The sequence below is a fragment of the Stenotrophomonas sp. C9D9 genome, assembly GCF_056491205.1.
In genome coordinates this window covers 1062501-1289468 of sequence record NZ_JBSZIF010000004.1, presented here as the reverse complement: position 1 = coordinate 1289468, position 226968 = coordinate 1062501, and the positions used below count along the sequence as shown (strand labels likewise).

General features: G+C 67.2%; 198 protein-coding genes, 1 tRNA gene, 13 pseudogenes and 2 riboswitches (2 of these 214 running past the window's edge). Of the genes and pseudogenes, 122 read left to right on the top strand and 90 right to left on the bottom strand.

Annotated features, from left to right (window positions below):
* From ACXI0D_RS11415 to ACXI0D_RS11370, 10 genes and pseudogenes are all read left to right on the top strand, one after another.
* Positions 1-4298, top strand: a pseudogene (locus tag ACXI0D_RS11415) (two-partner secretion domain-containing protein); its annotated part reaches 7531 nt to the left of the window's first position; the annotation flags it as partial.
* A gap of 448 nt (positions 4299-4746) precedes the next feature.
* Positions 4747-8004 carry a hemagglutinin repeat-containing protein gene (locus ACXI0D_RS11410; protein ID WP_479642586.1) on the top strand — a complete coding sequence of 1086 codons (3258 nt, stop codon included), beginning with the start codon at positions 4747-4749 and terminating at the stop codon, positions 8002-8004.
* Positions 8005-8014: 10 nt separating this feature from the next.
* Positions 8015-8362, top strand: coding sequence for a hypothetical protein (locus ACXI0D_RS11405; protein ID WP_479642585.1), 348 nt, complete (start codon positions 8015-8017; stop codon positions 8360-8362).
* Between the two features lie 258 nt (positions 8363-8620).
* On the top strand, positions 8621-9367 hold the full coding sequence (locus ACXI0D_RS11400; protein ID WP_119007358.1) for an N-acetylmuramoyl-L-alanine amidase: 747 nt from the start codon (positions 8621-8623) through the stop codon (positions 9365-9367).
* A 67-nt stretch (positions 9368-9434) separates the two neighbouring features.
* Positions 9435-10601: a murein transglycosylase A gene (mltA, locus tag ACXI0D_RS11395; RefSeq protein ID WP_479642584.1), complete on the top strand. Its 1167-nt coding sequence runs from the start codon at positions 9435-9437 to the stop codon at positions 10599-10601.
* Between the two features lie 72 nt (positions 10602-10673).
* Positions 10674-10988: a hypothetical protein gene (locus ACXI0D_RS11390; RefSeq protein ID WP_008268793.1), complete on the top strand. Its 315-nt coding sequence runs from the start codon at positions 10674-10676 to the stop codon at positions 10986-10988.
* Positions 10989-11069: 81 nt separating this feature from the next.
* Positions 11070-12131 (top strand): two-component system sensor histidine kinase NtrB, encoded by a 1062-nt coding sequence (locus ACXI0D_RS11385; protein ID WP_479642583.1) that lies wholly within the window; start codon positions 11070-11072, stop codon positions 12129-12131.
* Positions 12124-13572, top strand: coding sequence for a nitrogen regulation protein NR(I) (gene ntrC / locus ACXI0D_RS11380; RefSeq protein WP_479642582.1), 1449 nt, complete (start codon positions 12124-12126; stop codon positions 13570-13572). Before ACXI0D_RS11385 ends, ntrC begins: the two co-directional genes overlap by 8 nt.
* A gap of 93 nt (positions 13573-13665) precedes the next feature.
* Positions 13666-14235: a superoxide dismutase family protein gene (locus ACXI0D_RS11375; protein WP_014035519.1), complete on the top strand. Its 570-nt coding sequence runs from the start codon at positions 13666-13668 to the stop codon at positions 14233-14235.
* Positions 14236-14267: 32 nt separating this feature from the next.
* Complete coding sequence (locus tag ACXI0D_RS11370) at positions 14268-14894, top strand: superoxide dismutase family protein (protein ID WP_479642581.1); 627 nt, start codon at positions 14268-14270, stop codon at positions 14892-14894.
* Between the two features lie 135 nt (positions 14895-15029).
* Here the strand turns inward: ACXI0D_RS11370 and ACXI0D_RS11365 are convergent, their stop codons facing one another.
* Positions 15030-15917 (bottom strand): hypothetical protein, encoded by an 888-nt coding sequence (locus tag ACXI0D_RS11365; protein WP_014035521.1) that lies wholly within the window; start codon positions 15915-15917, stop codon positions 15030-15032.
* A 93-nt stretch (positions 15918-16010) separates the two neighbouring features.
* Here ACXI0D_RS11365 and ACXI0D_RS11360 point away from each other — a divergent pair, with 93 nt between their 5' ends.
* A complete protein-coding gene (locus tag ACXI0D_RS11360; RefSeq protein ID WP_029550824.1) occupies positions 16011-17306 on the top strand; it encodes an acetyl-CoA C-acetyltransferase in 1296 nt (431 codons plus the stop codon).
* A 118-nt stretch (positions 17307-17424) separates the two neighbouring features.
* On the opposite strand, the gene ACXI0D_RS11355 is transcribed toward ACXI0D_RS11360, so the two are convergent.
* The 3 genes from ACXI0D_RS11355 to ACXI0D_RS11345 all read right to left on the bottom strand — a co-directional run bounded on the left by ACXI0D_RS11355 (position 17425) and on the right by ACXI0D_RS11345 (position 20618).
* Positions 17425-18720: a heme biosynthesis HemY N-terminal domain-containing protein gene (locus ACXI0D_RS11355; protein WP_479642580.1), complete on the bottom strand. Its 1296-nt coding sequence runs from the start codon at positions 18718-18720 to the stop codon at positions 17425-17427.
* Between the two features lie 6 nt (positions 18721-18726).
* On the bottom strand, positions 18727-19704 hold the full coding sequence (locus ACXI0D_RS11350) for a uroporphyrinogen-III C-methyltransferase (RefSeq protein WP_458220611.1): 978 nt from the start codon (positions 19702-19704) through the stop codon (positions 18727-18729).
* Positions 19705-19808: 104 nt separating this feature from the next.
* On the bottom strand, positions 19809-20618 hold the full coding sequence (locus tag ACXI0D_RS11345; RefSeq protein ID WP_119007355.1) for a uroporphyrinogen-III synthase: 810 nt from the start codon (positions 20616-20618) through the stop codon (positions 19809-19811).
* A gap of 35 nt (positions 20619-20653) precedes the next feature.
* Between ACXI0D_RS11345 and ACXI0D_RS11340 the strand changes: the two genes are divergently transcribed.
* The 5 genes from ACXI0D_RS11340 to ACXI0D_RS11320 all read left to right on the top strand — a co-directional run bounded on the left by ACXI0D_RS11340 (position 20654) and on the right by ACXI0D_RS11320 (position 23739).
* Positions 20654-21121, top strand: a complete 468-nt coding sequence (locus ACXI0D_RS11340) for a YiiD C-terminal domain-containing protein (RefSeq protein WP_005407593.1) — start codon at positions 20654-20656, stop codon at positions 21119-21121.
* A gap of 32 nt (positions 21122-21153) precedes the next feature.
* On the top strand, positions 21154-21579 hold the full coding sequence (locus ACXI0D_RS11335) for a hypothetical protein (protein ID WP_014035526.1): 426 nt from the start codon (positions 21154-21156) through the stop codon (positions 21577-21579).
* 57 nt (positions 21580-21636) lie between these two features.
* Positions 21637-22074, top strand: a complete 438-nt coding sequence (locus ACXI0D_RS11330; protein WP_014035527.1) for a rhodanese-like domain-containing protein — start codon at positions 21637-21639, stop codon at positions 22072-22074.
* A 100-nt stretch (positions 22075-22174) separates the two neighbouring features.
* Entirely contained in the window at positions 22175-22693 is a 519-nt protein-coding gene (gene secB, locus ACXI0D_RS11325) for a protein-export chaperone SecB (protein WP_005407596.1), read from the top strand.
* Between the two features lie 20 nt (positions 22694-22713).
* Complete coding sequence (locus tag ACXI0D_RS11320; RefSeq protein WP_005407597.1) at positions 22714-23739, top strand: NAD(P)H-dependent glycerol-3-phosphate dehydrogenase; 1026 nt, start codon at positions 22714-22716, stop codon at positions 23737-23739.
* Positions 23740-23863: 124 nt separating this feature from the next.
* On the opposite strand, the gene ACXI0D_RS11315 is transcribed toward ACXI0D_RS11320, so the two are convergent.
* Positions 23864-24319 carry a YybH family protein gene (locus ACXI0D_RS11315; protein WP_119007404.1) on the bottom strand — a complete coding sequence of 152 codons (456 nt, stop codon included), beginning with the start codon at positions 24317-24319 and terminating at the stop codon, positions 23864-23866.
* Between the two features lie 136 nt (positions 24320-24455).
* On the opposite strand from ACXI0D_RS11315, the gene ACXI0D_RS11310 reads away from it, so the two are divergent.
* The gene (locus ACXI0D_RS11310; protein ID WP_119007354.1) at positions 24456-25121 is read left to right on the top strand and encodes an Ivy family c-type lysozyme inhibitor; all 666 of its coding nucleotides are present in this window, start codon (positions 24456-24458) and stop codon (positions 25119-25121) included.
* A 13-nt stretch (positions 25122-25134) separates the two neighbouring features.
* Here the strand turns inward: ACXI0D_RS11310 and ACXI0D_RS11305 are convergent, their stop codons facing one another.
* The 5 genes from ACXI0D_RS11305 to ACXI0D_RS11285 form a co-directional block, all read right to left on the bottom strand.
* A complete protein-coding gene (locus tag ACXI0D_RS11305; RefSeq protein WP_042358390.1) occupies positions 25135-25509 on the bottom strand; it encodes a hypothetical protein in 375 nt (124 codons plus the stop codon).
* A gap of 480 nt (positions 25510-25989) precedes the next feature.
* Positions 25990-26280 carry a hypothetical protein gene (locus ACXI0D_RS11300; protein WP_101764683.1) on the bottom strand — a complete coding sequence of 97 codons (291 nt, stop codon included), beginning with the start codon at positions 26278-26280 and terminating at the stop codon, positions 25990-25992.
* Positions 26281-26329: 49 nt separating this feature from the next.
* Positions 26330-27016 (bottom strand): L,D-transpeptidase family protein, encoded by a 687-nt coding sequence (locus tag ACXI0D_RS11295; protein WP_479642579.1) that lies wholly within the window; start codon positions 27014-27016, stop codon positions 26330-26332.
* A 166-nt stretch (positions 27017-27182) separates the two neighbouring features.
* Positions 27183-27455 (bottom strand): hypothetical protein, encoded by a 273-nt coding sequence (locus tag ACXI0D_RS11290; RefSeq protein ID WP_010487149.1) that lies wholly within the window; start codon positions 27453-27455, stop codon positions 27183-27185.
* A gap of 211 nt (positions 27456-27666) precedes the next feature.
* Complete coding sequence (locus ACXI0D_RS11285; protein WP_479642578.1) at positions 27667-28668, bottom strand: DUF2268 domain-containing putative Zn-dependent protease; 1002 nt, start codon at positions 28666-28668, stop codon at positions 27667-27669.
* Positions 28669-28829: 161 nt separating this feature from the next.
* On the opposite strand from ACXI0D_RS11285, the gene ACXI0D_RS11280 reads away from it, so the two are divergent.
* The 5 genes from ACXI0D_RS11280 (at position 28830) to ACXI0D_RS11260 (ending at position 32344) form a co-directional block, all read left to right on the top strand.
* Positions 28830-29405 (top strand): OmpO family porin, encoded by a 576-nt coding sequence (locus ACXI0D_RS11280; protein ID WP_005411880.1) that lies wholly within the window; start codon positions 28830-28832, stop codon positions 29403-29405.
* A 125-nt stretch (positions 29406-29530) separates the two neighbouring features.
* Entirely contained in the window at positions 29531-30298 is a 768-nt protein-coding gene (locus ACXI0D_RS11275; protein ID WP_101764685.1) for a helix-turn-helix transcriptional regulator, read from the top strand.
* Positions 30299-30366: 68 nt separating this feature from the next.
* Positions 30367-30735: a VOC family protein gene (locus ACXI0D_RS11270; protein WP_119007350.1), complete on the top strand. Its 369-nt coding sequence runs from the start codon at positions 30367-30369 to the stop codon at positions 30733-30735.
* A gap of 123 nt (positions 30736-30858) precedes the next feature.
* On the top strand, positions 30859-31833 hold the full coding sequence (locus ACXI0D_RS11265) for a Dyp-type peroxidase (RefSeq protein WP_101764687.1): 975 nt from the start codon (positions 30859-30861) through the stop codon (positions 31831-31833).
* A gap of 91 nt (positions 31834-31924) precedes the next feature.
* Positions 31925-32344 (top strand): hypothetical protein, encoded by a 420-nt coding sequence (locus ACXI0D_RS11260; RefSeq protein WP_119007349.1) that lies wholly within the window; start codon positions 31925-31927, stop codon positions 32342-32344.
* Positions 32345-32473: 129 nt separating this feature from the next.
* Here ACXI0D_RS11260 and pnuC read toward each other — a convergent pair whose 3' ends face one another.
* The 7 genes from pnuC to ACXI0D_RS11225 form a co-directional block, all read right to left on the bottom strand.
* The gene (gene pnuC / locus ACXI0D_RS11255) at positions 32474-33046 is read right to left on the bottom strand and encodes a nicotinamide riboside transporter PnuC (RefSeq protein ID WP_101766364.1); all 573 of its coding nucleotides are present in this window, start codon (positions 33044-33046) and stop codon (positions 32474-32476) included.
* 8 nt (positions 33047-33054) lie between these two features.
* Entirely contained in the window at positions 33055-35244 is a 2190-nt protein-coding gene (locus tag ACXI0D_RS11250) for a TonB-dependent receptor (RefSeq protein ID WP_119007348.1), read from the bottom strand.
* Between the two features lie 70 nt (positions 35245-35314).
* Positions 35315-35410: riboswitch (TPP riboswitch) on the bottom strand.
* Between the two features lie 119 nt (positions 35411-35529).
* Entirely contained in the window at positions 35530-36654 is a 1125-nt protein-coding gene (locus ACXI0D_RS11245) for a phosphotransferase enzyme family protein (protein ID WP_119007347.1), read from the bottom strand.
* A gap of 121 nt (positions 36655-36775) precedes the next feature.
* Positions 36776-37183, bottom strand: coding sequence for a glycine zipper 2TM domain-containing protein (locus tag ACXI0D_RS11240; RefSeq protein ID WP_014035547.1), 408 nt, complete (start codon positions 37181-37183; stop codon positions 36776-36778).
* 247 nt (positions 37184-37430) lie between these two features.
* A complete protein-coding gene (locus tag ACXI0D_RS11235; protein ID WP_101766365.1) occupies positions 37431-39425 on the bottom strand; it encodes a peptidoglycan-binding protein in 1995 nt (664 codons plus the stop codon).
* Positions 39426-39537: 112 nt separating this feature from the next.
* Positions 39538-40308 carry a hypothetical protein gene (locus ACXI0D_RS11230; protein ID WP_119007346.1) on the bottom strand — a complete coding sequence of 257 codons (771 nt, stop codon included), beginning with the start codon at positions 40306-40308 and terminating at the stop codon, positions 39538-39540.
* A gap of 375 nt (positions 40309-40683) precedes the next feature.
* Positions 40684-41322, bottom strand: a complete 639-nt coding sequence (locus tag ACXI0D_RS11225) for a response regulator (protein ID WP_014035550.1) — start codon at positions 41320-41322, stop codon at positions 40684-40686.
* A gap of 75 nt (positions 41323-41397) precedes the next feature.
* On the opposite strand from ACXI0D_RS11225, the gene ACXI0D_RS11220 reads away from it, so the two are divergent.
* Complete coding sequence (locus ACXI0D_RS11220) at positions 41398-44997, top strand: ATP-binding protein (RefSeq protein WP_479642577.1); 3600 nt, start codon at positions 41398-41400, stop codon at positions 44995-44997.
* Here the strand turns inward: ACXI0D_RS11220 and ACXI0D_RS11215 are convergent.
* Positions 44991-45391, bottom strand: a pseudogene (locus ACXI0D_RS11215) (c-type cytochrome). The gene ACXI0D_RS11220 and the pseudogene ACXI0D_RS11215 sit on opposite strands and share 7 nt — an antisense overlap.
* A 65-nt stretch (positions 45392-45456) precedes the next feature.
* A complete protein-coding gene (locus tag ACXI0D_RS11210) occupies positions 45457-47133 on the bottom strand; it encodes an electron transfer flavoprotein-ubiquinone oxidoreductase (RefSeq protein ID WP_119007344.1) in 1677 nt (558 codons plus the stop codon).
* Positions 47134-47448: 315 nt separating this feature from the next.
* On the opposite strand from ACXI0D_RS11210, the gene ACXI0D_RS11205 reads away from it, so the two are divergent.
* Both ACXI0D_RS11205 and ACXI0D_RS11200 read left to right on the top strand, forming a co-directional pair.
* Complete coding sequence (locus tag ACXI0D_RS11205; protein WP_119007343.1) at positions 47449-48612, top strand: acyl-CoA dehydrogenase family protein; 1164 nt, start codon at positions 47449-47451, stop codon at positions 48610-48612.
* A gap of 82 nt (positions 48613-48694) precedes the next feature.
* Complete coding sequence (locus tag ACXI0D_RS11200) at positions 48695-49180, top strand: hypothetical protein (RefSeq protein WP_101764696.1); 486 nt, start codon at positions 48695-48697, stop codon at positions 49178-49180.
* 300 nt (positions 49181-49480) lie between these two features.
* On the opposite strand, the gene ACXI0D_RS11195 is transcribed toward ACXI0D_RS11200, so the two are convergent.
* Complete coding sequence (locus tag ACXI0D_RS11195) at positions 49481-49960, bottom strand: tRNA (cytidine(34)-2'-O)-methyltransferase (protein ID WP_005407625.1); 480 nt, start codon at positions 49958-49960, stop codon at positions 49481-49483.
* A gap of 69 nt (positions 49961-50029) precedes the next feature.
* A complete protein-coding gene (locus tag ACXI0D_RS11190) occupies positions 50030-50506 on the bottom strand; it encodes an XAC0231 family protein (protein ID WP_101764697.1) in 477 nt (158 codons plus the stop codon).
* A 416-nt stretch (positions 50507-50922) separates the two neighbouring features.
* On the opposite strand from ACXI0D_RS11190, the gene ACXI0D_RS11185 reads away from it, so the two are divergent.
* The 4 genes from ACXI0D_RS11185 (at position 50923) to ACXI0D_RS11170 (ending at position 56407) form a co-directional block, all read left to right on the top strand.
* Positions 50923-53772, top strand: coding sequence for a M16 family metallopeptidase (locus ACXI0D_RS11185; RefSeq protein ID WP_101764698.1), 2850 nt, complete (start codon positions 50923-50925; stop codon positions 53770-53772).
* 189 nt (positions 53773-53961) lie between these two features.
* Positions 53962-54279 (top strand): DUF4156 domain-containing protein, encoded by a 318-nt coding sequence (locus tag ACXI0D_RS11180; RefSeq protein ID WP_005407628.1) that lies wholly within the window; start codon positions 53962-53964, stop codon positions 54277-54279.
* A 103-nt stretch (positions 54280-54382) separates the two neighbouring features.
* Positions 54383-55399: a 3-oxoacyl-ACP synthase III gene (locus ACXI0D_RS11175; protein WP_014035559.1), complete on the top strand. Its 1017-nt coding sequence runs from the start codon at positions 54383-54385 to the stop codon at positions 55397-55399.
* A gap of 117 nt (positions 55400-55516) precedes the next feature.
* Positions 55517-56407 (top strand): alpha/beta fold hydrolase, encoded by an 891-nt coding sequence (locus tag ACXI0D_RS11170; RefSeq protein WP_101764699.1) that lies wholly within the window; start codon positions 55517-55519, stop codon positions 56405-56407.
* Positions 56408-56478: 71 nt separating this feature from the next.
* On the opposite strand, the gene ACXI0D_RS11165 is transcribed toward ACXI0D_RS11170, so the two are convergent.
* Positions 56479-56904 carry a YkgJ family cysteine cluster protein gene (locus ACXI0D_RS11165; RefSeq protein WP_014035561.1) on the bottom strand — a complete coding sequence of 142 codons (426 nt, stop codon included), beginning with the start codon at positions 56902-56904 and terminating at the stop codon, positions 56479-56481.
* A gap of 104 nt (positions 56905-57008) precedes the next feature.
* Between ACXI0D_RS11165 and oleC the strand changes: the two genes are divergently transcribed.
* The 3 genes from oleC to ACXI0D_RS11150 all read left to right on the top strand — a co-directional run bounded on the left by oleC (position 57009) and on the right by ACXI0D_RS11150 (position 59894).
* On the top strand, positions 57009-58667 hold the full coding sequence (oleC, locus tag ACXI0D_RS11160) for an olefin beta-lactone synthetase (RefSeq protein ID WP_119007342.1): 1659 nt from the start codon (positions 57009-57011) through the stop codon (positions 58665-58667).
* Entirely contained in the window at positions 58664-59656 is a 993-nt protein-coding gene (gene oleD / locus ACXI0D_RS11155; RefSeq protein ID WP_119007341.1) for a 2-alkyl-3-oxoalkanoate reductase, read from the top strand. Before oleC ends, oleD begins: the two co-directional genes overlap by 4 nt.
* Before the next feature lie 82 nt (positions 59657-59738).
* Complete coding sequence (locus ACXI0D_RS11150; protein WP_004153593.1) at positions 59739-59894, top strand: DUF1328 domain-containing protein; 156 nt, start codon at positions 59739-59741, stop codon at positions 59892-59894.
* A 131-nt stretch (positions 59895-60025) separates the two neighbouring features.
* Here the strand turns inward: ACXI0D_RS11150 and ddlA are convergent, their stop codons facing one another.
* Complete coding sequence (ddlA, locus tag ACXI0D_RS11145) at positions 60026-61141, bottom strand: D-alanine--D-alanine ligase (protein ID WP_119007340.1); 1116 nt, start codon at positions 61139-61141, stop codon at positions 60026-60028.
* A 376-nt stretch (positions 61142-61517) separates the two neighbouring features.
* Between ddlA and ACXI0D_RS11140 the strand changes: the two genes are divergently transcribed.
* Together ACXI0D_RS11140 and ubiB are read left to right on the top strand one after the other, a co-directional pair.
* A complete protein-coding gene (locus ACXI0D_RS11140; RefSeq protein ID WP_014035565.1) occupies positions 61518-62153 on the top strand; it encodes a ubiquinone biosynthesis accessory factor UbiJ in 636 nt (211 codons plus the stop codon).
* Positions 62150-63805, top strand: a complete 1656-nt coding sequence (gene ubiB / locus ACXI0D_RS11135) for a ubiquinone biosynthesis regulatory protein kinase UbiB (RefSeq protein WP_014035566.1) — start codon at positions 62150-62152, stop codon at positions 63803-63805. The genes ACXI0D_RS11140 and ubiB overlap by 4 nt, the downstream gene beginning before the upstream one ends.
* A 52-nt stretch (positions 63806-63857) precedes the next feature.
* Here ubiB and ACXI0D_RS11130 read toward each other — a convergent pair whose 3' ends face one another.
* The 4 genes from ACXI0D_RS11130 to ACXI0D_RS11115 are packed head-to-tail and all read right to left on the bottom strand — an operon-like array spanning position 63858 to position 66990.
* Complete coding sequence (locus ACXI0D_RS11130; protein WP_479642576.1) at positions 63858-64643, bottom strand: YaiO family outer membrane beta-barrel protein; 786 nt, start codon at positions 64641-64643, stop codon at positions 63858-63860.
* A 4-nt stretch (positions 64644-64647) separates the two neighbouring features.
* Positions 64648-65253: an LbetaH domain-containing protein gene (locus tag ACXI0D_RS11125; protein ID WP_101764705.1), complete on the bottom strand. Its 606-nt coding sequence runs from the start codon at positions 65251-65253 to the stop codon at positions 64648-64650.
* Positions 65240-66379, bottom strand: coding sequence for a glycosyltransferase family 2 protein (locus ACXI0D_RS11120; RefSeq protein WP_101764706.1), 1140 nt, complete (start codon positions 66377-66379; stop codon positions 65240-65242). Before ACXI0D_RS11120 ends, ACXI0D_RS11125 begins: the two co-directional genes overlap by 14 nt.
* A complete protein-coding gene (locus tag ACXI0D_RS11115; RefSeq protein ID WP_479642575.1) occupies positions 66379-66990 on the bottom strand; it encodes a PIG-L deacetylase family protein in 612 nt (203 codons plus the stop codon). Before ACXI0D_RS11115 ends, ACXI0D_RS11120 begins: the two co-directional genes overlap by 1 nt.
* A gap of 165 nt (positions 66991-67155) precedes the next feature.
* Here ACXI0D_RS11115 and ACXI0D_RS11110 point away from each other — a divergent pair, with 165 nt between their 5' ends.
* Positions 67156-67743, top strand: coding sequence for an O-methyltransferase (locus ACXI0D_RS11110; RefSeq protein ID WP_119007335.1), 588 nt, complete (start codon positions 67156-67158; stop codon positions 67741-67743).
* 86 nt (positions 67744-67829) lie between these two features.
* Positions 67830-68573, top strand: coding sequence for a pseudouridine synthase (locus tag ACXI0D_RS11105; RefSeq protein WP_101764709.1), 744 nt, complete (start codon positions 67830-67832; stop codon positions 68571-68573).
* 63 nt (positions 68574-68636) lie between these two features.
* On the opposite strand, the gene ACXI0D_RS11100 is transcribed toward ACXI0D_RS11105, so the two are convergent.
* Positions 68637-69185, bottom strand: coding sequence for a DUF2059 domain-containing protein (locus ACXI0D_RS11100; RefSeq protein ID WP_170871738.1), 549 nt, complete (start codon positions 69183-69185; stop codon positions 68637-68639).
* Positions 69186-69298: 113 nt separating this feature from the next.
* Between ACXI0D_RS11100 and arfB the strand changes: the two genes are divergently transcribed.
* From arfB to dcp, 3 genes are all read left to right on the top strand, one after another.
* Complete coding sequence (arfB, locus tag ACXI0D_RS11095; RefSeq protein ID WP_005420755.1) at positions 69299-69730, top strand: alternative ribosome rescue aminoacyl-tRNA hydrolase ArfB; 432 nt, start codon at positions 69299-69301, stop codon at positions 69728-69730.
* Between the two features lie 4 nt (positions 69731-69734).
* The gene (locus tag ACXI0D_RS11090; RefSeq protein ID WP_014035575.1) at positions 69735-70337 is read left to right on the top strand and encodes a lysophospholipid acyltransferase family protein; all 603 of its coding nucleotides are present in this window, start codon (positions 69735-69737) and stop codon (positions 70335-70337) included.
* A 111-nt stretch (positions 70338-70448) separates the two neighbouring features.
* Positions 70449-72605 carry a peptidyl-dipeptidase Dcp gene (dcp, locus tag ACXI0D_RS11085; RefSeq protein WP_119007334.1) on the top strand — a complete coding sequence of 719 codons (2157 nt, stop codon included), beginning with the start codon at positions 70449-70451 and terminating at the stop codon, positions 72603-72605.
* Between the two features lie 317 nt (positions 72606-72922).
* Here the strand turns inward: dcp and ACXI0D_RS11080 are convergent, their stop codons facing one another.
* The gene (locus ACXI0D_RS11080) at positions 72923-73369 is read right to left on the bottom strand and encodes a 3-dehydroquinate dehydratase (protein ID WP_004153636.1); all 447 of its coding nucleotides are present in this window, start codon (positions 73367-73369) and stop codon (positions 72923-72925) included.
* A 3-nt stretch (positions 73370-73372) separates the two neighbouring features.
* Complete coding sequence (locus ACXI0D_RS11075) at positions 73373-73774, bottom strand: hypothetical protein (protein WP_119007332.1); 402 nt, start codon at positions 73772-73774, stop codon at positions 73373-73375.
* Positions 73775-73956: 182 nt separating this feature from the next.
* Between ACXI0D_RS11075 and lepB the strand changes: the two genes are divergently transcribed.
* Positions 73957-74583 (top strand): signal peptidase I, encoded by a 627-nt coding sequence (gene lepB, locus ACXI0D_RS11070; protein WP_101764712.1) that lies wholly within the window; start codon positions 73957-73959, stop codon positions 74581-74583.
* 124 nt (positions 74584-74707) lie between these two features.
* Positions 74708-75964: an MFS transporter gene (locus tag ACXI0D_RS11065; RefSeq protein ID WP_119007331.1), complete on the top strand. Its 1257-nt coding sequence runs from the start codon at positions 74708-74710 to the stop codon at positions 75962-75964.
* Positions 75965-76057: 93 nt separating this feature from the next.
* Here ACXI0D_RS11065 and ACXI0D_RS11060 read toward each other — a convergent pair whose 3' ends face one another.
* Together ACXI0D_RS11060 and ACXI0D_RS11055 are read right to left on the bottom strand one after the other, a co-directional pair.
* Positions 76058-76966, bottom strand: a complete 909-nt coding sequence (locus tag ACXI0D_RS11060; protein ID WP_075675649.1) for a LysR family transcriptional regulator — start codon at positions 76964-76966, stop codon at positions 76058-76060.
* A 344-nt stretch (positions 76967-77310) separates the two neighbouring features.
* Entirely contained in the window at positions 77311-78279 is a 969-nt protein-coding gene (locus ACXI0D_RS11055) for a LysR family transcriptional regulator (RefSeq protein WP_119007330.1), read from the bottom strand.
* Positions 78280-78389: 110 nt separating this feature from the next.
* Here ACXI0D_RS11055 and aceB point away from each other — a divergent pair, with 110 nt between their 5' ends.
* The 4 genes from aceB (at position 78390) to ACXI0D_RS11035 (ending at position 85342) form a co-directional block, all read left to right on the top strand.
* Positions 78390-80012, top strand: coding sequence for a malate synthase A (gene aceB / locus ACXI0D_RS11050; RefSeq protein WP_119007329.1), 1623 nt, complete (start codon positions 78390-78392; stop codon positions 80010-80012).
* Positions 80013-80076: 64 nt separating this feature from the next.
* A complete protein-coding gene (gene aceA, locus ACXI0D_RS11045; protein WP_069118153.1) occupies positions 80077-81378 on the top strand; it encodes an isocitrate lyase in 1302 nt (433 codons plus the stop codon).
* Between the two features lie 417 nt (positions 81379-81795).
* Positions 81796-82836: a GGDEF domain-containing protein gene (locus tag ACXI0D_RS11040; RefSeq protein WP_014035584.1), complete on the top strand. Its 1041-nt coding sequence runs from the start codon at positions 81796-81798 to the stop codon at positions 82834-82836.
* A gap of 13 nt (positions 82837-82849) precedes the next feature.
* Positions 82850-85342 carry a putative peptide modification system cyclase gene (locus tag ACXI0D_RS11035; RefSeq protein ID WP_259337439.1) on the top strand — a complete coding sequence of 831 codons (2493 nt, stop codon included), beginning with the start codon at positions 82850-82852 and terminating at the stop codon, positions 85340-85342.
* A 7-nt stretch (positions 85343-85349) separates the two neighbouring features.
* Here the strand turns inward: ACXI0D_RS11035 and ACXI0D_RS11030 are convergent, their stop codons facing one another.
* Positions 85350-85646, bottom strand: a complete 297-nt coding sequence (locus ACXI0D_RS11030) for an NHLP-related RiPP peptide (RefSeq protein ID WP_075675645.1) — start codon at positions 85644-85646, stop codon at positions 85350-85352.
* A gap of 138 nt (positions 85647-85784) precedes the next feature.
* On the opposite strand from ACXI0D_RS11030, the gene ACXI0D_RS11025 reads away from it, so the two are divergent.
* Positions 85785-86951 carry a putative peptide maturation dehydrogenase gene (locus tag ACXI0D_RS11025; RefSeq protein WP_119007326.1) on the top strand — a complete coding sequence of 389 codons (1167 nt, stop codon included), beginning with the start codon at positions 85785-85787 and terminating at the stop codon, positions 86949-86951.
* A 19-nt stretch (positions 86952-86970) separates the two neighbouring features.
* Here the strand turns inward: ACXI0D_RS11025 and ACXI0D_RS11020 are convergent, their stop codons facing one another.
* The 3 genes from ACXI0D_RS11020 to ACXI0D_RS11010 are packed head-to-tail and all read right to left on the bottom strand — an operon-like array spanning position 86971 to position 91764.
* Positions 86971-88971, bottom strand: coding sequence for an acetyl/propionyl/methylcrotonyl-CoA carboxylase subunit alpha (locus ACXI0D_RS11020; RefSeq protein WP_424143799.1), 2001 nt, complete (start codon positions 88969-88971; stop codon positions 86971-86973).
* An 8-nt stretch (positions 88972-88979) separates the two neighbouring features.
* Positions 88980-90590: a carboxyl transferase domain-containing protein gene (locus ACXI0D_RS11015; RefSeq protein ID WP_119007325.1), complete on the bottom strand. Its 1611-nt coding sequence runs from the start codon at positions 90588-90590 to the stop codon at positions 88980-88982.
* Positions 90591-90600: 10 nt separating this feature from the next.
* The gene (locus ACXI0D_RS11010; RefSeq protein WP_479642574.1) at positions 90601-91764 is read right to left on the bottom strand and encodes an isovaleryl-CoA dehydrogenase; all 1164 of its coding nucleotides are present in this window, start codon (positions 91762-91764) and stop codon (positions 90601-90603) included.
* A gap of 159 nt (positions 91765-91923) precedes the next feature.
* Between ACXI0D_RS11010 and ACXI0D_RS11005 the strand changes: the two genes are divergently transcribed.
* The 3 genes from ACXI0D_RS11005 to ACXI0D_RS10995 all read left to right on the top strand — a co-directional run bounded on the left by ACXI0D_RS11005 (position 91924) and on the right by ACXI0D_RS10995 (position 94854).
* Positions 91924-92541, top strand: coding sequence for a TetR/AcrR family transcriptional regulator (locus tag ACXI0D_RS11005; RefSeq protein WP_014645572.1), 618 nt, complete (start codon positions 91924-91926; stop codon positions 92539-92541).
* Between the two features lie 163 nt (positions 92542-92704).
* The gene (locus ACXI0D_RS11000) at positions 92705-93223 is read left to right on the top strand and encodes a c-type cytochrome (RefSeq protein WP_014035592.1); all 519 of its coding nucleotides are present in this window, start codon (positions 92705-92707) and stop codon (positions 93221-93223) included.
* 185 nt (positions 93224-93408) lie between these two features.
* Positions 93409-94854 carry an ExeM/NucH family extracellular endonuclease gene (locus tag ACXI0D_RS10995; RefSeq protein WP_101764722.1) on the top strand — a complete coding sequence of 482 codons (1446 nt, stop codon included), beginning with the start codon at positions 93409-93411 and terminating at the stop codon, positions 94852-94854.
* Between the two features lie 301 nt (positions 94855-95155).
* Here ACXI0D_RS10995 and ACXI0D_RS10990 read toward each other — a convergent pair whose 3' ends face one another.
* Complete coding sequence (locus ACXI0D_RS10990) at positions 95156-96013, bottom strand: EamA family transporter (RefSeq protein ID WP_101764723.1); 858 nt, start codon at positions 96011-96013, stop codon at positions 95156-95158.
* A 43-nt stretch (positions 96014-96056) separates the two neighbouring features.
* Between ACXI0D_RS10990 and ACXI0D_RS10985 the strand changes: the two genes are divergently transcribed.
* On the top strand, positions 96057-96728 hold the full coding sequence (locus ACXI0D_RS10985) for an alpha/beta hydrolase (protein WP_101764724.1): 672 nt from the start codon (positions 96057-96059) through the stop codon (positions 96726-96728).
* Positions 96725-97825, top strand: a complete 1101-nt coding sequence (zapE, locus tag ACXI0D_RS10980) for a cell division protein ZapE (RefSeq protein WP_119007323.1) — start codon at positions 96725-96727, stop codon at positions 97823-97825. Before ACXI0D_RS10985 ends, zapE begins: the two co-directional genes overlap by 4 nt.
* A 58-nt stretch (positions 97826-97883) precedes the next feature.
* On the opposite strand, the gene ACXI0D_RS10975 is transcribed toward zapE, so the two are convergent.
* Complete coding sequence (locus tag ACXI0D_RS10975; RefSeq protein ID WP_119007322.1) at positions 97884-98720, bottom strand: DUF2884 family protein; 837 nt, start codon at positions 98718-98720, stop codon at positions 97884-97886.
* 528 nt (positions 98721-99248) lie between these two features.
* On the opposite strand from ACXI0D_RS10975, the gene ACXI0D_RS10970 reads away from it, so the two are divergent.
* Entirely contained in the window at positions 99249-101651 is a 2403-nt protein-coding gene (locus ACXI0D_RS10970; RefSeq protein WP_075675636.1) for a ribonucleoside-diphosphate reductase subunit alpha, read from the top strand.
* A 118-nt stretch (positions 101652-101769) separates the two neighbouring features.
* Positions 101770-102789: a ribonucleotide-diphosphate reductase subunit beta gene (locus ACXI0D_RS10965; protein WP_008264781.1), complete on the top strand. Its 1020-nt coding sequence runs from the start codon at positions 101770-101772 to the stop codon at positions 102787-102789.
* Positions 102790-102883: 94 nt separating this feature from the next.
* Here the strand turns inward: ACXI0D_RS10965 and ACXI0D_RS10960 are convergent, their stop codons facing one another.
* Positions 102884-103519 carry a LysE family translocator gene (locus ACXI0D_RS10960; protein WP_119007321.1) on the bottom strand — a complete coding sequence of 212 codons (636 nt, stop codon included), beginning with the start codon at positions 103517-103519 and terminating at the stop codon, positions 102884-102886.
* A gap of 90 nt (positions 103520-103609) precedes the next feature.
* Here ACXI0D_RS10960 and ACXI0D_RS10955 point away from each other — a divergent pair, with 90 nt between their 5' ends.
* The 5 genes from ACXI0D_RS10955 to ACXI0D_RS10935 all read left to right on the top strand — a co-directional run bounded on the left by ACXI0D_RS10955 (position 103610) and on the right by ACXI0D_RS10935 (position 107644).
* Positions 103610-104011, top strand: coding sequence for an acyl-CoA thioesterase (locus tag ACXI0D_RS10955; RefSeq protein ID WP_004153688.1), 402 nt, complete (start codon positions 103610-103612; stop codon positions 104009-104011).
* Between the two features lie 56 nt (positions 104012-104067).
* A complete protein-coding gene (locus ACXI0D_RS10950) occupies positions 104068-104874 on the top strand; it encodes an NAD-dependent protein deacetylase (RefSeq protein WP_101764731.1) in 807 nt (268 codons plus the stop codon).
* A gap of 119 nt (positions 104875-104993) precedes the next feature.
* Entirely contained in the window at positions 104994-106094 is a 1101-nt protein-coding gene (locus tag ACXI0D_RS10945; protein ID WP_101764732.1) for an NADH:flavin oxidoreductase/NADH oxidase, read from the top strand.
* A 193-nt stretch (positions 106095-106287) separates the two neighbouring features.
* The gene (locus ACXI0D_RS10940; RefSeq protein ID WP_101764733.1) at positions 106288-106788 is read left to right on the top strand and encodes a hypothetical protein; all 501 of its coding nucleotides are present in this window, start codon (positions 106288-106290) and stop codon (positions 106786-106788) included.
* 100 nt (positions 106789-106888) lie between these two features.
* On the top strand, positions 106889-107644 hold the full coding sequence (locus tag ACXI0D_RS10935) for a hypothetical protein (RefSeq protein WP_147416463.1): 756 nt from the start codon (positions 106889-106891) through the stop codon (positions 107642-107644).
* A gap of 26 nt (positions 107645-107670) precedes the next feature.
* On the opposite strand, the gene ACXI0D_RS10930 is transcribed toward ACXI0D_RS10935, so the two are convergent.
* Positions 107671-108582 carry a LysR family transcriptional regulator gene (locus ACXI0D_RS10930; RefSeq protein ID WP_101764734.1) on the bottom strand — a complete coding sequence of 304 codons (912 nt, stop codon included), beginning with the start codon at positions 108580-108582 and terminating at the stop codon, positions 107671-107673.
* Positions 108583-108696: 114 nt separating this feature from the next.
* Here ACXI0D_RS10930 and purU point away from each other — a divergent pair, with 114 nt between their 5' ends.
* Complete coding sequence (purU, locus tag ACXI0D_RS10925) at positions 108697-109548, top strand: formyltetrahydrofolate deformylase (RefSeq protein WP_101764735.1); 852 nt, start codon at positions 108697-108699, stop codon at positions 109546-109548.
* 286 nt (positions 109549-109834) lie between these two features.
* Here purU and pncA read toward each other — a convergent pair whose 3' ends face one another.
* From pncA to ACXI0D_RS10905, 4 genes are all read right to left on the bottom strand, one after another.
* Positions 109835-110461 (bottom strand): bifunctional nicotinamidase/pyrazinamidase, encoded by a 627-nt coding sequence (gene pncA / locus ACXI0D_RS10920; RefSeq protein WP_101764736.1) that lies wholly within the window; start codon positions 110459-110461, stop codon positions 109835-109837.
* 55 nt (positions 110462-110516) lie between these two features.
* On the bottom strand, positions 110517-111203 hold the full coding sequence (locus ACXI0D_RS10915) for an epoxyqueuosine reductase QueH (RefSeq protein ID WP_014035611.1): 687 nt from the start codon (positions 111201-111203) through the stop codon (positions 110517-110519).
* Positions 111204-111364: 161 nt separating this feature from the next.
* Positions 111365-111579: riboswitch (cobalamin riboswitch) on the bottom strand.
* Positions 111580-111728: 149 nt separating this feature from the next.
* Positions 111729-113138, bottom strand: a complete 1410-nt coding sequence (locus tag ACXI0D_RS10910) for a nicotinate phosphoribosyltransferase (RefSeq protein WP_101764738.1) — start codon at positions 113136-113138, stop codon at positions 111729-111731.
* Between the two features lie 63 nt (positions 113139-113201).
* Complete coding sequence (locus ACXI0D_RS10905; protein WP_005411941.1) at positions 113202-114251, bottom strand: bifunctional nicotinamide-nucleotide adenylyltransferase/Nudix hydroxylase; 1050 nt, start codon at positions 114249-114251, stop codon at positions 113202-113204.
* Positions 114252-114445: 194 nt separating this feature from the next.
* Here ACXI0D_RS10905 and ACXI0D_RS10900 point away from each other — a divergent pair, with 194 nt between their 5' ends.
* Positions 114446-116338: a patatin-like phospholipase family protein gene (locus ACXI0D_RS10900; protein WP_101764740.1), complete on the top strand. Its 1893-nt coding sequence runs from the start codon at positions 114446-114448 to the stop codon at positions 116336-116338.
* Positions 116339-116435: 97 nt separating this feature from the next.
* On the opposite strand, the gene ACXI0D_RS10895 is transcribed toward ACXI0D_RS10900, so the two are convergent.
* The gene (locus ACXI0D_RS10895; RefSeq protein ID WP_119007320.1) at positions 116436-117389 is read right to left on the bottom strand and encodes a DUF1028 domain-containing protein; all 954 of its coding nucleotides are present in this window, start codon (positions 117387-117389) and stop codon (positions 116436-116438) included.
* Positions 117390-117801: 412 nt separating this feature from the next.
* Positions 117802-119169 (bottom strand): helix-turn-helix domain-containing protein, encoded by a 1368-nt coding sequence (locus ACXI0D_RS10890; protein WP_032128200.1) that lies wholly within the window; start codon positions 119167-119169, stop codon positions 117802-117804.
* Between the two features lie 115 nt (positions 119170-119284).
* Between ACXI0D_RS10890 and ACXI0D_RS10885 the strand changes: the two genes are divergently transcribed.
* From ACXI0D_RS10885 to mmsB, 5 genes are read left to right on the top strand one after another with little or no spacing between them, the layout of a single operon-like run.
* Positions 119285-120790 carry a CoA-acylating methylmalonate-semialdehyde dehydrogenase gene (locus ACXI0D_RS10885; protein ID WP_049399840.1) on the top strand — a complete coding sequence of 502 codons (1506 nt, stop codon included), beginning with the start codon at positions 119285-119287 and terminating at the stop codon, positions 120788-120790.
* A 14-nt stretch (positions 120791-120804) separates the two neighbouring features.
* Positions 120805-121971, top strand: coding sequence for an acyl-CoA dehydrogenase family protein (locus ACXI0D_RS10880; RefSeq protein WP_164117876.1), 1167 nt, complete (start codon positions 120805-120807; stop codon positions 121969-121971).
* Complete coding sequence (locus tag ACXI0D_RS10875; RefSeq protein ID WP_479642573.1) at positions 121968-122765, top strand: enoyl-CoA hydratase; 798 nt, start codon at positions 121968-121970, stop codon at positions 122763-122765. Before ACXI0D_RS10880 ends, ACXI0D_RS10875 begins: the two co-directional genes overlap by 4 nt.
* Entirely contained in the window at positions 122762-123937 is a 1176-nt protein-coding gene (locus ACXI0D_RS10870) for an enoyl-CoA hydratase/isomerase family protein (RefSeq protein WP_479642572.1), read from the top strand. Before ACXI0D_RS10875 ends, ACXI0D_RS10870 begins: the two co-directional genes overlap by 4 nt.
* Positions 123934-124824, top strand: coding sequence for a 3-hydroxyisobutyrate dehydrogenase (gene mmsB / locus ACXI0D_RS10865; RefSeq protein WP_075675624.1), 891 nt, complete (start codon positions 123934-123936; stop codon positions 124822-124824). Before ACXI0D_RS10870 ends, mmsB begins: the two co-directional genes overlap by 4 nt.
* Before the next feature lie 156 nt (positions 124825-124980).
* Here the strand turns inward: mmsB and ACXI0D_RS10860 are convergent, their stop codons facing one another.
* Positions 124981-125406 carry an organic hydroperoxide resistance protein gene (locus tag ACXI0D_RS10860; protein WP_049399846.1) on the bottom strand — a complete coding sequence of 142 codons (426 nt, stop codon included), beginning with the start codon at positions 125404-125406 and terminating at the stop codon, positions 124981-124983.
* A gap of 111 nt (positions 125407-125517) precedes the next feature.
* Positions 125518-126474, bottom strand: coding sequence for a cation diffusion facilitator family transporter (locus ACXI0D_RS10855; protein ID WP_101764744.1), 957 nt, complete (start codon positions 126472-126474; stop codon positions 125518-125520).
* A gap of 378 nt (positions 126475-126852) precedes the next feature.
* Here ACXI0D_RS10855 and ACXI0D_RS10850 point away from each other — a divergent pair, with 378 nt between their 5' ends.
* From ACXI0D_RS10850 to ACXI0D_RS10725, 26 genes are all read left to right on the top strand, one after another.
* Positions 126853-127365 carry a head-tail connector protein gene (locus tag ACXI0D_RS10850; protein ID WP_069138078.1) on the top strand — a complete coding sequence of 171 codons (513 nt, stop codon included), beginning with the start codon at positions 126853-126855 and terminating at the stop codon, positions 127363-127365.
* On the top strand, positions 127362-127712 hold the full coding sequence (locus ACXI0D_RS10845; protein ID WP_119007317.1) for a head-tail adaptor protein: 351 nt from the start codon (positions 127362-127364) through the stop codon (positions 127710-127712). Before ACXI0D_RS10850 ends, ACXI0D_RS10845 begins: the two co-directional genes overlap by 4 nt.
* A gap of 23 nt (positions 127713-127735) precedes the next feature.
* Positions 127736-128092, top strand: a complete 357-nt coding sequence (gene gp17 / locus ACXI0D_RS10840; RefSeq protein WP_101764746.1) for a tail completion protein gp17 — start codon at positions 127736-127738, stop codon at positions 128090-128092.
* Positions 128093-128163: 71 nt separating this feature from the next.
* The gene (locus ACXI0D_RS10835; RefSeq protein WP_119007316.1) at positions 128164-128823 is read left to right on the top strand and encodes a phage tail protein; all 660 of its coding nucleotides are present in this window, start codon (positions 128164-128166) and stop codon (positions 128821-128823) included.
* On the top strand, positions 128823-129131 hold the full coding sequence (locus tag ACXI0D_RS10830; protein WP_014645599.1) for a phage tail assembly chaperone: 309 nt from the start codon (positions 128823-128825) through the stop codon (positions 129129-129131). Before ACXI0D_RS10835 ends, ACXI0D_RS10830 begins: the two co-directional genes overlap by 1 nt.
* Positions 129132-129181: 50 nt before the next feature.
* Positions 129182-129439, top strand: coding sequence for a DUF1799 domain-containing protein (locus ACXI0D_RS10825; protein WP_119007403.1), 258 nt, complete (start codon positions 129182-129184; stop codon positions 129437-129439).
* A 76-nt stretch (positions 129440-129515) separates the two neighbouring features.
* A complete protein-coding gene (locus ACXI0D_RS10820) occupies positions 129516-130664 on the top strand; it encodes a phage tail tape measure protein (RefSeq protein ID WP_119007315.1) in 1149 nt (382 codons plus the stop codon).
* Entirely contained in the window at positions 130664-130993 is a 330-nt protein-coding gene (locus ACXI0D_RS10815) for a phage tail protein (protein ID WP_119007314.1), read from the top strand. The genes ACXI0D_RS10820 and ACXI0D_RS10815 overlap by 1 nt, the downstream gene beginning before the upstream one ends.
* 2 nt (positions 130994-130995) lie before the next feature.
* Complete coding sequence (locus ACXI0D_RS10810) at positions 130996-132168, top strand: hypothetical protein (protein ID WP_479642571.1); 1173 nt, start codon at positions 130996-130998, stop codon at positions 132166-132168.
* A gap of 103 nt (positions 132169-132271) precedes the next feature.
* Complete coding sequence (locus tag ACXI0D_RS10805; RefSeq protein WP_119007312.1) at positions 132272-133423, top strand: hypothetical protein; 1152 nt, start codon at positions 132272-132274, stop codon at positions 133421-133423.
* Between the two features lie 33 nt (positions 133424-133456).
* On the top strand, positions 133457-134611 hold the full coding sequence (locus ACXI0D_RS10800) for a hypothetical protein (RefSeq protein WP_479642570.1): 1155 nt from the start codon (positions 133457-133459) through the stop codon (positions 134609-134611).
* A gap of 84 nt (positions 134612-134695) precedes the next feature.
* Positions 134696-135832 (top strand): hypothetical protein, encoded by a 1137-nt coding sequence (locus tag ACXI0D_RS10795; RefSeq protein WP_479642569.1) that lies wholly within the window; start codon positions 134696-134698, stop codon positions 135830-135832.
* A gap of 152 nt (positions 135833-135984) precedes the next feature.
* A complete protein-coding gene (locus tag ACXI0D_RS10790) occupies positions 135985-136200 on the top strand; it encodes a hypothetical protein (protein WP_479642748.1) in 216 nt (71 codons plus the stop codon).
* Positions 136110-136679 (top strand): phage minor tail protein L, encoded by a 570-nt coding sequence (locus ACXI0D_RS10785; RefSeq protein WP_479642568.1) that lies wholly within the window; start codon positions 136110-136112, stop codon positions 136677-136679. The genes ACXI0D_RS10790 and ACXI0D_RS10785 overlap by 91 nt, the downstream gene beginning before the upstream one ends.
* Positions 136680-136741: 62 nt before the next feature.
* Positions 136742-137482: a C40 family peptidase gene (locus ACXI0D_RS10780; RefSeq protein WP_119007309.1), complete on the top strand. Its 741-nt coding sequence runs from the start codon at positions 136742-136744 to the stop codon at positions 137480-137482.
* Positions 137475-138068 (top strand): tail assembly protein, encoded by a 594-nt coding sequence (locus tag ACXI0D_RS10775; RefSeq protein WP_119007308.1) that lies wholly within the window; start codon positions 137475-137477, stop codon positions 138066-138068. Before ACXI0D_RS10780 ends, ACXI0D_RS10775 begins: the two co-directional genes overlap by 8 nt.
* Positions 138065-141553: a TipJ family phage tail tip protein gene (locus ACXI0D_RS10770; protein WP_479642567.1), complete on the top strand. Its 3489-nt coding sequence runs from the start codon at positions 138065-138067 to the stop codon at positions 141551-141553. Before ACXI0D_RS10775 ends, ACXI0D_RS10770 begins: the two co-directional genes overlap by 4 nt.
* Entirely contained in the window at positions 141553-141882 is a 330-nt protein-coding gene (locus ACXI0D_RS10765) for a hypothetical protein (protein ID WP_101764755.1), read from the top strand. The genes ACXI0D_RS10770 and ACXI0D_RS10765 overlap by 1 nt, the downstream gene beginning before the upstream one ends.
* On the top strand, positions 141882-142592 hold the full coding sequence (locus tag ACXI0D_RS10760) for a hypothetical protein (RefSeq protein WP_101764756.1): 711 nt from the start codon (positions 141882-141884) through the stop codon (positions 142590-142592). The genes ACXI0D_RS10765 and ACXI0D_RS10760 overlap by 1 nt, the downstream gene beginning before the upstream one ends.
* A 208-nt stretch (positions 142593-142800) precedes the next feature.
* Entirely contained in the window at positions 142801-144255 is a 1455-nt protein-coding gene (locus ACXI0D_RS10755; protein WP_101764757.1) for a SulP family inorganic anion transporter, read from the top strand.
* A 165-nt stretch (positions 144256-144420) separates the two neighbouring features.
* Positions 144421-145287 carry a lysozyme inhibitor LprI family protein gene (locus tag ACXI0D_RS10750; protein ID WP_479642566.1) on the top strand — a complete coding sequence of 289 codons (867 nt, stop codon included), beginning with the start codon at positions 144421-144423 and terminating at the stop codon, positions 145285-145287.
* 60 nt (positions 145288-145347) lie between these two features.
* On the top strand, positions 145348-148092 hold the full coding sequence (locus ACXI0D_RS10745) for a peptidoglycan-binding protein (RefSeq protein WP_479642565.1): 2745 nt from the start codon (positions 145348-145350) through the stop codon (positions 148090-148092).
* Positions 148093-148181: 89 nt separating this feature from the next.
* A complete protein-coding gene (gene dusA / locus ACXI0D_RS10740) occupies positions 148182-149213 on the top strand; it encodes a tRNA dihydrouridine(20/20a) synthase DusA (protein ID WP_197621990.1) in 1032 nt (343 codons plus the stop codon).
* A gap of 213 nt (positions 149214-149426) precedes the next feature.
* Positions 149427-149801, top strand: coding sequence for a hypothetical protein (locus ACXI0D_RS10735; RefSeq protein WP_014035643.1), 375 nt, complete (start codon positions 149427-149429; stop codon positions 149799-149801).
* 73 nt (positions 149802-149874) lie between these two features.
* Positions 149875-150558, top strand: a complete 684-nt coding sequence (locus ACXI0D_RS10730; protein ID WP_004136763.1) for a response regulator transcription factor — start codon at positions 149875-149877, stop codon at positions 150556-150558.
* A 25-nt stretch (positions 150559-150583) separates the two neighbouring features.
* Positions 150584-152008: an ATP-binding protein gene (locus tag ACXI0D_RS10725; protein ID WP_014035644.1), complete on the top strand. Its 1425-nt coding sequence runs from the start codon at positions 150584-150586 to the stop codon at positions 152006-152008.
* Positions 152009-152135: 127 nt separating this feature from the next.
* Here ACXI0D_RS10725 and ACXI0D_RS10720 read toward each other — a convergent pair whose 3' ends face one another.
* Together ACXI0D_RS10720 and ACXI0D_RS10715 are read right to left on the bottom strand one after the other, a co-directional pair.
* Positions 152136-152927 (bottom strand): M90 family metallopeptidase, encoded by a 792-nt coding sequence (locus ACXI0D_RS10720; protein WP_182474432.1) that lies wholly within the window; start codon positions 152925-152927, stop codon positions 152136-152138.
* Positions 152894-153178 (bottom strand): hypothetical protein, encoded by a 285-nt coding sequence (locus ACXI0D_RS10715; RefSeq protein WP_014035646.1) that lies wholly within the window; start codon positions 153176-153178, stop codon positions 152894-152896. Before ACXI0D_RS10715 ends, ACXI0D_RS10720 begins: the two co-directional genes overlap by 34 nt.
* A gap of 144 nt (positions 153179-153322) precedes the next feature.
* Here ACXI0D_RS10715 and birA point away from each other — a divergent pair, with 144 nt between their 5' ends.
* The 4 genes from birA to ACXI0D_RS10695 all read left to right on the top strand — a co-directional run bounded on the left by birA (position 153323) and on the right by ACXI0D_RS10695 (position 155999).
* Positions 153323-154291: a bifunctional biotin--[acetyl-CoA-carboxylase] ligase/biotin operon repressor BirA gene (gene birA, locus ACXI0D_RS10710; protein WP_049447244.1), complete on the top strand. Its 969-nt coding sequence runs from the start codon at positions 153323-153325 to the stop codon at positions 154289-154291.
* Positions 154288-155019, top strand: coding sequence for a type III pantothenate kinase (locus ACXI0D_RS10705; protein ID WP_049435511.1), 732 nt, complete (start codon positions 154288-154290; stop codon positions 155017-155019). Before birA ends, ACXI0D_RS10705 begins: the two co-directional genes overlap by 4 nt.
* Before the next feature lie 9 nt (positions 155020-155028).
* Positions 155029-155883, top strand: a complete 855-nt coding sequence (locus tag ACXI0D_RS10700; RefSeq protein ID WP_119007301.1) for an SPOR domain-containing protein — start codon at positions 155029-155031, stop codon at positions 155881-155883.
* A gap of 40 nt (positions 155884-155923) precedes the next feature.
* Positions 155924-155999 (top strand) — tRNA-Thr (locus ACXI0D_RS10695).
* Positions 156000-156110: 111 nt separating this feature from the next.
* On the opposite strand, the gene ACXI0D_RS10690 is transcribed toward ACXI0D_RS10695, so the two are convergent.
* The 4 genes from ACXI0D_RS10690 to ACXI0D_RS10675 form a co-directional block, all read right to left on the bottom strand.
* Positions 156111-156896 (bottom strand): hypothetical protein, encoded by a 786-nt coding sequence (locus ACXI0D_RS10690; RefSeq protein ID WP_147416461.1) that lies wholly within the window; start codon positions 156894-156896, stop codon positions 156111-156113.
* Between the two features lie 54 nt (positions 156897-156950).
* Positions 156951-157553, bottom strand: a complete 603-nt coding sequence (locus tag ACXI0D_RS10685) for a hypothetical protein (protein ID WP_147416459.1) — start codon at positions 157551-157553, stop codon at positions 156951-156953.
* Between the two features lie 228 nt (positions 157554-157781).
* Positions 157782-158186 (bottom strand): hypothetical protein, encoded by a 405-nt coding sequence (locus ACXI0D_RS10680; RefSeq protein WP_049447207.1) that lies wholly within the window; start codon positions 158184-158186, stop codon positions 157782-157784.
* A gap of 635 nt (positions 158187-158821) precedes the next feature.
* Positions 158822-159241, bottom strand: a complete 420-nt coding sequence (locus tag ACXI0D_RS10675) for a hypothetical protein (protein WP_233490824.1) — start codon at positions 159239-159241, stop codon at positions 158822-158824.
* A gap of 304 nt (positions 159242-159545) precedes the next feature.
* Between ACXI0D_RS10675 and rocF the strand changes: the two genes are divergently transcribed.
* From rocF to ACXI0D_RS10660, 3 genes are all read left to right on the top strand, one after another.
* Positions 159546-160466, top strand: coding sequence for an arginase (gene rocF / locus ACXI0D_RS10670; RefSeq protein ID WP_004153767.1), 921 nt, complete (start codon positions 159546-159548; stop codon positions 160464-160466).
* Between the two features lie 162 nt (positions 160467-160628).
* On the top strand, positions 160629-160766 hold the full coding sequence (locus tag ACXI0D_RS10665; protein WP_008266021.1) for an entericidin A/B family lipoprotein: 138 nt from the start codon (positions 160629-160631) through the stop codon (positions 160764-160766).
* A 202-nt stretch (positions 160767-160968) separates the two neighbouring features.
* The gene (locus ACXI0D_RS10660) at positions 160969-161190 is read left to right on the top strand and encodes a CsbD family protein (RefSeq protein WP_004153772.1); all 222 of its coding nucleotides are present in this window, start codon (positions 160969-160971) and stop codon (positions 161188-161190) included.
* A 73-nt stretch (positions 161191-161263) separates the two neighbouring features.
* On the opposite strand, the gene ACXI0D_RS10655 is transcribed toward ACXI0D_RS10660, so the two are convergent.
* Positions 161264-162064, bottom strand: a complete 801-nt coding sequence (locus tag ACXI0D_RS10655; RefSeq protein ID WP_049447202.1) for a hypothetical protein — start codon at positions 162062-162064, stop codon at positions 161264-161266.
* Positions 162065-162172: 108 nt separating this feature from the next.
* On the opposite strand from ACXI0D_RS10655, the gene ACXI0D_RS10650 reads away from it, so the two are divergent.
* The 4 genes and pseudogenes from ACXI0D_RS10650 (at position 162173) to ACXI0D_RS10635 (ending at position 166825) form a co-directional block, all read left to right on the top strand.
* Complete coding sequence (locus tag ACXI0D_RS10650) at positions 162173-163471, top strand: tryptophan--tRNA ligase (protein WP_479642564.1); 1299 nt, start codon at positions 162173-162175, stop codon at positions 163469-163471.
* A gap of 203 nt (positions 163472-163674) precedes the next feature.
* Positions 163675-163977, top strand: a complete 303-nt coding sequence (locus tag ACXI0D_RS10645) for a hypothetical protein (RefSeq protein WP_119007299.1) — start codon at positions 163675-163677, stop codon at positions 163975-163977.
* 157 nt (positions 163978-164134) lie between these two features.
* Positions 164135-165069 (top strand): annotated as a pseudogene (locus tag ACXI0D_RS10640) (MBL fold metallo-hydrolase).
* Positions 165070-165176: 107 nt separating this feature from the next.
* Positions 165177-166825: pseudogene (locus tag ACXI0D_RS10635) on the top strand (M28 family metallopeptidase).
* Positions 166826-166942: 117 nt separating this feature from the next.
* Here the strand turns inward: ACXI0D_RS10635 and ACXI0D_RS10630 are convergent.
* A pseudogene (locus ACXI0D_RS10630) lies at positions 166943-167243 on the bottom strand (hypothetical protein).
* Positions 167244-167310: 67 nt separating this feature from the next.
* Positions 167311-168648, bottom strand: a pseudogene (locus ACXI0D_RS10625) (MFS transporter).
* A 218-nt stretch (positions 168649-168866) separates the two neighbouring features.
* On the opposite strand from ACXI0D_RS10625, the pseudogene yedA reads away from it, so the two are divergent.
* Positions 168867-169779, top strand: a pseudogene (gene yedA, locus ACXI0D_RS10620) (drug/metabolite exporter YedA).
* Positions 169776-170675 (top strand): EamA family transporter RarD, encoded by a 900-nt coding sequence (gene rarD, locus ACXI0D_RS10615; RefSeq protein WP_479642563.1) that lies wholly within the window; start codon positions 169776-169778, stop codon positions 170673-170675. The pseudogene yedA and the gene rarD overlap by 4 nt, the downstream one beginning before the upstream one ends.
* A gap of 158 nt (positions 170676-170833) precedes the next feature.
* Here rarD and ACXI0D_RS10610 read toward each other — a convergent pair.
* From ACXI0D_RS10610 to ACXI0D_RS10590, 5 genes and pseudogenes are all read right to left on the bottom strand, one after another.
* Positions 170834-173660: pseudogene (locus ACXI0D_RS10610) on the bottom strand (TonB-dependent receptor).
* 379 nt (positions 173661-174039) lie between these two features.
* Positions 174040-175362 (bottom strand): ABC transporter permease, encoded by a 1323-nt coding sequence (locus ACXI0D_RS10605; protein ID WP_119007294.1) that lies wholly within the window; start codon positions 175360-175362, stop codon positions 174040-174042.
* 13 nt (positions 175363-175375) lie between these two features.
* The gene (locus ACXI0D_RS10600; RefSeq protein ID WP_014035671.1) at positions 175376-176533 is read right to left on the bottom strand and encodes an ABC transporter permease; all 1158 of its coding nucleotides are present in this window, start codon (positions 176531-176533) and stop codon (positions 175376-175378) included.
* A 14-nt stretch (positions 176534-176547) separates the two neighbouring features.
* Positions 176548-177238: pseudogene (locus ACXI0D_RS10595) on the bottom strand (ABC transporter ATP-binding protein).
* Between the two features lie 102 nt (positions 177239-177340).
* The gene (locus tag ACXI0D_RS10590) at positions 177341-178585 is read right to left on the bottom strand and encodes an efflux RND transporter periplasmic adaptor subunit (RefSeq protein ID WP_479642562.1); all 1245 of its coding nucleotides are present in this window, start codon (positions 178583-178585) and stop codon (positions 177341-177343) included.
* A 202-nt stretch (positions 178586-178787) separates the two neighbouring features.
* Between ACXI0D_RS10590 and ACXI0D_RS10585 the strand changes: the two are divergent.
* The 4 genes and pseudogenes from ACXI0D_RS10585 (at position 178788) to ACXI0D_RS10570 (ending at position 182274) form a co-directional block, all read left to right on the top strand.
* Positions 178788-179688 (top strand): annotated as a pseudogene (locus ACXI0D_RS10585) (ABC transporter ATP-binding protein).
* A gap of 364 nt (positions 179689-180052) precedes the next feature.
* Complete coding sequence (locus ACXI0D_RS10580; protein WP_479642561.1) at positions 180053-180466, top strand: hypothetical protein; 414 nt, start codon at positions 180053-180055, stop codon at positions 180464-180466.
* Positions 180463-181675 (top strand): annotated as a pseudogene (locus ACXI0D_RS10575) (sensor histidine kinase). Before ACXI0D_RS10580 ends, ACXI0D_RS10575 begins: the two are co-directional and overlap by 4 nt.
* The gene (locus ACXI0D_RS10570) at positions 181672-182274 is read left to right on the top strand and encodes a response regulator transcription factor (protein WP_014035676.1); all 603 of its coding nucleotides are present in this window, start codon (positions 181672-181674) and stop codon (positions 182272-182274) included. The pseudogene ACXI0D_RS10575 and the gene ACXI0D_RS10570 overlap by 4 nt, the downstream one beginning before the upstream one ends.
* Before the next feature lie 652 nt (positions 182275-182926).
* Here the strand turns inward: ACXI0D_RS10570 and ACXI0D_RS10565 are convergent.
* The 9 genes from ACXI0D_RS10565 to ACXI0D_RS10525 all read right to left on the bottom strand — a co-directional run bounded on the left by ACXI0D_RS10565 (position 182927) and on the right by ACXI0D_RS10525 (position 190823).
* The gene (locus ACXI0D_RS10565) at positions 182927-183463 is read right to left on the bottom strand and encodes a cytochrome b (RefSeq protein ID WP_012509795.1); all 537 of its coding nucleotides are present in this window, start codon (positions 183461-183463) and stop codon (positions 182927-182929) included.
* Complete coding sequence (locus tag ACXI0D_RS10560) at positions 183460-184563, bottom strand: catalase family peroxidase (protein ID WP_119007290.1); 1104 nt, start codon at positions 184561-184563, stop codon at positions 183460-183462. Before ACXI0D_RS10560 ends, ACXI0D_RS10565 begins: the two co-directional genes overlap by 4 nt.
* A 135-nt stretch (positions 184564-184698) precedes the next feature.
* Positions 184699-186066, bottom strand: coding sequence for a leucyl aminopeptidase family protein (locus ACXI0D_RS10555; protein ID WP_119007289.1), 1368 nt, complete (start codon positions 186064-186066; stop codon positions 184699-184701).
* Positions 186067-186069: 3 nt separating this feature from the next.
* Entirely contained in the window at positions 186070-186789 is a 720-nt protein-coding gene (locus tag ACXI0D_RS10550) for an HAD family hydrolase (RefSeq protein ID WP_014035679.1), read from the bottom strand.
* Positions 186790-186820: 31 nt separating this feature from the next.
* Positions 186821-187930, bottom strand: coding sequence for an AI-2E family transporter (locus tag ACXI0D_RS10545; RefSeq protein ID WP_049444574.1), 1110 nt, complete (start codon positions 187928-187930; stop codon positions 186821-186823).
* 67 nt (positions 187931-187997) lie between these two features.
* Entirely contained in the window at positions 187998-188447 is a 450-nt protein-coding gene (locus ACXI0D_RS10540; protein WP_049444577.1) for a hypothetical protein, read from the bottom strand.
* Positions 188444-188914, bottom strand: coding sequence for a phage holin family protein (locus tag ACXI0D_RS10535; protein WP_004153834.1), 471 nt, complete (start codon positions 188912-188914; stop codon positions 188444-188446). Before ACXI0D_RS10535 ends, ACXI0D_RS10540 begins: the two co-directional genes overlap by 4 nt.
* An 8-nt stretch (positions 188915-188922) precedes the next feature.
* On the bottom strand, positions 188923-189288 hold the full coding sequence (locus ACXI0D_RS10530; RefSeq protein WP_004153835.1) for a hypothetical protein: 366 nt from the start codon (positions 189286-189288) through the stop codon (positions 188923-188925).
* A 101-nt stretch (positions 189289-189389) separates the two neighbouring features.
* Positions 189390-190823 carry a Do family serine endopeptidase gene (locus ACXI0D_RS10525; RefSeq protein ID WP_014035682.1) on the bottom strand — a complete coding sequence of 478 codons (1434 nt, stop codon included), beginning with the start codon at positions 190821-190823 and terminating at the stop codon, positions 189390-189392.
* A 491-nt stretch (positions 190824-191314) separates the two neighbouring features.
* Between ACXI0D_RS10525 and ACXI0D_RS10520 the strand changes: the two genes are divergently transcribed.
* Together ACXI0D_RS10520 and ACXI0D_RS10515 are read left to right on the top strand one after the other, a co-directional pair.
* Positions 191315-192223: a histone gene (locus ACXI0D_RS10520; RefSeq protein WP_119007286.1), complete on the top strand. Its 909-nt coding sequence runs from the start codon at positions 191315-191317 to the stop codon at positions 192221-192223.
* A gap of 96 nt (positions 192224-192319) precedes the next feature.
* Positions 192320-193009 carry a hypothetical protein gene (locus ACXI0D_RS10515; protein WP_119007285.1) on the top strand — a complete coding sequence of 230 codons (690 nt, stop codon included), beginning with the start codon at positions 192320-192322 and terminating at the stop codon, positions 193007-193009.
* A gap of 15 nt (positions 193010-193024) precedes the next feature.
* Here ACXI0D_RS10515 and ACXI0D_RS10510 read toward each other — a convergent pair whose 3' ends face one another.
* Complete coding sequence (locus tag ACXI0D_RS10510; RefSeq protein ID WP_014035685.1) at positions 193025-193384, bottom strand: DUF1428 domain-containing protein; 360 nt, start codon at positions 193382-193384, stop codon at positions 193025-193027.
* A 91-nt stretch (positions 193385-193475) separates the two neighbouring features.
* Positions 193476-195877: pseudogene (locus ACXI0D_RS10505) on the bottom strand (S9 family peptidase).
* Between the two features lie 210 nt (positions 195878-196087).
* Here ACXI0D_RS10505 and ACXI0D_RS10500 point away from each other — a divergent pair.
* Together ACXI0D_RS10500 and ACXI0D_RS10495 are read left to right on the top strand one after the other, a co-directional pair.
* On the top strand, positions 196088-196660 hold the full coding sequence (locus ACXI0D_RS10500; protein WP_014035687.1) for an OmpO family porin: 573 nt from the start codon (positions 196088-196090) through the stop codon (positions 196658-196660).
* Between the two features lie 177 nt (positions 196661-196837).
* Complete coding sequence (locus ACXI0D_RS10495) at positions 196838-197542, top strand: response regulator transcription factor (RefSeq protein WP_119007283.1); 705 nt, start codon at positions 196838-196840, stop codon at positions 197540-197542.
* Positions 197543-197548: 6 nt separating this feature from the next.
* On the opposite strand, the gene ACXI0D_RS10490 is transcribed toward ACXI0D_RS10495, so the two are convergent.
* Positions 197549-197938, bottom strand: a complete 390-nt coding sequence (locus ACXI0D_RS10490; RefSeq protein WP_119007282.1) for a DUF6165 family protein — start codon at positions 197936-197938, stop codon at positions 197549-197551.
* A gap of 178 nt (positions 197939-198116) precedes the next feature.
* On the opposite strand from ACXI0D_RS10490, the gene ACXI0D_RS10485 reads away from it, so the two are divergent.
* Positions 198117-198815, top strand: coding sequence for a TorF family putative porin (locus ACXI0D_RS10485; RefSeq protein ID WP_119007281.1), 699 nt, complete (start codon positions 198117-198119; stop codon positions 198813-198815).
* On the opposite strand, the gene ACXI0D_RS10480 is transcribed toward ACXI0D_RS10485, so the two are convergent.
* On the bottom strand, positions 198812-199960 hold the full coding sequence (locus ACXI0D_RS10480) for an MFS transporter (RefSeq protein ID WP_343124478.1): 1149 nt from the start codon (positions 199958-199960) through the stop codon (positions 198812-198814). The two genes, ACXI0D_RS10485 and ACXI0D_RS10480, sit on opposite strands and share 4 nt — an antisense overlap.
* A gap of 143 nt (positions 199961-200103) precedes the next feature.
* Between ACXI0D_RS10480 and ACXI0D_RS10475 the strand changes: the two genes are divergently transcribed.
* A complete protein-coding gene (locus tag ACXI0D_RS10475; protein WP_049444591.1) occupies positions 200104-200991 on the top strand; it encodes a LysR family transcriptional regulator in 888 nt (295 codons plus the stop codon).
* Here ACXI0D_RS10475 and ACXI0D_RS10470 read toward each other — a convergent pair.
* Positions 200960-201427 carry a YehS family protein gene (locus ACXI0D_RS10470; RefSeq protein WP_107231535.1) on the bottom strand — a complete coding sequence of 156 codons (468 nt, stop codon included), beginning with the start codon at positions 201425-201427 and terminating at the stop codon, positions 200960-200962. The two genes, ACXI0D_RS10475 and ACXI0D_RS10470, sit on opposite strands and share 32 nt — an antisense overlap.
* Before the next feature lie 146 nt (positions 201428-201573).
* On the opposite strand from ACXI0D_RS10470, the gene ACXI0D_RS10465 reads away from it, so the two are divergent.
* Entirely contained in the window at positions 201574-202326 is a 753-nt protein-coding gene (locus ACXI0D_RS10465; RefSeq protein WP_458220221.1) for an SDR family NAD(P)-dependent oxidoreductase, read from the top strand.
* A 121-nt stretch (positions 202327-202447) separates the two neighbouring features.
* Here ACXI0D_RS10465 and ACXI0D_RS10460 read toward each other — a convergent pair whose 3' ends face one another.
* The 4 genes from ACXI0D_RS10460 to ACXI0D_RS10445 form a co-directional block, all read right to left on the bottom strand.
* Positions 202448-203347: an SPOR domain-containing protein gene (locus tag ACXI0D_RS10460; protein ID WP_479642560.1), complete on the bottom strand. Its 900-nt coding sequence runs from the start codon at positions 203345-203347 to the stop codon at positions 202448-202450.
* A 21-nt stretch (positions 203348-203368) separates the two neighbouring features.
* On the bottom strand, positions 203369-205057 hold the full coding sequence (gene argS, locus ACXI0D_RS10455; protein ID WP_014035696.1) for an arginine--tRNA ligase: 1689 nt from the start codon (positions 205055-205057) through the stop codon (positions 203369-203371).
* 113 nt (positions 205058-205170) lie between these two features.
* On the bottom strand, positions 205171-205875 hold the full coding sequence (radC, locus tag ACXI0D_RS10450) for a RadC family protein (RefSeq protein WP_014035697.1): 705 nt from the start codon (positions 205873-205875) through the stop codon (positions 205171-205173).
* Between the two features lie 70 nt (positions 205876-205945).
* Positions 205946-206572: a response regulator gene (locus ACXI0D_RS10445; RefSeq protein ID WP_101764779.1), complete on the bottom strand. Its 627-nt coding sequence runs from the start codon at positions 206570-206572 to the stop codon at positions 205946-205948.
* 199 nt (positions 206573-206771) lie between these two features.
* On the opposite strand from ACXI0D_RS10445, the gene coaBC reads away from it, so the two are divergent.
* From coaBC to ACXI0D_RS10430, 3 genes are read left to right on the top strand one after another with little or no spacing between them, the layout of a single operon-like run.
* Entirely contained in the window at positions 206772-208061 is a 1290-nt protein-coding gene (gene coaBC, locus ACXI0D_RS10440) for a bifunctional phosphopantothenoylcysteine decarboxylase/phosphopantothenate--cysteine ligase CoaBC (protein WP_049443447.1), read from the top strand.
* Positions 208058-208531 carry a dUTP diphosphatase gene (gene dut, locus ACXI0D_RS10435; RefSeq protein WP_014035700.1) on the top strand — a complete coding sequence of 158 codons (474 nt, stop codon included), beginning with the start codon at positions 208058-208060 and terminating at the stop codon, positions 208529-208531. Before coaBC ends, dut begins: the two co-directional genes overlap by 4 nt.
* 12 nt (positions 208532-208543) lie before the next feature.
* Positions 208544-210892 carry a phosphomannomutase/phosphoglucomutase gene (locus tag ACXI0D_RS10430; protein WP_119007276.1) on the top strand — a complete coding sequence of 783 codons (2349 nt, stop codon included), beginning with the start codon at positions 208544-208546 and terminating at the stop codon, positions 210890-210892.
* Positions 210893-211205: 313 nt separating this feature from the next.
* On the opposite strand, the gene ACXI0D_RS10425 is transcribed toward ACXI0D_RS10430, so the two are convergent.
* The 8 genes and pseudogenes from ACXI0D_RS10425 to pyrE all read right to left on the bottom strand — a co-directional run bounded on the left by ACXI0D_RS10425 (position 211206) and on the right by pyrE (position 220660).
* A complete protein-coding gene (locus ACXI0D_RS10425; RefSeq protein ID WP_049443449.1) occupies positions 211206-211919 on the bottom strand; it encodes a response regulator transcription factor in 714 nt (237 codons plus the stop codon).
* Positions 211900-214560, bottom strand: coding sequence for a sensor histidine kinase (locus tag ACXI0D_RS10420; RefSeq protein ID WP_049443450.1), 2661 nt, complete (start codon positions 214558-214560; stop codon positions 211900-211902). The genes ACXI0D_RS10425 and ACXI0D_RS10420 overlap by 20 nt, the downstream gene beginning before the upstream one ends.
* Positions 214561-214611: 51 nt before the next feature.
* Positions 214612-215263 (bottom strand): annotated as a pseudogene (kdpC, locus tag ACXI0D_RS10415) (potassium-transporting ATPase subunit KdpC).
* The gene (kdpB, locus tag ACXI0D_RS10410; RefSeq protein ID WP_101764781.1) at positions 215260-217317 is read right to left on the bottom strand and encodes a potassium-transporting ATPase subunit KdpB; all 2058 of its coding nucleotides are present in this window, start codon (positions 217315-217317) and stop codon (positions 215260-215262) included. The pseudogene kdpC and the gene kdpB overlap by 4 nt, the downstream one beginning before the upstream one ends.
* Before the next feature lie 10 nt (positions 217318-217327).
* Positions 217328-219037, bottom strand: a complete 1710-nt coding sequence (kdpA, locus tag ACXI0D_RS10405) for a potassium-transporting ATPase subunit KdpA (protein WP_119007275.1) — start codon at positions 219035-219037, stop codon at positions 217328-217330.
* A gap of 12 nt (positions 219038-219049) precedes the next feature.
* Positions 219050-219142 carry a potassium-transporting ATPase subunit F gene (locus ACXI0D_RS10400; RefSeq protein ID WP_005407770.1) on the bottom strand — a complete coding sequence of 31 codons (93 nt, stop codon included), beginning with the start codon at positions 219140-219142 and terminating at the stop codon, positions 219050-219052.
* 174 nt (positions 219143-219316) lie between these two features.
* On the bottom strand, positions 219317-219982 hold the full coding sequence (locus ACXI0D_RS10395) for a hypothetical protein (RefSeq protein WP_479642559.1): 666 nt from the start codon (positions 219980-219982) through the stop codon (positions 219317-219319).
* Between the two features lie 18 nt (positions 219983-220000).
* Positions 220001-220660 (bottom strand): orotate phosphoribosyltransferase, encoded by a 660-nt coding sequence (pyrE, locus tag ACXI0D_RS10390; RefSeq protein ID WP_010486876.1) that lies wholly within the window; start codon positions 220658-220660, stop codon positions 220001-220003.
* 162 nt (positions 220661-220822) lie between these two features.
* Between pyrE and ACXI0D_RS10385 the strand changes: the two genes are divergently transcribed.
* The 3 genes from ACXI0D_RS10385 to ACXI0D_RS10375 all read left to right on the top strand — a co-directional run bounded on the left by ACXI0D_RS10385 (position 220823) and on the right by ACXI0D_RS10375 (position 223233).
* Positions 220823-221623 carry an exodeoxyribonuclease III gene (locus tag ACXI0D_RS10385; protein WP_479642558.1) on the top strand — a complete coding sequence of 267 codons (801 nt, stop codon included), beginning with the start codon at positions 220823-220825 and terminating at the stop codon, positions 221621-221623.
* Positions 221620-222924 (top strand): AmpG family muropeptide MFS transporter, encoded by a 1305-nt coding sequence (locus tag ACXI0D_RS10380; RefSeq protein WP_479642557.1) that lies wholly within the window; start codon positions 221620-221622, stop codon positions 222922-222924. The genes ACXI0D_RS10385 and ACXI0D_RS10380 overlap by 4 nt, the downstream gene beginning before the upstream one ends.
* A 78-nt stretch (positions 222925-223002) precedes the next feature.
* Entirely contained in the window at positions 223003-223233 is a 231-nt protein-coding gene (locus tag ACXI0D_RS10375) for a hypothetical protein (protein ID WP_005420465.1), read from the top strand.
* Positions 223234-223303: 70 nt separating this feature from the next.
* Here ACXI0D_RS10375 and ACXI0D_RS10370 read toward each other — a convergent pair whose 3' ends face one another.
* A complete protein-coding gene (locus ACXI0D_RS10370) occupies positions 223304-224431 on the bottom strand; it encodes an anhydro-N-acetylmuramic acid kinase (RefSeq protein ID WP_101766369.1) in 1128 nt (375 codons plus the stop codon).
* A gap of 65 nt (positions 224432-224496) precedes the next feature.
* The gene (locus ACXI0D_RS10365; protein WP_014035710.1) at positions 224497-225969 is read right to left on the bottom strand and encodes a M23 family metallopeptidase; all 1473 of its coding nucleotides are present in this window, start codon (positions 225967-225969) and stop codon (positions 224497-224499) included.
* Between the two features lie 167 nt (positions 225970-226136).
* On the opposite strand from ACXI0D_RS10365, the gene tyrS reads away from it, so the two are divergent.
* A protein-coding gene (gene tyrS, locus ACXI0D_RS10360; RefSeq protein WP_049443457.1) for a tyrosine--tRNA ligase crosses the window boundary here: on the top strand, positions 226137-226968 show its 5' portion. It continues 380 nt past the right edge of the window; only the first 832 of its 1212 coding nucleotides appear in the window; the start codon lies at positions 226137-226139; its stop codon lies off the right edge, out of view.

Below are 226968 nucleotides of genomic sequence, written 5' to 3'. Positions count from 1 at the left end.
GCATCGGCCTGACCCGCCTTGCAGCGGGTGGCGCACTGGTCAACTACGGCCTGCTGGACGGCAATGTCACCCATATCACCGCCGCGACCGTCGACAACATCGGCAGCGGCCGCATCTACGGTGACCACGTCGCCATCCAGGCAGGATCGCTCAACAACCTCGCCGCCAACATCGGTGGCGCGGACCGTGCGGGCACCATCGCCGCGCGCCAGCGCCTGGACCTCGGCGTCGGCACGCTGACCAACAGCGGCAAGAGCCTGATCTTCAGTGATGGTGACGCCGCGATCGGCGGCGCCCTGAACGGCCTGGGCGCGGTAGGCAGTGCCCAGAAGGTGGACAACATCGGTTCCACCATCGAGGTCAGCGGCAATCTGGACCTGTCCGCACTGGCAGTGAACAACATCCGCGAGAACGTAGTCGTGGAGAAGGTCACCACCGTGCACGCGCCGGTCCGGCTGGAGCAGCCTGGCTGGTTCAAGAACGCCACCAACAACAACCGCGATTTCAGGGCGACTTCGAACTACCAGCCGTACGAGATCTACTACCTTGATCCGTCGGACATCCTCGAAGACACCCCCTATGTCACCCCGGATGGCCAACAGATCCGCAAGGCGGTCATCCGGCTGACCAGCAACACCAGTGCCTATGCCTTCGCCCGCGGTGGCGCATATGGTGCGCGCGCTTCGCGCGAACGCCTGAACGTGCAGGACGGCACCGTTACGGTCTACTACATCGGCCGTGCCGACAACCGCAACAACCCCGATCAGCTCGGTGCGGGGGCGGAGGATCCGTTCCGCGACCTGTCCACCCGGGGGCCCGGTTCGCCGCCCGTCGAGTACGTGACCGACACCCTCAGGTACAACAACGCCTACGGCACCTGCACCACCACCTGCGTGCAGATCATCACCTATCCGGACTATGACAATCCGGACGCGACGCTGATCAACATGCAGCGTCACCCGCAGGAGACCAGCGGCAACGAGAAGACCCGCATTGCCACCCGCACTACCGTGGAGGATGTGGTGGTTTCGGCAGGCAACAATGCCGTGATCAATGCGGGTGGCAACATGCGGATCAACACTGATCGGCTGGAGAACCGTTTCGCCAACATCGCCGCGGGTCGCGACCTGGCCATCGTCGGCCTGAACCGTGACCAGTCCGAGGTGATCAATGCCGCCGAGCAGCTGACCCGCACCAGCACCTTCGACAATGTGTCCATCACGTACGGTGGCTCCTCCAGCCGCTGGAAGGCGGCCCCCATCACCGAGAAGACCGGTGCGCTGGGCTCGTCGATAACGGCGGGCGGCAAGCTCACCATCGATGTCGGCAACCTGCGCAACGACAACAGCGGTGGCAGCAACCCCAATGCCGGTGGCGGCAAGGGCACGGCGCAGCTGGATACCGGTGGCCGCGGCACAGGCGCGGTCGGTCCGGGCGCGGGCAGCGTGCAGGGGCCTGGCCATAGCACCGGCCAGGGTGCGGGCAGCGTGGATGCGCAGGGGCCGGGCTCGGCCGGCGCGGCGCAGGGCGCCAATGGCGGCCACCAGCAGGCGGTAGCCCAGGCCGACGGTGTGCGCGCGGATGCAGCCGGTGCACAAGGACCGGGCCAGGCCGGTAATGCAGGCACCGGTGCCGGCACGGCGCAGGACATCAGTGCGGCACAGGCCGGGCAGGCCAATGCCAATGGCCCGGGCACGGTCCGCGCTGGGGAGCACACTGGAAGTGGTGGCAACACCGCCGTGGAGGGCAAGCAGGCCACCACGACGACCGGTTCTGACCCGCGCGTGGTGGTGACCACCCGCCCGAATGCCAGTGCGCCCACGGCCAGCCTGTTCAACGTGGACGCCAACCGTGGCAGCCACATCGTGGAAACCGATCCGCGCTTTACCAGCTACCGTGACTGGCTCAGCTCGGATTACCTTCTGCAGCGCGCAGGCTTTGATCCCGCGCAGACGCAGAAGCGCCTGGGTGATGGCTTCTACGAGCAGAAGCTGGTGCGCGAACAGATCGGCGAACTCACCGGCCGTCGCTTCCTTACCGGCCACGCCAGCGACGAGGAGCAGTACCGCGCGCTGCTGGAGGCCGGTGCCACAGTGGCGAGCGAATGGGGCCTGCGCCCCGGCGTAGCGCTCACGGCCGAGCAGATGGCGCGCCTGACCAGCGACATCGTCTGGCTGGTGGAAAAGGACGTCACCCTGGCCGATGGCTCGGTGGTTCGCGCGCTGGTGCCGCAGGTCTACCTGCGGGTGCTGCCGGGCGACCTTGGCAACGATGGCGCATTGCTGGCCGGCGCGGAGGTGGACGTCAAGCTGCGCGGTGACCTGGTCAACAGCGGCACGATTGCCGGCCGCCAGCTGGTCAGCATCGATGCCGGCAACATCCGCAACCTGTCCGGCGGCCAGATCAGCGGTGCCCAGGTGGGCCTGTCGGCACGGCAGGACATCGACATCATCGGCAGCACCGTCAAGGCTACCGACGCGCTGGCGTTGAAGGCCGGCGGCAACATCACCGTGGCCTCGACCACCACGGAATGGAAGGACCAGGGCGATCGCCTGTCGCAGCAGAAGACCACGCTCGACCGCGTGGCAGGCCTGTATGTCACCAATCCCAGCGGCGACGGTGTGCTGTCGGTGGTGGCTGGCGGTGACATCGGCCTCAAGGCGGCGGAGATCCGCAATGCCGGCAAGGATGGCATCACCCAGCTGGTTGCCGGCGGCAACCTGGACCTCGGCGCACAGACGCTGGGCCAGAGCAGCGCGCTGAACCACGACAGCCGCAACCACACCAGCAACAGCCAGACCACGCACGCGGTGACTTCGATTGAGGGCGCCGGCGATGTGGTGCTGGCAGCGGGCAAGGACATCAACCTGGCTGCGACCCGCATCAAGGCCGATGGCGGCATGGCCCTGCAGGCCGGCGGCGATATCAACAGCCAGGTGCTGGTGGACAGCCGCAGCAGCGACTTCAATGCAGGCGGCAAGCGCAGTTCGCTGCAGATCAGCCAGAGTGATGAGACCGTGCGCGGCAGCCAGTTGCTGGCTGGCGACAACATGGTGCTGAGGGCAAACCGCGATATCAATCTGACCGCTACCCAGGCCACCAGCTCGGATGGCACGTTGAGTGTCACCGCCGGTCGCGACCTCAACCTGCTCTCGGCCAGCGAGACGCATGACTTCAGCCTGGACAGTTACGATAAGAAAAAGAAGACACTTTCGAGCACCACCACCACCCGCCATGCCGAGAGCAGCGACAGCTACGCGATCGGCACCGGTCTGATGGGCGAGAGCGTGAGCGTCACCGCCGGCCGTGACCTGACCGCGGTGGGTGCGGTAGTCGATGCCACCGGTACGGTCGTTCTCGGCGCCGGCAACAATGTGCTGATCACCTCCGCTGAAGACCATCACAGCAGCGAGTCCAGTGAGAGCAGGAAGAAGTCCGGCTTCACCGGTGGCTTCTCCAATGGCACCGCCTCGATCGGTTACGGCAGCTCGAAGAACAGCAGCAGCACTGCCGAGCAGTCGACCACCCAGGTCGGCTCGGCCATTGCCTCGCGCGAGGGCAGCGTGCTGATCAACGCGGGCAACCAGCTGACCATCGCTGCCTCGGACGTGGCGGCCGGCAAGGACCTGACCCTGGTTGGCAAGGACATCAATCTGATTGCCCGCCAGGACACCGAGGACACCCAGTCCAGCCAGTCGAGCAAGTCCAGCGGGTTCTCGGTGGGCGTCACCTACGATCCCGCCAAGGCCTACCGCACCGCACGCGACAAGGCCACCGAAGGCATGGCCGACAGCGGCACGATGATGGGCCGGATCACGCGCACCGCCGAAGGCGTGGCGGCCGGTGTGGCCGCCGTGCTGCCGGCGATCACGGCCGGCAGCCAGCGCTCGAACAGCAACCAGAGCCACTCCAGCAGTGATGCCCGGGTCAGCAACCTCAATGCAGGGGGCAATCTCTCGCTGATCGCCAATGGCGGCTCGATCACCAGCCAGGGCGCGCAGATGTCGGCCGAGGGCGATGCTGTCCTGCTGGCCACCAAGGACATCGTCTTCGACGTCGCGCACAACACCGAGCGTAGTGGCAGCGACAGCCGTGGCAAGGGTTGGGGTATCGCCACCAACTCCGCTGGGCTGCCGTTCGGCACCAACAACTCACGCAGCGATGGCGCCGGACAGAGCGACACCATCACCGGCACCCAGCTGTCGGTCGGTGGTGGCGTGCGCATGGCCACCACCGAGGGTGATATCAGCCTGACCGCCGCCAACATCGCGGCCGAGAAGGATGTCAACATCCGCGCTGCGGGCGACCTGACGATCCGTAGCGGGCAGGATACGGTCAGCAATGCCAACCGCTCCGACAGCAAGGCGATCGGCACTGTGCAGATCTCCGACACCGAGAAGTTCTCCGGCTGGCATCGCGAACAGCATCGCGATGACAGCGCGCAGGTCTCACAGGTGGCCAGCACTGTCGGCAGCCTTGGCGGCAACGTCAACCTCACCGCAGGTGGCAAGTACACGCAGAGCGCCAGCAATGTAGTGGCCGCCAAGGACGTGAACATCACCGCTGCCGAGATCGAGCTGCTGACCGCCGATGAAAGTGGTCATTACTCGCAGAGCGACAAGGACCTGAAGATCGGTGCCTTCGCGCGGGTGAAGTCGCCGCTGATCGATCTGTTGAACAACGTCGACGCCGCGCGCAAGTCCGACGATCGCCTGCAGAAGATGCAGGGACTTGCTGCTGGTGCCAATGCCTATCAAGCGGCCAGTGCGATTTCCAGCATGGCCGGCAAGGGCGGAGGCGGGGCACTGCTCAGTGCCGAGGCCGGCGTCGGCTTCAAGACCTCCAGCAGCAGTGCCGATGGCAGCAGCCAGGTCTCTGCGCGGCTCTACCATCCAAGGTGGCGGCAACGTCAACCTGACCAGTACCCAGGGCGACATCCACGTGGTGCAGGGCAATCTGAGCGCGGGCAACACGCTCAGTCTGGATTCGGCCGGCGACATCCTGCTGGAAGCGGGCAAGGCGCATGTGGCCGACCGCAGCAAGAGCAGCAATGCCGGCGCCGAAGTCGGCGTGGGCGTTGCGGTGGGCGCGCAGACCGGTGTGTATGTGTACGCCGAAGCGAGCGTCGGCAGCAGCAAGTCCAATGCCGAGAGCAGCACCTGGCAGAACACCACCCTGACAGGCAAGAACATTTCGATGAAGGCCGAGGGCGATACCACGCTGCGTGGCGCCACGGCGACCGCTGATCGCATCGACGTCAAGACCGGCGGGACGCTGACCATCGAATCGCTGCAGGACATCGCCGAGAGCATGTCGAAGAACAGCCAGGTGGGCGGTCGCGTGCAGGTGTCGTTCGGTACCGCATGGAATGCTGACGGGTATGCCAGTGCGGGCAAGGCCAACGGCAGCTATCAGGGTGTTGGCCAGCAGAGCGGCCTGTTTGCCGGCAATGGCGGGTACCACGTCGATGCAGGTCACGTGAACCTGGTGGGGGGCACGATTGCCAGCACCAATGCGGGCAACAGTGAACTGACTGCGGATTCGCTGACGTTCACCGACCTGCAGAACCACATGGACTACAAGGCCACGTCGGGCAGCATCAGTGGTGGCTTCGGCAGCAGTGGCAAGGGCCCGACGGACAAGGGTGTGGGAGCGGTTGAGCAGCTGCAAGGCATCGGCAGCAACATCAAATCCGGAACGTTCGGCGGCGTGGATGGTGTCGCGTTCGGCGGTGGACTGCCGATGAATGAAAGTGGCAGCGACAGCTCAAGCACGCGTGCAACACTGACCGAGGGCAATATCACCATCGGCGGCAGGAAGACCACGGCGGCCGAACTGGGTGTCAATACCGATGCGGCTGCGGCACACCGTGTGCTGGAGGCGATGCCTGATGCCAACAAGATGCTGGCCGACCAGCAGGCACTGGCGAACGCAGCCGGCACAGTACTGGCCACCAGCAAGCAGATCGCATCGGACATTGGCAGCTACGGGATCAACAAGATCACCGATGCCTACCTGGAGGGTAAGAGCGCCGCAGAGAAGGAGGCCTTTGCCAACCTCAGTCCCAAGGACCAGTACACCGCCCTTGCCGGCTTTGACAGCTCTTACCCTGATGCGCTGGTCACGCAGCAGAAGTGGGCACCCGACGGTACCTATGGCCGTGCGCTCAACGCGGTCTCCACCGCGCTGGTCGGCGGCGTGGCAGGGCAGGCGGGTGGTCAGGTCATCTCGAACACACTCGCGCCCTACGCCGCTGAGCTGATTGGAAAGACATTCGATCCCAACAAGCAGAGCGCCGTCCCCAGTGAGGCGATGCAGATGCTCTCGCATGCGCTTCTGGGCGCGCTGCTTGCGGAGGCGAATGGGGGTTCGGCGGGTACCGGAGCCGCTGCTGCCGGAGGGGGTGAACTGGCAGCCAAATTCCTGGGTGACTACTACGCGCGGCAGAATGGCGGGCAGCTGACTCCGGAGCAGGAACAGCAGATCAAGGCATTGGGCCAGGCGGTCGGCGCGATGGCAGGTGGGATTGGTGGAGACGGAGCCATGGGTGCGGCGTTGGGAGCCACCATCGCCAGGAACTCCGTCGAGAACAACTATCTGAATCATGCCGAGCGCATGCAGTTCCTCGACGCCATGCTGAGCTGCATGAAGAGCGGGAAGCGTTGCGGCGAACAGAAGGAGCTGGCAGCACTGTCGGACGCGCGCAATGCGGCACTGATTGCTGCATGTACCGCGGCTGCCGATTCGCCTGCCTGCCGCGCAGAGCAGACGAAGCTGGGTGACGCCTATTGGTCACTTACCCAGAATGATTCCACCTATCTGCGATGGATCAAGGACAATGGCCTTGATCTGGCCCAGGCGGCACTGACGAAGGGCAATGGTGGCCAGGTCGCCTCCGATCTGCTGACGCATACGTCCTCGCTGGATGCCCGTTACAAGATCACCTGTGCAGCGGCAGGGCGCTGCGATCCATTCACCGCCGGCGTGCTCGCGTTGAATGGGAAGACACAGGAGGCGGCAGCCAACGCGGCACTGAATCTGCTGTTCGACAAGGTGGGCTCGGGAGCAGGCGTGGTGACCAACGCGGGTGGAATGGTCATGGACATGGCGAAGATGAATGCCATCTACATGTCCATTGAGAGCACCAAGCAGGCCTTGAACGACTTCCAGCGCATCGGCGAAATTGGCGGCTGGGGTGTCGTGAAGGAAAAGGGTGCCGGCGCCTGGTCGTCCATTTCAGGCTACTTCGGGAACGGCTGGGATGCGGCGACCTACGAGCTGGGCCTGAACCAGAAGTGGAACCTGGCAGATGTGGCAGCAAACGGCTTCATCAAGGGCGACATGGGACTGGACGTCGCATTGGCCGTGGTCAGCCTGGGTGATGTCACCGCGATGCGGGCGGCCGCGAAGGCCAGGAAGCTGGCGGCGTTGGAGAGGGAGGTCGCAACGAATGGCGTGGAAGGTGCGAAGCCAGCAGTCGGCGTCAAAGATGGAACGCCTCATTCAGATGCACCATCAGGCGATGTCATCGGCAAACTTGAGCCGGGCAACCCAAGTAGTTCAAGTCTCCCGCGTTTCGGGGATAGGCTGCTAATTGATCAGGGACAGCTTCCCACCTGTGGGCCGACTTCTTGTGCAATGGTGCTGGATACCGCCGGTAAAAAGGTGGACCTGGGCGCCATTATCATACAGTCCAATGTAAGAGCTGAAGGGACCACTATGCCTGCCTTGGCCCAAGTTCTAAGAAACAACGGACTTTCTTCAACCAGAAGGGCGTCGGTCACTATTGAAGAGCTCGCGGAAGCAACAGCGAAGGGTGATCCTGCAATCGTTAGAATGAGCTTGGATCGAGGAGGTCATGCTGTTGTCGTGGACGGTGTTACGATGAGGAACGGGCAATATGTAGTTGCCATACGTGACCCTGCAATGGGCAGGCAGTATTTCACGCCCATTGATGAGTTTAAAAGAAAATTCTCTGGTGAAGCAATTATTACTAGTAAATAGGTGATATTTAATGTCTGATGGTTTCGAAAAATTCTCTTGTATTGATTTTCCGGCTCTGTATGGAAGTGTTATATCGTTGAGGGCTTTTCTGGTTGTTCGTGGTAGGGAATGCTTTCTGGTAGATAGTCGTGATCATCAATTTTCTGATCTTAGGGTGGAGGTGAGTTCACCTGGTCTCGAAAGATTGCTTGATGAGGCCGTGGGAGGATGGGTTGGTGGTGTTGCCTCATACTTTGATGAGATCCTCATATCGGGAGTAGTTCGCGAAGGGACGACCCGGAGAGACCTTGCGTCCATTGCGGAAGTTTCAAGGCTTACGCTTTTTAGGGATGAATTGGTATTTGAAGTGATAGTTTGATGTCAGCTGTTTTCGGGTGCTAGTTGGTACTTTAGGGTCTGATTGAAGTTACGGATTTTTGATTATTTTGGTTGTTATTGGGGGTGGGGCTGTGGCTGGTGTCGGGCAGGCTTTTCTGCGTGCAATTGTTCCTTTGGACTCGTGCAGGTCATTAGGCGAATTTTGACTGTCGAATATCCGGTTTCAGGGCCAAGGGGTGTCTGGACGATCGGCGCGCTGCGCCGAACCACGGCTGCGGTCCATGGTTACAATCTGCCCATGATCAGCCCCCGCCTCCTGGCTTCCACACTGTTGGCGCTGGCCCTGGCGGCCTGCACCGCCACCGCGCCCGTGCAGCACAACCCGCTCGCCACCTGGGTGCCGTCACCCAACCAGAACGCGCGCACGCCGGTCATCATCGTCATCCACCACACCGAACAGAAGTCGGTGCAGCAGAGCCTGCATACGTTGCGCACGGCCAACAGCGGTGGACCGGTCAGTGCGCACTACCTGATCGGCGCCGATGGCCATCGTTACCAGCTGGTCGCCGATGAGCGCCGTGCCTGGCACGCCGGGGCCGGGCGCTGGGGCACCATCACCGATCTCAACTCCGCCTCGATCGGCATCGAGCTCGACAACGATGGCCGCAGCCCGTTCAGTGCGGCGCAGATCGAATCGCTGATCGTGCTGTTGCGCGATCTCACCACGCGCCTGAACATTTCGCCGCGACAGGTGATCGGCCATGCCGACCTGGCGCCGACGCGCAAGCAGGATCCGAGCCGGTTCTTCCCGTGGCAGCAGCTGGCCGAGGCCGGATTCGGCGTCTGGCCGCGTGCGGCCGATGGTGCTGCGCCGGAAGGCTTCGACGCGTGGAATGCGCTGGCCCGTTTCGGCTATCCGCTGGACAACCGCGACGCCACCGTCGCTGCCTTCCACCGCCGTTTCCGTGGCCGCGACGACCTGCCGAAGACGCTGGATGCCGAAGACGCCCGCATCCTGCACTCGCTGCTGCTGCAGACGCCGTGACCACGCGCATGAACGCTTGACCCCGCGCTGGGTTGCCGCCCAGCGGCCGGCCGGCCACCATGGCGGCATGATCGATTCCGCCACCTTCTTCAAGCGCAAGCACTGCATCCTGCTGGCAGCGGCCGTGCTCGCAGGCTGCTCCACCACCGCTCCCCGCACTGGATCCGAAGTGCCGACGCCGGTCACGCCGCCCGCGGCCACCTATGCCAAGGCCGCTTGGAGTGCGCTGCCGCCGGTCGCCGACAGCGACCTGCAGGCCGGCTTCGTTGCCTGGCGCAGCAGCTGCACCCGCCTGAAGAACGATGCGGTCTGGGCCAAGCCCTGCGCCGCCGCCGCCGCGGTATCGGACAAGGACCCGGCCGCGATCCGCCAGTTCCTGCAGCGCGACCTCGATGTCTATGCGCTGCGTGCCGGCGGTCACCAGGCCGATGGGCTGATTACCGGCTACTACGAGCCGATCTACGCCGGCAGCCTCACCCGCACGGCCGCTGCCACCGTACCGGTTTACGGCACGCCGGATGATCTGATCGTGGTGCAGCTGGACAGCGTCTACCCGGAGCTGAAGGGTAAGCGCTTGCGCGGGCGCGTTGAAGGCAAGGTGCTCAAGCCCTATGACGACGCCGGCACCATCGCGGCCAAGGGCGCCAAGGCCCCGGTGCTGGCCTGGCTGACCGATCCGATGGACCTGCAGCTGCTGCAGATCCAGGGGTCGGGCCGGGTACGCCTTGCTGACGGCACGCAGGTGCGGCTGGCCTATGCCGAGCAGAATGGCCACCCGTATCGCGCCATCGGTCGCTGGCTGGTCGACCAGGGCCAGCTGAAGAAGGAAGACGTCACCATGGACGCGATCCGCGCCTGGGCCCGGGCCAACCCCGCGCGCGTGCCGGAGCTGCTGCGCAGCAACCCCAGCTACGTGTTCTTCGTGCGCAATCCGGACAGCCCGGAGGGTCCACGCGGTTCACTGAACGTGCCGCTCACCGCCGGCTACAGCGTCGCCGTGGATCGCACCGTGGTGCCGCTGGGCAGCCTGTTGTGGCTGTCCACCACGCGCCCGGACGGCAGCCCGGTGGTGCGCCCGGTGGCTGCGCAGGACACCGGCGGCGCCATTGCCGGTGAAGTGCGCGCGGACCTGTACTGGGGCAGCGGCGATGCTGCCGGCAAGCTGGCCGGCGACATGAAGCAGAAGGGCAACATCTGGATGCTGTGGCCGAAGGGCGTGGCGTTGCCGCAGTAGGTTGGCCCCCGGATGCCTGATAATGGCGCCATTCCGAACTTTCCGGCCGCGCCTGCGGCCAGGCCCCCTGCAATGACCTACGCAAAGCACAACGCAAGATCCGGCGCGAAATCGGCCGCAAAGAAGTACTACAAGCACTGGGCCGAATCGGGCCTGGGCAAGGGCAACGTGCTGATGGAAGCACGCGGCGAGAAGATCGTGCGCCAGGTGGAAATCTACGGCACCAAGATGGTCTGGGCCGACGAGCATGCCCACAGCGACGACCGCTTCCTGCTGGCCGACCAGCCGGTGTCGTTCCTGGATTTCGACGAAGACGACGAAATCTCCGCGCGCGAATTCGAAAGCGCCTGGAAGAAAGCCCGGGAAGCCACCGGCTACCCGGTGTAACGCTGCCCGGCTGGGGTCAGAGCCCTTTCCTGACGGAAAGGGATCCGACCCCGGACCCGCGTTTTGCACTACATTGGTGCAATGTCCGACGCCGCACCCCCGCCGTCCCTTGATGCCCTGGGCACGCCGCTGGCCTGGGCCGGGGCCGATGGCTGCATTGCCGGCTGCAATCCGGCCTTTGCCCGCTGGCTGGGTGTCAGTGTCCGACGCCTGTTGGGCCGGCCGCTGGCTGCACTGGAAGTGCAGGGCGAGGCGCTGGCCCATTTCCTGGCCCGCGATGAGCGCGACAGCCTGCGCCTGAACCGGCTGGCGCTGGCGGTGCCCGGCGAGGCACCGCGCTTCGCCGAGGGCTGGATGAGCCGCCGCGACGATGGCGGCTGGCTGCTGGAGGCGCATCCGGTCGATGAATTCCCCGGGCTGGACCCGACCCAGGCCCTGCCCAGCGCGCTCAGCGCGGCGCTGAAGGGACTGGCCCACGAGCTGCGCAACCCGTTGGCCGGGCTGAAGGGCGCGGCCCAGCTGCTGGCCCGCCGCGCGGCCCAGCGCGATGCCAGCGAACGCGAGCTGATCGAGTTGATCGGCTCGGAAATCGAGCGCCTCAACGGCCTGCTCGACCAGCTGCTGTCGCCGGCCCCGGCCGCGCCGCATGCCGAACTGAACATCCATGCTGCGTTGGAACGTGTGCTGCGCCTGGCCGAGAACGAGGCCGGCTGGGCGGTACGCCTGCAGCGCGACTACGACCCCAGCATTCCCGAATTCCATGGCGATGCCGACCGCCTCACCCAGGCGGTGTGGAACCTGGTGCGCAACGCGATCCAGGCCGGCGCCGGCAGCATCACCCTGCGCACCCGGGTGGAGCATGGCGTGCGCATCGCCGAGCAGCTGCACACGCTGGCGCTGCGCCTGGAAATCGCCGACGACGGCCGTGGCGTGCCCGAGGAACTGGCGGAACACCTGTTCCTGCCGCTGGTCAGTGGCCGTGCCGAAGGCACCGGGCTGGGCCTGGCACTGGCCCAGCAGGTCGCGCGCGAGCATCGCGGCACGCTGACCTACCGTTCGCGTCCGGGCCATACCGTGTTCACCCTGCTGTTGCCGATCGGCAACGGCGCCGCCCCGGCCGAGGAGGCCCCGCGCGATGTCTGAGTCCCCCACCACCGCGCAGCGCATCTGGGTGGTCGACGATGACCGTGCGGTGCGCTTCGTACTGTGCACCGCGCTGCGCGAGGCGGGCTACCAGGTTGTCGATTTCGACAGCGCCGCGCCCGCCCTGCAGGCCTTGAGCGAAGGCCCGCCGCCGGCGCTGCTGTTCACCGATGTGCGCATGCCCGGCGACGATGGCCTGGTGCTGCTGGACAAGCTCAAGGCCGCGCTGCCGCAGCTGCCGGTGGTGGTGATGTCGGCCTATACCGATGTCTCCAGCACGGCCGGTGCATTCCGCGGTGGCGCGCATGAATTCCTGTCCAAGCCGTTCGACCTGGACGATGCCGTGGCGCTGGCGCAGCGTGTGCTGCCGGCAGTTGCGCCGGCATTGGCGGCGCCCACGCCTGCGGCGGAAGCGCATAGCGACCTGCCGCCGCAACTGGTGGGTGATACGCCGCCGATGCGCGCGCTGTTCCGCGCCATCGGTCGCCTGGCGCAGGCGCCGCTGGCGGTGCTGATCACCGGCGAGACCGGCACCGGCAAGGAACTGGTGGCCAATGCGCTGCATCGCGAATCGCCGCGTGCGCAGGGCCCGTTCGTCGCGCTCAATACCGCCGCGATTCCGGCCGAACTGCTGGAAAGTGAGCTGTTCGGCCACGAAGCGGGCGCCTTCACCGGTGCGCAACGCCGCCATATCGGCCGCTTCGAGCAGGCCAACGGCGGCACGCTGTTCCTGGATGAGATCGGCGACATGCCGTTGCCGCTGCAGACCCGCCTGCTGCGTGTGCTGGCGCAGGGTGAGTTCTTCCGCGTCGGTGGCCGCGAGCTGATCCGCGTCGACGCGCGCGTGGTGGCCGCCACCCACCAGGATCTGGAAGGCCTGGTCGCGCAGGGGAAGTTCCGCGCCGATCTGCTGCACCGCCTGGACGTGGTGCGCCTGCAGCTGCCGCCGCTGCGCGAGCGCCGCGAGGACATCGCGCAACTGGCCAGCACCTTCCTGGCCGCCGCCGCACGCAAGCTGGACACGCCGCCGAAGCGCCTCACCGCTGCGGCCCTGCAGGCGATGCGCGAGCACGACTGGCCGGGCAACGTGCGCGAGCTGGAGAACGTGTGCTGGCGGATGGCCGCGCTGGCCGCCGCCGACACCATCGGCGTGGCCGATGTCGATACCGCGCTGAACCGCGCGCGCGGCCGCCGCAACAGTGCCAGCGCAGCCGATCCGGGCCAGTGGGAAGCGCTGCTGGCCGAATGGGCGCGCCGTCAGCTGGCCGAAGGCGTGGAAGGGCTGCACGCGCAGGTGCGCGAGCGGGTCGACCATGCCCTGCTGGAGGCCGCGCTGCAGATCACCCATGGCCGCCGCGCCGAAGCCGCTGCCCGCCTGGGACTCGGCCGCAATACCCTTACCCGCAAGCTGGGCGCCGGGCGCCGCCGCGGGGGCCATTGAACGGTCCCTGCACGCGATCCTCGCGCCCGCTTGCCGAACCGTTGATCGTTCATGGACGATGCCGTCCGTAGTGTCACCTGCAAGGAGTCTTCGATGCGTCTGTCCTTTGCCATCCTGCCGTTGTCCGCCGCCGTGCTGCTGTCTGCCTGTGGCAGCGCACCGAAGAAGGCCGAGCCCACCCCGCCGCCGCCGACCGTGGTCAGTGCCGCCAAGCAGGCGGAGGCCAACCTGTCGCCGGCCTCGGCCAGCATCGTCAGTGGCCGCATCGCGCTGATGGTGGAGCCTGGTGGCATCCACATCACCGGGCTGATCGGTGGCCTGCAGCCGATGCAGCAGGCCGGTTTCCACATCCACGAGCGTGGCGACTGCAGCGCGGTGGATGCCAGCAGCGCCGGCAACCACTTCAACCCCGGTGGCGCCGCGCATGGTCGCGCCGGCACCGGCAAGCACCACCTGGGCGACATGGACAACCTGCGTGCCGACGCCCAGGGCCGCGCCAACGTCGATATCCACCTCAAGGGCGTTACCCTTGGCGGAGGCGCCGCCACCGATATCGCCGGACGTGCACTGGTCGTGCATGCCAACGCCGACGACTATCGCAGCCAGCCCGCCGGCAATGCCGGCGTCCGCATCGCCTGTGGCGTGATCCGGGTCGTCCGCTGATCACCGCAGGCTTCATCCAGGGAGAGATTCCAATGCGTATGATCCACACTTCACTGTTTGCGGCCATCGCCGCGCTGGGCCTGGCGGCCTGCGGCCAGCAGCCGGCCGCTCCGCAGACTGAAACCCCGCCGGCCGCCCCGGCCGAGGGCGCCACCACCGAACCGGCCGCAGCCCCGGCACCCGCTGCCGCCCCGGCGGCCGATGCCTCGGCCACCGCCGAGCTGGCACCGACCCAGGGCAACGAGGCCAAGGGCAGCGTTACCTTCAAGGTGGTCGACGGCAAGGTCCACGTGACCGGCCAGATCACCGGCCTGAAGCCGGGCAGCGAGCACGGCTTCCACATCCACGAAAAGGGCGACTGCAGCGCGCCGGACGGCATGAGCGCCGGCGGTCACTTCAACCCGGGCCACCAGGATCACGGCAACGTCGCCACCGATCCGCACCACGGCGGCGACATGCCCAACATCAAGGCCGACGACAAGGGCGTGGCCACCATCGACGGCCCGGTGTCGAGCAACGTCAACATCGGCAAGGGTGATGACTTCGACATCATCGGCCGCGGCCTGATCGTCCACGCCGATGCGGACGACTACAAGACCCAGCCGACCGGCAACGCCGGCGCGCGCCTGGCCTGCGCGGTGATCCAGAAGGCCCCGTAAGGACGCCCGTGGCGGAAATGGAAAACGCCGGCTTTTGCCGGCGTTTTTCTTGATCGGTAGTGCCGGCGGCTGGCCGGCATTCGCAGATATGAGGGTTGCCGGCCAGCGGCCGGCACTACCAACAGGCCCCCCGGATCAGCGCGCCAACAGCTCGCGCGCGTCCTGCCCGGCCTCGCAATGCACGAACAGCACCGGCACGCCGTGTGCTTCCAGCACCGCGGCCATCTGCCGCTGGCGCATCAGGAACTGCTCGTAGATGCCCTTCAGGCGGTCGCAGTCGTTGTTGCCGTGGTTGTAGTGGGCGCACCAGCCGGCCGGATCGAACAGCGCCATGCGTGCTTCGCCGTGGGTATAGCGCAGCAGCGGCTCGGGCGCGGCGTTGAGCCACTCGTCCTCGCCCGGGGCCATGATTGCGGTTTCGATCAGCGGCCACAGCGCTGCCAGGCCCTGGTTGTCGTACTGCATCGACATCATCGCGGCCAGGTCGTTCACGGTGAAATAGCGCGCGTGCTCGATGCGGGCACCGAAGCTGTTCTGCGCCATCAACGCGGTGTCGGCATGCGCCATGCCGTTGGCCAGCAGTGTCTCTTCCAGCGCATTGGCCACTGCATTGGTGGTGGCCACATCGCTGCCGGTCAGCAGGAATGGCACCACGCGCAGGCCACCGCCCACCAGGCTGGCATCGGCCTGGAACGGCAGCGGCACATCACCCTCGGCATCGGTGCCGAACGCCAGCAGGCGCGGGCCCTGGTTGCGGCCCGGGGCACGCATCTGCAGTTCTTCCAGGCGGCGATGGATCGGCCAGCCCGGGCGCAGTACTTCGGCCGGGTCGAAATGGGCGGCGGCGAACACCAGGTCCAGCTCGGCCACCTGCGGCACCAGCTTGGAAAGGTCACGGCCGACGCGTTCGGCCAGTTCACCGGCCTGTTCAGCGCTGAGCACCGCCTGGCGGGGGATTTCGCCGCCGGCCAGTTCCAGGGCCAGCACGCCAAGGGCATTCATCGCGGGGTCGGGTTTGCTCATGGTTCCACGGTTGGCCCATCACAGGGCGGCAGCTACACTTGGCTCCATTATGCCTGCTCCGTCGTGCAGGCCATGTTGCAGACACCCTCATCCATGCCAGGTATCTCCATGCCCAACGCTCGTCCCGTCGCCATCCTCGGTGGCGTCCGCATTCCGTTCTGCCGCCAGAACACCGCGTATTCGGATGTCGGCAACCTCGGCATGTCGGTCCGTACGCTGGGCGCGCTGGTCGAACGTTTCGGCCTGCATGGCCAGCAACTGGGCGAAGTGGCGATGGGTGCGGTGATCAAGCACTCCAGCGACTGGAACCTGGGCCGCGAAGCCACGCTGTCTTCCGGCCTGTCGCCGTTGACCCCGGGTATCACCCTGCAGCGCGCCTGTGGCACCTCGCTGGACAGCATCATCACCGTCGCCAACAAGATCGCGCTGGGCCAGATCGAATCGGGCATCGGCGGCGGTTCGGACACCACCTCCGACGTGCCGATCGTCTACGGCAAGAAGCTGCGCGCGCGCCTGCTGGCTGCCAACCGTGCCAAGAGCACCGGCGACAAGATCCGCGCGCTTACCGCCGGCTTCAAGTTCTCCGAGCTCAAGCCCGAGTTCCCGGGCGTGGCCGAGCCGCGCACCGGCAAGAGCATGGGCGACCACTGCGAGGACATGGCCAAGGAGTGGAACATCTCGCGCGACTCGCAGGACGAGTGGGCGGTGTCGTCGCACAAGAAGCTGGCCGCAGCCTATGAGCGCGGCTTCTTCAACGACCTGATCGCACCGTTCCGTGGCGTAGAGCGTGACAACATCCTGCGCCCGGATACCTCGCTGGAAAAGCTGGCGACGCTGAAGCCGGCGTTCGACAAGGTCTCCGGCCGCGGCACGCTGACCGCCGCCAACTCCACCCCGCTGACCGACGGCGCCGCCGCCGTGCTGCTGGCCAGCGAAGAGTGGGCGCGTGCGCACGGCCATGAGCCTCAGGCCTATCTGCGCGATGCGCATGTCTCTGCGGTGGACTTCGTGCATGGCGAAGGCCTGCTGATGGCACCGACCGTGGCCGTGCCGGAGATGCTCAAGCGCAACGGCCTGACCCTGCAGGACTTCGACATCTACGAGATCCACGAAGCCTTCGCCGCGCAGGTGCTGTGCACCCTGCGCGCGTGGGAGAGCGAGGATTACTGCCGCAACCGCCTGGGCCTGGACGCGCCGATGGGCCGCATCGATCCGGACAAGATCAACCTGCTGGGCTCGTCGCTGGCTACCGGCCACCCGTTCGCGGCCACGGGCGCACGCGTGATCGCCACTGCCGCCAAGCAGCTGGCCGAGCGCGGCGGTGGCCGTGCGCTGGTGTCGATCTGCACCGCCGGCGGCATGGGCGTGGTGGCGATCGTCGAGCGCTGAGCATCACGGTAGTGCCGGCCGCTGGCCGGCAACGCTGGTACGAAAACGCCGCCCGATGGGCGGCGTTTTTTCTTGCTCCGGTGGGTGCCGACCGTTGGTCGGCACACCTCAGCCATGCTTACGGCAACCGCGGATTACCGAATTCGTCGCGCTCTTCGTTGGCGTCATACACCGGCGGCTGCACCGTAACCGGCTGCTCTTCCACAGTGGCACGCAGCGGCGCTTCGCTGCCGCGCACCAGTTCCACGCTGTCCTCGCCGCGCTGCAGGCGCAGCGCATTGGCCAGGCACTGCGCGGCCAGCGCATGATCCCCACGCTGCGCGAACAGTTCGCCCAGCGCTTCCCACGCCGGTGCACCCGCGCCTGCGGCGATGGCTTCGTGCAGGAACGCGTCGGCGGCATCCCACTGCTGCTGGGCCAGGGCCACGCGGCCCTGCGCCAGGCGCAGTGCGGGCGAGCTGTCGTGCACGTTGCGCCAGCGCGCAAGGTTGGCCTGGCGCGTGGCCAGGCGCTCGGCGGGAAGGCGACCATACAGCGTCACCAGTTCGTCGTCCCAGCGATGGTCCAGCGCCTGTTCCAGCGCCAGCAATGCAGGCTCATCCCAGTTCAGTGCCACCGCACGGCTGGCATAGGCGCCCACCACGTCCGGGGTCGGTCGCAGTGCCTTCGGCGTGGCTTCCCATTGCGCGGCCAGCGCATTGACGTCGGCTGCTTCCAGCAGCGCCTGTGCGGCCAGGCGCGCTTCCAGCTCGCTGTTCGCGTCGGCCGGAAGCACCTTGCTCTGGCGCAGCGCACCCAGCTGGCCATACGCCTCGTGGGCGCGGCCGGCCTGTGCCAGCGCTTCGGTACGCAGCCACAGGCCACGCGGCGGAAGCGGCTGGATCGCCGCTACGTCCAAGGCATTGATCGCATCCACCGGCAAATCGCGTGCCAGCAGCTGCTCGGCGCGCAGCAGCGCCTGCAGGGTGGCATCGCTCTCGCCCAGGCGCTGCAGCAGCGCCTCACCAGCCGGGCCATCGGCACGTGCCTGCGCGCTGCGCACAGCGTTGGCCAGCGCCACCGCGCTCACTTCCGGGTCCTTGGCGGCACCGTCCAGCAGCTTCTCGGCACGCTGCCACTGGCCGTGCTCATAGGCCTGCAGGCCGTCGATCAGGCGCACCCGGCCCTGCTTGCGGCGGTAGCGGCCCCAGGCACGGAACGGTGCGGCAATCAGGCTCCACAGCAGCCACAGCACCAGCACCGCGATCACTGTCAGCAGCGCCACCTTCGGCAGGTTGCTGTGGTAGTCGTAGCCGCCGTAGCGAAGGGTCACTTCGCCGAAGCGGTTCAGGTCATCGGCGCCGAGCCATTGCGCGGCCACCACGCCGATGGCCACGGCCAGCAACAGCACGACCAGGGATTGCAGGGGTTTCATGCGGGCTTACCTCCGGTCGGTCTGGGTGCGCAGTTGTTGCAGGGTGCTGCCAAGAACAGCGTCGCTGGCCTGCAGCGGAAGTTCGCGCAAGGCCTTCAGTTCAGCACGTTGTGCGCGCAGGGCTGGTGAATCCGGCCAGCGCCGCTGTGCCCAGTGCTCCACGCGGTCCAATGCGGTATTGCGGCCCGCGCGGTCGCCGCGCTCGATGGCGGCACGTGCCAATGTCAGTTCCAGCTGCAGCGCGTCGTCGGCATTGCGCTGTTCGGCGGCGGTCAGCGGGCCGTTCTGGCGGCTCGGGGTGATGTCCACGAACGGTGCCAGTGTTGCCTGCCACCAGGGTTTGGCGGTGCTGCTGCCGGTCGTGCCGGTGATCTGCGAGGGCAGGCCCTGCAGCGCCCGGCCCACAGCATCCAGGCGCTGCAGCGACTGCACGCGCGGGCCGCTGCCGAGCGCATCCAGTGCCTCGCGCTCCTGAACCAGCGCCTGGCGCAGGTTCAGGCCATCAGTGTCGGGCAGTTCGGCCAGTGCAGTCGCGGCCTGGGCGTACAACCGGCGTGCGCCTTCCACATCGTCGGCGTAGTTCAGGCGCTGCGCGGCCTGGGTCAGCAACAGTTCGGCCTCATCACGCTGTACCGCCTGGCGGCCCTGGTTGGCGCTGTCGGCCAGCTTGGCCAGGTTCTCTTCCAGCAATGCGCTGCGCTGGGAAAGGCCCAGCATCTCGTCGCGCAGCACGCGGTTGGTGGCGGCCGCGTCCTGCAGGCGCTGGCTGCTCGCGCGCTGGTCACGGCGAAGTGCATCCAGCGTGGCCTCCAGGCCCTGCAGCTGCACGGCGGTGGTCTGTGCCTGCGCTGCCTGTTCGTTCTGCTGCTGTTGCCAGACGTACCAGCCGGCATAGCCGCCCACGCCAAGCACGACCACACCGGCCAGCGGCAGCAGCCAGCGCACGGGTCGACGGGGCGGGGAAACGGGCGGAGTGTCGTTCATCGGGCTTCCTTGTCGGCAACGTCGCCGGTCGGGGGCCGGCAGGCCGCGTTGTGCACAGCATCACTGTTGCCGACGACAGCGGCAAGCGTGACCCACGTCCCTGTTCAGGTCGCTGCCGGGACGGTGAGCGTGGCGTGTGCGGCCCCCACCAGCTGTGCGCTGGTGGGGCCGGCCGCGCGCACGACGTGCTGCAGGCCCAGTGCCCGGGCCTGTTCGCTGAGGCGATCACTGGCCACCACGGCGGTCGCGTGCACCTGCACGCGCTGCTGCAATGCCGGCGGAAGCTGCTGCCAGAAATGCTGCAGCGCCTCGCCACTGCTCACGGCCAGCACCCACGGCTGTGCTGAATGCGCCAATCGAGCCAGCGCACGGGGCGGCAGGCGCAACAGGCGACGCTGGTAGACGTCGGCACGTTCGATCGTGGCGCCCGCCGCCTGCAGCTGCGCGGCAATCAGGCCACGCCCGCCGGGCGCGGTCACCAGGCCGATGCGCAGGCCCTGTACGTCGGCCAGCACCGGCAGCGCCAGCAGGCCTTCGCTGTCCATCCGCTGCGGCGCGTGCACCTCGGTGATGCCGTGTGCCTGCAATGCGCGCGCAGTGCCTTCGCCCACGGTCAGCCACGGGCTGCGCTGCGCTTCGGCCAGCGGCAGCAGGGACGCGGCTGCGGCAACGGCGGCCGGGCTGGTGAACACCACCCGATCGCAGTTCAGCGCGCGTTGCAGCTGGCGCAGCACGGGCGTGCCGTGCAGGCGCTGCAACCGCCACGGCGAAAGGGCCAGCACATGCCCGCCCAGCCCAGCAACGGCGCGGCGCAGCGCCGCATGCTGGCCCTGCGGGCGCAGCGAGATCAGGGTCCAGCGCGCGCCGGAACGGCTGGCGCCAGTGGGTATCGTATGGTCGACCATTGCCTGCATTATGCGGGCCCTTCGTTGTCGTGGTCGCTGCTCCGATGTCCGTTGATGCCCTGACTTCCTCGTTGGCCGCCCTGCAGGACGTGCTGGACTGCATGCCGGCGGTGCGCGCCATGCAGATCCAGCTCGATGGCTATGCCGACGGCGTGCTGCGCATCACCGCGCCGCTGGCTGCCAACGTCAACGACAAGGGCAACGCCTTCGGCGGCAGCCTGGCCTCGGTGCTGACCCTGTCCGGCTGGGCGCTGGTCAGCCTGCGCCTGCGCCTGGCCGGCCATGATGCGGAGGTCTATGTGGCCGACAGCAACCTGCGCTACCTGGCGCCGGTCTATGAAGACCTGCACGCCCACGCCGAAGCGGCCGAAGCCACCGGCTGGGATGCCTTCCTGAACACCTTCCGCCAGCGCCGCAAGGCCCGCATCAGCATCATCGCCACCCAGCCCGGTGCCGATGGCAAGCCCGCAGCCGAATTCAGCGGTCGCTTCGTTGCCTTCGCCAAAGGGTAGGATGGCAGGCTGACGTTCCGGGGAAACCACTGATGCGCCGCCTGATCCAGTTCCTGATCTGTTCCCTGCTGCTGGCCAGCGCCGTGGCCTCGGCCGACGACCTCAGCCGCAAGCAGCGCAAGCTGCTGGAAGAGACCCAGATCGCCTACGGGGCGACCATCCGCTGGGGCAGCATGGACGATGCCATCGGCTACCTCGACCCCAAGCTGCGCAAGGAAAAGCCGCCCACCGAGTTCGAGCTCAACCGTTACGCGCAGCTGCGCGTGTCGTCCTACCGCGAGCGCAGCAGCGCCTCGCTGGACGGTGGCCTGGTCGAGCGCCGGGTCGAAATCGGGGTGATCAACCAGAACACCCAGGCCGAGCGCACCGTGGTCGTGGTCGAGCGCTGGCGCTGGGACCCCGAGGCCAAGCGCTGGTGGCAGACCGCCGGCCTGCCGGACCTGTGGAAGGGGCAGTGACGGGCCGCGTCCGGCTTGTGCGACAATCGGCGCCCGCTTAATCGACCCGTGACCTGAGTGAATTACGAAGAGTTGCTGGCCTTTGCAGGCCGAAACCCGATGCTGTCCGCGGCCCTGGTCGGCCTGACCGTGGCCATCATCGTCACCGAGATCCGCCGCCTGTTCCGGGGCTTCAAGGGCATCAAGCCCGCCGAACTGACCCAGCTGATGAACGCGGGCGGCACGGTGGTGGTCGACCTGTCGGCCAGCGGTGACTTCGAGAAGGGCCACATCGCCGGCAGCCGCAACGCCCAGGCCAGTGCCTTCGGCCCGGAAAACAAGCTGGTGGCCAACGCCAGGCAGTCGCCGGTGGTGCTGGTCTGCCGCAGCGGCAACGCCTCGGAAACCGCCGCCAAGGCGCTGAAGAAGGCCGGCTTCGAGAAGGTCTACGTGCTCGACGGCGGCATTCCCGCCTGGCAGCAGGCCGAACTGCCGCTGGTCAAGGGCCGCAACTGATTGTCGCAGGTGGCGGATCCGGCCTTGTATGGGCCTGATCCCGCCCCCATCGCAGTAGTTCGACCATCGTTTTCATTGCATTCACCTGGAGTTACTGGAAATGTCCGAAGAGATCACCAACGGCGCCGCTGCGCCGGTCGATGCCGCCACCGGCCCCGCTTTCACCGTCGAGAAGATCTACGTCAAGGACGTCTCCTTCGAGTCGCCGAACGCCCCGACCATCTTCAACGACCAGGTGCAGCCGGAGCTGCAGCTGAACCTGAACCAGCAGGTGCAGCGCCTGGGTGAGAACGCCTTCGAAGTCGTGCTCGCCGTGACCCTGACCTGCCAGGCCGGTGAGCGCACCGCCTACGTGGCCGAAGTGAAGCAGGCCGGCGTGTTCGGCCTGGTCGGCCTGGACCCGCAGTCGATCGACGTGCTGCTCGGCACCCAGTGCCCAAACATCCTGTTCCCGTACGTGCGCCAGCTGATCAGCGACCTGATCCAGGCCGGCGGCTTCCCGCCGTTCTTCCTGCAGCCGATCAACTTCGAAGGCCTGTACGCAGAAACCCTGCGGCAGCGCCAGGAGCAGGGCGACGCACCGTCGCTGGCTGACTCCGAGCCGGCTGGCAACGCCTGATTCCTGCCGCGACGTCACGGATGAGCACTACCGCTGACAAGATCGCCGTGCTGGGCGCCGGTTCCTGGGGAACCGCGCTGGCCAGCCTGCTCGCACGGCACGGTCACCCGACCGTGCTGTGGGGGCGCGACGCTGCCGTGGTCGAGGCCATCGACCAGCGCCACGAGAACCCGCGCTACCTGCCGGGCATCCCGCTGCCGGACAGCCTGCGTGCCACCACCGACCTGGCGTCGGCCGTGGAGGGCGCGGCCTGGATCCTGGTGGTGACCCCGTCGCATGCGTTCGGCGAGACCGTGCGTGCGCTGGCGCCGCTGCGTCCGGCCGGTGCCGGCGTGGCCTGGGCCACCAAGGGCTTCGAACCCGGTTCGGGCCGCTTCCTGCATGAAGTGGCGCGCGAAGTGCTGGGTGAGGACGTGCCGCTGGCCGTCGTCACCGGGCCGTCGTTCGCCAAGGAAGTGACCCAGGGCCTGCCGACCGCGATCACCGTGCACGGCGACGTGCCCGAGTTCGCGCAGACGGTGGCCGAGGCGATGCATGGCCCGGCGTTCCGCGCCTACACCGGCGACGACATGGTCGGTGCCGAGCTGGGCGGCGCAATGAAGAACGTGCTGGCCGTGGCCACCGGCGTGGCCGATGGCATGCAGCTGGGCCTCAACGCCCGTGCCGGCCTGATCACCCGTGGCCTCAACGAGATGCTGCGCCTGGCCGCGGCGATCGGCGCCAAGCCGGAAACGCTGATGGGCCTGGCCGGACTCGGCGACCTGGTGCTGACCTGCACCGGCGACCTGTCGCGCAACCGCCGCCTGGGCCTGGCCCTGGGCCGCGGCCAGACGCTGCAGGATGCCGTGCGCGAAATCGGCCAGGTGGTCGAGTCGGTGCAGACCGCCGACGAGGTGATGCGCCAGGCGCGCCGCCATGGCATCGACCTGCCGATCTCCGACCGCGTGCGTGCCGTGCTGCACGGCGAGCAGACGCCGGAAGAAGGCCTGCGCGCATTGCTGGCGCGGGAACAGAAGCCGGAGTATCCGGACACGCTGTTCAAGTGAATCGAAAAACCCCGGCCACGTGCCGGGGTTTTTTCTGTGCGCGCCCCATCCACGCATGGCGTGGATCTACTGCCGAACCCGCTTCTGGTAGCTGCCAACCTTGGTTCGCGCCCGGCGGCAGCAATCACCGCGCCCGCGGTGGCGCGTTGCTGTTGTCCATGTCCGAGAAGATCAACCACGGCCCGTCGCCCACGCGCTTCAGCGTCAGCGTGAACTTGCCGGTGTCCCCTACGTTGTTGCCGTAGGTGTAGGCACCGATGATGTAGCCGACGTTCCCCTCCGCCGAGTACGCCAGGGCACGCAGCCGCAACGGGCTGCCACCCTGTCCGGCATACGCGCGTTCAATCGCATCGCGCCCGCGCACGGGGGGCTGGTTGCTCTGCAGGATGAAAGCGTCCTCGGCGAACAACCCGGCCAGCGCCTTGGCGTCACCCGCACGCCACGCCTGCTCGTAGTCGCGCAGCACGCGATCCAGCGGCGCGGGCAAGGCTGCATCGGGAAGCGGCTGTGCAGGCTTCGCGCCTTCAGCATCGTGGGCGATGGCCGGCGATGCCAGCAGCAGGGCACTGCAGAAGATCATGGCGAGTCGTGCACGGCGCATGCGTCCGCCTCCAGGCGATGACGGGAAGGTGCGAACGCATCCTAGCGCGCTGCTGGTTAGAATCACGCAGGCGCCCGCGCGGCGGCAAGCACCGCAGATCAGACAAGGACACGGAATGAAGATTCGAATCACAGGGATGGCACTGACGGTCGCACTGCTGGCCGCCTGCGGGCAGGCACCGGCACCCGATGCAGCACCGGCCGCACCGGCACCGACCACCGAAGCACCGGCGGCCACGGCGACGGTGGTCGAAAAGGAACCGTCCATCGAAGACGGTGTGGACCCCTCGGTGTGGGACAACGAAGGCGAACCGGAAGACCCGACTGCCGGCGGCGAACTCACCTGCGCAGACAACCCGCTGGCGACCCATTTCTTCACCCTTGTGGGCGGCAACACTGTGGATGACTGCGGCCGCAAGGACCCGAAGGTGCTGGCCGCGTTCAACGCCCTGATGAAGAACACGGCGGCGGCCGAATCTGCCGACAAGGACATCCCGTCGCTGCGCGAACGCCTGTTGAGCGGGCCCAGCGGGCCTGGCGAACTGGTGGTGCTGCAGGGCGAGCCGTGGTGGTTCTACACCGCCTGCCAGGCCCACGACTGCCCTGGCACCGCGTTGGCGATGCTGTACTCGCCCGATCAGTCGAAGATGGTCGGCCGTCTTACCGCGCGCTGCCGTGTGTGGTGGCTGGGCGAACCCACGGCGGAACAACGTGAGCAGATCGAACAGCGCCAGCCACTGCAGGATGCCGCCTTGAAGGAAGACAGCGCGCTCTGCGAGTGATGTGGCGCTGGCATCACCCGTCTGGCCGCATGCGCGCGCTGGCCTGTGCGTTCATGGCCAGGCACGCCATGATCAGCCCTTCCATCACCCGGTCGCCCACGTACTCGGCCTCCGTGCCGTTCTGGCGCACGCGTTCGGCCGCCAGCAGCAGCTCCAGCGTCACGCGCTGGCTTGCCAGTGCGCAGTCCGCATCGGCCAGCGCCATGCAGCGTCCCGGCATCTGGTGACGCTCCGGCCAGGGCTGGCCGTCGGCGGCCGCGCCTTTGCCGATGCGATGAAGCGTGGCGATGAAGGCATTCGGATCGGCCGCAGGCGCGCGTTCTGACGGCTCACCGGGTTTGGCGGGTGAGTGATGCGGATGCAGGCGAGGGAAGTCCGGAGTGGTCATGGCAGTGCTCCGTGCAGGACAGACGGTAGCCGCCACGCAAAGGTGGCGGGCGGAGACGTGGCTCGAAAACCGGGAGATCACGAACAAGACCGGCAGGCGCAAGGCCTCCACGCTCCGCCCGCCATAGCCGGCAGACGGAATGCCAGCCGGCGCCACGCGGGATGACGCCGGCTGGCAAGCGCAAACAACGTTCGTGATCTAACGGGTTTTCGAGGCCCGGCCACCCATTTTCCGGTGGCCCGCCATCTGTACGCGGGTCGCTGCGCAGTGCCAATCAGAACAGTTGCATTCCACGCTGAAACAAAGACGCTTTCGGCATTTTGGCACGCTGTTAAGCTGCCGCAGATGTAGGCGGCGCAACGGCCGTAGCGGCATGGGGAATATGCGACATGGGTCGAAGTTGATGACGTGGCGTACAGGTGCCGCACCAAGCCGATGACGACAGAGCAGGGCCGAGAACGGCGTCAAACAACGACAGTGTCAGACCGCCGTCCAGTCGATGACGAGAGGCGAGGAGACCTTCCCCGAATCGACATCCGAGCAGTCGGAGTGGTCTCCCAGGAACAGGAATCGATTGCCGCCCGTCACTTCAAAGAGGCGGCTTCCAGTTTCGGCGTACTCGGCCGGTGGCAGGATGGATGAAACCTGCATGGAGCTGAGTCCCGCGGTCTGCATCAGCCTGGCAGCATCCTCGGGCGAGATCAGCTGAGGATCGCTTGGCGTGCCGTAGGCCCAGCCGCAGTAGCCATTGTGGACATAGTAGTGCGACATGTTTCACCGTGAGCCTGGGCGCGGAGCCGAGGCAACACACTAGCGCGATCTACTTGCTCGCGCGCCGCGCGCCCTTCTCGTCTTCGTCCTTTGCATCCCCACGGCTCTGCGCGAACTCCGGGAACGTCTTCGCGATCGAATCCTTGTCCGGCAGGATGTAGAACACGCCGCCCTTCTCGAAGGTGGATTGCACGATCTGCTCGTAGAACGCAGGCGAGACGTTGATGCAGCCGTGGGTGACGCGGTTGTCGTCCGGCGTTGGCGTCGCCAGTCGCTCGGCGCGCTTTTCCTTCGGGCTGCCCGGCGGCAGCGGATGCATCGACACGGCGGAATCGTAGTCCACCCACAGCACGCGCCCGGCATCGTCGGAGGGGCCGTAACCACCAATGAAGCGGCCCGCAGGCGTGGTGCGGTCATGGCCGGGAATCGCGCTGAGTGCGAGCTTGGCGACGCCGGGTGCGGAGTGATCGCCGATGGCCGAACCGAACAGCGCCGGTGCTGCACCGCGCAGCTTGCCGTCGCCGCCGAAGACCAGAACCTGCGCTGCCGCCTTGTCCATGACCGCGAACGGATAGCCCTGGTTGTCCTTGCTTGCGACGACCCAGCCAGCCAGCTCGATCACTGTTTCGGACACGCCTTGGTCGGGCGGAAGTTCATCAACGGCGGCCACCGGTGGTGCAGGTGCGTCCTTGTCCCTGGCGTTGGCTACGCCGCTGCACGCAACGGCCAGTGCCATGGCCAGTGCGGCATGGAGGGCGCGGCGTGCAGGGGAGGAGGAAGTACGAATGGGACGGCTCCTTGCAATGCAATCGTGGGTGGAAGGATGCCAGTGGCCGGCGAAGGCCACTGGGTCCCGATACACCCGATACAGAGGTGGATCAATTCAAACGGTGAGGGAACGATTACCCGCGCGGCTTGCGGCCGGCAGGTGCCCTTTCAAGCTGCTGCACGCGACCTTCGATCTGGTCCAGACGCTGGTTGGCCTGCTGTGCCGACTGGTTGGCGGACTCCGCGCTCTGCGCAGCACCCTGCACCTTGACGTCGAGCTGATCGAGACGCGAGTTGATGGTTGCAAACTCGTTCTTGTAAGAGGCGCAGGCGCCAAGGCTCACGGTAGCGATGAGCGCTACAGCAAGTGCGCGGGCCGTCTTCATGTGTTGCGGGTTCAGGTTCATTGCACTCCCTCCTTCGTCTGGGGAAGCTGGAATATAGCGGCGTTTGTTCCCGCTGCTACCAAGCGCTTTCAGCTGGAATTTGAATACGTGGATGCACTGTGAAGCCCGCTCCTGACCCTGCATTAACAAGCGGGATCAGGCGAGCTGATCTGCGTCGGCGCAGCGCCTTGCGCCTGTTCAAGATCGCCAATTCATCAGTATGAAGCCGCTGTCACGGCAACTGCTTTTCGACGCCATCTACAGCGGTGCAGGCAGGCTTCCATCCACTCGCCTTGAACACGGTCGCGGCGGTGTCGGGGCGCACATCCAGCAGCGTGGCGATGGCCCTGGTCCTGTCTGGCGCGCGGGAAACATAGTCGCGGGCGATGCGGTAGCCGACCCAGTATCCGAGATCTCCGCGTCGTGCTTCATCGCCGGGGCCGTTGTACAGCCACTTCGAAAGATCGGTGCCTGTACTGTCCTGTACGAACGCGCGCTCCAGCGCACATTCGCGGCCTTGCGTCCAACGACGCAGATGCGCGTTGGCCGGTTGCCCCGAGATCAGTTCGCCCACGTACTCGGCGCCGCCTTCAAGCAACGTCTGATAGAGCAGGGTGGGCTGCATGACATCGACGCTCGCACCGGGCTGTTGCACGTGCACGTACTCATGGGCGATCAGGTGCACGAAACGATCGCCGACATCGGGCTGCATCCAGTCGGCGTTGCACAGTGCTTCCAGTCCGATCACCACACCATCCTTGGTGGTGACGCCGCCGCTGTTGCCCCGCCCGACCAGTACGGTGACCGGAGGAAAACGTGCGGAGGGGAGCAGCGTGCCCAACCGATCGAGTGCGTCGGCAACCCGCGCGCGGATCGCCGGCAATGCCGCTGCACAGGTCCGCGCCCTGGCGAACAATGCCGGCTTCTCCTGGATGGTCCTGGCCAAACGCTCCATTGAACCGATGCGGCTATCGGTGAAGCTGCGCAATGCATCCGTGCCGGTGTCCAGATAGCCGCGCTGCAGATCTTCGGCACTCGGTTTTCCTCCACTGGCATCCAGCACGCTGAAGAATCGCGTGACATCGTCTGTCTGAACCACGATGCGCGCAGAAGGTTGGGCGCGCTCGGCGGCGCTGGCTGGCAGCTGCATCATCGGCAGGACGACCAGCAGCACCCGCACTGCGCGGCGCGCATGGGGCGGAAACAGCAGTGACGCGGCGAACGCGTGCGGCATGTGGAGTTCCCTGAACGCCAGCCTTATTTATACACCAGTCAGTTCAATATTCAGGGTTGATTAGACCCCCTAACGGATAATTCACACCTGTCGACCGCCTCCTCTCTCTCCCCCTCCCGGGAGGCGGCCGACGAAACCAAAATAATTAAAGGTGTGTCCCGATGAACAAGAATTCGCTGCTCGCCCTGGGTCTTCTGGCTGCTCTGCCGTTCGCTGCATCGGCAACCGACGGCCTGTCGTACAACTACGTTGAAGGCGGCTACGTGAACACCGATGCCAAGGGCGGCGACGCCGATGGCTGGAAGGTGAAGGGTTCCGTGGCGGTGCACCCGAACTTCCACATCTTCGGCGACTACAGCGCGCAGGAGACCGACAAGTTCAAGAATGACGTCGACCAGTGGCGCATCGGTGCCGGCTACAACTACGGCATCGCACCGAACACCGACCTGGTGGCCCGCGTCGCGTACCAGAAGTTCGACATGAAGCACGGCCTCGACTTCAACGGCTACTCGACCGAAGTCGGCGTGCGCACCGCGTTCAACCCGTACGTGGAAGGCTACGTGATGGCCGGCTACGAGGACTACACCAAGAAGCACGGCATCAACCCGGACGGCGAGTTCTACGGCCGCGTCGGCGCCACCGCCAAGTTCAACCAGAACTGGGGCCTGAGTGGCGAAGTGAAGCTGGCCAAGGCCGGCGACCGCGAGTGGTTCGTGGGCCCGCGCTTCACCTGGTAACAAACGCCTGTCGTTAGTGCGTGTTGTGCTGGCGTGTGACTCTCTCTCTCTCTCCCACACGCCAACCGAAGCCCGGCCTCGCGCCGGGCTTCACTTTTATGGGCCGCGTGGCGCGACAATGCGGCATGCGCGACCCTTCCTCTCTCGCAGGTACCGGCACGGCCTACCAGGAGCATCTGGCACCTGCCCCGCTGCGTGGCCGCTTCGGCCAGCTGTGGCAGAGCCAGCTTCCTGACGATGCTGATGGGCACATCACCGTGCTGCCCGATGGCTGCGTGGATATCCTCTGGCGCGACGGTGCGCTGTTCGTCGTCGGCCCTGACCGGGTAGCCGCACATCCGATGCTGGCACCGGGCGCGCAGGTGCTGGGTGCGCGCTTCCGGCCAGGGCAGGCGCTGGCCGCGCTGGGCCTGCCGTTGGCCGAGATCATCGGCCAGGCGGTGCCGTTGGCTGATCTCAAGGGTCGATGGGCGGTAGAGGCCGCGGCTTCCATCGGCGACACCGCGCCTGCGCAGCGCCTGCAGCGGATGGCGCACTGCCTGCAGTCGCACCTCGGGGGCGCGGCGCCCGACAGCCGGTCACAGCGGGCGCACGTCCTGTTCCAGGCGCTTGCCAGCGGGCATGCCACGCTGGATGAGCTCGCGGCACGCCTGAGCCTGAGCCCGCGCAGCCTGCGGCGCTTCAGCCAGTCGCAGTTCGGCTACGGGGCCAAGACGCTGGAGCGGATCCTGCGCTTGCAACGCTTCCTGCGGCACAGCCGCGCGCTGCCGCAGCACTCGTTGGCAATGCTGGCCGCCGATGCCGGCTATGCCGACCAGGCCCATCTCAGCCGTGAGGCGCGAGAGCTTGCCAGCATGACCGCACGGCAGCTCCGCGTGGAATGGGGGCGATGATGGCCGTTTCGTTCAAGACCGGCGTGCCGCGCTGACCGAAGCTGGGGTTCCAACCACGGAGCCACCCCATGAGCCATGCCGCTACCCACGATGCCGAACGCTGCATCGACAACATCGAATTCAACGTCGCCGACATCGCCCGCAGCAAACGCTTCTACGGCGAGGTGTTTGGCTGGAACTTCACCGACTATGGCCCGGCCTACACCGAGTTCGACGATGGCCGCCTGAAAGGTGGCTTCGTGGCCGACGCACCGGTGCGCGCGCACGGCGGTCCGCTGGTGATCCTGTACTGCGCGGACCTGGCTGGTGCACAGCAGCGCGTGGTTGCCGCCGGTGGCGAGGTGGTGCAGGCGGTGTTCGCCTTCCCCGGTGGCCGCCGCTTCCATTTCCGCGATCTGGATGGCTATGAGCTGGCGGTCTGGAGTGACGTGGACTGAGGTCTTCCGACCTTTATCGGTGGACGGAACGAGAACCGCTCCGTCCCCGGTCAGGCGGTTCCGCTATGATCGCCGGCACATCGCCGTCGGCGATGCACCCGTCTGAAGCCAGCAGGAACTGCCGTGAATTCCCAGCCCGCACCGATCACCGCCCTCAATCACACGCTCGACAACGAGCCGCAGCAGATCACTGCGCCGCTCACCCATTCGGCGGCGTTCCTGGTGCTGAAGGTGAAGGATGACGAGGCGTCGATCGCCAAGGCGCGCGAGGTGCTGGCCAGCACCGATGATCTGATCAAGAACACCGCCATCCGTGAGATCGAGCGCACTTTCACCTGCAACGTGGCCATCGGCCACCGCGTGTGGCAGCCGCTGGTGGGCACCACGCCGCCGCGTGAGCTGCAGCCGTTCCGCGAGATCAAGGGCGCGACCCACACGGCCGTGTCCACACCGGGTGACCTGCTGTACCACATCCGTGCGCGCACCATGGACCTGATCGTGGCGTTCGAGCGCAACCTGCTGATGGCGTTCGGCGATGCGGTGGAAACGGTCGATGACGTGGCCGGCTTCCGCTATTTCGATGGCCGCGACCTGCTCGATTTCGTCGACGGCACCGCCAACCCGGAAGGGCTGTCGCTGCCGGAAGCCACCATCGTGGGCGAGGAAGACCCGGAGCATGCCGGTGGCAGCTACGTGGTGGTGCAGAAGTACCTGCACAATCTTGATGCCTGGCGCGCTCAGAAGACCGAGGCGCAGGAAGCGATCATCGGCCGCACCAAGCACGACAACATCGAGCTGGATGATGCGCCGGCCGATGCGCAGAAATCGCACAAGACGCTGTGCACCATCGAGGATGCCGACGGCGAGCACGAGATCCTGCGCGACAACATGCCGTTCGCCAACCCGGGCCGTGGCGAGTACGGCACCTACTTCATCGGCTACACGCGCCGCCTGTGGGTGATCGAGACGATGCTCGAGCGCATGTTCATCGGCAATCCCGCGCCGCTGCATGACCGCATCCTCGATTTCTCCACCGCCACCACCGGCGTGACCTTCTTCGCGCCCTCGCGCAAGGTGCTGGCCGACCTGGCCGAGTGATCGCGCCCGGCCTGGACCCTCCCCGCCGCCATCTGCCTGTCATCTATGGCGCCGACCATGGCGCGCTGGATGGGAGTGCAGGAGGCAGGCGATGGTCATGGCAGGGAACAGGACCGGCATGCGCCGCTGGTGGCGGCCACTGGCCGCGTTGTTCGGTGCGTTGGCACTGGGGAGTGCCAGCGTTTCCGCGCAGGAAGCTCCTGCGCACTGGATGGCCTACGCCGCCGCCGTGGGGGGGCAGCTGCAGCAGCGCCTGCAGCAGGAGCAGGACCCGCAGGCGCAGCGTGTACTGGAATGGCTGCAGGCACACCCGGACACGCCCACGCCGCTGCCGGTGAGCGTGTGGATCGCGGCGGATGGCCGTATCTCGAAACTGGAATTCGACAGCCTGGGTGACGCCCGGGTCGACGCCGACCTGCGCGCGACGCTGCAGGCCGCGCCGTTGCAGGCGGCGCCGCCGGCCGACATGCGCCAGCCGATGCGGCTGGGCCTGGTACTGGAGCCGAAGTAGATCCACTCGATGCGTGGATACGCCTGGTCGTCAGGCGCGCGCCAACCAAGGTTGGCGACTACCGTAGCCCCCAGCCACGCATGGCGTGGCTCTACTGTGGATGGCCAGCGCACAGCCCGGCCATCCGCATCAACGCACGGGTGCACCCCGCGGCTCGCGCGCGGCTGCGCTCCATGCGCGCAGGCCGAACACGGCCAGGCCGAGGAAGAATACGTACAGCGCGGCGGTCACGTGCAGCGACTTGAACAGGTACGCACCCACGTACACCACGTCCACTGCGATCCACACCCACCAGCAGGCCACGTGGCGACGTGCCTGCCACCATTGCCCGACCAGGCTCAGACCGGTCAGCATCGCATCCAACCACGGCAGGGCAGCGTCGGTGAAGCTGTGCATGGCCGCGCCCAGCGCCACGCCACCGCACACGCCGATGGCCAGATCGCGCAGCAGCTTGCCGCGCGCCAATGGCACGATGCGGATGCTGCCCTCATCGGCGGCATGCTGCCGCCAGTTGATCCAGCCATAGACCAGGAAGCCGCCGAAGATCACCTGCAACAGCGTGTCCGAGTACAGCTTGGCCTCGGCGAACACCAGCCCGTACAGCGTCACCGACAGCAGGCCCACTGGCCATGCAGACAACCGGCGCCGGGCCATCAGCCAGACGCCGAGGATGCTGCACAGCGCGGCGGTCCACTCGAGCATCACGCCGCTCACAGCGCGAACGTCACCGACAGGCGGGCCTGTCGCGGTGCGCCGGGGAACAGGTAGTAATCACCGCCGCTGCTGCCGGTGTCGCGCCAGTAGAAGCGGTTGAACAGGTTGTCCACCGACAGGTTCCAGGTCACCGCGCGTTCGTGCAGGCGATGCTGGAAGCGCAGGCCGGCATCGAACACCGAGTAGTCCGGTGCGCGCACGCCACCGTCGGCGCGTGCCACATTGGCACTGGCATAGCGCCAGCCGCCGGTCACGTCCAGGCCCTGCACGAACGGCAGCGCGTAGGCCACATGCACGCTGGCGCGCACCTTCGGCACGTTCACCAGCTGATGGCCTTCATAGGCCGGGGTGCCGGTGTCGCGCGCGCGCGCCTGCAGCACGCTGGCGCTGGCCACGATCTGCAGCGCGTCGGTCAGCTGCCCGTTGGCGGTCAGCTCCAGGCCGGTGTGGGTCTGCGTGCCTTCCTCGACGAAGGTGTAGCCGACGTCGCTGCTGTCCGGCTTGGCGTACTGGTACGGCTGCGAGATGCGGAACACGGCCGCACCCAGCGTCAGCGCCTCCACCGGCACGTACTTCACGCCCACTTCCAGCTGCCGCGATTGCACCGACGGCAGGAAGGTGTCGGCGTTGCTGGTCCAGAACGGCGCTTCCTGGCCCAGCGAAATGCCGCGCACATAGCTGGCGTAGGCGTTGAGCTGGTCGGTGGCCTTCCACACCACGGCGGTCTGCGGCAGGAAGCGCGACAGGCGGCTGTGCCGCTGTGGGATGCCCCGCTTGTCGTAGGCGCGTTCGTCCAGGCGCACGAAGCGGCCACCGGCCAGCCACTGCCAGTCATCACCGAAGCTCATGCGGTCCAGTGCGAAGAACGCGGTCTGGCGGCTGTCCAGGCGCCGTGCGGAGGGGCCCGGCATCTTCGGCGACGGCTGGAACACCGGCACCTGTGCGTCGTGGATGTTGCTGGTGCCGACGTACTCGTTGACGCTCGGACGCTTGTCCACGGTGCGGCGGAAGTAGTCGGCACCGAGGGTCAGCTGGTGGCCGACGTTGCCGGTCTCGAAGCGGCCGCGCAGCTCGGCACGGGCCTGCTGGTTGCGGCGCGTGTCGTCCGGGCTGCGGTAGTCGTAGACGTCGTAGTCGCCGTTGGGTGCGAAGTAGTTGCCCGGCACGCTGCCGTCGGCGCACTGCGCGGCGTAGTAGCAACCGTAGGCGAAGGCGACGTTGTCATCGATCACCGAGCGGCTGTGGCCGACCGAGACGCGCGATTGCCAGGCATCGTTGAAGTCGTAGGTGTGCAGCGCGGTGATGTTGGTGCTGGCGATATCCACCGGGCGCTGCCACGGCTGGTAGCCGAGCAGGTGCTCGCGGTCGACGCCGCGCGGCAGGTCACGCGCGCCCAGCAGCTGGTAGCCGGACACCGAGCGCTGCGAGCTGGTCTGGTAGTTGGCATCCACTTCCAGCTTGCCGCGCTCGCCGATCAGCCAGTCGGCGGCCAGCGAGTAGAAGTTGCGGCGGCCATCGGCGTGCTCGACGTAGGAATTGCTGGAATCCCATGCGGCATTCAGGCGCAGGCCGAAGCGCGGGGTGATCCAGTGGCCGACATCGACGGCGACGTAGCGCGAGCGTTCCGAATCGGTGCCGAGCGTGGCGGTGCGCACTTCCGCCGGGCGCTTGCCGATGTAGTTGATGATCCCGCCCGGCGCCATCACGCCTGCCGCCAGGCCGGCTTCACCCTTGAGGATCTCCACCGACTGCACGTTCTCCAGCGCCAGGCGTTGCTCGCCGGCGATGGACAGCCCGTTGAAGCGGTAGCCGGTGGCGGCGTCCAGCGCGAAGCCGCGGATGGCGATGTTCTGGTAGTAGCCCACCGGTGCATAGGCATCCCCCAGCGAGGCATCGTTGCTGGCCAGCTCGGACAGCGAACGCACCTGGCGGCGGTCGAGGTAATCGCGCTCGAGCACGTTCACCGAGGCCGGCGTGTCCTTCCAGCTTCCACCACCGAAGGCGTTCACGCGAGAGGTATCGGCCTTCGGTTTGCCAGCCTCCACGCGCACCGCCGCCAGTTCGGTCGGCGAACGATCGGCGCCGGTGGCAGCCGCATCGGGAGCAGCGTCAGCCTCGCTGGCATGCAGCGGCAGCGCGGCGCAGAGGGCGAGGGAGAGCAGGGTGGGGCGCAGGCAGCGGTTCATTCGGTTCGTCTTCGGACAACAAGGGAGACGAAGCGACGGCGCGCAGGTGCACCGGCCCATGACGGGGGTGTGGCTGCGGCTCAAAGCTCCCTACGCCGGTGCAAACCGGATCAGGTTCCAAGGGACTCTCTCAGCCTGGCAGATCCAGGCACCCCCGCTTCAGGTGACCATTTCACTACAAATGGTACGGATTTGCGAGCCGGTGCCCTTCAGGCGGCGGGGCGGTGCGGCGTCAGATCCCTTTCCGAAGGAAGGGGATCTGACCCCGACGGTGTACCAACCGGGTCACGCCGCCGCGTGCAGGGCCTGCAGTAGCGCCTGCCCTGGCCCGGTGCGGAACCATGCCGGGTGCCCCAGCATGAAGGGCTGCCAGGCCACGTCGGCATTCGCGGTCGAGCCGGTGATGCCTTCGAAGTACTCCACTTCGGACAGTGCGAAGTCGAAATGCACCATCGGCAGCAGGTCGGCCAGCAGATGCACGCGTGCTGCCGACAAGGGCAGCACCTCACGGTAGCCGTCGAGCAACGCCAGTGCGATGTCGATGCGCACCGCCTCCATCCCGCGCTCCAGTTCCAGCCACGCCACTGCGTTGCGCTCGATCGCGGTGGCGAGGTCGAACAAGGCGCTGGTGGGTGAAGCCAGGCCGAAATCCAGCACGGTGCTGACCTGCCCGTCGCGCCACAGCAGGTTGGAAACATGCCAATCGTTGTGCGCCCACAGCCGTGGCTCGTCGCGCAGGCGCTCGGCGAGCCCGGCGTGCCACGGCAGCACGTCGCGCTGCAGCTGCGCTTCCCATGGAATGCGCGCGAGATAGCGGGCCAGCCCGGGGCGCTCGTGCAGCTCCGCCTTGATCGCCGCGAGCGGATCGTCGGTACGGATCAGATCATCGCGCGCGACAAGCAGATGGGTGCTGCGCTGGGGCGCGTGGTAGCTGGCGGCGGCACGGTGCAGCTGGGCCAGCATGCGGCCCGCCTCGCGGGCCTGTGCGACATCGGTCAGCAACGACCACGACACCGCGTCGCGGTACAGGTCTTCGCCCACGCCGACATCGTGCAGTTCAAACGTCCATTCGCCATGTTCGATCGCGGTGCGGCCATCGGTGGCCGGCAGCACCTGCACCACCGGTACGCCGGCGGCGGCGAGATGGGCGATGAAATGGTGTTCTTCTTCCAGGCAGGCCGCGCTGCGCACACTGTGGTGGTGGCGCTTGATGAATACCGCGCCGCGCGTGCCGTCGACAATGGCGGCGGCCGACAGCGGCCGCGGGCTGTGCCAGCGCGGTTGGCTGTGCCCGCCCAGCTGCGGGTAACGCGCACTCAGCCACGCGATGTCCGCCGCGCTGATCGGCGGCCAGTCGGCAGCGACCTCGTCGTTGTTGAGGCCCTGCACGCGGTGGGAGGAAGACGTCATGCCGCAGTCCGATCGGGAAAGTCACATCCAAGGCTGCGCATTCAACGCCATGCGCGTGGCCAACGCAAACGGGCGGGTCATCGACCCGCCCGTCTCCGCGTCATCAGTGTGCCGGCGCTGCTTACCAGCCGCGATGGCGGCCGCGGTCGTTGTAGTAGCGGTTGTCGTAGTAGCGCTCACGCTGCCAGCGGCGGTCATCGCCACGGTCGTAATAGCCGCTGCGGTAGTAGCCACGGTCGTAACGGCGATCGTAGCGATTGTCGTAGTAGCGGTTGTCGTAATAGCGACGGTCGCGGCGGTCGGACGTGGTCAGGTTGCCGATCGCGCCGCCGGCCACGGCACCGCCGACGGTGGCCGCAGGGTCGCCGTTGGAGAGCAGGTTGCCGGCCACGCCACCGACCACGGCGCCGACCAGGGTGCGCTTGTCCTTCCTCGACATCGCGCTGGCATCGCTGACCACGGCGACACCGGCCACCAGTGCCAGGGCCATCGCCAGACCACGGAAGCTGAGTGTGGAAGTACTGAGCATGTTCGGTTCTCCTGTGAGGTGCATGCCACGCTGGGCAGGGAGGGCGCGGGGCGCCCCGGCTGCCGTGGAGACCACGCTGGCGTTCCAACATTGCCGGAACATTGCCTGGCCTACCGGGCGGCTTGCGCATTCATCTAGCGGCAGGCGGCATGAAGCAAGGCTGAAAGCGGCCTTGGCCGCTCAGCTGGCAGAAAGGGAAAGGGCCGCGCATGGCGCGGCCCCTCCCGGTCTGCAAGGCGCTGCGGGCTCAGATGCCCATGGCCTTCTGTGCCTGGCGGGTCTGTTCCTGCTGCGCGTCCTGCTGCTGGTGCAGCACGTTCGGCGCGCCGTGCACCGCGCCGCTGCTGAGCGCCATGCTCTGTTCGCTGGCGGTGCGGGTTTCCACCGCAACGCGGCTGGCCGCCGGGTCACCGATCGTGCCCTGCACGGCGAACAGGCGCTCACCGTTCGGGCTGGGCACCACCGCGTCGATGCGCTGCAGGCCGGCGGCATGCGCCTCCCTGGTCAACGCCGCTGCGGCGCTTTCCAGCGCGTGGCGGTCCTTGAAGGTGCCCGCCGGCATCCGCTCCAGGCCTTCGGTGGCCTGCAGGTACATCGGATTGCGCGGGTGTCGCTCGTCGTTCAGCAGCGGGCGCTCGCGGGCCTCCTTGATCGCATCCAGCGTCTTCGCACCGACGATGCCGTCGGCGACCAGCCCGTTGTCCTTCTGCAGCTGGCGCACCGCCGCTTCGGTATTGCGGCCGAAGCGGCCGTCCTCGACCAGCGGCTTGCCGTCGGCCCCGGCATAGCCGAGGTGGCCCAGCTGCTCCTGCACCTTGCGTACGCCCTCGCTGTGCGCGCCCGGCTTGTACAGCTCGGCGTGCGGGGTGGCGGCGGCCTTGTGCTCGGCGGCAGGCTTACCCTGGGTCTGCTCGTGCGATTGGGTGCGGTTCTCCAGCAGGTCGCGCGCCTTGGACAACGGGTCCGACGCGAACAGCTTCCAGTTCGGGTGGTCCTTCACCTGCTTGAGGTAGTCCTCCACCGGCATGGTGTGCACGCCCTTGCTGCCGGTGGACTGGCTGATCAGCAGTTTGTCGGTGTTCGGGTCGCGCACCACCATCACGATGTGGTCGATGCCATTCCAGTGCTCGTGGCGGGTCCTGGCCGTATCCAGGCCGATGACCATGCCTTCCTTCAGCGCACCGGGCTTGAGGATGGCGTCGCGCTCGAGCAGTACGCCGGACTGTTCGACGGCCTTGTGCACGATGCCGCCGGAACCGAGGTTGCCCAGGTCGATGCGGTCGGCCTTGCTGAAGACAGCGTGCCCGGCCTTCTGGTTGATCTCGTCCATGGTCCGGTTCTGCAGGGTGCCGACCCAGCCGGAGCAATCGATGTAGCCCTGGTCCACGTTCTTGCCGGTCTTGCCCGGCACGTACAGTGCGTGGCCCGGGATGTTGATGGCGTACTTCACATCGTCGTACTTCACGCCGGCGTCGTAGGCGGCGTGCAGTTCGATGCCCGGCTTCGGCGTGGCGGCAGCCGTTGCGGTCGCCGCCAGCGTGGCTGCAGCAGCGCCCACTGCAGCGGTCTGCGCTGGGGTGGCCGGAGCCTGGGTCTGGGTCTGGCCCGGTGCCACCGCCTGCGGTTCGATGTGCTTTTCCGGGATGCTGATCGCCGCGTACTTGTGGATGTAGTAGCTGGAGAAGGTCCGCGCCAGGTCGCCGTCGTTCATGCCACGCATCTCGGCCAGGGTGTGGCCGGTCAGGGCCTTGGCATCGGAGCCGATCTGGTTGAGCACGTTGCGGCGCATGTTGATCTCTTCGCCATGGCCGTTGCGGACCACGCCGAAGGTGCCGGTGGCGATCGCGGTCTGCACCGAGCCGTAGCCGGCGCTGCCCTGCTGGTGGGCCAGGTACAGGTCCAGGCCGGTCGGCGTGTCGCCGCCGGACAGGTACGGGTGCCCGGTGCGCTCATTGCGGCGCGCCATCGAGCCCAGGTTGTCCTGGTACATCTGCGCGGCGGCTTCGGTGTTGCGGGTCGGGTCGAACTCATGGCCGGTCAGGTGGTACTGGCGGGCCGAGCCGGGCACGAACTGGAATAGGCCCTTGGCCCCGGTCGAGGTGTTGTGGGCGCGCTCGTTGAAGGTGCCGCCGGTCTCGATGTGCGCGAAGCGCATGAAGTCATCGACCGGAATGCCCTTCTGCCGGGCGACCTGCTCGACGATGTCCAGGACTTCCTTTTTGCTGTAGTCATGCTGTGCCATGACGTTTTCCTCGGGGTTGATGGAGCGGCCGATGCCGCGAATCGCCAACCGGACTCATCCGTGAGTCAAGAACATGTCGGTCAACAGGTAACCCGCCTGCGGCGGATGGAAATCAGGGCGCGATGTACTGCTGGGCCTTGCTGTCGAAGCGGTAGCGCACGGTGTCGCCGGCACCCAGCGCGCGGGTCTTGCCCGGGGCTTCGATGGTGGTGCCCTTGAAGGTCACGGTCAGCTGCGGCAGGCCGTTGCCGTCGGCCACGAAGGCCAGTTCGCCGTCGCTGTCGGTGCACGGCATCACGTTGCCGTCGTCGCAGGCCGCGCTGTTGTCTTCCCCGGTGCGCACCGAGCCGACGTAGCGCCAGACCTTGCTGTCCAGGTCGTCCTCGCTGCGCTTGGGGTTGAACAGCAGCAGGGCGTAGCCACTGCTGCTGATGCCGCGGTCGAAGCTGCTGGTCGGCACCGCCAGCAGCAGGCGGCCGTCGGCGGTGCGGTGTTCGATCGGCTTGCGCCGGGTATCGACGTCGTCGGCCTTGTCGTAGGCGCCGAGCGCACCGATGGTCCATTCCTGGCCACGGAACTTCCATGGCTTCTTCGCGTCGCTGCCGGCCAGCACGAAGGTGGCTTCGGCCAAGTTGGCGCGGTCGTCGGGGCCGGCCGGCTGCTGTTCGCCCGGCTTGCCGTAGTGCTCGCGGGTGTCCCAGGAAAAACCGGTGTAGTAGGTGGTGCCGTCCAGGGTGAAGCTGTGGCCGAACCAGAAGGTCGCCACGCTGCCGTTCTGGACCTCATAGGACGTCGCACCATCGCCATCCACCTGGTAGATGAAATACATCACGGTCGGCGCGTCGGGCGGGGTGACGGCGGCATCGGGAGAGGGGTTCTGCATCGGGGCAACATCCTGTCGGGGCGCTTTGGCAGCCTGCGCAGGCGCAGGCTGGGAGGACGAGGGGGCCGGATCGGCGGCGCTGCAGGCGGCAGCGGAAAGGGAGACGAGCAGGCACGCCGCGAATGCGCGCAGGGGCCGCAACGGCAGGGTCCAACGTAGCTCGGGGGGGGACTGCATGCGCCTCTCCATGGTCAGCGTTGCCGGGCCAGACGGCCGGCAGGAAGCCGCACCCCATCCACCAGGGACGGGAGCGAGGACATGAGCCGGTCGATTCCTTCGACCTCGCATTGAGAACTCATGCCCGCCCATCTTGGCACAGATCCGCAGGCCGTCAAAGAGGGGTGCGGCAGACAGGGCTGTTATGTGAAGTGCGTCTCAGATCTTGCCGTCACGCAGATAGTCGAACAATTCGGCGTCGCCCTTCAGCCCCAGCTTGAGCATGGCGTCGCCTTTCTGCCGGCTGATGGTGCTGACGCTCTTGTGCAGCTGCAGCGAGATCTCCTTCACCGTCATGCCGGTGCCGAGCAGTCGCAGCACCTCCACTTCGCGTGGTGACAACGGCTTGCCGTCGCCCTCGCGCATGCGCCAGCTGCCGGCCGCGTCCACCCGCTCGCGCAGGCTGCGGCTGATGTAGGGCTGGCCGCGGTAGACCGACTGGATGGCCTGCGGCAGCTCGTCCATCGACGAACTCTTGTCGACCAGGCCGAGCACGCCACTGTCGAGCACCATGCGCAGGATCGCCAGGTTGCTGGAGACGCTGAGCATCAGCACCGGCAGGTCGGGATGGCGGCGGCGGATCATGCCGATCATGGCGAAGCCATCGGCCTGTGGGCTGCCCGGCATGGAGTAGTCGGTGACCAGCAGGTCACAGGGTTGGTTGGCGAGCAGGGTCATCAGCGCCTGCGCACTGTCGGCCTCGCCGACCACGCGGCCCACGCCGCTCGACTCGATGACGGCGCGGGTACCAATACGGACCACGGGGTGATCGTCTGCGATGATGATGCGCAAGCTCATGCTCTAGTATGGCCATCGGGCACGCCGGACCGCGACCATCGCGGTCCCTGGCAGGATTCTAGGAGATCGACGCAGATGCGTAGGTGGGCTGTTCGCGGGCTGCTCCTGCTGCTGGCGGTGCTGGCCCTGCCCGTGGCCCAGGCACAGCCGGCCCCTGGCCTGCTGCCGCTCAGCCCGTTGCAGCGCGAATACCTGGTGGCGCATCCGACCATCGTTGTCGGGCAGTATGACAGTGGCTGGCCCCCCTTCGAGTCCCTCCGTGATGGCGAACAGGTCGGCCTGGGGCCGGACTACCTGTCGCATCTTGCACGCCAGCTCGGCGTGAAGGTCGAGATGCGCCGCTATCCCGACTGGACATCCGTGTTGGATGCGACATGTCGTGGCGAGATCGACGTGGTGATGAATGTCGGTCTCAGTGCCGACCGCACCCGCTGCATGGTCTATACCGCTGCGTATTCCGAAGCGCCACTGGCGCTGGTGGGGCGACCGGCGGACCTTCGTGCGTCCGAGATACCCGACCTGGACGGCCTGCGGGTGGTGATCGAGCAGGATTTCCTGACCGGCCCGCAGGTACGCGCGCGTTTCCCGCGTGCCCGCCAGCTTGTCGCAAACGACACGTTGACAGCGTTGCAGATGGTCAGAGACGACAAGGCCGATGTTTACATCGGCAATGCCTTCGTCGCCACCGAGCTGATCGCCAGCCGACGCCTGCAGGGCGTGGCGCTGCTGCGACCGAGCGACCTTCCCCCCGAACGGCTGCACTTCGGCATTCCCAACGGCAAGCAACCCCTGGCTGAAGCCCTGGACCTGGCGCTGGCTGCCACCAGCCAGGCCCAGCGGGATGCGCTGGCGCAACGCTGGCTGCCCCCTCCGCATTGGTCGGCATCAGCGCAGCTGGCGCTGAGCCAGGCCGAGAAGCGTGTGCTGGAGCAGCCGCTGAAGATCGGTTTCGCCCCGAATGCCGCGCCGCTGTCGTTCACCGGCGAGGATGGCCGGCCCAGTGGCCTGGCCAGCGAGTACCTGCAGCGCTTGATGCAGGCGGGCGCCAACCTGCAGATCGAGAACAGCCACGACTGGTACGAGGTGCGTGAGAAGGCCCGCCGCGGTGAACTGCAGGCGGTGATGGGCATGCCCGCGGATTCGCGCTACCTGGGCCCGGATTGGGTGTTCAGCCAGCCCTTCATCAGCGTGCCGAACGTGATCGTCACCCGGACCGATGGTCCGGCGCTGCTGGGACTGGCCGACCTGCAGGGCAAGCGCGTACTGCTTTCTGATCCGGAGCGCCTGCGCCGCTACGTGCTGCAGCAGGCACCGCAGGCCCGGATCATTGCTGCGCGCAGCGCCGAGCAGGCCCTGCAGCGCCTGCTCGATGGTGAAGCCGATGCCTACGTCGGCAATCTTGCGCTGGTCGATCACCTGCTGCGCAGCCGTTTCCCGGCGCGGCTGCAGGTGGCGGCTCCGGCAGGCTTCAATGACCAGCTGGCATTGGCGGTGGATCGACGACATGCAGCGCTGGCCACTACCTTCGACCGCCTGTTGCTGCAGATGACCCCACGCAAGCGCGAAGCGCTGCGCAGCGCCTGGCTGGCCGTGGAGTACCGCAACGGCGTCAATTGGAACAACGCGCTGCGGTGGGGGATACCAGTGCTGCTGGTGCTGCTGACCGCGATGCTGGTGCATGGTGTCGGCCATTGGCGATTGCGCCGTGAGGTGGCCGGACGCCGCCAGCTGGAGCAGCGCCTGGCCGAGGTGACCGACAATCTGCCTGCGGTGGTGTACCAGGCACGTCGCGATGCCGATGGCACGCTCAGCTTCCCGTTCATTGCCGGCGACCTGCCTGCCTTGTTCGGTATCACCCGGCAGCAGGCCGAACAGGACGCGAGGGTGTTGCTGGAACGCATCGAGGAAGAGGACCGCGCGCACATCCTGCACTCCATCGAGCAGGCCGCGCGCCAGTTCGCCCCATTGATCCTGGAGTTCCGCCTGCGCAGTGATGGGGAGGGCGCGCGCTGGGTGCGCAGCCAGGCCCACCCCTATGCCGCCGAAGAGGGCGCGGTGATCTGGAGTGGTTACTGGGTGGACGTGAGCGAAGCGCGGATGCAGGCCGACGCCCTGACGGCGGCGAAGGCGGAGGCGGAGCAGGCCGCCGAGGCCAAATCACGCTTCCTGGCCACGATGAGCCATGAGATCCGCACGCCGATGAGCGGCGTGCTGGGCATGCTGGAAGTGCTGGCGCATTCCCCGCTGGACAGCGAACAGCAGCGCATTCTTGGCGTGATCGAGGATTCGGCGCAGATGCTGCGGCAGATCCTCGACGACATCCTCGACTACTCGCGGCTGGAAGCGGGCGCAATGCGCCTGGAGCCGGTGCCGCAGCCGCTTCGGCCCCTGCTGGAAAGCGTGTGCCGACTGCTGTCCGCACAGGCCAGTGCGCGTGGCCTGGCGCTGCACGTGCAGATCGACCCACAGCTGGCCCCCGCCCACGAAGTGGATGGGGTGCGACTGCGCCAGATCGTGTTCAACCTGCTCAGCAATGCCATCAAGTTCACCGCACAGGGCGAAGTACGCCTGCAGCTGGAGGTGTTGGGCCCGACCAGCGAAGACGGTGTGCAACCGCTGTGCCTGAGCGTCACCGACACCGGCATCGGCATCGCGCCGGAACAACTGCAGCACCTGTTCGCGCCCTTTGCGCAGGCCGGTGCCTACATCCAGCGTGACCACGGCGGCACGGGTCTGGGCCTGAGCATCTGCCAGCGACTGGTGCAGATGATGCAGGGCGAACTGACCCTGCACAGCACGCTGGGCGAAGGAACCCGCGCCGAAGTGCGGATATCGCTGGTGGAGGCCGGCAGCGAGGACGCGGCGGCGCTGCTGGCCGAGCAGGACCAGACCGCGCTGCTGCCCGCCGCGCTGCGCCAGGCACGGGTGCTGGTGATCGAGGATCACCCGACCAACCAGGCGATGATGGCGTGGCGGCTGCAGCAGCTGGGCGTGCCCCATGTGCTGCTGGGCGATGGCCAGCAGGCGCTGGACCGCTTGTCGACGGAGTCCTTCGATCTGGTCATTACCGACTGCCGCATGCCGGTACTCGACGGGTTCGGCTTCACCCGCCTGCTGCGCGAGCGCGAGGGCCGTACCGGCCAGCCGCGGCTGACGGTGCTGGCGCTGACCGCCAGCGTGCTGGACGACGATGCGCGCCGCTGCCGCGAGGCCGGCATGGACGAGGTGCTGGCCAAACCGCTGTCGCTGTCCACGCTGCGCACCGCGTTGCTGCGTTGGCTGCCGCAGGCACAGGGCCAGTCGTTCGAGGCGCCGGTGCAGGAGGCCGTCGCCGACGACGATGAAGTGCTGCCTGATCTGGCCACCCTGCAGCAACGCTATGGTTCGCGCGCGGTGGCTGAGCAGCTGCGTGACAGCCTGTTGCAGGCCAGCGAAGGCGATCTGGCGGCCGTGCAGCGCACCGTGCAGGCCGGCGACCGCGAGACCGCGGCGCTGCACCTGCATCGCCAGGCGGGCGGCCTGGGGGCCATCGGGGCAAGGGCACTGGCCGGGCAGGCCAATGCGCTGGTCGAGCGCCTGCAGGATGCGGCGGAGGCCGATCCGGCGCCGTTGTTCGCCGCCGTAACGGCGTTCGTGGTGCGGCTGCAGCAACAGCTGCAGCGCCTGGCTCACTGAGCCGACTGCTGCTGCAGGTAGGCGATCACCAGGGCGCGGCGTTCTGCGCTGGGGAAAGCGTTGTACATGCGCGTGCCCGGCACCAGGTGCGTGGGTGACTGCAGGAAGGTATCCAGGGTCTGCGCGGTCCAGGTGATGTTGGCGCGGCGCATGCCGTCGGAGTAGCCATAGTCGGGCAGGCTGCCGGCGCGGCGTCCGATCACGCCGTGCAGGTTCGGCCCGAAGCGATGGATGCCACCGGCTGCACGGTGTGGCAGCCGGCACACAGTTCGAACGCGCGCTGCATGGCCTGTTGCTGCGCCTGTTCGGGCGTGGCCGGCACCGCGGGTGGGCGCTGGCAGGCCGTGGCGAGCAGGGCCACGGCAACGGCGATGAGCAGGCGGGAGGCACGCATGGTCGGGCAGGATAGCGGTGCGGTGGAGCGGCCGGGCTGCGACACGCGGTCGCAGCCCGGGGCGATCACATGCCCGAGTAGTTCGGGCCGCCACCGCCCTGCGGCGTCACCCAGACGATGTTCTGGGTCGGATCCTTGATGTCGCAGGTCTTGCAGTGCACGCAGTTCTGCGCGTTGATCTGCAGGCGCGCGCTGTCGGCTTCGCCGACGAATTCGTACACACCGGCCGGGCAATAGCGGGCTTCCGGGCCTGCGTACTCGGCCAGGTTCACCTTCACCGGAATGCTCGGGTCCTTCAGCGTCAGGTGGCTGGGCTGGTTCTCGTCGTGGTTGGTGCTGCTGAGGAACACCGAGCTGAGGCGGTCGAAGGTCAGCACGCCATCCGGCTTCGGGTAGGCGATGCGGGTGTGCTTGGCCGCCGGTTCCAGACAGGCATGGTCCGGCAGCGTGCGGTGCAGGGTCCACGGTGGGTTGCGTACGCCCAGCTTCGGCAGCAGCCACTGCTCCACGCCGGTCATCAGCGTGGCCACGGTCTGGCCCTTCTTGAACCACTGCTTGAAGTTCTTGGCCTGCTGCAGCTCGGTGAACAGCCAGCTGGCTTCGAAGGCCTTCGGGTAGGCGCTCAGTTCATCGTGCTGGCGGTCGGCAGCCAGTGCATCGAACGCGGCATCGGCGCACAGCATGCCGGTCTTGATCGCGGCATGGCTGCCCTTGATGCGGCTGGCGTTGAGGTAGCCGGCTTCGCAGCCGACCAGCGCGCCACCGGGGAACACGGTCTTGGGCAGCGACAGCAGGCCGCCGGCGGTGATCGCACGCGCGCCGTAGCCGATGCGGGTGCCGCCTTCCAGGTGCTTGCGGATGTCCGGATGGGTCTTGAAGCGCTGGAACTCCTCGAACGGGCTCAGCCACGGGTTCCTGTAGTCCAGGCCGACCACGTAGCCGATGGCGACCTTGCCGCCGTCGGCGTGGTACAGGAACGCGCCGCCATAGGTATCGCTGTCCAGCGGCCAACCGGCGGCGTGCACCACCAGGCCCGGCTCATGCTTGGCCGGGTCGATCTGCCACAGTTCCTTGATGCCGATGCCGTAGGCCTGCGGGTCCTTGCCTTCGTCCAGCTTGTAGCGCGCGATCAGCTGGCGGCCGAGGTGGCCGCGTGCGCCTTCGGCGAAGATCGTGTACTTGGCCTGCAGTGCCATGCCGCGCTCGAAGGCCGGGCCGATGCTGCCGTCCTTTTCGATGCCCATGTCGCCGGTGGCCACGCCGATCACTTCACCGTTGTCGCCATACAGCACTTCGGCGGCGGCGAAGCCCGGGAAGATCGCCACTTCCAGCGCCTCGGCCTGCTGCGCCAGCCAGCGGGTCACTTCGCCCAGGCTGATGATGTAGTTGCCTTCGTTGTGGAAGCACTCCGGCAGCAGCGCGTGGGGGGTGCTGCGCGAACCGGTCTCGCTGAGGAACAGGAATTCGTCGCGGGTGACCTTCTGCTTCAGCGGTGCACCGCGCTCGGCCCAGTCCGGGAACAGCTCGGTCAGCGCGCGCGGGTCCATCACCGCACCGGACAGCACGTGCGCGCCCGGCTCGGAGCCCTTCTCCAGCACGCACACCGACAGTTCGCGGCCGGCCTCGACCGCGCGCTGGCGCAGGCGGATCGCGGTGGCCAGGCCGGCGGGGCCGGCGCCGACGATCACCACGTCGAATTCCATTACTTCACGCGGGGGCAGGGCGTTGGCTTCAGCGCTCATCGATTGCATGACTCGTGGGTAGGGCCGGCATCGGGGCCACCGGCGGTGCCTGGGAATCGCGCGTGCAGCCACGAGCGAAACGGTTGTTTGAATGTGTCAGGGTACCGGGCCGCGCGTGATCGAGCTAGATCGCCGATGTTCACGTCATGATTGCTGCGGTGCAGCGTAATGCTCGTGGCCGGGTAGGTGCCAACCTGGGTTGGCACAGTGTTTCACCGCCCGGACCCGCTTCCGTGTGGACCAAGGTCCATACCTACCAGACGCGATGCTTGCGGATGACCGACAATGGCCGGGTCCTGACTGCGTGTGAGTGCCATGGCTTTGCATCCGTACGATCTGTTCGATGTCCGTTCCCTGCTCAACGAGGAAGAGCGCGCGGTGCAGGAGAGCGTCGCCCGCTTCACCAACGAGCGCGTACTGCCGATCATCGGCGATGCCTTTGACCAGGCCCGTTTCCCCTCTGAACTGGTGCCGGAGATCGCCTCGCTGGGCCTGTTGGGCGCCACCCTGCCAGCCGAGTACGGCGGCGGCGACCTGGGTGCGGTCAGCTATGGCCTGATCTGCCAGGAGCTGGAGCGCGGCGATTCGGGCCTGCGCAGCTTCGTCTCGGTGCAGAGCTCGCTGTGCATGTACCCGATCTATGCCTACGGCAGCGAGGAGCAACGCCAGCAGTGGCTGCCGGCGATGGCGCGCGGTGAGCTGATCGGCTGCTTCGGCCTGACCGAGGCACACGGCGGTTCCGATCCGGCCAGCATGAAGACCCGGGCGGTGCGCGACGGCAGCGACTGGCGCATCAGCGGCAGCAAGATGTGGATCACCAGCGGCCCGGTGGCCGACCTGGCCATCGTCTGGGCGCAGACCGAGGACGGCATCCAGAGCTTCGTGCTGGAAAAGGGCATGGCCGGCTTCACCACGCAGGAGATCAAGCACAAGATGAGCCTGCGTGCGTCGCTGACCGGCGCGCTGTTCTTCGACGACGTGCGCGTGCCCGACAGCCACCGCCTGCCGAACGTGAAGGGCCTCAAGGGCCCGCTGGGTTGCCTGACCCAGGCCCGCTACGGCATCAGCTGGGGACCGATCGGTGCCGCCATCGCCTGCCTGGATGAAGCACTGGGCTATGCCAAGGAGCGCGTGCTGTTCGGCCGCCCGCTGGCCGCCACGCAGAGTGCGCAGATCAAGCTGGCCGAAATGGCCCGCCGCATCACCACCGCGCAGCTGTTGGCGCTGCAGCTGGGCCGCCTGAAGGAAGCCGGCCAGCTGCAGCCGCAGCAGGTCAGCCTGGCCAAGTGGAACAACTGCCGCATGGCCATCGACATCGCCCGCGAATGCCGCGATCTGCTGGGCGGCGCGGGTATCACCACCGAGCATGTGGCGATCCGGCATGCACTGAACCTGGAATCGGTGATCACCTATGAAGGCACCGAGACCGTGCACCAGCTGGTGATCGGCCGCGAACTGACCGGCATCAACGCGTTCTGAGTGCACCGGTAGCGCCGGCCGCTGGCCGGCGTTGCCGAGTAGGGTGGGCGACATGGGACGCCTATCCGGAGATGCAAGCTGAATGAAGAACAATCCCGCTGTAAGGCTGCTGTGTCTCTCGCTGCTTTTCCAAGCCTCCGTGCTGCAGATGGCGTGGGCAGGCGACAGCGATCATGGGGCATGGACAGGCAGCTATTCGCAGGCGAGCGATCTGTGTACCGAACCGGGCAGCGGGCGTAGTTGCCGCGATGGGTTCAGGGACAGCCTGTCGATTGTCGAAGAATCACTGGGCTATAGGGTTGAGCTGCACAGTATCCAGGCGATGCAGCACGTCTGCTCCTTCGTGCTGCATATGAAGCCAGAAGGCGGAAAGCTGATTCACCAGTCCGAACTAGGCACAGTGGTTATCGAGCAACATGCAGGTGCGCTGAGAGTCTCATCCGGCGGGATCGACCCGACGGCAATGGGCTTGGGCTTGTGCGGCACGCATGCTGATATTGATGGTCTGGAGTTTCCTTCTGCGGGCAATCGCACGCGTTCCAGGCAACGCAATGGCGCCCGCTCCTGATTGATCCAGGCGGAAGATATCCACGCATGGCGTGGATCTACTGAGCGGCTGTTGGGTCCGCCTTGAAGCGAGCCGAGCATCGCAGGTCCGGCGGGGGCGAAGAGGCGCGGATGTCTGAGCGCAGCGAGTTCCGCGCCATCCCCCGGCGGGCCGAGGAGCGCAGGGTACCGGTGCGCAGCACCGGCTCGCGGATGGCGGCGCGTTTCTTTTGGTTACTTTTCTTTCCGCGCGGAAAGAAAAGTAACGCCCATGAACGCATGCGCCCGCCACAGCAATTGGGCAGAAGAGAGACGCGTGGCGTTACGCGCCGCCGGCAAACCCGTGCTGCCGCCACGCTTCGTACATCACCACGGCGACGGTGTTGGAAAGGTTGAGGCTGCGGTTGTCCGGCCGCATTGGCAGGCGCAGGCGGCGGCCATCGGGCAATGCATCGAGCACGTCCTGCGGCAGGCCGCGGCTTTCCGGGCCGAACAGGAAGGCATCACCATCTTCAAAGGCCACGCTGTCGTAGCGCACGCTGGCCCGGGTACTGAGTGCGAACAAGCGCTTTGGTGCGATCCGCGCCAGCGCGGTGTCCAGGTCGGGATGGACCTGCAGGCGCGAGTACTCGTGGTAGTCCAGGCCGGCGCGCTTGAGCTGCTTGTCTTCCAGTGCGAAGCCGAGTGGCTCGACCAGGTGCAGTTGCGCGCCGGTGTTGGCGCAGAGCCGGATCACATTGCCCGTGTTGGGCGGGATTTCCGGTTGGAACAGGATCACGTGGAACTGGGGCGCGGCATTCATCGGCGCAGTGTACCTGCGACGACCGCCGCCTTTACGGCGCACGCCCTGCGCTGGGCAGGGCGGCACCGGTTACGGGCGCAGCAGGACCTGGGCGGTTTCGGTGGCCAGGGCCTGCAGGTCGGCGGCGCTCGGGCGCACCTGCAGGGCCGGCAGGTTGATGATGACCGAGTTGGCGACGTTGGTGGCAGCGGCAGCCAGGGTGGCGGCGTAGCGCTGGGCTTCCAGCTCGGCGGCCAGAGCGACGCGCTGTTCCAGGCTCGGGCGCACCTCCACCGAGGCCAGGGTGGTGATCGGCATCGCGGCGGCGACCGGGGCGGCGACGTAGCCGTTGCGCTCGGCCAGCTGGTCGGCGCTCGGACGCACTTCCACGGTGGCCAGGGTCGGGATGCCGCTGGCCTGTTCCCAGGCCTGCTGGGCCAGCTGGTCGGCGGCCGGGCGGACCTGCACGGTGGACAGGGTCTTGATGGATTCGGAGGCCTGCACCGACGAAACAACCGCGGTGCCGGCGATCAGGGCGATGGCGATGGCAATGGTCTTGGCGTTCATGACGGGGCCTGTTTAGTGTTGGTGATCAGTGGTGTGGTAGTAAGGTAGTACACTGATTCTGGGCTTGCAAGGAAAATTTTCGGTTTCCTGCGTTTGTTCAGTCTTCAGTCAGCTTTCGTCTGAAGCCCTTCCTGGCGCAGGAAGTACCAAGCAATCCTCGTGCCAACTTTTAGTTGTTGATTTATAAGGGTTTTATGTTCATCGAAAAGTGTCCGGTGGGCGGACACCTGTCCATTCGATGTGCCGCGGACACTGTCCGGACGCCTTAAGCCGGCGCATGTGACGTTTCAGGAGCGTCCGTGGGCGCCGGGCTGGATGGCCATCGGGGCAAACACCCCCAGTGACTGGCGACCGATTCCTGCCGCTGCCTGCGCAGGCTAGGATCGGGGTTCACCTATGTGACCAAGGATCCGGATATGTCTCTCGCCCTTCGCCCGCGCGCTGCACTGCTGGCCGTCGCCCTCAGCACCGCCCTGGGTACGCTTGCGCCCACCTCTGCGCTTGCCGCCAAGCCGGCGGCACCGGCCAAGGTCGATATCCCGTACGAGCAGTTCACCCTGCCCAACGGCCTGCGCGTGATCGTGCATACCGATCGCAAGGCGCCGATCGTCGCGGTCAACGTCTGGTACCACGTGGGCAGCAAGGATGAGCCGGCCGGCCGCACCGGCTTCGCGCACCTGTTCGAGCACCTGATGTTCCAGAGCAGCGAAAACCACGACGGTGAGTACTTCGAGCCGTTCAAGCAGGTCGGTGCCACCGGCCAGAACGGCACCACCAACACCGACCGCACCAACTACTTCGAGAACGTGCCGACCACCGCGCTGGACATGGCGCTGTGGATGGAATCGGACCGCATGGGCCATCTGGTCGGTGCGATCGACCAGGCCGCGCTGGACGAGCAGCGTGGCGTGGTGCAGAACGAGAAGCGCCAGGGCGAGAACCAGCCCTACGGCCAGGCCTGGGACCAGATCAACAAGGCGCTGTATCCGGTTGGCCACCCGTACCACCACGGCGTGATCGGCTCGATGAACGATCTCAACGCGGCCTCGCTGGACGACGTGAAGACCTGGTTCCGTACCTGGTATGGCCCGAACAACGCGGTGCTGGTGCTGGCCGGTGACATCGATCTGGCCACGGCGAAGGAGAAGGTCGCCAGGTACTTCGGCAGCATCCCCGCTGGCCCGACCATGGCGCAGCCGGCGGTGAACGTGGCCAAGCGCAGTGCGGATACCCGCGAGACGATGACCGACAAGGTGCCGCAGGCGCGCATCTACCGCGCCTGGAACGTGCCGCAGGTCGGCACCGCCGACGTCGACCAGTTGCAGCTGTTCTCCGAAGTGCTGGGTGGCGCCAAGTCCTCGCGGCTGAGCCAGCGCCTGCAGCACCAGGACAAGCTGGTGGACAGCATCGGCTCGGGCCTGTCGACGTCGCAGCTGGGCTCCAACTTCGTGATCGTGGCGACCGTGAAGCAGGGCCAGGACCCGGCCAAGGTCGAGAAGATCATCGACGAGGAACTGGACCGCCTGATCAAGCAGGGCCCGACCGCGGCCGAGCTGGAGCGCGCCAAGACCGGCGCCCGTGCCGGCTTCATCCGTGGCATCGAGCGCATCGGTGGCTTCGGCGGCAAGGCCGATGCGCTGGCCGAGTGCGCGGTGTTCACCGGCGACCCGGGCTGCTTCCGTACCTCGCTGGCCAACATCGAGAAGGCCAATGCCGCTGATCTGAGCCGCCTGGGCGCGCAGTGGCTGGACAAGGGCAGCCACACCCTGGTGATCGCACCGGGTGAGCGCGTGGCGCTGAAGGAAGAGCCGAGCCAGACGCCGAAGCCGTTCACCGTGCCGGCGGTGGACCCGAAGTACAGCACCCTGCCGGAACAGGTGGACCGCAAGGCCGGCGTGCCGCAGACCCGCGAGTTCCCGCAGCTGAAGTTCCCGGCGCTGCAGCGCGCCACGCTGAAGAACGGCACCCAGGTGATCCTGGCCGAACGCCACGAGATTCCGGTGGTGCAGTTCAGCTACCAGTTCCCGGGCGGCTTCAGCGCCGACCAGGGCCGCAAGCCGGGCACCGCCAACTTCACCATGAGCCTGATGACCGAAGGCGCCGGCAAGCTCGGTTCGCTGGCCTTCGCCGATGCCGCCGACGCACTGGGCGCCAGCCTGGATGCTTCGGCCGGCCTGGATTCGATGAGCGTGGACCTGTCGGCGCTTAAGGAGAACCTGGCGCCGTCGCTGGCGCTGTACCGCGACCTGCTGCGCGAACCGCGTTTCGAGCAGGGCGAGATCGACCGGGTCAAGGCGACCTGGATCGCCGGCATCCAGCAGGAGAAGGTGAACCCGGGTGCGGTGGCGATGCGCGTGCTGCCGCCGCTGCTGTACGGCAAGGGCCACCCGTACGCCATTCCGTTCACCGGCAGCGGCGATGAGGCGGCGATCAATGGCCTGACCCGCGAGGACCTGGTCGACTTCCACCACGATTGGCTGCGCCCGCAGAACGGCACCCTGATCGTGGTCGGTGACACCACCCTGGCCGAGATCGTGCCGCTGCTGGACAAGCAGCTGGGCGACTGGAAGGCGACCGGCGAGGCGCCGCAGGTGAAGGCGGCCACCGACGTGGTGTTGCCGAAGGGCCCGCGCGTGTTCCTGATCGACCAGCCGGGTGCGGTGCAGGCCAACCTGTTCGCCGGCCAGGTGGTGCCGCCGTCCAGCGCCGCCAGTTCGACCCGCTTCGATATCGCCAACGGCGTGATCGGTGGTGACTTCACCTCGCGCCTGAACATGAACCTGCGCGAGGACAAGCACTGGTCGTACGGCGCGCGCAGCAGTGCGACCAACTCGGTGGGCCAGCGCCCGTGGATGGCCAGCGCGCCGGTGCAGATCGACAAGACCGGCCCGGCACTGGCGGAAATGCGCAAGGAAATCGCCGCGTTCGCGGATGGCAGCAAGCCGGCCACCGCTGCCGAGGTCAACCGCATCCGCAACATCCAGACCCTCAGCCTGCCCGGTGCCTACGAGACCGCCAGTGCGGTGGCCGCGACCATCGGTTCGATCGTGCAGTTCAAGCGCCCGGACGACTATGTGCTGCGTCGCAAGGCCGAGATCGAGGCGATGACCCCGGCGCAGGTGCAGCAGGCCGCCGCCGAGATCAAGCCGCAGGCCCTGACCTGGGTGGTGGTGGGTGACCTCAAGCAGACCGAAGCGGCCGTGCGCGCGCTGAACCTGGGCGAGGTGACGGTGATCGACGCCGAAGGCAACCCGGTGAAGAAGTAAGGCACCGCGTCGGGTAGTGCCGGCCGCTGGCCGGCAACCCTGAAGGGGTCGGATCCCTCCCCCGGGAGGGCTCCGACCCCCACCGTGCATTCGGGGTCAGCGCCCCCTGCGGGGATCCGACCCCTACCCGGCTACCCCCGATTCAGGCTGTTCAGGCAGAATCCCTCCATACCCTTCCAGGATCTGCCCATGCGCGTTCTGCTGCTTTCCTCCCTGCTGCTCACCGTCACCGCCTGTACCTGGGTGCCGATCGAACCGGCCGGCAAGGCGACCCGCGTGCTGCCGGCAGGCCCGGTTCCGGCCGGCTGCATCGCCAAGGGCGAGGTGGTGGTCACCGTGAAGAGCAAGGTCGGCTTCTACAACCGCAACCCGCTGCGCGTGCAGGAAGAGCTGGAAACCCTGGCCCGCAACGAGGCCCCGAGCGCCGGCGCCAACGCCGTACAGGCCGCCGCCGCGCCCGCCGATGGCAGCCAGCGCTTCGCCGCTTTCCAGTGCCCGCCGCGCTGAACGCTTCACCATACGGCCAAGCCTGAATTCGTAAAGATGCGGTGAAGGCCCTGGGGGTTATAGAATAGCGCCCCCTTTTGCCTGAGCCTTGGCGCTAACCTCGATGCTCTTCAAGAATGTCTCGATCGCCGGCCTGGCACACGTTGATGCGCCGCATACGCTGACGACCAAGGAAATCAACGAGCGGCTGCAGCCGACGTTGGATCGCCTGGGTATCCGCACCGACGTGCTCGGCGATATCGCCGGCATCCATGCCCGCCGCCTGTGGGACAACGGCGTGCTGGCGTCCGATGCCGCCACCATGGCCGGCCGCAAGGCGCTGGAAGACGCGGGCATCGATGCGACGCAGGTCGGCCTGCTGGTCAACACCTCGGTCAGCCGCGACTACCTGGAGCCGTCCACGGCCTCGATCGTGTCGGGCAACCTCGGCGTCAGCGACGAGTGCATGACCTTCGACGTCGCCAATGCCTGCCTGGCCTTCATCAACGGCATGGATATCGCGGCGCGCATGATCGAGCGCGGCGACATCGACTACGCGCTGGTGGTGGATGGCGAGACCGCCAACCTGGTGTACGAGAAGACCCTGGAGCGCATGACCGCCCCGGATGTCACCGCCGACGACTTCCGCAACGAGCTGGCCGCCCTGACCACTGGTTCGGGCGCCGCCGCGATGGTGATGGCGCGCTCGGAACTGGTGCCGGACGCGCCGCGCTACAAGGGTGGCGTGACCCGTTCGGCCACCGAGTGGAACCAGCTGTGCCTGGGCAACCTGGACCGCATGGTCACCGATACCCGCCTGCTGCTGATCGAAGGCATCAAGCTGGCCCAGAAGACCTTCACCGCCGCCAAGATCGCCTTGGGCTGGGCCGTGGAAGAGCTGGACCAGTTCGTGATCCACCAGGTCAGCCAGCCGCACACCGCTGCGTTCATCAAGAACTTCGGCATCGACCCGAAGAAGGTCATGACCATCTTCGGCGAGCACGGCAACATCGGCCCGGCCTCGGTGCCGATCGTGCTGAGCAAGCTCAAGCAGCTGGGCAAGCTGAAGAAGGGCGATCGCATCGCGCTGCTCGGCATCGGCTCGGGCCTGAACTGCTCAATGGCTGAAGTGGTCTGGTAAAAAAGTCACCGCTGACCTGCTGCGCGATTGCCTGGCCAATCGCTCGCGACGGACAGCGATGATTTTTCCAAGTGTCCAAGGGCCGGTTCTACCGGCCCTTTCTACAGGTGCGATCCGATGTCCCAGCTTCCCGGCTACCCCGCCCACCCGCAGCGCTTCGAGGTCCGCCCCGGCCTGTCGATGAGCTATCTCGACGAAGGCCCGCGCGATGGCGAAGTGGTGGTGATGGTGCACGGCAACCCGTCGTGGAGCTATTACTGGCGCACGCTGGTGGCCGGCCTGTCGGACACGTACCGCTGCATCGTGCCGGACCACATCGGCATGGGCCTGTCGGACAAGCCGGACGATAGCCGCTACGAGTACACCCTGCAGTCGCGCGTGGACGATCTCGACGCGCTGCTGAAGCACCTGGGCATCACCGGTCCGGTGACGCTGGCCGTGCACGACTGGGGCGGCATGATCGGCTTCGGCTGGGCGCTGTCGCACCACGACCAGGTGAAGCGGCTGGTGGTGCTCAACACCGCCGCGTTCCCGATGCCGGCGGCGAAGACGATGCCGTGGCAGATCGCGCTGGGCCGCCACTGGAAGATCGGCGAGTGGATCATCCGCACCTTCAACGCGTTCTCGTCCGGCGCCTCGTGGCTGGGCGTGGAGCGGAAGATGCCGGCCGACGTGCGCCGTGCCTACGTGTCGCCGTACAACAGCTACGCCAACCGCATCAGCACCATCCGTTTCATGCAGGACATCCCGCTGTCGCCGGCCGACAAGGCCTGGTCGCTGCTGGAGCGCGCCGGCAAGGCGCTGCCGTCGTTCGCTGACCGACCGGCTTTCCTCGGCTGGGGCCTGCGCGACTTCGTGTTCGACCAGCACTTCCTGAAGGGCTTCCAGGCGGCGCTGCCGCAGGCCCAGGTGCATGCCTTCGAGGACGCCGGGCACTACGTGCTGGAAGACAAGCAGGACGTGCTGGTGCCGGAGATCCGCGCGTTCCTGGACAAGAACCCGATCTGAAGGGCATGCCGACCAACGGTCGGCACACCGGACAGGTTCATGAGATTGCCGGCCAGCGGCCGGCACTACCCCTATGCCGCGACCGGCGCCTGCGGCGACGGGCTGTTGCCGTTGTCGTCCGGATGATCGTCGTCATTGTCGGCGTCATCGCGCCAGCGCCAGTCGGCCAGTGTCAGCGGATCCAGGCCATAGGCGATGCGCGCCTTGTCGCATTGCGGGCTGGCCTTGCCGTACTCCCACGACGCATCCACCTCACGGCACACGCTGGGCCGGTTGGGGTGGATGGTGCAGCGTGAGTACACGCCGATCTGCGCGTCCAGCGCCACGCAGCGCACCGGCTTGGAATGGGTGCCGCGCATGCACAGGCGGTGCGGGTCCAGCACCTCGGTCAGCTGGTGCGGCACGCCGCCGGGGGTGACCTCGTCTGATTCCATCCAATGGAAGGCCACGCGGTATTGGGTGCAGCAGGCGCCGCAGGTCATGCAGGGATGTTGCATGGGCAAGCCGCCCCGGGCGGCAGTCGGAATCAGGAACGAGGGTGCGGATTTTCCACGAAGTGGGCCGCCGCGCAAGAAATTCCGTAAGCGGCGACAATGAACGGATGAACCGACCCTGCAACATTGCCGCGCGCCTGCCTGAACTGGCGCGTGAACGCCCTGACCAGATCGCCATCCGCTGCCCGGGCCGCCGGGGCGCTGGCAACGGCATGGCCGCCTACGACGTCACCTTGGACTACCGCCAGCTGGACGCCCGCAGTGATGCCATGGCCGCCGGCCTGGCCGGCTATGGGATCGGTCGCGGGGTGCGCACGGTGGTGATGGTGAGGCCGTCGCCGGAGTTCTTCCTGCTGATGTTCGCCCTGTTCAAGCTGGGCGCGGTGCCGGTGCTGGTCGATCCGGGCATCGACAAGCGCGCGCTGAAACAGTGCCTGGACGAGGCACAGCCGCAGGCCTTCATCGGCATTCCGCTGGCGCACGTGGCGCGGCTGGTGCTGCGCTGGGCGCCGTCGGCGACCCATCTGGTCACCGTTGGCCGCCGCCTGGGCTGGGACGGTACCAGCCTGGCCGCGCTGGAGCGCGCCGGCGCCAAGGGGGGGCCGATGCTGGCCGACACCGATGGCGAGGACATGGCCGCGATCCTGTTCACCAGCGGCTCCACCGGCGTGCCCAAGGGCGTGGTCTACCGCCACCGCCACTTCGTTGGCCAGATCCAGCTGCTGGGCAGCGCGTTCGGCATGGAAGCGGGCGGCGTGGACCTGCCGACCTTCCCGCCGTTTGCCTTGTTCGACCCGGCGCTGGGCCTGACCTCGGTGATCCCGGACATGGACCCGACGCGGCCGGCGCAGGCCGACCCGGCACGCCTGCACGATGCCATCCAGCGCTTCGGCGTCACCCAGCTGTTCGGCTCGCCAGCATTGATGCGGGTGCTGGCCCGGCACGGCCGGCCGCTGCCGACGGTGACCCGGGTGACCTCGGCCGGTGCACCGGTGCCGCCGGACGTGGTCGCCACCATCCGTAGCCTGCTGCCCGCCGATGCGCAGTTCTGGACCCCGTATGGCGCCACCGAGTGCCTGCCGGTGGCGGTGGTGGAGGGGCGCGAGCTGGAGCGTACCCGCGCGGCCACCGAGGCCGGCGCCGGTACCTGCGTAGGCAACGTGGTGGAGCCGAACGAGGTGCGCATCATCGCCATCGATGACGCACCGTTGGCCGACTGGTCGCAGGCACGTGTGCTGGCCACCGGCGAGGTGGGCGAGATCACCGTGGCCGGGCCGACCGCCACCGACAGTTACTTCAACCGCCCGCAGGCCACCGCCGCCGCGAAGATCCGCGAGACGCTGGCCGATGGCAGCACCCGCATCGTCCATCGTATGGGTGACGTGGGTTACTTCGATGCGCAGGGCCGCCTGTGGTTCTGCGGCCGCAAGACCCATCGCGTGGAAACCGCACAGGGGCCGCTGTACACCGAACAGGTCGAGCCGGTGTTCAACACCGTGCCCGGCGTAGCGCGCACGGCACTGGTTGGCGTTGGCCCGGCGGGTGCGCAGGTGCCGGTGCTGTGTGTGGAACTGCAGCGTGGCCAGAGCGACAGCCCGGCATTGCGCGAGGCGCTGCGCGCCCAGGCCACCCTGCGATTGCCCGAGGCGAACCTGCAGCACGTACTGATGCATCCCGCGTTCCCCGTCGATATCCGTCACAACGCCAAGATCGGCCGCGAGAAGCTCGCCGTCTGGGCCAGCGCCGAACTGGAGAAGCGCGCATGAAGATCCTGGTCACCGGTGGTGGTGGTTTCCTTGGCCAGGCGCTGTGCCGCGGGCTGGTCGAACGTGGCCACCAGGTGCTGGCATTCAACCGCAGCCACTACCCGGAACTGCAGGCCATGGGCGTGGGCCAGATCCGCGGCGATCTGGCCGATGCGCAGGCGGTGCTGCACGCGGTGGCCGGCGTCGATGCGGTATTCCACAACGGCGCCAAGGCCGGTGCCTGGGGCAGCTATGACAGCTACCACCAGGCCAACGTAGTCGGTACAGACAATGTCATTGCGGCCTGCCGCGCGCACGGTATCGACCGGCTGGTCTACACCTCAACGCCCAGCGTGACCCACCGCGCCACCCATCCGGTGGAAGGGCTGGGGGCTGACGAGGTGCCGTACGGCGAGGACTTCCAGGCGCCGTATGCGGCGACCAAGGCGATCGCCGAACAGCGCGTGCTGGCCGCCAACGATGCGTCGCTGGCGACGGTGGCACTGCGCCCGCGCCTGATCTGGGGCCCGGGTGACCAGCAACTGGTGCCACGCCTGGCCGAGCGTGCACGGCAGGGCCGCCTGCGGCTGGTCGGCGACGGCAACAACAAGGTCGATACCACCTACATCGACAACGCCGCGCTCGCCCACTTCCTCGCCTTCGAAGCGTTGGCACCGGGCGCTGCGTGTGCGGGCAAGGCCTACTTCATCTCCAACGGCGAGCCGCTGCCGATGCGCGAGCTGGTCAACAAGCTGCTGGCCGCGGTTGGCGCGCCGACGGTGGACAAGGCGATCAGCTTCAAGACCGCTTATCGCATCGGCGCGGTCTGCGAGCGGGTGTGGCCGCTGCTGCGCCTGCGCGGCGAGCCGCCGCTGACCCGCTTCCTGGCCGAGCAGCTGTGCACGCCGCACTGGTACAGCATGGAGCCCGCCCGCCGCGATTTCGGCTATGTGCCGCAGGTCAGCATCGAAGAAGGGCTGCGCAGGCTGAAGGCTTCATCTGCTGCATAGGTCGCCATCACTGGTTGCACACCGCAGGATCGGGAGGATGGGCCCACGCCATCCATTGGCCCGGACATCTGCGAGGAGCACCATGCTGCATTACGCCGTCATCTTTTTCGTCATCGCCATCATCGCCGCCGTGCTCGGCTTCTCCGGCATCGCCGGTGCCGCCAGCAACATCGCCTGGATCCTGTTCGTTGTGTTCCTGGTGCTGGCGGTGATCTCGATGTTCCGCAAGCGCGGCTAGACGACCGCGGGGTAGTGCCGGCCGCTGGCCGGCACTGTTCTTTCCGGTGGGCGCCGACCGTTGGTCGGCAAGCCCCTTTGTAGAGTCGAGCCATGCTCGACTGCTTTTCATGAGTCGAGCATGGCTCGACTCTACAGAGACAGCGAGCGCTCCTGCACGGCGCTGTGCAATCCACGATCGGCTGCATGGCGTTCCTGCGCCAATTCGATCAGGCGCGTGATCAGCGTGGTGTAGTCCACGCCGCTGGCACCCCACAACTTCGGGTACATGCTGATGCGGGTGAAGCCGGGCAGCGTGTTGACCTCGTTGATGATGATGTCGCCGCCCGCGGTGAGGAACACGTCCACGCGCGCCATGCCTGCACACTCCAGCGCCTGGTAGGCCTGCAGCGCGACCTGCTGGATACGCGCCTGGGTTGCGGCATCGATATCCGCGGGTACCACCACCTCGGCGCCATCCTCGTTGATGTACTTGGTGTCGTAGGCGTAGAACTCGTCGTGCACCACGACTTCGCCGCACAGGCTGGCCTGCGGATGCGCGTTGCCCAGCACCGCGCACTCGATCTCGCGGCCGACCACCGCCGATTCCACCAGCACCTTGTGGTCATAGCGCAGTGCCAGTTCCAGTGCCTCGGCGAAACCAGCCGCATCCTTGACCTTGCTCACGCCTACCGACGAACCCTGGTTGGCCGGCTTCACGAACAGCGGCAGGCCGAGTTGCGCGATCACCGCCTCGACATCGACCGCCGCCGCCTGATGGCGACGGATGCACAGCCACGGTGCAACCTTCAGTCCGGCGTCGCGCAGCAGGCGCTTGGTCACGTCCTTGTCCATCGCCACCGCCGAGCCCAGCACCGGCGAACCGACGAAGGGCAGGTTGGCCATGCGCAGCAGGCCCTGCAGCGCACCGTCTTCGCCCAGCGGCCCATGCACGATCGGCAGCACGACGTCGATCTGGCCCAGCGCGCTGGCTGGATCGGACGGCTGCAGCTGCGCCTGCTCGGCACCCGGGCGCACCGCCAGCGACTGGCCCGAGCGATGCAGCGCGATGCGCGACGGATCATCGGCATTGATCAGGAAGGTGTCCGGCTGGCTCAGATGCCACTGGCCCTGCTTGTCGATGCCGACCAGCACCGGCTCGAAGCGCTCGCGATCAAGCGCATCGAGGATGTTCTTCGCCGACTGCAGTGAAACCTCGTGCTCGGAGGACTTGCCCCCGAAGATGATGCCGACCCGGGTCCGTGCCATGGTGTTGCGATGTCCTGTGCGTTGCGTGGCCGTACAGCATGAACCTTCCATAGCCACCCAGGTGAGGCACAGATGAATCAGAAATCCATCCACGCATGGCATGAATCTACCGTGTCGACCAAGGTCGACACCCACCAACAGCACCATGAACCCGTCGAAGGCGGGGTGGGTCCGGTTGCGGGGGCGTGAGCCGCATGGATGCGGCGACCGAGCTTACATGGACGTACTTGCAGCGTCCCCCGCAACCGGACCCACCCCGCCTCCCCACAGGAAGCCAGCCTTTGATGTTGCTCTTGCCGGCCAGAGGCCGGTGCCTCTGCGGGTGCCGGGCGGTCGCCCGGCCCAAGCCCCCCACCCACGCAGGTAGAATGCGCACATGGCTCTTTCCCTGCTCAAGTCCCTCAAGCCGGTCGCTGGCCGCGCCCTGCAGATCGCCCTGAACCGCGCGCTGGCGCTGGATCCGGATACCCGCCATGCACTGGCCAGCCTCGATGGCCGGCACATCGACCTGACCCTGGAAGCGCCGTCGCTGGCGATGCGCATCAGTGTCGACGGTGACCAGCTGCGGGTCGGCCCGGTGGATGCGCAGGAAGCCGACCTGGCCGTGCGCAGCAGCCTGGCCGGGGTGCTGGCGCAGCTGCCACTGCTGGCCAACGCTCGGCGCGGCGACAACAACGGCAAGGGCCGCGTACGCGTGGCCGGCGACGCCGAACTGGCGCGTCGCCTGCAGCAGCTGGCCAAGGGCTTCGACCCGGACTGGCAGCAGCCGTTCGTCAGCGTGTTCGGCGACGTGCTGGGCGTGCAGGTGGCCAACACCCTGCGCAGCGCCCTGCAGCACGCGCGCCAGGGCGCGATCGACCTCGCCCACAGCGCCGCCGAATTCATCACAGAGGAATCGCGCGACGTGGTGCCGCGCGCCGAACTGGATGCCTTCCACGATGACGTGGACGTGCTGCGTGACGACGTCGAACGTCTCGGCGCGCGCGTGCAGCGCCTGCGGGGTGCCGCATGAAGGCCGTGCTGCGGGCAAGCCGCATCGGCCGGGTGATCCTGCGCTACCGCCTCGACGACCTGCTGCAGGGCACGCCGGCCGAGCGCTGGCTGCGCCTGGCCAAACCGTTCGTACCGCGTGCTTCGGCCGACATCGCCGCACAGTCGCGCGGTGCGCGCCTGCGCCTGGCGCTGCAGGATCTCGGCCCGATCTTCGTCAAGTTCGGCCAGATCCTGTCCACCCGCCGCGACCTGGTGCCGCCGGACGTGGCCAACGAACTGACCCTGCTGCAGGACCGGGTCAAGCCGTTCGACGGCGATACCGCGCGCCGCATCGTCGAGGAAGCACTCGGCCTGCCGGTCAGCGAGGCGTTTGCCAGCTTCGACACCGAACCGCTGGCCTCGGCCTCGATCGCGCAGGTGCATGCGGCCACGCTGGCCGATGGCCGCCAGGTGGTGGTCAAGGTGCTGCGCCCGGGCATCGAGAAGCAGATCGACGCCGACATCGCGTTGCTCAACTCGCTGGCCGCCCTGGTCGAGCGCACCCACCCGCGTGCCGACAAGATCCGCCCGCGCGAAGTGGTGGCCGAAGTCGAGAACACCCTGGCCGCTGAGCTGGACCTGCAGCGCGAAGGCGCCAATGCCAGCGTGCTGCGCCGCTTCTGGGAAAACAGCGACGACCTGTACGTGCCGGAAGTGATCTGGAGCCACACCGCCGAGCGCGCGCTGACCCTGGAGCGCGTATGGGGCATTCCGTCCGACGACATCGCCGCGCTGGACAAGGCCGGCATCGACCGCAAGGCGCTGGCCGCCAAGGGTGTGCGGGTGTTCTACACCCAGGTGTTCCGCGACAACTTCTTCCATGCCGATGCCCACGCTGGCAACATCTGGGTCGACACCGATCCGTCGCGCCGTGCCAATCCGCGTTTCATCGCGCTGGACTTCGGCATCATGGGCCAGCTCTCGCAGGAAGATCAGTACTACCTGGCCGAGAACTTCATGGCCATCTTCAACCGCGATTACCGCCGCATCGCCGAACTGCACGTGCAGGCGCGCTGGATGCCGGACAACGTGCGCATCGATGATCTGGAAGCAGCCGTGCGTTCGGTGTGCGAGCCGTACTTCACCCGTCCGCTGTCGCAGATCTCGCTGGCCGAAGTGCTGATGAAGCTGTTCCGCGTGGCGCAGCGCTACCAGCTGACCCTGCAGCCGCAGCTGATCCTGCTGCAGAAGACCCTGCTGAACATCGAAGGTGTCGGCCGCCAGCTGGATCCGCAGATCGACATCTGGGCGGTGGCCAAGCCGGTGCTGGCGAAGATCCTGCGCGAGCGCTACAGCCCGCGGCGGGTGGTGCGCGAGATCGGCAAGCGCCTGCCGGAGATCATGACCCACGCTCCGGACATGCCGCGCCTGGTGCACGCCTGGCTGACCCAGCAGGTGGAAGGCCGCCATGAACTGGCGATGCGCTCGCGCGATCTGGTTGCACTCGATGCCAGCGTGCAGCGCCTGCAGAAGCACGCAGTGGGTGCGATCACTGGTGTCGGCCTGCTGGCCATCGCCGCACTGATGTATGTGCTGCAGCCGCCGGGCTGGTACTGGGGCGACGTGCCGATGTGGAGCTGGGTGTCCGGTGCCGTCGGCGCGCTGGCGCTGGCGCGCGCGTGGTGGCGCTGATCCCTGTTGGTCGAAGGTCGGCGGCGATGCACGCCGCCGACTGACTGGGGGTCTACCAGTGGTAGCCCAGGCCCAGGTGCGACTGCACGCTCTGGAAGCGGTCCAGGCGCGTCCTGTGCCAGGTCTTGCCGATGCCCATGTCCAGCACCAGATGCTCGCCCAGCGGCTGGCTGCGGCGCACGAAGGCTCGACGTGCATCGTGTTCGCGCAGCAGCAGCGGATCGGCATCGGCGGTATAGCCGGAGGTACCGCTGCCCAGCCACAGCTGGGTCGAACCACGGCCTTGCCCGTCCTTCAGGCGCAGTGACAGCGTGGTGCCATGGCCATCGGGGCCATTGGACTGGCGATGCCGCTCGTGGCGCAGAGAGGCGGTCACGCGCGGGAAGTAATGCGCTGCGCCCACCGACCAGCCGCTCACGTACGCGCCGGCGTGGTACTGGGCGTACTTGCCGCCCACGCTCAGCACGGTCTGCGGTGCCACGTGCCACTGCAGGTCCTGGTTGACCTGGCGGTTGACGAACACCGGGTCATCGTTGGATGCAGTGAAGGCGGTGCGGGTCGAGAAGCGTCGGCCCCAGCGCTGGTGCAGGGAGCCCTGCACCCGGTTGCCGCTGAAGCGCTTGCTGCCATAGTCGCGTTCGCCATGGGCCAGGCCCAGGTGCCAGCGGCTGTCACCGCTGCGGCCGGCCACGTCCACGGTCTGTACGTCGCGCTTGCCGAAGCCATCGGTGTAGTCGGCATGGTCCAGCTGCACCGAGACCCGGTCGATGCCGGCATGGGCGCTGGACACAGCCAGCAGCAGGGCGCACGGCAGTGCGCCACGGATGATCAATCGCATGGGGTTACTCCAGGGGTTGGGATTGCAGTGACTGCAGCAGCCGATAGCGACCGGGTGGCAGGTTTAGTTCCACGGTGATGCGCGGACCGAACTGGCTGCCCGGCGCGACGATGCGACCCGGCAGGATGATCACGCCGACACCCAGCGCGGCGCCTTCACCGATCCAGGCGCCGAGCTTGTCGCGCTGGCTGTCGATGACGGTGTCGCCGATGTGGACGGCGACCGTCGCGCCATCCAGGCGATGGTTGCTGGTGCGCACCAGCGCACCCAGGTAGGCACGGGCGTCGATACGGCTGTCGGCAATGAAGCACTGCGGACCGATGCAGACGCCGTCGCCGATCAGCGCGTTCTTCAGCTCACTGGCAAAGCCGATGCGGACGCCATCGCCAATGTGCAGCGGGCCGCGCAGCAGCGCGTTGTTGCCGATCAGGCAGTCGCGGCCGATCGATACCAGTCCCTGCAGCTGGGCACCGTCGCAGATGCGGCTGCCGGCACCGATCTGCACGTGGCCATGCACTGTCGCGCGCGGCGAAACCTGTGCACTGGAATCGATGTGGGGTGCCGTGACCGAAAGCGCATCGGCCATGGCGGCGAGATCATTCCACCACATGCGGATACCTCGTCGGTTTGTCGCGCACGGGTTCGCGGCCGGTGAACAGGCCGGCCAGGCCGTGCATCAGCCAGATCGCGTAGGCGAGCAGCACGTACAGCATCGAGAACGCGGCAGCCGGCACCAGCCACGCGCGGCGGTGATGGATCGCACTGATCACCGCCAGCAGCATGACGATGCCGATCCAGAACACTGGCATCACCGAGAGGGCCAGGCCGCCAGGCCCGTGCAGCAGGGCCGTACCAAACCAGACCTGCAGCGACAGCACGATGCCGGCCAGCGCGAGCAGCATCATCGGCAGGATGCTGAACAGGCCGAAACGGGTCAGCAGCAGGCTGCGATGCAGGCGCATGCACACCGCGTAGCCGACGATCCAGCGCCGCCAGCGCCGCCATTCTTCCACCAGCGTGTTGCATTCCTGCGGGTAGACCACGCAGCGCACGCTCTGGCGGACACGGTAGCCCTGCGCGACCAGCGACCAGGACATGTCCAGGTCTTCCACGCGGGTGCGGTCGGAGAAGCCGACCTTGCGCAGCACCGAGGTGCGGAACAGGCCACACGAACCGGAAACGATGAACGGTGCGCCGCCGAGCCACTGCTGGAAGCTGCGCTTGATGACGATCATCGGCAGCTTCAGGCTGGCGCGTACATGCGGCAGGAAGCCGGCACCCTGCAGGCTGGACGAGGGCACGCCACCGACCGCATCGGCACCGCGTTCGATCTCGTCCAGCAGGTGGCCCAGGCCATGGCCGCGCGGATCGATATGGGTGTCGGCGTCGGTCAGGAACACCTGATCGGCGGTGGCGTGCTGCAGGCCATGCATCAGCGCGCCGCCCTTGCCGGTGTTGGCCTGGTGTACCGCCACCAGGCGCTCGGGCCAGCGCGCCTGTAGTGCATCGAGTACCTGGGCCGTGTTGTCGGTGGAACCATCGTTCACGCAGATCACCCGCGCCACGTAGGGGTTCTGCAGCAGGCTGGTCAACGAACGCTCCAGGCAGGGAGCTTCGTTGTAGGCCGGCACGATCGCATCGATGCTGTACAGGCGCGTGCTGGGGCGACGCGAGGCCTGCATGCACACGCGCACCAGGATGAAGGCACACATGGCCAGGAATAGCAGCGTCTTCATCACAGCACCAACCGGTAGGGCTGGAAGCCCTCGCTGGGGCCGATGCCGATCTGCTGGCCGCGGAACTGCGCATGGCAGCGCAGGTGGCTTTCCTGCATGTAATGGCGATCGCCCTGGCTGGCGTGCTCGCGCAGTGCACGGATCTTCAGCTCCAGCTGTGCGCTGATGTCCTCGAACACCTGCGGCGCGAACTGCGGCAGGGTGCTGGGGCTCTCGTAGCAGAGGATCTGCGGGATATGGCGGCAGGCGATGATCGACGCTTCGTGGACGGTGCGGTGGTCCTGGTGATGATCCTCGCCGCACATCGTGTAGATGCGGTGCGGTGCGATCTGCGCGCAGGCCTGCTCGATCGCCGCGACGATGTCGTTGCGGCAGGCGGGAAAGCGCGTATCCGGGAAATCCAGCTGGATCACCTCGGTCACGCCCAGGCGGCGCAACGCGCGGTGCGATTCGTCACTGCGGTCGATGCCGGCATGGCAGCCACGGCCGCCACGGCTGAGCACCAATGCATGCATGCGCGAGCCGGCGCGGGCGAGCTTGGCCAGGCTGCCACCGCAACCGAGCTCGATGTCGTCGGGGTGGGCACCGATTGCCAGAATGTCGAGAACCATGGCCGTGTCCTTGCGGAAACCAAGAGGGCAGCGGGCAGGTGGAGCGTCCCGCGTGAAGAAGGCGGGCACTATCGCAACGTGAGCGCAGCGCAGCGCTAGGAGGAATACGAAATGTGGCCGGACAGGCCACAATGCTTACCCATGCCGGGGCAAATGAAAGCAGCGATGACGATGCAACTTTCGGAACTGAAGGACGAGCTGGCACGGTTCGGCGCCGAAAACGACGCGCATGAAACCGAGCGCGGTCGGCGCATGCTCAACATCACGCCGGACACCGGTGAATTCCTGTCGGTGCTGGTGCGCTTCGGCAATGCGCGTCGGGTGCTGGAGATCGGCACCTCCAACGGCTATTCCACGCTGTGGCTGGCCGAAGCCGCAGCCGCCATCGATGGCCACGTGACCACGCTGGAATACGCCGAGGACAAGGTGGCGATGGCGCGTGCCACCTTCGCGCGCAGTGGCCTGGCCGGGTACATCACGCTGGTGCAGGGCGATGCCGGGCAGTGGTTGACGCAGGCCGCCGATGCCAGCATCGATCTGCTGTTCCTCGATTCGGACCGCGAACAATACGCCGGCTGGTGGCCGCAGCTGCGCCGCGTGCTGCGTCCGGGTGGCCTGCTGGTGGTGGACAACGCCACCTCGCACGCCACGCAGATGGAGCCGTTGCGGATGCTGCTGGACGCTGATCCGGACTTCAGCACCAGCCTGGTCCCGGTGGGCAATGGCGAGCTGCTGGCCGTGCGCAACGCCTGACCGCCGCGCCTGCCTACCTGGGGTCAGATCCCTTTTCCACAGGAAAAGGGATCTGACCCCGATCAGGGCACCCGTATAATCCCGCGGTGAGCACCGAACCTGACACCCTCGCCGCGGTCGAGACCGAAACCGCGCCCCTGCAGCTGCTGCACCTGGATGAGCGCCTGGCCGTGGTCAACAAGCCGGCCGGGCTGATGGTCCACGACAGCAAGCTGGCCCGTGGCGAAGATGATTTCCTGGCCGACCGCCTGCGCGAGCAGCTGGGGCGGCCGATCTTCCTCGTGCATCGCCTGGACCGGGCCACCAGTGGCTGCCTGCTGCTGGCCTTCGACCGCGAGACCGCCAGTGCGCTGGGCAAGGCGCTGATGGGGGGTGAAGTGGCCAAGGACTACCTGACGGTCTGCCGTGGCTGGCCGGCCGAGCTGTCCTGGCGGGTGGACCATGATCTGGACGGTGGGCCGGGCAAGCCGGTGAAGAAGCCGGCGATCACCGATTTCCAGCGGCTGGCCACCGGCGAGCTGTCGGTGCCGGTGGGTGAATTCACCAGCTCACGCTACGCATTGCTGCGCTGCCAGCCGCAGACCGGGCGCTTCCGGCAGATCCGCCGGCACCTCAAGCATCTCTCGCATCACATGATCGGCGACACCAGCCACGGTGATGGCCGCCACAACCGGATCTTCCGCATGCAGGGCGTGCACCGCATGCTGCTGCACGCCGAGCGCCTGCGCTTTCCGCATCCGGACGGTGACAGCGTGGATGTCAGTGCGCCGCTGGATCGCGAATTCCAGAAGGCGCTGGACCTGTTCGGCTGGCAGGTGGACGCCGTTTGACGCCCACGCGGTCGAGGGGTCAGAGCCCTTTCCCGCCGGGAAAGGGATCCGACCCCGCCGAGGTCACTTCTTTTCCGGCTCGTTGACGATCGCTTCCAGGTCTTTCTGCAGGTCCGCGAACAGCGGCTGCATGCGCGCCTGGATCGCCACCACCACGTTCTGCATCAGTGCCGGGGTCTTGTCCAGCAGGCTCTGGCCGGCCGGGCTCTCGTAGAACTCGGCCATCGCCAGCACGTCTTCCTTGCTGAAGGTCTTCTTGTACAGGTCCACGTACATCGGCCGCAGCTGCTGCCAGGACATCGCCTGGCGCAGGGTCTGGCTGGTCCGGGCCTGGATCCGCTTCAGCTGTTCCTGCTGCTGGGCATTGAGCTGGCGCTGCGCGGCCACCTGCTGGAACTGCTGCTGCTGCATGGCTTCGATCTGCGGCACCATGGTGTCGATCATGCTCTGCGCTCGCGAGGCCGACAGCAGGCGGTTGATGTCGCCGTCGGTCGGCGGGGCGGCCAGGGCCGGAACGCTGGCCACGGCCAGCGCCAGCAGCAGGGCGGCGCGGCGCAGCAGGGACGGCAGGGCGGGTGCGAAGCGGGTCATGCGGGGCTTCCTGCGGTACATGGGACGGCCAGCATACCCGCAGCCAAGGCGAAGGCGGCGTGTTCGGTACCTGATCGGCGGCATACGGGGCGCGATGCCGCACTCCGCCGCGTGCCTGCCGCTACAATGCGCGGATGGGCAGTGGACCGGTCACCATCAGCGCGCAGCTTGAAATCCCCGACGGCGAGATCGTCGAGCGGTTCGTGCGTGCCAGTGGCGCCGGTGGCCAGAACGTCAACAAGGTCTCCACCGCGGTGGAACTGCGTTTCGACGTCGCCAACTCGCCCTCGTTGCCCGAACCGTTGCGCGCGCGCCTGCTGGCGCGGCGTGACCGGCGCATGACCGGCGAAGGCGTGCTGGTCATCGACGCGCAGCGTTTCCGCACCCAGGATCGCAATCGCGAGGATGCGCGCGAGCGGCTGGCGGCCTTCATCCAGGCCGGGCTGAGCGTGCCCAAACCGCGCAAGGCCACCAAGCCGACCCTCGGGTCGAAACTGCGTCGTCTGGACGCCAAACGCGGGCGCGCGCAGATCAAGCGCGGGCGCTCATCACGTGACTGGGAGTGATTGCTTGAACAACCCGACTTCGTTGCTGCCGGCCGTGCCGCCGCAGATGCCGCAGGTCAAACCCAACGCCTTCCTGCGCTGGCTGGCGCGCTGCACCCTGCGCATGGGTGGCTGGAAGGTGACCGGCACCCTGCCTGACATCCCCCGGCTGGTCTTCATCATCGCTCCGCACTCGTCCAACTGGGACGGCCTGTGGGGCATGGCGGCGAAGATCGCGCTGGGCATGAAGGTGAAGGTGCTGGGCAAGGCCTCGCTGTTCTGGTGGCCGCTGGGCCCGCTGCTGCACAAGCTGGGCGTGATCCCGCTGGACCGCAGCTCGCCGCAGGGCACCGTCGGCCAGGCCGTGGACCTGCTGCGCAACAACGAGAAGATGTGGTTCGCCATCACCCCCGAGGGCACCCGCAAGGCCGTGAAGGACTGGAAGGCCGGTTTCCTGAAGATCGCCCGGATGGCCGACGTGCCGATCCTGGCCGCGTATTTCCACTACCCGGAAAAGACCATCGGCATCGGCCCGCTGTTCACGCCGACCGGCGACGACGTGGCCGACATGGCCGCCATCCGCGAGTTCTACCGGCCGTGGATCGGCAAGACCCGCGGCACGGTCTGAGCCGGCCGTAGGCCGCCGCGTAGACGCCACGTCCGGCACATGCCGGGCGAGCGCGACAGGAGTAGGGTGGAGGGCTGGTATCCCGTACCGTCTGCCCAAGGAGCGTTTCACATGTCGCGTACCGTAGTCCTGGCCGCCGCCATCAGCCTGGCGCTGGCGGCCTGTTCCGGCAAGGAGTCCACCCCCGTGTCCGAAGCCCAGAAGACCCCGGCCCAGCAGCCGGCCGAAGCCTCCACCAATCCGCTGCTGAGTGCGAGCACGCTGCCGTTCCAGGCTCCGCAGTTCGACAAGATCAAGGACAGCGACTACCTGCCGGCGTTCGAAGAAGGCATGCGCCAGCACCTGGCCGACGTGCGCAAGATCGCCGACAGCAGTGAGCCGGCCACCTTCGACAACACCATCGTGGCGATGGAGCGCAGCGGCGAGACCCTGACCCGCGTGTCGCGCATCTTCTTCGGCCTGGTCCAGGCCGATACCAACGATGCGCGCCAGAAGATCCAGGAAGAAGTGGCGCCGAAGCTGGCCGCGCACCAGGACGAGATCAACCTCGATCCGAAGCTGTTCGCGCGCGTGAAGTCGCTGTACGACCAGCGTGACACGCTGGAGCTGGACCCGGTGCAGAAGCGCCTGGTCGAGCACTACTACGACGGCCTGGTGCGCGCCGGTGCGCAGCTGTCCGACGCCGACAAGGCGACCCTGCGCAAGCTCAACGTGGAAGAGACCACCCTCTCCACCCAGTTCCACACCCGCCTGGTGGCCGCCACCGCTGCTGCTGCCGTCGTCGTCGACGACAAGGCCAAGCTGGCCGGCCTGGACGAGGACGCGATCAACAACGCTGCGGCGGCTGCCAAGGAGCGCAAGCTGGATGGCAAGTTCCTGCTGCCGCTGCAGAACACCACCCAGCAGCCGGTACTCGGCTCGCTGAGCGACCGTGACCAGCGTGCCGCCGTGCTGAAGGCCTCGGAAACCCGCGCCGAGCGCGGCGATGCCAATGACACCCGGCAGACCGTGCAGCGCCTGGCCCAGCTGCGTGCGCAGAAGGCCAAGCTGCTCGGCTTCGACACCTTTGCCGATTACCAGCTGGGCGACCAGATGGCCAAGACCCCGGCCGCCGCGCTGAAGCTGCTGACCGACACCGTGCCGGCCGCCACCGCCAAGGCCCGTGCCGAAGCCGGCGAGATCCAGAAGGTGATCGACGCGCAGAAGGGTGGATTCCAGGTCGCCGCTTCGGACTGGGACTTCTACGCCGAGCAGGTGCGCAAGGCCAAGTACGATCTGGACGAGTCGCAGATCAAGCCGTACTTCGAACTGGACAACGTGCTGCAGAACGGCGTCTTCTACGCCGCCACCCAGCTGTACGGCATCACCTTCAAGCCGCGTACCGACATTCCAACCTACAACCCGGACATGAAGGTGTACGAAGTGTTCGACAAGGACGGCACCTCGCTGGCCCTGTTCTACACCGACTACTTCAAGCGTGACAGCAAGTCCGGCGGCGCCTGGATGGACGTGTTCGTCGAACAGGATGGCCTGACCGGTGCCAAGCCGGTGGTCTACAACGTCTGCAACTTCACCAAGCCGGCCGCCGGCCAGCCTGCGCTGATCAGCTTCGACGACGTCACCACCATGTTCCATGAGTTCGGCCATGCGCTGCACGGCATGTTCTCGAACGTGAAGTACCCGTCGATCGCCGGCACCGCCACCTCGCGCGACTTCGTCGAGTTCCCGTCGCAGTTCAACGAGCACTGGGCGCTGGACCCGAAGGTGTTCGCGCACTACGCCAAGCACTACAAGACCGGCGAGGCGATGCCGCAGGAGCTGGTCGACAAGATCCTCAAGGCGCGCAGCTTCAACCAGGGCTACGCGACCACCGAGTACCTGTCGGCCGCACTGCTGGACCTGGCCTGGCACACGCAGAAGGCCGATGCGCCGCTGCAGGATGTCGGCGCCTTTGAAGCCAGCGCGCTGAAGAAGTTCAAGGTCGACCTGCCGCAGGTGCCGCCGCGCTACCGCACCACCTACTTCGACCACATCTGGGGTGGCGGTTACTCGGCCGGTTACTACGCCTACTTCTGGGCCGAAGTGCTGGACCATGACGCCTACCAGTGGTTCACCGAACACGGTGGCCTGACCGCGGCCAACGGCCAGGAATTCCGCGACAAGATCCTCTCGCGCGGCAACAGCGTGGAGCTGTCGACCCTGTACCGCGATTTCCGCGGCAAGGATCCGTCGGTGGAACCGCTGCTGAAGTTCCGCGGCCTGAAGTAAGAAAGCGAAAACGGCGGGGGCAACCCCGCCGTTTTCCTTTTGCGTCGATGCCATCGATGAATTCTGCAGTTACCGCTCATCCACGCATGGCGTGGATCTACTGCAGATCGCAGGAATCTGTCGAAGGTGGGGTGGGTCCGGTTGCGGGGGTATCCGCGCCATGGATGGCGCGGCTAAGCCTCCATGGACGGATTCACGGCGTCCCCCGCAAGTGGGCCCACCCCGCCATCCCACGGAAATCCAGCCTTTGCTGTCGCTGTTGAGGTTGCCGGCCAGCGGCCGGCACTACCTACCGGGTGCCGGGCGCAGCCCGGCCATCACGTGCCTACGTGCACGCGGTTCGCCTGCTCGGCCAGTCCCAGGTGATCCAGCGCGATATCCAGCGCCAGTACATAGCTCTGCGCGCCATACCCCGCGGCGATGCCCAAGCGCTGGCCGACGCCGGCCGGCAGGCACGGCTCGGCCACTGCACCGTCGTCATGCACTTCCACATAGGCGTTGTGCAGGTAGGGCAGCAGGCGCTGCAGGCGCAGGCTGTTGGCACATGCACCCGGGTCAAGCAGGGTCACCTCGCCGCGGCTGTGGTCGGCCACGCGTAGCGCATCGAGCAGTTCCTGCTCCGAACCACAGGCACGGATCGCCACGCTGGTCCCTGCGTCGATCGCCCGATGCACCAGCGACTTCAGTACCGGCGCCGGCAGGGGCATCGCGGTGCGGATCAGTGCGCCGGCGGCTTCCGGGCCGCGGATGATGAAGATCGACATGGCTCAGCCCTCCTGCGCCAGGCGGCGGCCAACGATGGCCAGCGACAACGGGTAACCGGCCTGCTGGCTGCGCTGGTCGACCACCACGGCGGCGGGGCCGTGCTGCAGGCGCAGGCGAACATCCAGACCCGGCTCGCTAGGCGATTGCAGCTCGATGTACTGCGCCGGCAGCCGTTCCAGTGCTGCCTGCAGCGCGCCACCTTCGGCCTGCCATTGCGCTTCGTCGGCGGTACCGACATCCAGCAGTACCCAGTCGGCCGACCGCGCCTGCGGCTGGCAAAGGCACTGGCGTACCTCGGACAGGTTGGCGCAGTCGCTGCACAGCACGCGATGGCCGGCCAGCTGCGCCGGCAGCTGCGGGCGCGGCGCCGACGAAGATGCGTGGCGGATCACCAGGAGGGTCATACAACACCTTGCGGAATGCGCCCTGTGGCGCGGTGGGCACACGATGCGCGTGCTGCCCGTAAAGGTGCGATGCCCGCGGCCGGGCCGGGGCGTAAAACCTGCGTAACCCGTGTCCGGCGCTACCGGGAACCTGCGGCGCCTGCATGTGGTCTGATACCGCTACCACCTACCCGGAGCCTGTCATGGATGCTGTTGCCCGCCCTCCCTTTTCCGAACGCGCGCTGGTCTGGCTGAAGAAGGAAGCATTGCCGCTGCTGGTGATGCTCGGCCTGCTCGCCGCCGCCCGCGATACCCTGGCCAACCACTACGTGGTGCCCAGCGGCTCGATGCAGCCGACCCTGCAGCCCGGCGACCGGGTAGTGGTGGACATGCGCGCCTATGGCCTGCGCCTGCCGTTCACCGGCAAGGAACTGATGTCCACCGGCGTTCCGCAGCGCGGTGAAGTGGCGGTGTTCGATTCACCGGCCGACGGCACCCGCCTGATCAAGCGCGTGGCGGCGGTGGCCGGTGACCATGTGCAGATGCGCGAGGGCCATCTGAGCATCAACGGCCAGCCGCTGCAGATCGCCGACCTGCAGGACGTGGAAGCCTTCGGCGAGCGCCGTGCCCGCCTCGACCTGGACATGGGCGGCGGTCCGGACATCGCCGACCTGGTGGTGCCGGCCGGCAAGGTGCTGGTGCTGGGTGACCACCGTGGCAACAGCTTCGACGGCCGCTTCTTCGGTTTCGTCGACGCCGACAAGCTCTACGGCCGCGCCGTGGCGGTGTACTACCGTCGTGGCGACGGCTTCGAGTGGCAGCGGCTGTAAGCTGAATTGATACTTCTCGTGTATCAATCATGATCTATCAGGTTATGGATCGACTGGATCGACGGGCCTAGTCTGAGGCCCGTTCCCTCCCATGCCCGGCCGTCCCCACCGGCCCCTCGATCCCATGACTGGCGAAACCGCGGCGGCCGTCGAACGCCGCCCCCACACTGTTGATTCCAGCGCCGAGACCCGCATCCAGCAGGGCACGCCGGCCTTCCGCCGCACCGCGCTGGCGCTGTTCCTGGCCGGCTTTTCCACCTTCGGCCTGCTGTACACCGTGCAGCCGCTGCTGCCCGAGTTCAGCCGTCACTTCGGCGTGTCCGCAGCTGGCAGCGCGATGTCGTTGTCGCTGACCACCGGCACGCTGGCGGTGGCGATGCTGCTGGCCGGCCTGCTGTCCGATGCGGTCGGTCGCCGCCCGTTGATGATCGCTGCGCTGCTGGCCTCGGCCATGCTGTCGCTGAGCACGGCGCTGGTGGATGACTGGACCACGCTGCTGGTGCTGCGCACCCTGCTTGGCCTGGCGCTGAGCGGCGTGCCGGCGGTGGCGATGACCTACCTGGTGGAGGAAATGGACAGCCGCGCGCTGGGCCTGGCGATGGGCCTGTACATCGGCGGCAACGCCATCGGTGGCATGAGCGGGCGCCTGCTGGCCGGCATCATCGCCGACCATTGGGGCTGGCGCTGGGGCATCGGCGTGGTCTCGATCATCGCCATCGCCAGTACCGTGCTGCTGTGGCTGCAGCTGCCACCGTCGCGGCATTTCCATGCACGTCGCGGCGGCCTGCGCCAATTGCCGTCGCGCTGGCGCACGCTGTTCGCCGACCCGGGCCTGCCGTGGCTGTTCGCTACCTCGTTCGTGCTGATGGGCGTGTTCGTCACCCTCTACAACTACCTGGGCTACCACCTGCTGGCGCCGCCGTACCATCTCAGCCAGACCGTGGTCGGCCTGATCTTCAGCGTCTATCTGGTGGGCACCTTCAGCTCGGCGTGGATGGGCCAGCAGGCCACGCGCTACGGCCGCGGCCGCATCCTGTCGATCTCGTTTGCGTTGATCGGCGCCGGCATCGCGCTATTGGCACTGTCGTGGTTGAGCACGATGGCGCTGGGTATCGCACTGGTGACCTTTGGCTTCTTCGGTGGCCACTCGGTGGCCAGCAGCTGGGTCGGCAGCCGCGCCGGTGCGATGCGCGCCGAAGCCTCGGCGCTGTACCTGTTCGCCTATTACCTGGGTTCGAGCGTGCTCGGTGGTGTGGGCGGCCTGGCTTATGCGGCGTGGGATTGGCTGGGTGTGTGCCTGTTCGCCGCCGTGCTGACCCTGATCGGCGGTGGCATTGTCTGGGCGCTGCAGCAGCGCGCCCCGCAGCCGGTGACGGCGTGAATCACCGCGTACGGTAGTGCCGGCCGCTGGCCGGCTACCCCACCTGGGTCCGCATGCCGGCCAGCGGCCGGCACTACCGGGTGGATTGCACGCTTACCCTTCGGCGAACGCTTCACGCAGCAGCCCGGCGAAATTGCGGATCAACGGCGTCACACCCTCGCGGTGCCACGCCAGCTGCACTTCCGAATGCGCACCAGCATCGGCCAGCGCGACGAAGCGCGCGCCCTCCACGCGGATGTGATCGCAGGACGACGGCAGGATCGCCGCACCCAGGCCGGCGGCGGCCAGACTGATCAGGGTCGAGGCCTCACCGGCCTCCTGCACGATGCGCGGGGTGAACCCGGCGGCCGCGCACAACGCGATCATGTGGTCATGGATGCCCGCACCGGCGCTGCGGCGGAACGCCACGAACGGTTCCTGCGCGAAGTCGCGCAGCGACAGCGTGCCCTGCGCCGAGAGCCTGCGCAGGGCAGGGTGGTCGGCATGCACGATCAACGCCAGTGGATCGACGAACAGGCTGTGCGCCACCAGCTCTGGTGGCAGCGCGCGCTTGCGGATGATGCCCACGTCCAGTGAACCGTCGAGCAGCGCATCAATCTGCTGCAGGGTGTTCATCTCGCTCAGCTGCAGCCGCACCTGCGGATAGCGTTGGCGGTACTGCAGGATCGAGCGCGGAATCTGCGGCGACAGTGGCGTCGCGCGGGTCAGCCCGATGCGCAGCTCACCCTGCTCACCGCGCTGCGCGCGCTGGACTTCGTCCACCGCCGTTTCCACCTGCTGCACGATGGCCCGCGCACGTTCCTGCAGCAGCTCGCCCGCCGGCGTCAGCTGCACACGACGATGGCTGCGCACGAACAGGCGCGCACCGATCAGGTCTTCCAGCTGGCGGATCTGCTGGCTGAGCGGCGGCTGCGACATACCCAGCCGCTCCGCCGCCTGGCCGAAGTGCAGCGTGTCGGCGACGGCAAGGAAGTAGCGAAGATGGCGGAGTTCGATGGACATGGGTGCAGTCTATTCATCGCCGGTGGGAAATGGGGTCAGATCCGTTTTCCTGCGGAAAACGGATCTGACCCCGGTCACCCGTCATCCACGCATGGCGTGGATCTATCGTGCCGACCAACGGTCGGCACCCACCAACAGCAGCGACCAACTGTCAGAGGCGGGGCGGTGTGGGTGGGCAGGACCGTTGGCGCCATGGATGGCGCCATCGAGCCCCCATGGATGGGTTTACGGCGTGTCCTGCCCACCCACACTGCCCCGCCATCCCACCGAATGCCAGCTTTTGACGTTGACGTTGACGTTGCTTCGGCTTCGGCAGGTGCAGGGCGCAGCCCTGCCGCACACCCTCACCGCTCCGAATGCCCGCTCTGGTCATAATCGCGCGGGCTGAACAACTCCGGCTGGATCAGCTCGATGAACGCCCGCGCCTGCGCCGACAACGCCTTGCCCCGGCGCACGATCACCCCGTAACTGCGTTCCGGGAACCAGCGCTTCATCGACCGCGCCGCCAGCCGCTCGCGATCGGCCTCGTTCAGGCACAGCGCCGGCACGATGGAAATACCCATGCCCATCGCCACGTACTGCTTGATCACCTCCCAGCCGCCCACCTCCAGCGCCACGGTGTAGGCGATGCGGTGGCGCTGGAACACCTGGTCCACCAGGCGGTAGGTGATCTGCCGCTTCGGTGGCAGCACCAGTGGATAGCGGGCGATGTCGGCCAGTTCCAGTTCGCCGCCGCTGGCCAGCGGATGGTCGTGCGGTGCGATCAGCACCTGCTCGAAGCGGTAGGCCGGCGCGTAGCTGAGGTCGGCCGGCACATCGGTCATCGAGCCGATCGCCAGGTCGGCGGCGTCCTCGCGCAGCAGGTCGGTGCCATCAGCGCTGATCGCGTTGTGCAGGGTCAGGCGCACGTCCGGATGATGCAGGCGGAAGCGTTCGACGATCTTCGGCAGCAGGTACAGGATGGTCGAGCTGTTGGCGGCGATGTTCAGCTCGCCCGCGTCCAGGCCACGCACCTTGTCGCGGAAACGCGCCTCCAGCCCGTCCAGGTTCTCCACCAGCGGCTGTGCCATTTCGTACAGCAGCTGGCCCTCGCGGCTGGGCACCAGGCGGCGCCCGCTGCGCTCGAACAACGGCACCCCCAGCTCCCGTTCCAGCGCCTGCAACTGCAGGCTGATCGCCGGCTGGCTGACGAAAAGTGCCTCAGCCGCCCGTGAGACCGAGCCCAGGCGCACCGTCTGGCAGAACGCGCGCAGTGGCTTCAGCCGGTCGGATTTGTAGGAAAAACGCGGACTTGGCGGGGTGCGTGTGGTCATCGCGTCACAAGTATTAGCACAATTTATGTAGAACATTGCAAAAACTGTTTTGCCAAATACTCGGCACCAGCGGCACCGTGGAGACGTTCCCCCACCGCTGGAGTCGCCCCATGTCCGCCGTCGCTTCCGCTGTTCCCACCCCCGCCAGCAAGGCCACCCCCGGCATCGCCCTGGCGACCCGTGTGGCCGGCCAGGACACCGTGCTGCCGGCGCCGTTGCTGGCCCTGCTGGTGTCGCTGCACCGCGCGGTGGAACCGGGCCGGCAGGCACGGCTGCAGGCACGCCGCGAACGCCAGGCGTTCTTCGACCAGGGCGGCCTGCCGGATTTCCGCGAAGACACCGCCGCCATCCGCAGCGGCGACTGGACCGTCGCGCCGCTGCCGGAGGCATTGCAGGACCGCCGCGTCGAGATCACCGGCCCGACCGACCCGAAGATGGTCATCAACGCGCTGAACTCCGGCGCCAAGGTGTTCATGGCCGACTTCGAGGATTCGACCTCGCCGACCTGGCGCAACCTGCTGGCCGGCCAGCAGTCGCTGGCCGCCGCGGTGCGTGGTGATCTCGAATACACCGCACCCAATGGAAAGCACTACCGCCTGCGCCCGTACGACGAGCAGGCGGTGCTGATCGTGCGCCCGCGTGGCTGGCACCTGGACGAGAAGCACGTGCGCATCGATGGCCAGTTCATCGCTGGTGGCCTGTTCGACGCGGCGGTGTTCGCCTTCCACAACGCCCGCACCCTGCAGGCGAAGGACCGTGGCCCGTACTTCTACCTGCCCAAGCTGCAGAGCATGGAGGAAGCGGCGCTGTGGGAAACCGCGCTGTCGCACATCGAAGGCATGCTCGGCCTGCCGCACGGGCAGATCAAGGTGACCGTGCTGATCGAAACGCTGCCGGCGGTGTTCGAGATGGATGAGATCCTGCACGCGCTGCGCGACCGCATCGTCGGCCTGAACTGCGGGCGCTGGGACTACATCTTCTCGTACCTGAAGACCTTCCGCCGCCACGCCGACCGCGTGCTGCCCGAGCGCGGCCAGGTGACCATGACCCAGCCGTTCCTGAAGGCGTATTCGGAGCTGCTGATCCAGACCTGCCATCGCCGCGGTGCGCATGCGATGGGCGGCATGGCCGCGCAGATCCCGATCAACAACGATGCCGCTGCCAACGAACAGGCGATGGCCCGCGTGCGCGCCGACAAGCTGCGCGAAGTGACCGCTGGCCACGATGGCACCTGGGTCGCGCATCCGGCGCTGATTCCGGTGGCGATGGCGATCTTCGACGAACACATGCCCGGTGCGAACCAGCACAGCGTGCTGCGCCAGGATGTGCGCGTCGGCCGCGACGAACTGATCGCACGGCCGCCCGGCACCATCACCCGCGCCGGCTTCGAAGGCAATGTGGAAGTCTGCGTGCGCTACCTGGCGGCATGGCTGGATGGCAACGGCTGCGTGCCGATCCACCACCTGATGGAGGACGCGGCCACCGCCGAGATCAGCCGCAGCCAGCTGTGGCAGTGGCTGCATACGCCGGGCCAGCAGCTGGACGACGGCACCGCCATCGACCTGGCCCTGCTGGATGCCACGCTGGCGCAGCTGCCGGCACGGCTGGGTGACACCACCGCGCTGCCCGGTGGCGCACGCATCGGCGAGGCCATCGCCCTGCTCGGCGAACTGAGCCGCAGCGACGAACTGACCGATTTCCTGACCCTGCCGGCCTACGCGCGCATCGACTGATCGCCGCCCGCGTTTCCCGCCGTTTCCCTCCCCGCTGCACGCACGAACCGAACTGGAGAAAGACATGAGCAAGCTGCCCACTGCCGAACAGATCCAGCACGACTGGGATACCAACCCGCGTTGGGAAGGCATCCAGCGCAACTACAGCGCCGCTGACGTGGTGCGCCTGCGCGGCACCGTCCACATCGAGCATTCGCTGGCCCGCCTGGGTGCGGAGAAGCTGTGGGCGTCGCTGCATGAGCGCGAGTTCGTCAACGCGCTGGGTGCATTGACCGGCAACCAGGCCATGCAGCAGGTCAAGGCCGGCCTGAAGGCGATCTACCTGTCCGGTTGGCAGGTGGCGGCCGATGCCAACCTGGCCGGGCAGATGTACCCGGACCAGTCGCTGTACCCGGCCGATTCGGTGCCGGCGGTGGTCAAGCGCATCAACAACACGCTGCTGCGCGCCGATCAGCTGCACCACGCCGAAGGCAAGGACGACATCGATTTCCTGCAGCCGATCGTGGCCGATGCGGAAGCCGGTTTCGGCGGCGTGCTCAATGCGTTCGAACTGATGAAGGCGATGATCGAGGCCGGTGCCGCCGGCGTGCATTTCGAAGACCAGCTGGCCTCGGTGAAGAAGTGCGGCCACATGGGCGGCAAGGTGCTGGTGCCGACCCGTGAGGCGATCGAGAAGCTCAACGCCGCGCGCCTGGCCGCCGACGTGCTGGGCGTGCCGACCCTGCTGGTGGCACGTACCGATGCCGAAGCCGCGGATCTGCTGACCAGCGACATCGATGGCAATGACAAGCCGTTTGCCACCGGCGAGCGCACGGTGGAAGGCTTCTACAAGACCCGCAACGGCCTGGACCAGGCGATCAGCCGTGGCCTGGCCTACGCGCCCTACGCCGACCTGGTGTGGTGCGAGACCGGCAAGCCGGACCTGGAGTTCGCACGGAAATTCGCCGAGGCGATCCATGCGAAGTTCCCGGGCAAGCTGCTGGCCTACAACTGCTCGCCCAGCTTCAACTGGAAGAAGAACCTGGACGACGCCACCATTGCCAGGTTCCAGCGCGAACTGGGCAGCTACGGCTACAAGTTCCAGTTCATCACCCTGGCCGGCTTCCACGCGCTGAACTACGGCATGTTCAACCTGGCCCACGGCTACGCACGCCGGCAGATGAGCGCGTTCGTGGAACTGCAGGAAGCCGAGTTCGAAGCGGCCGAGCGCGGCTTCACTGCGGTCAAGCACCAGCGCGAGGTCGGTACCGGCTACTTCGATGCGGTGACCCAGGCGATCCAGCAGGGCCAGTCGTCGACCACCGCGCTGACCGGCTCGACCGAGGAGGAGCAGTTCCACGGCGGGCGCAGCGAACGCGCGGCGTGATGCGGTAGCGCCGGCCGCTGGCCGGCAACCCGTCGATGTTCCAGGAGTCCACATGGTTGCCGGCCAGCGGCCGGCACTACCGGGCCTCAGAGCGATCAGGGTGGCCAGGGAAGGGCCAGACAACGCCGGCCGGTCGGGGGACCTGCCGGCGTTGTTGTATCGATGCAAGGGTGCAGCGCGCGGGGAGCGTCAATCAGGCGCACCCCCTGGGCCGGCAACTTGGCCGAAACCCTGTGAAACCCGGCATCGGATTGATCCGGCAGGAGTTTTGCCCGGACACCCGTGACCAGAACGGGCCACCACCGATCTTCACATCAATCAAGATCGGCAGAAGGGTCAAAATGAGATAGGGCGCACAGTTTAAAGCGGTGCTATGCTCCGCGGCTCACCAGGGGACGCTGGCGGCGGGTGCAGGGAATGACCGGCAGGGGTGCGGCCGAGAACAGTGATGTGACGACAGGTATCGCCCGGGTGGCGATGGCCGAGATCGTGCACGCTCTGTTGTCAGATGCCGAGGTGGCATTGTTCGCCAGATTCGCCCGCGCATGCAAGCTCCGTGCCGGACAGTGGCTGTTCCAGCGCGGCCACCGCGGCGAGCGCATGTATGTGATCCTCGAAGGCCAGATCGAACTGGACTTCGGCGAGGACCTGGTGATCAAGACGCTCGGGCAGCACGAGTTCTTCGGAGAACTGGGCCTGCTGGTCGGCGACCACCTGCGCAGCGCCAGCGCGCGCGCGCTGGTCGACTGCGATGTGCTGGAACTGGGGCCGGCTGATTTCCACCGGCTGGTCGAATCCGATCCCGGCCTGGTGGCCTACTTCCTGCGCCGCACGATCATGCGCGTGCTGACCAACGAACAGGCTCTGATCAGCCAGCTGCGCCGGCGCAACCACGATCTGGAAACCGCGCTGGACAACCTGTACATCACCACCCACCAGTTGACCCACACCCGTGAGCTGGTGCGTACCGATGAACTGACCGGGCTGCACAACCGCCGCGGCCTCACCCTGTACCTGCAGGAGTGCCGCGAGCATGCCGAGGGGCCGCCGCAGGCGCTGCTGCTGATCGACTGCGACCGCTTCAAGCAGATCAACGACCGCCACGGCCACCAGGCCGGCGACCGCGTGCTGCAGAGCATGGGCAACATCCTGCGCTCGATGGCCGGCGAACAGGACCTGGCCTGCCGGCTCGGCGGCGATGAGTTCTGCCTGATCCTGCGCCGTGGCAACCACGAGATCGTGCAGCATGCGGCCGAGTTCATCCTCAGCGCGGTGCATGGCCTGCTCGAGCGCAGCCATGGCACGCCGCATGTAAGCCTGGTCAGCATCGGAGCCAGCCTGCTGGCCGCCGACGCGGACTGGAGCGAGTGGTATGCCAGCGCCGACCGGGCGCTGTACCGGGCCAAGCGTGACGGCGGCAACTGCCTGCGCTGGGTGGATGATCCGGACGACCAATAGGGAGATGCAGGCGATGAATGGCGACAACGGAACGTCAGCCCCGCATAGCCCACAGCTACGCGCCCTGCTGTTCACCGATCTGTGTGATTCGCTGCAGCTGGTCGAGCGCATCGGCGATGTGGCAGCGGCGAGCCTGTTCCAGGAACACGACCGCCTGGTGCTGGTGCTGCAGCACCGCTGGAATGGCCAGCTGATCGATCGCTCCGACGGCCTGTTCATGCTGTTCGAGCGCGCCATCGATGCACTGGGCTTCGCCCTGGACTACCAGCGTGAGCTGCACGCGCTGGGCCAGCAGCGCGCGATTGAACTGCGCGCGCGTGCCGGCCTGCACGTGGGTGACGTGCTGACCTGGGAGAACAGTGCCGAGGCAGTCCGTGCCGGTGCCAAGTCGATGGAGGTGGAAGGCCTGGCCAAGCCGATGGCGGCGCGCCTGATGATGCTGGCCCGCCCCGGCCAGATCCTGCTGTCGGCAGTGGCCGAATCACTGACCCGCCGTGCCACCGATGCACTGGGCGAGCGTGGTACGCGCCTGCTGTGGAAATCGCACGGGCGCTGGCGCTTCAAGGGCGTGCCGGTAGTGCAGGAAGTGATCGAAGTGGGCGAGATCGGTTCGGCGCCGCTGCGCATGCCGCGCGCCAATGCCAAGGCGCGCCGCGACCTGCCGCTGTGGCGGCAGCCGCTGGTGCTGGCCGCCGAAGGCCTGGTGCTGGCGGTGGCGGTGCTCGGCGGCTGGCTGCTGCTGCGGCCGGAACCGGCGATCGCGTTCGCTGAGCGCGACTGGGTGGTGCTCGGTGATGTCGACAACCTCACCGGCGATCCGATCTTCGATGACTCGATGCGCCACGCGATCCGGATCGCGCTGGAGCAGTCGCGCTACGTGAACGTGCTGTCGGAGGGCAAGATCCGCGAAAGCCTGGAAATGGCGCGGCTCTCGGGCGATACCCGGTTGAACCGCGATACCGCCGTCGACGTGGCGGTGCGGGAAGGCGCGCGCGCGGTGCTGTTGCCGACCGTGCGGCAGAAGATCGGTGGCTATGAGCTGGCCATCGACGTCGCTGCACCGGGCAGCGGGCAGGTGATCCAGACGTTCACCGCCACCGCGGATCGATCCGATCAGATGGTGTTCGCGGTGGACGACGTGGTCGGGCGCCTGCGGCGTGGACTGGGCGAGTCGGTGGCAAGCCTGGAACAGTCGTTGCCGTTGCCGCGGGCATCGACCCAGGACCTGCGCGCACTGCGTGCATTCGCCCTGGCCGAGAGTGCACTGGGCCAGCGTCGCTTCGAGGAGGCACGCAACCTCTACCAGGCTGCGATCGATATCGATCCTGGTTTTGCCCTGGCCTACATGGGCGTGGCCAAGCTGCATGCGCGCGTCGAGGAAGGGCGGCGCGCGCGCGAAGCCATGCAGCATGCGCTGGACCTGCAGGATCGCCTGCCACCACGCGAGCGGCTGTACCTGAAGGCCTGGATGGCCGAGCTGGAGCCGGGCGGCTGGGCGCTGGAGCAATGGCGCACGCTGGCCAAGGTCTACCCGGATTCGTTCGCGGGGCTGTCCAACACGTCCTGGTACCTGCTGCAGGCCAACCAGTTCAGCGAGGCTGAGCCCTATGCGCGAGCGGCCGCGGTGCCGCAGGACCCCTTGCGGCTGTATCCGCTGGTCCATCTGGTGCGGATACAGATTGCTGCCAACCAACCGCAGCGTGCCGCCGAAACACTGGCCCAGGCGCAGATCCTGCGCGGCCGTGATGACGCCGATGAGACCGGCGTGGATGTGCTGGTGGCGCAGGGGCAGTACGCCAAGGCAGCGAAGCTGTTGCCGCAGATCCATGCCAGCGATGCCCTGCAGCAGCGCATGAAGCTGCGTGCGCAGCTGCTGCTGGCGGCCGCGCAGCGCGACTGCCCGGCGATGCAGCAGGCGATACGCGATGATGCACCGGCGCCGACGCTGGTCGATCTTCAGGTACAGCAGCGCCTGCAGCACGCCAGCGTGGCGGCGTTGTGTTCGGGCGCCGACCGCGCCGAGCTGCAGGCCATCGCAGCGCTGCTGCAGCCGATGCTGCAGGAGCGCGATGATCCCATGCTGCATGCCCGTGGCCTGCAGTGGCTGGCGCTGGTCCATCTGGCGCAGCGCCAGGGCCAGTTCGAGCTGGCCAAGCGCTGGCTGGACGATCAGCGGCCCCTGCTGCGCAGTCTGCGCAGCCCGGTCGCGGACCGCTGGCTACGCATCGTCAGCGCCATGGATGAGCTGCAGATGCAGCGCCCCGAGGCCGCCCGCACCCTGATCGAACCGATGCTGGATGGCAACGAGCCGGTGCAGGCGCGCGTGGTACTGCTGCTCGCACTGCGCGCACAGGGCGATGAAGCCGCCGTGCGTCGTCAGCAGGCGTGGCTGGCCCAGCATCGCGGCCAGGCCATTGCCGAGGTCACTGCCCTGCAGGTGTGGCAACCGCTGAACGTGTATGACGTCTCCACGTGGGCTACGCCGGCCACGGCCGGCGCGCCCTGATGGCGGGTCAGCCGTCGATGCGCTCGCCGACCTTGCCGGCTTCGAAGCAGAACACCACGGTCATGGCCGCCACCGACCCGGACAGGTGGGCCTGCAGCCCGTCACGCACCTGGCTCAGCTCCTCGACCGAGGCCAGGGTGCCGATCTTCATGCAGTCGTTTTCGCCAACGGCACCGTCCAGACCGATCGAGGCCAGGGCCTTGGCCGGCGAAGCGGTGAAGTGGCTGCGGAAGTCGTCGCTGCCGATCAGGTGGTCCAGCAGGGTGCTGGCGTCTGCGGCGGAAAGGCGGGGATGGGTGCTCATGGGGATCGTCCGTAGGTGGAGTTTCTCGTATCGGCCGCGACAGCCTGCCATTGAGGGCCGCGCGTTGCACGTCGCTAAAGTTGGCCGCGCTGCGGTCGTTGCTGCTATGCCGGTTGTGCGGCAGAAGGAAGGAAACCCATGCGCCTGCGCCGCTGCGCCAGCCTGATGTTCGAACCCCGCGAGGCGGTCACCCTGGACCTGCGCGCGATGCTGGCCGGCCATGCCGAGATGGACAGCCAGATCAGCTGGGTGGCGCTGGCCGCCCATCTGGACCAGCCGCTGCCGGTGGACGCCGAGGAGCGCCAGCTGCTGGGCGAGCTCAGCGCGCACCGCTGGAGCGAACCGCCCGCCGATGCCTCCCCGGCCATGCTGGCCCGCCTGGTCGAGCAGGGCCTGCTGCTGACCGACCCGCCCAGCGAGGTGGGGCACCAGATGCGCGACGAGGCGCTACGCCGCAGCCAGTGGTGGCCGCTGGCCGCGTTGGCCCACCGCCATGCGCGCTGGCAGGCCGTGGACAGCGTGGAGGACATGCGTCGGCAGGGGCTGGACACCGCTGCCGGCCTGCGCCAGCGGCTGGGGCCGCCACCGCCGGTGGTACAGCCCATGCGGGGCGACTATCAGCCGCTGCCGCGCAGCGAAGAGGCCGCGTTCGACGCGCTGCTGGCGCGCCGCACCACCTGCCGCAATTTCGACCGGGAGCGCGCGCTGCCGCTGCCGCTGCTGGCCCAGGTGCTTCAGCGCACGCTGATGGCCCACGCGGTGCAGAAGGTCGAGCGCGATACCGAGTTCCTGAAGAAGAACGTGCCTTCCGGTGGCGGCCTGCATCCCACCGAGGGCTTCTTGCTGGTGCAGAACGTGGACGGGCTGTTACCGGGCCTGTATCACTACCACCCGGTGCAGCACGCGGTGCTGCCGCTGCCCTCGCCACCGCCGCAGGCACTGGCTGCGCTGGCGCGGCGGATGCTGTCCGGGCAGGAGTGGTTCGCCGATGCACCGGCGCTGCTGGTGCTGGCGCCGCGCTATGACCGCTGCTTCTGGAAGTACCGCAACCACGCCAAGGCGCACCGTGCGGTGACGCTGGATGTCGGCCACATCTCGCAGCTGCTGTACCTGTGCGCGACCGAGCGTGGGCTGGCGGCGTTCGTCACCGCAGCCATCAACGATGCCGATGTCGATCGTGCCTTCGGGTTCGATGGCATCGGCCAGAGCGCGATGGCCATCTGCGGCCTGGGCTGGCGCAGTGCCACGCTGGACACGGCCGAATTCGATCCCGCTGGTCGGGTGACGGCGGGCGACGACCGCTGAGCGGCCGTCGCCCCGGCGTTCACGCCGCTTCGAAGTCCACCAGCACGGCACCGTCGCCGACCTGGTCGCCGGCCTTGGCGCGGTAGCCTTTCACCGTGCCATCGGCCGGTGCCTGCAGGGTGTGCTCCATCTTCATCGCTTCCAGCACCACCAGCGGCGTACCGCGCTTGACCTCGGTGCCGGCCGCGACCAGCGTGGCCACAATCCTGCCCGGCATCGGCGCCAGCAGGCTGCCGGCGTCGGCCACGGCGTGGTCCGATTCACCCACCGGATCATGCAGGGTGAAGCGGTGCTGGCCGTCGGCGCCGAACAGGTACAGCTGGTCACCGTCGCGCAGCAGCTGCAGTGACCAGCGGCGCTCGCCCAGCTGCACCGCCAGGCCGTGCACATCGGCCGTGCCGATCACCTGTACCGATGCTGCGTCATCGCACTGCACCCGCCAGCCATCGGCCTGCGCCCACACCTTCAGCGTGTGCCTGCGTTCGCCCTGCTGCAGCGGCAACACGCGCGGCGCGGACGCGCCGAGGCGCCAGCCATCCTGTGCTCGCCACGGCGAATGCGGGTCGCGCGCATCGCTGCCGGCGTGCGCGGTGCTGGCCACAGCGGCAACCGCTGCCAGCAGCCACAGCGCGTCGTCGCTGTCGCCCACCGCACTCAACGCGGCCTGCTCGCGTTCGATCAACGCGGTATCCAGCCTGGCGTGCGTGAACGAATCGGTGTTCACCAGCCGGCGCAGGAAGCCGGCATTGGTGGTCACGCCCACCACCTGGCAGTCGGCCAGGGCCTGGCTCATGCGGCGCAGCGCGGCGTCGCGGTCCACGTCCCAGACGATCAGCTTGGCGATCATCGGATCGTAGTACGGCGTGATGCTGTCGCCTTCCTCGACGCCGGTATCCACGCGCACATGGGCCGACGGGGTCGGCAGGCGCAGGCGGCGCAGGGTGCCGGTGGAGGGCAGGAAGCCACGGTCGGCATCTTCGGCGTACAGGCGCGCTTCGATGGCGTGGCCGTGGATGGCCAGCTGGTCCTGGCGCAACGGCAGCGGCAGGCCCGAGGCCACGCGCAGCTGCCACTCCACCAGGTCGGTGCCGGTGATGTATTCGGTGACCGGGTGCTCGACCTGCAGGCGGGTATTCATTTCCATGAAGTAGAAATCGCCGTCCGGGCCGGCGATGAATTCCACCGTGCCGGCACCGACGTAGCCCACCGCGCGCGCGGCATCGACCGCGGCCTTGCCCATCGCAGCACGACGTTCGGGACTCATGCCCGGCGCGGGTGCTTCTTCCAGTACCTTCTGGTGGCGGCGCTGAACCGAGCAGTCGCGCTCGAACAGGTAGACCGCCTCACCGTGGCTGTCGCCGAACACCTGGATCTCGATATGGCGCGGGCGCTCGACATACTTCTCGACCAGCACATGGTCGTTGCCGAACGCCGAGGCCGCCTCGCGCTGGCAGCTGGCCAGCGCATCGACGAAGTCCTCGCTGCGTTCGACCTTGCGCATGCCCTTGCCACCGCCACCGGCGCTGGCCTTGATCAGCACCGGGTAGCCGATGCCATCGGCCTGCGCGCGCAGGAAGTCCGGCGCCTGCTGGTCGCCGTGGTAGCCCGGCGTCAGCGGTACACCGGCCTTGGCCATCAGCGCCTTGGCCGCGCTCTTGTCGCCCATCGCGCGGATGGCGCTGGCCGGCGGCCCGATGAAGGTGATGCCGGCGGCGGCGCAGGCATCGGCGAAGTCGGCGTTCTCGGACAGGAAGCCGTAGCCGGGGTGGATCGCCTGCGCGCCGGTCAGGCGTGCGGCGTCGAGCAGGGCATCGCTGCGCAGGTAGCTCTCACGCGCGGCCGCCGGACCGATGTGGATGGCTTCGTCGGCCAGGCGCACGTGGCGTGCGGTGCGGTCGGCATCGGAATACACCGCCACGGTGGCGATGCCGAGACGGCGGCAGGTGGCGATGACGCGGCAGGCGATCTCGCCGCGGTTGGCGATCAGGACTTTGGTGAACATGGCAACAGGCTCGGTCATGGCACGGGTTACATGCGGAACACGCCGAAGCGCGTCTGCTGCGGGGCGGCGTTGAGGCTGGCCGACAGCGCCAGGGCCAGCACCCGGCGGGTGTCGGCCGGATCGATCACGCCGTCATCCCACAGGCGCGCGCTGGCGTAGTACGGATGGCCCTGCTGTTCGAACTGCTCGCGGATCGGTGCCTTGAACGCATCCTCTTCCGCCGCCGGCCACTGGCCGCCCTTGGCTTCGATGCCATCGCGCTTGACCGTGGCCAGCACGCTGGCGGCCTGTTCGCCGCCCATCACGCCGATGCGTGCGTTCGGCCACATCCACAGGAAGTTCGGCGAGTACGCGCGGCCGCACATGCCGTAGTTGCCGGCACCGAACGAGCCACCAATCACCACGGTGAACTTCGGCACCTTGGCGCAGGCCACCGCCATCACCAGCTTGGCCCCGTCCTTGGCGATGCCGCCCTGCTCGTACTTGCGGCCGACCATGAAGCCGGTGATGTTCTGCAGGAACACCAGCGGGATGTTGCGCTGGGTGCACAGCTCGATGAAGTGCGCCCCCTTCAGTGCCGACTCGGAGAACAGGATGCCGTTGTTGGCGATGATGCCGATCGGGTAGCCGTTCAGATGCGCGAAGCCGGTCACCAGCGTTGCGCCGTAGCGCGGCTTGAACTCATCGAAGCGCGAGCCATCGACCAGGCGCGCGATGACCTCGCGCACGTCGTAGGGCTTGCGCGTGTCGGCCGGGATCACGCCATACAGCTCGTGTGCCGGCAGCAGTGGCTCCTCGCTGGCCTGCACCGCCATCGCCGGTTCCGGCTTGCGCCAGTTCAATTGCGCGATGATCGCGCGCACCCGTGCCAAGGCCTGCAGATCGTTGTCGGCCATGTGGTCGGCAACGCCGGAAATGCGCGTGTGCACATCGGCACCGCCCAGTTCCTCGGCCGTGACCACTTCACCGGTGGCCGCCTTCACCAGCGGTGGGCCGCCGAGGAAGATGGTGCCCTGCTCGCGCACGATCACGGTCTCGTCGCTCATCGCCGGCACATAGGCGCCACCGGCGGTGCAGCTGCCCATCACGCAGGCGATCTGCGGAATGCCCTGCGCCGACAGGTTGGCCTGGTTGTAGAAGATGCGGCCGAAATGGTCGCGGTCGGGGAAGACTTCGTCCTGCAGCGGCAGGAACGCGCCACCGGAATCGACCAGGTAGATGCACGGCAGGTGGTTCTGCTCGGCGATTTCCTGCGCGCGCAGGTGCTTCTTCACCGTCATCGGGTAGTAGGTGCCGCCCTTGACCGTGGCGTCGTTGGCCACGATCACGCATTCCACCCCGCTCACCCGACCGATGCCGGCCACCACGCCGGCGGCGGGCACGGCGTCTTCATACATGCCATGCGCGGCCAGCGGCGCGATTTCCAGGAAGGCGCTGCCGGGGTCGAGCAGGGCGTCGATGCGGTCACGCACCAGCAGCTTGCCGCGTGCGGTGTGCTTGGCACGCGCGGCGTCGCTGCCGCCCAGCGCGGTGCGGGCGAGGGTGGCATGCAGGTCATCGACCACGGCCTGCATGGCCGCGCGGTTGCTTTCAAACGTTTCGCTGCCCGGTTGCAGCTGGCTGTTCAGGACGGTCATCGCGGTGGCCTTACAGGGTGCGCTGGAACAGTTCGCGGCCGATCAGCATGCGGCGGATCTCCGAGGTGCCGGCGCCGATTTCATACAGCTTGGCGTCGCGCCACAAGCGGCCGGTCGGGTATTCGTTGATGTAGCCGTTGCCACCGAGGATCTGGATCGCCTGGCCGGTCAGCCAGGTGGCCTTCTCGGCGGCGTACAGGATGGCACCGGCGGCGTCCTGGCGGGTGGTGCGGCCCTGGTCGCAGGCGCGCGCGACGGCATAGACATAGGCGCGGCAGGCACCCAGGCCCACGTACATGTCGGCGATCTTGGCCTGGATCAGCTGGAAGCTGCCGATCGCTTCACCGAACTGGTGGCGCTCGTGCACATAGGGCATCACTACGTCCATGGCCGCGGCCATCAGGCCCAGCGGGCCACCGGACAGCACCAGGCGCTCGTAGTCCAGGCCGGACATCAGCACGCGCACGCCACCGCCGACCTGGCCCAGCACGTTCTCTTCGGGAATCTCGCAGTCCTGGAACACCAGCTCGCAGGTGGGCGAAGAGCGCATGCCCAGTTTGTCCAGCTTCTGCGCGGTGGAGAAGCCCTTCATGCCCTTCTCGACCAGGAACGCGGTGATGCCCTTGGCACCCGCTTCCATGTCGGTCTTGGCGTAGACCACCAGCACGTCGGCGTCCGGGCCATTGGTGATCCACATCTTGTTGCCGTTGAGCACGTAGCGGTCGCCGCGCTTGTCGGCGCGCAGCTTCATCGACACCACGTCCGAACCGGCACCCGGTTCGCTCATCGCCAGCGCGCCGACCAGGCTGCCATTGCACAGGCCGGGCAGGAAGCGCTGCTTCTGTTCTTCGTTGCCGTTCTTGCGCAGCTGGTTCACGCACAGGTTGGAGTGCGCGCCATAGGACAGGCCGATGCCGCCAGAGGCACGCGAGATTTCTTCCATCGCCACCACGTGGGCCAGGTAGCCCATGCCGGTACCACCGTATTCTTCTTCTACGGTCAGGCCGAGCAGGCCCTGCTCGCCCAGCCTCGGCCACAGGGCCAGCGGGAACTGGTTGCTGGCATCGGCCTCGGCGGCCAGCGGCGCGACCTCGGCGGCGGCAAAATGGGCCACGCTCTGGCGCAGCAGGTCGATGTCTTCGCCAAGATCGAAGTTCAGGGATGGCACGTGCATTGTGGTGGCTCCACGGCGGGATGGCAGGAAATGGACGCACCCGGCGGGGGAGCGGGCGGCGGTGTACAGGACCGCCACCCGCACGGGCGATGGCCCCAGCGTAGCGGGGTTCGGGCAAGAAGTGAATACGAATTCAAAAATTGAAACTAGAATCAGAACATGGCCTATAAACGCTCTGCATTGATGGAAGAACGCCTGGCGGGCGCCCGTGAACGGATCCTGCTGGCCACCCGCGAGCTGGTCGCCACCGGCGGCTGGCGCAACGCCCCGGTGACCGCCGTGGCGACCCAGGCGGGGGTGTCCACCGGCCTGATCTATCGCCATTTCCCGTCCAAGGCCGAGCTGTTCGTGGAGGTGCTCAACGCCGCGGTGGCCCACGAGGTCGCGATCATGGAGCGCATCGCCAGTGGTCCGGAGGTGGCCAGCGAGCGCCTGCGGCTGGCGATTACCGCCTTCGTCCGCCGCGCCCTGGCCGGGCCGGGGCTGGCGCACGCTTTCATCGTTGAACCGGTCGATCCGGATGTGGAAGCCGAGCGCATGCGCGGTCGTCGCGCGTTCGGCGACGTGTTCCTGCGGCTGGTGGAGGAGGGCGTGGCGGCCGGTGAGCTGCCGGCGCAGGACGCGCATGTGGCCGCCGCCTGCCTGGTCGGCGCCTTCACCGAAGCGATGGTCGGCCCGACCGCACCCAGCCGCGAAGCGCACCGCGACGAAGACGCGCTGGTGGATGCGATCTGCAGCTTCTGCCTGCGCGCGATCGGTGCCCCGGTGATTCGGTAGCGCCGACCGCTGGCCGGCTTCTGTTGCCGGGGTCAGATCCCCCGGCATGCTGCGCCGCACCAGCAGTGACGCCTGTTGTCGCACGCAAAGCGCGTTCTATACTCGGTCCATCACGCAGTCGCTCAGCCGTGGTCCAACGACTATCAGCCAGGGGTAACGAAGAGTGCGGAATTACGATCTGGAGTTCCTGAAACGCTTCTCCATGGTGATCGCGCTGCTGGCGACCATCACCCTCGGCCTCATCCTCCTTGCCGCCTACATCCACACCCGGATTCCGCCCGAGGTGTCGCCGACCGCGGCCAAACGCACCGAACAGCGCATCTCGCCCACCGGCGCGGTCTATGCCGGCAGCACCGGCGCCGCCGCGCAGGCCGCCGCCAAGGCTGCCGCGCTGGCCAAGGCCGCGTCGCAGGTGGCTTACGGCGGCACCAAGGATGGCAAGGTGATCTTCGACAACCTGTGCACCGCCTGCCACACCAATGGCGTGGGCATGGCGCCGACGCTGGACCATTCGCACTGGGACAAGCGCATCGCGCAGGGCAAGGACACCCTCTACAAGCACGCCATCGAGGGCTATACCGGCCCCGACGGCGGCATCATGCCGCCCAAGGGCGGCAACCCGGCCCTGACCGAAGAACAGATCCACGCCACCGTGGACTGGATGCTGGGCAACCTGAAATAACCGGTGGTGCCGGTCGCTGGCCGGCAACCGCGCATCGCACGAAGGTCTTGGGGCTGCCGGCCACCGGCCGGCACGACCCCGGCTTTGCCCGCCGAGGCCTGATCGCCCCTATGCCCCCGCTGCGCAGGCGGGGTTTCGCATTTCAGGGTTAGTCTGTGCGCCCTCTTCCAAGGAATCGTCCGTCGATGCGCCGCCGCTCCCTCGCCCTTGCCCTGTCCCTGCTGCTGCCGGCCGGCGCCTTCGCCCAGGCCCTGCCACAGGCCGCACCGGCCGCGACCACCCCTGCCGCGGGTAGCAGCGCCACCGTGGTGCTGACCGCCGCGCCGGCCGACTGGCGCGCGCTGGATGGCCAGCGCGTGCGCATCGCCGCACCGCTGACCCTGGCCGGTACCGATGGCCTGGAACGCTTCGGCCAGCTCACCGTGGCCTTCGATGGCCGCCTCTGGCAGCCGACCGAAGTGGCCGCGCCGGGTACTGCCGGCTACGAGCAGGTGATGGCCGACAACCAGCGTCGCCGCCTGGTGCTTGACGATGGCAGCGATGCCCGCGACCCGGCCAGCGTGGCCTACCTGCCGGGCAACCCGGTGCTGCGCACCGGCATGCAGCTGCGCAACGTGGAGGGCATCGTGCGCGTGGACGCGCAGGGCCACCCGCGCCTGCAGGTCGAGGGGGCGCTGAAACTGCCGGAACTCAAGCGCCCGGCGGTGCCGACGGTACCGGGCAGCCTGCACGTGGCGGCCTTCAACCTGGAGAACTTCTTCAACGGTGATGGCCAGGGCGGTGGCTTCCCGACCCTGCGCGGTGCGCGCACGCTGGACGAGCACAAAGCGCAGGTGGTCAAGCTGGTCACCACGGTCAATGCGTTGGGCGCCGATGTCGCCGCACTGATGGAGCTGGAGAACGATGGCTACGGCCCGCAGTCGGCCATCGCCGAACTGGTCGATGCGCTCAACCGAGACCGCGGCGCGCAGGGTGACTGGCGCTTCGTCGACGCGGGCACCGGCCCCGGCGACAACCCGATCCGGGTCGGCATCATCTACCGCAGCACGCGCCTGCAGCCGGTCGGCAAGCCGGCCACGCTGACCGGCGGCCCGTTCGTCGAGCACAGCCGCGTACCGCTGGCGCAGGCCTTCCAGGGCAAGCACGGCGCGCCGTTCGTGGTGGTTGCCAACCACTTCAAGTCGAAGGGCTGCCGTGACGCGGCCGGTGCCGACGCCGACCGCAACGACAACCAGGGCTGCTGGAACGCCACCCGGGTGACTTCGGCGCAGCAGCTGCACGCCTGGCTGCAGACCGATCCGACCGGTACCGGCGCCAAGGACGCGGTGCTGCTGGGTGACTTCAACGCCTACGCGATGGAAGACCCGATCCGCACCCTGCATGACCTGGGCTGGCAGGACGCGTTCAAGGTCGCCAAGGTCGAGCACCCCTACAGCTATGTCTACAACGGCTACACCGGCCGCCTCGACCACGCGCTGCTGAACCCGGGCATGGCCAAGCGCCTGCGCGGCGCCGCCGAATGGCACAGCAATGCCGACGAACAGGACGCCAGCGGCTACCAGGGCCGCAACGTGCAGGGCCCGTGGCGCAGCTCCGACCACGACCCGCTGCTGCTGGGTTTTGACAGATAAGGTTCGCCGAGGATCTGCTCTGGTAGCGACCTTGATCGGCACGGATGCTGCCGTTGCTTTTGATCTACCAGTCCGCCTTCAAGCGAGCCGAGCATCGCAGGTGAATCAGGGGCGAAGAGGCGCCGATGTCTGAGCGCAGCGAGTTCGGCGCCGTCCCCTGATTCACCGAGAAGCGCAGGGTACCGGTGCACAGCACCGGCTCGCGGCTGGCGGCGCGTTTCTTTTGGTTACTTTTCTTTTCGCGCGAAAAGAAAAGTGACATCCCACCGCGGGCGCGGAAATGGTCCGCCGCAACCAGCGCTCACCCCCAGGCGATCAACCCGATCGCCAGCACCGCCAGCGCCAGTCCGGCGCGGTTCCACTTCGTGGTGGCCTCGCCGAAGGCGAACACGCCCACCAGCGCGCCCAGCACCACCACGCCGATGTTCATGCCGGCGAACACGGTGGCCGGGCTCTCCGGCATCGCCTGGTGCGCGTGCACATAGAAAAGAATGTTGCCGCCGTTGAGCAGGCCCAGCAGCGCGCCCGCGCCCAGGTTGCGCCAGGCCAACCGGCTGCGGCCACTGGCGTGCCGCCACAGCTGCAATGCCAGCATCAGCACGAAGGCGACGCTGAAGCTGGCCAGCACCGCCGCCATCGAGGGCGTGCCGGACAGCGCGACCTGCTTGAGCAGCACGTCCACCACCGCGAACCCGGCCCATACGCCCAGCAACCATCCCCAGCCACCGGGCGAAGACGCCACCGCCGGGCCGCGTGGACGCAGGCTGATTGCCACCATCGCCAGCAGGCCCAGGCCGAGCCCGGCCAGCTTCCATGGCGTGGCGGTCTGGCCGAAGAACAGGAACGCGGCGGCCAATGACAGCAGCAGCGACAAGCGCTGTGCCACGTCGCTGCGGACGATGCCGGCCACCGCCACCGCGCGGCCCAGCACCAGGAAGATTGATGGCAGCACCACCGCCAGTGCCAGCAGCGACAGCCACGGGGCATGCGGCGCGCGCAGCGCATCTAGCGGCGGCTGCAGCACCACGGCGGTGAGCGTTGCCGCCACCAGATAGTTCCAGGTGACCATCTGCGCAACATCCAGCTGGCGGCGTCCAGCGACCTTCAACAACACCGAAACCAGCACGCTGCAGATCACGGCCAAGGACAGGTAGAGCATGGGGCGGGCACAGGGCAGGGGCGGGGGACGGTATCATGGTGCCATGCACAAGCCCTCGTTCCCCGTCGCCCCCGGCGAAACCGCCTGCCTTGAACTGGACGGCCCGGCCGGCCCGCTGGAAGTGGTCGTCGACCTGCCCAAGGCCGATGTGCCGGTGCAGCCGATCGTGGCCATCGTCTGCCATCCGTTGTCCACCGAGGGTGGCACCCTGCACAACAAGGTGGTCACCATGACCGCCACCACCCTGCGCGAGCTGGGCATCACCACGGTGCGCTTCAACTTCCGCAGCGTTGGCGGTTCGGCCGGCACCTTCGATGGCGGCGTGGGCGAGCAGGATGACCTGAAGGCCGTCGCCGCCTGGGTGCAGAGCCAACGCCCCGACGACCGCCTGTGGCTGGCCGGTTTCAGCTTCGGCGCGTTCGTTTCGTTGAAGGCGGCTGCCGCGCTGCAGCCGGAAGCGCTGATCTCGATCGCGCCGCCGGCCGGTCGCTGGGATTTCGATGGCATCGCGCCGCCGGCCCGCTGGCTGGTGATCCAGGGCGAGCAGGACGAGATCGTCGACCCGCAGGCCGTCTACCAGTGGCTTGACACGCTGGACGTCCCGCATGAGCTGGTGCGCATGCCCGAGACCAGCCACTTCTTCCACCGCAAGCTGATCGACCTGCGTGGCGCGCTGACCCACGGCGTCAAGCACTGGCTGGGCGCGGCGGCATGAGTGCAACCGAGCTGACCCCGTCGCAGCGGTACGCTGAAGGGGTTGCCCGTGGCGACTGGCAGAACGACCCGGCCCAGCACGCGGCGCTGGCCGAGCTGGACCGGATCCATCTGGGCCTGCTGGACAGCGCCGAGGACGGCTGGCTGGACCGCCTGTCCTCGTTCTGGAAGAAGCCCGAGCCGGTGAAGGGCCTGTACTTCTGGGGTGGCGTCGGCCGTGGCAAGACCTTCCTGGTCGACCTGTTCTACGACGGCCTGCCGATCAAGCAGAAGTACCGCACGCATTTCCACCGCTTCATGCGCAGCGTCCACGAGCGCCTGCGCGAGCACCAGGGGCAGAGCGACCCGCTGGCGAAGATCGCCCAGGAGTGGCGCAGCAACCTGCGCGTGCTGGTGCTGGACGAGTTCTTCGTCACCGACATCGGCGATGCGATGCTGCTGGCACGGCTGCTCGAACGTCTGTTCGCTGAAGGCGTGACCCTGGTCACCACCTCCAACACCGCGGTGGAGAACCTGTACCTCAACGGCCTGCAGCGCGAGAGCTTCCTGCCGGCCATCGGCCTGCTGCAGCGCTTCTGCGTCGAGCTGTACGCCGAGGGCACCGAGGATTACCGGATGCGCGCGCTGACCCGCTCGCCGGTGTACCGCGCACCGCTGGCGGCCGACAGCGATGAGTGGCTGGCCACGCGCTGGAACGAACTGAGCGGCGGCCAGCCGGCCAAGCCCGGCAACATCGAGATCGAGGGCCGCAAGATCCCGGTGCGCGGCCGTGGCAAGAGCATTGCCTGGTTCGATTTCGCCGCGTTGTGCGAAGGCCCGCGTGGCCCGTCGGATTACATCGAGATCGCGCACGAGTTCAACACCGTGCTGATGGGCGGTATCCCTGCGTTCGATCGCCTGAACGAAGATGCCGCGCGCCGCTTCGTCAACCTGATCGACGAACTGTACGACCGCCACGTCAACCTGGTCTGCACCGCCAGTACCTCCCCGATCGAGCTGTACACCGGCACCCGCCTGCAGGGCGCGTTCGAGCGCACCGCCTCGCGCCTGATCGAGATGCAGAGCGCCGAATACCTGGGTACCCCGCACCGGGCGTGAGGGTGGTTTCCAGGTGAATGCGTTGCCGGCCAGCGGCCGGCACTACCAGGGCAGGCGTCTACGGTGTCGGCGCCACGGTGTTGCCACGCGGCCGCTCATCCGGCCCGGCCGATACATGCAGGCCAGAGCCGTTGCCGTGTTCCACCCGTATGCTCTCGCCGCGCTCCAGCAGCCGCAATGGCTGGCCCCGGTAGCGCACTTCCAGCGCGTCGTGGGCCGCTGCCAATGACTGCACCAGCGGGCACAGCGCCATCGCCTTGGCTTCCAGCTGCTGGCTGCGCGCTTCCATGCGGCGGTCGACTTCGGCATCGAGGCGGTCGGCACGGCGTTCCATGGCGCCGGCGCGGCCGGTGAACACCTGCCACAGCACGCTGCGGGTCATTGACGCCGCCATCGTCTCGGCCATCTGGTCGATATGCGCGTCGAAGCCATCGCCGAAGTTCTCCTGTTCCCAGTAGCCTCGGCCCAGGCTGGCGTCGATCCAGGTCTGCATCTCGCCGCGCATCGCACGCATTTGGCGGTTGCGGGACTTGCCGGTGATGGCCTCGAAGGCGGCGTCCAGCGCATCGAAGGTGACCCCGGAGACTTCATGGGCCAGTGCGGTGACCGCTGGCATCAGCTGGCGCGCACCGGCCTCCATCTGCCGCAGGCGTGCGGCGTCGGCGGCACTGACCGTCACCATCGCGCCGTCCAGGCTCAGCTCGCCGTCGTGGAACACCACTTCATGCGGAGCCTGTGGACCATGCCGCAGCCAGATGCCGCCGCTGTCCACCAGCACGTCGTAGTCGGTATGGATGCCGCACTGGTCCGAACGCAGGTCCGGCCCCTCGGCGGCCAGCGCCGGGGCAATGAACAGGGCAGGCAGCAGGGCCAGCGCGGGCAACCGCAGGTGCATCGGAGCATCCTTTTCCGGGAGCGAGCGGCCAGCATCCGCCGCCAGCGCGCGGGCGTCACCGGCCGGAAGTCACCCGTCCACCGGATTCCCACCGGCTGCCCACCACCTATCCACAGGGTTGTCCCTAGCCAGTTTCATCACTGTCATGTGAAGCTGTCATTGTTCCGTTTCCGCGGTGCGTTGTACCACCGCAATGACGCTTTCGGGCTTGACTGCGCAGCCCGTTCCGGCAGGTCTGAAGCGTCTGATCCGGGCGCCGATGGCACGATCCTTGCGGCGCAAGGGATTGCCGAATTTCACTACATTTGGCGTTGACGGACCCCATTACCCCCACTATCTTGTGGCCGTCGGTCGCAGCAACCCCAATTCCAGGGGGTGCCCGGGGTACCCATCCGCGATCGTCAACGGCAGTGGCAGGCGCAGGGTCTCATCCCCTGCGACGCCGTCCTGCCATCCTGGGCTGTCATGTCCCGGGCTGCGTCACCCGATGCATCGAGCACCCCCAATCACGCCAAGAGGACACACGCCGTGAGCACCGAATCCAGCGCCACCATCGAGAAGGAAAGCGAATTCCTGTTGACGTCGCCGCCGACGGCCAACGCGATGAGTGTGACCAAGCGCAATGGGACCACCGAGCTGGTGGACCTGAACAAGATCGTGCGTGCGGTGCAGCGTTCCTCCGAAGGCCTGCACGCCGTCGATCCGATGCGCGTGGCCACCCGTACCATTTCCGGCCTGTACAACGGTGCCACCACCCGCGAGCTGGACGAACTGTCCATCCGCACCGCCGCCCTGCTGATCGGTGAAGAGCCCGAGTACGGCCGCCTGGCTGCGCGCCTGCTGGCCAACTACATCGCCAAGGAAGTCTCGGGCCAGGAAATCTACGCCTTCTCGCAGTCGGTCAGCCGTGGCCATGAAGTCGGCCTGATCAACGACCGCCTGCTGAACTTCGTGCAGACCAATGCACGCAAGCTCAACGACGCCATCGACGGCGCGCTGGACCTGAACTTCGATTACTTCGGCCTGCGCACCCTGTACGACCGTTACCTGCTGCGCCACCCGCACACCCGCAAGGTGATCGAGACCCCGCAGCAGTTCTTCCTGCGCATCGCCAGCGCGCTGAGCGAGGACGTGTCCGAGACCCTGGCGCTGTACAAGCGCATGGGCAACCTGGACTACCTGCCGTCCAGCCCGACCCTGTTCAATTCCGGCACCACCCACGAGCAGCTGTCCTCGTGCTTCCTGCTGGACTCGCCGCAGGACTCGCTGGAGTCGATCTATTCCAAGTACGGCGACATTGCCCAGCTGTCGAAGTTCTCCGGCGGCATCGGCGTCAGCTACACCCGCGTGCGTTCGCGTGGTTCGCTGATCAAGTCGACCAACGGCCACTCCAACGGCATCGTGCCGTGGCTGAAGACCATGGATTCGTCGGTGGCCGCGGTGAACCAGGGCGGCAAGCGCAAGGGCGCGGCCTGTGTGTACCTGGAAACCTGGCACGCCGACATCGAGGACTTCCTCGAACTGCGCGACAACACCGGTGACGAAGCCCGCCGTGCGCACAACCTGAACCTGGCCAACTGGGTGCCGGACCTGTTCATGAAGCGCGTCGAGGCCGACCAGGAATGGTCGCTGTTCGATCCGCGCGTCGTGCCGGAGTTCACCGACCTGTTCGGCGAAGCCTTCGAGCAGGCCTACCTGCAGGCCGAAGCCCAGGGCAAGGCCAACCGCACCATCTCCGCGCGCAAGCTGTATGCCCGCATGATGCGTACGCTGGCCGAGACCGGCAACGGCTGGATGACCTTCAAGGACAAGTGCAACCGCGCCAGCAACCAGACCCTGCGCGCCGGCAACGTGATCCACCTGTCGAACCTGTGCACGGAAATCCTGGAAGTCACGTCCAACGATGAAACCGCGGTGTGCAACCTGGGTTCGATCAACCTGGGCAACCACTTCGACGAGCACAACGAGTTCGACTTCGAGAAGCTGGCCGAGACCGTGCGCCTGGCCGTGCGCCAGCTCGACCGCGTCATCGACCTGAACTTCTACCCGATCGAAACCGCCCGCCGTGCCAACCTGCGCTGGCGTCCGGTCGGCCTGGGCTGCATGGGCCTGCAGGACGTGTTCTTCCGCAAGCGCCTGCCGTTCGACAGCGCCGAAGCCCGCGCCCTGTCGAAGAAGATCGCCGAAGCGATCTACTTCCACGCGCTGGAAACCTCCTGCGAGCTGGCCCAGGAACGTGGCAAGCACCCGTCGTTCAACGACACCCGCGCCGCCGGTGGCGAACTGCAGTTCGACGCCTGGAACGTGGTGCCGGAAGACGCCGAGCGCTGGGATGCCCTGCGTGCCCGCATCAAGGAACACGGCCTGCGCAACTCGCTGATGATCGCGATTGCCCCGACCGCGACCATCGCTTCGATCGCCGGCTGCTACGAGTGCGTCGAGCCGCAGGTGTCCAACCTGTTCAAGCGCGAGACCCTGTCCGGTGACTTCCTGCAGGTCAACCGCTACCTGGTCAACGAGCTGAAGAAGCTGGGCCTGTGGACGCCGGAAATGCGCGATGCCATCAAGCTGGCCGAAGGCTCCATCGCCGGCGTGGCACAGATTCCGGAAACGCTGCGCGAGGTCTACCGCACTGCGTGGGAACTGCCGATGCGTTCGCTGATCGACATGGCCGCCGAGCGTGGCGCCTTCATCGACCAGTCGGCCTCGCTCAACCTGTTCATGGAAAGCCCGAACATCGGTGCGATGTCCTCCATGTACATGTACGCCTGGAAGCAGGGCATCAAGACCACCTACTACCTGCGTTCGCGCCCGGCCACCAAGATCGCCAAGACCACGGTCAGCGCTGCGGCCCCGGCCAAGGTGTTCAGCCCGGACGAAGCCATCGCCTGCTCGCTGGAAAATCCGGAAGCCTGTGAGGCCTGCCAGTAAGAGCGGCACCGCCGCGCGGTAGTGCCGGCCGCTGGCCGGCAACCCCGGCCAACGATCATCACCCACGGTAGCGCCGGGCCATGCCCGGCGTCTCACCCAGGAATTCAAGGAAACACCCATGGCCGACAAGCCCAAGCAGATGCTGCTCGATCCCGGTTTTGAACTGACCCTGCGCCCGATGCGCTACCCGCAGTTCTATGACATGTACCGGAATGCGATCAAGAACACCTGGACGGTGGAAGAGATCAACTTCCAGATCGACATCACCGACCTGCACAGCAAGATGTCGCCGGGTGAGCGCCACCTGATTCACCGCCTGGTCGCGTTCTTCGCCACCGGCGACTCGATCGTGTCCAACAACCTGGTGCTGAACCTGTACCAGCACTTGAACGCGCCGGAAGCGCGCATGTACCTGTCGCGCCAGCTGTATGAAGAAGCGCTGCACGTGCAGTTCTACCTGACTTTGCTCGACAACTACCTGCCGGATCCGGAAGAGCGCGTCAAAGCGTTCGCCGCGGTGGAGAACATCGACTCGATCAAGAAGAAGGCCGATTTCTGCTTCAAGTGGATCGACTCGATCCAGGACCTGAAGCGCATCGAGACCCGCGCCGAGCGTCGCCAGTTCCTGCTCAACCAGATCTGCTTCGCTGCATGCATCGAAGGCCTGTTCTTCTTCGCCGCCTTCGCCTACGTGTACTACTTCCGTTCGCGCGGCCTGCTGCCGGGCCTGGCTTCGGGCACCAACTGGGTGTTCCGCGACGAGAGCGCGCACATGGAGTTCGCGTTCGAGTCGGTGCGCGTGGTGCGTGAGGAAGAGCCGGACCTGTTCGACGACGAGATGAAGCAGCAGGTCTACGACATGCTGGCCGAAGCCATTGAATGCGAAGTGCAGTTCGCCGAGGACGTGCTGTCCGGCGGCGTGGCCGGCATCTCGACCCGCGACATGCGCCAGTACCTGCAGCACTGCGCCGACCAGCATTTCGCCAAGCTGGGCATGGAAAAGAAGTACAACGTGCGCAACCCGCTGCCGTTCATGGAACTGCAGGACGTGCAGGAGCTGACCAACTTCTTCGAACGCCGCGTCTCGGCCTACCAGGTCGGCGTGCAGGGCGAAGTCGCCTTCGACATGAACTTCTGATCGAACCGGTCAGCTCTGTCGCAACGAACAACCCCGGCCAACGCCGGGGTTTTTCGTTTCTGTAGCGTCGAGCCATGCTCGACTCTACAAAGTGTCAGCGCCGCCCTTCCACCGCCATGCGCACCGCCAGCCCGGCCAGTACCGTGCCCATCAGCCAGCGCTGCACCACCTGCCAGGTCGGGCGCGCGGCCAGGAAGCCGGCGATGCTGCCAGCGGTCAGCGCGATGATGCCGTTCACGGTCACACTCACCGCGATCTGGGTGGAACCCAGTACGATCGACTGCATCAGCACGCTGCCTTCGCCGTCCGGATGCAGGAACTGCGGCAGCAGTGACAGGTACATCACCGCCACTTTCGGGTTCAGCAGATTGGTCAGGAAGCCCATCGTGAACAGTTTGCGCGGGCTGTCCTGCGGCAGGTCACGCACCGCGAACGGCGAACGGCCGCCGGGCTTCAGTGCCTGCCAGGCCAGGTACAGCAGGTACAGCGCGCCACCGATGCGCAGCGCGTCGTAGGCAAACGGTACGGTCATCAGCAGGGCGGTGATGCCCAGCGCCGCACACAGCATGTAGAACACGAAGCCCAGCGCCACCCCGCCCAGCGAGATCAGCCCCGCGACCGGCCCTTGGCAGATCGAGCGCGAGATGACGTAGATCATGTTCGGCCCGGGCGTGAGCACCATCGCCAGCGAAACCAGCGCAAAGGCCAGAAGGTCGGAAGGTGCGGGCATGGGCGGTCCAGGCTGTGGGCGTGGCGCAGTGTAGCGCCGCCTGCACGGGGCCTGGCTTAAAATTGCCGGACCCCACACCGAAGCACCCCCATGACCCCGATCCCCGAGACCGTGCCGCCCACCGAAGTGCGCATGGCCGAAATCGTCTTCCCCAACCACACCAACCACCTGGGCACCCTGTTCGGTGGCCAGGCGCTGGCATGGATGGACAAGGCCGCCTTCCTGGCCGCCGCCCGCTATTCGCGCCGCACCGTGGTGACCGCGCGCAGCGACCAGGTCGACTTCAAGCTGCCGATCCGCATCGGCCAGATGGTGGAAACCATCGGCCGCATCGTCGAAGTCGGCCGCAGCTCGATGAAGGTCGAGGTCGAACTGGTCGCCGAAGACCTGCACAGCGGCGAGCGCAAGCTGTGCACCCGCGGCCACTTCGTGATGATCGCGCTGGACGAGGAAGGCCACCCGATCGCGGTGCCGCCGCTGCCGGCGGCCTGAGCCCGTCGGCTGAACCGGCGCTTGCAGGGGCGCTTGCGCGCCCCCATGTGGCAGCCATGACCCCGCTGCTGACCGACTTCATCGACCGCGCCCAGCGCCTGTTCGTGCTGACCGGCGCCGGTTGCAGCACCGCCTCGGGCATTCCCGATTACCGGGATACCGACGGCCAGTGGAAACGCACGCCGCCGGTGACCTACCAGGCCTTCATGGGCGAGGCGGCCACCCGCCAGCGCTACTGGGCGCGCAGCCTGCTCGGCTGGCCACGCTTCGGCCTGGCCCGGCCCAACGGCACCCACCAGGCGCTGGCCGCGCTGGAACGCCGCGGCACGCTGCAGGTCCTGCTGACCCAGAACGTGGACGGCCTGCACCAGCGTGCCGGCAGCCACAATGTGATCGACCTGCATGGCCGCCTGGATCGGGTGCGCTGCATGGGCTGCGAGCGCCGCAGCGGCCGCGAGGAGTTCCAGCAGCGGCTGCTGGACGCCAATCCCGGCTGGGATGCGCTGGAGGCCGGTATCGCCCCCGATGGCGATGCCGACCTGGAGACCGATTTCTCCACGTTCGTGGTGCCCGATTGCGCCTGCTGCGGCGGCCTGTTGAAGCCGGATGTGGTGTTCTTCGGCGAAAACGTGCCGCGCGAACGCGTGGCCGCGGTGCACGATCACCTGCAGCAGGCCGACGCCGTGCTGGTGGTGGGCTCGTCGCTGATGGTCTATTCCGGCTTCCGCTTCGTGCAGGCCGCGGCCAGGGCAGGGTTGCCGGTGGCGGCATTGAACCGTGGCCGCACCCGCGCCGACGACCTGCTGCAGTTCAAGGACGAGCGGGATTGCGCTGAAGCGCTGGCTGGATGGGCTTCGTGTTGAGCCGAGCCCACGCCCGGCTGAAGTAGATCGCACGAAACAGCGATCCATCCAGGCGGTTGATCCGGGAGCCGCGCAGCGGTGCAATACGCACCCTCCATCCGCCTGTCCCCCGCATCGCCGTGACCCAGCTGTTTTCGCCGATCTCGTTCGGCCCCCTGACCCTGTCCAACCGCATCGTGATCGCGCCGATGTGCCAGTACTCCGCCGAAGACGGCCGCGCCAGCGACTGGCACGCCATGCACCTGGGCAACCTGGCGCAGTCCGGCGCCGGCCTGCTGATCCTGGAAGCCACCGCGGTCGAACCGCGCGGCCGCATCAGCTGGGCCGACCTGGGCCTGTGGGACGACGGTACCGAGGCCGCGCTGGCGCAGGTGCTGACCAGCGTCCGCCGCTGGTCGCCGATGCCGCTGGGCATCCAGCTGGGCCATGCCGGCCGCAAGGCCTCGGTGAACCGTCCGTGGGACGGCGGTGGCCAGCTGCCGGCCGACGATGCGCGTGGCTGGGCCACCGTGGCGCCGTCGCCGCTGCCGTTCCATGCGGCAGACCCGGCACCGCAGGAACTGGACGAGGCCGGCATTGCCGAGGTCATCGCCGCCTTCGCCGCCAGTGCGGTGCGTGCCGAGCGCCTGGGCTTCGAGCTGATCGAGCTGCATGCCGCGCACGGTTACCTGCTGCACCAGTTCCTGTCGCCGCTGAGCAACCGCCGCACCGACGGCTACGGTGGCTCGCTGCCGAACCGCTTGCGCCTGCTGGTGGAGGTGTTCGATGCGGTGCGTGCGGCGGTGTCCGACAAGGTCGCCGTGGGCGTGCGCATTTCCGCCAGCGACTGGGTCGAGGGTGGCTGGGACCTGGTGCAGAGCGAGGCGCTGGCACAGGTGCTGGACGCGCGCGGCTGCAATTTCCTGCATGTCTCCAGCGGCGGCCTGGACGAGCGCCAGAAGATCACCGTCGGCCCCGGTTACCAGGTGCCGTTCGCCGCGGCGATCAAGGCCAAGGTGCGCATGCCGGTGATCGCGGTGGGCATGATCACCGAACCGGAACAGGCCGAGTCGATTCTGCGCCACCGCCACGCCGATGCCGTGGCCCTGGCGCGCGGCATCCTCTACGACCCGCGTTGGCCGTGGCACGCTGCCGCAGCATTGCGCGACAGCGTGGACGCTGCGCCCCAGTACCTGCGCTGTGAGCCACGCGATGCGCGCGGCGTGTTCAAGGCGCGCTGACGCAATCTGCGAGCGCATTGTGACGCTTCAGGATGCAGGGGATCTACGCGGCGGCGAGTTGCGGCATAGCCTGTCGCAACGAACTAGGAATGATTGCGGATACCACTTTATGTGAATGACACCTCATTGCGCTGGGTGCGGACATTGCAACGTTGAGCTGCACACACGGTTGTGCAGCCAATGGAGAAACGCAATGAAACCCATGATGCTGGTTGTTCTGCTCTCGGCTTTCTCACTGCCTCTATCAATGCCTGCCGTCGCAGGTGATGACGTGGCGAGTGTCACCGGGGCGGAGAATGTCTCGCTCATGCACGCCCCTGTGAACTCGCGGGGGCGGCTTGATCTTCACATGATCGAGCTCTCTCCCGAATCCCCACTGATGTTGCTTTCACCCCTTGCGCGCAAGCAGTTTGTCGATTCGCTGGTGTTTGGAGATCGGGGACTGGCCAGCTTCAGCTACGAGCCCATCGTCTCCGAACTGAGTGCAGGTGAAGCCTATCGGCTCCTGTCACTCTTCGGGGCACAGCGCGCAATTGTGCACATCCCGGGATTGCGGCAGGAGTCGGAAGCGGATCATGTGGTCGTGCAGTCGGCCAATCCAAACCCGGTATTCGAAGATTATCCGGGCTACGCCTGTTCAGGGCGTGCGACCTGTTCAACCTCCATGAGCAGCATCTGCATGTCGAGTTGCTGATCGCATGATTGGTCGCATGCTGCTTTGGTGTTTGCTGCTGCCCACAAGTACGTGGGCAGCAACTCCAGTAGACGCTCAACTGCGTGAAATGGACCGGGAGATGTTGGCCGCTGGCGCTTCAGACCGAGTCGAGAAGCTGGTGGATGGCTATTCGTCATGGGAGTCTTCCAGATCATCAGGGGATGGTTGCGGCAGTTTGAGCAATCTGGATCTTGAGGCCGCGTTCCGCGCCAGCTTCTACATCTCAATGTACGTTGGAGACGAGAAATGGCTTGGCAAGGTCCGATGCATTCATGCAGAACTGGGGCGGAGAGGTATTGCCACAGAGACAACGCACCGGAAAATGCACGCGGTTCTGGTGCAGGTTCGACATTTTGCTGAGGCCAATGCGCTGCGTGAGATGGCGTCATTGCGTGTAGATGAACTTCCCGAGATAGAGCGGAACGCGCCTGGCCAGCAGGGCGTTCTCCACCCTCTTGCGAGTGGAAAGCTGGAATGGCGGGGGTGGACGTACAGGGAGGGATTGGAGGTGGTCGCCTATGTCAGTCCGGCATGCGCTCCCTCGCGACGCGCGATGCACGTGATCATGAACGAACCAGAATGGACATGGATTCGATCCAGCGTGCGCTTTGTCGTGCGTCGATCTCCTGCATGGCCGCAGCCGGGTGTCAGCGAGTGGAACAGAAGCAATCCCTCTCATCCCATGTTGCTCCAAGCGGGGCCCGCGGGCTGGAAAGAACTGGATGTCCATGAAACTCCGGTATTCCATGTTTTCAGGAATGGGCAGCGCCTGCGCACCCTGACAGGATGGGCAGAGGCCAGTGCTCACCTGATGAGCCTGAAGGAGAGTTTCTGACCGCGAAGGCCCTCCGCTCTTCCCCGTCACACCCGCCAGGCCGGCGCGATGCCAGCCTGCAGATGCTCGAACAGCGCGCGGATCTTGGCGGTGAAGTCGCGGCGGTCGCTGACGCAGAAATAGACCTCCATCGGCTCCGGGCGCCACGCCGTGTCGGCGCCGAACACCGGCGTCAGGCGGCCATCGCGCAGGTACGGCTCGGCCACGAACGCGGCCAGCCGGGTGATGCCGGCACCGGCCGCCGCCAGCGACGCCAGCGCATCGATGTCATCGCAGACCATGCTCGGCGGCAGCGCGGCGTCCACGCGCTGGCCCTCCTTCAGCAGGCCCCAGCGCAGCGGCCGGCCATCGGTGGGGAAGCGGTGCAGCAGCCCGCGATGGCTGCCCAGTTCCGAGGGTTCCTGCGGCGTGCCATGGGCCTTCAGGTAGGTTGGCGAGGCACAGAACACGAACGGCACGCGCGCCAGCTGCCGCGCGACCACGCCATCCTCCAGCTGCGCCCCGATGCGGATGCTGGCATCCACCGCTTCCGGGCCATGCTGCACGGCGCGGTCGGTCAGGCGCAGCTCCAGCTGCAGTTGCGGATAGCGTTTCTGCAGTGAAGGCAGCAAGGGGGCAAGCACGTGGCGACCGAAGGCGCTGCTGCTGGCGATGCGCAGCGGCCCGGCCGGCTCGATGTCACCGGCAGTGACCATCGCCTGCGCACGCGCCAGGTCGGCTTCGATGTGGCGCACCTGCGCCAGGTACAGCGCGCCGGCCTCGCTGAGGGCCAGCTGGCGCGTACTTCGGTTCAGCAGCCGTACGCCCAGATGCGCTTCCAGCCGGTTGATGTTCTGGCCGACTGCGGTGGCGCTGATGCCAAGGATGCGGGCCGCGGCGGCAATGCTGCCGGTCTCTGCGGTGCGGGTGAAGCTGCGGATCAGTTGCAACAGGTTCATGACCGACCAGCTTGCCACGGGGAGTCCCAAGTATCGCTTGGGACTGAACCAAGCAGGTCGGTTGCATCGGTGACCATCGATCCATCGGGCAGGGCGCTGCCCTACACTCGGGCGATGCGCCCCGATTCCATCCTCACCCTGTCCTGCCCCGACCGTACCGGCATCGTCTATCGCGTGTCCGGCCTGCTGTTCGACCGCGGCTGCAACATCCTCGACGCCCAGCAGTTCGGCGACGAGGAAAGCGGTCGCTTCTTCCTGCGCGTGCATTTCGACCGTGACGCCGGCCTGCCGCTGGAGACTGTGCATGCCGCCATGGCCACGCTTGCCGAAGGCTTCGGCATGGACTGGCAGCTGCATGATGGCCGCCGTCGCGCACGCCTTCTGGTGTTGGTCAGCAAGCAGGGGCACTGCCTCAACGATCTGCTGTTCCGTGCCCACAGCGGGCAGCTGAAGGTCGACATCGCGGCAGTGGCGTCCAACCACGCCGACTTCGCGCCATTGGCCGCGTCCTACCAGGTACCGTTCCACCACCTGCCGGTGACCGCCGATACGCGTGCGGTGCAGGAACAACAGATCATCGACCTGGTCGAGCGCGAGCGCATCGATCTGGTGGTACTGGCGCGTTACATGCAGATCCTGTCACCCACGCTGTGCCGCGCGCTGGCCGGCCGTGCGATCAACATCCACCACAGCTTCCTGCCCAGCTTCAAGGGCGCGCAGCCGTACCACCAGGCGCACGCGCGCGGGGTCAAGATCATCGGCGCCACCGCGCATTACGTTACCGAGGATCTGGACGAAGGCCCGATCATCGAACAGGACGTGGCCCGCGTGGACCACGCGATGGCACCGCGCGAGCTGGTGCGGCTGGGCAGCGATACCGAATCGCTGGTGCTGGCACGCGCGGTTCGCCGCCATGTGGAGCACCGCATCCTGCTCAACGGGCACCGAACGGTGGTGTTCCGGTAATCGCCCATCCCGCGTCCGCCGGGCATGGCCCGGCGCTACCACGGGTGCTATCCGGTAGTGCCGGCCGCTGGCCGGCAACTGCAGAGATCCCGAGGTTGCCGGCCAGTGGCCGGCACTACCGAATCCTGATTTCATCCAATGAAAAGCCCCCGGTTCGGCCGTCCCGCGATCTGTAGGGGGCGTAGTTTGGGGGCTGGATGAATCGATTGTGTTGTCGTGGGCAGGAGCGCGCAAGCGGCATAAGCGACGTGCGCGGTAGCGCCGGGCCATGCCCGGCGGTCACGCCTCAGGCGATCGCGATCCCCGCCTTGCCCAGCGCTTCGCGCACCATCGCGTCGTTGGCTTCGGTCACCGGCCGGGTCAGGTCCCACAGGAACTTCACCCGGAAGCCGGACTTCACCGCGTCCTGCGCGCTCCACAGCACGCAGTAGTCACGGGCCAGGCCGCACACGTGCACTTCGCGGATGCGCCGCTCGTGCAGCCAGCCGGCCAGGCCGGTGGCCGGGCGCTCGCCATCGGGGCCGTGGTTCTCGCGGAAGGCGCTGTACGAATCCACCTGTTGGCGCGTGCCCTTGCGCAGGATCACGTCGGCCACCGTCCAGTCCACGCCCGGGTGCAGCGCGGCACCGGCGCTGCCCTGCACGCAGTGGTCGGGCCACAAGGTCTGTGGCTGTGCATGCAGCAGGATGGTCTCAAACGGGCGCTGGCCAGGGTGCTGGCTGGCAAACGAGGCATGGTCGGCCGGGTGCCAGTCCTGGGTCGCCACCACGGTGCGGTAGCGACGCTGTGCCAGCAGGTCGGCAATCGGTGCCACCAGCGCATCGCCCTGGTCGCAGGCCAGCGCACCGCCGGGCATGAAGTCCGGCTGCAGGTCGATCACCAGCAGGGCGACATCGGCGGGCAGGGCGGTCATGGCAGGTCCGGTACAACAGAAGGGGCGACCAGCGTGGCCGCCCCATGCCTGCACGTCAATCGCCCTGCGGCGCCTCAGCGTCCTGCCCGTAGTACAGCAGGCCGATCTTGATCCGTTCGCGCCCGTTCTCGCGGCGGTGGCGGTTGGCATCGCGCAGCGAGTACACGCAGCCGCAGTATTCCTGCTGGTAGAACTGCTCGCGCTTGCTGATCTCGATCATGCGGCTGGCACCGCCGCCCTTGCGCCAGTTGTAGTCCCAGTACTGCAGGCCTTCATAGCGCGACGCGGCGCGAATGCCGCAGTCGTTGATCTGCGCCATGTTCTTCCAGCGCGAGATGCCCAGCGACGAACTGATGGTGTCGTAACCGTGCTCGTGCGCGTACAGCGCGGTGCGTTCGAAGCGCATGTCGAAGCACATCGTGCAGCGGATGCCGCGCTCGGGCTCGTTCTCCATGCCGCGCGCACGGCTGAACCAGTTGTCGGTGTCGTAGTCGCAGTCGATGAACGGGATGTCGTGCTGTTCGGCGAAGCGGATGTTCTCCTGCTTGCGCAGCTCGTATTCCTTCACCGGATGGATGTTGGGGTTGTAGAAGAAGATCGCGTAGTCGATCCCGGAGGCGGTGATCGCCTCCATCACTTCGCCGGAACAGGGCGCGCAGCACGAATGCAGCAGCAGGCGCTTGCCGTCGGCGGGCAGGGTCAGGGTGGGGCGTTGGAGCTCGGTCATCGTCAGGTACCGCATGGACCGCCGGCAACGGCGGTGGCCCATGCATCAGCGCGTGGGTGAACGGGTCTGGCTGGATACCGTGAACAGGACGCGCGCGGCCACACCGCCTGCGCGCGCAGGACGACGGCGGCCCCGGCAACCTCCCCGCGGAGATTCCAGGTCGAGTCAGGGGACGGTCGTGTCCCCCGGCCGGGGCCGGTATTCGGGCTGATGGACACGGGCCGCAGCCCACCTACTACCCGCCGCTTCCCAGGCGTGAGCCCAGTGCTGTTGGCAGGATTCGTTTCCATTCACCGCTGCGGGGCAGCTCCGGAATGGGCGCGCGAAGCGCCTTCACCGGATTCCCGTTTAAATCCCTGCCGCGATGACAACTACGGCAGGGATACCTTCGGCGTGCCCACGGTGGACGCGTTGCTGGCCAGGGTCAAGGGGCATCGGGGTCAGAGCCCGTTGCGCTGCAACGGGATCCGACCCCAGCGGAAGGAAGGGGTCGGATCCCGCTGCCACGCAGCGGGCTCTGACCCCGGTCGGGATGCACCTTCAATGCCCCGCCGCCGCCCGCGCGCGGATCTCATCCAGCCGCTGGTCGTGCAGCAACCGGCCGTTCTCCCACACGGTCACCATCGCGTCCTCGAAGCCGGTTGGCAGCGTGTCGTCACCGCTGGAAGGCAATGCCACCGTGTGCAGGCTGCCGTCATCCAGGCGCCGCAGCAGGCGCATGCGGCCGCGCTTGCTGGTCTTGCCGGCGTCGGTGATCGGGTCCTTGTAGACATCGATCCACTCGCCGTCCACCCGTGCGGCCGAACACTTCAGCGCGAACTTCTGGGTATCGCGGTCCAGCCGCTGCAGCAGCGCACCGCCCATGCCGAAGGCCACGTTGTCGGCGGCGTAGCCGTCGTCGGTGATGCGCTGCAGGATCGCTCGGATCGTGTCCGGGTTGATGCCATCGCCCTGGATCACCCGCACGTGGTTGAGCACGCGGTAGCCCTTGCTGTTGAGGGTGTGGCCGAAGGCTTCATCCAGCCGGCGCAGGCTTTCGGCCACCACCTCCACCGGGTCACCCGAATCGGGGCGGATGACCAGGGTCGCGCCCGAGGCAATCACTTCATCGCGCAGGGTGGTGCCCCAGTGCTCGCTGATCGCGCGGTAGATGTCGTAGCTGTCCGACACCACCGCTACGATCGCACCGGGCTTGCCGAACTGGCGCAGCATGTTGCGGTAGGCGTCCACCTCGCGCTCGCGGCCCCAGCTGGTGATGGTGCTGTGCTCGGCGGCGGGAATCGAATGGCCGGCCATCGGCGCGTGATAGTGCGCGCGCGCCAGGCACAGGGCCGAGACGGTATCGGTGCCGAGGAAGTTGACCAGGTGCGCGGCACCGCCCAGCGCGGCCGATTCCAGGCTCGAGACGCCGCGCGCGCCGAAGTCGTGCAGTTTGAACGGCAGCTGCCCCTGCGGGTCGTCGCTGGTCTGCTGCAGGAACGCGGCAATGGTCTGCCGTGCATGCCAGCTGATGGTGGCCACGGTGACCGGGTACCACACGCGCAGCAGCAGCGTTTCCAGGTACGAGGGCACCCAGAACGCGGCCGGATCGGTCGATTCAATGGTCATCAGTGCCTGGTGGGTGGGCACCACGCTGCCCTCCGGCACGGCGCGGATGCGCACCGGCAGGTGGCCGCCAAGCCGGTCGACGATATCGCGCCAGCCGGCCTCGTTGAACGGTTCGCCATGGGCGGCGAATACCGCAGCAGCGTCGTCGATGTCGGCGTGGGTGACCGGCCGTGCCAGGGCGTCCTTGAGGATCGCCTGCAGGCCGAAGAACACCGTGCGATCGTGCAGGCCGCCACGTGATTCCACGTAGAAGAACGTGGCATCGGTACCCGGCGGGTACTGCAGCCAATGGCTGGCCTTGTAGCTGTCGGTGTTGAGGAGAAGATTATCGAGGTAGTGCATGACGGAAGCTCCTTCGCGTCGAGTGACACCGGCGGTCTATCCGCCAGTGGGAAGCCGGGCCGGTCAGCCGCGGCCGAGGAAATACTCCAGGATGTGCAGGTGGTCTTCGAACAGCTGCGGGCCCATGTCCAGTGCTTCACTCACCGGTATCCAGCGCGCCTTGTCGGCATCGTCGCCGCCGCGCACCGGCGGCAGGTCACCGGCCGGAAACTCGAAGTGGAAGCCGTGGGTGATGGTGCGACCACGCTGGCTGCGGTCGGGGTGGTCGAACACCTGCTGGCCCTTCAACGACCCCTTCAACACCGGTAGCGGAATCTTCAGCCGGGTTTCCTCGCGCAGTTCGCGCAGGCAGCTGTCGAGCAGGCTCTGCTCCTGGCCGACGAAGCCGCCGGGCAGCGCCCACAGCCCCTTGCCGGGTTCCGAACGGCGCCGCACCAGCAGCACGTGGCCCGAATGCACGACCACCGCATCGGTGGTGACGAAGGTGGGCGCGTACGGCGCATCCTTCCAGGCGGCCTTGTACTGTTCGATGAAGCGGTACTCGGCCACCAGCTGGCCATAGGCAGGCGCGCTTTTGCGGAACGCTTCGAGCATGTCGTACACCGGCGCCGGCACATTGCCACGCAGCATCAGCAGCGCACCGTGGAAGTCGACGTCGCCGGCCTCGAACAGGTAGCGCCGCAGCTCGGTGGCCGACAGGGTGGCGGTGTGCTGCACGTCCACCAGCGGCCATTGTGGGAATTCCCGCAGATAGTAGCTGGAGGCATCCTTGTCCATGCCGATCAGGCCCACCTTGGCATCGGCAGCGGCGCCATCGTTGCGCAGGGCTTCGGCCACCTGGCGTTGTACGTTGGCAATCCACTGCGCTTCGTTGTACAGGTGGTCGCGCAGGGGCCGGATCAGCAGGCGGTCGGTGTGGCCATCGAGGGCAGCCTGGATCATCACGGCGCGTTCGGCCACGGTCCAGGGATTGCGGAGGCTGCGGGGGGTATCGGCAGAGCCGACCAGGAAGATCAGCTTGCGGGCCCGGCTCAGGGCCAGGCGGGCAACGGCGGCGTGGCCGTTGTGGAAGGGCTCGAATCGCCCGATGAAGACGAGATAGTCGAATTCCATGAGAATCCCTCATGTCGTTGTGGCAGCCGCGGGTCTGTCCCTTGGCTTGCTGCAGATGCTACGCCGATGGCGGGGCGGGTCAAGCCTGCAGGCATGCCTTCCGCTGAACACCGAAGATTCCTGCCGGGACTGCGCTGCTGTTCTCAGGCCCTGAGAAGCCTCTGCGCCATACTGGCACCCACGCGGCGGACGGCATGCTCGGGGGCAAGACAGTGGCGGACAAGTACTGCGATCTGGTCATGAAAGGCGGCATCACCAGCGGCATCGTGTACCCCAATGCGGTATTGGCGCTGGCGCGCGAGTATCGCTTCAAGAGCATCGGCGGCACTTCGGCGGGCGCCATCGCCGCAGCCGTGGCGGCCGCGGCGGCATGCGGTGATCGCCGGCAGCAGGCGGGCGAACATCTGCCCGGCGATGCCGGCTACGGCGGGTTGTCGGCGGTGTCGGCGCAGCTGTCGCGGCGCGGCTTCATCTACAGCCTGTTCCAGCCGGCACGGGGCGCGCGCGCGGCCTACCGGCTGCTGGTGGTGCTGACCGGCAATGCCGGCCTGCCGCACAAACTGCTGTGCCTGGCCGTCGCGGTATTCGAGATCGCGCCGCTGGAAGTGCTGGTGTCGCTGGCGCTGCTGCTCGGCCTCGGCTGGTGGGGCGGTGGCTGGAGCGGCGTGGCCGCCACGCTGCTGCCCTCACTGCTGTGTGCGTACGGTGCGGGTGTGGCCGGTGCCGCGCTGCGTGTGGCACGGGTGGCGCGGCGCAACTTGCTGGGCCTGTGCAGCGGCCTCGGCCGCGATGCACGCACGCCGGCATTGACCGAGTGGCTGCATGAATGCCTGCAGCAGCTGTCCGGCAAGCCGCTGGATGCACCGCTCACCTTCGCCGACCTGCACGACGCGCCGCGCTACGCCGGTGAGCCGGACAGCCCGCATGCGATCAGCCTGCAGATGATCACCACCTGCGTGTCGCACAACGAGCCGCGCACGCTGCCGCTGGGCGGCGCGCAGTTCTGGTTCCTGCGCGAGGAGTTCGAGCAGCTGTTCCCCGCCAGCGTGGTGCAGTGGCTGGTGAAGCAGGCCGGCCCGCCGCTGGAGGTGGAAGGACGGCAGTACTACCACCTGCCACAGGGCCCGAAGCTGCCGGTGCTGGTGGCCACGCGCATGAGCCTGAGCTTCCCGCTGCTGATCAGCGCGGTGCCGCTGCATGAGCCCTCGCGCCGCGAACGCCGCTGTGAACCGACCGCGCCTGCGGCCGACCAGGAGCACAACGTGGCCGACAGCATGGAAGGGCTGACCAGTGCCGGCCAGACCTGTGGCCCGGTGATCACCGCGTTCCGCATCTGCTGGTTCTCCGATGGTGGCATCAGCAGCAACTTCCCGATCCACCTGTTCGACGCCGCCCTGCCGCGCTGGCCGACGTTCGCCATCAATCTGGTCTACCCGCAGCATGCCGAAGATGTGAGCCACGGCAGCAGTGGCCGCCAGGCGCTGGAACATGCCGTGTTCCTGCCCACCGAAAACCGCCACGGCTGGCAGCGCACCTACCAGTCGATCGCCACGCCGTTGGCCGCTGCGGAGCTGGGCCGCTTCCTGTTCGCGGTGGTGGCGACCATGCAGAACTGGCGCGACCTGCTGCAGGCGCGTGCGCCGGGCTACCGCGACCGTATCGTGCACGTCAGCCTGCAGGGCGACGAAGGCGGCATGAACCTGGACATGCCGCAGGAGGTGCTGACCCGCATCGCCGACAAGGGCAGCCTGGCCGGTGCGCGCTTCTGTTCGTTCTCGTTCGAGAACCACTACTGGATCCGCTGGCGCAACCTGGCCTCGGCCTACCAGCGTTACACGCTGGAAGTGGCGCGCACCGATGACCCGGCACAGCAGGTGCTGGCTTATCGCGCGGCATACGCGATGGTTGCCCGCGGTGAACCGACGCCACCGTCATACAAGCTGGGTTCGGAAGACAAGCGGTTGGCCTCGCAGCAGCTGTGGGGCTTGATGGTCGAGCAGGGACGCACCTGGGAGGACCTCGGCCCCGACCTCACCGACGGTGCACCGCGCCCGTTGCCGCAGATGAAGGTGACGCCGATCTACTGAGCCGGTCCTCGGTAGATCCACGCCATGCATGGATGCATCTCGAATGGGGGTCAGATCCGTTTTCCGCAGGAAAACGGATCCGACCCCCTGCGGTGCCTCATCGCCACGGCGCCACCACCGCATCACCCTGCAATGGCGCATACAAGGGCAATGCCAGCTCCTGCTTCACCCAGCCCGGATTGAGCGCACGCAGGCCGGCCAGGTATTCGCGGGCCAGCGCGATATCACCTTGCCGCATGGCCAGGCGCGCAGCGCGCGCCCAGGTGCGGTCCCAGCCATGGGCCAGTGACAACGAGGTCGCCAGCGCAGTGCGCGCACCTGCCACATCGCCGTTCTCCCAACGCTGCTCGGCCTGGATGATCGCCTCGTTGGACAGGCGCATGTCGTACAGCTCGCGCAGCCTCGCGACCGCGCGTGGGTCGGCGTCCACGCGCAGGTCGGTGTCCTGCCAGTCGCCTCCTGGCGTGCGCACCAGTAGCGCCGCCGACCACTGCCCGCTGCGCTGGCCTCCCGCGTCTTGGCCAGCTTCCAGCGCCGCCAGCAGGCGCGCCGCCAATTCACCGTGTGTTGCGGCGAAGGCGCGCTGCATCGAGGCCAGCACCTGCGGCCCAGCCAGGCCATTGCCCTGCACGCTCAGCATGCCTTCGCCCTGCGCACCTGCCCAATCCGCCTGCTGCGCGGTAGCGCCGGTGTACTGCGCATTGCCGCCGCGCGCGCTGACCAGCCCCACCTGGCGCTCGGCAAGCGTGGTGCCATCGAAGTTGCCGTCTTCATCGAGCAGCTGCTTCAGCACCTGGGCAGGCGTGCGGCCTTTGGCCATCAACTCCAGACCCTTCGACCCATAGGTCGGGTTGGTCTCGAACTGGCTGGCGACCGCGCCCACCTTCGCCTGTGCCCACGGCACACCCACGCCCCCGACCGCCAGGTTGTGCGTGCCCACCGCCACCCCGCAGTCGCCGGCCTCGTTGCAGGCGGCAATGGAGAACGTCGCCCACGCCGGCGCAGCGCAGGCAGCGAGCAGCAGGACCAGGCAGGAACGCAGCAGGAACATGGCCAACTCCGTGGGCAGGCATTGCAATGGGATGCAGCCTACGCACGAAAGGTTTAGTAGATCCACGCCATGCGTGGATGGAATCCCATCGAAATCGAATATTTCGAACCTTCATCGAAGAACATCCACGCATGGCATGGATCTACCGTGTCGACCAAGGTCGACACCCACCAACAGCAGCGTGCCGACCAACGGTCAGCACCCACCAACAGCAGCGGGAAACTGTCGAAGGCGGGGTGGGTCCGGTTGCGGGGGCGTGAGCCGCATGGATGCGGCGACCGAGCTTACATGGACGTACTTGCAGCGTCCCCCGCAACCGGATCCACCCCGCCATCCCACGGAAAGCCCGCTGTTGCTTTTGCTGTTGCCTTGGATTGAAGCAGGTGCAGGGCGCAGCCCTGCCGAACCACCCCTACCGCCCCGGCAACTGCGCGAACGCACGCTGCATGCAGTCCTCGCGCGGGCACACCCGGCACCCCGGGCCGATCGATACCGAGTTGCCCGGGCTCTGCACATCCAGTCCCAGTGAATACACCAGCCGCTCGGCATGCTGCAGATCGCAGCCCAGTGCCACCGCGAAGGTCTTGCGCGGCTGGCCATGGCCCACCGGGCCACTGCTGACCTGCCGCGCCAGCCAGAAATGGCGGCGCCCATCGGGCATGCGCGCCGTCTGCGTAAGGATGCGGCCGGGCTGGTTGAACGCCTCGTAGACGATCCACAGCGGGCACGAACCGCCCACCTGCGAGAAATGGAAATCGGTGGCCGAATGGCGCTTGGACACATTGCCGGCGCGGTCAACGCGGATGAAGAAGAACGGCAGGCCAGGCGCACTGCGCCGTGCCAGCGTGCTCAGCCGATGGCAGACCGCTTCGAAGCCGACGCCGAACTGATGCGCCAGCAGTTCGATGTCGTAGCTGCTGGTTTCGGCCGCCCGCAGGAAGCGCATGTACGGCATCACCAACGCGCCGGCGAAATAGTTGGAGAGACCGATCCGCGCCTGCGCGATGCGTGCCTCATCGGTGAACCCGGCGCGCGCCACCACTGCATCGATCTGCGGCAGGTAGCCGTGAAGGGCCAGCTCGGCCGCCATCTGGAACGCCTGCTGGCCGGGCTCCAGGTAATCGGGCAGCCACAGCCGCCGCGCACCGGCATCGTATTGCCGCTTCTCGCGCCCGGCCTGAAGGGCGGCCACTTCCACCAGCACGCCATGGCGGTCGGCCAGCAGCTGGCGCAGCCGCGGCGCCACATGCCCGGGCGACAGCCCCCACTCGGCGAACAGCTGCTCGGCCAGCTCGTCCAGCTCGGGAATGTGGTTGTGCATGCGGTTGAAGAATTCGCGTACCTGGTCGCCGGCCGGCAGGGTGCTGCCGGCGCCGGGCTCGCCCAGCTGGAATTCCAGTGCGGCGGCATGCTCGCGCAGCGCCAGGTGGCGGCGATGCAGGTCCAGCAGGGCGCGGCTGACCTGCGGCAGGTTGCCGGCCAGCGCGCGCAGTTCGGTGGCGCTGACCTCGGCCAGGCCCAGATCGCGCAGGGTTTCACCCAGTGCTTCCTGCAGCGCGGCGGGCTCATCCTCGTCGAACAGTGCGGAAACATCGCCCAACACCTCGCCCAGCTTCTTCTGCACCGCCGGCGTGAGCGGGCGCTTGTTACGCTCGATCTGGTTCAGGTAACTGGCCGACAGCCCCAGCGCCCGTGCCAGATCCGCCTGGCTGTAGCCGCGCTGCTCGCGCAGCCGCAGCAGGCGCAGGCCAAGTTGTCGCTGGGGGGCTGAATAATTCACAAAATTAACATGAATCGTCTGGCGTGTTGGCCAGATTAAGCGGATTCAGCCCGGAAATCGAGGTGGGTGCTGTGAATAATGCCAAGCATCTTTCGCACCCTGTGGGATTGTCGTCATGACTGTTGCAGCGCCCCGTATCCGCATGCTGATCGATGGCCAGTTCGTTGAATCGGCCACCTCCCACTGGCAGGACGTGATCAATCCGGCCACCCAGGACGTGCTGGCCAAGGTGCCGTTCGCCACCACCGGCGAAGTGGACGCCGCCGTCGCCGCCGCCAAGGAAGCCTTCAAGACCTGGCGCAAGACCCCGATCGGCACCCGTGCGCGCATCTTCCTGAAGTACCAGCAGCTGATCCGCGAAAACATGAGCGAGCTGGCCCACATCCTCACCGCCGAACAGGGCAAGACCCTGCCCGACGCCGAAGGCGATGTGTTCCGTGGCCTGGAAGTGGTCGAGCATGCCGCCGCCATCGGCAACCTGCAGCTGGGCGAGCTGGCCAACAACGTGGCCAATGGCGTGGACACCTACACGATCATGCAGCCGCTGGGCGTGTGCGCCGGCATCACCCCGTTCAACTTCCCGGCGATGATCCCGCTGTGGATGTTCCCGATGGCGATTGCAACGGGCAATACCTTCATCCTCAAGCCGTCCGAGCAGGACCCGATGGTCACCATGCGCCTGGTCGAGCTTGCCCTGGAAGCAGGCATTCCGAAGGGCGTGCTGAACGTCGTCCACGGCGGCGAGGAAGTGGTCAACGCGATCTGCGACCATCCGGACATCAAGGCCGTGTCGTTCGTCGGTTCCACCCGCGTCGGCACCCACGTCTACAACCGTGCCTCGCTGGCCGGCAAGCGCGTGCAGTGCATGATGGGCGCCAAGAACCACGCCGTGGTGCTGCCGGACGCCAACAAGGAACAGACCCTCAACGCGATGGTCGGTGCCGCCTTCGGTGCCGCGGGCCAGCGCTGCATGGCCGCTTCCACCCTGGTGCTGGTCGGTGAAGCACGCAACTGGGTGCAGGACCTGGTCACCAAGGCCAAGACCCTGAAGGTTAGCGGTGGCACCGTGGCCGGCACCGACGTGGGCCCGGTCATCTCCTGCAGCGCCCGCGAGCGCGTGGAAGGCCTGATCGCCTCGGGCGTGGAGCAGGGCGCCAAGCTGGTGCTGGATGGCCGCAAGCCGCAGGTGGATGGCTTCGAGAAGGGCAACTTCGTCGGCCCGACCATCTTTGCCGGTGTCACCACCGACATGCGCATCTACCAGGAAGAAATCTTCGGGCCGGTTCTGGTCATCCTCGAAGCGGAGACGCTGGAAGAGGCCATCGCGATGGTCAACAGCAACCCGAACGGCAACGGCACCGCACTGTTCACCCAGTCCGGCGCCGCCGCGCGCAAGTTCCAGGAAGACATCGACGTCGGCCAGGTCGGCATCAACGTGCCGATCCCGGTGCCGGTGCCGCTGTTCTCGTTCACCGGTTCGCGCGCGTCCAAGCTGGGCGACCTGGGCCCGTACGGCAAGCAGGTGGTGCTGTTCTACACCCAGACCAAGACGGTCACCGCGCGCTGGTTCGATGACGAGACGCTCAGCCATGGCGTCAACACCACGATCAGCCTGAAGTAACGGCAGGAGCAGCCATGAGCCACTCGATGACGACGGAACTGGAAGAAGCGCAGCAGGCGTACCGCGAGGCCGCGCGCGACTTCGCACAGGCCGAACTGGCGCCGCACGCCGCGCGATGGGATGCGGAGGGCATCTTTCCGCGCGAGGCGATCGCCAAGGCCGGTGAACTGGGCTTCTGCGGTCTGTACATGGACCCGGAAGTGGGCGGCAGCGGCCTGAGCCGACTGGACGCCGCCGTCGTCATCGAGGAGCTCGCCAGCGTCGATCCGTCGACGGCGGCGTACATCAGCATCCACAACATGGCCTCGTGGATGGTGTCCAAGTGGGGCCAGCCGGCACTGCGCGATGCGTGGGGCACCGACCTGTCTTCGGGCAACAAGCTGGCCTCGTACTGCCTGACCGAACCGGGTGCCGGTTCCGATGCTGCGTCGCTGAAGACCACCGCCGTGCGCGATGGCGACTTCTATGTGCTGAACGGCTCGAAGGCCTTCATTTCCGGCGCCGGTGCCACCGAGCTGCTGGTGGTGATGGCACGTACCGGTGGTGCCGGTGCCGGCGGTGTCAGCGCCATTGCGGTGCCGGCGGACCTGCCGGGCATCAGCTTCGGCCGCAAGGAAGAGAAGATGGGCTGGAACAGCCAGCCCACCCGTGGCATCACCTTCGAAAACGTCCGCGTGCCGGTCAGCCACCTTCTGGGAGAGGAAGGCGGCGGCTTCAAGCTGGCGATGAAGGGGCTCGATGGCGGCCGCATCAACATCGCCGCCTGCTCGCTGGGTGCGGCGCAGGGCGCGCTGGATGCCGCGCGCCGCTACATGGGCGAGCGCCGCCAGTTCGGCAAGGCGCTGGCCGAGTTCCAGGCGCTGCAGTTCAAGCTGGCCGACATGGTCACCCAGCTGGTGGCTGCACGGCAGATGGTGCACACCGCCGCGCGCAAGCTCGATGCCGGTGCCAGCGACGCCAACGTGTGGTGCGCGATGGCCAAGCGCTTCGCCACCGATGCCGGTTTCAACGTCTGCAACGAAGCACTGCAGATCCACGGTGGCTACGGCTACATCCGCGAGTACCCGATCGAGCGCCTGCTGCGTGACTGCCGCGTGCACCAGATCCTGGAAGGCACCAACGAGATCATGCGGGTGATCGTTGCCCGTCACCTGCTCAACACCGAAGAGGAACTGCGATGAAGGATTGGCGTACCCAGGAGCACGTGGGCCTGAAGGTCGAGGTGGATGGCCACACCGCCATGGTCACCCTGAACAACCCGCCGGCGCATACCTGGACCGTGCACAGCCTGTCGGCGCTGCGCGACCTGGTGGGCGCGCTCAACGCAGACCGCGACATCTATGCGTTGGTGATCACCGGTGGCGGCGAGAAATTCTTCTCCGCCGGTGCCGACCTCAACCAGTTCGCCTCCGGCGACAAGGCCGCTGCACGTGAAGCCGCGCGCCGCTTCGGCGAAGCCTTCGAAGCGCTGTCCGGGTTCCGTGGCGTGTCGATCGCCGCGATCAACGGCTACGCCATGGGCGGTGGCCTGGAATGCGCGCTGGCCTGCGACCTGCGCATCATTGAAGACCATGCCCAGGTCGCGCTGCCGGAGGCTACCGTCGGCCTGCTGCCGTGCGCCGGTGGCACCCAGAACCTGCCGCGCCTGGTCGGCGAGGGCTGGGCCAAGCGCATGATCCTGCTGGGCGAGCGCATCAACGCCGAGACCGCGCTGCGCATCGGCCTGGCCGAAGAAAAGGTCGGCAAGGGCGAAGCCAAGGCGCTGGCGCTGGAATGGGCGAAGAAGGCCGGCAAGCAGAGCCCGACCAGCATCGCCGCCTGCAAGACTCTGGTGCAGTCCACCCGCACCGGCACCCACGCCTCGGCGCTGGTGGCCGAGCGCGAAGCCTTCGTCGACCTGTTCGACACCGCCGACCAGGTCGAGGGCGTGACCGCCTTCCTGGAAAAGCGCGCCGCGCAGTGGAAGAACGCATGAGCACCGACACCGCTGCCGACGACGCACCGGTGCTGTTCGAAGAGCGCGTGGCCGGCAACGGCACGCGCATCGGCATCGCCACGCTCAATGCGCCGCGTACGCTCAACGGCTTCTCGCTGCCGATGGCGCACCTGCTGCTGAAGCAGTTGAATGCCTGGGCCGACGACGACGGTATCGCCATGGTGGTGCTGCAGGGCGCCGGTGAAAAGGCGTTCTGCGCCGGCGGCGACCTGCATAGCCTGTACAAGAGCATGGTAGCCTTCCGCGAGGCCGGCCGCAGCGACATCCGCGAGAACGACTACGCCGCTGAGTTCTTCGACGTTGAATACCGCGTCGATTACCTCATCCACACCTACGCCAAGCCGATCCTGTGCTGGGGCCACGGCATCGTGATGGGCGGCGGCATCGGCCTGATGTCCGGCGCCAGCCACCGCGTGGTCAGCGAGCGCTCCAAGCTGGCCTTCCCGGAAATCACCGTCGGCCTGTTCCCCGATGTGGGTGGCAGCTGGCTGCTGCCGCGCGTTCCGGGCAAGGGCGGCTTGTTCCTGGCCCTGACTGGTGCGCTGCTCAATCCGGGCGATGCCATCTACGCCGGTCTGGCCGATGTGCACGTGGCCGAAGAGCGCCGCAGCGCGGTGTTCGATGCGCTGCTGCAGGTGGCCTGGTCGGGCGATGCCGCACACAACCACGAGCGGCTCAGCCATCTGCTGCAATCGCATGCCAGCGATGCAGCAACCGGTCCGCTGCTGGCCAATGCGGCGCAGGTCGATGCGCTGTGCGAAGGCGATGACCTTGAAGCGATCGTTGCGCGCATTGCCGGCCTGCAGACTGACGATGCCTGGCTGCAGGCGGCACAGAAGACCCTCGCCGCCGGTGCACCGGGCTCGGCACGGCTGTCGTACGAACTGCAGCGCCGCGGTGCCGGCCAGGACCTCGCCGCGATCTACCGCCTGGAGTACATCGTCGCCCTGCATTGCGCCGCCCATGGTGATTTCGCCGAAGGCATCCGCGCACTGCTGATCGACAAGGACCGCAATCCACAGTGGAATCCGGCCACCCTGGCCGAGGCCACCGCCGCGTGGGCCGACACCTTCTTCGCTTCCCCCTGGGCCGATGCCGCGCATCCGCTGGCCGACCTGGGCACTCCCCTTGTTGAAAGGAGCCTTGCATGAGCCACATTGCATTCATCGGGTTGGGCAACATGGGTGGCCCGATGGCCGCCAATCTGGTCAAGAACGGACACAGCGTACGCGTGTTCGATCTGGTTCCGGCCGCGGTGCAGGCCGCCGTCGATGCCGGTGCCAGCGCCGCATCGTCGGCCCGCGACACCCTGGCCGGTGCCGAAGTGGTGATCTCGATGCTGCCGGCCAGCCGCCACGTCGAAGGCGTGTACCTGGGCGACGACGGCATCCTCGCCGCGATCCCGGCCGGTGCGCTGGTCATCGACTGCAGTACGATCGCCCCGGCCAGCGCCCGCAAGGTCTCCGAAGCCGCCGCCGCACGTGGCCTGCAGATGATCGACGCGCCGGTATCCGGCGGTACCGCCGGTGCCCAGGCCGGCACCCTGACCTTCATCGTCGGTGGCGAGGAGGACGCGCTGGAACGCGCGCGCCCGGTGCTGCAGGCGATGGGCAAGAACATCTTCCACGTCGGCGCCAGCGGTGCCGGCCAGGTGGCCAAGCTGTGCAACAACATGGCGCTGGGCGTGATCATGGCGGTCACCGGCGAAGCCATTGCCCTCGGCGTGGCGCACGGGCTGGACCCGAAGGTGCTGTCGCAGATGATGGCGGTCAGCACCGGCCGCAGCTGGGCCACCGAAGTGTGCAACCCGTGGCCGGGCGTGCTGGAGAATGCGCCGGCCTCGCGGGGCTACAGCGGCGGTTTCGGCAGTGATCTGATGCTGAAGGACATGGGCCTGGCGGTGGAAGCGGCGATGAGTGTCGGCGCTTCGATTCCGCTGGGCGAAGTGGCCCGCAACCTGTACTCGATGAACCACCAGGCCGGTCGCGGCAAGCTGGATTTCTCCAGCGTCGTGCAGCTCATCACGAGCGAGAAGTAACCTGGTAGTGCCGGCCGCTGGCCGGCAACCTCATGCCCCCGTGCGGGACAACGAAGGTGGGATGGGCGGATGTTCGGTTTCGACCGGCATCCGCCCATTTTTTTGGGGGGGGGCGGATCCCTTTCGCAACGCGAAAGGGCTCTGACCCCCCTCGCATCAGGCAACGACCAGCGTCACGTCGATGTTGCCGCGGGTGGCGTTGGAGTACGGGCACACGATGTGCGCCTTCTGCACCAGCTCTTCCAGCTGCTCGCGCGGCACGCCCGGAGCGCTGATGGTCAGCTCGGCCTCGATGCCGAAACCGGTCGGGATCTGGCCGATGCCGACCTTGCCGGTGACGGTGGTGTCGGCCGGCAGCGCGACCTTGGCCTGGCCGGCCACGAACTTCAGCGCGCCCAGGAAGCAGGCCGAGTAGCCAGCGGCGAACAGCTGTTCCGGGTTGGTGCCCGGGCCGCCGGCGCCACCCAGCTCGCGCGGGGTCGACAGCTGGATGTCCAGCACGTTGTCGGACGAGACGGAACGGCCTTCACGGCCGCCGGTGGAGGTGGCCTGGGCGGTATACAGAACCTTTTCGATGGACATCGTGATGCTCCTGGTCAGTGGGTGGGTGTTGCGTTGGAGCCTACTTTGCCCGGTTTCTGCGTACGTTGGGTTGCAGTTCGTACGAAAAACTTGATTGATCGTCCTGCCGGCCTAGATCGTCCACTCGCGGTCGGTGGTGAACATGATGGTCAGCCAGCGGTCCGGCGAGGCCTCGCCCAGCGCATCGCCGATCTCGTCGCGCAGCTGGTCCCATTCCAGCAGGGGCCGCGGCGGGTCGTCCTCGCGTACCACGAAGAACAGCTCGATCTGCTCGCCACGCCCCACCTGCGCGACATAGCTGCGATGCTCGACGAAGCCGTGCTTGGCGACGATCGCGCGTGCCACCGCGTCCACGTGCGCCTGCAGTTCTGGTGGGGTGACCAGCAGGATGCCCGCCAGCGCGCGGCGCACGGTGCCCAGCGGGGCGATCATCACCAGCACGCAGACGAAGGCGAGGATGGCCGGGTCGATGTAGGGCCCGACCCAGGCCAGCGAGGTACCGCGCACCAGCACACCGCCGAGGAAGGCCAGCAGATAGCAGGCCGACATGCTGGCGGCGATCACCCAGTTCTTCGCGTCCAGCGCGATGAACTCCGAACCGATGCGGCGGTTGGCACGCAGCACGAACCAGGCCAGCGCACCTTCGCCGACGATCGACAACCCGGCGAAGGCGATGGCCGGGCCAAGCGCGATGTGGCGACCGCCGGACATCAGCGCATCCACCGCATTGACCAGTGCATACAGCGCCGCGCCGATCATCAGCGTGCCGCTCACGCCCAGCACGATCGGCTCCAGGTGCCAGAAGCCCATGGTGAAGCGTTGGTTGAGACGCGACTGCAGCGCATCGCTGCTGGTGGATAGAGCGATCAGCCGTGCGACCAGCAATGACAGCCAGGTCATCACCACATCGATCAGGCCGTAGATGCCATCGAAGATGATCAGCGAGGAATTGGCCAGCAGGCCGAACACCACCGCTGCCGCGGCCAGCAGCAGTGAGCCTGCGATGGACAGGCGCAGCACGCCTTGTTCGGTACGCGCATCGAAGAAGCGTTCGGTGGTGGCAGGCATGCGGGAATCCAGCGGGAAATGGGCTGCGGAAGCAGCGCGTCGCCATTCTATCCAGCCTGCAGCATGCCGCCGTGACCGCAGCCGCACAGCGCCTGGAAAAGTCACCAGACTGGTAACCGATTGCGGATTGACGGGTGCACACCCGAAGCGTATCGTTTGTACCACGATGACATAGAAGCCTCCGGTGACCCCGGGGGCTTCTTTCGTTTGCGCCATCGCGCGCTGCGACGCCATCGCCACCGGCCCTGACGTTCCCGTCGCGGCCGTTCTGTCTTCCGCCCCGATCCTGCTTTTCCCGCGCCGTCCTGGTGACCGCGTGGGGCGCCGCCGTGCGCGCAGGGTCGGGGCACTCCACATCCATCAACGAAGGAGGATTCGATGCCCCTGCTGACCCTTGAGCAGTGCCGCGCGCACTGCCGTATCGACGGCGACTTTGACGACGCCATCCTGGGTGACCTGCTGGCGGCAGCCAGCGACGCGGCCGCAGCCTACCTGGGCCGCGAACTGTACGCCGACCAGGCCGCGCTGGACCAGGCGCTGGACCAGCTGCCGCAAGACATGGCGGCGGCGGTGACCGGGCATGAAGCCGCGGTTGCCGCCGCCAATGCCGAGACCAACGCGGCCAAGGCCAAGGCCATGCGGGATGTGGCCGATCGTCGCCTGGCCGTGGCCACCGCGCGCAGTGCACGCCTGCTGCTGGGCATGCCCGCCAATGACAGCATCCGTGCAGCGGTACGCCTGCTGCTGGGCCACCTGTACGCCCATCGCGAAGCCGTAGTCGTCTCTGCACAGACGCTCGATGCACCGGCAGGCGCCACTGCCATCGCAATGGAACTGCCGTTCGGCGTGGCCGCGCTGCTTGATCCGTACCGACCGGCCGCAACGCCATGAACGCCGGCCACCTCAATCGCCGCATCCGTATCGAGCGCCAGGACGGCCAGCTCGACGCCTGGGGGCAGCCGCTGGACGCCTGGCAGCCGGTGGCAGAACTGTGGGCCGCCGTCACTGCCGATCCTACAGACAGCGTGCAGCGGCTGACGCTGGAAAGCCGCCTCCCGGCAACAATCCGCCGCCAGCGCTTCCATGTCCGATTGGCGGCCGCGCGACAGGCCGGCATCCATGTCGGCATGCGCATCGTGCATGACGGTCGCGCTTTCAACATCACCGGCGTTGCTCCGGACTTCAGCCGGCGCCAGACCACGGTGCTGTTCACCGAACAGTCTTCAGGCATTGCCTGAGCGACGCCAACCAGGACACCGCGATGAGTTACGAAGCACAGCTGCACGCGCTGCTGGCCCCGCTGCTGCAGGGCCGGCTGTATCCCGACGTTCCGCCGGAACCGGTCATCTACCCGTGTGCCGTCTACCAGCAGATGGGTGGACAGTCCGTGTGGTTCAACGAAGGTTCCACTCCCGAACAGAAGCACGCTCGCGTGCAGCTGACCGTCTGGGCAGACAGTCGTGCCCAGGCCAACACCCTGATCCGCACCATTGAGGACCAGGTCTGCGCGGGACTGCCGACCGCCGAGTCGTTCGGCGCTGCAATCGCCGTGCATGAGCCGGTGCTGCACAAACACGGCGCGCGGCTCGACTTCGGCCTGTGGTACGCCGACCCGTAAACCCCTTCACCCGTGCAACACCCCAGCCCGGCAACCGCCGGGCTTTTTTTTATCCAACGAGGAAATACACCATGGCACTCAAGCTTCCCAAGGGCACCCAGTTCGGTTTCGCACCGGTCGTCTCCACCGCGATCGCCACCACCGCGATCTCCAAGGCTGCGCCGGCACTGGCCAGCGTTGCCGCCAACAGCGTCGACACCGGCGATGTGGTGGTCATTGAACTGCCGGGCTGGCCGGCCCTGAACAACCGCGCCACCCGCGCGGGTGCTGAAGCCACCGGCAGCGTTGAACTGCTGGGCATCGACACCACCGACACCGTGCTGTTCCCGGGCACCAGCGGTGCCGGCGTGCTGCGCAAGGCAGGCGCCTTCGTCGACCTGGACCAGCAGGGCGACCCGACCACCGCCGGTGGCGAGCAGCAGTACTGGAGCGGCACGCTGCTGGAAGACCCGACCGGTCGCCAGGTCCAGCTGCCGACCTTCAAGAACGCCAAGACCATTACCCTGCCGCTGTTCTACGATCCGAAGAAGCCGTGGTACCCGGCGCTGAAGAACGTTGATGCCAAGGGCGAGCCGGTGATCCTGCGCGCCAAGCTGGTCGGCGGCGACGTGCTGTACTGGTACGGCTACCTGAGCTACAACGGCGACCCGACCATGGCTGCCAACACCCCGATGGGCACCACCGCGACCTTCACCGCGCTGGCCGACTCCATCCTGGTCGAGGGCGCCTGATGTTCCAGGTAAAGGCGCCGGAGAGCTTCAAGAGCACCCTGACCATCGTCGGTCACGGTCGCGAGCAGAAGCTCAACCTGACCTACCGGCATCTGTCGGTGGCCGACTACGCCAGCCTGCTGGAGCGTCTGGGCGATGACACGTTGAGCGTGGCCCAGGCCATCCTGGACATCGTGGTGGATTGGGATGCCGATGTGGCGCTGGATACCGCCGGCGTCGAGCTGGCGCTGCAGCAGCAGGCCGGCCTGGATGGCGCCATCATCGGTGGCTACACCCAGGCGCTGCAGGTCGCACGCAAGGGAAACTGATCGAGGCGGTGGGGGCCCTGTACTGGCGGGCCCCCACCGAGTCCGAGCTGATGCAGCTTGGATTGAAGGCAAAGCACTTTCCACCGCCGCAGGTCGAGCTGTGGCCCGAGTGTGTGCTTCCCATCGAGGTTTTCTCACGGGTTTCCACCCAGTGGCGCGTTGGCGCAGGTGGCCCGATCGGGCTGGACTACAACGTGGTCTATCAGGAGCTGCAGCGCGAAGCGCTTGTGCCGGAGCGGCACGCTGAAGTGATGGCGGGCATCCGCGTCATCGAGCATGCGGCCCTGAAGCACATGCAGCACGAATAAGCAGGCAGCGGCCAACGCCGATGCCAGACAACGGCCTCGCCAGCACGTGAGGCCCCATTCAAGCCAGGAGAATTTCATGGCCGACACAACGCTCGGAGCGACGGCTGCTGCTGTTGAGATCAACGCCAGGCTGGACTCCGCCGTCCAGGCCGCGACGCGCAGCATGGCCGAGTTCAATGCACTGACGCAGCTTCAGCAGCAGTATGCGCAGAAGAGCACGGTGCTTCAGTCCGCACTCAACGGTGTACTTCAAAGCAGCATCTCCCTCGCCGATACCATGGTTCAGAAGCTGGCTGGAACGCTGGCAGTCGTACAAGCTGCGCTGGAGCAGGCGCAGAGTTCTGCAGAGGACGCCCGGCGTGATGGCAGGACACCCGGAGAAGTCGCATCTGATGCTACCGCGCGCAACCTGGACAGACTGTCCACCGATGGTGAACGTCGCAGCGGCTTCCTCGCTGATGCGCGGCGTTCGGCCAGGGGTACGTACCTGAACATCGCGAAGCCCGAGAAGACGGGCGCGAAAAAGGACGAGAAGGAAGACGATTCGCGGAAGATCAAGACGGGCATGAAGGGTATCGAGAACGGATTCCAGGATGCGTTCGAGGCCTATACCGCGAAGGCACAGGATGCCGCGACGAACACGCAGACTGTCTTCACCAAGGCATTTGATGCCGCCGGAACGGCGCTCTACAACTTCGTAACCACCGGCAAATCCAACCATCATGAACTGACCAAGGCACTGATCGCGGATCTGAAGAAGATTGCGATCCAGCAGGCCATCGTCTGGGGCGTGAAGATGCTCTTCGGTGGCAGTGTGGGGCCCGTGCAGAAGGAATCAATTCCGATCTCCGGCTTTGCAAAGGGAGGCACCTTCAGATCGCCCGGCCTCTCCGTCTACTCCGGCGGTGTCTATGACACCCCGCAGCTGTTCGCCTTCGCCAAGGGTGCCGGCGTATTCGGCGAAGCGGGACCGGAAGCGATCATGCCGCTGCAGCGCGGGCCGGACGGCCGTCTCGGCGTGGCCGCACATGGCGGTGGAGGCAGTGGCGGTGGCGTGGGTGTGAGCATCCGCATCGACAACAACGGTGGCAAGGAAGTCACCACCAACGAAAGCATGCTGCAGCAGTTCGGCAACGAGATCGGCCAGTTCGTGGAACGCAAGTACCGCGAACTGCAGAGTCGTGACCTGAAGGCAGGTGGTGTGCTCAGCAGGAGTGCCATGTAATGACCGACACTTTCACCTGGCCGGCAACCAGCCAGAGCACCGGGACCACCACCGCCGCCGTGAAGCGCGCGAAGTTCGGTGATGGCTATGCGCAGGCCGCCGCTGATGGCCTGAACGCCACCTCGCGCAGTTACCAGCTGCAGTTCGTAGGCAACCGCAGGACCATCAGCGAGATCGTGGCCTTCCTGGATGGTCATGCCGGCCGCAGCTTCCTGTGGAAGGGGCCACTGGGGCAGGGGTTGTACATGTGTGATTCCTACACCGACAGCCATCTCGGTGGACAGGTCTCGACCATCACCGCGACGTTCGAGCAGACCTTCCAGGCGTAGGCATGAGCATGGATCTTCAACGGATCGACCTGGATACCATCCAGCCCAACGGAAAGCGTGGAGAGACCCAGCGGCCCGCCTTCACCAAGATCAACCAGAACTTTCAGGATGTTGCGTTGGCGCTGGAGGGAATCCCCGGTGCCATCGCAGACTCTGTCTCGGGAAAGAACCGCTTGATCAACGGGAATTTCGACTTCTGGCAGCGTGGGGACAACTTCACCGCTGCTGCTGCCTACTGTGCGGACAGATTCTTTGCACAGCAGGGAGGGATGGACGGAGCAGGCATATTCAAATCACCCGTTGCCCCGGGCGATGCGAACTTCCCGAAAAGCCTGTTCACGTTGGCCGCCAATTGCAACGGGAACCACAACGCTGCCGGACACCATTTCCTGTTCGAGCAGCGTGTGGAAAGTGTGCGGACCTTTGCCGCATCAGAGAGCACGCTATCCTTCCTGGTCTACAACGCAGGCACTGCAGGGAGAAAGATCGCAGTCGAATTCCTGCAGCGCTTCGGAACAGGCGGAAGCCCCACTGTCACGGGGATACAGCCGAAAGTGTTTACGCTCGCACAGGGCCTGAACCGGATCAGCAAGACCGTCAGTCTTCCTTCCATCTACGGTAAGACGCTTGGCGGTGGCGATGATTCGGTCATCTGTGCGGTATGGCTCTCGGCAGGCAGCGACTTCAACGCGCGCACAGGAGGGCTCGGCGCGCAGGCAGGCCAGTTGTACTTCGGTGAAATGCAGTGGGAAGCCGGCGCACGGGCGACCCGCTTCGAGTGGAGATCACCGGCCCACGAGCTTGCGCTGTGCCAGCGCTACTACCAGAAGTCCTTCCCTGTTGCAGAGGTGCCCAACAGCAGGAGCAGCTCCGCCGTCCACCGGAATGCAGTGGCCTTCAACAGTGGCACCTGCCGCGTTGTTGCAGAGTTCAAGGGCACGATGCGCGGCACGCCACAGCTGCTTTTCCACGCAGGCGGAGAAGGTGGTGACATCGGATCGCCGAGCTTCTGGAGGTACTACGACGCCGCTGGCGGAGCATGGCGCGCGGGAACCCTGACCAATGTAGTCATGGCAACGAGCCAGGCGTTCATGGCGGACGTGGGCGGCGCAGGTTTCCTGGTAAGCGGATCTGTTCTGCTGGCAGGCCACTACACCGCCGATGCCGAACTCTGAGTGCATTCCTACACCTGCGGGACCAGTCGGGAAGCCGTGACTGAATGAAAGTACTCGAACTCCGATCGGCCGCCACCGATTCACCTCGTTCAAGGAGCCACTAATGGCAAGAAAGATCATCGACCTCGATTCCGTTCAACCGAACGGAAAGCGGGGTGAAACACAGCGCCCGGCGTTCACCAAGATCAACGAGAATTTCGCCGAGGTCTACGACGCCTTGACCGATGTCGCGAAGATTCCGGAGACCGTGGGGAATGCCATCACCGAGCGCGTTCCGGGAAGGAATCTGCTTATCAATGGTGGCCTTCAGTTCTGGCAACGCCGGACCTCCGGCCGTGTCGGTAGCGGGTCTGGCACCCTGGGGGCAGAGACGTTCTTTGCCGATCGCTTCACCAACTCGGCATTGATCTGCAACCATGACGTCCAGCGCGTGGCCTACGAGGGGCAGAGTGGCTACCCGGAAGACACGCGGTCGATCCTGGTATGTACCGTGTCCGGTGCCGCTGCCAGCAGTGGCGCCTGGATGGGACAGAAGATCGAGGGGGTGCGCAGCGCGAGCGGCGACATCACCATCTCTGTGTGGGCAAACAGCGATGCACCGAACCGCAAGGTCGGCGTGCGCGTCATCCAGAACTTCGGCACGGGCGGCTCGCCCGCGCCGGAGGTGGTGATCGAAGCAGGTGTGCTCACACTGGGCACCTCGGCCACACACCACAGCGTCACCGTCACTTTACCGAGCACCAAGGGCAAGGTGCTGGGCACCCATGGCAACGACCATCTCTACGTGGTGTTCGACCTGTGCGGCACCGGCCAGAAGGGTGAGTTGGTGGCGCAGAACGGCTCGTTTGGCTTCACACAATTCCAGGTCGAGCCGGGACGTGTGGCCACGCGCTTCGACTGGCGCCCGCTGGGCATGGAGTTCGCGTTGTGCCAGCGGTACTACGAGAAGAGCTACAACCTCGACATCCTACCCAACACGGCAAACAACGAAGGGCGAGAGGCGTTCTCGGTCAACTCGCCGGGAATGGCGCATTACCAGAGTGTGCGATTCCAGACGGCAAAGCGTGCCCATCCCTACGTGATGATCATCTCGGCCGATACCACCCAGCAGAACGGACACATCGCCGAGGATGACGTGTCCCGCGTGCCCTGCCTCGTCAACTATGCATCACCCTCCTGCTACGAAGTGAGCTGGACCAACAATCCAGGTCGCTGGGGCGGGTGGTGGCATTGGTGGGCCGAAGCCGAGCTGTGATTGGGCGCCCCCAGGACTTTCAGGACGACAGCAATGACGAGAAAGATCATCGACCTCGATTCCGTTCAGCCGAACGGGATGCGGGGTGAAACGCAGCGCCCAGCGTTCACAAAAATCAATGAGAACTTCGCAGAAGTGTATGGCGCGCTGGATGGCGTGACCGCGATCGGACAGCGTGTGGATTCACTGGAGCGTGCTCTTCAGACCGCAGTTCCAGGCAGGAACCGCCTGATCAACGGCAACTTCGATTTCTGGCAGCGGGGCACCACCGGCACCACCCAGGGCGGCGAGATCTATGTGGCCGATCGTTGGACGGTGGCAGCGCTGGGCTGCACGCATACCGCAAATCGCGGGGCCAATCTGCCTGCCGGCGGCGCCGCGCCGGAATCGCGCCGTTTCCTCAACAGCGTCGTTTCCAAGACCAGTGCAGGTAGCAGCGCCTACGTCGCACAGAAAATCGAAGGGGCGGTCACCCTGTCCGACGGCGAGGTGACCGTTTCCGGCTTCGCCTATGGCCCGCCAGGAAAACGCATCGGTGTTCGTCTCATCCAGCACTTTGGCACCGGTGGTTCGCCGTCCGCCGCGATCAGCGTGGAGCTGGGAACCGTAGCGGTCACCGCCGCGTCCTGGACCTATTTCCAGCTTAGTGCGCGACTGCCATCGGTGAAGGGGAAGACGCTGGGAAGCAATGCCGACAGCGATTTCCTGTGGCTGGTGGTGGATCTGTGCGCGGCTGCCTATGGCGGTGTCATCTCCGGCCAGAACGGAGAGTTCGGTATCGCGATGATGCAGTTGGAGCGCGGTAGCCGGGCAACGGCATTCGACTTGCGCCCGCTGGCCCAAGAGCTGCAGCTGTGCCAGCGCTACTACGAAAAGTCCTATGACAATGACGTCGTTCCTGGAACTCCGACCAACAGCGGTCGCTACAGTTGGGGCAACTCGGCTGCGAGCGGCGCAACCAGTTACCTGTCGGTGCCATTCAAGACGTGCAAGCGAGTGACGCCGGTGATTGTCGTCAGGCCCAACAACAATGTGGTCGAGCCCGGATATGTCAATCAGGACGACAGCAGCCGAACGCCCGCATCGGTTCCCACGATCGCGACGAACGTCTTCGAAGTGGCCTGGGGCAATTCCCCCGGGCGCTGGGGGGGCTGGTTCCACTGGACGGCGGATGCAGAGATTTACTGAGTATCAGGTATGGCGTTCCGCCGTCTTTTTCAGGCGTGGCAACGACCTGTCCCTGGGCTTTGCTGATTCGGAATGGGAAGCTAAATGAGCAGAAAGATAATCGACCTCGATACCGTTCAGGCGAACGGTAAGCGGGGTGAAACACAGCGCCCGGCATTCACCAAGATCAACGAGAACTTCGCCGAAGTGTATGGCGGGTTGGATGCCGTGCAGACTGCGGTGGATGGGTTGGATGGCCGAATGGCTGGCCGCAACTGCCTGATCAACGGCGACTTCCGCCTTTGGCAGCGTGGTGCAGTGTTCCCTGCATCCGTGGGCACTCGCTACATCGCCGACCGCTGGCAGGCCAATGCCACCGGCACCACGGTGGCTGCCACGCGCGAGGATGTGCCTCCAGGCGGCGGCCAGGCAGGGCGCCTGCTGGCTGGGTCGCGCCATCTGCTTCGGCTGGAGGTGCAGAGCGTTGCCGGTGCCGGCAACATGGCGCTGGTCCAACAGCGCATCGAGGATGTCCGGACACTGGCCGGGCGCACCGTCACCATCAGCTTCAAGGCGCGGTCCTCGGTGGACGATTTCCGCATCGGTGTGGAACTGCAGCAGTCCTACGGAACGGGCGGGTCCACCGCGCACGATAGTATCGGCGCCTCGGTCGTGCTCGATACGCTGTGGCGATGGCACCAGGTCACCGTGGCAGTTCCGGGCCTTGCCGGCAAGACGCTGGGCCCGGACAGCTACCTGCAACTGAGCTTCTGGCTGGATGCCGGTGCCGACTTCGGCGGGCGGGCGTTCGCCGCCGGGCAGAAGAGCGGCAGCGTCCAGCTGGCCGAAGTGCAGATCGAAGAAGGCGATACCGCGACCGACTTCGATCGCCGGCCCGAAGCACTGGAGCTGTTGCTGTGCCAGCGCTACTACGAGACGGTGGATGTGAACCGGATCCTGGGCATCACCTACACCGCCAACGGCGACACGCGCGCGTGCATTCCGTTCAAGGTACGCAAGCGCGTGGCGCCCAGGGTCACCTCGCCCTCTGCCGCGCTCAACCTGGTCGGCTTCGGCTCCGAAGGTAGCCTCATCAACTTCAACGGTGGCGATCCGGGCTGGCAGTCCACCGTGGACGCGGCCGTGCTGTCCACGATGTCCAACAACATGCAGCAGTGGGGCGCGGTGGTGGTGTGGTCGACCACCTCACAGGTGCTGGTGCAGGCCGATGCGGAGCTCTGAGCCATGACAACCACGCTTCCGCAGGCGTCAAAGCACGCCTGCTTCACTACCACTACGTCGCTGCGCCCGGGCCACCACGTCATCGTACCGCGCGGCCAGGAGCGGTATCCCGTACCACGCCCTCTTCCCATTGCCGCACAGGAGCACACCCCATGATCACCGCCGATGCCCAGCAGCTTGAGCCGGGTGGCCGCATCACCGTCTACGAGCTCGACGCCAGCAGTTTCGGCGCCGACAAGCTCTTCTTCCACGCACACCTGCAGAGTGGTGTCATCTGGTGGCAGGGCCAGGATATGGCCCCTGGCCGATCGAGGCCAGTGGCTTCGAACGCACCAGTGACCAGCCACCGAACCCACGCCTGCGCGTGAGCAACATCGATGGCCGCATCACCGCCATGTGCCTGCTGTTCGATGACCTGGTCGGTGCCCGCATCATCCGCCGGCAGACGCTGGCCAAGTACCTGGATGCCACCAACTTCGAGGAAGGCAATCCCAGTGCGGATCCTGCCGAGCATTTCCCCGACGAAGTCTGGTTCATCGAGCGCAAGATCGGCGAAGACAAGCAGATGGTCGAGTTCGAGCTGACCACCGCGATTGATCTCAATGGCCAGCAGTTGCCGGGCAGGCAGATCATCGCCGGCATGTGTGGCTGGCTGGTGCGTGGCGGTTATCGCGGCGCGTACTGCGGCTACAACGGTCCGGCGGTAGCGGACAGCGACGACGTCGCCACCGACGATCCGGCACGCGACCAGTGCGGCGGCCGGGTGCGCAGCTGCAAGCTGCGCTTTGGCCAGGACAAGCCGCTGCCCTATGGCGGCTTCCCCGCCGCAGGCCTGCTGCGCTCCTGATCGACCCCTTCCCGACTCCACTTTCCAGGCCCGCCCGCGCGGGCCTTTTTCATGGGTGAAACATGCAACCGACAACCCTGCAGGCCATCCAGGCGCACGCCGTGGCCGAGTACCCGCGCGAATGCTGCGGGCTGATCGTGGCCATTGAAGGCCACGAACGCTATCTTCCCTGCCGCAACGTGGCCGCCACGCCCAGCGAGCATTTCCGCCTGCCGGCTGAGGACTATGCCGTGGCCGAGGACAAGGGCGAGGTGCTGGCCCTGGTGCACAGCCACCCCGATGCCGCTGCAACGCCGTCCGATGCCGATCGGGTCATGTGCGAGCGCAGCGGGCTGACCTGGCACATTGTCAGCGTCGGCCAGGTAACCGGCGAGCCACCGCTGTGCGCTGATCTGCAGACCCTGCATCCCTCAGGTTACATGGCACCGCTGGTCGGTCGCCAGTTCGCCCACGGTGTACTGGACTGCTACAGCCTGGTCCGCGATTTCCACGCGCGCGAACTGGGCATCCGGCTGTCCGAGTACGAGCGCCAGGATGACTGGTGGAGCCATGGCCAGGACCTGTACAGCCTTGAACGGCTGCACGCCGAGGGCTTCGACCTGATCGAGGGCGAACCGCAGCGGGGCGACATGATCCTGATGCAGATCCGCTCGCCGGTTACCAACCACGCAGGCATCTACCTCGGTGACGGGCAGATGCTGCATCACCTGCATGGCCGCCTGTCCGAGACCGTGCCCTACGGCGGCATGTGGGCCGAGCGCACCCGTTGCATCGTCCGCCATCGCGAGGTGCGCCATGACTGACCGTCTTCGTACGATCCGCCTGTACGGCAAGCTGGGTGCCCGCTTCGGACGCAGGTTCCGGCTGGCGGTGAACAGCCCGGCCGAGGCCGTGCATGCGCTGTGCACGATGCTGCCGGGGTTCCAGCAGTACCTGATGGGTGCCAAAGCCAAGGGCATGGAATTTGCCGTGTTCAATGGCCGGCAGAACCTGTCGCGGGATCAGCTGCACGATCCGCCAGGCCAGGATGACATCCGCATCGCGCCGGTGATGGTGGGTAGCAAGCGGGGAGGCGTACTGCAAACCATCATTGGCATCGTGCTGATCGTTGTGGGGAGCTACACATCTTGGGCTGGTGGGGCTGCACTGGTATCAACCGGCGTCAGCATGGTGGTTGGCGGGATCACCCAGATGCTCTCCCCCCAGCCAAAAGGCCTGGGCGCCAAAGACACACCCGAAAACGCGCCCAGCTACAGCATGAACGGCACCGTCAACACGCAGGCGCAGGGCAACCCCGTTCCGGTCGCCTATGGTGGCCATGACAGCAAGGGCATGTTCATCGGCTCGGCCGTGATTAGCGGCGGCATCCTGGCGGAGGACCAGTTTTGAACCAGATCACTCATTCCACGCTGCGCACGCGCGGTGCAGCCGCGCCCGTACTGGCGGGCGCCAAGAAGGGCGCGAGCAACGCCCGAACCCCGGTCGAAACCGCCGACAGCCTGCACTCGATGGCGGTGGCCCGCATCATCGACCTCGCCAGCGAAGGCGAGATCCGCGGACTGGTCGCCGGCAAGCAGTCGATCTACCTGGACCAGGTGCCGATCGAGAATCCCGACGGCACGCTGAACTTCTCCGGCGTGGACGTGCAGACGCGTTCCGGCACCCAGGACCAGGAGCACATCAGCGGCTTCCCCTCCATCGAGAACGAAGTTGGCGTCAATGTCGAGCTGCGCAGTGATGCGCCGGTGGTACGCACCGTATCCGGTGCTGACCTGTCGGCCGTCCGTATCCGCTTTGCGGTACCGGCGTTGCAGAAGACCAACACCGAGAACGGTGACACTGAAGGCTACCGGATCATGTACGCGGTGGATCTGTCCACCGACGGCGGCCCGTTCAGCACGGTGCTGACCGATGCCTTCAGTGGCAAGACCACCAGCCAGTACGAGCGCAGCCGCCGCATCGATCTGCCTGCCGGCAACCAGTGGCAGGTGCGGATCCGCCGGCTGACCGCCAACGCCAACAGCAGCACCATCGCCGATACCATCAACGTGCTGTCGATGACCGAGATCATCGATGCCAAGCTGCGCTATCCGAACTGCGCGCTGGCGGCGGTGCAGGTCGACGCCAGCCAGTTCCAGAACATCCCCACCCGGTCCTACCAGCTGTGGGGGCGCATCGTGCGCATCCCCTCCAACTACGATCCGCTCAGCCGTCTCTACAGCGGCGTGTGGGACGGTACCTTCAAGAGCGGGTGGACCAACAACCCGGCTTGGGTGTTCTTCGACATCGTCACCAACGATCGCTTTGGCCTGGGCCATCGTGTTCCGCTGGACTGGGTGGACAAGTGGCGGCTGTACCAGATCGCGCGCTACTGCGATGAACTGGTCAGCGATGGCCAGGGCGGCAAAGAGCCGCGCTTCACCTGCAGCCTGTATCTGCAGACCCGCGCCGAGGCCTATCGCGTGCTGCAGGACATCGCCACCATGTTCCGCGGCATCAGCTTCTATGCGGCGGGGCAGGTGATGGCCTCGGCCGACATGCCCAAGGACCCGGTGCTGACCTACAGCCAGGCCAACGTCATCGAAGGGCGCTTCCACTATGCCGGCAGCAGCCGCACGGCGCGGCACACGGTGGCGCTGGTGTCGTGGATCGATCCGGATGACTTCGGCCGGCAGAAGGTCGAAGTGGTACAGCACCTGCCCGGTGTGGCCCGCTACGGCATCAACCAGACCGAAGTGACGGCGGTGGGCTGCCACTCGCGTTCGCAGGCGCAGCGCGTGGGCAACCACATCCTGCACACCGAGATGCTGGAAACCGAAACCATCAGCTTCTCGGTGGGCCTGGACGCGCTGGGCTGCATGCCTGGCGATGTGATCCAGGTGGCCGACCCGAACCGCGCTGGCCGCCGCAATGCGGGTCGCATCCGCAGTGCAGGTACGCGCAGCCTGGTGCTGGATCGCGTGCCGGAACAGATCGCGGCCGGTGACACCCTGCGTGCCACGCTGCCCAGCGGGCAGACCGAAGCACGCACCGTGCAGTCGGTGGACGGCGAGACGATAGCGGTCACCGCGCCGTGGTCGGCGGTGCCGGTGGCGCAGTCGGTCTGGGCACTGGAATCGCCGGAGCTGGCCCTGCAGCACTATCGCGTGCTGTCGATCAGCGAAGGCGAGGACCTGACCTATCAGATCACCGCGCTCAAGCACGTGCCGGGCAAGTACGCCGCCATCGACGACGGCACGCGCCTGGAGCAGCCGCCGATCAGCATCATTCCGCCCAGCGTGCAGCCGGCACCGGCCAACGTGCGGATGGCCTCGCATGTGGTGGTGGACCAGGGTATTGCCACGTCCGTGCTCACCATCGAGTGGGATGCGGCGGACAAGGCGATCGGCTATGACGTGGAATGGCGCCGTGGTGATCTCAACTGGGTCCGCGCCGGCCGCGTCGGCACACAGAGCCTGGAAGTGCGGGGCGTCTATGCGGGCGAGTATCTGGCCCGGGTACGCGCGGTCAATGCGCTGGGCGCGGTATCGCAGCCGACGCTCAGTGTGCTCACCACCATTGAAGGCAAGACGACGCCGCCACCGGCATTGACCTCGCTGACCGCGCGCAGCCGGGTGTTCGGCATCGAGCTGGCCTGGCAGTTCCCGGCAGGCGCCACGGATACCGAGCGCACTGAACTCTGGTACAGCACCAGCCCGGATCGTGCAGCCGCCATCAAGCTCGGCGACTTCGCCTATCCACAGTCGCGGCACCAGATGAACGGTCTCGCGGCGGGTGCACGCTTCTGGTTCTGGGGGCGCCTGGTCGATCGCAGCGGCAACGTGGGTCCGTGGCATCCGGTGGAGGCGGGTGTTCTGGGCGAGTCCAGCAGCAACCCGTCGGACTACGATGCCTATTTCGCCGGCCGCATCAACGAAAGCGCGCTGGGCCAACAGCTGAAGGGCAAGATCGAGCGCGTCACCGAAGTGCTGCCGCTGGTCTGGGATGCCGCGGCAACCTACACCCCGGGTCAGACTGTCATCCACGACGGTCGGATCTGGAGCTGGCAGGGCACTGCCGCAGGCAACGAGACGCCGCCGGGCAGCCATTGGAAGAACATCGGCGACGCCATCGCCGAGGCTGGCGCCATCGTCGGCCGCGTCGACCAGCTGGAACTGGACGTCACCGATGTCGATGGCAAGGTGACCGCGCAGGGGCAGAAGGTCGATGGCCTGTTCGCCCAGGTCAGCGACCACACCGCCGGTGAGGAGGACTACAACGTCGGCGAGAACGATGTCAGCGCCGGTGCCATCACCGTCTACAGCGTGATGGCCGAGAAGGACGCGGCACTGGCCAGGCGTGTAGATACGGTTGAAGCGTCCATCGAGGGTGTGCCCGGCAGGATCGAAGGTGTCAGTGCCGCGGTCCAGCAGGTCTCGCAGGCCGTGGTGAACCTGGATGGCAAGGTCAGCGCAACCTATACGGTCAAGGCGCAGATCAGCAGTGCCGGGCAGATCTACATGGCCGGCATGGGGCTTGGCGTCGAGCAGCAGCCGGATGGCAGCTACCAGAGCCAGATCCTGATGCAGGCCGATCGCTTCGCGCTGTTCAACACCAACAGCGGCCAGGTCAGTGCGCCCTTCGTGGTGCAGGGCGGGCAGACTTTCATCAGCCAGGCACTGATCGGCAATGGCTGGATCCAGAACGCCATGATCGGCGACGTGATCCAGTCCAATGCGGTCGGCGCCGGTGGGCAACCGCGCTGGAGGCTCGACAAGAACGGCACATTGACGATGAACGGCCCCGAGAATGGCGGCCGCCTGACCATCAACGACAGCGTCATCCACGTTTACGACAACAACGGCCGCGTCCGCGTCCGCATGGGGATCTGGTAATGGCAACCGGTATGCAGATATTCGGCCCGGATGGGCAGATGTGGTTCGACACCAATGATCGTGCCGGCAAGGTGATGGGTGAGATGCACGTCAGCACCAGAGACAGCATCTATGTGGGCATGGCGGGCATGGGGCAGCCATTCGCGATTCTGCCGAGCACCTTCTGGGACAGCTGGCAGGACATGAATGGAAACCAGTTCTCCGCGCCGAACATGGCATTCATGTCCTTCAATAAACCAGGCGCCGCCGAGGGCGACTACCTCACACTCAACTTCACGTTCATGACGACCACCAATCCCAATGCCTATGTCTTCTACGGGAGCTTCTGATGACCGTCGGCCTTGAAGTCACAAACGACAGCGGTGTCCCCGTTCTGGTCAACGCACACGCCCTTGCCTTCTTCGCGGCAGGCAAGGGCGTGGAAACCATCGGCAGCAACACGTCGCCGTTGGGCCAGAACGGCTCGGTCAGCCTTCCGGCGCAGAGCGTGCCCTACCTGGTGTTCATCCGCTGCAATGGCGGCTCCACGCGGATTTCCACCGGCACTGCGGGTTTCGGCTGGAACATGGCCCAGGGAACCACCAGCTTCGAATGGTGGGCATGGGGACATGCGGTTCCCAGCAACAACACCGGCATGCAGGTCTACAACGCTGATGGCTCGCTGCAGTGGGACATGAGCAGCCGCCCGCTGCGCATGGCGGGCCTGGTCAATACGACCGGCGCCCGGCCGCCACTTCCCAGCGAGACGTCCAACGAGAACATCCTCACCGGTGACCTGATCAACGGCCCAGGCGACAATCTTGCCTACCTGCTGTCAGACATCGGCCTCTGCCACGACGTCTACGCCATGCCCAGCGGCAACCCCACCATCCGTACCAACATGCGCTATTCGGCAGCCATCAGTACGCCGAATGCATCGCAGATGCGGGTCAACTTCACCCGGCGGGCTGCCAATCGCCAGCGTTCCCTCAGTGGAGCGTCCTACCAGACGTTCGCTTCGCGCCTGCCAAGTTTCGTCCTTGCGGCTTACACCTACTGAGCGGGGATTGCCGGCCCGGGCAGCCATTTGAGCCGCCCGGGCCCTTCCCGTAGACTGCGCCGTTCCCACGCTCCCCGACGACGCACTGCAGTGATCACGCCACCCTGACCCTTGCCGCACATCGGCAGCCGGCCCGCCCGGCTCAGGAACCCGCGTCTTTCCACTGCAGCGCCATGCGGCCACGCCCGCGTGCGCGCGGAGTTTTCCCATGCAAACGTCCTATCCGCTGCGCCAGCAATGGCTCGGCAACATCCGTGGTGATCTGCTGTCCGGCATGGTCGTCGCCTTGGCCTTGATTCCCGAGGCCATCGCCTTCTCGCTCATCGCCGGCGTCGACCCGAAGGTCGGCCTGTACGCCGCGTTCTCCATCGCGGTGGTCACCGCCATTGCCGGTGGCCGCCCCGGCATGATCTCCGCCGCCACCGGCGCGATGGCGCTGGTGATGGTCGACCTGGTCAAGGACCACGGCCTGCAGTACCTGTTCGCCGCCAGCATCCTGGCCGGCCTGCTGCAGGTGCTGGCCGGCGTGTTCAAGCTTGGCTCGCTGATGCGCTTCGTTTCGCGCTCGGTCATCACCGGCTTCGTCAACGCGCTGGCGATCCTGATCTTCCTGGCGCAGATGCCCGAGCTGATTGGCCGCGGTCCCACGGTCTACGTGCTGTGTGCCGCCGCCCTGGCGATCATCTACCTGCTGCCGCGCCTCACCCGCGCCGTGCCGTCACCGCTGGTGGCGATCGTGGTGCTTACAGCCGTGGTGATCGGTTTCGATGTGGACGTGCGCAGTGTTGGCGACATGGGACAGCTGCCCGACAGCCTGCCGCAGTTCCTCATCCCCGATGTGCCGCTCAGCTGGGAGACCCTGCGCATCCTGCTGCCGGTGTCGGCCACGCTGGCCGTGGTTGGCCTGCTCGAATCGATGATGACCCTGCAGATCGTCGAAGACATCACCGAGACGCCCAGCGAGCGCAACCGAGAATGCGTCGGTCAGGGCGTGGCCAACACGGTCACCGGTTTTCTCGGCGGCATGGCCGGCTGCGCGATGATTGGCCAGTCGGTCATCAACGTGACGTCCGGTGGACGTGGCCGGCTGTCCTGCCTGGTGGCCGGCGTGCTGCTGCTGGTGCTGGTGGTGTACGGCAGCGACCTGGTGCGGCAGATCCCGATGGCCGCGCTGGTGGCGGTGATGATCATGGTCAGCATCGGCACCTTCAGCTGGCGCTCGCTGCGCGACCTGCGCACGCACCCGCGCAGCTCTTCGGCCGTGATGCTGCTGACCGTGGTGGTCACCGTGGCCACCCACGACCTGGCCAAGGGCGTGCTCAGTGGCGTGCTGCTGTCGGCGCTGTTCTTCGCGCGCAAGGTTGGCCGCATGCTGGACGTGCAGCGCGAGGATGCCGGAGACACGCAGGCCTACCGTGTACGTGGGCAGGTGTTCTTTGCCTCGGCCGGCCAGCTGGGCGCCGCGTTCGACTACCAGCACGTGGCGTCGAAGGTGCAGATCGACCTGCGTGACGCCCACCTGTGGGACCTCACTGCGGTGGCCGCGCTGGAACGCGCGCAGGAAAAGCTGGCCGCGCATGGGGCGGAGGTGACGGTGGTGGGCCTGAATGCGGCCAGCCTGACGTTGATCGAACAGGTGGGGGGGCGCGGGGGTGGGCATTGAGGTTCCAGCGTCCGCGTCTGAGACGACGTGCACGCATTCTGAATCCAGTCAGGCAGTTGAAACCGGCGCTGTCGTAGCATTGCCCGCGTGATGGGGGTCGATGGACGGCCCCTCCCTGCCGGCACCCGCTGGCGACACGCAAGGGAGAAACAGGTAATGCAGGCAATGGACGCGCTTGGGCGCAACGAACGGGTCGGCGTCGGCCGTGGGTATTGGAAGGTGCTGGCCCTGTGCCTGGCGCTCACCGCATGCCAGGCGCCTTCTTCCCAGGCATCGACCGAAACGGCGGCTCCCGCGTCGATTGCTGCGGCATCGCCGACAGCACCTTCCGGCCCGGCATCGGCAGATTCCCCCCACTACCCGGATGCGTCCTATACCGAGGGTCGCCTGCGCCCAGCCTATGGCTGGTGTGTGGATGGGGTGGAAGATGCCGGCAAGCTGCAGGCCTGCGGCAAGGAAGAACTCGCCTACCAGGAAGCGCGCCTCGAAGCGGCGGCCAGCAAGGCGCTGGCCGGGCTCGACGCCGCTGCCCGGACGGCATTCCAGACCACCCAGGCGAGCTGGCGCAGCGATACAGACCGTTATTGCCGCGATGTCCCCAACGGCAGCGTGCAGCAGCTGCAGGGCGCGCAGGAATGCCGCCTGTACCGTGTCGCCAACCGTGCCGAACAGCTGCTGGCGCAGAGCGCGCCGCCGGATACCTCGTATACCCAGGCAACGCTGCGTCCGGAATACACCCGCTGCGTGCAGGACGCCCGCGGCATGGACGACCAGCTGGAAGCCTGCGATACGGCCGAGCTCGCCCACCACAAGGCGCTGCTGGAAGCACAGGTCGCGCGACTGATGGACGGCCCCGACGGCCCGGCCAAGGACCGCTGGATGGACGAGCAGGCCAACTGGGCTGCAGATACCGAAAAGCGCTGTGCACCTGCCAGCGACCATGTGGGGCCGATGCTGGATGCACAGTCGTGCCGCATCAACCGGTATGCCAACCGCGCCGTCGAGCTGCACACGCGCGTGCTGACGCCCTGATCCACGGTCGCCAGCAGGCAACTGCACCCGGTCATTCCTCCACGGACAAGGAAGTGAGACATGCCAAACAATATTGACACCCGCAACCTGGACGCCACTGCCGGCGCGGTGTTCTTTGCTGTCGGACGCGGTACTGAAGGTGGTGGATCTTCGTACCACCTCAGCATCGCCGGCATCACCAAGCACCTTAACGAGCCGCAATGGGGCACGGTCAGCGCGGTCAGGGACAACAGCGGCTATTCGCTGGGCACCATCCAGGTGGATTTCGGCCAACGTGGCGAGTGGCCGCTGGGCGCGACGCAGGAGCGCAAACTGAAGCCGGGCGAGACAACGTATGTCGATGGGGTCATCGACCAGGCCAGCGCTTACGCCAAGGCACACAACCTGCCCTTCACGCATGATCGCACTGACCTGCGTGCGGATCTGCTCAGCCACGGCAATGGCGAGGGAAAGCGCTCATCCATCCGCTTCATCGATGCACCGACGCGTGACAGCATCAATGCCTGGGCCGGCTCGGCGGAAGGCAAGCAGTGGATCCACACGCACATCGATTACCCACAGGTGCGCAATGCCACGAATATCGCCATGACCATGCTGGACAAGCATGGCAGCGGCATTGCCGAGGACAAGCGCTTCGAGGCCATCGCGTTGATCGCCAAGACCGCCAACCAGCTGCCGGGTCGGCTGGATGGCCTGGAAGCGGTGCTCAAGCGCGGGGGTGACTACCAGGAACTGCGCGACCAAGCCGCTGCCATCCGCCATCGCACCCCTTCCTATGCCGGGCTGACTGCCGCCGACGTCGCTGCCGGGTATGAAGATGCCTATGCGCAGCATTCCGCCGAAATGGATCGCGCGCACCTGAAGGTGGGGCGCCGCGATTTCGCGCCCGCCACCGAAGGCAGCGACCCGGATATCCAGGTCGCGCTGCAACAGGCGCGAGCGCACGGCCACGGTGGCGGTGGTCCGCAGGTGCTGAAGGAGGGCTCAAGCGGCCGCGCGGTGGAAAAGCTGGAACACAACCTGCACACACTGGGCTATGGCGGCGCAGGCGCGCAGGCCATCCATCCCGACCGACAGTTCGATGCCACTACCCGGCAGGCCGTCGAAGCCTTCCAGCGCGATCATGGCCTGACCCCGGTGGATGGCAAGGCCGGTCCGGCAACGCTGGGCGCGATCGATCGCGAGGCACGCGCGCTGCAGGCTGACATGGCGGCGTTGGGGCTCACCGATGCACGGGGCAAAGCGATTACCGCCGATGGTTACCTGGGGGCAGGGAGCCAGCAAGCCCTCAATACCTTCCAGCAGCAGCACCATCTGCCGGCCACCGGCATGGCCGACGCAGGCACGCGCAGTGCGATCCAGGCCGAAGCGGCACAGCACCGCTCTGCAACGCCGACACCGGCCGCACCCGTTGCGCCTGCTGCACCGGCCGCAGCACCTGCACCCGAACGCCACAGCGGGCCAGCCGCAGCCGCTGCACCCGGCGGCGAGCGCATCTCGGTGGTGGAGCCGTTCGGCAACGGCGGCAGCAACCGCATCCTGCGCCACGGCATCAGTGGCGAAGAAGCGTTCCGCGAACTGAAGATCCACCACCCCAACACCAACGCAGCTGCCGTTCGCGCGGGCGATGCCAGCCGGGTCGACCGTAGCGCGGAGATGGTCGAGGGCGAGCTGGAGGCCGTGCGCCGGCGTGGCGACGTCAACAACATCCCGCTGGTGCAGAAGGACCTGATCCTGACCGACCGGTCAGGCGGGCGCAATCTGATGGTTCCCAGTCCGGTCGCCGGCTACGTCAAGCTCAACAACGACGGCACCAACTCCATCAGCATCTACAGCCATCCGGTCGGCGATGCGCGCCGCGAGCTGGTGGGCCAAGTGCTGCACGGCGCGCGCGGATCCATTCCGTACAAGACCGGGGATTTCGTCGAGTACGGTGCGCCGCTGGTGCGGCAGTCGGACGTAGGCTCGCCGGGTGCGGTGCACGCGCACATCGAAGTTGAGCCGGACCAGTACCGTCGCTATCTGGGCGACATCCTCAACGACCGCATCACCCTGGGCGGCAAGGTCCACGCGCAGGGTCCCGAGGCCGCGCAGGCCGCACGCAGTGCGCAGCAGGCGCCGATGGCCGATGGCGTGTTGAAGCAGGGCGAGCGGGGCGATGAGGTCAAGGCCTTGCAGGGCAAGCTGGCGGCGCTGGGTTATGCCGGTGCCGATGGCAAGCCGCTGCACGCCGATGGCGTGTATGGCAAGGACACGCTCGCAGCGGTCAAGCAGTTCCAAGCCAACAACGGCCTGGACGACGATGGCAAGGCAGGCCGCAAGACCCTGGCGCAGGTCGATGCCCCCAACGCGGTGAAGGCCGGTACCGCGCCGGAGGCTCCGGCCCGGGCCGAGCCTGCAGCGCCGGCCAGCATGCGCGACCCCGGGCATGCCGACAACGCGCGCTTCGATCAGGCGCTGGGCAAGCTGCAGGCGCTGGAGCAGCAGCGTGCCCAGGCCGGGCTGAAGCCGCTGTTCGACAACCCGCAGGAGGCCGAGCGTGCAGCCGGCCAGCTGGCCTACGAAAGCAAGGTGTCGGGCATGCGCCAGATCGACCACGTGGTGGCCCGCCCCGACGGCACCGGCCTGTTCGCGGTGCAGGGTGAGCTGGGCGATCCGGCGGCGCAGCGGACCTTCGTCGACCGCCAGCAGGCGGTATCGCACTCGGTCGAGGCCAGCAGCCGGCAGAGCGAGGCGCTGGACAGCCAGTTCGACCAGCGTGCGCAGGAACAGCAGCAGGAACAGGTGCGCAACCGCGGGTTGTAAGCCACGCGGCGCCCCGGGGCCGGTCGACCGGCCCCGGAGCCACCCGCCGCCATTCAGCCGTCCGGTGTAAACTATTGATCTCACTGGCAATGCCAGTCTCCACGATCAACACCCCGATGACGTCCGCCACCGCCCGTTACGCCGATTCCCTGCGCCTGTCTGTCGCCCCCATGATGGACTGGACCGACCGCCATTGCCGCGTGTTCCATCGTGTGCTGGCACCGGGTGTGCGCCTGTACACGGAAATGGTGCATGCCAACGCGGTCATCCACGGTGATCGCGAGCGACTGCTCGGCTTCGACCGCAGCGAGCAGCCGCTGGCGCTGCAGCTGGGGGGCAGCGATCCCGCGCTGCTGGCGCAGGCTGCGCGCGTCGCCGCCGAGTGGGGCTACGACGAGGTCAACCTCAACTGCGGCTGCCCGTCCGACCGTGTGCAGGCCGGGCGCTTCGGCGCCTGCCTGATGCGCGAGCCGGTACTGGTGTCCGAGTGCGTGGCGGCGATGGTCGACGCGGTCGAGATCCCGGTGACGGTGAAGTGCCGCCTGGGCGTGGACGAGGACAACGACTACGACGTGTTCGCCGCCTTCGTCGACCGCCAGGTTGCCGCCGGTGCCGCGATGGTGGTGGTGCATGCGCGCAACGCGTGGCTGAAGGGCCTGTCGCCGAAGGAGAACCGCGAGGTTCCGCCGCTGAAGTACGACTGGGCCTACCGCCTGAAGCAGGAGCGCCCGGCGCTGCCGGTGGTGCTCAACGGTGGCCTGGCCAGCATCGAGGCGGTGCAGGCGCAGGCCGCGCACGTCGATGGCGTGATGCTGGGCCGCGCGGCCTACCACGACCCTTACCTGCTGCATCAGCTGGAGGCGCTGCAGACCGGCGCCCCGCTGCAGGCCCGCGGCGACCTGCTGCGCGCGCTGCGCCCGTATGTGGAAGCGCGCCTGGGCGAAGGCCTGGCGCTGAAGCACATCACCCGTCACCTGCTCGGCCTGTTCCATGGCCAGCCCGGTGGCCGCGCATTCCGCCAGGTGTTGAGCGAGGGCGCACACCGCCCGGGTGCCGATTGGAGCCTGGTCGAGCAGGCACTGGCCGTGACCGAACGCGACGCTGATCGCGTTGCAGCGTGACCGCCGTCACATTCCTGACTTGACAAGGCGCGGCGATTCGTCCCGAATGTTCACATAGCTGAACATCGCGGGGTCGCGGCCGGAAAAGTTCAGACCGGATTCACTGCCCCAAACCAAGAATTTGCAAAGGATTTGTAAAGCGCCGGGCCCGAAACCCGGCATCCGGATTTACGACTTTTGAACGAATCGCCGTGCTCGGCTAGGATCGCATCGATGTCTTCCGCTTCCCTCCATTGCCGCATTGCCCTGGCCACCTGCGTTGTGCTGGCGGCTGCGCCGCTGTCGTCGGCGCTGGCACAGCAGCCGCCGCGCGGTGAGCAGGGGCGTGCGGAGATGATGGAGCGGGGCGAGCGTGGCAACCGTGGCGACGAGCGTTCGCTGTCCGATGCCGTGCGCCGCGTGCAGCGCACCACCGGCGGCCACATCCTCGGTGCCGAGCGCGTGCCGTTCGATGGTCGTGATATCAACCGGGTGAAGTACATGGACGACCGGGGCCGGGTCCGCTACATGGACGACCCTGCCCCGTCGCGTTCACAGCCGCGCACGCCGCGGTCGGATATGTCATCACTACGCGGCGATAACCCCTGAACAGGGATAGTTGTCGCTATCAACCCGTACCCCACAGGCCTCCGGGCCACACCCAGGACACTAGGGAGAGTTCATGCGTATCCTTCTGGTCGAAGACGAAGCCCCGCTGCGTGAGACCCTGGCAGCCCGGCTCAAGCGCGAAGGCTTTGCCGTCGATGCTGCGCAGGACGGCGAGGAAGGCCTCTACATGGGGCGCGAAGTTCCGTTCGATGTCGGCATCATCGACCTCGGCCTGCCCAAGATGTCGGGCATGGAGCTGATCAAGGCCCTGCGTGACGAAGGCAAGAAGTTCCCGGTGCTGATCCTGACCGCGCGTTCGAGCTGGCAGGACAAGGTCGAGGGCCTGAAGCAGGGTGCCGACGATTACCTGGTCAAGCCGTTCCACGTCGAAGAGCTGCTGGCCCGCGTCAACGCGCTGCTGCGCCGCGCTGCAGGCTGGAGCAAGCCGACCCTGGAATGCGGCCCGGTCGCCCTGGACCTCGCCGCCCAGACCGTCAGCGTGGCCGGCAGCAATGTCGACCTGACCAGCTACGAGTACAAGGTGCTGGAGTACCTGATGATGCATGCCGGTGAACTGGTCTCCAAGGCCGACCTCACCGAGCACATCTACCAGCAGGACTTCGACCGCGACTCGAACGTGCTGGAAGTGTTCATCGGCCGCCTGCGCAAGAAGCTGGACCCGGATGGCGAACTGAAGCCGATCGAGACCGTGCGCGGTCGCGGCTACCGTTTCGCGATTCCGCGCAACGAGGGCTGAGCCGGCTCACCCTGGCGATAACACGATGTCCGGCCGTCTGTGGTTCTTCCGACGCTGGCGGCCGCGCTCACTGCAGGCGCGCCAGATGCTCGCCGCGTCCGTGGGCCTGGTCGCGTTCCTGGCCCTGGCCGGTTACGCGCTCGACGCCGCCTTCGCCGATACGGCGAAGGCGAACCTGCGTGAGCGCCTGAAGAACTACGCCACCTCCTACGCGGCCGGCATCGACTTCACCCGCGACCGCTCGCTGTACATCCGCGAGCAACCGCCGGATTCGCGCTTCGACGTGCCGGGCAGTGGCCTGTACCTGCAGGTGGTGATGCCGCACGGCAAGGGCAATTCGATGTCCGCCGAAGGTCCCATGCTGCCCACCGTCGGTGGTGGCCTGCTGGCGCCGCGCCAGGAAGTGTTCGAAGGCCCGCTGCCGATGATCCAGATCGATGGCAGCCAGGGCTCGGTCTACCGCTATGGCCTGGGCCTGGTGTGGGGCGCCGACGCCGATCCCGCCACCGAATTCCCGTACACCATCTACGTGATGGAAGACTCGCGCGCGCTGGGTGCGCAGCTGCGCGTGTTCCGTGGCCGCGTCTGGTTCTACTTGGGCGGCATCGGCCTGATCCTGCTGCTGCTGCAGACCGTCATCCTGCAGTGGAGCCTGCGCCCGCTGCGCCGCGTGATCACCGAGCTGACCAAGGTGCAGCGCGGCGAGACCGAGCGCATGAGCGAGCGCCACCCGCGCGAGCTGGAACCGCTGACCGACAGCATCAACGCCTTCATCGAAAGCGAGCGCGAGAACCTCGAGCGCCAGCGCAACACCCTGGCCGACCTGGCGCACAGCCTGAAGACGCCGATCGCGGTGCTGCGCACGCAGATGGACAGCGGTGCCGGCGACAACGCACTGCGCGAGGAACTGGACGTGCAGCTGCAGCGCATGAACAACCTGGTCTCGTACCAGCTGGCGCGCGCGGCCTCGTCGGGCCACAAGCTGTTCTCCGCGCCGCTGCCGATCGAGTCCAATGCCGAGGAAATCGTGCGTGGCCTGGAAAAGGTCTACGCCTCCAAGGGCGTGCTGTGCGAATTCGATATCGACCCGGCGGCGCGCTTCCACGGCGAACCGGGCGACCTGCAGGAACTGCTCGGCAATCTGCTGGAGAACGCCTTCAAATGGGCCAACCGCCGCGTGCTGTTGACCGCGCAGCCGCTGCCGGCCCCGAACGCACGCCGTGCCGGCCTGCTGCTGGCGGTGGATGACGATGGCCCGGGCATTGCCCCGGACGACATCGGCAAGGTGCTGCAGCGTGGCGTGCGTGGCGACGAGCGCGTGCAGGGCCACGGCATCGGCCTGTCGATCGTGCAGGACCTGATCAAGGATTACCGCGGCGAACTGACCGTGGGCCGTTCGGCCGAACTGGGCGGTGCCCGCTTCGAAGTGCGTCTGCCGCCGGGGCCGTAAGCCGCGCATTCCCGTCCACCGGGCATCGCCTCGCGCAACAACGCGTGGTGTTCCGGTAGTGCCGGCCGCTGGCCGGCAACCTCATGATCTTCGGTGGCAGCGCCAGGTTGCCGGCCAGCAGCCGGCACTACCGCAATTCGATCTTCGGCGGCTCGCCATAGAACCGCCGCAGCTGCGCGGCCACCTCCGGCAACGCCTGCTGCAGCAGATCCGGCGCAGAGAAGTGGTACTCGCTGGCCACCGCGAAGAACTCTTCCGGCGCTTCGGCCGCATACGGATCGATCAGCATTTCCTCGCCCGCATCCACCTGCGTGCAGAAGGCATCGTAGGCGCGCTGGAACGTGGCGGCCCATTCGCGCTGCCATTCGCGCGGCAGCGGCGGGGTGCCGTCCATCGCGCCATCCAGCGCATCCAGCTTGTGCACCATCTCGTGCACCGCCACGCAGTAACCCTCGTGGGGTGCGGCCAGGTCGGCCTGCACGTCGGCCCAGGACAGGATCAACGGACCGCTGTCCCACGACTCGCCGATCAGCTCGTCATCCCACTCGTGCAGCACGCCGGCCGCATCCATGTGGCTGCGGTGCACGCGGAACGCATCGGGGTAGACGATCAGCTGCGACCAGCCTTCCAGCCCCACCTCGCCGAACTCCAGCAGCGGCAGGCAGCACAGTGCCGCCAGCAGCACGCCGTCACCGGCCTGCAGCTGCAGCTCGCCGATCGGGGTAATGGTCTTCTCGTGCAGGAAGCGCGTGGCCAGTACGCGCAGGCGCGCACGGCGTTCGTCGTCCAGTCCGTGCAACCAGGCCGCGCGGCGGCAGGCGTCTTCCCACAGTGCATCGTCGATCGGCCGCGGCGCAGGCCGCAGCCACTGCAGCAACGACTTGATCAGCGGAACATTCCCGGCAGGTAGCTGTGCCACTTCGGCGCACGGATGCGTTGCAGCACGTCATCGTCGCTGCCACCGCCGCCGGTGCTGGTGGCACTGCTGGCGGCCGGGCGTACCGCCGCCGGCTTGGTGGTGGCGGCCGAGGCGGTCGCGGTCGGTGCGCGCTGGGAGGCGGCATCACCGTTGGACGACACACAGGCGCCGCGGCTGTCGTCCAGCGCTGCTGTCGCAGACGCCGCGAAGGGCATCATCAGCAGGATCAGGCAATGGGCATAACGGCGCATTGACGACATCCACGTTAAGGGAAGGTGAGTTCCCGATTCTAGCCCGAACTCGCCGCCCCGTTGGAAGCCCCCGCGGAACCCAGCGTGGCGGGCGTCGCTGGCGGCTTTCCCGCATAATTCCTTCCTGACTTCGTGGAAGCTGCCGTGGACGATCGCCAATTGCTGGCCAAACTCGCTGCCGGTCGCCTGTCCGGCGACGCCCTGGCCCGTGAGCTGGGCCAGACCCGGGCGGCAATTTGGAAGCGCATTCAAGGGCTTAGGGCCGCCGGTGTGGACGTAGAGGGCCGCGCCGGCGAAGGCTATGGCCTGACCCGGGCGGTCGATCTGCTGGACCCGGACGCGATCCGCGCCGGCCTGCCGGCAGGGGTTCTGCCGCTGCTGCACGACCTGCAGGTGGCCTGGACGGTGGATTCGACCAACGCCGAATTGCTGCGTTGCAGCGCGCCCCAGCGCGGGGTCAGCGTCCTGCTGGCCGAACGCCAGACCGGTGGCCGCGGCCGTCGTGGCCGCACCTGGGCCTCGCCGCTGGCCGCGCATATCTACCTGTCGGTGCTGCGCCTGTACTCCGGTGGCCTCGGCCGCCTGGCCGGGCTGAGCCTGGTGGCCGGCATCGCCGTGGCCGAAGCGCTGCACGACCTGGGCTACACCCAGGCGCAGCTGAAGTGGCCCAACGACCTGATCGTCGATGGCAAGCGCAAGCTGGTTGGCCTGCTCGCTGAAGGTGGTGGCGAATACGCCGGCCCGGCGCGCGCGGTGATCGGCATCGGCATCAACACGCACATGCCGCCGTCGTTCGCCGAGCAGATCACCCAGCCGTGGGTGGACCTGGACACGCTGGCCGGCACGCCGGTGGACCGCAACGTGGTCGTTGCGGCCGTGCTGACGCGCCTGCTGCCGGCGCTGGAAGAATTCGATCGCGAAGGCCTCGCTCCGTTCCTGCCGCGCTACGCCGCCTTCGACATGCTGGCCGGCCGCGAAGTACGCGTGGAACTGGATGGGCAGTGGCAGCACGGTACCGCGCTAGGCCTGGCCGATGACGGCGCATTGCGCGTGCGCATCGATGGCCAGGAACGCCTGCTGCACGCCGGCGAAGTCAGCGTGAGGGCAGCATGAGCGATTGGTTGTTCGACCTGGGCAACTCGCGCTTCAAGTTCGCGCCGTTGCAGGGCGACCGCGCCGGTGACGTGCAGGCCTGGGCGCATGGCGCCGAAGGCATGGCCGGGCAACCGCCGCACAGCCTGCCCAGCGGCCGCACCGCGTTCGTGGCCAGCGTGGCCGCACCCTCGCTGACCAGCGCCATGCTGGACCAGCTGCAGCGCCGCTTCGAGCACGTGCATGTCGTGCGCACCAGCGCCGAATGCGCGGGCGTGCGCATTGCCTATGCCAAGCCGGAAAAGTTCGGCGTTGACCGCTTCCTGGCCCTGCTGGCTGCGGCCAAGGCGCAGCGCCCGGTGCTGGTGGTCGGCGTGGGCACCGCACTGACCATTGACCTGCTCGACGCCGATGGCCAGCACCACGGGGGCCGCATTTCCGCATCGCCCACCACCATGCGCGAAGCACTGCACGCGCGTGCGGTGCAGCTGCCGGCGACCGGCGGCGACTACAGCGAATTCGCCAACGACACCGCCGACGCGCTGGCCTCTGGCTGCGACGGCGCGGCCGTGGCGCTGATCGAACGCAGTGCACAGCAGGCGCACACGCTGCTGGGCGTGGCACCGTCGCTGCTGGTGCATGGTGGCGGCGCACCGGCGCTGATGCCGCTGCTGCCCGGCGCCGACTACCACCCCTCGCTGGTGCTGGATGGCCTCGCCCGCTGGGCGGTGCACCAGCCCGCAGGCTAGTATCCGCGCATGCTGACCCGTGCCCTGATCGTCGTACTGGCCATCCTCAATCTTGGCGTCGCCTGCTGGTGGCTGCTGCGCGATGCACCGCAACCGCCCGCGCCGCCGCCGCAACCGGCCGGCGTGGCCGAGCTGCGCTGGGTGCCCAGTGGTGTGGATGCCAATGCCGCAGCCGAAGCGACGGCCGCTGCCCCGACCGCGCCGCTGGTGGAACGCGAACCGGCCGCGAAGACGGCTGTGGCTGCGACGCCCGCGCCGGTGCCGGCCGTGCCGGCCAAGCCGGACATTCCCAAGCCGCAGACGGCTGACGCTGCGGCGGTTGCTGCCGCTGCCAAGCCGGTAGCGCCGCCTGCACCCGTACCGGCACCGGAAAAACCCGTAACCCCGCCCGCAGCCGCCGAGCCGCCGCGCTGCGTCGCACTGGGCCCGTTCGCCGACCGCGCCGCCGCGAGCAGCGCGCAGGGCAAGGCTGGCACGCAGCTCAGCCAGGTGCGCCTGCGCGAACAGCCCGCTGCCAGCGGCAGTGCCCGTTACCGGGTGATGCTGCCGGCCGCCGCCAACCGCGACGAAGCGCAGGCCACCGTGAAGCGCATCGTCGCCGCCGGCCTGAGCGACTACTACATCATCAGCCAGGGCGAGGAGGCCAACGCCGTGGCGCTGGGCCAGTACCGCAACCGCGAAGGCGCAGAGCGGCGCATGGCGGCGGTGCAGGCCGCCGGCTTCCAGCCGCGCCTGGTCGCCAGCGGCGACGCCGGCCAATGGTGGCTGGAAGGGCAGCTGGCGGCGGGCACGCAGCCGGCCCAGGCCCAGCAGCGCAGCGGGGCGGCACAGAGCCGGTCGCTGGAATGCACGCGGTTGCGCTAGAATCCCCGGACCGCGGCGCTGCCGCCGGTGCACCACCCATGCCGCTTTAGCTCAGTTGGTAGAGCAACTGTCTTGTAAACAGTAGGTCATCCGTTCGATTCGGATAAGCGGCACCATCTTCGATCCCTTGGCATCCGCACATGTCCACTGGGAACAATCAACCCGCTGCAATGGCGGGTTTTTTTGTGCGTTGCCGTTCTGGAAAGAATGTGGGTCTGCAGGCGTGTTCAACGCGACCTCGTAAGACTCCTTCTGAGTTGGCTGCAACGCTGGAGCATACGTTCGCCAGATTGCTCATTCATTTGAATGCGGCCATCGGCGAGAAGGGGATAGGTCTCGAGACGGACACGATAGGCTGCTTGCGAAGACAGCTGCACTGCAGCTTCGTCCGTACCGATGGCGGCTCCAGGCAGCGAATCCTCTCGAACAACGCCATTTACCTGAAGCTGTGCGCAGAGTCCGGCGTAGTAGGCGATGCGTTCATCAAGCGCCTGAGGGTGCCTTGTAGCATGACCTAGCGCATGGAATGTCTCGTGTGCGACCAGATCGACAAGGTTTGCAACTGTCCGTCCGCGGTCGTCATGTATCGAAGCCGCAAGTGCCAATGTCTTCCCACCCGAGAACGATCCCAAAGCACGCGACTGTATCGTCGCGGCGGTATCCGTTGGCGCGAGAAGAATCCGGTATCTGTTAGCCTTTGCTTCTATCCATGATTCGGAGAACTTCGCTGCTGCATCAATGCGCGTACAGGTATCGGCAACGTCAACCTGTGATCCTGCAGCCATCAAGAGCAGGATTTCGTGCTGGGTGTTGGTGCAGTGAAACGATTCCAGAGCGGGCAGGTCCTTGCGCCCTGGAACAATGGAGAGAGACCGGAAGTAGCGGAATGGCCCGAGAGGCGTGGACACCAGCTCGGTGTAGCCATCCGGAGGGATGCCTTGTGGCAATCCAATTGTTGTGGCGCAGCCTGCCAGGATGGAGGCGGCGAATGCGGCGAGTACGACTCCTTTCATCGCTTCTCCCAAAGGTGCGGGTGCTCAAGGTGCACCCGCATCTCCTGTTGTTTACTACATCTCCATGCACAAGTGCGGCGACGGGTGGTTGACGCAATCCCGTCCTTCGAACTCCAAGTAGTAGCTCGCCTTGGTAATGCCTTCCTGTTTGGCTTGCCCAGCGATAACCTGCGGACCATTTCCGTATGCCGAATGGAAGGGGAGTAGGTCGTAGCTCAAGGCATCGCCATTACCCACATTTGCGTATACCCAGGCATTCACCGCGTTAGGGTCCGCAACTCGGATCACAGTGCCTGTCCTGATCCATGAAAACGTCTGGGACGCGCTGATTACGCCGGTAGCGACGTTCTTTACCCGGAGTACCGCATTGCCCGTGGCAGGATACGGTATGGTTGATCCGGATGTATCCAGCTCAAACGTCGCGGCATCTGGGAGTGCGCTGAGCGAAGACAGCAGGGAGTTGTAAATGCCCTTCTTCCCACCGCCGTCCCCTTCCCAGATAACTTCCATGCCCGCCTTGCACTCTCCGCCACCCGCTTGTTTTCCGCTGCACTCGCCATAAGCCCGAACACTCTTCAGATTGCAACCTGTGAAAAGGAGTGCGCTTCCCAATGCGATAGTGGAGGCGGCCAATATGCTCTTGGAATTCATTCTCATGCTAGATCTCTCCTTGGTCTAGAAGGATGCGTGGTGCACCGTGGTTTCGAAGCCACGCGGAGCAGTTGACATGAGATCGACAGGGGTAGATGTGACTTCGGTCTTGGTATTGAGTATCCCTCGGCGTCGTCGAGTATCACCCTCGGTAATGAGTCGCGCGTGTGCGAGTGCAAGGAAACACTCCACAACGAAGTAGAATTCAGGCATTTGTGCAGATCTTCTCGCCAACTACCTCGTACCCACCTGCAACGCCACATACTCCGCCAGCCCCCGGCAGGCCAGCATCAGCCCTTCGCGCGTGCCGTCGCCGATGTCGTCCTTCTCTTCCCCGTCCACGCGCACGCGCTCGGTGGCGTGGTACAGCTCCAACAGCGACACCAAACCCACCGCGGCGCGGTCCCTGCGTGCGGCTGCCACGGCATGGCCGGGTGTGCTGGCCGGCCCTTGCCACGGCTGTCCGTCGGCGGCATCACCGGCGCGGATGCGCTGCAGGCAGCCGGGAAGATTGATCGGCGCGGGTGCCTCGTTCGCAGCGGCAAAAGCGGCTTCCAACGGCTGCGCCAGTTCGGGCGGCAGGCGCAGGGCGGCCTCGCCCAGGGTGGCGGTCAGGTACGGGTGGTGGGTTCTGGACATGCGGGCATCCTCGTCAGGAACAGAGGTGCCGCCACGGTAGGGTGGCGGGCGATGCGTGGCTTCCAAGACCGGGTCAACGAATCGGCGGGCACGAGGCCCCCACGCACCGCCCGCCGTCGATCGGCGAACGGATTGCCAGCCGGCGCCGCCCCTGAAAGGACGACGCCGGCTGGCAAGCGTATACATCGTTGACTACACGGGCTTGGAAGTCCCGGCCACCTGTGCAGGTGGCGATTCATCATGCGCACGCGAAATCACCGCCTGCCAGTCGTTTGTTTCGATGGCATCGGGTGATCTGAGAGAAAGAATGAATTATCGCGTTTGGCCTGTTTCGAGCAGTGCAATGCCAGAAGCGACATATCGCGCAGTGCCGTCATCATCGATGAATCCTGCTGTTCCACCGCTGCCGCGCGGCAGCGATGGCCCAAGAAGTAAAGCTGGCTTAACTGCCCTGGCGGCGTTGCAAGAACACCCTACCAGATGTGAATCCCAACGCGTTCCGTCCGGCTCTTGAGCGTCTTCATGGACAGCCAGCAAGGCCCTGCCGCGCGCAACAACGTCCACATACGGCGCCTGACGCCGGTTTGCCGAGATTCCGCGGCAGCGTGTCTGAGGCGGGGCAGGGCAGCGAGCAGTTACTGCTGGTTTACCGGGTCATTGCCCTTCTTGTAGGTGTACCCGGTGACGTCCCAGCCGCCGCCATGGCCGGAGGAGGGTTCCACCCAGGTGAACTCCCATGTCTGCAGGGAGCCATCGGGAAGCAGGTTTTCCACCCGGTAGATCTCACCGGGAATGCCCTGCTCCGGTAGCTTGCCGGGAATCGATCCGTCCGAGCGTGCAGACGCGCCCCCGACGGAGAACGCCCGCCGTTCCACGTGTACGTTGCCGTAGCCCTGCGGGGCGAACGTCGGCTTTACACGCTGCGCCACCCAGTCGAGCACTTGGCGTGCGCCTTGCGTGTGCATTGCAAACGCATCGGAGGTCACCGTATGCGTGATGCGCTGGGAAGACGCACGGGCATCTGGCGCAACCAGTCCGCCCAGGGCAATCGCCAATACTGCACATCCAGTAAGTGCATGTTTCATGCGCGTCGTTCTCCTTTGTTGGGGAATTGAAGAGGCACCGTTGGGGTGCCGGCGCAGTGTGGAGACAATGGCCGCCGTGGATAAGAGGCGATACCGACCTGGCTGTGAGGTCGGTCAAGAAAGGTCGGTTTCCTTACGGACCAGCGCTGGGATGTCTGACCAGGAACGCCAGCGTGACCCCGGTGTTCTGGATCACCGCCTGCTGCACCGCCGCGAGTGGTGTCACACAGCTCTGGCTAGACTGTGCTTCTTTTCCCCACCGCAGGAGGCACCCATGGCCCATCCCATTTCCGTATCCCTGATTGGCGTTCCCACCGATGTCGGTGCGGGCCATCGCGGTGCACGGCTGGGGCCGGAAGCACTGCGCGTGGCGGGCCTGCCGGAGGCGCTGGAGGCGCGCGGCGTGGACGTGCGCGACCTGGGCAACCTGGATGGCCCGCGCAACCCGTGGACCGCGCCGGTGGAAGGCTACCGCCATCTGGATGAGGTGGTGGCGTGGAACCACGCACTGATGGAAGCCAGCTACGCCGAACTGCAGGCCGGGCGCATGCCGATCATGCTCGGCGGCGACCACTGCCTGGGCATCGGTTCGATCACCGCTGTCGCGCGCTGGTGCCGCGAGCAGGGCAAGACCCTGCGCGTGCTGTGGCTGGATGCGCATTCGGACTTCAACACCAGCGATGTGACCCCGTCGGGCAACATCCACGGCATGCCGGTGGCGTGCCTGTGTGGCCTCGGCCCGGACGCGCTGACCCGCCTGGGCGGCACGTCGCCGGCGATCACCCCGGCGCAGATGCACCAGATCGGCATCCGCTCGGTGGACCCGGAAGAGAAGCGCCTGATCAAGACCCACAAGGTCGATGTGTACGACATGCGCTACATCGACGAGAACGGCATGAAGCGCGCGGTTGAAGCGGCGCTGGCCGGCATCGACGAGAACACCCACCTGCATGTCAGCTTCGATGTGGACTTCCTCGACCCGAGCATCGCGCCGGGCGTGGGCACCACCGTGCCGGGCGGGGTGAACTACCGCGAGGCGCAGCTGGTGATGGAGATGATTGCCGACACCGGGCGCATGGGTTCGCTGGATATCGTCGAGCTCAACCCCTTGCTGGACAAGCAGAATGCCACCGCCGAACTGGCCGTGGACCTGGTGGAAAGCCTGTTTGGCAAGTCCACGCTGATGCGCGACTGAGCGCCCCTGCTGAACGGAATCTCGAACCGTTCACACCCGCTCCACGCCCCTGCCGCCAGATTGCACTTCACGCGGCGGCAGTGGGCATTGGTGCCCTCCCGCCGAGCGAAAGAATCCCATCCGCGAATGAAGCGGTATAGCGGCGAACCCAAGGAGAAGCCCATGAAGCGCGTAGTTGCCCTGATGCTGTTGTCGATGTTCTCGGTGGCCCTGCTGGCCGGTTGCAACACCATTGCCGGCGCCGGCAAGGACGTGCAGAAGGCGGGCGAAAAGGTTGAAGACACCGCCAAGGGCCGTTGAGCCCCGCACGCAACTGAAAGAGAAAAGGCCGGGGACATCCCCGGCCTTTTTTTGTGCGTGCGTTTCGCTGCGTCTGTCGAAGCGGAGTGAACCATTCAAGCACGTGAGCATGTATTTCATTGCCGGTTGACCGGCACTCAACAGCCGCTGCGCGAAGCTGGAGCCACGGTAAGAACGCCGTTGCAACCAAGGACTCCCAGCAATGAACAAAGACATCATTTCCGGCAAGTGGTCGCAGCTGAAGGGCAAGGCCCAGGCCAAGTGGGGCGATCTGACCAACGACGACTTCGATGTGGCCGAAGGCAATGCCGAATACCTGGCCGGCCGCCTGCAGGAACGTTATGGCTGGGCCAAGGACCGCGCGGAGAAGGAAGTACGTGAGTTCCAGGACGCGGTGAGCAAGGACTACCCGGACTACAAGTAAGCGCTTCGGTTTCCCCCACAGCACGACGCCCGCACCGAGAGGTTGCGGGCGTTGTGTTGTCTGGGCGGGGTGATCAGCGCGCCGGCGGGTCCGGCACGTAGCGGTTCGGGAAGGCCTGCGGCTCGCGCGGCAGGCGCGAGGGCGAATCCACCAGGATGCCGCGCGCACGCAGGTTGCGGGCGCTGTCGTAACGCAGCTGCAGGACCTGTGCGGGGCTGCGGCTGGCGCGTTCGAAGTCGGTGTCGCGCACCGAGGACTGCTCGCGTGCGCCATGGCCGGTACCCAGCGCCGGCGCCTGCGACTTGCTGGCGTAGCCCTCGATGCGGCTGGCGCTGGCATCGGCCGCCGCTTCCGCCGCCGGTGCCGGGGCCGGCAGCGGCGGGCCACGGCGCAGGATCGGCTCGGGCCGCCAGCGGCGCGCTTCCTCGAACACGGCCACGCCCACCACACCGATGTTGTCCGGGCGGCCGGTGCGGCTGGCATAGCTGCCGCTGGGGCTGCTGAACACGAACTGCGCTACTTCGTCCTGGCTCTTGCGCCAGCCGGTGATGTCGGCGCGCTGGCCGGGATTGAGCACATAGCCGGTCTGCGAGGGATCGGCATCTTCGCCGGAGATGGCGTTGACGCCGTCCACCGACAGCACCACCAGCACCCGGCGCGGGCTGTCGTTGTACAGGCGCACGGCATAGCGGTGGCCGCGCTCGCCGGCCACCCAGCGCTGGCCTTCGGCCGGGTAGCTGCGCAGTTCGGTACCGCGGTCGCGGTCGACCAGGGCCATGCGCACGGGGCCGCCCTCGTACACCGGCGGCGGCATCGGGGCCGGGCGGAAGCCGGCCAGGGGCAGGATCAGCAGCAGGGGCAGCAGGCGTTTCATCGGGCGTCTCCAGCGGGGTTGCGTGAATGAACGCGCCGCAGGCCCTGACGGGGTTGGTGGCGTGCAAGGTAAACTGGCCCCGTTCATCGAAGGTTACCCCACGCAGTCATGACGACCCGAGTCCTTACCGGCATCACCCCCTCCGGCACGCCCCACCTGGGCAACTACGTTGGCGCCATCCGTCCGGCCATTGCGGCCAGCCGCGCGCCGGGCATCGAGAGCTTCTTCTTCCTGGCCGACCTGCACAGCCTGATCAAGTCCCAGGACCCGCAGCGCACCCAGCGCGCGACCCTGGAGATCGCGGCCAGCTGGCTGGCCTGCGGCCTGGACCCGGAACACGTGTGGTTCTACCGCCAGAGCGACATCCGCGAAACCACCGAGCTGATGTGGTTCCTGACCGCCATCGCCAGCAAGGGCATCCTCAACCGCGCGCACGCCTACAAGGCGGCGGTGGACAAGAACCGCGAGGAAGGCGTGGACGAGGACGCAGGCGTCAGCGCCGGCCTGTTCATGTACCCGGTGCTGATGGCCGCCGACATCCTGATCTTCAAGGCCAACCAGGTACCGGTGGGCCGTGACCAGATCCAGCACATCGAGATGGCGCGCGATTTCGCCCAGCGCTTCAACCACGTGTACGGCAAGGAGTACTTCCCGCTGCCGGACGTGGTGATCGACGAGCAGGTGGCGACGCTGGCGGGCCTGGATGGCCGCAAGATGAGCAAGAGCTACCACAACACCATTCCGCTGTTCGTGCCGCGCGAGGAGCTGAAGAAGCTGGTGTTCTCGATCCTGACCGACTCGCGCGCACCGGGCGAGCCGAAGGACACCGAGGGCTCGGCACTGTTCCAGATGTACCAGGCGTTCGCCACGCCGGAACAGACCGCGGAATTCGCCAAGGCGTTCGCCGCCGGCATCAGCTGGGGCGATGCCAAGCAGCAGCTGTTCGAGCGCATCGACAGCGAGCTGTCGCCGTTGCGCGAGCGCTACAACGCGCTGATGGCCGAGCCGGAGAAGATCGAAGCGCTGCTCAAGCGCCGTGGCCAGCAGCTGCGCGAGCAGCTGGCGGCACCGCTGCTGGACGAGCTGCGCCATGCGGTGGGCCTGCGTGACCTGTCCACTGCGGGCGACATCGCCAGCGAGGACGCCGGCGTGGCCCGCGTGGCACCGCCGCTGTTCAAGCAGTACCGCGAAAAGGATGGCCGCTTCTACTTCAAGCTGACCGCCGGTGACGGCACGCTGCTGATCCAGAGCGAAGGCTTCGATTCGCCGCGCGATGCGGGCCAGCTGATCGCGGTGATCAAGCAGGCCGAGCAGGGTGACCAGCTGCAGAGCGAGCTGTTCAAGCTGGACGCCGAGGTGGACGCCGTGCTGGCCGCCCTGGCCGTGCTGCGCGCCGGAGTAAGGTAGTGCCGGCCGCTGGCCGGCATTTGCATAGGAAACGCCGGCCAGCGGCCGGCACTACCACGGCATTTGCATAGGGAATGCCGGCCAGCGGCCGGCACTACCACGGCATTTGCATAGGGAATGCCGGCCAGCGGCCGGCACGACCGCGGCACAGCGCCCATGGCATGATGTCTGCGCGCCTCCGGCGCGATGACATGGAGTCTGCGATGGCCTGGTTGTCGCTGCTGCTGTTCCTGCCCTGGTTCCTGCTGCTGGGCAGCCTGTACTGGCTGTTCCCGCGCCAGCCGCGCACCGCGCGGCGGCGCCTGTTCGATGGCTCCACCCTGGTATTGGCGTTCGCGCTGAGCATCGTGTCGATGCTGTGGGGCTACCGCATCGGTGTGGTGCAGCCTGGCGCCGGCCCGATCTGGCCGCAGGTGCTGGCGGTGCTGTACGCCTACGGCGCGTTCCTGGCGGTGCTGGTGCTGGCGTTGCTGCTGCGGCCGCGGTTCGCATTGCGCTCCGGCTGATCGGTAGCGCCGGCCGCTGGCCGGCACATGCTTTCTCCCCGGCTATCCCGGGGTTGCTGGCCAGCGGCCGGCACTACCCGACCAAAGCCGCATCGAATCCGGGCCGCCTGCGCGCCTACCATGGGGGTCTGTTCCCGATCCTGCCAGGTGCGTGCCGATGACCGCCGACCCCAGCATCCACACCATCGATACCGGCTTCCAGCGTCCCGATTTCGACGCGGCCTACCTGATCGTTGAGAATGGCTGCGCGGCCTTCGTCGACTGCGGCATCTGGGCTGTCGGTGCTGGCGATGCTGCAGGCGCTGGCAGACGCCGGCCTGGGCGTGGAAGCGGTGGATTGGTTGCTGCTCACGCATGTGCACCTGGACCACGCCGGTGGAGCGGGCCTGCTGATGCAGGAGCTGCCAAACGCGAAGGCGGTGCTGCATCCGCGCGGTGCGCCGCACATGATCGACCCGACCCGGCTGATTGCCGGTGCGACGGCGGTATACGGCGCCGAAGAGATCGCGCGCAGCTATGGCCGCATCGAGGCGATTGCCGAACACCGCGTGGTAGTGGCCGAAGACGGCCACCGCATCGACCTGGCCGGCCGCGAGCTGTTGCTGCTGCACACGCCGGGTCATGCGCTGCACCACTATTGCGTGTGGGATGCGCGCAGCCGCGCCTGGTTCACCGGCGATACGTTCGGCATCTCCTACCGCGAGCTGGACAGCGCGCAGGGCGCTTTCATCTTCCCGACCTCCTCGCCGGTGCAATTCGATCCGGAGGCGATGAAGGCCTCGATCCGGCGCATGCTGGGCTACGCGCCGCAGGCGATGTACCTGACCCACTATGGGCGCGTGCAGCAGGTGGAAAAACTGGCAGGGGACCTGTTCGAGCAGATCGATGCGATGGCCGCCATCGGCCGCCAGTGCGATGGCCGTCCGGCACCGCCACCGCTGCCTGCTGGCAGCGCTGCAGGCGCTGTACCTGGAACGTGCACAGCTGCATGGCTGTGCGCTGGACGAGGCGGCAGTGACCGCCGTGCTGGCGATGGACATCGAGCTCAACGCACAGGGCCTGGCCTGCTGGCTGGACCGCATCAGCAGGTAGATCCACGCCATGCGCGGATGACGCAGGCCCGGAGCCGCGCCGGTGATGTCACGACCACGTTACACTCTGGTGACTTCCAAGCTAGCCGTGGTACTGCCGTGAATCCGATGCGCGTGTTGCTGCTGTCGTCCTGCCTGTTCGTCGGTGGCCTGGCCCATGCGGCCAACGACCTGCCGGGCGGCGGCATCGATCCGCAGGCACTGTCGCGCCATGTGCGCGTGCTGGCGTCGGATGAATTCGAGGGCCGCGCGCCGGCCACCGAGGGCGAAGAGCGCACGGTGCAGTACCTGATCGAGCAGTTCCGCAGCTATGGCCTGCAGCCGGGCGGCGTGGATGGCAGCTGGGTGCAGCCGGTGCCGCTGGTGCGCGCGCAGCTGGACGGCGCGGCCAAGGCCAGCCTGTCGCTGAAGCAGGGCAAGCGTGCGCTGGCCAATGGCGTGGACGTGACCCTGCAGAGCCTGCAGCCGCGCAAGCGCGTGCAGACAAGGACGCGCCGCTGGTGTTCGTCGGCTACGGCATCGACGCGCCGGAACGCCACTGGAACGACTACAAGGACGTGGACCTGCACGGCAAGATCGCCGTGGTACTGATCAACGATGCCGATTTCGAAGCCGATGCACCGGGCGCGTTCGACGGCAAGGCGGTGACCTATTACGGCCGCTGGACCTACAAGTTCGAGGAAGCCGCGCGCCGGGGTGCCGAAGGCGTGCTGATCGGCACGAGACCGCGCCGGCCGCCTATGGCTGGGCCACGGTGAAGAGCTCGGGTACTTCGCCGCTGTTCGACATCGAGCGCGGCCAGGCCGAGGCGATGGCCCAGCACACCCCGCTGCGTGGCTGGATGCAGCGCGAGCTGGCCGAGGCGATCTTCGCCGACGCCGGCCTCGACTTCGATGCGGAGAAGCGCAAGGCGATGCGCGCCGACTTCCGCCCGGTGGCGTTGGACAACGCCACGCTGAGCGTGGATTTCGCGCTGAAGCGCGAGCAGGTGGTGACCCGCAACGTGGTGGCCAAGCTGCCCGGTGGCGAGCATGGCGACGAGGCGGTGATCTTCTCCGCGCACTGGGATGCGTTCGGTATCGGCCAGCCCGACGCCAAGGGTGACCGCATCCGCCGCGGCGCGATCGACAACCACCGGCGTGGCCACGGTGCTGGAACTGGGCCGGGTGTTCGCTGCCGGTCCGCAGCCGCAGCGCACGCTGTACTTCGTGGCGCTGACCGCCGAAGAGAAGGGCCTGCTGGGTGCCAGCTACTACGCCGCGCACCCGCTGGCGCCGTTGGACAAGACCGCCGCGGTGCTGAACATCGAGATGTTCAGCCCGGATGGCCCGACCCGCGACATCGCGTCGTGGGGCAAGGGCCGGGTCTCGCTGGAAGGCGACCTGGAACGCGTGGCCAAGGCCCGTGGCCGCAGCTACAGCCCGGACCCGAACCTGGAAGCTGGCTTCTTCGACCGCGCCGACCATTTCGCCTTCGCCCGCCTGGGCGTGCCGGCGATCACCATTGGCCCGGGCCTGGACAAGCTGGACGGTGGGGTTGAAGCCGGCCGCGCGCTGCGCGAGAAGTACTTCGCCGATTGCTACCACCAGGCCTGCGATGCGTGGACGCCAAGCTGGGACCCGAGTGGCCACGCCGCCGACACCCTGCTGGTCTACGACCTGGGCGCCGAGCTGGCCAACAGCCGCCGTTGGCCGACGTGGGAAAAGGAATCGGAGTTCCGCGGTGCGCGCGACAAGAGCGAAGCGGCCCGCCGTTGAGGTCGTGCCGGCCGCTGGCCGGCAACGCCCAGCTCTTTCCGAAGGTTCATGAGGTTGCCGGCCAGCGGCCGGCACTACCGAAAGAGAGGCGGTGGAGTTGCCGGCCAGCGGCCGGCACTACCGTCGCTGGCGCAGCAGCTTCCACGCGCCCCAGCCACTGGCGGCGAGCGCGGCCAGATAGCAGGCCACCATCGTGCGCAGTCCCACCGGCGGCCCTGCATTGATGCCGCGATGCAGGCGCAGTTGCAGCGAGCTGTGGCCGCTGCCCAGGTCCACCGCCAGTTGAAGCACCAGCGCGACGCAGAACACCAGCAGGGCAACCCCAAACCCGATGCGCGGCCACGCGGCCTGCGCGTTGGGGCGGCGCAGCAGCCACGGCCAGTGCCGTGGCTGCGGCCAGCGTCGCCGCGATCCACATCAGCGGCGAGGCGGGAGACGCAGCGGCCACCGGCATTGCACCGGTGACCGCGATCATGACGACGCGCTCACTTGCGGGTGCTGTCGAGCCAGTTCGGGCCCTTGTTGGTGAGGAAGAACACATAGACCACCAACGATACCGCGATCGTCGCGGTCACGTAGATGGCGAACCAGTCGACGTGGCCGGTCTTCAGCGCGCCCTGGTACAGCAGCGGGGCGGTGCTGCCGAACAGCGAGTTGGCCAGCGCATAGCCCAGGCCCACGCCCAGTGCACGCACGTGGGTGGGGAACAGTTCGGCCTTCACCACCGCGTTGATGGAGGTGTAACCGGTGAGGATGACGAACGCCATGGCCAGGGTCAGGAAGGCCAGGGTGGCGTCATGCTGGTGCGGCAGCTGGGTGATCAGGTACCAGCTGTACAGCACGCCGCCGACGCCGAAGAACACCAGCAGGGTCTTGCGGCCGATGATGTCCGACAGCCAGCCACCGACCGGCTGCAGCACCATGAGGAAGGCCAGCACGCCCAGGTTGATCAGGGTGCCGGTCATCGGGTCGTTGCCGGCGAAGGCGCTCTGGATCATCTTCGGGCCGTTCACCGAGTAGGTGTAGAAGGCCACTGGTGCCGCCCGCGGTGATCAGGAAGCACAGCAGCAGCGGCCGCCACTGGTGCACGAACAGTTCGTACATCGAACCGCAGACTTCTGTGCCTTGCCCTCGCGCGCGGCCTCGATCGACGACTCCGACAGCGACTCGTCCATGCCCCGGCGCAGCCAGAACACCACCACCGCGGCGATGCCGCCCATGCCGAAGGCGATGCGCCGGCCCCATTCGGACATTTCCGGCTTGCCCCAGAAGGTCAGCATCAGCAGCAGGGTCAGCTGGGCCAGCACGTGGCCGCCAACCAGGGTGACGTAGTGGAAGGAGGACAGGAAGCCGCGGCGGCCGGGAATGGCGGCTTCGGACATGTAGGTCGCGCTGGCACCATATTCGCCACCGGTGGCGAAGCCCTGCAGCAGGCGTGCGAACAGCAGGATGACCGCGGCCCAGATGCCGATGCTGGCGGCGGTGGGGGTGATGGCGATCAGGAACGAACACAGCGCCATCAGCGTGACCGACACGGTCAGTGCCAGGCGGCGGCCATGGCGGTCGGCGAAGCGGCCGAAGAACCAGGCGCCGATCGGGCGCATCAGGAAGGTCGCCGCGAAGATCGCCCACACGTACATCGTGGAGTTCTTGTCGTCGGGCGAGAAGAACTGCGATCTGAAGTACACGGCGAACACCGAGTACACGTAGACGTCGTACCACTCCACCAGGTTGCCGGCGGAGCCTTTGAGGGTATTGGAGATCGACCGCCGCAGGGCGGCGCGGTCGTTCGCGGGGACAGCAGGTTGGGACGTGGTGCTCATCTGGGTGGGAATCCTCGATGCGGCGCGTCCGTGCGCAGGGAAAACGGCGCCCGGCCTTGGGGCGGCGCGGCCGGGCAGCCCTCTTGGTACTGCATCGACCGTCAACACGGGGTAGCAGACCAGAGCAGGGTGCATGGATGGATGACAGCGTGCCACCGTCTGGGGTCACGGACCATACTCAAAACGTCCTAGAATCCGCCTTCCCCCGGCTCCCTGGTGTGTCATGTCGGCTCCCCCTTCTTCGTCCTGCGGCTGCCCCCCGGGGTGGCCTTGTCGCGCTGGCACTGCTGCTGGTCTACGTGGTCTGGGGTTCGACCTACCTGGGCATCGCCAAGGCCCTGCACGGCGGCGCACTGCCGCTGACGATGGTCTCCGGCAGCCGCTTCATCATTGCCGGCGGGGTGATGTTCGCGGCGCTGCGGCTGTTCTGGAAGATGCCAAATCCGACCCTGCGGCAGTGGCGCAACCTGGTGGTGATGGGCGTGACCATGCTGGTGCTGGGCAACGGCATGGTGGTGCTGGCCGAGCGCGAGGTGTCTTCGGGCCTGGCCGCTACGGCGGTGGCCTCGGTGCCGCTGTGGATGGCGCTGTTCTCGGCACTGCGCGGGCAGCATGCCAGCCGCGGTGAGTGGCTGGGCATCGCCATCGGCTTCCTGGGCGTGGTCTGGCTCAACGCCGGCAGCAGCCTGACCGCCTCGCCGACCGGGCTGGTGCTGCTGCTGATCGCGCCGATCGGCTGGGCGTTCGGTTCGGTGCTGGGCACGCGGGCTGGACCTGCCGGGCCCGTTCATGACCGCGGCCGGGCAGATGATCTGCGGCGGCGTGCTGCTGGTGCTGATCGGCCTGGCGGTCGGCGAGCGCCCGACCACGCTGCCGGACACCGGCGGCCTGCTGGCGATGGCCTACCTGTGCGTGTTCGGCTCCATCGTCGCGTTCACCGCCTACGTGTGGCTGCTGCAGAACGTGCGCCCGGCGCTCGCGGGCAGCTACGCGTACGTCAATCCGGTGATCGCGGTGCTGCTGGGCGCACTGCTCAACGGTGAACGCTTCGGCTGGCGCGACCTGCTGGCGATGGCGGTGATTCTTCTGGGTGTGGTGGTGCTGACGATGGCAAGGACGAGAAAGAAATGAGCATGGACGAGAAAGAACAACGCCGGGGCCTGCTGGTCACCGCGTCCACCTTCGTGATCTGGGGCCTGGTGCCGGTGTACTGGCATCTGCTCAACGAGGTGCCTTCGTTCCAGATCATCGCCCACCGCATCATCTGGAGCACCGTGCTGGTGCTGGGCTGGCTGCTGATCAGCTCGCGCCTGGGCTGGTGGAAGAAGATCGCCGCGCAGCCGCGCGCGCTGCCGATCCTGCTGGTGTCGAGCCTGACCATCGCCTTCAACTGGGGCCTGTACATCTGGGCGGTCAACGCCGGCCATGTCATCGAGACCAGCCTGGGCTACTTCATCAACCCGCTGGTGAACGTGCTGCTGGGCGTGCTGGTGCTGAAGGAACGCCTGCGCCGGCTGCAGTGGGTGGCGGTGGCGATGGCGGCGGTGGGCGTGGCCTGGCTGACCATCGATGCCGGCACACCGCCGTGGATCGCGCTGGGCCTGGCCTGTTCGTTCGGCCTGTATGGCCTGCTGCGCAAGCTGGTTTCGGTCGACCCGGTGGCCGGCCTGGGCGTGGAAAGCATGTACCTGTTCCTGCCGGCGCTGGCCTTCGCGATCTGGGCCGAGAACGGCCATGGCGGTGCGTTCTTCCATGGTTGGGGCTGGCGCAACGACCTGCTGCTGATCTTCGGCGGCGCCGTCACCGCCGTGCCGCTGATCGGCTTCGCCTACGGCGTGAAGCGCATTCCGCTGTCGCTGGTCGGCATCCTGCAGTACATCGCGCCGAGCCTGCAGCTGCTGCTGGGCGTGTTCTTCTTCCACGAAGCGTTCGACACCGCCAAGGCGATCGGCTTTGCCGCGATCTGGGCCGGCCTGGTGCTGTTTGTCGGCGACAACATCCGCACGATGCGCGCCGCGAGGCGCTGACCGGGGCGGGGTCGCATGGAACGGGGGTCAGAGCCCTTCGCGGGGCGAAGGGATCCGACCCCGCTTCCCGAAAAAAGAACGGCGCCCCGAGGGGCGCCGTTCTGCTTCCATCCACGGCCAGGAGAGAGGGATGGCCGTGGTGGGACGCGGTTGCAGGCTTAGAAGCGCTGCTGGTACTTCATGTACATGAAGCGGCCGATGTCGAAGCCACCGTAGTAGGTGAAGCTGCTGTTCGGCTGGCTGTACATGATCGGACCCTGGGTGGTTGAACACGTTGTTCACGCCCAGCGACACGGTGCCATCCCACCGCAGGCTGTAACGCACCTGCAGGTCGTGGAAGGTGTTGGAGCCCACCTTGTTGGTCGGCGATGCGCTGGTGTACGACGAGTTGAAGCCCGGCATGTTGCACTCGTCCATGTACGAGCACTTCTCCTTCATGCTGGAGTAGTAGCGCGCGGTCCAGCCGATGCCGAGGTCGCCGTACTGCCAATCCAGGTTGAAGGTGGAGCGCACGCGGAAGTCACCCGCCCAACCGGTACGCTGTTCCACCGGGGTGGTGGCGGCGCTGTCGTTGCGCTGCTCCAGGTAGTCGGTGTAGGTGGTGTTCCAGTTGACGGCGAACTTGCCGAAACGGTGTCCGGCAGGCGGTAGCGCACGTTGATGTCATAGCCGGCGGTTTCGCGGTAGCCCGCGTTGACCAGCGAGCGGTCCAGCGCGTTGACCTGGCCGTTGCTGCCACGGGTGAAGCGGCCGCAGGCGGCATCCGAACCCTGCACGTAGCACTGTTCCAGGATGTTGGTGGCCGACTCACCGACGATGGCGTTGTCGATGCGGATCTTCCACCAGTCCAGGCTGACGTCCAGGCCCTGCACGAAGTCCGGGCTGTAGACCAGGCCCACGGTCCAGGTCTTGGCGGTTTCCGGCTTCAGGTTCGGGTTGGAACCCGAGCTGAAATCGGTGGTGGCCTGCTGGCCGGGCTTGGTGGCCACGCTGCCATCGCTGTTGAGCTGGCGGAAGTTCGGCCGGCACCTTCAGCGCCTGGCAACGGGCAGCAACGGTCGGGCTGCTGGCGGCGGTACCGAAGGAGGTATCGCACGGGTCGGTGAACGAGTCGCGGCTGCTGACGGTGCCGCCGTACAGGTCATCCACGGTCGGCGCACGGAAGCCGGTGCCGTAGGTGGCGCGCACCAGCAGGCTGTCGATCGGCTTCCACTTCAGGCCGAACTTGCTGTTGGTGGTCGAACCGAAGTTGTTGTAGTCCGAGTAGCGACCGGCCATGTCCAGCGACAGTTCGCGGGCGAACGGCAGGTCGGCCAGCAGCGGCACCTGCAGCTCCAGGTAGACCTCGTTGAGCGAGTAGTTGCCACGCGTCGGCTGGCCGCTGGTGCCGGCGATCTCGCCCTTCTGCACCATCGTGTCCGGGGTGTAGCTGGCTTCTTCACTGCGGTGCTCGAAGCCCATCGCGGCCAGGATGTCGCCGGCCGGCAGGGTGAACAGCGAACCGGAGATGTTGCCGCTGGCGACCTTGGTGGTGCTCTGCATCTTGTCGACGAAGCGGGTGAACAGGTAGTCCTGCACGTCCTGGTTGCTCAGCGAGCCCGGGCCGGTGTAACCCATCGGGGCGGCCGGGTTCCACGGCACGCAGCCGGCGATCACTGCGCCCGGCGCACCGCAGCGGGCCACGTTGCCGTCCATGAAGGACGGGCCGACGGCCAGGTTGACGTGCGGCTGGTACATGCTGCCGGTACCGATGCGCTCGCCTTCGTTGCGGTTGTACATGTAGTTGACGTTCCAGTCCCAGTACCGCGAACCGGTTTCGAAGCTGCCTTCCAGGCCGATGCTGGCGCGCTTGGTTTCCAGGTTGTTCTCGGTGCCGCGCGGCAGTTCCTCGGTGCGGTGCGCGAACAGCGCATCCTGGCCCCACAGGTTGAACGCGCTGTCCTTGGACAGGGCAGCACGGCTGCCATTGCGGGCCTGTGCGGCGCTGACCGAGTACGGGTAGCCGGCCAGGTGCTTGGTCGACTCGCGCTTGCTGTACAGCGCGTCGGCGACGATGCGCAGGTTGTCGGTGATCGAGAAGCCACCGTTGGCGAACACCGAGGTGCGTTCCAGGCCGGTCAGCAGGCTCATGTTCGACTTGGTGTTGGCACCGTCGGCCGGATCCGGCGCATGGAAGTTGCCGGCCTTGCTCGGGTCGCCGCCCGGGCCCACGGTCAGGTTCTTGCCACCGACGGTGACGTAGCCCCACGGGGTGTTGCCGTTGAGGCCATCGTTGGGGTGGCGCGGGCCGTTGGTGTAACGGCTGAACTCGCGGTCCTTGCCCAGCACCTCGTCTTCCTTGGTGCGCTCGGCGCCCACGCTGAACCAGCCGCGCTCGAAGGTCTTGCCGAAGGTCGCGCTGTAGGCGCGCTTCTGGCCGTCACCCTGGCCGTACTGGCCGACATAGACGCTGGCTTCGCCACCATCGAAATTCTTGCGGGTGATGATGTTGACCACGCCGGCGATGGCATCGGAGCCGTACAGCGCGGAGGCGCCGTCGGTCAGCACTTCCACGCGCTCGACGATGGACGACGGGATCGAGGCCAGGTCGGAGTAACCGCCGGCGCTGACACCCATGCGACGGCCGTCGATCAGCACCAGGCTGCGTTCCGGACCCAGGTTGCGCAGGCTGACGTACATGCCGCCGAAATCGCGCGAAGAGGTCAGCGAAGACGCGCGGCTCATGCTCGGCGCACCGGCGGCAGGAATGTCCTGCAGGATGTCGGCGACGTTGACGTAGCCCTTCTTCTCGATCTCGGCGCGGTTGAGCGCGACCACCGGCTGTGCGGTTTCGACACTGGCCTGGCGGATGCGCGAGCCGGTGATTTCGATGCGGTCGAGGTTGGTCGGGGTATCGCCGGCGCTCTGTGCGAAGGCGGGGGTGGTGCAGCTGGCGGCCAGCGCGATGACGATCGCGTTGCGCAGCGGATTGGTTTTCAGGGACATCCGTGAAATCTCGTGTTTCAGTAAAAACAAGCGCCCGTTCTATGGGCGCGTGGGGTGCTGCAAACCAACGTGGGGGGCGCGATTCTAGAATGTTTCCATTCGTAACTGTTTGTCTCGACGCCGTTGGAAGTGCGCGAAAATGAATCGCAACCAACAATCCACAGATGCGCTGTGCGCAGCGTCACGCGCGCTGCGTTTGCGATGGGCAGAGGCATCGATAGCGGCGGAATTCCTGCAATCTGTAGCAGCGCATGTACGCATGCATCCATCCACGCATGGCGTGGATCTACTGCACCGGGATCTGACCCCGCCAACGAAAAAGGGACGGCGCTTTCGCTCCGTCCCCCTGCGTGATGCGCAGTCTGTCGCTGCTTGATGCTCAGGTTTCGCGCAGCGCTGTGGTGATCGGCAAACGTGCCGCGCGCAGCGCCGGGAACAGGCCGCCGACCAGGCCGATGCCCAATGCCCATTTCAAGCCGGTCCACAGCAGTTCCGGCGATACGTGGAACTTGAACACCACCGCGCTGAAATTGCTGCCGATGGTGGACACGCTGTAGCCATTGAACAGCAGCCATGCCACCGCACACCCCAGCAGGCCGCCGAGCAGGGCCAGAAGCATCGTCTCCAGCATCACCGCCGTCACTACCGGCAGGCCGCGGAAGCCGATCGCACGCATGGTGGCGATCTCACGCGCACGCGTGGCCACCGCTGCATACATGGTGTTGAGGGCGCCGAACACCGCACCCACCGCCATGATCGTGCCGATCACCTTGCCGAGGATGTCGATCAGCTTGGTGAGGCCGCCGCCCTGCTTGCTGTAGTAGACGCGGGTGGTTTCCACGTCCAGTTTCAGGCGCGGGTCGGCGGCGACGGCCGTCTTGAACTGCTCGAAGCCGGGCTTGCCATCGGTGCGCACGCTGATTGACTGCCAGGCGCTGCGCTGGTAGGTGGTGGCCAGCGTATCGGCGTCGGTCCACAGTTCCGAATCATGCGCATCACCGGTGGCGAACACTCCCACCACGGTCCAGGTCTGGTTGCCCAGAGTCAGCGTCTTGCCGACGTCCATATCGCGGAACTGGCCCTTGGCGCCCTGGCCGACCACGATCTCGCGCAGGCCGGTGGCGAACTTGCGGCCCTCGACGATCTTGACCTTGTCATGCACCGCCCACGCCTGTGGGCCGACGCCGCGAAACTGCGCATTGACGTCGGTGCCATCGGACTTCGACACCAGGTTGACCACCTGCGATAGCTCCGGCGAGAGCAGCGGCCGGCCCTGCGCATCGCGGCTGATGCCGGGCAGGGTGGACAGCATCGGTACCTGCTCGCGGGTGATCACCGAGTTGGTCTCGGCCTGCGAGCCACCGCGCAGCACGATGGCAGTGGTGTCATCGCCGGTGTTGTTGAGCGTGGCCTGGAAGCCTTCGCCCATCGCCAGCATCGCCACCAGCACGCCGACCACGCCGGCGATGCCGACCACGATCACCGAGGAGGCGCCCCAGCGCTGCGGGAGGCTGGCCACGCCGATGCGGGTGGCGGCCAGCGCCAGTCGCCCACCGCGGGTCAGCAGCAGCCACAGTGCCACCAGCACGGCCACGGCCAGCACGCCGATCCACGGCAGGCTGATCCACAGCACCAGGCCGATCACCAGCAGCAGCACCGTCACGCCGTTGCCCAGCCACTTCTTGAGTTTGCTCTTGAACATGTCTGTGTTCTCCTCAGCGGCCGGCCAGTGCGTCGACGATCTTCAGGCGCTTGGCACGCAGCGCCGGCAACAGGCCGACGATGATGCCGATCACCACGATCAGGCCCAGCCCCATCAGCCAGGTCGGCGTCGGCACGTGCGGCGGCAGCATGCCCATGCTCTTCGGGCCGATGGCCGGCAGGATCAGGGCGGCCAGGCCCATGCCGATCAGGCCACCCAGGCCGATCAGCAGCACCGACTCCACCATCACCAGGGTCAGCACGGTGCTGTCCTTGAAGCCCAGCGTCTTCAACGTGGCCAGCTCCGGCACGCGCTCGCGCACGGCCTGCGCCATGGTGTTGCCGGTCAACAGCAGCAGGGTGAAGAACACCGCGCCCATGATCGAGGTGACGATCATGCCGATATCCGCGAACTGCTTGACGAAGGCCTGCTGGAACGCCGACTCGGTCTGGGTCTTGGTTTCGTGGTCCGAGTTGGCCGAAATCGCGTCGATCGCCTGCGCCACCCGCGAGGAGTGGTCCGGGTTGTCCAGCGTCACCGTGTACCAGCTCACCTGGTTCTTGATGTAGTCGTTGGATTCATCGAAGTACTTCCAGTTCATCATCAATTGGCGTTCTTCGTTGGCGGCCAATGCACGGTCCTTGGAGCGGTAGATGCCCTTGAGCACCAGCGGCCAGTCGTTGCTGCCGCCACGCGGGAAGATCGTTGCCTGCAGCGGGATGGTGTCGCCGATCTTCCAGCCGAACTGCTTGGCCAGGGTTTCGCCGACGATGGCGCCGGTGCGGGTCTGCTTCCAGTCTTCCAGCTGTGCCGGGTCGATCTGCAGCTCGCGGTAGACATCGAAGTAGTTGGGTGACACCGAGAAGTTCGGGAAGAAGTTCTTCGGGTCCTGGTAGATGCCGCCGAACCACATGCCATAGGCCACGTCGCGCACGCCGGCCACCTGCCGCACCTGGGCTTCCAGGCGGATCGGCAGCGACTGGGTGATCGACAGCCGCGAAGCCACGACCAGCCGGTTGGCACCTTCCACGCTGCCGCCGGAGGTGAATGCCACGCGCACCGAATCGAGCATGCCGAACAGCAGGAACGCCGCGACCACGGAGAGCAGGGTCAACAACGTGCGGGTTCGGCTGCGGAATAGCTGCGCCCACACCAACGAGAAGTATTTCATCGCCGTGGCCTCCGTCAGTGGGCCAGCGGCGCGTCGGCCAGCTCGCCCTTGTCCAGGTGCACCGTGTGCGTGGCGTACTCGGCGGCCTTCGGGTCATGGGTGACCATGATGATGGTCTTGCCGTGCTCGCGGTTGAGCTGCTGCAGCAGGCCGAGGATCTCTTCGGCGGACTGGCGGTCGAGGTCGCCGGTGGGTTCGTCGCAGATCAGGAAGGTCGGGTCGGAGACGATCGCCCGCGCGATCGCCACGCGCTGCTGCTGGCCGCCGGACAGTTCATTCGGGCGGTGGCTGCGGCGGTCGGCCAGGCCGACCAGGGTCAGCGCGATCTCCGCGTTGCGGCGGCGCTGCGCGGCATTGAGGTGGGTCAGCAGCAGCGGCAGCTCCACGTTCTTCTGTGCGGTCAGCATCGGCATCAGGTTGTAGAACTGGAACACGAAGCCAACGTGGTGGCTGCGCCAGGTCGACAGCTGGCCGCCGCTCATCTGGTCGATGCGCTCGCCTTCGATGCTGATCTCGCCGCCGCTGGGGTTGTCCAGGCCACCGATCAGGTTGAGCAGGGTGGTCTTGCCCGAGCCCGGACGGCCCCATCAGCGCGACGAAGTCGCCGCTGGCGATGTCCAGGTCGATGCCGTGCAGCACCTGCACTTTCTCGGGGCCACGCTGGTAGGTCTTGGTGATGTTGCGCAGTGAAACCAAGGTCGACATGGGTGGTTCTCCACTGAAGGCGGGAAACGGGGAAGCGCCACGGCGGGGGCCGCAGGCGTGCGTCGAGCGGTGCTGCCGGCGGCGCCCGTGGGCGCCAGGCCGTTACTGCGCTTGTTTCTGTTGCACCTTGGTGCCATCACGCAGCGTGTCCGGCGGGTTCACCACCACCGATTCACCCGCGCTCACGCCCTTGAGGATCTGGCGGTCCTTGCCCATCGCCTGGCCGGCCTCGACCGCGCGCTGCTGCACGCGGCTCTCGTCACCCAGCACGAAGGCCACCGAGGCGCCCTCGCGCTGCACAACGGCGCCCGCCGGCACGCGCACGCCCTGCGGCTTGGCGGCCGCCTGCGGCTGCGCCTGTTCCAGGAAGCTGACCCGCACGCCCATCTCCGGCACGATGCGCGGGTCTTTCACCTTCAGCGCCACGCGCACCTTCACCGTGGCCTTGCCGCGGTCGGCGGTGGGGATGATGGCGATCACCTCGCCGGGAATCTTCCATTCCGGATAGGCGTTGAGCGTGGCTTCCACCGGCATCTTCGGCTGCACGCGGCCGATGAAGGCCTCGCCGACCTCGACTTCGATCTCCAGCGAGTCCATGTCGACGATGGTGCCGATGCCGGTACGGGTGAAGCCGCCGCCGGCCGACAGCGGCGAGACGATTTCACCCGGTTGCGCGGCCTTGGCGGTGACCACGCCGGAGAACGGCGCGCGCACCACGTTGTTGTCCACGCCGAGGTCGGCGATGGCCAGCTGGTCGTGGGCAACCTTGACGTTGCGCTGTGCGGTATCCAGCTGCGCACGGAGGCTGTCGCGCTGGGCCACGGCCTGGTCGTACTGCGAGCGCGACACCAGCTGCTGGCCGACCAGCGCCTGCAGGCGGCTGGCTTCGGCGGCGGCCTGCTTCTGCTGGGCCTCCAGCCCGGCGACCTGGCTGCGTGCAGCCTGCAGCTGCGAGGCGTACAGGCTGCGCTGCGCGTCCGCATCGATCGGGTCCAGCGTGGCCATCACCTGGCCGGCCTCGACCCGCATGCCTTCCTCGATCATCACTTCACGCACCTTGCCGGTGATCTTGGCCGACACCGTGGCCATGCGACGGGCCACCACATAGCCGCTGGCGTCGAGCACCGAGCTGCTGGCGCTGCCCTGCTGGATGGCCACGGCGGGGGCGGTTTCCACCTCCACGGCCGGTGCGCGACCGAACAGGAAGGCCACGGCCGCGGCGATCAGCAGCACGACCACGATGATCGCGATCCACAACCAGCGGCGGCCACCACCATTGCCTCCGGAGGCGGCGGGCGACTTGCGGTCGATACGGAGTTCCTTCAACAGCTCGGCAGAAGCGTTCATTCGTTCCATCACAGGCGTTCGGGCGGGTGTGGCCGGAAGAGCGGACGGCGGCGGTTCCGGCGGTGGAGCGTGCGGCACAGCATGAAGACAGGCACAGCGATGACGGCAGTGACAGCTGTCACCCGATGACACTGACGGCGGCAACTGCGAAACGTGACCACGGCGGCACAGGATGGCAACGTCCCCGCTACCGGTACCGCCCATGGATCCGATCGCCCCGTCGCTGGCCCGCCTGCAGCAGGTCCAGGTGCGCTACCGCGACCATACCGCCCTGCAGGGCATCGACCTGCAGGTCCGCGCTGGCCAGGTGCTGGCATTGCTGGGCCGCAACGGTGCCGGCAAGAGTACCGCGATCAGCGTGCTGTTGGGCCTGCGTCGCGCCGATGCCGGCCAGGTCGAGCTGCTCGGCGGTGACCCGCAGCAGCGCGCCAGCCGTATCGGCCTGGGCGTGATGCTGCAGAGCACCAGCCTGCCACCGATGCTGCAGGTGGACGAACTGGTGGCGCAGGCCAGCGCCTGCTACCCCGACCCGATGCCGCTGCAGGAGGTGCTGCAGCGCGCTGGCCTGCAGGCACTGGCGCGCCGTCGCTACGGCCAGCTGTCCGGGGGCAGCAGCGCGCGGTGCAGTTCGCCATCGCGCTGTGCGGCCGCCCGCGCGTGCTGTTCCTGGACGAGCCCACCACCGGCCTGGACATCCAGGCGCGGCAGGCGATGTGGCAGGCGATCCGGCAGCTGGTGGCCGAAGGCTGCGGCGTGCTGCTGACCACCCACTATCTGGAAGAAGCTGAAGCGCTGGCACAGCAGGTGGTGGTGCTGGAGCAGGGCCGGGTATTGGCCGATGCCCCTCTTGCTGAGCGAGCTGCGCCTGGCCGACCGGCCGCGTCGGATTCGTTGCCGCAGCGGGTTGCCCATTGAGGACGTGCAGCAGTGGCCGGGCGTGCAGGAGGTGCAGCGCGACGGCGAACACCTGCAGTTGCTGGCCAGCCCGGCCGAGCCGGTGGTGGCCCGCCTGCTGGCCGCCGATGCGCAGCTGCGCGAACTGGAAGTACCAGGGCGCGGCGCTGGCCGACGCCTTCCTCGACATGACCCGGGAGGCCGCATGAACACCCTGATCCGCTCCGCCGGGCAACCGCTGCCTGGTGGCGGCAGGTACTGCGCCCCTACCGTGCCGAACTGGTGTCCGAACTGCGCCGCGCCTGGCGCACGCCAGCGTTCGCGGTGCCCTCGCGCCGCTGTTCCGGTGTTGTTCTACCTGCTGTGGCGCGGCGTGCTGCTGGCGCGGTCACGCACGATGATCTCTGGCCACCTACTGCGTGTTCGGTGCGATGGCCCCGGCCCTGTTCGGCTTCGGCGTGCAGCTGGCGCTGGACCGCGAAGGCGGCCTGCTGACCCTCAAGCGCGCGCTGCCGATGCCAACGGCGGCACCGCTGCTGGCGCGGCTGGCCATGGCGATGATGTTCGCAACTGGTGGCGTCGTTGTTGATCGGCGTGGCGCGCGTGTTCGGTGGCGTCCAGCTGCACGCGCTGCAGGTGCTGCAGCTGCTGGCGGTGGCCGGACTGGCGGCGCTGCCGCTGGGGGCGATCGGCCTGCTGATCGGCAGCCATGTCAGTGCCAGTGCGGCGCCAGCGATGGTCAACCTGGTCTACCTGCCGCTGGCCCTGCTGTCGGGCCTGTGGCTGCCGCTGTCGGCGTTGCCCACGGTGTTCTCGACGATGGCACCGCTGTGGCCGACCTTGGATCTGGCACAGCTGGCGTTGCCGGTGGTCGGGCTGCCATCCATCGGCAGTCTGCCGGCCACCTGCTGGTGCTGCTGGCGGTCACGGTGGTGGCGCTGCTGTTGGCACGGCGCCGCCTGCGCCGGATCGGCTGAACTGGCATGATCGGCAGCGATCGTCCCCGCCTGGATCCTCCCATGCCGCCGAGCTGGCTTGCCTCCCTGCTGCGCCCCGCGCCGGATTCGGCGGTGGCCGAGCTGCTGCGACGTGGCAAATCGCCCTGGAGCAGTGCGATCCACCTGCTGTGGTCGGTATGGATCTTCCTCACCCCGGTGCTGGGGAACCGCTCACCCTGCGCTGGCTGTTGCTGACCCTGGTCAGCTATCCGCTGTTCCTGCTGTTCTACGCCAAGGTGATGCTGGCGCCACGGCACCATGCATGGCGCTATGCGCTGGGCATGATCGTGATGGCCCTGGTACTGCTGCCGTGGTATCCCTCGGGACTGAGCTATTTCGTGTTCGGCTGCGTGATGATCCGCATGAGCAGCCGCGGCGGCTGGTGGCAGTACCTGCTGCAGCTCACCGGGCTGAACCTTCTGTTCTGCGGCACCGCGCTGTACTTCGGTTATCCGTGGCAGGCCATGGTGTGGATGCCGGCGGTCTCGTTCATCGTCGGGCTGGTGGTGAACGTGGAGGCCCTGAGCCAGCAGCGCGACGTCGCACTGCAGCTGTCCCAGGATGAGGTACGGCGGCTGGCGACCACCGCCGAGCGCGAGCGTATCGGCCGCGACCTGCACGACCTGCTGGGCCATACCCTGTCGCTGATCACGTTGAAGCTGGAACTGGCGCGCAAGCTGCACGACCGCGGTGATGCGCGCGCCCGGCAGGAGATCGGCGAGGCCGAGGACATCGCCCGCGAAGCGCTGGCACAGGTGCGCAGTGCGGTGACCGGCATCCGCGCCAGCGACCTGGCGGGCGACTGGCATCGGCACGCCTGCTGCTGGAATGCCAGCAGGTACATCTGCAGTACACGACGCCACCTGCCATGCCGGTGGACGTGGAACGTGGCCTGGCGCTGGTGCTGCGTGAGGCGGCAACCAACATCGTGCGCCATGCGCAGGCGACCCGGGTACAGGTGGATTTCATGCTTGAGGAACGACAGTTGGCGATGCAGATACGCGATGACGGCCGTGGCGGCGTGCAGGCCGAGGGCAATGGACTGTGCGGCATGCGTGAGCGGGCCGCAGCACTGGGTGGCCAGCTGACGCTGCAGTCGCCGCGCGGGGCGGGCACCGTGCTGACGGTGCGCGTGCCGTTGATGGCCGCGACCACGCCGCTGTCGTCCACGTCGTTGGCGCAGGACGGTGCCGCATGATCCGCATCCTGCTGGCCGAAGACCAGGCCATGGTGCGCGGCGCACTGTCGGCGCTGCTGGGCCTGGAGCCGGATATCGAGGTGCTGGGCAGCGCCGCTGATGGCGAAACCGCGTGGCGGATGCTGCAGCAGCTGCAACCGGACATCCTGGTCACCGACATCGAGATGCCCGGCTTGTCCGGTCTGGAACTGGCGCAGCGCATCGCCCGCCAAGAACTGCCGATCAAGGTGGTGATCGTGACCACCTTCGCCCGTGCCGGCTTCCTGCGCCGCGCGCTGGAGGCGGGCGTGCTGGGCTACCTGCTGAAGGATGCACCGGCCGAGAACCTGGCCGACGCCCTGCGCAAGGTGAAACAGGGCATCCGCGCGATCGACCCGCAACTGGCACTGGATGCGTGGTCGCAGGCCGACCCGCTGACCGACCGTGAGCGCCGCGTGCTGCGGCTTGCGGGCGAGGGCCGCACCGCCAGCGAGATCGCGGAGCAGCTGGGGCTGTCGCACGGCACGGTGCGCAATTACCTGTCCGAGTGCATCGGCAAGCTGGGCGTGGCCAATCGCATCGAGGCGTACCGGTTGGCGCGGCAGAAGGGGTGGTTGTAGCGGATCATTTCCGCGCCTGCGGAGAGGTGTCACTTTCTTTGCTCGTGCACCGCGCTGCAGGAGCAGCGTGGAACGGCGCAGCCGGCCCGTAGGGTGGCGCACATGGATGTGCGCCATCAAGAAAGTAACCAAAGAAACACGCCGCCAGGTCGCGAGCCGGTGCTGCGCACCGGTGCCCTGTGCTTCTCGGTGAATCAGGGGACGGCGCCGAACTCGCTGCGCTCAAATACCGGCGCCTCTTCGCCCCTGATTCCCCTGCGATGCTCGGCTCGCTCAAGGCGGACCCAAGGTCAAATGCCACAGCTGCACCCAGTAGATCCACGCCATGCGTGGATGCCGTTGCCGTTGCCGTTGCCGTTGCTGTTGCCCTTGATCTTGATTTTCCAGTCCGCCTTCAAGCGAGCCGAGCACCGCAGGTCCGGCGAGGGCGAAGAGGTGCGGGTGTCTGAGCGCAGCGAGTTCCCGCACCGTCCCTCGACGGACCGAGGAGCGCAGGGCACCGGCGTGCGAAGCGCGCCGGCTCGCGGCCGGCGGAGCGTTTCTTTGGTTACTTTCTTTGCGCGCAAAGAAAGTGACACCTCTCCGCAGGCGCGGAAATGATCCGCCGGGCATGGCCCGGCGCTATCCATGCGTGGGCGCAGGTGGAACCCGCTCAATCCTTCCCGCGCGCCATCGCCTGGAACACCCCATCACGCCGCACCCACAGGTGGAACAGCGCCGCACCCACGTGCATCAGTACCGTGGCGAACAACACATAGGCCAGCAGGCTGTGCGCGTTACGCAACGCGGCATACAGTGCCGGGGTGTGCGGCACGATCGGCGGCAGGTGCAGGCCGCCCCACAGCACGATCGGATAGCCGCCGGCCGACAGCATCGCCCAGCCGATCAGCGGCATTGCCAGCATCAGCGCGTACAGCATCCAGTGCGAGGCCTTGGCGGCCATCACCTGCCACACCGGAAGATCCGCCGGCAGTGGCGGCGGGCGATGGCGCAGCCGGTTGTACAGGCGCAACAGCACCAGTACGCCGATGGCGATGCCCAATGGGCGGTGCAGGTCGATCAGCATCGGCCGCAGGTGCAGCGAGGCGACCATGGTCACGCCGATGAACAGCATGGCGATGATCATCAGCGCCATGGACCAGTGCAGCACGCGCGCGAGCAGGTTGAAGTGGCCGTTGCCGGTGCTCATCGTGCGGCCTCCTTCGGTTGCTCGACGTTGCCGGTGGCGCGCTCACGTTCGCGGCGGTTGAAGGACTGCGAGTACACGGCGGAGCGGGCCGCCAGGATCGGATCGTCACTGCCACGCACGCCACTGGGCAGGATCAGCGGATCGAAATTGATCTGCCCGCACGCGCCCTGTTCCTGCGACTGCATGCGGTCCAGGCTGAGCACGCCGGCCACCACCTGATCACGCGACTCGGGCCACGGTACCGACGGATCATCGATGGCATCGCCGGGCTCGGCGGTGGTCACGACCAGGTTCCAGCGCACCGGGCCGCTAGCCAGGCGTTGCTGCAGTTCCTGGCTGAGGAAATCGATGCTGGCCTGCTTGCGCGTTTCCGCATCCATCTCGACCACCGGCGCCTGCGGTTGCCAGCGCCAGCGTACCGCGCGCTTCTGGCCCTGCGCGTTGGTGAACCAGAAGCTGTTGACGCTGTTGAAGGTGGTGTCGGCCCAGCTGCTGGTCCACGGCGCGGTCTTGGCCCACTGCTGGAAGGCCTGTGCACTGGGGTACTTGGCCAGCACCGCGGCCATCTTCTGCGGGTCGGGCTTGCCGGTGGCCGGGTCCGGGATGGAGGCGCGCGTCTGCTCGTAGAACGCCTCGGCGTTGGGCACGGCGAAGAACGGGAAGCTGTTCATCGCCATGCGCCATTCCTGGCCGTCATCGCTGACCATCTGCACCGCGAGGCTGCGCACGCGTGCGGTGTTGTCGGCGCCGTAGGGGTCACCGCCGCCGATCGACAGGCGGCCCATCACCGGTACGCGTGACTGCGAGAACACGCGGGCGCTGGACAGGGTAGGGGCCTGCGCACTGGGTTCGAACCAACCGCTTACGCAGATGCCCTTGCTGTGCGCACGACGGAACCCGGGATGGGCCGGGCCGGTGGCCTCGATGGTGTCGGTGAAGCGCTGCGCGGTGAGGCGGTCGCCAATCCAGCCGGCCAGCCAGGCAAAGGCCAGCGCGACGGCGCCCAGAATAAGCGCGATCAGTGCGATCCAGAGCAGCGGCGAATGCCTGCGCGGTGCGCCCGCCGTCTGGCCGGCACGGGTGTAGCGGAAGAGCGACATGGTCGGAGTCCTGCCTTCACGGAGCGTGTGGGTGGTCGACCCACACATCCTCGCAGAACCCTTCCAGGCCCGGTATTCAATTTTTCGTCAAGTTTGCCGGGGACGGCGTGCCGACCAAGGTCGGCACCCACCCGATCAGCTGTAACGCGCCTTCAGCATCGCCCATGCCGAACGCAGCGCCAGCGCTTCGCCACCGGCCGGACGGCCCGGGCGTTCGCCGTCGTTCCAGGCGTACACGTCCAGGTGCGCCCAGCGCTGGCCTTCTTCCAGGAAACGCTCCAGGTACAGCGCGGCGGTCACCGAGCCGGCCATGCGCGAACCGGCGTTGGCCAGGTCGGCGATGCCGCTGCTGAGGTAACGCAGGTAGGGGCGCCACAGTGGCATGCGCCAGACCGGGTCGCGGGTCGCGTCGCCGGCCTGCAGCCACTGCTGGGCCACGCTGTCGTCATTGCTGAAGAGCGCCGGCAGATCCGGGCCCAGTGCGATGCGTGCGGCACCGGTGAGGGTGGCGAAGTCCAGCACCAGGTCCGGCTTCTGCTCACCGGCGAAGGTCAGCGCATCGCACAGGATCACGCGGCCTTCGGCATCGGTGTTGTCGATCTCCACGCTCAGGCCCTTCCGGGTGGCGATCACTTCGCCCGGGCGGAAGGCATCCGGACCGATCGCGTTTTCCACCGCCGGCACCAGCAGGGTCAGGCGCACCGGCAGCCCGCGTGCCATCACCAAGCCGGCCAGCGCCAGTGCATGCGCGGCGCCGCCCATGTCCTTCTTCATGTTGCGCATGCCGTCGGCGGGCTTGATGTCCAGGCCGCCGGTATCGAAGCACACGCCCTTGCCGACCAGCACCAGCGCCGGATCGGTGTCCTTGCCCCAGCGCAGCACCACCAGGCGCGGTGCGCGGTGCGATGCGCGACCCACGGCGTGGATGGCCGGGAAGTTCTGCTTCAGCAGCTCATCGCCGGTGATCGCTTCGACCTGCGCGCCATGCGCATCGGCCAGGGCGCGTGCGGCGTCTTCCAGCTGCTGCGGGCCCATGTCTTCGGTCGGCGTGTTGACCCAGTCACGCACGCGCAGGCTGGCGGCGATCAGGTCTGCAACCTCGCCGGACGGTGCCGCCACCAGCTGCGCCGGTGCACGGTTGCGCTTGCGGTAACGGTCGAAGCGGTAGCTGCCCAGGCCCCAGCCCAGCTGCAGCAGGGCCAGTTCGGCGGCCGGCAGTTCGCTGGCCAGCTGCCACACGCTGCCTTCCGGCAGGGCGTGCGGGGCATGCGCATAGCTGTAGGCATCACCACGATCACCCACACCCATCACCGCACCGGCCAGGCCATCGCTGCCGGGCAGCAGGGCCACGCTGTGCGCGCCGGCGGTGAAGCCCTGCGACGCCAGCCAGGCCTGGGTGGCGGCCGGCTGGCCGTCCTTCCAGGCCGCGAACTGCTCGCGGTCCAGCACGTACAGCGGCAGCGCTGCGGCGGTGTCGGTGGTGAAGCCAGTGATCTCGCTCATGCGTCAGGTACTCCGGGGTGCGGCGGCGTCGAGGTTGGCATCCAACCAGTCGGCCAGGCCGGTGAGGGTGTCGAACTGCAGGTCCGGCTGCAGGTGCGGATGGGTCCAGGTGGCTGCTTCGCGGTTGATCCAGCACCCGCGCAGGCCGGCGGCGATCGCCCCGGCCACGTCCATCTCGGCATGGTCGCCGACATGCAGTACCTGTGCCGGCGCCACACCCAGGCGGGTGCAGGCGGCGTGGAAGATGCTTGCCTCGGGCTTGGCTGCGCCGTGCTCGCGCGCGCCCAGCTGGAAGGCGAAATGATGGGCCAGGCCGATCCGCTCCAGATCGGCATTGCCGTTGCTCAGCGCTGCCACCGGCACCCGCGCGGCAATCCGCGCCAACGCATCGATCGCATCGGGGTAGCACTCGACCTGGTTGCGTGCGGCGTAAAACACTTCATACGCCGGTTCCAGCAGATCGAGACTGGCGCCGCTGCCGTGCAGGGCTTCGTGCAGGGTCAGCCGGCGCAGCGCGCTCAGGTCGTGGTGGAGGTGCGGATGGGCGTGGTACAGGCGCTCGCGCAGTTCGCGCATGGCCGCCACCGGATACATCTCGGCGGTGGCGGGGCTGTGTTCACGCATCCACGCGTGCAGGACCAGGTCGATGCGGGCGCCGATCGGAGCGAACGGCCACAGCGTGTCGTCAAGGTCGAGAGTGATGGCTTGGACGGGAAAATTCACCCCGCCATTCTACGCCTGCCCGCGCGGGCTTTCATTCCAGCAGGCGTGCCCAGCCCTGCATGCCGTCCAGCCGTGCCAGCACCAGCTTGATGCAGACCAGCAGCGGCACCGCCAGCAGCAGGCCGATCATGCCCCAGGCCCAGCCGAACACCATCAGCGCCAGGATCAGCACCAGCGGCGACAGCTTCATCCGCCGGCCCAGCACGATCGGGGTCACCATCTGCCCTTCCAGGGTGTGCAGGGCCAGGTAGGCAGCGGCCGGCAGCAGGGCCTGCAGCGGGTCGCGGAATTCCACGAAGCCCATCAACAGCATCAATGCCACGCCGATCAGTGGGCCCACGTACGGGGCGAAATTCAGCAGTGCAGCCACGGTGCCCCACAGCAAGGCTTCCTGCAGGCCGATGCCGAACAGCATCAGCACGCCGGCGAACACCAGCCCGACCAGGGTGTTGATGACGCTGATGGTCAGCACATAGCGCGAGACCTCCCGCTCGATCGAACGCAGGATGTCGGTGGTGAAACGCTGCTGCTGGCGGTTCGGGAACAGCGCGATCGCTGCGCGCTGCAGGCTCTGCCCGTAGATCATGAAGAACAGGGTCAGCAGCACCACCGCCAGCACCGACGCGGCCAGGCGCGGCGCACGGGTCAGCATGCGGTACGGATCGTCCAGCTGGGTGCGGATCACCTGCACCTTGTGGTTGCTGTCACCGCCGGCCACGCGGGCGAAGTTTTCCGCGGCCTGGTTGGCCTGCTGCACCGGCTTGGTCAGGTCCTGCACCTGACGGGCCACTTTGCGCAGCTGCTGCGGTGCTTCCTGCGCCCATTCCATCGCCGGGCCGATCAACTGCACCGCCAGCGAACCGGTCACGCCCAGGCCCGCACCGAGGATCAGCAGGGCGCCCAGTGCGCGCGGAATCCACAGCTTCTGCAGCAGGCGCAGGATCGGGTTGCCGACCAGTGCGAAGAACATCGCCAGCAGCACCGGCAGGATGATGTCCTGCGCGGCCCACAGCGTGTAGCCCACCGCCAGGGTTGCCAGCACCACCAGCGACATCGGCCCGCGCGGGCGCGAGGGGGGCGGCAGCGGCGCTTCCGCATCCTGCGGATCGGCCGGTGACGGGGACAGGAGGGACTCGCTCATCGACGCACCAACCGGGAAGGGGAGCGCATTATCCGCCGGCCGCGATCGGCGCGGCGGATTCCGTGGATCAACGTTCGGACAGCTCGGTGGCCGCTTCGGCCGGGCGCGGTTCGCGCAGTTCCGGTTCGGGTTCCGGTCGCGGTGTGGGCCGTGCGTCGGAAGCGGAGGCCGCCGCCTGTGCCTGTTCGCTGGCATCGTCGGCTTCTTCGGCCGCGTCGTCGGCGCTGGCTGCCGCCTGCGCCGCCATCGCCGTGGCGAACGCCGCCTGTGCACTGGCGAACAGATTCGAGACCGAACCGACCATCTGCAGCCAGCGGGCACCGTTGACCTTGCCCGGCACTTCCAGCTTGCCGGCAATAAAGCCACCGGCCAGGCCGACCACCACGATGCGCAGCGGCGACCAGCCCTGTCGCCAGACCTGGCTGAGCGTGGACCAGTGGTCCTGGGTCTCGACCAGGCGCACGGTCACCACCTGTTCGCAGCGTTTCACCCGCCGCTGCAGCGCACCGAACTTCATGGCTTGCCCTCCGGCAACTGCACATCGGCATCGGGGTCATCTTCGCTGGGCTCGTCGAACAGGCCCAGGCGTGACAGCTGGCGCCGGGTGGCGTGCATGCCGGTGTGGTGGAAGAAGTAGGACACCCGCCAGATCGCATAGCCGGTGACGGCCAGGCTCAGCAACGAGGTGATCAGCAGCGCCTGCAGCCAGCTCAGGCCCCAGCTCTGCAGCAGGGCGATGAGGGTGGCGGCCATCAGCAACCACGCCGACGCACCGAACACGATCGCCACGCCGGCCCAGGCCAGCGCACGACCGAACGCGCTGCGTGCCAGCGCGAAGTCGGCCGAGGCCAGGCGGCGCAGCGACCGCAGTGAATGCTTGGCCGAATCGGCAGCGGCACGACCGGCCGCGCCGACCTGGCGGATGCTCTCATCCAGCGGCGGGGTGGCCGCCGGATCAGGGGCTTGCGCGTTGTCTTCGCTCACGCCGCGGCTTACTTGTCGCTGCTGCCGCGGGCCAGCTTGGCAATGATCCAGCCGGCAGCGAAGGCGACGCCGAACGAGGCCAGCGGACGCTCACGGATCAACTCGGCAGCGCTGTCGATCAGGTCCTTGCCCTTGTCCATCAACGCGTCGACCTGTTCCTTGGCAGCGGCACCACCGAATTCGGCGGCGGCCAGGCCAGACAGCGCGCTGTCGGACAGTTCGGCCTTGACGTTGGCCTTGCCGATGCGCAGTTCGTCGGTCGCGGCACCGGTTGCGCCCTTGATCGCACCGCCGGCGGCCGTGGCGGCCTGCTTCAGGTGGGAACCGGCTTCACCCAGGTGTTCCTTCAGGTTCTCGGTATTGGTGGGGCTCATCGAATCACTCCTGTTGCGATGGGGGAACGGGTGTCGGCGGTGCCGACCTGGACTGACAGCAATAGCATTGCCGGGGTATAGGGGGTGTTACGGCAGGGCGATCAGCGCATCACGAGCTGGCCCTGCTGCTGGCCATTGTTGCGCAGCACGCGCACCACCAGGGTCGGCGGGCGTTGCTGGAAATTGGCTCGCCAGCTGGCCAGGTCGGCGAATTCACCCACGGTGGCGTCGGTGATGATGTCGCCCTGCTGCAGGCCGTTGGTCGCCGCGCGGCTGCCGCGCTTGACCTCGCTGACCAGCACGCCGCCGACACCCGACTGCCGCAGCGACTCGGGCAGGTCGACGAAGGTGGCACCGGTCAGCCGCGGGTCCAGGCTCTCGCCGGTGACCGCACGCGCCTGTTCCTTCAGCGTGGCCTTGATCTGCAGCGGCTTGCCTTCGCGGCGGACGTCCAGCGCCAGCGGGCTGCCGACCGCGGCCAGGCCTTCCACGTTGTGCAGGGCTTCGGCGCTGTCCACGCGCTGGCCGTTGGCCGAGACCACCACGTCGCCCGGCTTCAGCCCGGCCGCAGCAGCGGCCGAACCGGCCAGCACGCGGGTGATCAGCGCACCCCGCGTTTCGCCCAGGCCCAGCCCCTGCGCGATCTGCGCGGTCAGGTTCTGGCTCTCCACGCCCAGCGTGCCGCGCACCACCACGCCGTGCTTGACCAGCTGGTCGACCACGCTGCGCGCCAGGTTGGACGGAATCGCCAGGCCCAGGCCGATGTTGCCGGCCATGCTGCCCTGCGGGTTGAAGCTGGCGGTATTGATGCCGACCAGCTGGCCCTGCAGGTCGACCAGCGCACCACCGGAGTTGCCCGGGTTGATCGATGCATCGGTCTGGATGAAGTTCTGGTAGCCCAGGCCACGGATGCCGCTGCGGCCCACCGCCGAGACGATGCCCGAGGTGACCGTCTGGCTGAAGCCGAACGGGTTGCCGATGGCCACCACGAAGTCGCCCACCCGCAGCTGGTCGCTGTTGCCGAGCTTGATGTCGGTCAGGTTCTGCGCCGGGATGCGGATCAGCGCGATGTCGGTATCACGGTCCGAACCGAGGAACTCGGCCTTCACCGTGCGCCCATCGGCCAGTGTCACCTGCACGTCATCGGCGTTCTCGATGACATGGTGGTTGGTCAGCACCAGGCCTTCCTTGGCGTCGATGATCACGCCCGAGCCGAGCGATTCGTTGATGCGTTCCTGCGGAATGTCCGGGAACAGGCGGCGGAAGAACGGGTCGTTGAAGAAGGGGTTGCGTACGCGCACCACCTGCTTGGTGTTGACGCTGACCACTGCCGGCATCGCCTTTTCCAGCATCGGCGCCAGCGACGGCACCGCCTGCCCGGCCACCGCGGCCGGCAACGCGGCCGTGGTCGGCAGCACCGCTGGCAGCGGTGCTGCGTCGGCACGGTTGTCCAGGTGGGCATTGATGCCGGTGGCAACGAAGCCACCGAAGGCGGCGGCGATTGCGAGCGTGAGCAGGGTGGGAAGCGGTCGCATGGGAGTCGGTTCGCTGGCGTGGGTGGGGGCGGTTCGGCCCTACGGTAAAACAAGCTGAATGAGTGTGTCGCGATCTGGATAAATGCGCCATGAAAACCGCAGGCCGAAGAAGGCGGGTGCGGAGGCTGGCAGCAAGGCTGTGGCGACACCCGCACAGGCGACGCCTGCATCACCGAAGACGATCGCTGGGCGCGCGGACACAGACCGATACTTGCGCAGTTCCGCGCAACCGGGTGCCGCAATGCGCCACAACACGCATCGGATGCCGCATCCATGCAACGGCACGCAACGGCCATCTTCGACCACGCGGTGGATGTGGCGTAGTCCTTAAAAAAAGGGGTTTCCTGTGAACCCGCCGCTCCTGCGGCAGTGGTGGGCTACACCATGGCCGTCGCATCAGATGCGATTGCTGGCGCGTGCCCCGTTCCACGATCGTCAATGTCGGTATAGCATCGCCCCGTTTTGATACTTAAGGCCCCCAGGAGGGCAACATGAGCAACGGTAATGGTGTGTCGGTCGTGACCGACGCCGTCGAGAACGTCAAAGAAGCCGCCACCAACGTTGGCGAGACCATCGCCCACGCTGCCGAAGACGCCGTGAAGTCGGTCAAGAAGACCGTCAAGCGCGCCACCAAGGCTGCCGGTACCCGCGTTGCCAAGGCCAAGAAGGCTGTGGCCAAGGTCGAGAAGACCGTTGCCAAGAAGGCCGAGAAGGCCGCCAAGTCGGTCGGCAAGACCGTTGCCAACGCCAAGAAGAAGCTGGAAGCGGCCAAGAAGAACGCCAAGGCCGAAGCCGCTGCCCTGAAGAAGGAAGTGGCCAAGAAGAAGGCCGCTGCCGGCAAGGCTGTGACCAAGAAGGCCGCTGCCGCCAAGAAGACCACCAAGGCCGCCACCAAGGCTGCCGGCAAGAAGGTCGCCACCGTGAAGAAGGCCGCCACCAAGAAGGCCGTCGTCGCGAAGAAGACCGTTGCCAAGAAGACCGTTGCCAAGAAGACCGCGGCCGCCAAGAAGGTGGTCGGCAAGAAGGTCGCTACCGCCAAGAAGGCCGTGGCCAAGAAGACCGTCGCCGCCAAGAAGGTCGCTGGCAAGAAGGCCGTGGCTGCGAAGAAGGTTGTCGGCAAGAAGGTTGCCGCCACCAAGAAGGTCGCCACCAAGAAGACTGCGGCCGCCAAGAAGGTGGTCGGCAAGAAGGCTGCTGTCGCCAAGAAGGCCGTCGGCAAGAAGACCGCCGCTGCCAAGAAGGTTGTCGGCAAGAAGGCCGCCGTCGCCAAGAAGGCGGTGGGCAAGAAGGTTGCCGCCACCCGCAAGACGGTCGCCAAGAAGGCTGCGCCGCTGAAGAAGGTCGCCGCCAAGAAGGCTCCGGCCAAGAAGGCCGTGCGCAAGGTCGCCAAGCGCAAGTAATCGCGCCGCGACCGAAGGCCCTGCCACCCCACCGGGTGGTGGGGCCTTTCGCGTTTCTGGGGCAAGATGCAGGTTCTTCCTGCAGGAGCCCCGGGCATGCGTGGTATCGACTTCAGTTCCTGGCAGGGCGTGCTGTCCACGTTGGCCGGCCTGGTCCTGATCACCCTGCTGGGCGTGGGCATCCGCCTGCTGGTGATGCAGACCCTGCAGCAGCGCCGCGAGCGCGAGAACCGGCAGATCAATGAACGGCTGCGCACGCTGATGGCCGCCTACAAGACGCTGGGCGGTTCGTTCACTGGAGAACTGGGCGTGGATCCCAGCCATCGCCGTGACCTGCGCCAGCGCGAAGATGCCGAAGGCATCGCCGAGCCGCGCTCGGACCGTGCGCGGCGCATCCGCGATGCGGTCGAGGCCGCGCTGTCGGACATCCTGCTGCTGGGCACCGACGAACAGGTACGGCTGGCCGCGCGCGCGGCCAATGAACTGGCGCAGGGGCGACCGGTGCACACCCATGACCTGGTGGTCTCGCTGCGCGATTTCGTGCGCGAAGCACTGGACCTCGCCCCGATTCCGGCCGACCTGCAGATTCCTCCGCAGGGGCCGACCCGGCCCGGTGCCAGCGGCGGCGGCAAGGGCCGCAACGACGGCGATGCCAAGGGCGGCCGTGCGGGTGGAGGCGGCGGTGGCGGCGGAATGGGGGCCGGCATGGGCGGCATGGGCCTGGGGGCCGGCGCCGCACTGGGCGCCGGCCATGCCGCTGCCAGCGATGACACGGACGCGCGCTGAGCGCGTCCGCCGGGTTCAGCGCGTCAGCTCGTAGAGCGGCACGAAGCCGCCGTAGATCATCCGCGCGCCGTCGAACGGCATCGGATTCTTCGCTGGATCAAACCGCGGGTCCTCCATCATCTTCTGCATGCCGGCGTCGCGGGTCGGCTTGTCCGGCCATTCGATCCAGGAAAACACCACCGTCTCATCCGGCGTGGCTTTCACCGCGCCGAAGAAATCGGTGGTCTTGCCGTGCGGTACGTCATCGCCCCAGCACTCGACCACGCGCAGCGCGCCGTACTCGATGAAAACGGGATCCCCAGTGCGTGCGTGGGCGAGGAACTTCTCCTTGTTGGCGGTGGGTACCGCCAGGACGAAACCATCGATGTAGCTCATTGCCTGCCTCCGGATGGACCGCGCCGCATGCACGGCCTTCAAGTACACGACGAACCAGCGCGTCAGGGATCGACATCCCGCGCGCGCCTGTTCAGCCCGGGCCACCGGGCAGCGGCGCCAGCACCGTCTCCGGCGGCTCCCGGCCGGCCAGGTGACGCACGAAGTAGTCCCACATGCGGTGCGTGTAGGTGGCGTCGTTGCGGAACAGCTCGTGGTCCTGCCGGGCCAGGTACAGCAGGTCGTAGCGGCGCTGGGCCGTGTTGAGGGCCGCAGCCAGCTGCAGGGTCAATGCCGGTGGTGCGTTCTCGTCCAGTTCACCGTAGACCAGCAGCAGATGCCCGCGCAGGTTGCCGGCCAGCGCTGCATTGTCGAGTCCGGCAAAGGGCACCGGCACGCCATCGGCCATGGCCGTGGCCGGCAGCACGCCCCGAACAGCCGATCCATGCCGTGCAGCGCGCCGCCGTACATGCCCTGGAAGTTGTGGCTGCCGGCAGAAGCCACGCCCACCTTGTAGAACGCCGGGTAGCGCAGCAGGGCGCGCGCGGCGCTGTAGCCGCCGAATGAATGCCCGTAGATGCCGACCCGCTGCAGATCGATGCCCCGGTAGCGTTCACCCAGCTGGCGCAGTGCAGCCACGTGGTCATCCAGCTGCACATCGGCAGCGTGCAGGAAGCTGCTGTCATGGAACGCCTTGTCACGGCCGCCGGTGCCGCGCGCATCGATGCTGACCACCACGAAGCCCAGTTCGGCCAGGCTGGCGCGCGAGACGGGATTCAACGCCGATACGGCTTCGGCATAGGTCACCGGCGCATTGCTGATGAAGGCACCGCCGTACATCGCATCGATCACCGGGAAGCTGCCGTCATCGCGATAGTCGCGGGGCAGGTAGACGGTGGCGAAGATCGGCGTGTGCCCGTCGGCGGCCAACAGGCGTTCGCGCCGCGGTGGGCGCCAGCCAGCGGCAATCACCGCGTGGTGGTCCGCCTCTTCCACCACCATCACTTCGCGGCCATCATCGCTGGCACGCAGCACGGTGCGCGGCGGCTGCACGAGGCTGGAGACGGTATCCACCAGATAGCCCCCATGCGGCGACAGTGCCTGCGGCGCGCGTCCCCCGAACAGCGCACCGGTGCCGGCATCGGCCAGATGGTCGCTGCCATCGGCAGCCAGGCGCTGCACCGGTCCGCCGCGCAGCGGAACCCGGTACAGGCCGCGCACGTAGGGATCGCCGCCCTCGACACCGCCGGCGCTGAAATACGCCCAGCCGTGTGCAACGTCCACGCCCAGCAGGTCACGCACCGCCCAACGGCCACGCGTGAGCTGGCGCAGCACCTTGCCGTCGGACAGGCGCACCCGGTACAGATGGCCCCAGCCATCGCGCTGCGAGAACCACACGGCCGTGTCCTGCCCGGGCAGGATCGCCACCGCTGGCCGGTTGTACGAATACACGTTGAGCTGCAGGCGGGTATCGCTGGCCTCCTCCAGCACGGTGCGCAGTGCACCGCTGCTGGCCTCGATCTCCACCAGGCGCAAGCGCCGTGGCGCGCCGAAGTGCGCGATCACGGCATACAGGCGGCCACCGTCCCAGCCCAGGATGCCGGCCTCGCTCAGGATGTTCCAGCCTTCGGGCAGCGTGATGTCGTGCTGCCGGCCGCTGCGGGTATCGACCACATACAGGCTGTCGCGTACCTGTTGTGCGTCGCCCAGCAGCCCCAGCTTCACCGTATGCACGCGTGGGCGCGCGCTGTTGGCCGGCGTGCTTTCCAGATAGGGGTAGTACTGCAGTGCACGTTCGTCGTAGCGGATGCCGGCCACGTAGCGGCCGTCCGGTGACCAGCCGACCGCGAACGGCCGTGCCGGCATCCGGCCCTGGCGGCGTGGAATACCGCGCAGGGTGAAGTCCGGCAGTACGCCATAACCATGGCCGGGTTCACCGCCGGTGGTCAGCCCTCGTGCTGCCATTCCGGGCGACTGCAGCCACAGATTGTGGTCGCGCATCTGCAGCCAGGCATCGCCAGCGGGCGAAGGCAGTGCATCTGCCGGCGGCATTGCATCCTGCGACCGCACGCAGTGCCAGCGTGGCCATTGGCAGTCGATCGGCATCTCACCGCTGAAACGCAGGCGCAGGCCATCACCCATCACCTGCACGCTGGCCAGGCGCAGGCGTGGCCCGCTGGCTCCGAAGGGCGCAACCACAGTGTCCAGTACGGCCGGCTCGAACAGGATCTGGCGGGTGGCCTGTGCTGGATCGACCAGGACCGCCTGGCGTCGGCCCTGCGTATCTTCGCGTTCGTACCAGAAGCGGCCATCGGCCAACCAGTTCGGCACGATCGAGGCATTGCGCAGTGCACCGCGCAGATGGCTGTCGTGCACGCGTTCGGCGCGCTGGTAGTCGGCGGGCTGCAGCGGCTGCGCCGATGCGATGGAAAACACGCCGGTGAAGGCCAGGATGGCGGCGCAGAACGGGAACCGCAGCGGGGCAGGCACGTGCAAGGCAACCTCCTGTTGCAATCGTCGGCGGGGTTCATATGCACGCGCGCCGCGCGCGTATGCCAGACGCAGCCTGAATCAAGGCAAAAAATTCAGCAATGCGAAGACTGCTGTTTTCAGGGAGCGTTGTGGCGAATAACGGAGAATTTACATTCCCGATGCGATGGCGCCCTGGCGCTGCTGCACACCATAAGAAAGTAAAGGTGTACCCCCATGAAGAATTCGCTGATTGCTCTGGCCCTGGCCGCTGCCCTGCCGTTCACCGCCTCGGCTGCTGAGAACCTGTCCTACAACTACGCCGAAGCCGACTACGCCAAGACCGACGTCGATGGCATCAAGGCGGATGGCTGGGGCGTGAAGGGTTCCTACGGCTTCCTGCCGAACTTCCACGCCTTCGGCGAATACAGCCGCCAGGAAATCGACCACACCAACCTGAAGGTTGACCAGTGGAAGATCGGTGCCGGCTACAACGTTGAAATCGCTCCGAGCACCGACTTCGTTGCCCGCGTTGCCTACCAGAAGTTCGACCCGAAGCACGGTCTGGACTTCAACGGCTACAGCGCTGAAGCCGGTATCCGCACTGCCTTCGGCGCCCACGCCGAGGTCTACGGCATGGTCGGCTACGAAGACTACGCCAAGAAGCACGGCGTCAATCCGGATGGCCAGTGGTACGGCCGCCTGGGCGGTCAGGTCAAGCTGAACCAGAACTGGGGCCTGAACGGCGAGCTGAAGATGAACCGCCACGGCGACAAGGAATACACCGTCGGCCCGCGCTTCAGCTGGTAACTGCTGCCCCGGCGCGATTCCGCGCTGGAGACGCTCCAACAGGCCCGGCATTTGCCGGGCCTGTTGCATTTGCGCCGTGGCAAACCGGAATGCCATCTGACTGGCGGGCTGCGCGGGCCCGGCATTGCAAGGAATTGGATTCCGCCGCTGCGGGCACCGACCTACGGTGGATGTCCCATGTTGCCTGGACATGCCGCGATGCCACCGACCCTCACGCCCCTGCTGGCTGATCGGCCACGACGCCTGGCGTTGCTGGACCCGCACCCGGTGCTGCGGTTGGGGGTGGAAGTGCTGCTGCGCCAGCACAGTGGCGTGCAGGTGCGGGTAAGCCTGTCCAGCGAGGCGCACCTGCTGCAGCTGCTGGCGCGCAGCCCGGCATGTGTCGACCTGCTGCTGATCGATGCGTTGCCGATGGGTGACCTGGGTGATGGATTGGCCCTGTTGCGCGTGCTGTCGCAGCGCTGGCCGGCGCTGCCGGTGCTGGTGCTCTCGGCGCACTGCAATGCCAGCACGGTGGCCACCGCGATGCGTGCCGGTGCGCGCGGCTTCCTGTCCAAGTCGACGCCACCGGACCTGTTGCTGCGCGCCATTGATGTGGTCGCCCGGGGAGGGCGCTTCGTGCCACCGGAGCTGCGCGCGGAACTGAACCTGCCGCGCACGCGTGCACGCAGAATGCCGGCCCCGGCACTGGCGCCGTTGAGCCAGCGCGAACGTGAAGTGCTCGGGCTGGTGCTGAAAGGGGTCAGCACCAGCGAAATGGCCCTGCGATCGGGGCGTTCGGCCAGCACGATCAGCTCGCAGAAAACCTCGGCCTACCGCAAGCTTGGCATCCGCGGAGACGGTGACCTGTTCCGCTTCCGCCACCTGCTGGAATGCGGATGAGCGGCGTTACTCGCCCTGGTACTGCTTCTCTTCCACCAGTGCCGAACCAGCCACGCGGTTGATCTCGTTCTTCACCTGCACGCGCTCGCCATTGGTGCCATAGACACCGCGTGCCAGCTGGATGAACGCCTCGTCGAACACCTGGGCCGCTTCCTTGTCGCGCAGCTGGTCCTGGATGTCCCACATGCGCTCGTTGATCGCCTTCAGCTGCTGCTGCAGCGCGGCCAGCGCCGGCTGTGCCTGCAGCTGCTGCTGCAACAGGGGCAGCAGGCCGTCCAGCTCGGTGCGCACGTTGGCCAGCTTGGCGGCATCATCGATGCGCTCGGCCTTGATCTGGAGAATGGTGATCTTGTCGATCAGCTCGCCGATCGATACCGGGGTCAGGATGGCGTCCACGCGGTTGGTTCCTGGAAACAAGGCGCCATGATACCGCGCCGTTGGCGCGTGGCCCCGATCCACGGGATTTACGCCGAATTTGCGCCGCGGGCCGGGCGGCACCCTCGATCCGTTACGGCCACGCACTGGACACTGCCGTCCCGGCGGTGCGACCGCCTTCGACGAGGAACACAGTGCAGTGAACAGCAAGGGGATGATGGCGGCGGTGGTGGCCGCCCTGGCAGGGCTGCTTGGCATGGGCAGCGCGCAGGCACAGGTGCAGGTCAGTGGCAGTGCTGCATTGACCAGCGATTACGTGTGGCGCGGCAGCTCGCAGAGCGATGGTGACCCGGCGGTGCAGGCCGGCGCGAAGATCTCGATCCCGTCGGGCTGGTATGCCAGCGTCTGGGGTTCCAACGTTTCGTTCAAACCGGACAATGGCGCGCGCAGCGAGTTCGACCTGGTGGCGGGCTGGTCCGGCGCGCTGGCACCGGACTGGACACTGGACGCCAACCTGACCCGCTACATGTATCCGGGTACCGGCCGTGCGCTGGACTGGACCGAACTCAACACCACCGTGACCTGGAAGCAGCGCGCCTGGCTGCAGGTCGCGCATTCCAACGATGCGCTGGCCGGTGGCCATCGCGGAACCTATGCCCAGCTGGGCGTGCGTGTGCCGCTGCACGAACGCGTCCGCCTGGAAGCAGCGGTGGGCCAGTACTGGCTGGCCACCGCGCAGGGCCCGGACTACCTGCATGGCCAGCTCAGTGCCATTGCCACGCTGGCGCCGGCATGGGAGCTGCGCGCCACCGTGCATGACACCGACAACGCGGCCAAGCGCCTGTTCCCCGGCAATGCCGGTGGACGGTGGGAGCTGGCACTGCAGGGCAGCTTCTAGTTCGACGACACCGCCTGGCGCGCACGCAGCGCGCCAGGCAGCCACAGCAGCAGGGCCAGCACGGCCACTGTGGCACCCGCCACGCAGACGCCGGTCCAACCGTAGCGCTGGTAGACCTGCGCCGACAGCAGCGAACCCAGCGAACCGCCGATGAAGTAGCCGGTCATGTAGCCGGCATTGAGCCGGTTGCGTGCCGCCGGTTGCAGTGCGTAGATCAGGTTCTGGTTGCTGACGTGCAGCAGCTGTGCGGCCAGGTCCAGCACCACCACGCCAACCAGCAGCGCCAGCAGCGAGTGGGCCGACAGCCCCAGTGGCAGCCACGACAGGAGCAACAGCACCAGCGCGATGGCGGTGGCACGACCGGTCTGGCCACGGTCGGACATGCGCCCGGCCAGGCCCGCAGCCAGCGTGCCGGCGGCACCGACCAGCCCGAACAGGCCGATGGTGGCATCGCTGTAGGCGTAGGGTGGCTGCGCCAGCAGGAACGCGAGCGGGGTCCAGAAGATCGCGAACATGGCGAAGCTGCAGGCGCCCAGCAGGGTGCGCTGGCGCAGCACCGGCTCCTGCACGAACAGCACGCCGATCGAGCGCAGCAATGCGAAGTAGCCGAGGCCGGCACTGTGGTGGAATCGCGGCAGGCCGCGCTGCAATGCCAGTGCGGTCAGCACCAGGGTGCCGGCAGCGATCGCATACACCAGGCGCCAGTCACCCAGGCTGGAAAGCAGGCCGGCCACGGTACGCGCCAGCAGGATGCCCAGCAGCAGGCCACTCATCAAGGTGCCGACCACGCGGCCACGATGTTCCGGCGCGGCCAGCGTGGCGGCGAATGGCACCAGTACCTGTGCCACCACCGAAAACAGGCCGGTGATCGCGGTGCCCACCAGCAACCAGGCCAGCGACGGTGCGCAGGCGCTGATCACCAGGCCGCCAGCTGACAGCAGGCTCATCACCACGATCAGGCGGCGGCGTTCGAACAGGTCACCCAGCGGCACCAGCAGGATCAGTCCGGCGGCGTAGCTCAGCTGCGCGGCGGTGACCACCATGCCGACCTGGCCGAACGGCACGCCGAAGGCATCGGCGATGGTGTGCAGCAGCGGTTGCGCATAATAGTTGCTGGCCACGGCCACGCCGGTGGCGACCGACATCAGCAGCACCTGCCAGCGGTGCAGAGGGGGGAGGGACGGGCTCACGCGGTGTTCCAGGAAGCGGGGTGCACAGTGTCCGCCTGCTGCGGTCATGATGGAAATGAATCATCATCATCCCTGTCATCTGAAAATGAGATGGTTGCGTGAATCTCAAGCAGCTCGAATTCGCCGTGGCGCTGGCCGAAGAGGGCAATTTCACCCGTGCCGCCGAGCGCTGCCACGTGGTGCAGTCCGCGCTCAGCCACCAGATCGCCCATCTTGAACAGGAACTGGGCACAACGCTGTTCGAGCGCCTGCCACGCCAGGTGCGGGCCACCGCCGCCGGCGAGGCGCTGCTGGTGCACGCACGCCAGGTGCTGGCCAGCCTGCGCCATCTGCGTGCCGACGTGGCTGCCGTCAGTGGCGAGGTGCGCGGGTTGCTGGCGATCGGGCAGATCTCCTCGCTGACCGACATTGATGTGGTGGCGATGCTGGCGGCCTTCCAGCAGGCGCACCCGCAGGTGGAGTTCCAGTTGCGGGTGGACAAGAGCGAGGATCTGATCGCGCAGGTGCAGTCACGTGCGCTGGACGTGGCGCTGGTCGGTCTGGCGCCGTCGGCAGCGCTGGACGGTGTCTGTCACCGCATGCTGCAGGAGGAGGATCTGGTGGCGGTGCTGGCGCCATCGCATCCGCTGGCCGGGTGCGAACGGTTGCCCTTGACCGCGCTGCAGGATGAAGCGCTGGTCGACTTCCCGCGCGGCACCGGTGCGCGCCGGCAGACCGATGATGCCTTCGCCGCCGCGGGGCTGCCGCACACGGTGCGTTTCGAGGTCAACCTGATGGAACTGGTCGAGCGCTTCGTCCGCCATGGGCTGGCAGTCGGCATCGTGCCGGCGTTGATCGCCGAAGGCTTCCGGGGCGTGGTGCAGATTCCACTGCAGCCGACCCCGACCCGGCGCGTGCACCTGGTCTGGCAGCGGCTGCCGACGCCGGCCGCGCGCGCCTTCGTCGAGGCCGTGCTCAGCCGCGCAGGCGCAGGCTCAGGCCCTTGAGGAAGTTGCGCAGCATCTGGTCCAGGCAGCGCCGGTAGTTGGCGTGGCCGGGCTGGCGGAACAGCGCGCCGACTTCCGACTTGGACACGTTGAAGCCGGCGCTGGCGAAGATCTCCATCAGGTCCACGTCGCGCAGCTGGAAGGCCACGCGCAGCTTCTTCAGTACCAGGTTGTTGTCGATGCGGGTTTCCACCGCACGCTGCGGCTGGCTCTCGTCGCGACCGCGCAGGTGCACGATCAGGCCGTCGAGGAAGTGGGCCAGCGCGCTGTCGTTCATCGCCTCGAAACCGGCTTCGTCCTCGCGGCGCAGCCAGGCCTTCACCTGTTCGGCATCCACGGCGAAGGCCGGGTCGGCCATCTGGCACAGGGTCACCACGTGCTGGTCACCCAGGTCCAGGGAGTAGCGCACGCTGCGCAGGACATCATTGTTGATCATGGTGCAATTGTACCGGTCACCCCGCAGCTGGGGTCAGGTCCCTTTGCGGAGCAGGGGGATCTGACCCCGGATCTGGCCGATCCGGCAACACAGAGGCCAACCGACGGTGCCAGAATGGGGGTCTGGTTTTCCCCTGGAGTTGCCTGATGACCCGCACTGTCCTGATTACCGGCGCCACGTCCGGCTTCGGCGCCGCCGCCGTTCACCGCTTCGCCCAGGCCGGCTGGAAGGTGATCGCCACCGGCCGCCGCGGCGAACGCCTGCAGCCGCTGGTCGAGCGCTACGGCAAGGACGTGGTGCATGCGGCCGCCTTCGACATCCGCGATCCGATCGCGATGGAAGCGGCCCTGCTGGCGCTGCCGCCGGCCTTCGGCGAGATCGATCTGCTGGTCAACAACGCTGGCCTCGCACAGGGCACCGCGCCGGCGCAGAGCGCCAAGCTGTCGGACTGGACCACGATGATCAACACCAACATCACCGCGCTGGTGACCCTGACCCATCGCCTGCTGCCGCAGCTGGTGGAGCGCAAGGGCGCGATCATCAACATCTCGTCGGTGGCCGGCGTCTACCCGTACCCGGGCGGCAACGCATATGGTGGCACCAAGGCCTTCGTCAGCCAGTTCTCGCTGGGCCTGCGCTCGGACCTGCACGGCACCGGCGTGCGCGTGACCACGATCGAGCCGGGGATGGCCGAGACCGAGTTCACCGTGGTGCGTACCCATGGCGACCAGGCTGCGTCGGACAAGCTCTATACCGGCGCCAATCCGATGACCGCCGAAGACATCGCCGAACAGATCTTCTGGGTGGCCACGCTGCCGCCGCACCTGAACATCAATCGCCTGGAGCTGATGCCGGTCAGCCAGTCGTTCGCCGGATTCCAGGTCGCCCGAGAGGGCTGATGGCCGTTTGTAGCGTCGAGCCATGCTCGACTGCTTTCAACAGAAGCCGAGCATAGGCTCGGCTCTACACAGACAAAAAAAAGCCGGGCAATGCCCGGCTTTTTCATTCACATCGACAGACTCACTGCGCCTTGATCGCCATCGCCTGCAGGCCGGTACCATCCAGCTTCTGCTTCGCTTCAGACAGTTCGCCGGCGCTGCCGTACGGCCCCATGCGCACGCGATACACGGTCTTGCCGTTGATCTGCGCCGACTCCACGCGTGCCGCCAGGCCCATCATGGCCAGCTTGGCCTTGGTGGCTTCGGCATCGCCGGACGCACCGAAGGCACCTGCCTGCAGGATGTAACGCGCGTTGTCGGCGGCCACCGGTACGGCCGTGGTCGCCGGCGCGGTGGGCGCGGTTTCCGCACGCGCCGCCGGGGTGGCGGCCGCCGTGCTGGTCGACGCCGGTGCGGTGCTGGCCGGCGGGGTTGCCGTGGCCGGGCGTTCGCTCAGCGGTGCCGGCAGCGGACGGTTGGTTGCGGTCACCGGTGCGGTGCTGGCAACGCTGGCCGTTGCGGTCGGTACCGGCGTGGCCGTGCTCGCCGGCGGTACCGGCTTGCCCTCCAGCGCGGCCTGCGCGCGCGATGCTTCGGCCTTGGCCCGGCGCTGGTCCTCGGCGCGCGCGCTGGCGGCCAGTTCGGCGTCGGACATTTCCACTTCCTTGCCCGGCAGCAGGGTGTAGAAGTCGTACTGCGTCGCGGCGGGCTTCTCCGGTTCGGCCGGCTTCGGCGTGGCCGGCTGCGCGGCCGGCTGGCTGCCGACATCACTGTCGGCATCAGCGACCGGGGCCGGCTGCGCGTTCGGGTTCGGCTGCGGAACGGCGCGCAGGAAGCCATCGCCTTCGCCCTTGAACAGGTTCGGCGCCGCCAGGAACACCACAGCGGCGATCGCCACACCGGCCACCAGCCACACCCATCCGGGTGTGCCCTGGCTGCTGCTGTTGCGTCGTGCCTGGGTTTTGCCGCGTCGTGCTGCCATGTGTACTGCGTCTCCTGATGCTTACATTTTTTCCGGGGCGCTCACGCCCAGGAGTTCGAGGCCGTTGGCCAGCACCTGGCGCGCCGCGCAGGCCAGGGTCAGCTTGGCGTTGCGATCGGTAGCGTCGTCCACCAGCACCGGCGTCCCGTGATACCACGTGTGGAAGGCATGCGCCAATTCACGCAGGTACTGCGCCACCAGGTGCGGCTCCAGCGCCACGCCGGCCGCTTCCACCACTTCCGGATACCGCGAGATCTCGTTCATCAACACCAGCGAGGCATCGTCGGCCAGGCGGCCCAGATTGGCCAGGCCATTGCCCTGCTCGTACACCAGGCCCTTTTCCTGCGCCTGGCGCAGCAGGCTGCAGACACGGGCGTGCGCGTACTGCACGTAGAACACCGGATTGTCGTTGCTCTGCTGGCGGGCCAGGTCGATGTCGAAGGTCAGCTGCGAATCGGGCTTGCGCGCGATCAGGAACCAGCGGGTCGCATCGCGGCCGGCTTCTTCGATCAGGTCGCGCAGGGTGAAGTAACTGCCAGCACGCTTGGACAGCTTCACTTCCTCGCCGCCGCGCATGACCGTGACCATCTGGTGCAGCACGTATTCCGGCCAGCCCTGCGGGATGCCCACTTCCATCGCCTGCAGGCCGGCGCGCACGCGCGCCAGCGAGCCATGGTGGTCGGCGCCCAGTTCGGTGATCGCGCGCTCGTAGCCGCGCTGCCACTTGGACAGGTGGTAGGCCACGTCCGGCACGAAGTAGGTGAAGGTGCCGTCGGACTTGCGCATCACGCGGTCCTTGTCGTCACCGAAGTCGGTGCTGCGCAGCCACAGCGCGCCGCCTTCCTCATAGGTGTGGCCGGACGCCTGCAGCTTGGCCACCGCTTCGGCGACCTTGCCGTCGGCGTACAGCGAGCTTTCCAGGAAGTAGATGTCGAAGTCGACACCGAACGCAGCCAGGTCCAGGTTCTGCTCGTTGCGCAGGTAAGCCACCGCGAAACGGCGGATCGCCTGCATGTCGTCCGGGTCCTTGGCGCCGACCACGATGCTGCCTTCAAGATCGACGCTGGCGCCGGCCATGTAGGCGCGGGCGACATCGGCGATGTATTCACCGCGGTAGCCGCCTTCCGGCCAGCCGTCCTGGTCGGGTGCGATGCCCTTGATCCGCGCCTGGGTGGACAGCGCCAGGTTCTCGATCTGCACGCCGGCGTCGTTGTAGTAGAACTCGCGCTTGGCGTTCCAGCCGTTGGCATCGAGCACGCGGGCCACGCAGTCGCCGATCGCCGCCGCGCGGCCATGGCCGACATGCAGCGGGCCGGTCGGGTTGGCCGACACGTATTCCACGCCCACCGTGCGGCCATTGCCGGACAGGTTGCGGCCGTAGTCGTGGGCTTCCTTGATGACCGAGGCGGTTTCGCGCTGGTACGCGGCCGGGGCCAGATGGAAGTTGATGAAGCCGGGGCCGGCGATCTCGACCTTGCTGACGTCCTCGCTGCGCGGCAGCGCCTCGACCAGCGCCTGCGCCAGTGCGCGCGGATTGCTGCGCGCGGCCTTGGCCAGCAGCATCGCGGCGTTGGTGGCGAAGTCGCCGTGGTCACGGGTCTTCGGGCGCTCGACCACGAAGTCCGGCGGCAGGGAGTCGGCGGGCAGGGTGCCATTGGCGCGCAAGGCTTCGATGCCTTGGCTGATCAGGGCGCGGAGGAGATTTTTCACGAGGCCTGCTGTGAGAATGAGCGGCGGAATCGCCCATTTTAGCGCAGATACCCGCGCCCACGCTGACCAGAACATGCCTGCGGGGGCGCCCGCCCGCCCTTGGCCAAGGCTGTTCAGCCGAACAGGCGCGGCTGGGGCGGGGACAGCAGGCCCCGTTCAGCAAACGAAACGGGACGGCCCTCGCCGACCACGAAGTGGTCCAGCAGGCGCACGTCCACCAGGGCCAGCGCCTGCTGCAGTTCATCGGTGATGCGGGTGTCGGCGCCGGAGGGCTCAGGGTCGCCGGAAGGGTGATTGTGGCTGAGGATCACCGCTGCCGCATTGTGCAGCAGGGCCCGCCGCACCACCTCGCGGGGATAGACCGGGGCGGCATTGATGGTGCCCTGGAACAGCTCCTCGCAGGCGATCAGGCGGTGGCGGTTGTCCAGGAACAGCGCCATGAAGATCTCGCGGGCCTGGCCGCGCAGGCGGTGCTGCAGGTAGCGGCCGACCGCGGCCGGGTTGTTGCCGACTGCCTCGCCCTGCTGCAGTTCGGCGGCCAGGTAGCGATGGGCCAGCTCCAGCCCGGCGGCCAGTGCACAGCTTCGCGCCGGGCCCAGCCCCGGCAACCGGGCCAGCTCGCGGGCCGGGCGGTCCAGCAGCACGCGCAGGGGACCATGCGCCTGCAGCAGGTCGCGCGCGGTCTGCACCGCGTCGCGTCCACCGAAACCCGAGCCGAGGAACAGCGCCAGCAGCTCTGCGTCGGACAGCGTGGCGGGGCCGCGTGCGATCAGCTTCTCGCGGGGACGTTCCTGTTCGGGCCAGTCATGGATGGGCATGCCTGCATCATCGCCAGCGCGGGTAGTGCGTCCCATCAGGGCAGGGCGCGCGGCGGGGTAGGCTGTTGCCTCAGTCGCGCCGTGACTGCAGATAAGCGAACAGCTCCTGGTTGTTCTGCAGGCCCAGCTTGCGCTTGGCCTCGGCCTTCTGCCGGCTGATTGTCTTCGGGCTGCGGCCGCAGTGGACGGCGATGGCGTTCACCTTCAGCCCGGCGGCCAACAGGTCCAGCACTTCCTGCTCGCGGGCCGACAGCGCCGCCGGTTCACGCGCGAACATCAGGTCGCGCGCCTGCAGGTGGTGGCGCAGCTGCTGCGAGACGAACACCTGCCCGGCCATGGCCGCGTTCAAGGCCTGCGGCAGCTCGCCGAAATCGGCGCACTTGTCGACCAGACCGCTGACTCCCTCGCGCAGCAGGCCATCGAGCAGGCCGGGATGGCGGGCGCCGGTAAGCACCACTACGGGCATGCCCGGGTGGCGTGCGCGCAGTTCAGCGATCAGTTCCGGGCCATCCGGGCCGGTGCCCGGCATGGAGAGGTCGGTCAGTACCGCGTCGCAACCGTGGTGCTCGACCAGCTGCAGCAGCTGGGAGCCGTCGCGCGCGCTGCCGACGACCTCCATCAGGTGGGTCTGCAGCACGATGCGGATGCCGTGCAGGACGACGGGATGGTCGTCGGCGATGATGATGCGCGGGTGCACGCGGAATCCTCGAAAAGCGAAGCGGCACACCTGCGGTGGCCACTGACGATTCTGCAAACGTGATCGGCCTACAGGTATAGGAAAGTTCCGAATCGCAGTGACTTGAACCCCGGAAGCGCCGTGGTGCAAGTCCCATCTGCTGATAGCCGCCCGCTATGTGCGTTGTGCACCGGGACATTACCGACCATCGGGTAAGCTAATGCCCTCGTTTGCACAGGAATTCCAGGTGGCTGACTCCCCCAACGCTTCCCCCGCGCCCAGCCGCGCGCTGGAAGGCCAGAAACTGCTGTTGTGCGTCGGAGGCGGGATCGCGGCCTACAAGGCCCTGGAACTGGTGCGACGCCTGCGCGACGCGGGCGCCCAGGTGCAGGTGGCGATGACCGCCGGCGCCCAGCAGTTCGTCACCCCCCTCAGCTTCCAGGCCCTGTCCGGGCAGCCGACCCGCACCACGCTGTGGGACAGCGCGGCCGAACAGGCCATGGGCCACATCGAGCTGGCCCGCTGGGCCGACCGCATCGTGGTCGCGCCGGGAACGGCCGATCTGTTGGCCCGGCTGGCCCAGGGCCATGCCGATGACCTGGTCAGCACGCTGTGCCTGGCCAGTACCGCACCGCTGACGATCTGCCCGGCGATGAACCACCGCATGTGGCTGCATCCGGCCACCCAGGCCAACATCGCCCTGCTGCGCCAGCGTGGCGCGCAGGTGATCGGCCCGGTCGATGGCCCGCTGGCCGAGGGTGAATCCGGTCCCGGCCGACTGGCCGAACCCGGCGATATCGTGGCCGCGCTGGTGGCCAATGGCGGCGCCGCTGCGACGGTTGCCGCGCCGGAAACCCGTGCCCTGCAGGGGCTGCGCCTGCTGATCAGTGCCGGACCGACCTACGAAGACATTGATCCGGTGCGCTACGTCGGCAACCGCAGCAGCGGCAAGATGGGCTTCGCCCTGGCCGCTGCCGCCGCCACGCTGGGGGCGCAGGTGGTGCTGGTCAGCGGCCCGGTACAGCTGCCGACGCCGCCGGGCGTGCAGCGCATCGACGTGCGCTCGGCCGCGCAGATGCGCGATGCCGTGCTGAAATCGCTGCCTGCCGACATCTATATCGGTGCCGCAGCGGTGTCCGACTACACGCCGCGCCAGGTCGCCGCGCAGAAGCTGAAGAAGACCGCCGACAGCCAGTCGCTGGTGATCGAGCTGGTGCGTACCCCGGACATCCTTGCCGAAGTCGCCGCACAGACGCAGTCGCTGAAGCTGGTGGTCGGCTTCGCCGCCGAGACCCACGACGTGGAGAAGTACGCACGCGGCAAGCTGGTCGACAAGCGCCTGGACCTGGTGATCGCCAACCAGGTCGGCATCAGTGGCGGTGGTTTCGAGAGCGACAACAATGCCGCCACTGCCTTCTGGCAGGACGGTGAACAGGTATTCCCGGCCACCTCCAAGCGCGAGCTGGCCGAACAACTGCTGGCGCTGATCGCGCGGAGACTCCAGGCATGACCCAGGCATCCACTTCCCACCCGCTGCAGGTCAAGCTGCTCGATCCGCGCTTCGGCGACAGCTGGCCGCTGCCGGCGTACGCCACCGAGGCCAGCGCTGGCATGGACCTGCGCGCGGCGCTGGATACCGCGCTGACCCTGCAGCCGGGCGACACCGCGCTGGTGCCCAGCGGCCTGGCCATCCACATTGCCGACCCGAACCTGTGCGCGGTGATCCTGCCGCGCTCCGGGCTGGGCCATCGGCATGGCATCGTGCTGGGCAACGGCACCGGCCTGATCGATGCCGACTACCAGGGGCCGCTGCTGATCAGCGTCTGGAACCGTGGCCGCGAAGCCTTCACCATCGAGCCGGGCGATCGCATCGCGCAGCTGGTGGTGGTTCCGATCGCCCGCGTGAGCCTGCAGGTGGTGGATACTTTCACCGACAGCGTGCGGGGCGCGGGTGGATTCGGCCATACCGGGGTGCGTTGACAGGGGACATCGATGAGCGGCATCGGGGAAGGACAGCGGGGACGGTCGTTGGGTCGCAGTGCACCTCTACTGGGGGTGTTGTTGATCCTGTTGGCCGGCTGGTTCGGATGGAGCGCGGTGCAGCAATGGCGGCAGGAGGCCAACGGGCAGGCGCTGGAAGAGGCGCGTGACCAGGCCGTGCAGGGCCTGCAGCAGGCCGCTGCGGGCCAGCTGCAGCAGCTGCAGCAGCAGTTGAAGAATGATCGCGTGCAGCAGGCGCTGCAGGCCGGCGATGCCGCTGCGGCGGCGCTGGCCGTGCGCGAGAGCTGGACCGGGGTCGAGCAGGTCGAGGTGCTGGCGGCCGATCTGACCAACGCCTATGCCGATCCGGCCACCTTCGGGTATTCCCGCCTGGCGCTGCTGGAAGCCGCGCTGGCCGAGGCCCGGCCAAGCCTGCGCGTGGTCCGCGACGGCGGCGGCAACCGCCTGGGCCTGGCCGCGCCGGTGCAGCTGGGCAGCCTGGGGCCGGCCGTCGTCTATGTCCGCCAACCGCTGCTGCGGCTGACCTCGCCGCTGGACCAGGTGCGCGCGCCGTCCGCCGGCTTCCTTGGCCTGCGCCAGGGTGGGTTCGATCTGGTCACCCAGGGCGACGCGGGCCTGGCCGAAAGTGCGGAAGCCCTGGCGCGCCCGGTTGCAGGCACGCCGCTGCGGCTGGTCGCGTCGGTACCGAATGTCGAAGCCGGTCCGCTCGGCCTAGGCGCACTGGCCAGCGCCATTGTGGCGTTGCTGCTGGCGTTCATTGCCGTGTTGCTGGTGGTCGGTCGCGGCCGCTTGCCGAAGTCGCTGCCGTTGCCGCGCCGCGCCGCCGCGTCCGAGGCCGACCATGGCCCGACCCTGAGCGAGAGCCTGCAGCAGGCGCCGCCACCGGTGGCCGCCGTAGCCAGCAGTGGTGATGCCACGCCGCCGCCACCGCCCCCGGTGCCGGCCGAAGAACTGGCTGCCGGTATCTTCCGCGCCTACGACATCCGCGGCGTGGTGGGCAGCGAACTGACACCGAAGACCGCGGCGCTGATCGGCCAGGCCATCGGCACCGTGGCGTTGGAGCAGGGCCTGCGCGAGGTGGTGATTGGTCGCGATGGCCGCCTGTCCGGACCCGAGCTGGCGGCCGGACTGGCCGAGGGCCTGCGCCGTGCCGGCTGCGCGGTGATCGACATCGGCCTGGCGCCGACCCCGCTCGTGTACTACGCCGCCTTCCACCTGCGTACCGGTACCTGCGTGGCGGTCACCGGCAGTCACAACCCGCCCGAGTACAACGGCTTCAAGGTGGTGATCGGCGGCGAAACGCTGTCCGGCGATGCCATCACCGATCTCTACCAGCGCATCGTCGAAGGGCGCCTGGTGCAGGCCGCCGAGCCGGGGGACTACCAGCAGCGCGATGTCAGTGCCGACTACATCCAGCGCATCGCCGATGACGTGCAGCTGGACCGTCCGCTGAAGGTCGTGGCCGATGCCGGCAATGGCGTGGCCGGCGCATTGGCACCGCAGCTGCTGGAAGCGATCGGCGCCGACGTCATCCCGCTGTACTGCGACGTCGACGGCACCTTCCCGAATCATCATCCCGACCCGAGCGAGCCGGCCAACCTGGAAGACCTCGTGCAGACGGTCAAGCGCTTCGGCGCCGACCTCGGCGTGGCCTTCGATGGCGACGGCGACCGGCTGGGCGTGGTCACCGGCGAAGGCAAGATCATCTACGCCGATCGCCTGCTGATGCTGTTCGCTGCCGATGTGCTGATGCGCAATCCGGGCGCGATGGTGATCTACGACGTGAAGTGCACCGGCAAGCTGTCCGACCACGTGCTGCGCAATGGCGGCAGCCCGCTGATGTGGAAGACCGGGCATTCGCTGATGAAGGCGAAGATGCGCGAGACCGATGCCGAGCTGGCCGGTGAGATGAGCGGCCACTTCTTCTTCAAGGAACGCTGGTTCGGTTTCGACGACGGCCTGTACGCCGCTGCGCGCCTGCTGGAGATCCTGGCCCAGCGCGAGGAAACCCCGGACGAAGTGCTGGGCGAACTGCCGGAGATGGTCGCCACGCCAGAGCTGAAGGTGCCGGTGGCCGACGGGACGCCGCATGCGCTGGTGGCGATGCTGGTGGCGGCGGCGCAGTCGCCGGACAACCCGTATGTGGGGGGCCGCCTGTCGACCATCGATGGCCTGCGCGTGGACTTCGCCGATGGCTGGGGCCTGGTACGCGCCTCCAACACCACACCGGTGCTGGTGCTGCGGTTCGAAGGCAACGACGAGGCCGCACTGGAGCGCATCAAGGCCTTGTTCCGCAGCCAGCTGCAGCCGGTGCTGGGCGACACCCCGCTGGGGTTCTGAGGTGGGGCCGGGCTGCGCCCGGCACCCGCCGAAGCAACGGCAACAGCAACATCAACATCAAAAGCGGGCTATCCGCGGGATGGTGGGGCGGTGTCGGAGTGCGGGGACGCCGCAAGTACGTCCCTGTAGGCTTGGCAGCCGCATCCATGCGGCTGACACCCCGCACTCCGACACCGCCCCACGTCTGACAGTTTCCTGGTGCTGTTGGTAGGTGTCGACCTTGGTCGACACAGTAGATCCACGCCATGCGTGGATGCTCTTCGATGGATATTCATCCACGCATGGTGGGTGCCGACCGTGGGTCGGCACACCCTCACCCCTTGAACCGCAGTCCCACGCCCGGCTCGGTGAACAGGTAGCGCGAATCCAGCGCTGAATCACCCAGCTTGTGCCGCAGCTTGCCGACCAGTATGCGCAGGTAGTGGGTGTCGTGCTGATGGGTCGGCCCCCAGATCTCCTGCAGGATCTGCGGCTGGGTCACCACCCGCCCGGCATTGCGCAGCAGCAGCGACAGCAACGCGTATTCCTTGCGGGTCAACGCCACCGGTTCACCCTCGAGGGCGACTTCGCGACGCACCAGGTCCACGTGCAGGTGGCCATCGTCGAACACCGGCGGTGTGCCATCGGTCGGCACGCTGCGCGTGCGCAGCAGCGCCCGCACGCGCGCCATCAGCTCCTGCGTGCCGAACGGCTTGGTCACGTAGTCGTTGGCGCCGGTATCCAGTGCGCGCACCTTCTCGGCTTCGCCCGCACGCACGGTCAGCATGATCACCGGTACCTGGCTCCACTGCCGCAGCTGTTCCAGCACCTCGTGGCCTTCCATATCCGGCAGGCCGATATCCAGGATCACCAGGTCCATGTCTTCGCTGGCGGCCAGTTCCAGGCCTTCCTGGCCGGTCGCCGCCTGCCGCACCTGGTAGCCCTGCGCGCGCAGGCTGATGTCCAGGAACCGGCGGATCTGGGTTTCATCATCGATCACCAGCACGCGCGCGGCCGGCACGCTGGCGTCAATCGGGGTCGGGCTCATCGTGGGAGGCTGGCTTGAGCAGGGGCAGGGTGATGCGGATCAGGGTACCGCGACCGTCGCGTCCAGGCAGCGCCTGCACGCTGCCGCCATGCGCGCCGATCATGCCCTGGCAGATGGTCAGGCCCAGGCCCGTGCCGTGGCGGCCGCGGTCGCCACGCTCGACGCTGTAGAACATGTCGAAGATGCGCGCACGCTCGTCGTCGGGAATGCCGGGGCCGGCATCGATCACGTCGATGCGCAGCTGGCCGTCCAGTTCGCGCGCCTGTACCTGCACGGCGGCGTCGGGCGGTGAGAACTTGGCCGCGTTCTCCATCACGTTGAACACGGCCTGTTCGACCAGTGCCGGGTGTACCCAGATCGGCGCCAGCGTGGACGGAATGTCCAGTTCCAGCCGCACCTTGGGCTGGTAGCGCTGCAGACGCCGCGCGGCCGAGCCGATCAGCTCGTCCACGCCGATCCAGTCGCGGTTGATCTTCAGCCCTTCATGGCCGAGGCGGGTCATGTCCAGCAGGTTCTGGATGTAGCGGTCCAGCCGTTCGCCCTCGACCAGTATGGTGTCCAGCAGGGCGCGGCGATCAGCCGTGTCCATCGCCGCACCGTAGCTGGCCAGGCTGTCGGCCGAACCGATCATCGCCGCCAGTGGCGAGCGCAGGTCGTGCGACACCGAGGAGAGCAGCGCCGAGCGCAGTCGCTCGGTCTCGTTGCTGACGTGCGCCTGCTCCAGTTCGGCCACCAGCCGCGTGCGCAGCGCGGCCTGGGCGATGTCGTCGACCATTGCTTCGGCCAGCTGCCGCTGTTCGGGCAGCAGGCGCGCCTGTGCGCCGGGCAGGTACAGGCCGGCCACGCCGATCGCGCGGTCTTCGCCATCCAGCAGTGGCAGGAACCACCACTGCGCACCGGCCAGGGTGTCGGTGAAGCGGCCACTGGGCTGGCCGTGGCGCAGCGCCCAATCGGCGGCGGCCAGGTCGGTGTCACCGGGCTGGCTGCGGCCACCGGTTGCGGTATCCGCGCCGATCCGCAGCCACGCCGGCACGTCCATCGCCTGTTCCAGCGCATGTCGACCCGCCTGTGCCACCTCGCCATTGCCAGCGGCACTGGCCAGCTGACGGCCCAGCTGCTGGCGCGCACGTGCATGGCGGTTGGCCGCACGCAGCGCAATCACCTGCATGCGCAGGCGCGAGGCCAGGCGCCCGGCCACCAGTGCAGCGGCCAGGAACAGGAACACGGTGATCACGCCCTGGCGTGCACCGATGGCGAAGGTGAAGCGGGGTGCGATGAACAGGAAGTTGTAGGCGAGGAAACACAGGATCGCCGCCATCACCGCCACGCTGGCGCGCGTGCGCGCAGCCACCAGCACCACCGCGACGATGAACACCATCGACAGGTCGGCCATGCCCACCCAGCGTTCGGCCAGCCAGGCCACCGCACAGGCCAGCGCGGTAGCGATCAGTGCCTGCGCCGGTTCGTAGCTGATGCCGCGCACCGGCGGCAGCAGGCCCTCGCGGCGCGAGCGCGCACGTGCCTGCGGCGTGCTGATGATGGTGATCTCGTAATGCGCGCCGCGCTGGATCAGCTGCTGGGTCAGGGTGCGGTTGAACATCCGCGCCAGCGGCCGTTCACGGGTCCGGCCCAGTACCAGGGTCGACACGCCGTTGTGTGCGGCGTGGTCGAGCAGAGCATCGGCGATGCTCGATCCGTGCAGCAGTTCGGCGTCGCCGCCCAGCCGCCGTGCCAGTGCGAACGCGGCATCGATCTCGCGCCGGGTCGCGTCATCCTGACGGCGGCCCTGAACGGTCACTACCGTCCACGGTGCGTCGCGGCGCTCGGCGATGCGACGCGCCACGCGCACCAGGTATTCGCTCTGACCGCCGCCATCGATCGCCACCAGCACGCCGCGACGCAACGGCAGATTGCCTTCGCCACGCGCGGCGCGGGTCTCGCGCAGGCTGCTGTCGACGCGGTCGGCGGCTTCCTGCATCGCCAGTTCGCGCAGCGCGGTCAGGTTGGCCGGCGAGAAGAACGCCTGCAGGGCCTGTGCGGCCTGTTCCGGCACATAGACCTTGCCCTGCTGCAGGCGCGCGATCAGTTCGCGCGGCGGCAGGTCGACCAGCACGATGTCGTGCAGGCGGTCGAGCACACCGTCCGGCACGGTCTCGCTGACGCGCACGCCGGTGATCCGCATCACCACGTCGTTGAGGCTTTCCAGATGCTGGATGTTGACCGTGGTCCAGACGTCGATGCCGGCGTCCAGCAGCTCCATCACATCCTGCCAGCGCCGCTCATGACGGCTGCCGGGCGCATTGCGATGGGCCAGTTCATCCACCAGCACCAGCGCCGGATGCCGTGCCAGCACGGCATCCAGGTCCATCTCCTGCAGGGTGTGGCCGTGGTAGGCCACTTCCTTCAACGACAGCTGCGGCAGGCCCTCCAGCAGCGCCTGGGTATCGGCACGGCCATGGGTTTCCACCAGCCCGACCACCAGGTCAACGCCGCGGCGCAGCTGTTCCTGCGCGCGGGTCAGCATGGTGTAGGTCTTGCCAACGCCCGGCGCCGCGCCAAGGAACACGGTCAGCTTGCCGCCGGCTTCGCGTTGCAGGCCTTCGACCAGGGCGTCGGCCTGGCGGGTTCGTGCATCAGTCATGGGGGCCGCTGTCATGGCCGCCATTGTGCGCGCAGCCGATGCAGGCCGGCATCACGGCGCCTTGGCCGCATGGTCCAGCGCGAAGTTCAGCGTCACCACGTTCACCCGCGGCTGGCCGAACAGGCCCCATTGGCGCCCTTCGGTATTCGCCTGCACCAAGGCCTGCACGCGCTCCACCGGCAGGCCGCGGGCACGCGCCACGCGTGCCACCTGCAGCTGCGCCGCCGCCGGCGACAGCTGCGGGATCCAGTCCACCGGCGGACTGCGTGACCAGGTCCGCAGGCACCTGCGCCGGAGCGACACCTTCGCGCGCGGCCACTGCAGCCGTGCTGGCGGCAACACGTTCGGCCAGCGCCGGGTTGCTGCGCGCCAGGTTGGAACCGGCCGCGGCCATCGGGTCGTAGTTGGCGGCCGACGGTCGTGCCTGGAAGTAGCCGTCACCGGTGAACGGCTGCGACAGCCATGCCGAGCCGCGCACCTGGCCACTGTCATCGCGCAGCAGGCTGCCTTCGGCCTGGGTCGGGTAGGCCAGGCCGGCAAAGCCGGTGGCGATGCCGGCGTAGACCGCGCCGGCCAGCAGCAGGGTAGCCAGGCCCAGGCCGATCGCCGGGCGCCAGCTGGCGCCATCCTGCAGGCTGGCCACGCGGGCCTCGGCCTTGGCGTCGCGCGGAAGGGAAGATGAGGTGGACACAGAACGGTTCATGCGCCGAATACCAGGACAAGAAGGAGGTCGATCAGCTTGATTGCCGCGAACGGCAGCAGAACGCCGCCGAGGCCGTACGCCAGCATGTTCCGGCGCAGCAGCGCGGTGGCGGTGGCCGGGCGGAAGCGCACGCCACGCAGGGCGAGCGGGATCAGGGCGGGAATCACCAGGGCGTTGAAGATCAGCGCTGCAAGCACCGCGTTGCGCGGGCTCGACAGCTGCATCACGTTCAGTGCGGCCATGGTCGGAACGGCAGCGGCGAACAGCGCCGGCAGGATCGCGAAGTACTTGGAGACGTCGTTGGCCAGCGAGAAGGTGGTCAGCGCGCCGCGGGTGATCAGCTGCTGCTTGCCCACTTCCACCACCGCCAGCAGCTTGGCCGGGTCCGAATCGAGGTCGACCATGTTGCCGGCCTCCTTCGCCGCCTGCGTGCCGGAGTTCATCGCCAGGCCGATGTCGGCCTGCGCCAGCGCAGGGGCGTCGTTGGTGCCGTCGCCGACCATCGCCACCAGGCGGCCGCCGGCCTGCTCCTGGCGGATGCGTGCCAGCTTGTCTTCGGGGCGAGCCTCGGCGATGTAGTCATCAACGCCGGCTTCGGCCGCGATGGCGGCGGCGGTCAGCGGGTTGTCGCCGGTGATCATCACCGTGCGGATACCCATCGCCCGCAGCTGTGCGAACTTCTCGCGCATGCCGTGCTTGACCACGTCCGACAGCTCGATCACGCCCAGCACATGGCGGCCCTCGGCCACCACCAGCGGGGTGGCACCATTGCGCGCGACCTGCTCGACGCGACCGGCCAGTTCCGCCGGCACGTTGCCGCCCAGCGCCTGGACGTGGGCACGGATCGCATCGGCGGCGCCCTTGCGGATCTGCCGGCCATGTTCCAGATCGACGCCAGACATGCGGGTCTGCGCACTGAAGGCCAGGTAGTCGGCATGGTCCGGCTCGGCGGTGGCGCAGCCCTGTTCGCGCGCCAGGCGCACGATCGACTTGCCTTCCGGGGTCGGGTCGGCCAGCGAAGAGAGCAGTGCGGCCTCGCGCAGCTGGCTGGCGTCGATGCCGGCCAGCGGATGGAAGTGGCTGGCCTGGCGGTCGCCGTAGGTGATGGTGCCGGTCTTGTCCAGCAGCAGCACGTCGACGTCGCCGGCCACTTCCACCGCCTTGCCCGACTTGGCCAGCACGTTGGCGGCCAGCGCACGGTTCATGCCGGCAATACCAATCGCCGGCAGCAGGCCGCCGATGGTGGTCGGGATCAGGCACACCAGCAGCGCGATCAGCAGCAGTGGATCGACCTTGACGCCGACCGCGGCACCAATGGCCGGCAACGTGGCCACCACCACCAGGAAGGTCAGCGTCATCGCCGCCAGCAGCAGGGTCAGCGCGATCTCGTTGGGGGTCTTCTGGCGGTTGGCACCCTCCACCAGCGCGATCATCCGGTCCAGGAAGCTGTGGCCCGGCTCGGCGGTCACCCGCACGATGATCTGGTCGGACAGCACCTTGGTGCCGCCGATCACGCCGGAACGGTCGGTACCGGCCTCGCGCAGCACCGGTGCCGATTCGCCGGTCACCGCCGCTTCGTTGATGGTGGCCAGGCCCTGCACGATCTCGCCATCGGCCGGCACCAGCTCACCGGCACTGACGATCACATGGTCGCCCGGGCGCAGCTCGGCGGCCGGCACCTGGGCTTCTGCCGCGCCTGGCTGCGGCGCCGCCAGCCGGCGTGCCACCAGGTCCTGGCGGGCACGGCGCAGCGAAGCGGCCTGGCCACGGCCACGCGCTTCGGCCACCGCCTCGGCGAAGTTGCCGAACAGCACGGTCACCAGCAGGATCGCGGTCACTGCCAGGCCGAAGCCCAGCGGCGCATTGCCGGTCAGGGTGACGATCGCGGCGACGATCGTGCCGGCCATCACCACCGCCATCACCGGGCTGCGCACCAGATGCATCGGCGACAGCTTGCGCACCGCTTCGACCAGCGCACGGCGCAGGCCGGCGCCATCGAGCAGGGCAGGGCGCGCTGCATGGGTACTACGGGTTGAACTTGCTTGGGTACTCATCAGGGTGTCCTTAGTGCAGTCCCAGGCTCAGGTGGTCGGCGATCGGGCCGAGCACCAGCGCCGGCATGAACTGCAGCACGGTCAGGATGACGATCACCGAGACCAGGGTCAGGGCGAAGGTCGGGGTTTCGATCTGCAGGCTGCCGGCAGACTCCGGGGCCTGGCGCTTGGCAGCCAGCTGTGCGGCCACCACCAGCGGAATGATCAGCAGCGGGAAACGGCCCAGCAGCAGTACCAGCGAGCAGCTCAGGTTCCACCACAGCGTGGCGTCACCCAGCCCTTCGAAGCCCGAACCGTTGTTGGCGTAGGCCGAAACATACTCGTAGAACACCTGGCTGATGCCATGGAAGCCGGGGTTGGAGGTGCCGGCCAGGCCGGGCACGGCCAGGGTGATCGCAGTGAACACCAGCAGGGTGATCGGCTGCAGCAGCACCAGCAGGGCCAGCAGGCGCACCTGTGGCGTCTCCAGCTTGCGGCCGAACAGTTCCGGCGTACGCCCGGTCATCAACCCGGCCAGGAACACGCCCAGCAGCAGGTACACGATGAACTGCTGCAGGCCGCAGCCGATGCCGCCCCAGATCGCGCTGACCAGCATGTTGACCATCGCGATGCCGCCACTCAGCGGCGCCAGCGAGTCATGCATGCCGTTGACCGAGCCGTTGGAGACCTGGGTGGTCACCGCCGCCCACAGCGCCGTGCCGTCGGCGCCGAAGCGCACTTCCTTGCCTTCCATCAGCAGCGGGGTGGCGGCGCTGGCGCTATGCCCTTCGCTCCACATCATCGCGCCGGTGGACAGCAGCGACATGCCCAGCATGCAGCAGAACACCAGGGCGCCGAAACGACGCCGGCCGGTGAACGCGCCGATCATGAAGATCACCGCCATCGGCACCAGCAGGATGCCAACGATTTCCAGCGCGTTCGACAGCGGGGTCGGGTTCTCCAGCGGGAAGCTGCTGTTCGGGCCGTACCAGCCGCCACCGTTGGCACCCAGCTGCTTGGCCGCGACCATCGCCGCCACCGGGCCCAGCGGCAGCTTCTGTTCGGCCATGCCGGCGCTGGCGTCGATCGGCGTGGCCTGAGGGCCACCGGCCATCGTCGAAGGCACGCCCTGGCTGGTCAGCAACAGGGTCCATACCAGGCACAGCGGCAGCAGGAAGCGCACGCACAGGCGCACCACGTCCACGTAGTAGTTGCCCACCGCCACCTGGCGGTCATCGCCGGTACCGGTGGCCGCCGTAGCCTGCGGCGCACGCGAGAACAACGCGCGCAGCGTCGCCACCGCCAGCGCCAGGCCCATCATCGGCGTCACCACCTGCAGGCCGGTGATACCGGTCATCTGCGAGAGGTAGGACAGCTGCGCCTGGCCCGAATAGTGCTGCTGGTTGGTATTGGTCAGGAACGAGATCATCGTGTGCAGCGCGGTGTCCCAGCGCATGTTCGGGATCTGGTCCGGATTCAGCGGCAACCAGGCCTGGGTCATGAACACCGCCTGGGTCAACACAGCGACCACCACGTTGCTCAGCACGAAGGCCAGCACGTAGCCGCGCCAGGACATCGAGCGCGACGGATCGACGCCGAACACCCTGTACAGCGGCTTCTCGATCCAGTGGAACAGCACGTCGACCTTCATCGGCGTGCCACGCATCACGCGGGCCAGGTACAGGCCCAGCGGCCACGCCAGCAGGAGGCTGGCGGCAATAATCACAAGCATCTCAGTCATGGCCGGCTCCGCTCAGAACGACTCGGGCCGCAGCACGACATAAAGAAGATAGGCGGCGGCGACCAGCACCAGCACGCCACACAACAACGACAGCCAGGGGGACATTGCAATAGCGTCCTGGTGGAACCCCTCCACCTCAGGCCGTCATCGTCGTCCTGCCGCCCATAAACGCACTACGCGCCGGACCGGGCCGACGCGTAAAGAGTGCATAAATTCCGTGGGCCAACCCGTAACCAGGCCCCGGGTAGCGCCGGGCCATGCCCGGCGACGGAAGCGGGGTCAGCCCGCCGGGACCGCCGCCTGCGCCACGCCCTTCAGCTCGCGATAGCGCTGCAGGGTGCTGTCGATCTCGGCCTTCAGCGCCTGCTGCTGCTGCAGGAACCCGGCCTGCAGTCGCTGTTGCGCCTGCAGCTGCACGTGCCGCTGGCGGATCGCCTCGGCCTGCTTGTCGGCCACCTTGCCACCGGCCAGTTCACGGTCACCGGCCGCCGACAGCAGCGCCACCAGCGATTCGCGCAGGCTGGTGACGTTGTACTCGGCGGTCTTCAGGTTGTTGTCCAGCACTTCCTGGCGTTCGGCGAACACCCGGCGCAGGTCGTCCTCGCTGCCATAGGTGGACAGCATCGCCTGCTCGGTACGCTGGCGGGTCTGCTCGGCCATCAGGTCCAGCTGCTGCTGCTGCGCCACGGTGCTGGCCGCGGCGCGCTCCTCGTCGGTCAACGCGCGCTGGACCTGCGCATTGCGCAGGCCACTCTTCGCGTTGAATTCCTCGCGGGCATGATTGACCGCATCGGCCGGCAGCGAATCACTGCAGATCCGCTCCTTGCCCTCGTTCCAGCAGTACAGCTTCTTTTCCACCTTGCCGCCGTCGCGCGACTGCGCCGGCACGGTGAACGGCACGGCCAGCAGCAGGCCGGCAAAGATAACAGCAGGAACTCGGGACATGACCTTTCCCCTGGTCGGTCAGCGGATCGAACGGACGCCGTACTGGGCCCGGTAGGCTTCCAGCGGCTGCCGGTAACCGACAAGTTCCGGGTTGCCGGAGGCGAAATCAAGCAGATCGGCCAGCGATGCCACGGCGATCACCGGAATGCCGGCCTCTTCGGCCACCGACTGCGCCGCCGAACGGCGGTCGGTTTCCGAGGCGATCTCCTGGCGATCCAGGGCCACCACGATGCCGGCCGGAGTGCCGCCGGCGGCGCGGATGATGCCCAGCGCTTCGCGGATCGCAGTACCGGCAGTGATCACGTCATCGACGATCAGCACGCGCTTGCCGTTCATGTCGGCGCCGATCAGCTGGCCGCCCTCGCCATGGTCCTTGGCTTCCTTGCGGTTGAACGACAGCGGCAGGTCGCGGCCACGCTGGGCCAGCTCGCAGGCCATCGCGGTCGCCAGCGGAATGCCCTTGTAGGCCGGGCCGAACACCACGTCGTACTTGATCCCGGTGGCATCGATGGCATCGGCGTAGCACGCGCCGAGCTGGGACAGCAGCGAACCGGAGTCGAAACGACCGGCGTTGAAGAAATAGGGGCTTAGGCGGCCGGACTTGAGGGTGAACTGGCCGAAGCGCAGGGCGTCGGCGGTCAGGGCCAGCTGCAGGAAACGGTGGCGGTGGTCGCTCATCAAAACTCGATTCATCTTCATTTGGAGCACAAATCCTAATCCAGCTGGGCGTTTCGCGCTCGTCCAGCGCCATGTGAAAGGCGTCCGGGCCCGGCCCGGCGGACTGCGCAGCCCTGCGGGCAACCGGTATGCTTGCCCGGTTTCCCGCCGCAGGTCCCCCGCATGCGCATCATCAGTTTCAACGCCAATGGCATCCGTTCCGCCGCGACCAAGGGCTTCCTCGACTGGTTCCGTGCCCAGGACGCCGACGTCCTGTGCATCCAGGAAACCAAGGCCCAGGAAGACCAGCTGACCGACCCGATGTTCCGTCCGGACGGCCACCACTGCTTCTACCGCGACGCCATCACCAAGAAGGGCTACAGCGGCGTGGCGATCTACAGCAAGCGCGAGCCGGACCAGGTCATCACCTCGCTGGGCTGGGCTCCGTTCGACGACGAAGGCCGCTACATCGAGGCGCGCTACGGCAACCTCAGCGTGGTCTCCTTCTATATCCCGTCGGGCAGCTCGGGCGACCTGCGCCAGGGCTTCAAGTTCGAAGTGATGGAATGGCTGCGGCCGATCCTCGAGGAGTGGGCGCGCAGCGGCCGCGACTACGTGCTGTGCGGCGACTGGAACATCGTGCGTTCGGCGCTGGACATCAAGAACTGGAAGTCCAACCAGAAGAACTCCGGCTGCCTGCCGGAAGAGCGCGACTGGCTCAACGCCCTGTGCGCCGACCATGGCCAGGCCACCGATGTCGGCGCCGGCCGTGGCTGGACCGATGCCTACCGCCTGCTCAACCCCACCGGCGAGGACTACACCTGGTGGAGCAACCGCGGCGCAGCCCGCGCCAACAATGTCGGTTGGCGCATCGACTACCAGTTCATCACCCCGGGCCTGCGTGACCGACTGCGCAGCTGCTCGATCTACCGCGACGAGCGCTTCTCCGACCACGCCCCGTTCATCGTGGACTACGACCTGTGACCGAGGCTGCCACGCCGGTCAGCTACAAGGGCTGGGCCGGAATCAAGCGCGCTTTCGGTACCCCGTCGGCGCTGACCATGGCCATGCTTGGCTTCGGCAGTGGCCTGCCGTTCCTGCTGATCGCTTCGCAGACGCTGTCCACGCGCCTGCGCGACGTCGGCCTGGACCTGGGCAGCATCGGTCTGATCAGCCTGGCCAGCTTCTTCTACCTGCTCAAGTTCCTGTGGGCACCGCTGCTGGACCGCTATGCCTTCCCGCTGCTGGGCGGGCTCGGCCGCCGCCGTTCGTGGCTGCTGGTGTCGCAGGCGCTGGTATTGGTCGGCCTGGTCGCACTGGCCTTCGTGCGGCCCGAACAGGGTGTCTGGCCGCTGGTGATGTGGGTGCTGGTGGCGTCGTTCGCCGGCGCCACCCAGGACTCCGCCGTCGATGCCTATCGCATCGAGATCGCACCGCAGGCCGCCCAGGCGGCGCTGGCGGCCACCTATACGCTGGGCTACCGGATCGGCCTGATCCTGGCCGGTGCAGGCGCGCTCTACCTGGCCCAGTTCGAAGGCTGGATCGTCGCCTACCTGGCGATGGCCGCGCTGATGCTGCTGCCGATCGTCACCACCCTGCTGTGCGCAGAACCGGAGCGCCCGGCCACCGCCGTGCAGCGCCGCATCGATATCGCCGAAGCCTTCATCCAGCCCATTTCCAGCTTCTTCAGCCGCAATGGCGTGGCGCTGGCACTGGTGCTGCTGGCCTTCGTCGGCCTGTTCAAGTTTCCCGATCAGGTGATCGGTGTGATGGCCGGGCCGTTCTATCTCGATTCGGGGTTCGACAAGGCCGACATCGCTACTGTCTCCAAGCTGTTCGGCGTGTGGATGGGGATCGGTGGTGCGTTCCTGGGCGGCATCGCGGTGGCCGCATTCGGCTTCCGCCGCATGCTGCTGGTGGCCGCACTGGGCGTGGCGCTGTCCAACCTGGCCTTCCTGCTGATGGCGCACAACCCGGGCAAGCTGTGGGCGTTCTATGCCGCACTCAGTGCCGACAACCTGTTCCAGGGTTTTGCGGGCACCGTGCTGGTCGCCTTCATGTCGTCGCTGACCGACCGCAACTTCACCGCAACCCAGTACGCGCTGCTGGTGTCGCTGGCCAACCTGCCCGGCAAGTTCGTCGGCGGTGTCTCCGGCTACATCGTCGAAGCCACGTCCTACAGCACGTTCTTCATCCTCAGCTCGGTCACCGTGGTGCCGACCCTGCTGCTGCTGGCCTGGCTGTGGCCGCGGATCACCGACCGCGGGCCGCCGCCGGTCGCCTGATTGCCTGCCCGCCCGGACTGCGGGATCATCGCCCCCGACGCGCCGAGGGGGCGGTGCCTTGCGAACGGGGAAGTGAGCATGGCCGACGTTGTGCTGCGGGACCTGGACCCGCTGCTGCTGGAACGTATCCGACGAGTCGCGGTCGCCCGCGGCTGGACCCACGAACAGACCTGCGCCGCCTTGCTGGAGCAGGGCCTGTTCAGCAGTGAACTGGAGGTTCGCTCCGGCTTCGGTGATCCCGAAGTGGACGCGCTCTCCGACGCCATCGCCGCCCTGCAGGCCCTGCCCGCAGGGCAGGGCTTCGATTAGCGCCTTTGTAGCGTCGAGCCATGCTCGACTGCCGTTCCCGGTAGATCCACGCCATGCGTGGATGACCACCTCACGCCAGGTGGATCGCACCCAGTATCCGCGGCCCCTTCGCCCCGGTCACGCTCGGCAGGTTGCCCGCCAGCCCGTCCATCGTCCGCTGCGCCAGCCAGGCGAAGCCCATCGCCTCCACGTACTCCGGGTCCAGCCCATGCACCGCGCTGGACTCCACCTGCACCTCCGGCAGCCGCGCCGCCAGTCGCTTCATCAGCTGCCGGTTGCGCACCCCGCCGCCACAGACCAGCAGGCGCCGGGTCTGCGGCTGCTGCGCCAGCAGTGCATCGGCCACGGTCGCCACGGTCAGCTCCAGCAGGGTGGCCTGCACATCGGCAGCGGCGTACTCGCCTTCCCCCATGTGTGCCTCGGCCCAAGCCAGGTGGAACTGCTCGCGCCCGGTGCTCTTCGGCGGCGGCAGCGCGAACCACGGGTCCGAACGCCAGCCCGCCAACAGCCCCTCGTCCACCGCACCACTGGCGGCATACGCGCCATCGGCATCGAAGGTGCGGCCGGTGTGGCGCTGGCACCAGGCATCCATCAGCGCATTGGCCGGGCCGGTATCGAAGCCCCGCACCGCGCCTTCGCGCGGGATCAGGGTCAGGTTGGCGATGCCGCCCAGATTGAGCACCGCGCGGTCTTCATCGGCGGTGCCCAGCATGCCCAGGTGGAAGGCTGGCATCAGCGGCGCGCCATGGCCACCGGCTGCCACGTCGCGGCGGCGGAAGTCGGACACCGTGGTGATCCCGGTCAGTTCGGCGATGCGGTTGCCGTCGCCCAGCTGCACGGTGAAGGCGGGATTGGCCAGCGGGCGGTGGCGCACGGTCTGGCCGTGCGAGCCGATCGCGCGCACCTGGCTGCGATCCACGCCGGCCTCGGCCAGCAGCTGGTTGGCGGCCCCGGCAAAGTTGATCGCGATCCGCGCGTCCAGCTCGCCCAGCTCCTCCAGCGAATCCAGCGGGCCACCTTCGCCCAGCGCCACCAGCCGCGCGCGCAGCACCGGCTCCCAGCGGGCGGTCAGGCCGTGCACGAAGCGGCAGCCACCGCCGGCGGGGAACTGCACCAGCGCGGCGTCGATGCCGTCGGCGCTGGTGCCCGACATCAGGCCAAGGTACAGGGGGGCGTCAGCGTCGGCAGTCGTGTTCATGGCAGGCATAAAAAAAGGACGCGGCAAGCTTGGGCTGCCGCGTCCTTCCTCGTCAACGCAGGGGCTCAGCCGCGCTTGCGGCCGGTCGCCTGCTTGTCCTTGGCGCTGGCCACTTCGGGGGCGGCCTCGTCGCGGCTGGTAGGTGCCGGGCTGGCATCGGCGTAGATCAGCTTCTCCATGCCCTGGATGCGCGCCATGGCCGGTGCGGTCTGCGCGCGGAAGGCGACCAGCTCGGCACCCTTCAGCGGTTCCGGCGGCGGCATGGTCACGGTCAGCGGGTTGCGGTGCTCGCCGTTGACGCGGAATTCGTAGTGCAGGTGCGGGCCGGTTGCCAGGCCGGTCGAGCCGACATAGCCGATCACCGTGCCCTGGGCCACGCGCTGGCCGGTCCTGATGTTCGCAAAGCGCGACATGTGGCCGTACAGGGTGGTGTGGCCGCGGCCATGGTCGAGGATCACCACATTGCCGTAGCCGTTCTGCACGCCGGCGAACTGCACGCGGGCGTCGCCGGCGGCCATGATCGGGGTACCGGTGCGCGCGGCGTAGTCCACGCCCTTGTGCATGCGCATCTTGCCAAGCACCGGGTGCTTGCGCGCGCCGAAGGTCGAGCTCAGCCGCGCGAACGGGATCGGCATGCGGATGAAGCTCTTCTTCAGCGAGCGGCCGTTGATGTCGTAGTACTCGGACTTGCCGTTGCGATCGAAGCGGAAGCCGGAGTAGGTCTTGCCGCCGGTGGTGAAGGTCGCCGCCAGGATCTTGCTGGTGTCCACCTTCTCGCCTTCGCGCCAGGTTTCATCCATCACCACGCTGAAGCGGTCGCCCGGCTGCAGGTCCTTGGAGAAGTCGATGTCGTACTTGAAGATGTCGTCGGTCATCGTCGCGATCGCCGACGGCGACAGCCCGGCCCGTCGGGCGGCGGCATACAGCGAACTGGTGATCTCGCCGCTGGTGACCACGGTGCGCGTGGAGGTCTCGCGCCTGGTCACCTTTTCCTTGATGTCGTCGCCGGCCAGGCTCAGTTCCACCCGGTTGTCGGCATCCCGGTCGAAGCGGATGCTGCGCAGGTCGCCGGACAGCGGCATGTCGAAGGCGATCTCGGCGCCGGGGCGCAGCTTGGTCAGCGCCTCGCGTGCGCCGGGATGGTCCAGTACCCGGTGCAGGGTGGTGGCCGGAATGCCGGCCTTGTCGAACAGGTCGCTCAGGGTCTGGCCACGCTGCACGCGCAGCACCTGCCAGCTATCGCCAGGCACCTGCTGCTGGCGGGCCATGGTCAGCGGCGGCAACGGCAGCGCCAGGCTGGTGTGGCTGTCGGCGTAAGGCGCATCGATGGTGTGCGAGAAACCGGGGACGATCGTCGCCACCAGGGCGCCGATGGTCGCGAACAGGCTGGCGTGCATCCAATGGCGGCGCGTCCAGCGCTCATTGAAGGCGGCGGGAAGGTGTTGCCTGAGCTTCCGATGCAGGGCGTTGTCGTGCAGGACGTGGAGGCGTTCCTGGAAGCGCTGCTTGCGTGCGCGCCCTTGTTCGGAATTGTGCATCGGCGGTTTTTTCCTGGCGGCCCGGGAGCGCGGGCCTGATCGCCGGTTACCATAGACACCTGAGAAAACCGCGTCAAACCCTTGTGCCCATTGGCTTTTGTGAAGCCAATCGGGTTAACTTTGCTTTAACACCCCACACAAGAATCGGCGTTGCCGGGAGTAGTCACGTGTCCTCGATTGAAGAAGCCCTTGCCCTGATCGGCCGTGGTGCCGACGAGATCCTCAAGCTCGAGGATCTGCGTGCGCGCCTGCAGGAAGGCCGCCCGTTGCGGATCAAGGCCGGCTTCGACCCCACCGCGCCCGACCTGCACCTGGGCCATACGGTGCTGCTGAACAAGATGCGCCAGTTCCAGGACCTCGGCCACCAGGTCATTTTCCTGATCGGCGACTTCACCGGCATGATCGGCGACCCGTCCGGCAAGAGCCTGACCCGCAAGCCACTCAGCCGCGACGACGTGCTGGCCAACGCCCGTACCTATGAGGAACAGGTGTTCAAGGTGCTGGACCGCAGCCGTACCGAAGTCCGCTTCAACTCGGAGTGGTTCGGCAAGATGGGCGCGGCCGACATGATCCGCCTGGCTGGCCAGCACACCGTGGCGCGCATGCTCGAGCGCGACGACTTCGCCAAGCGCTATGCCGCCCAGCAGTCCATCGCCATCCATGAGTTCCTGTACCCGCTGGTGCAGGGCTACGACTCGGTGGCCCTGGAGGCCGACGTCGAACTGGGCGGTACCGACCAGAAGTTCAACCTGCTGATGGGCCGTGGCCTGCAGGAACACCACGGCCAGAAGCCGCAGGTGGTGCTGACCATGCCGCTGCTGGAGGGCCTGGACGGCGTCAACAAGATGTCCAAGTCGCTGGGCAACTACATTGGTATCAGCGAGCCGGCCATCGACATCGTCACCAAGACAATGAAGGTGGACGACACCCTGATGTGGCGCTGGATCGAGCTGCTGTCCTTCGACATCAGCCAGGCCGAAGCCATGCAGCTGCGCGAGC

Bases quoted from the DNA above. Each gene is read 5' to 3' on its own strand.
- ACXI0D_RS10845 (WP_119007317.1), top strand. From the start codon at position 127,362: ATGAACGCCGGCCACCTCAATCGCCGCATCCGTATCGAGCGCCAGGAC.
- ACXI0D_RS10555 (WP_119007289.1), bottom strand. From the start codon at position 186,066: ATGAGCGAGATCACTGGCTTCACCACCGACACCGCCGCAGCGCTGCCG.
- ddlA (WP_119007340.1), bottom strand. From the start codon at position 61,141: ATGGCACGGACCCGGGTCGGCATCATCTTCGGGGGCAAGTCCTCCGAG.
- ACXI0D_RS11200 (WP_101764696.1), top strand. From the start codon at position 48,695: ATGAAGAACAATCCCGCTGTAAGGCTGCTGTGTCTCTCGCTGCTTTTC.
- ACXI0D_RS11025 (WP_119007326.1), top strand. From the start codon at position 85,785: ATGCGCCTGCGCCGCTGCGCCAGCCTGATGTTCGAACCCCGCGAGGCG.
- ACXI0D_RS10560 (WP_119007290.1), bottom strand. From the start codon at position 184,563: ATGTCGCTCTTCCGCTACACCCGTGCCGGCCAGACGGCGGGCGCACCG.
- ACXI0D_RS10395 (WP_479642559.1), bottom strand. From the start codon at position 219,982: ATGTCCCGAGTTCCTGCTGTTATCTTTGCCGGCCTGCTGCTGGCCGTG.
- pyrE (WP_010486876.1), bottom strand. From the start codon at position 220,660: ATGAGCGACCACCGCCACCGTTTCCTGCAGCTGGCCCTGACCGCCGAC.
- ACXI0D_RS10685 (WP_147416459.1), bottom strand. From the start codon at position 157,553: ATGAGAATGAATTCCAAGAGCATATTGGCCGCCTCCACTATCGCATTG.
- ACXI0D_RS10915 (WP_014035611.1), bottom strand. From the start codon at position 111,203: ATGCGGTACCTGACGATGACCGAGCTCCAACGCCCCACCCTGACCCTG.
- ACXI0D_RS11020 (WP_424143799.1), bottom strand. From the start codon at position 88,971: ATGACCGAGCCTGTTGCCATGTTCACCAAAGTCCTGATCGCCAACCGC.
- ACXI0D_RS10660 (WP_004153772.1), top strand. From the start codon at position 160,969: ATGAACAAAGACATCATTTCCGGCAAGTGGTCGCAGCTGAAGGGCAAG.
- ACXI0D_RS10795 (WP_479642569.1), top strand. From the start codon at position 134,696: ATGAGCAGAAAGATAATCGACCTCGATACCGTTCAGGCGAACGGTAAG.
- ACXI0D_RS10905 (WP_005411941.1), bottom strand. From the start codon at position 114,251: ATGGAATTCGACTATCTCGTCTTCATCGGGCGATTCGAGCCCTTCCAC.
- ACXI0D_RS11190 (WP_101764697.1), bottom strand. From the start codon at position 50,506: ATGAACGCCAAGACCATTGCCATCGCCATCGCCCTGATCGCCGGCACC.
- ACXI0D_RS10870 (WP_479642572.1), top strand. From the start codon at position 122,762: ATGAGCACCGACACCGCTGCCGACGACGCACCGGTGCTGTTCGAAGAG.
- ACXI0D_RS11285 (WP_479642578.1), bottom strand. From the start codon at position 28,668: ATGCCGCACGCGTTCGCCGCGTCACTGCTGTTTCCGCCCCATGCGCGC.
- ACXI0D_RS10750 (WP_479642566.1), top strand. From the start codon at position 144,421: ATGGACGCGCTTGGGCGCAACGAACGGGTCGGCGTCGGCCGTGGGTAT.
- ACXI0D_RS10520 (WP_119007286.1), top strand. From the start codon at position 191,315: ATGAGCAACGGTAATGGTGTGTCGGTCGTGACCGACGCCGTCGAGAAC.
- ACXI0D_RS11310 (WP_119007354.1), top strand. From the start codon at position 24,456: ATGAAGATTCGAATCACAGGGATGGCACTGACGGTCGCACTGCTGGCC.
- radC (WP_014035697.1), bottom strand. From the start codon at position 205,875: ATGCCCATCCATGACTGGCCCGAACAGGAACGTCCCCGCGAGAAGCTG.
- ACXI0D_RS11065 (WP_119007331.1), top strand. From the start codon at position 74,708: ATGACTGGCGAAACCGCGGCGGCCGTCGAACGCCGCCCCCACACTGTT.
- mmsB (WP_075675624.1), top strand. From the start codon at position 123,934: ATGAGCCACATTGCATTCATCGGGTTGGGCAACATGGGTGGCCCGATG.
- ACXI0D_RS11125 (WP_101764705.1), bottom strand. From the start codon at position 65,253: ATGTGGTGGAATGATCTCGCCGCCATGGCCGATGCGCTTTCGGTCACG.
- ACXI0D_RS11140 (WP_014035565.1), top strand. From the start codon at position 61,518: ATGGCTCTTTCCCTGCTCAAGTCCCTCAAGCCGGTCGCTGGCCGCGCC.
- ACXI0D_RS10895 (WP_119007320.1), bottom strand. From the start codon at position 117,389: ATGTTCCTGCTGCGTTCCTGCCTGGTCCTGCTGCTCGCTGCCTGCGCT.
- ACXI0D_RS11130 (WP_479642576.1), bottom strand. From the start codon at position 64,643: ATGCGATTGATCATCCGTGGCGCACTGCCGTGCGCCCTGCTGCTGGCT.
- ACXI0D_RS10765 (WP_101764755.1), top strand. From the start codon at position 141,553: ATGGCAACCGGTATGCAGATATTCGGCCCGGATGGGCAGATGTGGTTC.
- aceA (WP_069118153.1), top strand. From the start codon at position 80,077: ATGAGCAAGCTGCCCACTGCCGAACAGATCCAGCACGACTGGGATACC.
- ACXI0D_RS11225 (WP_014035550.1), bottom strand. From the start codon at position 41,322: ATGAGCTTGCGCATCATCATCGCAGACGATCACCCCGTGGTCCGTATT.
- ACXI0D_RS10855 (WP_101764744.1), bottom strand. From the start codon at position 126,474: ATGCCTGCCACCACCGAACGCTTCTTCGATGCGCGTACCGAACAAGGC.
- ACXI0D_RS11365 (WP_014035521.1), bottom strand. From the start codon at position 15,917: ATGAGCAAACCCGACCCCGCGATGAATGCCCTTGGCGTGCTGGCCCTG.
- ACXI0D_RS11315 (WP_119007404.1), bottom strand. From the start codon at position 24,319: ATGATCTTCTGCAGTGCCCTGCTGCTGGCATCGCCGGCCATCGCCCAC.
- ACXI0D_RS10965 (WP_008264781.1), top strand. From the start codon at position 101,770: ATGGCCGACAAGCCCAAGCAGATGCTGCTCGATCCCGGTTTTGAACTG.
- ACXI0D_RS10690 (WP_147416461.1), bottom strand. From the start codon at position 156,896: ATGAAAGGAGTCGTACTCGCCGCATTCGCCGCCTCCATCCTGGCAGGC.
- ACXI0D_RS10835 (WP_119007316.1), top strand. From the start codon at position 128,164: ATGGCACTCAAGCTTCCCAAGGGCACCCAGTTCGGTTTCGCACCGGTC.
- ACXI0D_RS11290 (WP_010487149.1), bottom strand. From the start codon at position 27,455: ATGAACCTGAACCCGCAACACATGAAGACGGCCCGCGCACTTGCTGTA.
- ACXI0D_RS11370 (WP_479642581.1), top strand. From the start codon at position 14,268: ATGCGTATGATCCACACTTCACTGTTTGCGGCCATCGCCGCGCTGGGC.
- ACXI0D_RS11375 (WP_014035519.1), top strand. From the start codon at position 13,666: ATGCGTCTGTCCTTTGCCATCCTGCCGTTGTCCGCCGCCGTGCTGCTG.
- ACXI0D_RS10470 (WP_107231535.1), bottom strand. From the start codon at position 201,427: ATGATCAACAATGATGTCCTGCGCAGCGTGCGCTACTCCCTGGACCTG.
- ACXI0D_RS10995 (WP_101764722.1), top strand. From the start codon at position 93,409: ATGCGCCGCCGCTCCCTCGCCCTTGCCCTGTCCCTGCTGCTGCCGGCC.
- ACXI0D_RS11355 (WP_479642580.1), bottom strand. From the start codon at position 18,720: ATGAAACCCCTGCAATCCCTGGTCGTGCTGTTGCTGGCCGTGGCCATC.
- ACXI0D_RS10515 (WP_119007285.1), top strand. From the start codon at position 192,320: ATGCGTGGTATCGACTTCAGTTCCTGGCAGGGCGTGCTGTCCACGTTG.
- ACXI0D_RS11060 (WP_075675649.1), bottom strand. From the start codon at position 76,966: ATGTCCATCGAACTCCGCCATCTTCGCTACTTCCTTGCCGTCGCCGAC.
- lepB (WP_101764712.1), top strand. From the start codon at position 73,957: ATGGATGCTGTTGCCCGCCCTCCCTTTTCCGAACGCGCGCTGGTCTGG.
- ACXI0D_RS10880 (WP_164117876.1), top strand. From the start codon at position 120,805: ATGAGCCACTCGATGACGACGGAACTGGAAGAAGCGCAGCAGGCGTAC.
- ACXI0D_RS10930 (WP_101764734.1), bottom strand. From the start codon at position 108,582: ATGAACCTGTTGCAACTGATCCGCAGCTTCACCCGCACCGCAGAGACC.
- dut (WP_014035700.1), top strand. From the start codon at position 208,058: ATGACCCAGGCATCCACTTCCCACCCGCTGCAGGTCAAGCTGCTCGAT.
- ACXI0D_RS10900 (WP_101764740.1), top strand. From the start codon at position 114,446: ATGCTCGGGGGCAAGACAGTGGCGGACAAGTACTGCGATCTGGTCATG.
- ACXI0D_RS11245 (WP_119007347.1), bottom strand. From the start codon at position 36,654: ATGACGTCTTCCTCCCACCGCGTGCAGGGCCTCAACAACGACGAGGTC.
- kdpB (WP_101764781.1), bottom strand. From the start codon at position 217,317: ATGAGTACCCAAGCAAGTTCAACCCGTAGTACCCATGCAGCGCGCCCT.
- ACXI0D_RS10420 (WP_049443450.1), bottom strand. From the start codon at position 214,560: ATGACTGATGCACGAACCCGCCAGGCCGACGCCCTGGTCGAAGGCCTG.
- ACXI0D_RS10875 (WP_479642573.1), top strand. From the start codon at position 121,968: ATGAAGGATTGGCGTACCCAGGAGCACGTGGGCCTGAAGGTCGAGGTG.
- ACXI0D_RS10985 (WP_101764724.1), top strand. From the start codon at position 96,057: ATGCACAAGCCCTCGTTCCCCGTCGCCCCCGGCGAAACCGCCTGCCTT.
- ACXI0D_RS10780 (WP_119007309.1), top strand. From the start codon at position 136,742: ATGCAACCGACAACCCTGCAGGCCATCCAGGCGCACGCCGTGGCCGAG.
- ACXI0D_RS10525 (WP_014035682.1), bottom strand. From the start codon at position 190,823: ATGCGACCGCTTCCCACCCTGCTCACGCTCGCAATCGCCGCCGCCTTC.
- rarD (WP_479642563.1), top strand. From the start codon at position 169,776: ATGAGCATGGACGAGAAAGAACAACGCCGGGGCCTGCTGGTCACCGCG.
- ACXI0D_RS11170 (WP_101764699.1), top strand. From the start codon at position 55,517: ATGTCCCAGCTTCCCGGCTACCCCGCCCACCCGCAGCGCTTCGAGGTC.
- ACXI0D_RS10825 (WP_119007403.1), top strand. From the start codon at position 129,182: ATGCAGCTTGGATTGAAGGCAAAGCACTTTCCACCGCCGCAGGTCGAG.
- ACXI0D_RS10830 (WP_014645599.1), top strand. From the start codon at position 128,823: ATGTTCCAGGTAAAGGCGCCGGAGAGCTTCAAGAGCACCCTGACCATC.
- ACXI0D_RS10745 (WP_479642565.1), top strand. From the start codon at position 145,348: ATGCCAAACAATATTGACACCCGCAACCTGGACGCCACTGCCGGCGCG.
- ACXI0D_RS11075 (WP_119007332.1), bottom strand. From the start codon at position 73,774: ATGACCCTCCTGGTGATCCGCCACGCATCTTCGTCGGCGCCGCGCCCG.
- ACXI0D_RS10700 (WP_119007301.1), top strand. From the start codon at position 155,029: ATGCTGACCCGTGCCCTGATCGTCGTACTGGCCATCCTCAATCTTGGC.
- ACXI0D_RS10955 (WP_004153688.1), top strand. From the start codon at position 103,610: ATGACCCCGATCCCCGAGACCGTGCCGCCCACCGAAGTGCGCATGGCC.
- ACXI0D_RS11235 (WP_101766365.1), bottom strand. From the start codon at position 39,425: ATGGCACAGCATGACTACAGCAAAAAGGAAGTCCTGGACATCGTCGAG.
- ACXI0D_RS10400 (WP_005407770.1), bottom strand. From the start codon at position 219,142: ATGTCCCCCTGGCTGTCGTTGTTGTGTGGCGTGCTGGTGCTGGTCGCC.
- rocF (WP_004153767.1), top strand. From the start codon at position 159,546: ATGGCCCATCCCATTTCCGTATCCCTGATTGGCGTTCCCACCGATGTC.
- ACXI0D_RS11205 (WP_119007343.1), top strand. From the start codon at position 47,449: ATGGCTTTGCATCCGTACGATCTGTTCGATGTCCGTTCCCTGCTCAAC.
- pncA (WP_101764736.1), bottom strand. From the start codon at position 110,461: ATGACCGCCCTGCCCGCCGATGTCGCCCTGCTGGTGATCGACCTGCAG.
- ubiB (WP_014035566.1), top strand. From the start codon at position 62,150: ATGAAGGCCGTGCTGCGGGCAAGCCGCATCGGCCGGGTGATCCTGCGC.
- ACXI0D_RS10760 (WP_101764756.1), top strand. From the start codon at position 141,882: ATGACCGTCGGCCTTGAAGTCACAAACGACAGCGGTGTCCCCGTTCTG.
- ACXI0D_RS10935 (WP_147416463.1), top strand. From the start codon at position 106,889: ATGTTGGCCGCTGGCGCTTCAGACCGAGTCGAGAAGCTGGTGGATGGC.
- ACXI0D_RS10730 (WP_004136763.1), top strand. From the start codon at position 149,875: ATGCGTATCCTTCTGGTCGAAGACGAAGCCCCGCTGCGTGAGACCCTG.
- ACXI0D_RS11295 (WP_479642579.1), bottom strand. From the start codon at position 27,016: ATGGCACTGGCCGTTGCGTGCAGCGGCGTAGCCAACGCCAGGGACAAG.
- ACXI0D_RS10960 (WP_119007321.1), bottom strand. From the start codon at position 103,519: ATGCCCGCACCTTCCGACCTTCTGGCCTTTGCGCTGGTTTCGCTGGCG.
- ACXI0D_RS11275 (WP_101764685.1), top strand. From the start codon at position 29,531: ATGCGCGACCCTTCCTCTCTCGCAGGTACCGGCACGGCCTACCAGGAG.
- ACXI0D_RS10775 (WP_119007308.1), top strand. From the start codon at position 137,475: ATGACTGACCGTCTTCGTACGATCCGCCTGTACGGCAAGCTGGGTGCC.
- ACXI0D_RS11360 (WP_029550824.1), top strand. From the start codon at position 16,011: ATGCCAGGTATCTCCATGCCCAACGCTCGTCCCGTCGCCATCCTCGGT.
- ACXI0D_RS11185 (WP_101764698.1), top strand. From the start codon at position 50,923: ATGTCTCTCGCCCTTCGCCCGCGCGCTGCACTGCTGGCCGTCGCCCTC.
- gp17 (WP_101764746.1), top strand. From the start codon at position 127,736: ATGAGTTACGAAGCACAGCTGCACGCGCTGCTGGCCCCGCTGCTGCAG.
- aceB (WP_119007329.1), top strand. From the start codon at position 78,390: ATGTCCGCCGTCGCTTCCGCTGTTCCCACCCCCGCCAGCAAGGCCACC.
- pnuC (WP_101766364.1), bottom strand. From the start codon at position 33,046: ATGCTCGAGTGGACCGCCGCGCTGTGCAGCATCCTCGGCGTCTGGCTG.
- ACXI0D_RS11195 (WP_005407625.1), bottom strand. From the start codon at position 49,960: ATGAATGCCGCGCCCCAGTTCCACGTGATCCTGTTCCAACCGGAAATC.
- ACXI0D_RS11385 (WP_479642583.1), top strand. From the start codon at position 11,070: ATGTCCGACGCCGCACCCCCGCCGTCCCTTGATGCCCTGGGCACGCCG.
- ACXI0D_RS11030 (WP_075675645.1), bottom strand. From the start codon at position 85,646: ATGAGCACCCATCCCCGCCTTTCCGCCGCAGACGCCAGCACCCTGCTG.
- secB (WP_005407596.1), top strand. From the start codon at position 22,175: ATGTCCGAAGAGATCACCAACGGCGCCGCTGCGCCGGTCGATGCCGCC.
- dusA (WP_197621990.1), top strand. From the start codon at position 148,182: ATGCCAGTCTCCACGATCAACACCCCGATGACGTCCGCCACCGCCCGT.
- ACXI0D_RS10810 (WP_479642571.1), top strand. From the start codon at position 130,996: ATGAGCATGGATCTTCAACGGATCGACCTGGATACCATCCAGCCCAAC.
- ACXI0D_RS10460 (WP_479642560.1), bottom strand. From the start codon at position 203,347: ATGGCAGCACGACGCGGCAAAACCCAGGCACGACGCAACAGCAGCAGC.
- ACXI0D_RS11305 (WP_042358390.1), bottom strand. From the start codon at position 25,509: ATGACCACTCCGGACTTCCCTCGCCTGCATCCGCATCACTCACCCGCC.
- ACXI0D_RS11100 (WP_170871738.1), bottom strand. From the start codon at position 69,185: ATGTACCGCAGGAAGCCCCGCATGACCCGCTTCGCACCCGCCCTGCCG.
- ACXI0D_RS10565 (WP_012509795.1), bottom strand. From the start codon at position 183,463: ATGAGCACCGGCAACGGCCACTTCAACCTGCTCGCGCGCGTGCTGCAC.
- purU (WP_101764735.1), top strand. From the start codon at position 108,697: ATGCGCCCCGATTCCATCCTCACCCTGTCCTGCCCCGACCGTACCGGC.
- ACXI0D_RS10805 (WP_119007312.1), top strand. From the start codon at position 132,272: ATGGCAAGAAAGATCATCGACCTCGATTCCGTTCAACCGAACGGAAAG.
- ACXI0D_RS10790 (WP_479642748.1), top strand. From the start codon at position 135,985: ATGATCACCGCCGATGCCCAGCAGCTTGAGCCGGGTGGCCGCATCACC.
- ACXI0D_RS11250 (WP_119007348.1), bottom strand. From the start codon at position 35,244: ATGAACCGCTGCCTGCGCCCCACCCTGCTCTCCCTCGCCCTCTGCGCC.
- ACXI0D_RS11150 (WP_004153593.1), top strand. From the start codon at position 59,739: ATGCTGCATTACGCCGTCATCTTTTTCGTCATCGCCATCATCGCCGCC.
- ACXI0D_RS10680 (WP_049447207.1), bottom strand. From the start codon at position 158,186: ATGTCCAGAACCCACCACCCGTACCTGACCGCCACCCTGGGCGAGGCC.
- ACXI0D_RS11015 (WP_119007325.1), bottom strand. From the start codon at position 90,590: ATGACCGTCCTGAACAGCCAGCTGCAACCGGGCAGCGAAACGTTTGAA.
- ACXI0D_RS11390 (WP_008268793.1), top strand. From the start codon at position 10,674: ATGACCTACGCAAAGCACAACGCAAGATCCGGCGCGAAATCGGCCGCA.
- ACXI0D_RS10500 (WP_014035687.1), top strand. From the start codon at position 196,088: ATGAAGAATTCGCTGATTGCTCTGGCCCTGGCCGCTGCCCTGCCGTTC.
- ACXI0D_RS11280 (WP_005411880.1), top strand. From the start codon at position 28,830: ATGAACAAGAATTCGCTGCTCGCCCTGGGTCTTCTGGCTGCTCTGCCG.
- ACXI0D_RS10605 (WP_119007294.1), bottom strand. From the start codon at position 175,362: ATGTTCAAGAGCAAACTCAAGAAGTGGCTGGGCAACGGCGTGACGGTG.
- ACXI0D_RS11165 (WP_014035561.1), bottom strand. From the start codon at position 56,904: ATGCAACATCCCTGCATGACCTGCGGCGCCTGCTGCACCCAATACCGC.
- ACXI0D_RS11120 (WP_101764706.1), bottom strand. From the start codon at position 66,379: ATGAAGACGCTGCTATTCCTGGCCATGTGTGCCTTCATCCTGGTGCGC.
- ACXI0D_RS10510 (WP_014035685.1), bottom strand. From the start codon at position 193,384: ATGAGCTACATCGATGGTTTCGTCCTGGCGGTACCCACCGCCAACAAG.
- ACXI0D_RS10465 (WP_458220221.1), top strand. From the start codon at position 201,574: ATGACCCGCACTGTCCTGATTACCGGCGCCACGTCCGGCTTCGGCGCC.
- ACXI0D_RS10885 (WP_049399840.1), top strand. From the start codon at position 119,285: ATGACTGTTGCAGCGCCCCGTATCCGCATGCTGATCGATGGCCAGTTC.
- ACXI0D_RS11080 (WP_004153636.1), bottom strand. From the start codon at position 73,369: ATGTCGATCTTCATCATCCGCGGCCCGGAAGCCGCCGGCGCACTGATC.
- ACXI0D_RS11010 (WP_479642574.1), bottom strand. From the start codon at position 91,764: ATGCACGTGCCATCCCTGAACTTCGATCTTGGCGAAGACATCGACCTG.
- ACXI0D_RS11340 (WP_005407593.1), top strand. From the start codon at position 20,654: ATGTCCGTTGATGCCCTGACTTCCTCGTTGGCCGCCCTGCAGGACGTG.
- ACXI0D_RS10705 (WP_049435511.1), top strand. From the start codon at position 154,288: ATGAGCGATTGGTTGTTCGACCTGGGCAACTCGCGCTTCAAGTTCGCG.
- ACXI0D_RS11260 (WP_119007349.1), top strand. From the start codon at position 31,925: ATGGTCATGGCAGGGAACAGGACCGGCATGCGCCGCTGGTGGCGGCCA.
- ACXI0D_RS11350 (WP_458220611.1), bottom strand. From the start codon at position 19,704: ATGAACGACACTCCGCCCGTTTCCCCGCCCCGTCGACCCGTGCGCTGG.
- ACXI0D_RS10545 (WP_049444574.1), bottom strand. From the start codon at position 187,930: ATGAGCGAGTCCCTCCTGTCCCCGTCACCGGCCGATCCGCAGGATGCG.
- ACXI0D_RS10975 (WP_119007322.1), bottom strand. From the start codon at position 98,720: ATGCACCTGCGGTTGCCCGCGCTGGCCCTGCTGCCTGCCCTGTTCATT.
- ACXI0D_RS10425 (WP_049443449.1), bottom strand. From the start codon at position 211,919: ATGAGCCCGACCCCGATTGACGCCAGCGTGCCGGCCGCGCGCGTGCTG.
- oleD (WP_119007341.1), top strand. From the start codon at position 58,664: ATGAAGATCCTGGTCACCGGTGGTGGTGGTTTCCTTGGCCAGGCGCTG.
- ACXI0D_RS10570 (WP_014035676.1), top strand. From the start codon at position 181,672: ATGATCCGCATCCTGCTGGCCGAAGACCAGGCCATGGTGCGCGGCGCA.
- ACXI0D_RS10370 (WP_101766369.1), bottom strand. From the start codon at position 224,431: ATGAACACGACTGCCGACGCTGACGCCCCCCTGTACCTTGGCCTGATG.
- ACXI0D_RS11400 (WP_119007358.1), top strand. From the start codon at position 8,621: ATGATCAGCCCCCGCCTCCTGGCTTCCACACTGTTGGCGCTGGCCCTG.
- ACXI0D_RS10940 (WP_101764733.1), top strand. From the start codon at position 106,288: ATGAAACCCATGATGCTGGTTGTTCTGCTCTCGGCTTTCTCACTGCCT.
- ACXI0D_RS10655 (WP_049447202.1), bottom strand. From the start codon at position 162,064: ATGAAACGCCTGCTGCCCCTGCTGCTGATCCTGCCCCTGGCCGGCTTC.
- ACXI0D_RS11175 (WP_014035559.1), top strand. From the start codon at position 54,383: ATGCTCTTCAAGAATGTCTCGATCGCCGGCCTGGCACACGTTGATGCG.
- zapE (WP_119007323.1), top strand. From the start codon at position 96,725: ATGAGTGCAACCGAGCTGACCCCGTCGCAGCGGTACGCTGAAGGGGTT.
- ntrC (WP_479642582.1), top strand. From the start codon at position 12,124: ATGTCTGAGTCCCCCACCACCGCGCAGCGCATCTGGGTGGTCGACGAT.
- ACXI0D_RS10910 (WP_101764738.1), bottom strand. From the start codon at position 113,138: ATGCACTACCTCGATAATCTTCTCCTCAACACCGACAGCTACAAGGCC.
- ACXI0D_RS11230 (WP_119007346.1), bottom strand. From the start codon at position 40,308: ATGCAGAACCCCTCTCCCGATGCCGCCGTCACCCCGCCCGACGCGCCG.
- ACXI0D_RS11300 (WP_101764683.1), bottom strand. From the start codon at position 26,280: ATGTCGCACTACTATGTCCACAATGGCTACTGCGGCTGGGCCTACGGC.
- ACXI0D_RS11345 (WP_119007355.1), bottom strand. From the start codon at position 20,618: ATGCAGGCAATGGTCGACCATACGATACCCACTGGCGCCAGCCGTTCC.
- ACXI0D_RS10430 (WP_119007276.1), top strand. From the start codon at position 208,544: ATGAGCGGCATCGGGGAAGGACAGCGGGGACGGTCGTTGGGTCGCAGT.
- ACXI0D_RS11005 (WP_014645572.1), top strand. From the start codon at position 91,924: ATGGCCTATAAACGCTCTGCATTGATGGAAGAACGCCTGGCGGGCGCC.
- ACXI0D_RS10755 (WP_101764757.1), top strand. From the start codon at position 142,801: ATGCAAACGTCCTATCCGCTGCGCCAGCAATGGCTCGGCAACATCCGT.
- ACXI0D_RS10650 (WP_479642564.1), top strand. From the start codon at position 162,173: ATGACGACCCGAGTCCTTACCGGCATCACCCCCTCCGGCACGCCCCAC.
- mltA (WP_479642584.1), top strand. From the start codon at position 9,435: ATGATCGATTCCGCCACCTTCTTCAAGCGCAAGCACTGCATCCTGCTG.
- ACXI0D_RS10480 (WP_343124478.1), bottom strand. From the start codon at position 199,960: ATGTCGGTCGCCACCGGCGTGGCCGTGGCCAGCAACTATTATGCGCAA.
- coaBC (WP_049443447.1), top strand. From the start codon at position 206,772: ATGCCCTCGTTTGCACAGGAATTCCAGGTGGCTGACTCCCCCAACGCT.
- ACXI0D_RS10735 (WP_014035643.1), top strand. From the start codon at position 149,427: ATGTCTTCCGCTTCCCTCCATTGCCGCATTGCCCTGGCCACCTGCGTT.
- ACXI0D_RS11110 (WP_119007335.1), top strand. From the start codon at position 67,156: ATGACGATGCAACTTTCGGAACTGAAGGACGAGCTGGCACGGTTCGGC.
- kdpA (WP_119007275.1), bottom strand. From the start codon at position 219,037: ATGACTGAGATGCTTGTGATTATTGCCGCCAGCCTCCTGCTGGCGTGG.
- ACXI0D_RS11240 (WP_014035547.1), bottom strand. From the start codon at position 37,183: ATGCTCAGTACTTCCACACTCAGCTTCCGTGGTCTGGCGATGGCCCTG.
- oleC (WP_119007342.1), top strand. From the start codon at position 57,009: ATGAACCGACCCTGCAACATTGCCGCGCGCCTGCCTGAACTGGCGCGT.
- ACXI0D_RS10990 (WP_101764723.1), bottom strand. From the start codon at position 96,013: ATGCTCTACCTGTCCTTGGCCGTGATCTGCAGCGTGCTGGTTTCGGTG.
- ACXI0D_RS10600 (WP_014035671.1), bottom strand. From the start codon at position 176,533: ATGAAATACTTCTCGTTGGTGTGGGCGCAGCTATTCCGCAGCCGAACC.
- ACXI0D_RS10590 (WP_479642562.1), bottom strand. From the start codon at position 178,585: ATGAACGCTTCTGCCGAGCTGTTGAAGGAACTCCGTATCGACCGCAAG.
- ACXI0D_RS10715 (WP_014035646.1), bottom strand. From the start codon at position 153,178: ATGCGCCGTTATGCCCATTGCCTGATCCTGCTGATGATGCCCTTCGCG.
- ACXI0D_RS11405 (WP_479642585.1), top strand. From the start codon at position 8,015: ATGTCTGATGGTTTCGAAAAATTCTCTTGTATTGATTTTCCGGCTCTG.
- ACXI0D_RS10495 (WP_119007283.1), top strand. From the start codon at position 196,838: ATGTTGCCTGGACATGCCGCGATGCCACCGACCCTCACGCCCCTGCTG.
- ACXI0D_RS10950 (WP_101764731.1), top strand. From the start codon at position 104,068: ATGACCCCGCTGCTGACCGACTTCATCGACCGCGCCCAGCGCCTGTTC.
- ACXI0D_RS11410 (WP_479642586.1), top strand. From the start codon at position 4,747: ATGCCTATCAAGCGGCCAGTGCGATTTCCAGCATGGCCGGCAAGGGCG.
- ACXI0D_RS11055 (WP_119007330.1), bottom strand. From the start codon at position 78,279: ATGACCACACGCACCCCGCCAAGTCCGCGTTTTTCCTACAAATCCGAC.
- ACXI0D_RS11220 (WP_479642577.1), top strand. From the start codon at position 41,398: ATGCGTAGGTGGGCTGTTCGCGGGCTGCTCCTGCTGCTGGCGGTGCTG.
- ACXI0D_RS10540 (WP_049444577.1), bottom strand. From the start codon at position 188,447: ATGAAGTTCGGTGCGCTGCAGCGGCGGGTGAAACGCTGCGAACAGGTG.
- ACXI0D_RS10860 (WP_049399846.1), bottom strand. From the start codon at position 125,406: ATGTCCATCGAAAAGGTTCTGTATACCGCCCAGGCCACCTCCACCGGC.
- ACXI0D_RS10820 (WP_119007315.1), top strand. From the start codon at position 129,516: ATGGCCGACACAACGCTCGGAGCGACGGCTGCTGCTGTTGAGATCAAC.
- ACXI0D_RS10800 (WP_479642570.1), top strand. From the start codon at position 133,457: ATGACGAGAAAGATCATCGACCTCGATTCCGTTCAGCCGAACGGGATG.
- ACXI0D_RS10645 (WP_119007299.1), top strand. From the start codon at position 163,675: ATGGCCTGGTTGTCGCTGCTGCTGTTCCTGCCCTGGTTCCTGCTGCTG.
- ACXI0D_RS10530 (WP_004153835.1), bottom strand. From the start codon at position 189,288: ATGAGCCCCACCAATACCGAGAACCTGAAGGAACACCTGGGTGAAGCC.
- ACXI0D_RS10375 (WP_005420465.1), top strand. From the start codon at position 223,003: ATGGCCGACGTTGTGCTGCGGGACCTGGACCCGCTGCTGCTGGAACGT.
- ACXI0D_RS10365 (WP_014035710.1), bottom strand. From the start codon at position 225,969: ATGCACAATTCCGAACAAGGGCGCGCACGCAAGCAGCGCTTCCAGGAA.
- ACXI0D_RS11180 (WP_005407628.1), top strand. From the start codon at position 53,962: ATGCGCGTTCTGCTGCTTTCCTCCCTGCTGCTCACCGTCACCGCCTGT.
- dcp (WP_119007334.1), top strand. From the start codon at position 70,449: ATGTCGCGTACCGTAGTCCTGGCCGCCGCCATCAGCCTGGCGCTGGCG.
- ACXI0D_RS11335 (WP_014035526.1), top strand. From the start codon at position 21,154: ATGCGCCGCCTGATCCAGTTCCTGATCTGTTCCCTGCTGCTGGCCAGC.
- ACXI0D_RS11040 (WP_014035584.1), top strand. From the start codon at position 81,796: ATGACCGGCAGGGGTGCGGCCGAGAACAGTGATGTGACGACAGGTATC.
- ACXI0D_RS11270 (WP_119007350.1), top strand. From the start codon at position 30,367: ATGAGCCATGCCGCTACCCACGATGCCGAACGCTGCATCGACAACATC.
- ACXI0D_RS10815 (WP_119007314.1), top strand. From the start codon at position 130,664: ATGACCGACACTTTCACCTGGCCGGCAACCAGCCAGAGCACCGGGACC.
- ACXI0D_RS11035 (WP_259337439.1), top strand. From the start codon at position 82,850: ATGAATGGCGACAACGGAACGTCAGCCCCGCATAGCCCACAGCTACGC.
- ACXI0D_RS11115 (WP_479642575.1), bottom strand. From the start codon at position 66,990: ATGGTTCTCGACATTCTGGCAATCGGTGCCCACCCCGACGACATCGAG.
- ACXI0D_RS10385 (WP_479642558.1), top strand. From the start codon at position 220,823: ATGCGCATCATCAGTTTCAACGCCAATGGCATCCGTTCCGCCGCGACC.
- ACXI0D_RS11320 (WP_005407597.1), top strand. From the start codon at position 22,714: ATGAGCACTACCGCTGACAAGATCGCCGTGCTGGGCGCCGGTTCCTGG.
- ACXI0D_RS10850 (WP_069138078.1), top strand. From the start codon at position 126,853: ATGCCCCTGCTGACCCTTGAGCAGTGCCGCGCGCACTGCCGTATCGAC.
- arfB (WP_005420755.1), top strand. From the start codon at position 69,299: ATGGGCAGTGGACCGGTCACCATCAGCGCGCAGCTTGAAATCCCCGAC.
- ACXI0D_RS11210 (WP_119007344.1), bottom strand. From the start codon at position 47,133: ATGAGCGCTGAAGCCAACGCCCTGCCCCCGCGTGAAGTAATGGAATTC.
- ACXI0D_RS10725 (WP_014035644.1), top strand. From the start codon at position 150,584: ATGTCCGGCCGTCTGTGGTTCTTCCGACGCTGGCGGCCGCGCTCACTG.
- ACXI0D_RS10665 (WP_008266021.1), top strand. From the start codon at position 160,629: ATGAAGCGCGTAGTTGCCCTGATGCTGTTGTCGATGTTCTCGGTGGCC.